This is a genomic window from Candidatus Pantoea soli (assembly GCF_007833795.1).
GTDB lineage: Bacteria > Pseudomonadota > Gammaproteobacteria > Enterobacterales > Enterobacteriaceae > Pantoea > Pantoea soli.
This window is the reverse complement of record NZ_CP032702.1, coordinates 3558204-3758528: the sequence shown is the minus strand read 5'-3', so window position 1 is coordinate 3758528 and position 200325 is coordinate 3558204. Positions and strand designations below refer to the sequence as shown.

The 200325-nt window shown below is 56.7% G+C and carries 179 protein-coding genes, 5 tRNA genes, 6 rRNA genes and 1 riboswitch (1 of these 191 cut by a window edge); of the genes, 90 read left to right on the top strand and 100 right to left on the bottom strand.

All coding sequences use genetic code 11. The features are described from left to right. Positions 1 to 601 precede the first annotated feature (601 nt). The 6 genes from rpmH to D8B20_RS17415 all read left to right on the top strand — a co-directional run bounded on the left by rpmH (position 602) and on the right by D8B20_RS17415 (position 5259). Complete coding sequence (rpmH, locus tag D8B20_RS17440; protein ID WP_000831330.1) at positions 602 to 742, top strand: 50S ribosomal protein L34; 141 nt, start codon at positions 602 to 604, stop codon at positions 740 to 742. A gap of 15 nt (positions 743 to 757) precedes the next feature. Beyond that, complete coding sequence (rnpA, locus tag D8B20_RS17435; protein ID WP_040679622.1) at positions 758 to 1117, top strand: ribonuclease P protein component; 360 nt, start codon at positions 758 to 760, stop codon at positions 1115 to 1117. Then, entirely contained in the window at positions 1081 to 1338 is a 258-nt protein-coding gene (yidD, locus tag D8B20_RS17430) for a membrane protein insertion efficiency factor YidD (protein WP_145890312.1), read from the top strand. Before rnpA ends, yidD begins: the two co-directional genes overlap by 37 nt. Positions 1339 to 1340: 2 nt before the next feature. Beyond that, complete coding sequence (yidC, locus tag D8B20_RS17425; protein WP_145890310.1) at positions 1341 to 2987, top strand: membrane protein insertase YidC; 1647 nt, start codon at positions 1341 to 1343, stop codon at positions 2985 to 2987. Between the two features lie 124 nt (positions 2988 to 3111). Beyond that, positions 3112 to 4476: a tRNA uridine-5-carboxymethylaminomethyl(34) synthesis GTPase MnmE gene (gene mnmE / locus D8B20_RS17420; protein ID WP_145890308.1), complete on the top strand. Its 1365-nt coding sequence runs from the start codon at positions 3112 to 3114 to the stop codon at positions 4474 to 4476. A gap of 192 nt (positions 4477 to 4668) precedes the next feature. Further along, a complete protein-coding gene (locus D8B20_RS17415; protein ID WP_145890306.1) occupies positions 4669 to 5259 on the top strand; it encodes a malonic semialdehyde reductase in 591 nt (196 codons plus the stop codon). A 10-nt stretch (positions 5260 to 5269) separates the two neighbouring features. On the opposite strand, the gene D8B20_RS17410 is transcribed toward D8B20_RS17415, so the two are convergent. Beyond that, entirely contained in the window at positions 5270 to 5779 is a 510-nt protein-coding gene (locus D8B20_RS17410; RefSeq protein WP_145890304.1) for a flavin reductase family protein, read from the bottom strand. 289 nt (positions 5780 to 6068) lie between these two features. Between D8B20_RS17410 and D8B20_RS17405 the strand changes: the two genes are divergently transcribed. Continuing rightward, complete coding sequence (locus D8B20_RS17405; protein WP_145890302.1) at positions 6069 to 6833, top strand: 4'-phosphopantetheinyl transferase family protein; 765 nt, start codon at positions 6069 to 6071, stop codon at positions 6831 to 6833. Positions 6834 to 6863: 30 nt separating this feature from the next. Here D8B20_RS17405 and D8B20_RS17400 read toward each other — a convergent pair whose 3' ends face one another. Further along, positions 6864 to 8177, bottom strand: a complete 1314-nt coding sequence (locus tag D8B20_RS17400; protein ID WP_145890299.1) for an NCS2 family permease — start codon at positions 8175 to 8177, stop codon at positions 6864 to 6866. Between the two features lie 151 nt (positions 8178 to 8328). On the opposite strand from D8B20_RS17400, the gene yieH reads away from it, so the two are divergent. Next, positions 8329 to 8997, top strand: coding sequence for a 6-phosphogluconate phosphatase (gene yieH / locus D8B20_RS17395; protein ID WP_145890297.1), 669 nt, complete (start codon positions 8329 to 8331; stop codon positions 8995 to 8997). Positions 8998 to 9012: 15 nt separating this feature from the next. Here yieH and D8B20_RS17390 read toward each other — a convergent pair whose 3' ends face one another. From D8B20_RS17390 to ravA, 24 genes are all read right to left on the bottom strand, one after another. After that, on the bottom strand, positions 9013 to 10251 hold the full coding sequence (locus D8B20_RS17390) for an MFS transporter (RefSeq protein WP_145890295.1): 1239 nt from the start codon (positions 10249 to 10251) through the stop codon (positions 9013 to 9015). 119 nt (positions 10252 to 10370) lie between these two features. Further along, positions 10371 to 11105, bottom strand: a complete 735-nt coding sequence (gene phoU / locus D8B20_RS17385; protein ID WP_145890293.1) for a phosphate signaling complex protein PhoU — start codon at positions 11103 to 11105, stop codon at positions 10371 to 10373. 14 nt (positions 11106 to 11119) lie between these two features. Further along, positions 11120 to 11893, bottom strand: a complete 774-nt coding sequence (gene pstB, locus D8B20_RS17380; RefSeq protein ID WP_145890291.1) for a phosphate ABC transporter ATP-binding protein PstB — start codon at positions 11891 to 11893, stop codon at positions 11120 to 11122. 44 nt (positions 11894 to 11937) lie between these two features. After that, positions 11938 to 12825: a phosphate ABC transporter permease PstA gene (gene pstA, locus D8B20_RS17375; protein WP_145890289.1), complete on the bottom strand. Its 888-nt coding sequence runs from the start codon at positions 12823 to 12825 to the stop codon at positions 11938 to 11940. Next, positions 12822 to 13784 carry a phosphate ABC transporter permease PstC gene (gene pstC, locus D8B20_RS17370; RefSeq protein WP_145890287.1) on the bottom strand — a complete coding sequence of 321 codons (963 nt, stop codon included), beginning with the start codon at positions 13782 to 13784 and terminating at the stop codon, positions 12822 to 12824. The genes pstA and pstC overlap by 4 nt, the downstream gene beginning before the upstream one ends. Positions 13785 to 13871: 87 nt before the next feature. Further along, a complete protein-coding gene (gene pstS, locus D8B20_RS17365) occupies positions 13872 to 14915 on the bottom strand; it encodes a phosphate ABC transporter substrate-binding protein PstS (protein ID WP_145890285.1) in 1044 nt (347 codons plus the stop codon). Positions 14916 to 15088: 173 nt separating this feature from the next. Continuing rightward, the gene (gene glmS / locus D8B20_RS17360; RefSeq protein ID WP_145890284.1) at positions 15089 to 16918 is read right to left on the bottom strand and encodes a glutamine--fructose-6-phosphate transaminase (isomerizing); all 1830 of its coding nucleotides are present in this window, start codon (positions 16916 to 16918) and stop codon (positions 15089 to 15091) included. Positions 16919 to 17115: 197 nt separating this feature from the next. Continuing rightward, positions 17116 to 18486, bottom strand: a complete 1371-nt coding sequence (glmU, locus tag D8B20_RS17355) for a bifunctional UDP-N-acetylglucosamine diphosphorylase/glucosamine-1-phosphate N-acetyltransferase GlmU (RefSeq protein WP_145890282.1) — start codon at positions 18484 to 18486, stop codon at positions 17116 to 17118. Positions 18487 to 18797: 311 nt separating this feature from the next. Then, positions 18798 to 19217, bottom strand: coding sequence for a F0F1 ATP synthase subunit epsilon (locus tag D8B20_RS17350; protein ID WP_145890280.1), 420 nt, complete (start codon positions 19215 to 19217; stop codon positions 18798 to 18800). Positions 19218 to 19241: 24 nt separating this feature from the next. Then, positions 19242 to 20639 (bottom strand): F0F1 ATP synthase subunit beta, encoded by a 1398-nt coding sequence (gene atpD, locus D8B20_RS17345; protein ID WP_145890278.1) that lies wholly within the window; start codon positions 20637 to 20639, stop codon positions 19242 to 19244. A gap of 63 nt (positions 20640 to 20702) precedes the next feature. Continuing rightward, entirely contained in the window at positions 20703 to 21569 is an 867-nt protein-coding gene (gene atpG, locus D8B20_RS17340; protein ID WP_145890276.1) for a F0F1 ATP synthase subunit gamma, read from the bottom strand. A 52-nt stretch (positions 21570 to 21621) separates the two neighbouring features. Beyond that, positions 21622 to 23163, bottom strand: a complete 1542-nt coding sequence (gene atpA, locus D8B20_RS17335) for a F0F1 ATP synthase subunit alpha (RefSeq protein WP_145890274.1) — start codon at positions 23161 to 23163, stop codon at positions 21622 to 21624. A gap of 14 nt (positions 23164 to 23177) precedes the next feature. After that, on the bottom strand, positions 23178 to 23711 hold the full coding sequence (gene atpH, locus D8B20_RS17330) for a F0F1 ATP synthase subunit delta (protein WP_145890272.1): 534 nt from the start codon (positions 23709 to 23711) through the stop codon (positions 23178 to 23180). Positions 23712 to 23725: 14 nt separating this feature from the next. After that, positions 23726 to 24196 carry a F0F1 ATP synthase subunit B gene (gene atpF / locus D8B20_RS17325; RefSeq protein ID WP_021313757.1) on the bottom strand — a complete coding sequence of 157 codons (471 nt, stop codon included), beginning with the start codon at positions 24194 to 24196 and terminating at the stop codon, positions 23726 to 23728. A gap of 108 nt (positions 24197 to 24304) precedes the next feature. After that, entirely contained in the window at positions 24305 to 24544 is a 240-nt protein-coding gene (atpE, locus tag D8B20_RS17320; protein ID WP_003849523.1) for a F0F1 ATP synthase subunit C, read from the bottom strand. 50 nt (positions 24545 to 24594) lie between these two features. After that, positions 24595 to 25413, bottom strand: coding sequence for a F0F1 ATP synthase subunit A (gene atpB / locus D8B20_RS17315; RefSeq protein WP_145890270.1), 819 nt, complete (start codon positions 25411 to 25413; stop codon positions 24595 to 24597). An 8-nt stretch (positions 25414 to 25421) separates the two neighbouring features. After that, complete coding sequence (gene atpI / locus D8B20_RS17310; RefSeq protein ID WP_145890268.1) at positions 25422 to 25802, bottom strand: F0F1 ATP synthase subunit I; 381 nt, start codon at positions 25800 to 25802, stop codon at positions 25422 to 25424. A 713-nt stretch (positions 25803 to 26515) separates the two neighbouring features. After that, positions 26516 to 27133: a 16S rRNA (guanine(527)-N(7))-methyltransferase RsmG gene (gene rsmG, locus D8B20_RS17305; RefSeq protein WP_145890266.1), complete on the bottom strand. Its 618-nt coding sequence runs from the start codon at positions 27131 to 27133 to the stop codon at positions 26516 to 26518. Between the two features lie 47 nt (positions 27134 to 27180). Then, positions 27181 to 29070, bottom strand: a complete 1890-nt coding sequence (gene mnmG / locus D8B20_RS17300; RefSeq protein ID WP_145890264.1) for a tRNA uridine-5-carboxymethylaminomethyl(34) synthesis enzyme MnmG — start codon at positions 29068 to 29070, stop codon at positions 27181 to 27183. A 442-nt stretch (positions 29071 to 29512) separates the two neighbouring features. Beyond that, positions 29513 to 29953 carry an FMN-binding protein MioC gene (mioC, locus tag D8B20_RS17295; RefSeq protein WP_145890262.1) on the bottom strand — a complete coding sequence of 147 codons (441 nt, stop codon included), beginning with the start codon at positions 29951 to 29953 and terminating at the stop codon, positions 29513 to 29515. 154 nt (positions 29954 to 30107) lie between these two features. Further along, positions 30108 to 30569, bottom strand: a complete 462-nt coding sequence (gene asnC / locus D8B20_RS17290) for a transcriptional regulator AsnC (protein ID WP_039381403.1) — start codon at positions 30567 to 30569, stop codon at positions 30108 to 30110. Positions 30570 to 30675: 106 nt separating this feature from the next. Next, positions 30676 to 32871 carry a 5-histidylcysteine sulfoxide synthase gene (gene ovoA, locus D8B20_RS17285; protein ID WP_186454389.1) on the bottom strand — a complete coding sequence of 732 codons (2196 nt, stop codon included), beginning with the start codon at positions 32869 to 32871 and terminating at the stop codon, positions 30676 to 30678. Positions 32872 to 32885: 14 nt separating this feature from the next. Further along, positions 32886 to 34346, bottom strand: a complete 1461-nt coding sequence (gene viaA / locus D8B20_RS17280) for an ATPase RavA stimulator ViaA (RefSeq protein WP_145890258.1) — start codon at positions 34344 to 34346, stop codon at positions 32886 to 32888. After that, a complete protein-coding gene (gene ravA, locus D8B20_RS17275; RefSeq protein ID WP_145890257.1) occupies positions 34343 to 35839 on the bottom strand; it encodes an ATPase RavA in 1497 nt (498 codons plus the stop codon). The genes viaA and ravA overlap by 4 nt, the downstream gene beginning before the upstream one ends. A 299-nt stretch (positions 35840 to 36138) precedes the next feature. Here ravA and kup point away from each other — a divergent pair, with 299 nt between their 5' ends. The 7 genes from kup to rbsR all read left to right on the top strand — a co-directional run bounded on the left by kup (position 36139) and on the right by rbsR (position 44131). Further along, entirely contained in the window at positions 36139 to 38007 is a 1869-nt protein-coding gene (gene kup, locus D8B20_RS17270) for a low affinity potassium transporter Kup (protein WP_145890254.1), read from the top strand. Between the two features lie 327 nt (positions 38008 to 38334). Then, positions 38335 to 38754 carry a D-ribose pyranase gene (gene rbsD, locus D8B20_RS17265; protein WP_145890252.1) on the top strand — a complete coding sequence of 140 codons (420 nt, stop codon included), beginning with the start codon at positions 38335 to 38337 and terminating at the stop codon, positions 38752 to 38754. Between the two features lie 7 nt (positions 38755 to 38761). Beyond that, on the top strand, positions 38762 to 40270 hold the full coding sequence (gene rbsA, locus D8B20_RS17260; protein WP_145890250.1) for a ribose ABC transporter ATP-binding protein RbsA: 1509 nt from the start codon (positions 38762 to 38764) through the stop codon (positions 40268 to 40270). After that, a complete protein-coding gene (rbsC, locus tag D8B20_RS17255; RefSeq protein ID WP_145890248.1) occupies positions 40267 to 41238 on the top strand; it encodes a ribose ABC transporter permease in 972 nt (323 codons plus the stop codon). Before rbsA ends, rbsC begins: the two co-directional genes overlap by 4 nt. 27 nt (positions 41239 to 41265) lie before the next feature. Next, positions 41266 to 42141 carry a ribose ABC transporter substrate-binding protein RbsB gene (gene rbsB / locus D8B20_RS17250; protein WP_145890246.1) on the top strand — a complete coding sequence of 292 codons (876 nt, stop codon included), beginning with the start codon at positions 41266 to 41268 and terminating at the stop codon, positions 42139 to 42141. 63 nt (positions 42142 to 42204) lie between these two features. Beyond that, on the top strand, positions 42205 to 43134 hold the full coding sequence (gene rbsK / locus D8B20_RS17245) for a ribokinase (RefSeq protein WP_145890244.1): 930 nt from the start codon (positions 42205 to 42207) through the stop codon (positions 43132 to 43134). Positions 43135 to 43138: 4 nt separating this feature from the next. Beyond that, positions 43139 to 44131: a ribose operon transcriptional repressor RbsR gene (gene rbsR, locus D8B20_RS17240; protein ID WP_186454388.1), complete on the top strand. Its 993-nt coding sequence runs from the start codon at positions 43139 to 43141 to the stop codon at positions 44129 to 44131. Here rbsR and mdtD read toward each other — a convergent pair. After that, a complete protein-coding gene (gene mdtD / locus D8B20_RS17235) occupies positions 44128 to 45531 on the bottom strand; it encodes a multidrug transporter subunit MdtD (protein ID WP_145890243.1) in 1404 nt (467 codons plus the stop codon). The two genes, rbsR and mdtD, sit on opposite strands and share 4 nt — an antisense overlap. Before the next feature lie 542 nt (positions 45532 to 46073). Between mdtD and D8B20_RS17230 the strand changes: the two genes are divergently transcribed. The 4 genes from D8B20_RS17230 (at position 46074) to rrf (D8B20_RS17215) (ending at position 51109) form a co-directional block, all read left to right on the top strand. Then, positions 46074 to 47615: ribosomal RNA gene (locus tag D8B20_RS17230) — 16S ribosomal RNA — on the top strand. Positions 47616 to 47705: 90 nt separating this feature from the next. Next, positions 47706 to 47780 (top strand) — tRNA-Glu (locus tag D8B20_RS17225). 211 nt (positions 47781 to 47991) lie between these two features. Next, a 23S ribosomal RNA gene (locus tag D8B20_RS17220) occupies positions 47992 to 50896 on the top strand. A gap of 97 nt (positions 50897 to 50993) precedes the next feature. After that, positions 50994 to 51109 (top strand): 5S ribosomal RNA (rrf, locus tag D8B20_RS17215). The 16S, 23S and 5S rRNA genes sit together here with 1 tRNA gene alongside, the layout of an rRNA operon. Before the next feature lie 626 nt (positions 51110 to 51735). On the opposite strand, the gene mobB is transcribed toward rrf (D8B20_RS17215), so the two are convergent. Together mobB and mobA are read right to left on the bottom strand one after the other, a co-directional pair. Beyond that, positions 51736 to 52242 carry a molybdopterin-guanine dinucleotide biosynthesis protein MobB gene (gene mobB / locus D8B20_RS17210; protein ID WP_145890241.1) on the bottom strand — a complete coding sequence of 169 codons (507 nt, stop codon included), beginning with the start codon at positions 52240 to 52242 and terminating at the stop codon, positions 51736 to 51738. Next, positions 52239 to 52814, bottom strand: a complete 576-nt coding sequence (mobA, locus tag D8B20_RS17205) for a molybdenum cofactor guanylyltransferase MobA (RefSeq protein WP_145890239.1) — start codon at positions 52812 to 52814, stop codon at positions 52239 to 52241. The genes mobB and mobA overlap by 4 nt, the downstream gene beginning before the upstream one ends. A gap of 72 nt (positions 52815 to 52886) precedes the next feature. Between mobA and D8B20_RS17200 the strand changes: the two genes are divergently transcribed. From D8B20_RS17200 to spfP, 5 genes are all read left to right on the top strand, one after another. Then, on the top strand, positions 52887 to 53162 hold the full coding sequence (locus D8B20_RS17200; protein ID WP_145890641.1) for a YihD family protein: 276 nt from the start codon (positions 52887 to 52889) through the stop codon (positions 53160 to 53162). A gap of 46 nt (positions 53163 to 53208) precedes the next feature. Next, positions 53209 to 54195 carry a serine/threonine protein kinase gene (locus D8B20_RS17195; RefSeq protein WP_145890639.1) on the top strand — a complete coding sequence of 329 codons (987 nt, stop codon included), beginning with the start codon at positions 53209 to 53211 and terminating at the stop codon, positions 54193 to 54195. Between the two features lie 26 nt (positions 54196 to 54221). Further along, positions 54222 to 54851 carry a thiol:disulfide interchange protein DsbA gene (gene dsbA, locus D8B20_RS17190; RefSeq protein WP_145890237.1) on the top strand — a complete coding sequence of 210 codons (630 nt, stop codon included), beginning with the start codon at positions 54222 to 54224 and terminating at the stop codon, positions 54849 to 54851. Positions 54852 to 55209: 358 nt separating this feature from the next. Beyond that, complete coding sequence (gene polA, locus D8B20_RS17185) at positions 55210 to 57996, top strand: DNA polymerase I (RefSeq protein WP_145890235.1); 2787 nt, start codon at positions 55210 to 55212, stop codon at positions 57994 to 57996. A 275-nt stretch (positions 57997 to 58271) separates the two neighbouring features. Beyond that, a complete protein-coding gene (gene spfP / locus D8B20_RS22100; RefSeq protein WP_071892919.1) occupies positions 58272 to 58319 on the top strand; it encodes a small protein SpfP in 48 nt (15 codons plus the stop codon). A gap of 80 nt (positions 58320 to 58399) precedes the next feature. On the opposite strand, the gene yihA is transcribed toward spfP, so the two are convergent. After that, a complete protein-coding gene (gene yihA, locus D8B20_RS17175) occupies positions 58400 to 59044 on the bottom strand; it encodes a ribosome biogenesis GTP-binding protein YihA/YsxC (protein ID WP_145890233.1) in 645 nt (214 codons plus the stop codon). Positions 59045 to 59595: 551 nt separating this feature from the next. Here yihA and yihI point away from each other — a divergent pair. Further along, complete coding sequence (gene yihI / locus D8B20_RS17170; RefSeq protein ID WP_145890232.1) at positions 59596 to 60117, top strand: Der GTPase-activating protein YihI; 522 nt, start codon at positions 59596 to 59598, stop codon at positions 60115 to 60117. 234 nt (positions 60118 to 60351) lie between these two features. Beyond that, on the top strand, positions 60352 to 61725 hold the full coding sequence (gene hemN, locus D8B20_RS17160; RefSeq protein ID WP_145890228.1) for an oxygen-independent coproporphyrinogen III oxidase: 1374 nt from the start codon (positions 60352 to 60354) through the stop codon (positions 61723 to 61725). A 29-nt stretch (positions 61726 to 61754) separates the two neighbouring features. Here hemN and D8B20_RS17155 read toward each other — a convergent pair whose 3' ends face one another. The 4 genes from D8B20_RS17155 to glnA form a co-directional block, all read right to left on the bottom strand. Next, a complete protein-coding gene (locus D8B20_RS17155) occupies positions 61755 to 61880 on the bottom strand; it encodes a YshB family small membrane protein (protein ID WP_145890226.1) in 126 nt (41 codons plus the stop codon). A gap of 106 nt (positions 61881 to 61986) precedes the next feature. Further along, the gene (glnG, locus tag D8B20_RS17150; protein WP_145890224.1) at positions 61987 to 63396 is read right to left on the bottom strand and encodes a nitrogen regulation protein NR(I); all 1410 of its coding nucleotides are present in this window, start codon (positions 63394 to 63396) and stop codon (positions 61987 to 61989) included. Between the two features lie 7 nt (positions 63397 to 63403). Then, positions 63404 to 64453, bottom strand: a complete 1050-nt coding sequence (gene glnL, locus D8B20_RS17145; RefSeq protein ID WP_145890222.1) for a nitrogen regulation protein NR(II) — start codon at positions 64451 to 64453, stop codon at positions 63404 to 63406. A 229-nt stretch (positions 64454 to 64682) separates the two neighbouring features. Next, on the bottom strand, positions 64683 to 66092 hold the full coding sequence (gene glnA, locus D8B20_RS17140) for a glutamate--ammonia ligase (protein ID WP_145890220.1): 1410 nt from the start codon (positions 66090 to 66092) through the stop codon (positions 64683 to 64685). Between the two features lie 438 nt (positions 66093 to 66530). Between glnA and typA the strand changes: the two genes are divergently transcribed. The 5 genes from typA (at position 66531) to fabY (ending at position 71442) form a co-directional block, all read left to right on the top strand. After that, positions 66531 to 68351 carry a ribosome-dependent GTPase TypA gene (gene typA / locus D8B20_RS17135; RefSeq protein ID WP_145890218.1) on the top strand — a complete coding sequence of 607 codons (1821 nt, stop codon included), beginning with the start codon at positions 66531 to 66533 and terminating at the stop codon, positions 68349 to 68351. A 183-nt stretch (positions 68352 to 68534) separates the two neighbouring features. Beyond that, positions 68535 to 69131: a glucose-1-phosphatase gene (gene yihX / locus D8B20_RS17130; RefSeq protein ID WP_145890216.1), complete on the top strand. Its 597-nt coding sequence runs from the start codon at positions 68535 to 68537 to the stop codon at positions 69129 to 69131. 18 nt (positions 69132 to 69149) lie between these two features. Continuing rightward, entirely contained in the window at positions 69150 to 70004 is an 855-nt protein-coding gene (locus D8B20_RS17125; RefSeq protein ID WP_370664117.1) for a virulence factor BrkB family protein, read from the top strand. Continuing rightward, positions 70001 to 70438, top strand: a complete 438-nt coding sequence (dtd, locus tag D8B20_RS17120; protein ID WP_145890212.1) for a D-aminoacyl-tRNA deacylase — start codon at positions 70001 to 70003, stop codon at positions 70436 to 70438. The genes D8B20_RS17125 and dtd overlap by 4 nt, the downstream gene beginning before the upstream one ends. A 56-nt stretch (positions 70439 to 70494) precedes the next feature. Then, the gene (gene fabY, locus D8B20_RS17115) at positions 70495 to 71442 is read left to right on the top strand and encodes a fatty acid biosynthesis protein FabY (RefSeq protein ID WP_145890210.1); all 948 of its coding nucleotides are present in this window, start codon (positions 70495 to 70497) and stop codon (positions 71440 to 71442) included. A 49-nt stretch (positions 71443 to 71491) separates the two neighbouring features. On the opposite strand, the gene D8B20_RS17110 is transcribed toward fabY, so the two are convergent. The 7 genes from D8B20_RS17110 to gmk all read right to left on the bottom strand — a co-directional run bounded on the left by D8B20_RS17110 (position 71492) and on the right by gmk (position 80691). After that, positions 71492 to 73174 carry an AsmA family protein gene (locus D8B20_RS17110; RefSeq protein ID WP_145890208.1) on the bottom strand — a complete coding sequence of 561 codons (1683 nt, stop codon included), beginning with the start codon at positions 73172 to 73174 and terminating at the stop codon, positions 71492 to 71494. Between the two features lie 122 nt (positions 73175 to 73296). Next, positions 73297 to 74685, bottom strand: a complete 1389-nt coding sequence (locus D8B20_RS17105) for a nucleobase:cation symporter-2 family protein (RefSeq protein ID WP_145890205.1) — start codon at positions 74683 to 74685, stop codon at positions 73297 to 73299. Positions 74686 to 74831: 146 nt separating this feature from the next. Next, positions 74832 to 76910, bottom strand: coding sequence for an ATP-dependent DNA helicase RecG (recG, locus tag D8B20_RS17100; protein ID WP_145890203.1), 2079 nt, complete (start codon positions 76908 to 76910; stop codon positions 74832 to 74834). Further along, positions 76907 to 77602, bottom strand: a complete 696-nt coding sequence (trmH, locus tag D8B20_RS17095) for a tRNA (guanosine(18)-2'-O)-methyltransferase TrmH (RefSeq protein ID WP_145890201.1) — start codon at positions 77600 to 77602, stop codon at positions 76907 to 76909. Before trmH ends, recG begins: the two co-directional genes overlap by 4 nt. A 3-nt stretch (positions 77603 to 77605) precedes the next feature. Then, positions 77606 to 79714: a bifunctional GTP diphosphokinase/guanosine-3',5'-bis pyrophosphate 3'-pyrophosphohydrolase gene (spoT, locus tag D8B20_RS17090; RefSeq protein ID WP_145890199.1), complete on the bottom strand. Its 2109-nt coding sequence runs from the start codon at positions 79712 to 79714 to the stop codon at positions 77606 to 77608. Between the two features lie 20 nt (positions 79715 to 79734). Next, positions 79735 to 80010 (bottom strand): DNA-directed RNA polymerase subunit omega, encoded by a 276-nt coding sequence (rpoZ, locus tag D8B20_RS17085; protein WP_013511051.1) that lies wholly within the window; start codon positions 80008 to 80010, stop codon positions 79735 to 79737. Positions 80011 to 80067: 57 nt separating this feature from the next. Further along, a complete protein-coding gene (gene gmk, locus D8B20_RS17080; protein ID WP_145890198.1) occupies positions 80068 to 80691 on the bottom strand; it encodes a guanylate kinase in 624 nt (207 codons plus the stop codon). Between the two features lie 237 nt (positions 80692 to 80928). Here gmk and ligB point away from each other — a divergent pair, with 237 nt between their 5' ends. Continuing rightward, the gene (gene ligB, locus D8B20_RS17075; RefSeq protein ID WP_145890196.1) at positions 80929 to 82698 is read left to right on the top strand and encodes an NAD-dependent DNA ligase LigB; all 1770 of its coding nucleotides are present in this window, start codon (positions 80929 to 80931) and stop codon (positions 82696 to 82698) included. On the opposite strand, the gene D8B20_RS17070 is transcribed toward ligB, so the two are convergent. Then, positions 82612 to 83229, bottom strand: coding sequence for a trimeric intracellular cation channel family protein (locus D8B20_RS17070; protein ID WP_145890194.1), 618 nt, complete (start codon positions 83227 to 83229; stop codon positions 82612 to 82614). The genes ligB and D8B20_RS17070 overlap by 87 nt on opposite strands. A 286-nt stretch (positions 83230 to 83515) precedes the next feature. On the opposite strand from D8B20_RS17070, the gene D8B20_RS17065 reads away from it, so the two are divergent. Continuing rightward, the gene (locus D8B20_RS17065; RefSeq protein ID WP_145890192.1) at positions 83516 to 84196 is read left to right on the top strand and encodes a response regulator transcription factor; all 681 of its coding nucleotides are present in this window, start codon (positions 83516 to 83518) and stop codon (positions 84194 to 84196) included. A gap of 92 nt (positions 84197 to 84288) precedes the next feature. Here the strand turns inward: D8B20_RS17065 and D8B20_RS17060 are convergent, their stop codons facing one another. From D8B20_RS17060 to lpxP, 5 genes are all read right to left on the bottom strand, one after another. Further along, positions 84289 to 84933: an oligosaccharide flippase family protein gene (locus tag D8B20_RS17060; protein ID WP_145890189.1), complete on the bottom strand. Its 645-nt coding sequence runs from the start codon at positions 84931 to 84933 to the stop codon at positions 84289 to 84291. Positions 84934 to 85007: 74 nt separating this feature from the next. Next, entirely contained in the window at positions 85008 to 85274 is a 267-nt protein-coding gene (locus D8B20_RS17055) for a hypothetical protein (RefSeq protein ID WP_145890187.1), read from the bottom strand. A 436-nt stretch (positions 85275 to 85710) separates the two neighbouring features. Next, positions 85711 to 86106 carry an SRPBCC family protein gene (locus D8B20_RS17050; RefSeq protein WP_145890185.1) on the bottom strand — a complete coding sequence of 132 codons (396 nt, stop codon included), beginning with the start codon at positions 86104 to 86106 and terminating at the stop codon, positions 85711 to 85713. Between the two features lie 133 nt (positions 86107 to 86239). Beyond that, entirely contained in the window at positions 86240 to 87382 is a 1143-nt protein-coding gene (locus D8B20_RS17045; RefSeq protein ID WP_186454386.1) for an alanine racemase, read from the bottom strand. A 53-nt stretch (positions 87383 to 87435) separates the two neighbouring features. Then, positions 87436 to 88359 (bottom strand): kdo(2)-lipid IV(A) palmitoleoyltransferase, encoded by a 924-nt coding sequence (lpxP, locus tag D8B20_RS17040; protein WP_145890182.1) that lies wholly within the window; start codon positions 88357 to 88359, stop codon positions 87436 to 87438. Positions 88360 to 89056: 697 nt separating this feature from the next. Here lpxP and D8B20_RS17035 point away from each other — a divergent pair. Continuing rightward, positions 89057 to 89359: a TM2 domain-containing protein gene (locus tag D8B20_RS17035; RefSeq protein ID WP_145890180.1), complete on the top strand. Its 303-nt coding sequence runs from the start codon at positions 89057 to 89059 to the stop codon at positions 89357 to 89359. 503 nt (positions 89360 to 89862) lie between these two features. On the opposite strand, the gene D8B20_RS21875 is transcribed toward D8B20_RS17035, so the two are convergent. From D8B20_RS21875 to D8B20_RS17015, 5 genes are all read right to left on the bottom strand, one after another. Further along, positions 89863 to 89994 carry a hypothetical protein gene (locus D8B20_RS21875; protein WP_261388041.1) on the bottom strand — a complete coding sequence of 44 codons (132 nt, stop codon included), beginning with the start codon at positions 89992 to 89994 and terminating at the stop codon, positions 89863 to 89865. A gap of 202 nt (positions 89995 to 90196) precedes the next feature. Then, positions 90197 to 90685 carry a DUF943 family protein gene (locus D8B20_RS17030; RefSeq protein WP_145890178.1) on the bottom strand — a complete coding sequence of 163 codons (489 nt, stop codon included), beginning with the start codon at positions 90683 to 90685 and terminating at the stop codon, positions 90197 to 90199. A gap of 542 nt (positions 90686 to 91227) precedes the next feature. Further along, positions 91228 to 92348 (bottom strand): IS3 family transposase gene (locus D8B20_RS17025; RefSeq protein ID WP_145886803.1). Its coding sequence is split into 2 segments (ribosomal slippage): positions 91228 to 92090 and positions 92090 to 92348, totalling 1122 coding nucleotides; the frame shifts between segments, so codons are not numbered across the junction. A gap of 177 nt (positions 92349 to 92525) precedes the next feature. After that, positions 92526 to 93788, bottom strand: coding sequence for a tyrosine-type recombinase/integrase (locus tag D8B20_RS17020; protein WP_145890176.1), 1263 nt, complete (start codon positions 93786 to 93788; stop codon positions 92526 to 92528). 192 nt (positions 93789 to 93980) lie between these two features. Beyond that, positions 93981 to 94844 (bottom strand): YicC/YloC family endoribonuclease, encoded by an 864-nt coding sequence (locus D8B20_RS17015; RefSeq protein ID WP_145890174.1) that lies wholly within the window; start codon positions 94842 to 94844, stop codon positions 93981 to 93983. A gap of 235 nt (positions 94845 to 95079) precedes the next feature. Between D8B20_RS17015 and D8B20_RS17010 the strand changes: the two genes are divergently transcribed. From D8B20_RS17010 to pyrE, 3 genes are read left to right on the top strand one after another with little or no spacing between them, the layout of a single operon-like run. After that, positions 95080 to 95535 carry a DUF3574 domain-containing protein gene (locus D8B20_RS17010; protein WP_261388040.1) on the top strand — a complete coding sequence of 152 codons (456 nt, stop codon included), beginning with the start codon at positions 95080 to 95082 and terminating at the stop codon, positions 95533 to 95535. A gap of 46 nt (positions 95536 to 95581) precedes the next feature. Beyond that, on the top strand, positions 95582 to 96298 hold the full coding sequence (gene rph / locus D8B20_RS17005; protein WP_145890171.1) for a ribonuclease PH: 717 nt from the start codon (positions 95582 to 95584) through the stop codon (positions 96296 to 96298). Positions 96299 to 96355: 57 nt separating this feature from the next. Beyond that, entirely contained in the window at positions 96356 to 96997 is a 642-nt protein-coding gene (gene pyrE / locus D8B20_RS17000; RefSeq protein WP_145890169.1) for an orotate phosphoribosyltransferase, read from the top strand. Positions 96998 to 97059: 62 nt separating this feature from the next. Here pyrE and slmA read toward each other — a convergent pair whose 3' ends face one another. The 3 genes from slmA to coaBC form a co-directional block, all read right to left on the bottom strand. Then, on the bottom strand, positions 97060 to 97656 hold the full coding sequence (gene slmA / locus D8B20_RS16995; RefSeq protein ID WP_145890167.1) for a nucleoid occlusion factor SlmA: 597 nt from the start codon (positions 97654 to 97656) through the stop codon (positions 97060 to 97062). Between the two features lie 115 nt (positions 97657 to 97771). Beyond that, on the bottom strand, positions 97772 to 98230 hold the full coding sequence (gene dut, locus D8B20_RS16990) for a dUTP diphosphatase (RefSeq protein WP_145890165.1): 459 nt from the start codon (positions 98228 to 98230) through the stop codon (positions 97772 to 97774). Beyond that, on the bottom strand, positions 98208 to 99428 hold the full coding sequence (gene coaBC / locus D8B20_RS16985; RefSeq protein ID WP_145890163.1) for a bifunctional phosphopantothenoylcysteine decarboxylase/phosphopantothenate--cysteine ligase CoaBC: 1221 nt from the start codon (positions 99426 to 99428) through the stop codon (positions 98208 to 98210). Before coaBC ends, dut begins: the two co-directional genes overlap by 23 nt. 190 nt (positions 99429 to 99618) lie before the next feature. On the opposite strand from coaBC, the gene radC reads away from it, so the two are divergent. From radC to mutM, 4 genes are all read left to right on the top strand, one after another. Continuing rightward, a complete protein-coding gene (gene radC, locus D8B20_RS16980; RefSeq protein WP_145890161.1) occupies positions 99619 to 100275 on the top strand; it encodes a RadC family protein in 657 nt (218 codons plus the stop codon). A 242-nt stretch (positions 100276 to 100517) separates the two neighbouring features. Continuing rightward, the gene (rpmB, locus tag D8B20_RS16975) at positions 100518 to 100754 is read left to right on the top strand and encodes a 50S ribosomal protein L28 (protein ID WP_013511031.1); all 237 of its coding nucleotides are present in this window, start codon (positions 100518 to 100520) and stop codon (positions 100752 to 100754) included. A gap of 11 nt (positions 100755 to 100765) precedes the next feature. Next, positions 100766 to 100933: a 50S ribosomal protein L33 gene (gene rpmG / locus D8B20_RS16970; RefSeq protein WP_001051798.1), complete on the top strand. Its 168-nt coding sequence runs from the start codon at positions 100766 to 100768 to the stop codon at positions 100931 to 100933. Positions 100934 to 101003: 70 nt separating this feature from the next. Next, positions 101004 to 101813, top strand: a complete 810-nt coding sequence (mutM, locus tag D8B20_RS16965; protein WP_145890159.1) for a bifunctional DNA-formamidopyrimidine glycosylase/DNA-(apurinic or apyrimidinic site) lyase — start codon at positions 101004 to 101006, stop codon at positions 101811 to 101813. Here the strand turns inward: mutM and coaD are convergent, their stop codons facing one another. From coaD to D8B20_RS16925, 8 genes are all read right to left on the bottom strand, one after another. Then, entirely contained in the window at positions 101814 to 102299 is a 486-nt protein-coding gene (coaD, locus tag D8B20_RS16960) for a pantetheine-phosphate adenylyltransferase (protein ID WP_145890157.1), read from the bottom strand. Beyond that, positions 102296 to 103072, bottom strand: coding sequence for a glycosyltransferase family 2 protein (locus tag D8B20_RS16955; RefSeq protein WP_145890155.1), 777 nt, complete (start codon positions 103070 to 103072; stop codon positions 102296 to 102298). Before D8B20_RS16955 ends, coaD begins: the two co-directional genes overlap by 4 nt. Before the next feature lie 3 nt (positions 103073 to 103075). Beyond that, the gene (gene waaA / locus D8B20_RS16950; protein ID WP_145890153.1) at positions 103076 to 104350 is read right to left on the bottom strand and encodes a lipid IV(A) 3-deoxy-D-manno-octulosonic acid transferase; all 1275 of its coding nucleotides are present in this window, start codon (positions 104348 to 104350) and stop codon (positions 103076 to 103078) included. Between the two features lie 85 nt (positions 104351 to 104435). Beyond that, a complete protein-coding gene (locus D8B20_RS16945) occupies positions 104436 to 105557 on the bottom strand; it encodes a glycosyltransferase family 4 protein (protein WP_145890151.1) in 1122 nt (373 codons plus the stop codon). Next, entirely contained in the window at positions 105550 to 106626 is a 1077-nt protein-coding gene (gene rfaQ / locus D8B20_RS16940; RefSeq protein ID WP_145890149.1) for a putative lipopolysaccharide heptosyltransferase III, read from the bottom strand. The genes D8B20_RS16945 and rfaQ overlap by 8 nt, the downstream gene beginning before the upstream one ends. Before the next feature lie 73 nt (positions 106627 to 106699). Next, entirely contained in the window at positions 106700 to 107650 is a 951-nt protein-coding gene (locus D8B20_RS16935; RefSeq protein WP_261388103.1) for a glycosyltransferase, read from the bottom strand. A 47-nt stretch (positions 107651 to 107697) separates the two neighbouring features. Further along, positions 107698 to 108807 carry a glycosyltransferase family 9 protein gene (locus D8B20_RS16930; RefSeq protein ID WP_145890145.1) on the bottom strand — a complete coding sequence of 370 codons (1110 nt, stop codon included), beginning with the start codon at positions 108805 to 108807 and terminating at the stop codon, positions 107698 to 107700. Positions 108808 to 108851: 44 nt separating this feature from the next. Beyond that, positions 108852 to 109976, bottom strand: coding sequence for a glycosyltransferase (locus tag D8B20_RS16925; RefSeq protein ID WP_145890635.1), 1125 nt, complete (start codon positions 109974 to 109976; stop codon positions 108852 to 108854). Positions 109977 to 110287: 311 nt separating this feature from the next. Here D8B20_RS16925 and D8B20_RS16920 point away from each other — a divergent pair, with 311 nt between their 5' ends. Further along, positions 110288 to 111280: a polysaccharide deacetylase family protein gene (locus D8B20_RS16920; RefSeq protein ID WP_145890144.1), complete on the top strand. Its 993-nt coding sequence runs from the start codon at positions 110288 to 110290 to the stop codon at positions 111278 to 111280. Here the strand turns inward: D8B20_RS16920 and rfaC are convergent. The 3 genes from rfaC to rfaD are packed head-to-tail and all read right to left on the bottom strand — an operon-like array spanning position 111270 to position 114234. Next, positions 111270 to 112238, bottom strand: a complete 969-nt coding sequence (gene rfaC / locus D8B20_RS16915; RefSeq protein ID WP_145890142.1) for a lipopolysaccharide heptosyltransferase RfaC — start codon at positions 112236 to 112238, stop codon at positions 111270 to 111272. The genes D8B20_RS16920 and rfaC overlap by 11 nt on opposite strands. A gap of 2 nt (positions 112239 to 112240) precedes the next feature. After that, the gene (rfaF, locus tag D8B20_RS16910) at positions 112241 to 113284 is read right to left on the bottom strand and encodes an ADP-heptose--LPS heptosyltransferase RfaF (RefSeq protein ID WP_145890140.1); all 1044 of its coding nucleotides are present in this window, start codon (positions 113282 to 113284) and stop codon (positions 112241 to 112243) included. A 17-nt stretch (positions 113285 to 113301) separates the two neighbouring features. Further along, positions 113302 to 114234, bottom strand: coding sequence for an ADP-glyceromanno-heptose 6-epimerase (gene rfaD, locus D8B20_RS16905; RefSeq protein WP_145890138.1), 933 nt, complete (start codon positions 114232 to 114234; stop codon positions 113302 to 113304). Between the two features lie 232 nt (positions 114235 to 114466). Here rfaD and D8B20_RS16900 point away from each other — a divergent pair, with 232 nt between their 5' ends. After that, the gene (locus D8B20_RS16900; protein WP_145890136.1) at positions 114467 to 115678 is read left to right on the top strand and encodes a glycine C-acetyltransferase; all 1212 of its coding nucleotides are present in this window, start codon (positions 114467 to 114469) and stop codon (positions 115676 to 115678) included. Further along, on the top strand, positions 115675 to 116703 hold the full coding sequence (gene tdh, locus D8B20_RS16895) for an L-threonine 3-dehydrogenase (RefSeq protein ID WP_145890135.1): 1029 nt from the start codon (positions 115675 to 115677) through the stop codon (positions 116701 to 116703). Before D8B20_RS16900 ends, tdh begins: the two co-directional genes overlap by 4 nt. A gap of 30 nt (positions 116704 to 116733) precedes the next feature. Here tdh and D8B20_RS16890 read toward each other — a convergent pair whose 3' ends face one another. The 4 genes from D8B20_RS16890 to envC form a co-directional block, all read right to left on the bottom strand. Beyond that, on the bottom strand, positions 116734 to 117645 hold the full coding sequence (locus D8B20_RS16890) for a glycosyltransferase family protein (protein WP_145890133.1): 912 nt from the start codon (positions 117643 to 117645) through the stop codon (positions 116734 to 116736). Continuing rightward, on the bottom strand, positions 117638 to 118867 hold the full coding sequence (locus tag D8B20_RS16885; protein WP_145890131.1) for a glycosyltransferase: 1230 nt from the start codon (positions 118865 to 118867) through the stop codon (positions 117638 to 117640). The genes D8B20_RS16890 and D8B20_RS16885 overlap by 8 nt, the downstream gene beginning before the upstream one ends. Before the next feature lie 66 nt (positions 118868 to 118933). Further along, complete coding sequence (locus D8B20_RS16880) at positions 118934 to 119839, bottom strand: divergent polysaccharide deacetylase family protein (RefSeq protein ID WP_145890129.1); 906 nt, start codon at positions 119837 to 119839, stop codon at positions 118934 to 118936. Positions 119840 to 119842: 3 nt separating this feature from the next. Further along, positions 119843 to 121144, bottom strand: a complete 1302-nt coding sequence (gene envC, locus D8B20_RS16875) for a murein hydrolase activator EnvC (RefSeq protein ID WP_145890127.1) — start codon at positions 121142 to 121144, stop codon at positions 119843 to 119845. Positions 121145 to 121394: 250 nt separating this feature from the next. On the opposite strand from envC, the gene D8B20_RS16870 reads away from it, so the two are divergent. The 5 genes from D8B20_RS16870 to cysE all read left to right on the top strand — a co-directional run bounded on the left by D8B20_RS16870 (position 121395) and on the right by cysE (position 124505). Then, on the top strand, positions 121395 to 121826 hold the full coding sequence (locus D8B20_RS16870; protein ID WP_145890125.1) for a rhodanese-like domain-containing protein: 432 nt from the start codon (positions 121395 to 121397) through the stop codon (positions 121824 to 121826). 16 nt (positions 121827 to 121842) lie between these two features. Beyond that, positions 121843 to 122097 carry a glutaredoxin 3 gene (gene grxC / locus D8B20_RS16865; RefSeq protein ID WP_145890123.1) on the top strand — a complete coding sequence of 85 codons (255 nt, stop codon included), beginning with the start codon at positions 121843 to 121845 and terminating at the stop codon, positions 122095 to 122097. A gap of 41 nt (positions 122098 to 122138) precedes the next feature. Beyond that, complete coding sequence (gene secB / locus D8B20_RS16860; protein WP_145890121.1) at positions 122139 to 122603, top strand: protein-export chaperone SecB; 465 nt, start codon at positions 122139 to 122141, stop codon at positions 122601 to 122603. Beyond that, positions 122603 to 123622 carry an NAD(P)H-dependent glycerol-3-phosphate dehydrogenase gene (gpsA, locus tag D8B20_RS16855; protein ID WP_145890119.1) on the top strand — a complete coding sequence of 340 codons (1020 nt, stop codon included), beginning with the start codon at positions 122603 to 122605 and terminating at the stop codon, positions 123620 to 123622. The genes secB and gpsA overlap by 1 nt, the downstream gene beginning before the upstream one ends. A 67-nt stretch (positions 123623 to 123689) precedes the next feature. Beyond that, the gene (gene cysE / locus D8B20_RS16850) at positions 123690 to 124505 is read left to right on the top strand and encodes a serine O-acetyltransferase (protein ID WP_145890117.1); all 816 of its coding nucleotides are present in this window, start codon (positions 123690 to 123692) and stop codon (positions 124503 to 124505) included. Here the strand turns inward: cysE and trmL are convergent. From trmL to cpxR, 3 genes are read right to left on the bottom strand one after another with little or no spacing between them, the layout of a single operon-like run. After that, positions 124502 to 124975 carry a tRNA (uridine(34)/cytosine(34)/5-carboxymethylaminomethyluridine(34)-2'-O)-methyltransferase TrmL gene (gene trmL, locus D8B20_RS16845; RefSeq protein ID WP_145890115.1) on the bottom strand — a complete coding sequence of 158 codons (474 nt, stop codon included), beginning with the start codon at positions 124973 to 124975 and terminating at the stop codon, positions 124502 to 124504. The genes cysE and trmL overlap by 4 nt on opposite strands. Positions 124976 to 125009: 34 nt before the next feature. Next, positions 125010 to 126386, bottom strand: a complete 1377-nt coding sequence (cpxA, locus tag D8B20_RS16840; protein ID WP_145890112.1) for an envelope stress sensor histidine kinase CpxA — start codon at positions 126384 to 126386, stop codon at positions 125010 to 125012. Beyond that, a complete protein-coding gene (cpxR, locus tag D8B20_RS16835; RefSeq protein WP_145890110.1) occupies positions 126383 to 127081 on the bottom strand; it encodes an envelope stress response regulator transcription factor CpxR in 699 nt (232 codons plus the stop codon). Before cpxR ends, cpxA begins: the two co-directional genes overlap by 4 nt. Before the next feature lie 150 nt (positions 127082 to 127231). Between cpxR and cpxP the strand changes: the two genes are divergently transcribed. The 5 genes from cpxP to D8B20_RS16810 all read left to right on the top strand — a co-directional run bounded on the left by cpxP (position 127232) and on the right by D8B20_RS16810 (position 132027). Next, the gene (gene cpxP, locus D8B20_RS16830) at positions 127232 to 127744 is read left to right on the top strand and encodes a cell-envelope stress modulator CpxP (RefSeq protein ID WP_145890108.1); all 513 of its coding nucleotides are present in this window, start codon (positions 127232 to 127234) and stop codon (positions 127742 to 127744) included. Between the two features lie 195 nt (positions 127745 to 127939). Next, a complete protein-coding gene (fieF, locus tag D8B20_RS16825) occupies positions 127940 to 128842 on the top strand; it encodes a CDF family cation-efflux transporter FieF (RefSeq protein WP_145890106.1) in 903 nt (300 codons plus the stop codon). A 206-nt stretch (positions 128843 to 129048) separates the two neighbouring features. After that, complete coding sequence (pfkA, locus tag D8B20_RS16820) at positions 129049 to 130011, top strand: 6-phosphofructokinase (protein WP_145890104.1); 963 nt, start codon at positions 129049 to 129051, stop codon at positions 130009 to 130011. Between the two features lie 145 nt (positions 130012 to 130156). Further along, entirely contained in the window at positions 130157 to 131146 is a 990-nt protein-coding gene (locus D8B20_RS16815; protein ID WP_145890102.1) for a sulfate ABC transporter substrate-binding protein, read from the top strand. A gap of 125 nt (positions 131147 to 131271) precedes the next feature. After that, positions 131272 to 132027 carry a CDP-diacylglycerol diphosphatase gene (locus tag D8B20_RS16810; RefSeq protein WP_145890100.1) on the top strand — a complete coding sequence of 252 codons (756 nt, stop codon included), beginning with the start codon at positions 131272 to 131274 and terminating at the stop codon, positions 132025 to 132027. A 49-nt stretch (positions 132028 to 132076) separates the two neighbouring features. Here D8B20_RS16810 and tpiA read toward each other — a convergent pair whose 3' ends face one another. The 3 genes from tpiA to fpr all read right to left on the bottom strand — a co-directional run bounded on the left by tpiA (position 132077) and on the right by fpr (position 134406). After that, positions 132077 to 132844, bottom strand: coding sequence for a triose-phosphate isomerase (tpiA, locus tag D8B20_RS16805; RefSeq protein WP_145890098.1), 768 nt, complete (start codon positions 132842 to 132844; stop codon positions 132077 to 132079). Between the two features lie 121 nt (positions 132845 to 132965). Then, on the bottom strand, positions 132966 to 133556 hold the full coding sequence (locus D8B20_RS16800) for a YiiQ family protein (RefSeq protein WP_145890096.1): 591 nt from the start codon (positions 133554 to 133556) through the stop codon (positions 132966 to 132968). Positions 133557 to 133659: 103 nt separating this feature from the next. Next, entirely contained in the window at positions 133660 to 134406 is a 747-nt protein-coding gene (fpr, locus tag D8B20_RS16795) for a ferredoxin--NADP(+) reductase (protein ID WP_145890094.1), read from the bottom strand. A 291-nt stretch (positions 134407 to 134697) separates the two neighbouring features. On the opposite strand from fpr, the gene emrD reads away from it, so the two are divergent. Continuing rightward, positions 134698 to 135894 carry a multidrug efflux MFS transporter EmrD gene (gene emrD, locus D8B20_RS16790; RefSeq protein WP_145890092.1) on the top strand — a complete coding sequence of 399 codons (1197 nt, stop codon included), beginning with the start codon at positions 134698 to 134700 and terminating at the stop codon, positions 135892 to 135894. Here the strand turns inward: emrD and glpX are convergent. The 3 genes from glpX to D8B20_RS16775 form a co-directional block, all read right to left on the bottom strand. Next, positions 135884 to 136894: a class II fructose-bisphosphatase gene (gene glpX, locus D8B20_RS16785; protein WP_145890090.1), complete on the bottom strand. Its 1011-nt coding sequence runs from the start codon at positions 136892 to 136894 to the stop codon at positions 135884 to 135886. The genes emrD and glpX overlap by 11 nt on opposite strands. A 94-nt stretch (positions 136895 to 136988) precedes the next feature. After that, positions 136989 to 138500 carry a glycerol kinase GlpK gene (gene glpK / locus D8B20_RS16780; protein WP_145890088.1) on the bottom strand — a complete coding sequence of 504 codons (1512 nt, stop codon included), beginning with the start codon at positions 138498 to 138500 and terminating at the stop codon, positions 136989 to 136991. A 29-nt stretch (positions 138501 to 138529) separates the two neighbouring features. Continuing rightward, entirely contained in the window at positions 138530 to 139378 is an 849-nt protein-coding gene (locus D8B20_RS16775) for an MIP/aquaporin family protein (RefSeq protein ID WP_145890086.1), read from the bottom strand. 418 nt (positions 139379 to 139796) lie between these two features. Here D8B20_RS16775 and zapB point away from each other — a divergent pair, with 418 nt between their 5' ends. Then, the gene (zapB, locus tag D8B20_RS16770; protein ID WP_145890084.1) at positions 139797 to 140036 is read left to right on the top strand and encodes a cell division protein ZapB; all 240 of its coding nucleotides are present in this window, start codon (positions 139797 to 139799) and stop codon (positions 140034 to 140036) included. 51 nt (positions 140037 to 140087) lie between these two features. On the opposite strand, the gene rraA is transcribed toward zapB, so the two are convergent. The 6 genes from rraA to priA all read right to left on the bottom strand — a co-directional run bounded on the left by rraA (position 140088) and on the right by priA (position 147322). Then, the gene (rraA, locus tag D8B20_RS16765) at positions 140088 to 140573 is read right to left on the bottom strand and encodes a ribonuclease E activity regulator RraA (RefSeq protein WP_145890082.1); all 486 of its coding nucleotides are present in this window, start codon (positions 140571 to 140573) and stop codon (positions 140088 to 140090) included. A gap of 153 nt (positions 140574 to 140726) precedes the next feature. Further along, positions 140727 to 142061: an ATP-dependent protease ATPase subunit HslU gene (gene hslU, locus D8B20_RS16760; RefSeq protein ID WP_145890081.1), complete on the bottom strand. Its 1335-nt coding sequence runs from the start codon at positions 142059 to 142061 to the stop codon at positions 140727 to 140729. 11 nt (positions 142062 to 142072) lie between these two features. Continuing rightward, positions 142073 to 142603, bottom strand: coding sequence for an ATP-dependent protease subunit HslV (gene hslV, locus D8B20_RS16755; protein ID WP_145890079.1), 531 nt, complete (start codon positions 142601 to 142603; stop codon positions 142073 to 142075). 244 nt (positions 142604 to 142847) lie between these two features. Further along, positions 142848 to 143765 carry a cell division protein FtsN gene (ftsN, locus tag D8B20_RS16750; RefSeq protein WP_145890077.1) on the bottom strand — a complete coding sequence of 306 codons (918 nt, stop codon included), beginning with the start codon at positions 143763 to 143765 and terminating at the stop codon, positions 142848 to 142850. Positions 143766 to 143918: 153 nt separating this feature from the next. Beyond that, positions 143919 to 144956, bottom strand: a complete 1038-nt coding sequence (gene cytR / locus D8B20_RS16745; protein ID WP_145890075.1) for a DNA-binding transcriptional regulator CytR — start codon at positions 144954 to 144956, stop codon at positions 143919 to 143921. 167 nt (positions 144957 to 145123) lie between these two features. Further along, positions 145124 to 147322 carry a primosomal protein N' gene (gene priA, locus D8B20_RS16740; protein WP_145890073.1) on the bottom strand — a complete coding sequence of 733 codons (2199 nt, stop codon included), beginning with the start codon at positions 147320 to 147322 and terminating at the stop codon, positions 145124 to 145126. A gap of 272 nt (positions 147323 to 147594) precedes the next feature. Here priA and rpmE point away from each other — a divergent pair, with 272 nt between their 5' ends. Then, the gene (gene rpmE / locus D8B20_RS16735) at positions 147595 to 147810 is read left to right on the top strand and encodes a 50S ribosomal protein L31 (RefSeq protein WP_145890072.1); all 216 of its coding nucleotides are present in this window, start codon (positions 147595 to 147597) and stop codon (positions 147808 to 147810) included. Between the two features lie 77 nt (positions 147811 to 147887). Here rpmE and metJ read toward each other — a convergent pair whose 3' ends face one another. Further along, positions 147888 to 148205 (bottom strand): met regulon transcriptional regulator MetJ, encoded by a 318-nt coding sequence (gene metJ, locus D8B20_RS16730; protein WP_145890070.1) that lies wholly within the window; start codon positions 148203 to 148205, stop codon positions 147888 to 147890. A gap of 277 nt (positions 148206 to 148482) precedes the next feature. Here metJ and metB point away from each other — a divergent pair, with 277 nt between their 5' ends. The 4 genes from metB (at position 148483) to D8B20_RS16710 (ending at position 154619) form a co-directional block, all read left to right on the top strand. Continuing rightward, positions 148483 to 149643 carry a cystathionine gamma-synthase gene (gene metB / locus D8B20_RS16725; protein ID WP_145890068.1) on the top strand — a complete coding sequence of 387 codons (1161 nt, stop codon included), beginning with the start codon at positions 148483 to 148485 and terminating at the stop codon, positions 149641 to 149643. A 2-nt stretch (positions 149644 to 149645) separates the two neighbouring features. Next, positions 149646 to 152078: a bifunctional aspartate kinase/homoserine dehydrogenase II gene (locus D8B20_RS16720; protein WP_145890066.1), complete on the top strand. Its 2433-nt coding sequence runs from the start codon at positions 149646 to 149648 to the stop codon at positions 152076 to 152078. Positions 152079 to 152292: 214 nt separating this feature from the next. Next, positions 152293 to 153189 (top strand): methylenetetrahydrofolate reductase, encoded by an 897-nt coding sequence (gene metF, locus D8B20_RS16715; RefSeq protein WP_145890064.1) that lies wholly within the window; start codon positions 152293 to 152295, stop codon positions 153187 to 153189. A gap of 146 nt (positions 153190 to 153335) precedes the next feature. After that, positions 153336 to 154619, top strand: coding sequence for an oligosaccharide flippase family protein (locus D8B20_RS16710; RefSeq protein ID WP_145890062.1), 1284 nt, complete (start codon positions 153336 to 153338; stop codon positions 154617 to 154619). Positions 154620 to 154671: 52 nt separating this feature from the next. Here D8B20_RS16710 and ppc read toward each other — a convergent pair whose 3' ends face one another. Beyond that, positions 154672 to 157323 carry a phosphoenolpyruvate carboxylase gene (ppc, locus tag D8B20_RS16705; protein ID WP_145890060.1) on the bottom strand — a complete coding sequence of 884 codons (2652 nt, stop codon included), beginning with the start codon at positions 157321 to 157323 and terminating at the stop codon, positions 154672 to 154674. A 245-nt stretch (positions 157324 to 157568) separates the two neighbouring features. Further along, positions 157569 to 158717 (bottom strand): acetylornithine deacetylase, encoded by a 1149-nt coding sequence (gene argE / locus D8B20_RS16700; RefSeq protein ID WP_145890058.1) that lies wholly within the window; start codon positions 158715 to 158717, stop codon positions 157569 to 157571. A gap of 167 nt (positions 158718 to 158884) precedes the next feature. Here argE and argC point away from each other — a divergent pair, with 167 nt between their 5' ends. The 5 genes from argC to D8B20_RS16675 all read left to right on the top strand — a co-directional run bounded on the left by argC (position 158885) and on the right by D8B20_RS16675 (position 163684). Further along, a complete protein-coding gene (argC, locus tag D8B20_RS16695) occupies positions 158885 to 159889 on the top strand; it encodes an N-acetyl-gamma-glutamyl-phosphate reductase (protein ID WP_145890056.1) in 1005 nt (334 codons plus the stop codon). A gap of 18 nt (positions 159890 to 159907) precedes the next feature. Continuing rightward, positions 159908 to 160684, top strand: a complete 777-nt coding sequence (gene argB, locus D8B20_RS16690; protein WP_145890054.1) for an acetylglutamate kinase — start codon at positions 159908 to 159910, stop codon at positions 160682 to 160684. A gap of 14 nt (positions 160685 to 160698) precedes the next feature. Further along, positions 160699 to 161916: an argininosuccinate synthase gene (locus D8B20_RS16685; RefSeq protein WP_145890052.1), complete on the top strand. Its 1218-nt coding sequence runs from the start codon at positions 160699 to 160701 to the stop codon at positions 161914 to 161916. A 73-nt stretch (positions 161917 to 161989) separates the two neighbouring features. After that, a complete protein-coding gene (gene argH / locus D8B20_RS16680; protein ID WP_145890050.1) occupies positions 161990 to 163363 on the top strand; it encodes an argininosuccinate lyase in 1374 nt (457 codons plus the stop codon). A gap of 105 nt (positions 163364 to 163468) precedes the next feature. Further along, positions 163469 to 163684 carry a hypothetical protein gene (locus D8B20_RS16675; RefSeq protein ID WP_145890049.1) on the top strand — a complete coding sequence of 72 codons (216 nt, stop codon included), beginning with the start codon at positions 163469 to 163471 and terminating at the stop codon, positions 163682 to 163684. Between the two features lie 119 nt (positions 163685 to 163803). On the opposite strand, the gene D8B20_RS16670 is transcribed toward D8B20_RS16675, so the two are convergent. Continuing rightward, positions 163804 to 164538, bottom strand: a complete 735-nt coding sequence (locus D8B20_RS16670) for a glutathione peroxidase (protein WP_145890047.1) — start codon at positions 164536 to 164538, stop codon at positions 163804 to 163806. Between the two features lie 128 nt (positions 164539 to 164666). Here D8B20_RS16670 and oxyR point away from each other — a divergent pair, with 128 nt between their 5' ends. Further along, positions 164667 to 165584, top strand: coding sequence for a DNA-binding transcriptional regulator OxyR (gene oxyR / locus D8B20_RS16665; protein WP_145890045.1), 918 nt, complete (start codon positions 164667 to 164669; stop codon positions 165582 to 165584). Here oxyR and sthA read toward each other — a convergent pair. Beyond that, entirely contained in the window at positions 165567 to 166967 is a 1401-nt protein-coding gene (gene sthA / locus D8B20_RS16660; RefSeq protein ID WP_145890043.1) for a Si-specific NAD(P)(+) transhydrogenase, read from the bottom strand. The two genes, oxyR and sthA, sit on opposite strands and share 18 nt — an antisense overlap. Before the next feature lie 193 nt (positions 166968 to 167160). On the opposite strand from sthA, the gene fabR reads away from it, so the two are divergent. Further along, on the top strand, positions 167161 to 167805 hold the full coding sequence (fabR, locus tag D8B20_RS16655) for an HTH-type transcriptional repressor FabR (protein ID WP_145890041.1): 645 nt from the start codon (positions 167161 to 167163) through the stop codon (positions 167803 to 167805). Positions 167806 to 167823: 18 nt separating this feature from the next. Next, positions 167824 to 168180, top strand: a complete 357-nt coding sequence (locus D8B20_RS16650) for a YijD family membrane protein (protein ID WP_145890039.1) — start codon at positions 167824 to 167826, stop codon at positions 168178 to 168180. 35 nt (positions 168181 to 168215) lie between these two features. Here D8B20_RS16650 and trmA read toward each other — a convergent pair whose 3' ends face one another. Next, entirely contained in the window at positions 168216 to 169319 is a 1104-nt protein-coding gene (gene trmA / locus D8B20_RS16645; RefSeq protein WP_145890037.1) for a tRNA (uridine(54)-C5)-methyltransferase TrmA, read from the bottom strand. 112 nt (positions 169320 to 169431) lie between these two features. Beyond that, a riboswitch (cobalamin riboswitch) is annotated at positions 169432 to 169613 on the top strand. A 68-nt stretch (positions 169614 to 169681) separates the two neighbouring features. Between trmA and btuB the strand changes: the two genes are divergently transcribed. The 9 genes from btuB to D8B20_RS16600 all read left to right on the top strand — a co-directional run bounded on the left by btuB (position 169682) and on the right by D8B20_RS16600 (position 178130). Further along, a complete protein-coding gene (gene btuB / locus D8B20_RS16640) occupies positions 169682 to 171562 on the top strand; it encodes a TonB-dependent vitamin B12 receptor BtuB (protein WP_145890036.1) in 1881 nt (626 codons plus the stop codon). Then, positions 171507 to 172358, top strand: a complete 852-nt coding sequence (murI, locus tag D8B20_RS16635) for a glutamate racemase (RefSeq protein WP_145890034.1) — start codon at positions 171507 to 171509, stop codon at positions 172356 to 172358. The genes btuB and murI overlap by 56 nt, the downstream gene beginning before the upstream one ends. A gap of 396 nt (positions 172359 to 172754) precedes the next feature. Next, positions 172755 to 174296: ribosomal RNA gene (locus D8B20_RS16630) — 16S ribosomal RNA — on the top strand. A 73-nt stretch (positions 174297 to 174369) separates the two neighbouring features. Then, positions 174370 to 174446, top strand: a tRNA-Ile gene (locus D8B20_RS16625). A gap of 39 nt (positions 174447 to 174485) precedes the next feature. Next, positions 174486 to 174561: transfer RNA gene (locus tag D8B20_RS16620), tRNA-Ala, on the top strand. A 190-nt stretch (positions 174562 to 174751) separates the two neighbouring features. Continuing rightward, positions 174752 to 177656: ribosomal RNA gene (locus D8B20_RS16615) — 23S ribosomal RNA — on the top strand. A 98-nt stretch (positions 177657 to 177754) separates the two neighbouring features. Then, positions 177755 to 177870 (top strand): 5S ribosomal RNA (gene rrf, locus D8B20_RS16610). 99 nt (positions 177871 to 177969) lie between these two features. Next, positions 177970 to 178046, top strand: a tRNA-Asp gene (locus tag D8B20_RS16605). An 8-nt stretch (positions 178047 to 178054) separates the two neighbouring features. Beyond that, positions 178055 to 178130, top strand: a tRNA-Trp gene (locus D8B20_RS16600). A gap of 103 nt (positions 178131 to 178233) precedes the next feature. Here the strand turns inward: D8B20_RS16600 and hdfR are convergent. Further along, on the bottom strand, positions 178234 to 179055 hold the full coding sequence (gene hdfR / locus D8B20_RS16595) for an HTH-type transcriptional regulator HdfR (protein WP_145890033.1): 822 nt from the start codon (positions 179053 to 179055) through the stop codon (positions 178234 to 178236). 121 nt (positions 179056 to 179176) lie between these two features. Here hdfR and D8B20_RS16590 point away from each other — a divergent pair, with 121 nt between their 5' ends. Continuing rightward, positions 179177 to 179515, top strand: coding sequence for a MaoP family protein (locus D8B20_RS16590; RefSeq protein WP_145890031.1), 339 nt, complete (start codon positions 179177 to 179179; stop codon positions 179513 to 179515). A gap of 29 nt (positions 179516 to 179544) precedes the next feature. Here the strand turns inward: D8B20_RS16590 and D8B20_RS16585 are convergent, their stop codons facing one another. After that, a complete protein-coding gene (locus D8B20_RS16585; protein WP_145890029.1) occupies positions 179545 to 181065 on the bottom strand; it encodes a YifB family Mg chelatase-like AAA ATPase in 1521 nt (506 codons plus the stop codon). Positions 181066 to 181393: 328 nt separating this feature from the next. Between D8B20_RS16585 and ilvL the strand changes: the two genes are divergently transcribed. The 6 genes from ilvL to ilvA all read left to right on the top strand — a co-directional run bounded on the left by ilvL (position 181394) and on the right by ilvA (position 187956). Further along, positions 181394 to 181492, top strand: coding sequence for an ilv operon leader peptide (gene ilvL / locus D8B20_RS16580; RefSeq protein ID WP_071813600.1), 99 nt, complete (start codon positions 181394 to 181396; stop codon positions 181490 to 181492). Positions 181493 to 181641: 149 nt separating this feature from the next. Next, positions 181642 to 183288, top strand: a complete 1647-nt coding sequence (gene ilvG / locus D8B20_RS16575) for an acetolactate synthase 2 catalytic subunit (protein ID WP_145890026.1) — start codon at positions 181642 to 181644, stop codon at positions 183286 to 183288. Continuing rightward, positions 183285 to 183542, top strand: a complete 258-nt coding sequence (gene ilvM / locus D8B20_RS16570; protein ID WP_145890025.1) for an acetolactate synthase 2 small subunit — start codon at positions 183285 to 183287, stop codon at positions 183540 to 183542. The genes ilvG and ilvM overlap by 4 nt, the downstream gene beginning before the upstream one ends. 18 nt (positions 183543 to 183560) lie before the next feature. After that, entirely contained in the window at positions 183561 to 184490 is a 930-nt protein-coding gene (locus D8B20_RS16565; protein ID WP_145890023.1) for a branched-chain amino acid transaminase, read from the top strand. A gap of 61 nt (positions 184491 to 184551) precedes the next feature. Beyond that, complete coding sequence (ilvD, locus tag D8B20_RS16560) at positions 184552 to 186402, top strand: dihydroxy-acid dehydratase (RefSeq protein WP_145890021.1); 1851 nt, start codon at positions 184552 to 184554, stop codon at positions 186400 to 186402. 6 nt (positions 186403 to 186408) lie between these two features. Continuing rightward, positions 186409 to 187956, top strand: a complete 1548-nt coding sequence (gene ilvA, locus D8B20_RS16555) for a threonine ammonia-lyase, biosynthetic (RefSeq protein ID WP_145890019.1) — start codon at positions 186409 to 186411, stop codon at positions 187954 to 187956. On the opposite strand, the gene ilvY is transcribed toward ilvA, so the two are convergent. Beyond that, complete coding sequence (ilvY, locus tag D8B20_RS16550; RefSeq protein ID WP_145890017.1) at positions 187957 to 188838, bottom strand: HTH-type transcriptional activator IlvY; 882 nt, start codon at positions 188836 to 188838, stop codon at positions 187957 to 187959. Between the two features lie 162 nt (positions 188839 to 189000). On the opposite strand from ilvY, the gene ilvC reads away from it, so the two are divergent. Next, positions 189001 to 190476, top strand: a complete 1476-nt coding sequence (gene ilvC, locus D8B20_RS16545; protein ID WP_145890015.1) for a ketol-acid reductoisomerase — start codon at positions 189001 to 189003, stop codon at positions 190474 to 190476. Positions 190477 to 190865: 389 nt separating this feature from the next. Here ilvC and D8B20_RS16540 read toward each other — a convergent pair whose 3' ends face one another. After that, positions 190866 to 192188, bottom strand: coding sequence for an MFS transporter (locus D8B20_RS16540; protein WP_145890013.1), 1323 nt, complete (start codon positions 192186 to 192188; stop codon positions 190866 to 190868). Between the two features lie 60 nt (positions 192189 to 192248). Here D8B20_RS16540 and D8B20_RS16535 point away from each other — a divergent pair, with 60 nt between their 5' ends. Beyond that, positions 192249 to 192446, top strand: coding sequence for a hypothetical protein (locus D8B20_RS16535; RefSeq protein ID WP_145890011.1), 198 nt, complete (start codon positions 192249 to 192251; stop codon positions 192444 to 192446). 31 nt (positions 192447 to 192477) lie between these two features. On the opposite strand, the gene yhjD is transcribed toward D8B20_RS16535, so the two are convergent. Continuing rightward, positions 192478 to 193479 carry an inner membrane protein YhjD gene (gene yhjD / locus D8B20_RS16530; RefSeq protein ID WP_145890009.1) on the bottom strand — a complete coding sequence of 334 codons (1002 nt, stop codon included), beginning with the start codon at positions 193477 to 193479 and terminating at the stop codon, positions 192478 to 192480. Between the two features lie 45 nt (positions 193480 to 193524). Continuing rightward, entirely contained in the window at positions 193525 to 194424 is a 900-nt protein-coding gene (locus tag D8B20_RS16525; RefSeq protein ID WP_145890007.1) for a LysR family transcriptional regulator, read from the bottom strand. Between the two features lie 115 nt (positions 194425 to 194539). On the opposite strand from D8B20_RS16525, the gene D8B20_RS16520 reads away from it, so the two are divergent. Beyond that, a complete protein-coding gene (locus tag D8B20_RS16520) occupies positions 194540 to 195298 on the top strand; it encodes an SDR family NAD(P)-dependent oxidoreductase (RefSeq protein ID WP_145890005.1) in 759 nt (252 codons plus the stop codon). A gap of 180 nt (positions 195299 to 195478) precedes the next feature. Here D8B20_RS16520 and D8B20_RS16515 read toward each other — a convergent pair whose 3' ends face one another. Beyond that, complete coding sequence (locus D8B20_RS16515) at positions 195479 to 196327, bottom strand: PhzF family phenazine biosynthesis protein (protein WP_145890003.1); 849 nt, start codon at positions 196325 to 196327, stop codon at positions 195479 to 195481. A 113-nt stretch (positions 196328 to 196440) separates the two neighbouring features. Between D8B20_RS16515 and D8B20_RS16510 the strand changes: the two genes are divergently transcribed. Then, positions 196441 to 197064, top strand: a complete 624-nt coding sequence (locus D8B20_RS16510) for a glutathione S-transferase family protein (protein ID WP_145890634.1) — start codon at positions 196441 to 196443, stop codon at positions 197062 to 197064. Here the strand turns inward: D8B20_RS16510 and D8B20_RS16505 are convergent. Beyond that, entirely contained in the window at positions 197031 to 198521 is a 1491-nt protein-coding gene (locus tag D8B20_RS16505) for an aminotransferase-like domain-containing protein (protein ID WP_145890001.1), read from the bottom strand. The genes D8B20_RS16510 and D8B20_RS16505 overlap by 34 nt on opposite strands. A gap of 136 nt (positions 198522 to 198657) precedes the next feature. On the opposite strand from D8B20_RS16505, the gene D8B20_RS16500 reads away from it, so the two are divergent. Beyond that, complete coding sequence (locus D8B20_RS16500; RefSeq protein ID WP_145889999.1) at positions 198658 to 199245, top strand: LysE family translocator; 588 nt, start codon at positions 198658 to 198660, stop codon at positions 199243 to 199245. 50 nt (positions 199246 to 199295) lie between these two features. Here D8B20_RS16500 and D8B20_RS16495 read toward each other — a convergent pair whose 3' ends face one another. Continuing rightward, positions 199296 to 200325, bottom strand: partial view of a malate:quinone oxidoreductase gene (locus D8B20_RS16495; RefSeq protein ID WP_145889997.1) — the 3' portion only. Its footprint extends 581 nt past the window's final position; only the last 1030 of its 1611 coding nucleotides appear in the window; its start codon lies off the right edge, out of view — the gene reads right to left on this strand; it ends in the stop codon at positions 199296 to 199298.

Below are 200325 nucleotides of genomic sequence, written 5' to 3'. Positions count from 1 at the left end.
GGCGGACTCCACTCGTACAAAATCGATAAGAAATTCAGGCGCTAATAAATAGAAACTGTCTTTTTGACACAGGCGATCAGAAAGCGCCTGCGACCGCTATCTGCGGTAGTCATCCCTGCGATCGGCGGTGAGGATCGTCAGCGGAAGGGCGGATCATAGCGCAAAGCGCCTCAGAGATCTTCCCTTTCTACACAGTTTTGATCCAATTTATCCACAGGGTGTAAAACCGATAATGAGTTTACCTGCTCTGTGGAAAAAGCGAGCGGGAAACCGGCTGAAAGCGGTAAATTTTCAGGCAGCGTCGCATTTTCAGCGGTGGGATCGGGTTGCCGATCGCAAGAAGATCCTGGACGATCCTTGCGCTTTCCTTTATAGCCCGTATAATTCTCCACCCGGCATTGGCGCGTGAAGCCTTGATGCCCGGAATTAGCGGGCTGTATCAGGGTTTTCAGGTTCCGCGACCAGCGAAGTAAATTGACTCCGGACTGTACAATTATTACAATCCCGCCTCTTTATTAAAGACACATTGAGGCGTCGGTCGATTTACTGGCCAGAAAACGCGTCACCCAGTGAAATTTTTCAAGTTTAGGTAGAAATCGCCATGAAACGCACTTTTCAACCGTCCGTACTGAAGCGCAACCGTTCACACGGCTTCCGTGCACGTATGGCTACTAAAAATGGTCGTCAGGTTCTGGCACGTCGTCGTGCTAAAGGCCGCGCTCGTCTGACCGTTTCTAAGTAATAAAAGCTAACCCTCGTGGTTAAGCTCGCATTTCCCAGGGAGTTACGTTTGTTAACTCCCGCTCATTTCACTTTCGTCTTCCAGCAACCTCTTCGGGCTGGCACGCCGCAAATCACCATTCTCGGCCGCCTTAATTCGCTGGGGCATCCCCGCATCGGTCTTACCGTCGCTAAAAAGCATGTGAAACGCGCCCATGAACGCAACCGGATCAAGCGATTGACCCGCGAAAGCTTTCGTCTGCGCCAACACGAGCTGCCACCGATGGATTTTGTCATCGTGGCGAAAAAAGGGATTGCTGACCTCGATAACCGTGCACTGACGGAAGCGTTGGAGAAATTATGGCGTCGTCACTGTCGCCTGGCGCGCGGCTCCTGATCGTCCTGATACGCGTTTACCAACGCGCCATCAGCCCACTGCTGGGACCTCATTGCCGGTTCCATCCCACCTGTTCGCAGTACGGGATTGAGGCCTTACGCCGCTTTGGCATCGTAAAAGGCAGTTGGTTGACGCTAAAACGCGTATTAAAATGCCACCCTTTGAACCCGGGTGGTGACGATCCTGTGCCGCCAAAAACCTTTGATACCAGAGAACATTAACGATGGATTCGCAACGCAATCTCTTTCTCATCGCTTTTCTGTTCGTGTCTTTTATGATCTGGCAAGCCTGGCAGACGGACCACGCTCCGCAGCCACAGCAGACCCAGACCACGCAGAACACAAGCAGCGCAGCGGGTGATGCCGCCACTTCCGGCGTGCCGGCCAGCGGCCAGGGCAAAACGATCACCGTTAAGACTGATGTCCTGTCACTCAACATCAACACCCGCGGCGGTGACATTGAGCAGGCACAGCTGCTGACCTACCCGGACAAACTGGGTTCAGATGCTCCGTTCCAGCTGCTGGAAACCACTCCGTCGTTCGTTTATCAGGCGCAGAGCGGCTTAACCGGCCGTAACGGTCCGGATAACCCGAATAACGGCGCCCGTCCGCTGTACACCACCACTCAGGATCACTTCGATATGGCCGATGGCCAGACCGAGCTGCGCGTGCCGCTGACCTGGACCGGTGAGAACGGCGTGGTCTACACCAAAACGTTCGTCTTTAAGCGCGGTGAATTTGCGGTAAACGTTGATTACACCATCAACAACGCCTCGCAGCAGCCGCTGGAAGTCGCGATGTTTGGTCAGCTGAAGCAAACTATTGACCTGCCGAAGCACCGTGACACCGGCAGCAATAACTTTGCGCTGCACACCTTCCGCGGTGCCGCCTACTCCACCAGCGATGCGAAATACGAAAAGTATAAGTTCGATACCATCGCCGATAACGAAAACCTGAACACCACCACCAGCAACGGTTGGGTGGCGATGTTGCAGCAGTACTTCGCTACGGCCTGGGTGCCGCGTACGCAGGGCACCAACACGCTGTATACCAGCAACCTCGGCAACGGCGTGGCCGCGATCGGTTATAAATCTGCGCCTGTGACGGTTGGTGCCGGTGCGCAGCAGAACCTGAGCGCCACACTGTGGGTCGGCCCGGAAATCCAGGACAAAATGGCGGCGATTGCGCCTCACCTCGATCTGACCGTGGATTACGGCTGGCTGTGGTTTATCTCTCAGCCGCTGTTTAAGCTGCTGAAGTTCCTGCACAGCTTTATCGGTAACTGGGGCTTCTCCATTATCGTTATCACCTTCATCGTACGTGGCATCATGTACCCGCTGACCAAAGCGCAGTACACCTCGATGGCCAAGATGCGTATGCTGCAGCCAAAAATTCAGGCGATGCGTGAGCGTCTGGGTGATGACAAGCAGAAGCAGAGCCAGGAGATGATGGCGCTGTACAAGGCGGAGAAAGTGAACCCGCTGGGCGGCTGTCTGCCACTGGTTATCCAGATGCCAATCTTCCTGGCACTGTATTACATGCTGTCCGGTTCAGTTGAGCTGCGTCATGCGCCATTTATTCTGTGGATTCATGACCTCTCCGCGCAGGACCCGTACTACATTCTGCCGGTCATCATGGGTATCACCATGTTCTTCATTCAGAAGATGTCACCGACCACCGTGACCGATCCGATGCAGCAGAAGATCATGACCTACATGCCGGTTATCTTTACCGTGTTCTTCCTGTGGTTCCCGTCAGGTCTGGTGCTGTACTACATCGTCAGCAACCTGGTTACCATTCTCCAGCAGCAGCTGATTTATCGCGGCCTGGAAAAGCGCGGCCTGCACAGCCGTGAGAAGAAGAAAGCGTAACGCCCGGCTCAGCTGAGCAGGACGCAAACATCCCGGGGCGGCAGATATGTCGCCCTTTTTTTATCATTATGCATACCCTGTGTCCTTCCGGCTGCCGGAAGCAGTACGGGGAAGTGAGTGAATCATGAGCCACAGCGACACCATAGTTGCCCAGGCGACGCCTCCCGGCCGCGGCGGCGTCGGTATTCTGCGAATCTCCGGTTCCCGGGCGGCGGAGGTCGCGCAGGCGGTGCTGGGCAAACTGCCAAAACCGCGTTATGCCGATTACCTGCCCTTCTGCGATGCTGACGGCAGCGTGCTGGATCAGGGCATTGCACTGTGGTTTCCCGGCCCCAACTCCTTTACCGGGGAAGACGTGCTGGAGCTGCAGGGCCACGGCGGCCCGGTAATTCTCGATCTGCTGCTGAAGCGTATCGTGGCGCTGCCGGGTCTGCGTATTGCCCAGCCGGGTGAATTCTCCGAGCGGGCGTTTCTCAATGACAAACTCGATCTGGCGCAGGCGGAAGCGATTGCCGATCTGATTGATGCCAGCTCTGAACAGGCAGCCCGCTCGGCAGTCAATTCTCTGCAGGGTGCGTTTTCCCTGCGCGTGAACGCGCTGGTGGAAGCGCTGACGCACCTGCGCATCTATGTCGAAGCGGCGATTGACTTCCCGGACGAAGAGATTGATTTCCTCTCCGATGGCAAGATCGAAGCGCAGCTCAATGCGGTGATCGGCGACCTGAATAGCGTGCGTGCCGAAGCGCGGCAGGGCAGCCTGCTGCGGGAAGGGATGAAAGTGGTGATTGCCGGGCGCCCCAATGCCGGTAAATCCAGCCTGCTGAATGCGCTGGCGGGACGCGAAGCGGCTATCGTGACGGACATTGCCGGTACCACGCGCGATGTACTGCGCGAGCACATTCACATTGAGGGTATGCCGCTGCACATCATTGATACCGCCGGACTGCGTGAAGCCAGTGATGAAGTGGAGCGTATCGGTATTGAGCGTGCCTGGCAGGAGATAGAGCAGGCCGATCGCGTGCTGTTTATGGTCGACGGCACCACCACCGACGCCACGGAAGCCGCCGCGATCTGGCCTGACTTCATTGCGCGGTTACCGGCGGCGCTGCCGGTTACCGTGGTGCGTAATAAAGCCGATATGACCGGCGAAACCCTTGGACTGACTGATGTGAATGGCCACGCGCTGATTCGCCTTTCTGCGCGTACCGGCGAAGGCATCGACACGCTGCGCGAGCATCTGAAGCAGAGCATGGGCTTTGCCGGCAATGTGGAGGGCGGGTTCCTTGCGCGCCGCCGCCATTTGCAGGCGCTGGAGACCGCCGCCACGCACCTGCAGCAGGGGAAAGATCAGCTGCTGGGGGCCTGGGCCGGTGAACTGTTGGCGGAAGAGTTGCGCCTGGCACAGCAGGCGCTGAGTGAAATTACCGGTGAGTTTACCTCTGACGATCTGCTCGGCCGGATTTTCTCCAGCTTCTGCATCGGCAAATAACCCCTCCCCGCGCTGGCCGTCTGCGGACGGCCACGCCGGCCCATCCGCCGCGTTTTAACATACGTCTTTGTTATTTGGCTCCCTCTCTGCTTTGCAGTATAACGAAAGCTGGCCGTGGCTGACGCACACCGGCCGCCTTCATTATTCATGCTAAAAATCAGGCACGTATCGGGGCCTGAACAGGAGAGAAACATGAGTATACCGCTCGACAGCGCGGCGCTTGATGCGCTGTTTACTGAAGCCCGCACCCACAGTTACTGGCAGGATAAGCCGGTTGCGCAGGAGGTTCTGCAGCAGCTTTATACGCTGACCGCGCTGGGGCCAACCTCCGCCAACTGTTCGCCGGGTCGCTTTGTGTTCGTGACCTCGCCGGAAGGCAAAGCAAAGCTGAAACCGGCGCTCTCCTCGGGCAATGTGGATAAAACCATGGCGGCACCGGTCACGGTCATTGTGGCGTGGGATCCGGCGTTTTATGAAGTGCTGCCAAAGCTGTTTCCGCACGGTGACGCGCGCAGCTGGTTCACCAGCAGTCCGGAACTGGCAAAAGAGACGGCGTTTCGTAACAGCAGTCTGCAGGCGGGCTATCTGATTCTGGCGGCGCGATCGCTGGGGCTGGATGCCGGTCCGATGTCAGGATTCGATCCGGCAAAAATCAACGCGGCTTTCTTCAGCGAAAGCAAATGGCAGGTAAACGTACTGATCAACCTCGGCTACGGCGACGCCAGCAGGCTGCATGCGCGCTTACCGCGCCTGCGTTTTGAAGAAGCCAGCAAATTCGCCTGAGTTTCGCGCGTTATCCCAGCGAGTGAAAACCGCTGTTGAAGTACACCATGGGCTCTGCCGCTTCGCCCGGCAGAGCGATCCCCACGATACGCGCCAGCAGAACGCTGTGCGTATGCCATTCCACCGCCTGCTCCAGCTGACAGTCAAAACTCACCAGCGCATCAGCCAGTACCGGCGCGCCGGTCTGCAGCGTCTGCCATTCACCACTGTGAAAACGTTCGGCACGGCGGGCGGGCTGACTGAACTGCGCGCACAGCGCATCATGTCGCTCCCGCAGCACGTTCACGGCAAAATGGCCGCTTTGCAGAAATGCATCATGGCTGGAGGCGCTGCGATTAACGCATACCAGCAGGCTGGGCGGTTCAGCGGCCAGTGAACTCACTGAGGTGGCTATCAGCCCCAGTTTTTCGCCCTGGTATTCGGTGGTGACCAGCGATACGCCAGCGGTAAGACGGCGCATGCCATGGCGAAAGGCATCAAGCGAAATCGATTCCTGGCGATCAGGTGAGGTAAAAGACATAACAGCTCCGGCGTGCATCCTGAATCATGTGCACTTAAGGTGGGTGAATAATCGTTTACGCACGTCACTGTGCTTTTTTTTAACGACCAAATCCTACACCACAACGGCAGCTTCATCACCCCATCTGCCGGTCAGATGCAAAAGCTTCATCTGCAAATGCAGCGTGAAGAAAACTCACTTTCGTCCTTATCTGAATTTCATCCCTTCCTGCTGCAAGCCGGATGCAAACCCATGAGAAAATTCTTACAATGGCGCTGATGATTATCCGACCATTTTCACGGAGCGACAGATGGCTAGTCATTTTGTGCGTTGGATGGGTAACCCGCCACTCTCTGCCGGAACAACGCGGGTACCACAGGACGTGATCAACAGCGCTGAACGCCTGCCCGACAAGCGGCGCGGCCGCTTTCTGGCCGCGCGTGAACTGCTGGCGCAGCTGATGCTGCGCGTTTATGGCATTCAGACACTCCCGATGCTGATCACCAGCAGCACCGGTCGCCCCTGCTTTGCCGATCCGCAGCTGCCTGATTTCAGTATCGCCTATGCCGGTAACATGGTCGGCGTACTGCTGGCGGAAGAAGGCGGACGTGCCGGCCTGGATATGGAGATTGTGCGCGCGCACAGCCGCCAGACGCAGGATGCGCTGACGCAGGATCTCTCCTCCGGTGAAAAAGCGTGGATCAACGCGCAGCAGGACTTTATGGAAGCGGTCACGCAGATCTGGACGCTGCGCCAGAGCATTCTCAAGCTGACGGGTGCAACGGACGGCGGCATTGATTCGCTGCGCCTGCATCCGGCGGCAGGTCGTCTGCGCTCCACCGTGTTTCCGGATATTCAGGCGGTGTGTGATGCCGAACCGACGCTGGTGTGGTCATGTGCGTTGTCGCCCGCCACGGAGCGGCTGCACCTGTGGGAAATCGACGCGCAGCAGCAGTGGCATGCGCTGCGCGAGGTGGAGATGAGTAAACCCAATATCGGGCCACGCACGCTGCGGCTCACCAGCCTGCCGGGCGAACGCAGCGGCAGCGCGCCGGCAGTTGACCATCATCCGTGAAAAAAGGCCGTCGCTGCGCGGCCTGCACTGTCAGTGCGCGTCGATAAAGGCAATTTTCAGCACAAACAGCAGCGCTACCACCACCACACATGGGCTGATTTCACGCCAGCGTCCGGTGCCAAGCTTCATCACACACCAGGCAATAAAGCCAAGCGCAATCCCTTCCGTGATCGAGAAACTGAACGGCATCATCACCGCCGTGACAAAAGCCGGTACGGCTTCAGTGAGATCGTCCCAGCGCACGCGCGACAGCGAGGCGGTCATCAGCACCCCGACATAAATCAGCGCGCCGGCAGCAGCATAGGCGGGAACCATTGCGGCCAGCGGCGAGAGGAACATCACCAGCAGGAACAGAACGCCGGTCACCACCGCCATCAGGCCGGTACGGCCCCCTGCCGCCACGCCTGAGGAGCTTTCGATATAGGCCGTGACCGACGAGGTCCCCGCCAGCGAACCCGTTACCGAGCTGATGCTGTCTACATACAACGCCTGCTGCATGCGCGGGAAGGTGCCTTTCTCGTTGGTCAGCCCGGCTTTGTCCGTCACGCCAATCAGCGTACCCGACGAGTCGAACAGGTTAACCAGCATAAAGGAGAAGATCACCCCGGCCATGCCAACGTTGAGCGCACCTTTAATGTCCACCTGGCCCACGACAGCGGTGATGGCCGGCGGTGCGGCAAAGACCCCGGTGAATTTGACGTCACCCAGCAGCAGCCCAATCGCCGTGGTCACGACCATTGAAACCAGCACCGCCGCATGAATATTGCGCGAGGCGAGAATGGCAATGATGAAAAAGCCCAACGCCCCCAGCAGCACGCTGTGGGAAGTCAGGTTACCCACGCTGACGAGCGTCCCGGCATTGGGGACGATAATGCCGGCGTTTTTCAGCCCCATCAGGGCAATAAACAGCCCGATACCGGCCGTAATGCCCACCCGCAGGCTGAGCGGAATATTGGCAATCATCCAGTAGCGCACGCGCAGCAGGGTCAGGATCAGCAGACCCAGCGCGCCCCAGAAGATCGCGCCCATGCCAACCTGCCACGAATAACCCATCGCGCCAACCACCACAAACGCGAAAAACGCATTCAGCCCCATTGCCGGTGCCAGCGCGACCGGCAGATTCGCCACCAGCCCCATCAGGATGCTGCCAAAGGCCGCAATCAGGCAGGTGGTTACAAATACCGCCTGGGTATCCATGCCTGCCGCGCCGAGAATCTGCGGGTTAACGAAGACGATGTAGACCATCGTCAGGAAAGTGGTAAAACCGGCAATCATTTCGGTCCGCGCGGTTGTCCCGTGTTCCTGCAGCCGGAAGATGCGCTGCAATAGGCCCTGCTTAGTCATGTCGCTATTCCGATGAAAAATTTATCGCCGCGTATCCTATAGGCTTTGGCGCGGCAAAACACGGATTTTTCGCAACCGGTTGCCCGCAGTCGCTTTCTGCGCTCAGTGCGCTAGAGTGACAGCTGATTATTTACTAAAAGGATGAGACACGATGTCAGTTGAATGTATCTTTTTTGATTGCGACGGCACGCTGGTGGATAGCGAAATGCTCTGTACCCAATCCTACGTCAACACCTTTGCCCGCTACGGCCTGCACCTCTCGCTGCAGCAGATGTTTGAGCAGTACAAAGGGGTAAAACTCTACGACATCATCCGTGACGTTGCGGCGCAGCATCAGGTTACGCTGCCGCAGGATGAGGTGGAAACCGCCTATCGGGCGGAGGTGGCGCGCCTGTTCGATCTGGCGCTGCAGCCGATTGCCGGGGCAAAGGCGCTGGTGGAGAGCATTACCGTCCCGATGTGCGTGGTCTCCAACGGGACGGTTAAAAAGATGCAGCATTCGCTGGGGCTGACCGGCATGCTGCCCTGGCTGGAAGGGCGCCTGTTCAGCGGTTATGACATTCAGCGCTGGAAGCCGGACCCGGCGCTGATGTACCACGCGGCTGCACAGATGCAGGTGCCCGTTGAGCGCTGTATTCTGGTGGATGACTCTGAGGCGGGCGCCCGCGCCGGCGTGGCCGCCGGCATGCCGGTGTTTTATTACTGCGCTGACGCCCATAACCCGCCGATTGATCACCCGCTGGTGACGCGCTTTGATGATATGGCGCAGCTGCCGGCCCTGTGGCGCGCCCGCGGGTGGGATCTGGTGTCAGCCGCCTAGCCGCCCTGGCTGCGATCAGCCAATCGCGCCCAGGGAATCCTCGTTGCCCTGCTGCTTCGGCAGCAGAAACAGCGTGGCGAGGATATCCAGCAGATAAATCAGCGCCAGCAGAGTAATAGCGGCACTAAAGGCGATATGGGTTGCCAGCATACCGATTACCAGCGGGCCAAAACCGCCGACGCCGCGTCCGAGGTTAAATAACACATTCTGCGCTGTGGCCCGCGCCTGCGGCGGAAAGGTATCGGAAATCAGCGCACCGTAACCGCCTATCATGCCATTCACGAACATGCCCATCAGCGCGCCGGTAAACAGCATGACCGTCGGGTCACGCAGCTGAGCGTAAATCACCACCATAACCACTGCGCCAAACTGATACAGCAGGAAAATTTTCCAGCGGGCGAAACGGTCTGCCAGCACGCCAAACAGCCAGATGCCGAAGGTCATGCCTACCACCGTGACCGCCGTCCACAGGCCGGATTTGGTGAGGCTGAAGCCGAAGCTGGAAGAGAGATAGTTTGGCATCCAGATCATCAGCCCGTAATAGCCAAAGTTCTGCACGGAACAAAGGATAAAAATGCCCAGGCTGGCTTTGCCGGTGGCGCGGTCGGCAAACAGCAGCCGGAGACGCGCGCCAAACGACAGCGGCGGCGTGCGTTCTGCATGGCGGGTGAAGGTTTCCGGCTCCCCCAGGGATCGGCGGATAACAAACGATGCCAGCGCCGGCAGCAGTCCGACCAGGAACATGCCGCGCCAGCCAATCACGCCGAGCAGCGCTGGCGTAATGAAGGCCGCCAGCAGCACGCCAAGCTGCCAGCCAATGCCGACCCACGCCGAGGCACGGTTACGCTTCTCTTTCGGCCAGGCTTCCGCAATCAGCGCCATACCAATGCCGAACTCGCCACCCAGCCCCATGCCTGCCAGCGTACGGTAAGCCAGCAAATCCCGGTAGCCCTGCGCCACGGCGCACAGCCCGGTAAACACCGAGAACATCAGAATGGTGACGGTCAGCATACGGATGCGGCCAAAACGGTCGCTGAGATGGCCAAAGACAATGCCGCCCACCACCGCACCGATCAGCGTCCAGGTAACCAGCGATCCGGCCTGCGACGGATCGAGCGCCAGCGATACGCTGATCGCCGGTAACATAAAGCCAAGAATCAGCAGATCAAATCCATCCATCGCGTAGCCACTGATGGCGGCCAGCATCGCTTTGGCGGGCGTGACGGCGGTTTTAGCGGGTTTTACAGAAGACATGTCAGGGTACCTGGCAGTAAAAAGTGCGCCAAGTATAAAGAGCGTGCGGTGCGGAGACCAGGCAGAAATCGGCAGGGCTGCCCGCCCGCCATAGCGTGAACAGGCAGCCTATAAGACGATCAGGAGGGTTTATTGCTGCCGTCATCGCCTGACAGCAGTTCATCCAGCCGGTCACCGCCCACATGGCGGAAATCCTGACCTTTTACAAAGTAGAAGATGATTTCACAGATGTTCTGGCAGCGGTCACCGATACGCTCAATGGCGCGGGCGCAGAACAGCGCGGTCAGCACGCTCGGAATGGTGCGCGGATCTTCCATCATGTAGGTCATCAGCTGACGCACAATGCCCTCGTACTCTTTATCCACCTTTTTGTCTTCGCGGTAGATTTTGATGGCTTCATTCAGATCCATCCGCGCAAAGGCGTCCAGCACGTCATGCAGCATCTGCACGGTGTGATGGCCCAGCGATTCCAGGCTCACCAGCAGCGGTAAATGCTGCTGACCAAACTTCTCCAGCGCGGTACGGCTGATCTTTTCCGCCACGTCACCGATGCGTTCCAGTTCCGAAATGGTTTTGATGATCGCCATGACCAGCCGCAAATCGCTGGCGGTCGGCTGGCGCTTGGCGATGATGCGCACGCAGGCTTCATCAATCTCCACTTCCATCATGTTGACCTTCTGGTCGCCTTCGATCACGCGTCGCGCCAGTTCGCCATCCTGATTATGCATCGCGGTAATGGCATCGGTGAGCTGCTGCTCAACCATGCCACCCATGATCATCACCTGGGTGCGGATGTGCTCCAGTTCGGCGTTAAACTGACCGGAGATGTGTTTGTTCAGATTTAAATTATCCATGGGCGTCTCCTGAATCAGCCGTAACGACCGGTGATGTAATCTTCGGTTTGCTTCTGTGCGGGCTTGGTAAACAGCGTGTCGGTATCGCTGAACTCAATCAGCTCGCCCAGATACATAAAGGCCGTGTGGTCCGAACAACGTGCCGCCTGCTGCATATTGTGGGTAACGATCACCACGGTGTAATCCTGCTTGAGCTCGGTAATCAGCTCTTCAATACGGCCGGTGGAGATAGGGTCCAGCGCTGAGCACGGTTCATCCAGCAGCAGCACTTCCGGGCGGATAGCGATGCCGCGCGCAATGCACAAACGCTGCTGCTGACCGCCGGAGAGACTGTAACCGCTCTGATGCAGCTTGTCTTTGGTTTCATTCCACAGCGCCGCTTTGGTCAGCGCCCACTGCACGCGTTCGTCCATATCGGCACGCGACAGCTTTTCAAACAGGCGCACGCCAAACGCGATGTTGTCATAAATCGACATCGGGAACGGCGTCGGCTTCTGGAATACCATGCCGACGCGAGCACGCAGCAGGGCGATATCCTGATGCGAAGCCAGAATATTGTCGCCATCCAGCAGGATTTCACCCTCGGCGCGCTGCTCGGGGTAGAGCGAGTACATTTTGTTGAAGGTGCGCAGCAGGGTGGATTTACCACAGCCGGAGGGGCCGATAAATGCCGTTACCTGGTTTTTAGCGATATCCAGATTGATATTTTTCAGCGCATGGAACTTACCGTAGTGGAAGTTCAGATTGCGCACCTGAATTTTACCGGCAGAAGGGGTTGCCATACTCATTGCTCATCTCTCATGTGCAGCGCCGCCGAAGCCGCGCCGGAAAATTAGTGTTTGCCTTTGGCGAAAACCACGCGCGCGACAATGTTCAGCAACAGCACGCACAGCGTAATAATCAGCACACCCGCCCACGCCAGACTTTGCCATTCGGCAAACGGGCTCATGGCGAATTTAAAGATGGTCACCGGCAGGTTGGCCAGCGGCTGCATCATGTCAGTGCTCCAGAACTGGTTCGACAGCGCGGTAAACAGCAGCGGGGCGGTTTCACCGGCAATACGCGCAATCGCCAGCAGCACGCCGGTGATGATGCCGGACACCGAGGCTTTCAGCGTGATAGCAGAGATCATCTTCCATTTTGGCGTGCCCAGCGCGTAGGCGGCTTCACGCATACTGTCCGGCACCAGCCGCAGCATGTTTTCCGTCGTACGGATCACGATCGGAATTTGCAGCAGCGCCAGCGCCACCACGCCGGCCCAGCCGGAAAAGTGCTGCATCTGCGATACCACAAGGGTATAGACAAACAGGCCCACCACAATGGACGGCGCGGAGAGCAGAATGTCATTGATGAAACGGATCACCTCGGCCAGCCAGTGCTTCCGGCCATACTCTGCCAGGTAGATACCCGCCATAATGCCCAGCGGCGTGCCAAAAAAGGTGGACCAGAAAATCAGCAGGCCGCTGCCGGCGAGGGCGTTCGCCAGACCGCCGCCGGCGGTATTGGGGGGCGGCGTGGATTCTGTGAACAGCGACCAGCTCAGGCCATCAATGCCTTTGGTCACGGTAGTAAACAGAATCCAGATCAGCCAGAACAGACCAAACGCCATCGTCAGCAGGGATAACGTCAGGGCAATTTTATTCTTGGTGCTGCGCCACGCCTGCATTTTACGACGCGACGCTTCCAGTTCCGCACGCGCCTGCATTTCAATCGCTGTCATGAACGGGCTCCTTCACTTTTCGCCAGACGCAGGATCATCAGTTTGGAGATCGCCAGCACGATAAAGGTGATCACAAACAGGATCAGGCCCAGCTCCATCAGCGCCGCGACGTGCACGCCGGATTCCGCTTCGGCGAATTCGTTCGCCAGTGCCGAGGTGATGCTGTTGCCCGGCATAAACAGCGACGCGTTGTCGAGCTGGTAGGTATTACCGATGATAAAGGTTACCGCCATGGTTTCACCCAGCGCGCGGCCCAGCCCCAACATGACGCCGCCGATCACGCCATTTTTGGTGAACGGCAGCACGATGCGCCAGATCACTTCCCAGGTGGTGCAGCCAATACCGTAGGCCGACTCTTTCATCATCACCGGCGTCTGCTCAAACACGTCACGCATGACGGAAGCGATATACGGAATAATCATGATGGCGAGAATAACGCCAGCCGCCAGGATGCCAATACCAAATGCCGGGCCGGAGAACAGTGCCCCCACAATCGGAATATTGGCCAGTACCTCGCCGACCGGCGTCTGGAAATATTCAGCAAACAGCGGCGCGAAAATAAACAGGCCCCACATGCCGTACACGATGCTGGGGATCGCCGCCAGCAGTTCAATCGCCGTGCCCAGCGGACGACGCAGCCAGCCGGGTGCCAGCTCGGTGAGAAACAGGGCAATGCCGAAGCTCACCGGTACGGCGATGATCAGGGCGATCAGCGAGGTAACGAGGGTGCCGTAGATTGGCACCAGCGCACCGAATTGTTCGTTGGGCGCATCCCAGGTTTTGGTCCACAGAAAGGAGAAGCCAAACTTCTGGATGCTCGGCCAGGAGGAGAAAATCAGGGAGACGATAATGCCGCCCAGCAGCAATAACACAATCAGCGCTGACAGCTTAACCATCGCGCCGAAAATCATGTCGCCTTGCTTGCCCGGTGCTTTAAACGTCGGCTTAGTGGCAGCCATACAATTCTCGTTCTCAGGGGGTAATCAGGGCGGCACAGCGGCCGCCCGTCAGGCTGGCCTGCAGCTATCGCAGGCCAGGTGGTTCACTTACTGGTACAGCGCTTTACCGGAGCTGTCTTTGATATTGGCTTTCCAGGCAGCGCGCACCTGGTTCGCTACGCTTTCCGGCAGAGCGGCATAATCCAGCGCGGTGGCCGTCTTGCTGCCGCCTTTGTAAGCCCAGTCAAAGAACTTCAGCACTTCGCTGCCCTTCTCCGCGTTCGCCTGCTGTTTGTAGATCAGAATGAACGTGGTGGAGGTGATTGGCCACGCGTCGTTGCCTTTCTGGAAGGTCAGATCCTGCGCAAAGGTTTTGCTCCAGTCTGCGCCTTTCGCCGCGTTAGCGAAGCTGGTTTCACCCGGAGCCACGGCTTTGCCGTCTGCATCCATCAGTTTGGTGTAGGTCAGGTTGTTCTGCTTGGCGTAGGCATACTCCACGTAACCAATGGAGCCCGGCAGACGCTGGACAAATGCTGCCACGCCATCGTTGCCTTTACCGCCCAGACCGGTTGGCCAGTTAACGGTGTTGCCTTTGCCGATTTTGCTGTTCCACTCTTCGTTCACTTTAGACAGGTAGCTGGTGAACACGAAAGAGGTGCCGGAACCATCCGCGCGGCGCACCACGTTGATGTTGGTGTCAGGCAGTTTGATGCCCGGATTCAGTTTAGTGATCGCCGGGTCGTTCCATTTTTTGATGTTGCCGAGGTAGATATCACCGACGGTTTTACCGTCCAGCGTCAGCTGACCCGATTTCACGCCCGGAATGTTAACAGCCAGCACCACGCCACCAATCACGGTCGGGAACTGGAACAGGCCGTTTTTCTGCAGATCTTCTTCTTTCATTGGCGCATCGGACGCACCAAAATCAACGGTTTTGGCGATGATTTGCTTCACGCCGCCCGAAGAACCAATACCCTGATAGTTAATTTTGCTACCGGTGGCTTGCTGGTATTCTGCTGCCCACTTGGCATAAACCGGTGCCGGGAATGTCCCGCCTGCGCCCGTCAGATCGGTGGCGGCAAAAGCAGAAACCGCGCTTACGGCGAAGGTGGCGGCGAGGATTCGGGCTACGGTGCTACGCATCAGTGTCATGTTCCCTCCAGGGGATTAAAAAATCAGGCTTGGAGCCGTTTTAGTAGGAGTCAGTGATTGCTGCTGGAGGGAAAATAGGACAGTTTGATGACAGTGAAATGTACGAATTGTGACAGTTATATGACAGGCGGCAAAACAGAGCGAGCCCGTTGCAGGCTCGCTCAGAAAGGAGGTTACTCCACGGTGACCGATTTCGCCAGGTTGCGCGGCTGATCGACGTCTGTGCCTTTGATCAGCGCGACGTGATAGGAGAGCAGCTGCAGCGGCACCGTATAGAAGATAGGGGCGATCACCTCTTCAACGTGCGGCAGAGAGATAATCTTCATGCCTTCGCTGTCGCTGAATCCGGCATCCTGATCGGCAAACACGTACAGCAGACCGCCGCGCGCGCGCACTTCTTCAATGTTGGACTTCAGCTTCTCCAGCAGCTCGTTGTTCGGCGCCACCACAATCACCGGCATATCGGCATCAATCAGCGCCAGCGGGCCATGTTTCAGCTCACCGGCTGCATAGGCTTCAGCGTGAATGTAGGAGATCTCTTTCAGCTTCAGCGCACCTTCCATGGCAATCGGATACTGATCGCCGCGGCCGAGGAACAGCGCATGATGCTTGTCAGAGAACCCTTCTGCCAGGTTTTCGATCACTTTATCCTGTGCCAGCATCTGCTCAATGCGGCTGGGCAGCGCCTGCAGCGCATGCACGATTTCGTGCTCGGTTTCCGGCTTCATACCGTGCAGACGACCCAGTTTGGCCACCAGCATCAGCAGCACCGCCAGCTGGGTGGTGAAGGCTTTGGTGGACGCCACGCCGATTTCGGTGCCGGCTTTGGTCATCAGCGCCAGATCGGATTCGCGCACCAGCGACGAACCGGCAACGTTACAGATGGCCAGCGAACCAAGATAACCCAGCTCTTTTGACAGCCGCAGAGCGGCCAGGGTGTCAGCGGTTTCGCCCGACTGCGACAGGGTAATCAGCAGGCTGTTTTTACGCACCGCCGATTTGCGATAGCGGAATTCAGAGGCGATCTCCACATCACACGGCAGGTTAGCCAGCGATTCAAACCAGTAGCGCGATACCATGCCGGAGTTATACGAGGTGCCACAGGCGATGATCTGAATATGTTCGACTTTGCTCAGCAGCGCTTCGGCCTGTTCACCTAATTCGCGCAGATCAACGATGCCATCATGGAAACGGCCCGCCAGCGTACTTTTGATGGCGTTGGGCTGCTCGTAAATCTCTTTCTGCATGTAATGGCGGTAGAGGCCTTTGTCACCGGCGTCGTACTGCGCGTTGGATTCGATCTCCGGGCGCTTCGCCTGCTGACCGTCACGGTCGATAATGGTGACTTCGCGACGGGTAATTTCAGCGATGTCCCCCTCTTCCAGGTAGATGAAGCGGCGGGTCACCGGCAGCAGGGCCAGCTGGTCAGACGCGATAAAGTTTTCGCCCACACCCCGACCAATGACCAGCGGACTGCCGGAACGGGCTGCTACCAGCACGGACGGATCGCGGCTGTCCATGATCACCATGCCATAGGCACCGCGCAGCTGCGGAATCACCCGCAGGATCACGTCGCGCAGCGTTCCGCCCTGCTTCTGTTCCCAGTGCACCAGATGTGCCACCACTTCGGTGTCGGTTTCAGAGGCGAAACGGTAACCGCGCTCAATCATCAGCGCACGCAGTGGCTCGTGGTTTTCAATAATGCCGTTGTGCACGACGATAACGTGCTCTGAGACATGCGGATGCGCATTGGCCTCTGAGGGTTCGCCATGCGTTGCCCAGCGGGTGTGCGCGATACCGGTTCCGCCGACCAGCGGCTGCTGATCGGCAGCTTCTGCCAGATTAGCCACTTTGCCCACACGACGCAGGCGCGTCATATGGCCCTGACGATCCACAACGGCCAGACCGGCAGAGTCATAGCCGCGATACTCCAGACGACGCAGGCCTTCCAGCAGAATTTCTGCAATGTCACGCTGCGCTACTGCACCAACAATTCCACACATAATAATTTCCTGACTTCATGGCTTTCGGCCATTGCGTTGTCATCTGACCTGACGTTTCCCCGAGCCTTGTAGAGAGTGGGGAGAGTAACTGCCCCCTGTTCCGGCCGCTGACAGGTGTGCGCAACGCACGACTCTGCCGCGACCGGATTAAGGGTAATCGCACTGCTGACGGGCCGATCGTCGCCGGCCCTGCCTTTTTATTTTTTCTTCACCGGACGCTGCCAGCCAGACTTCTGGTTTTGCTCTTTGCGGTTGTAGACCAGATCGGCCGCGGTGACGTCTTTCATCACGGTCGTTCCGGCCGCAATGGTGGCGCCCGCCGCCACGCTGACCGGTGCCACCAGCTGCGTATCCGAGCCAACAAATACGTTATCGCCGATGACAGTTTTAAACTTATTCGCCCCGTCATAGTTGCAGGTGATGGTTCCGGCACCGATATTCACGCCAGCGCCGATCTCTGCATCACCCAGATAGGAGAGGTGGCCGGCTTTGGAACCTTTGCCCAGAGAGGCCTTTTTCATCTCAACAAAGTTGCCGACGTGCGCCTCTTCAGCCAGTTCGCTGCCCGGACGCAGGCGGGCAAAGGGCCCGACGGTACAGGCGCTGGCCAGTCGCGCATCCTCAATGACCGAGTAAGGGCTGATCTCGCAGTCGTCAGCAATCACGCTGTTTTTGATGATGCAGCCGGCCCCGATTTTTACCCGGTTGCCCAGGGTGACGTTGCCTTCAAGTATGACGTTGCTGTCAATTTCCACATCACGACCGTGCTGCAGCGTACCGCGCAGGTCAAAGCGTGCCGGATCGCGCAGCATCACGCCGGCCAGCAGCAGCTGCTCTGCCTGCTCCAGCTGATAAACGCGCTCCAGCGTGGCCAGCTGCAGGCGGTTATTTACGCCATCTGTTTCGCTGTTACGCACCGGGTGTACGGCGTTAATCAGGCGACCTTCCTGATGGGCCATGGCGATGATATCGGTGATATAGAACTCGCCCTGCGCATTATGGTTATTGAGCTGCGCCAGCCAGCGTTTGAGGTCGCCGCCGTTGGCGATCAGGATGCCGGTGTTGATCTCCTGAATGTTCAGCTGTGCCTCAGAGGCATCTTTCTGTTCGACAATGCCGGTTACCGTGCCATTTTCACGCACGATACGACCATAGCCGGTGGGATTGTCCAGTACCACGGTCAGCAGGCCGATACCGCCCGCCGGTTTGGCTTCACGCAGCCGCTGCAGCGTGGCCTGGGTGATCAGCGGCACATCGCCGTACAGCATCAGAATGTCTTCGTCATCAGCGAAAAACGGCGCAGCCTGCTGCATCGCATGGCCGGTGCCCAGTTGCTCCGCCTGCAGCACCCAGTTCAGGGTGTTGTGTGCCAGCGCCTGCTTTAACTGCTCGCCCCCGTGGCCATACACCAGATGTACCTGCTGTGCGCCGAGGCCGGTTGCGGCATCAATGACGTGCTGAACCATCGGTTTACCTGCCAGGCTATGCAGCACTTTTGGCAGATCGGAATACATACGGGTGCCTTTGCCAGCCGCCAGGATCACCACACTCATTGCGTTCGTCGACATAACTATCCAGACTCAATTTAACTTTCGAAAGTGTAAGGTTTAGGCCTGAGATTACTACATTTTTCTCCGCCCGAAATTAGCGTAAACACTGAAACGGCGCGGCGGCACACCACCGTGTTCTTTACCCGCCCTGCGGCTGCCCTGATGCGGCGCGGCGCTGTATGGACTGCGTGTAGCGCTGTATGGACTGCGTGCAGCGCTGAATGTCTCTGCCCCGGACAGACATGGAATATCAGGCCGTACGGTCATGGCGATCAGACAAAAAAAATGCCAGCCCGGAAGGGCTGGCATTCGTGACGCACAAAGCCTGATTACATCGCTTTTTTGGTCAGCTCGATAACACGCAGTTTCGCGATAGCTTTCGCCAGCTCTGCAGAGGCCTGAGCGTAGTCCACGTCGCCGTGGCTGCTGTTCATGTGCTCTTCTGCTTTGCGTTTCGCTTCCAGCGCGCGCGCTTCGTCGAGGTCTTCACCGCGAATCGCAGTGTCGGCCAGAACGGTCGTGCTGCCCGGCTGTACTTCCAGCACGCCGCCAGAGAGGTAGATATACTCCTCTTCGCCGTGCTGTTTCACGATGCGAATCATACCAGGCTTGATGGCGGTCAGAAGCGGGGCGTGACCCGGGTGGATACCCAGCTCACCTTCGCTACCTGACACCTGGATACGCTGTACCAGACCGGAGAACATTTGCTGCTCCGCGCTGACCACGTCCAGATGAAAAGTCATAGCCATACCATTCCTCCCGGGAAACCGTTATTACAGTTTCTTCGCTTTTTCTACGGCTTCTTCGATCGCGCCGACCATGTAGAACGCCTGCTCTGGCAGGTGGTCGAATTCGCCTTCCATGATGCCTTTGAAGCCACGGATGGTGTCTTTCAGCGTCACGTATTTACCCGGAGAACCGGTGAAGACTTCAGCAACGAAGAACGGCTGAGACAGGAAGCGCTGAATCTTACGCGCACGTGCCACCAGCAGTTTGTCTTCTTCAGACAGCTCGTCCATACCGAGGATGGCGATGATGTCTTTCAGTTCCTGGTAACGCTGCAGCAGAGACTGCACGCCACGCGCAACGTCATAGTGCTCCTGGCCCACGATCAGTGGATCCAGCTGACGGCTGGTGGAATCCAGCGGGTCAACTGCCGGGTAAATACCCAGAGAGGCAATCTGACGGCTCAGCGTAACGGTTGAGTCCAGGTGAGCAAAGGTGGTTGCTGGTGACGGGTCAGTCAGGTCATCCGCAGGGACGTAAACGGCCTGTACGGAGGTGATTGAACCGGTTTTGGTGGAGGTAATACGCTCCTGCAACACACCCATCTCTTCGGCCAGCGTTGGCTGATAACCTACTGCAGATGGCATACGGCCCAGCAGTGCTGATACTTCAGTACCGGCCAGGGTGTAACGGTAGATGTTGTCGATGAACAGCAGAACGTCACGGCCTTCATCACGGAATTTTTCCGCCATGGTCAGACCGGTCAGTGCTACGCGCAGACGGTTACCCGGCGGCTCGTTCATCTGGCCATACACCAGCGCAACTTTGTCGATAACGTTGGAGTCAGTCATTTCGTGGTAGAAGTCGTTACCCTCACGAGTACGCTCACCTACGCCCGCAAACACTGAATAACCTGAGTGCTCAGCCGCGATGTTACGGATCAGCTCCATCATGTTTACGGTTTTACCCACACCCGCACCACCGAACAGACCGACTTTACCGCCCTTGGCGAACGGACACATCAGGTCGATAACCTTGATGCCGGTTTCCAGCAGTTCCTGCGAGTTTGACTGATCTTCATAAGAAGGCGCGGCACGGTGAATAGAGGAAACCTCTACTGCGCTGCCGTCTTCTTCTTTCAGGTCGCCTTTCATGTCGATCGGCTCGCCCAGCACGTTCATGATACGGCCGAGGGTGGCTTTACCCACCGGAACCTGAATAGGTTTTTTCAGATCGATTACTTCCAGACCGCGCTTCAGGCCGTCAGAAGAACCCATGGCGATGGTACGCACCACGCCACCACCCAGCTGCTGCTGCACTTCCAGCACCAGACGGGCATCACCATTCTTAACCTCGAGAGCGCTGTATACCTGCGGTACCGCGTCCTGAGGGAATTCGACGTCAACTACGGCGCCGATAATCTGGACAATCTTTCCAGCTGCCATCTTGAATCCTCTACCTAATACGAGAATATCCGGCCGCGCTCGCGCGACAGAATATATGCCTGGTTAAACCGCGGAGGCTCCCGAGACGATCTCGGTAAGTTCCTGAGTGATGCTGGCCTGACGAGCTTTGTTGTAAACCAACTGCAGCTCTTTGATCAGGTTTCCGCCGTTATCGGTAGCTGCTTTCATAGCCACCATACGTGCAGCCTGCTCACTGGCCAGGTTTTCCACCACACCCTGATAAACCTGCGATTCGACATAACGACGCAGCAGAGTATCCAGCAGCGCTTTCGGATCGGGTTCGTACAGGTAATCCCAGGTCTTCGCCTTCATCTCTTCTTCACCTTCCGCTGGCGGTAACGGCAGCAGTTGGGTAATGGTCGGAGTCTGAGACATGGTGTTGTTAAACTTGTTGCTGACGATATACAGCTTGTCGATGCGGCCTTCATCATAGGCCTGCAGCATCACTTTTACCGGGCCAATCAGATCAGACAGCGCAGGCTTATCGCCCATGCCAGTGACCTGTGCCACGACGTTGCCACCGACAGAGCCGAAGAATGAAAGCCCTTTGGAGCCGATAATCGCCAGATCGCTCTGTACGCCTTTATCTGCCCAGCTTTTCATTTCTGCCAGCAATTTTTTGAACAGGTTAACGTTCAAACCACCACAAAGCCCGCGGTCAGTCGAAACGACCAGGTAGCCGACGCGCTTCACGTCGCGCTCATCCAGGTATGGGTGCTTGTATTCCAGATTACCAAGAGCAAGGTGACCAATCACTTTGCGCATGGTATCTGCATACGGACGGCTGGCCGCCATGCGTTCCTGCGTTTTACGCATTTTGGAGGCGGCGACCATTTCCATCGCTTTGGTGATCTTTTGCGTATTTTTAACGCTGCCGATCTTGGTACGTATTTCTTTTGCGCCGGCCATTAGCTTCTCCTCAAAGCCTTGCGGCCTGCCTTTTCAGACAAGCCGCCAGACATTACCAGGACTGGGTTGCTTTAAACGTTTCGAGGAGGCTTTTCAGCTTCGCTTCGATTTCGTTGTTGTAGTTACCCGCCTGGTTGATTTCAGCCATCAGCTCACCGTGTTCGCGGTCAGCGAACGCCAGCAGAGCGGCTTCGAAGCTGCCGATTTTCGACAGTTCAACGTCGTTCAGGAAGCCGCGCTCCGCTGCAAACAGTACCAGACCCTGCTGTGCAACAGACATCGGTGCATACTGTTTCTGCTTCAGCAGCTCGGTCACTTTCTGACCGTGGCTCAGCTGTTTACGTGTTGCATCATCCAGATCGGATGCGAACTGCGAGAACGCCGCCAGTTCACGATACTGTGCCAGTGCGGTACGGATACCACCGGACAGTTTCTTGATGATCTTGGTCTGTGCAGCACCACCAACACGGGATACAGAGATACCCGGGTTAACAGCCGGACGGATACCGGAGTTGAACAGGTTAGATTCCAGGAAGATCTGACCATCGGTAATCGAGATTACGTTGGTCGGAACGAATGCAGAAACGTCACCTGCCTGGGTTTCAATGATCGGCAGCGCGGTCAGAGAACCGGTTTTACCTTTCACTTCACCGTTGGTGAAACGCTCAACGTAATCAGCGCTCACGCGTGATGCACGCTCCAGCAGACGGGAGTGGAGATAGAACACGTCACCCGGGAATGCTTCACGGCCCGGCGGACGGCGCAGCAGCAGGGAGATCTGACGGTAAGCAACAGCCTGCTTGGACAGGTCATCATATACGATCAGTGCATCTTCACCGCGGTCACGGAAGTATTCGCCCATGGCGCAACCCGCGTACGGAGCCAGGTACTGCAGCGCAGCGGATTCAGAAGCAGAAGCGACCACCACGATGGTGTTAGACAGCGCACCGTGCTCTTCCAGCTTGCGTACCACGTTAGAAATGGTTGACGCTTTCTGACCAATCGCAACATAGACACATTTGATGCCAGAGTCGCGCTGGTTGATGATGGCGTCGATTGCCATCGCGGTTTTACCGGTCTGACGGTCACCGATGATCAGCTCACGCTGGCCACGGCCAATTGGAATCATCGCATCGACAGATTTGTAACCGGTCTGAACAGGCTGGTCTACAGACTGACGATCGATAACGCCAGGTGCAATCACTTCAACCGGCGAGAAGCCGTCGTTGTCGATGGCGCCTTTACCGTCAATTGGCGCACCCAGGGTGTTCACCACGCGGCCCAGCAGGCCACGGCCTACCGGTACTTCGAGGATACGGCCGGTGCACTTAACCTTCATGCCTTCGGCGAGGTCAGCGTACGGACCCATCACCACTGCACCTACTGAGTCGCGCTCAAGGTTCAGTGCGATAGCGTAACGGTTGCCCGGCAGAGCAATCATTTCACCCTGCATGACATCGGCCAGGCCGTGTACGCGGATGATACCGTCACTTACAGAAACAATAGTACCTTCGTTGTGAGCTTCGCTCACGACATTGAACTGAGCAATGCGCTGCTTGATCAGTTCGCTGATTTCGGTGGAATTCAGTTGCATATGCTCCAGTCCCCTTAAGACTGCAAGACGTCTGCCAGACGGTCAAGACGGCCGCGCACGCTGCCATCAATCACCAGGTCACCCGCACGGATAACCACACCTGCCATTACAGACTTATCAATTTTGCAATTCAGCTTAACTTTGCGTGACAGACGTTTTTCCATCGCGGCGCTGATTTTGGTCAGCTGGCTGTCACTCAGTGCACTGGCGGAGATCACGTCAACTTCGGCCGTCGCTTCATAAGCGTCGCGCAGTTGAATGAACTGGTCCAGCACAGCGGGTAGCGCTGTCAAACGTCCGTTCTCCGCCATTACCTTGATCAGGTTCTGAGCGTGTTCATCAAGTTGATCACCACAGACTGCATTGAAAGAAGCAGACAAGGCTTCCGGTGCCAGTGCACCGGAAAGGAGTTCTGCCATCTGTTCGTTGCGAGCCACTTCTGCGGCAAACGCCAGCATGGTTTGCCAGCGTTCGATACTTTGATGCTCAACAGCAAAGTCAAAAGCTGCTTTGGCGTAGGGGCGAGCTACAGTAATCAGATCAGACATCAGCCCCTCCCTCCTTACAGTTCAGCGACCAGTTTATCAACGATGTCGCTGTTAGCAGCTTCATCCACGGAACGTTCGATGATTTTCTCGGCGCCAGCTAATGCCAGCAACGCGACTTGCTTACGCAGCTCTTCACGTGCACGTGAGCGCTCGGCTTCGATTTCTGCCTGCGCCTGAGACACGATGCGGTTACGTTCAGTCTCAGCTTCAGTTTTGGCTTCGTCCAGAATCTGGGCACGGCGTTTGTTCGCCTGCTCGATAATGACCTGAGCTTCTTCTTTCGCTTTTTTCAGCTGGTCGGTCGCATTGGCCTGCGCAAGATCCAAATCTTTCTTCGCGCGTTCAGCAGAAGCAAGGCCTTCAGCAATTTCTTTCTGGCGCTTTTCGATGGCAGCCATGATCGGCGGCCATACGTACTTCATGCAGAACGCGACAAACAGGATGAACGCGATGGCCTGGCCGAGGATTGTTGCATTAATGTTCACAGCACAATGCCTCTTATTAAGTTAACTTGCTCTGCCGCTATCAGCGATAAACGGCAGAATCCGTTCCTCATCACACTGCGTGCCATGAGTGAACCACGGCTACAGGCTTTAGGCGACAGCAAACATCACATAGAGACCCAGACCAACAGCGATCATCGGGATAGCATCCACCAGACCCATTACAACAAAGAACTGCGTACGCAGCAGAGGAATCAGATCCGGCTGACGCGCTGCGCCTTCCAGGAATTTACCTCCGAGGATGCCGATACCGATCGCAGCACCGATTGCCGCCAGACCCATCATCACAGCGGCAGCCATGTACAGCAGATCCATATTCAGGTTTTCCATGACAGTCTCCAGTTTGTTTCAGTTAAAAGCTAAGTTGTTGAGATAAAAAATCAATGTTCTTCAGATGCCATCGACAGATAGACAATCGTGAGGACCATGAAAATGAAAGCCTGCAGCGAAATAATCAGGATGTGGAAAATGGCCCATGGCACATTCAGCACCCACTGCGACCACCACGGCAGCAGACCGGCAATCAGGATAAAGATCAGCTCACCCGCATACATGTTGCCGAACAGTCGCAGACCGAGAGAAACCGGTTTAGACAGCAGGCTAACACCTTCAAGAATCAGGTTGATGGGGATGAAGATCGGGTGATTAAAAGGCTGCAGCGTCAGCTCTTTGGCGAAGCCACCTACACCTTTCATTTTGATGCTGTAGAACAGAATCAAAATAAATACGCCCAGCGCCATAGACAGCGTGATGTTCACGTCTGCAGACGGCACGACGCGCAGCGCCGGCAGGCCCAGATAGTGCTCACCGATAAACGGCAGCAAATCGATAGGCAGCAGATCCATGAAGTTCATCAGGAAGACCCAGACGAAAATCGTCAGAGCCAGCGGGGCGATAACTTTACTCTTACCGTGGTACATGTCGCGTACGTTGCTATCAACAAAGCCGACAACCAGCTCGATAGCCGCCTGCAATTTCCCTGGCACACCGCTGGTGACGCTTTTCGCCACTTTGCGGAACAGGACCAGAAAGACCAGTCCCAGTAAAACAGAGAAAAACATGGAGTCCAGGTTTAACGTCCAGAACGTTGCTGGCGCGTCGTGTGCATTCACCAGCTCGAAAGTACGCAGGTCCATCTGAAGATGCGTCAGATGATGACCTATGTATTCCTGCGGCGTTGAGATTTCTCCTGCGGCCATGATGCCTCTTACCCTTTGTTGTTAATTACAGCCGGCGCGACGATTTGTACCACCAGCACCGATAACCAGGTGATTGCGAGTGGCCAGAAAACCGCTCCAAATCCACCCAACGCCACAACGAGAAAAATAACGGTGGCAAACACCTTGAGAACCTCACCAAAAGCGAAGCTCCAGGCGACACGCCCTTTAGCCGGTGTTTGATCTTGCAGGCGCCAGGCTAAAAACGTAAACAGGACGTTTGACAGCCAGGCGGCTGCGCCACCCGCGATGGCGGAGGCGCCCCAGGTGACATCTTTCAGAGCAAACAGCGCACCGATTACGACAAAGGTCACCAGCTGGATCACCAGCACGGCTCGGGCTAATTTCACACTGTAAAGAGACACTGACATGACGCTAAACTCTCCTGCCCCGGACGGGGTATGTCGCGTGTCGTATAAGACTGCCTTTACTCATTTGAGTCAAGCAGCAAAAGCCGTGCAAATTATACGGGCCGCACCTGCGATTTCAATCGCTAAGTAGCGAAAAGGTGAACAATTATTTAAATTTCTTTCTGGAGGGCTATTTTTCAAAACATTCGCTTCCGCACAGCGTCAGCCGTTTGTCTGAAATTGCCGTGCTGACTTGCTTTTAAAGCGTGCTTCAGATCACATTATAAGCAGTACATAAAGGATGTGATTTGTTTTAACCCAAAAACCCGCTAAAGCAATGTGGCTTTATTTACAGTTAAATCAGTTACATAAAATTAACGTTGCCGCTTATCGCGCAGTTTTTCCATAAAAACACTCTATTGACATCACGCGTCGCAATAAAAACGTAAAACTCATATTACGTCCGCCGACTTATTGCTGAGTTATATTTTCTGCCGTGACTATACGCTTCAGGAAATACAGGCAGGTAAGTGATCTAACTGATAATATTTTGTGAATTAATCGTTAAATGTAACAGCCCTTTTCGGATAATTTCCGCAACGGTTGTTAACTCACTTCCCCTGCCCTGCCGGCGCGAGATGTTTTCTGTCGGGTGTTCAACTGCGTTTTTTTTGCGCAACATCAATTACTGCAAAGCCGGTGTGAATCCTGATAAATCCACACCTTTTTTGCGCCTATTGACGGGAAATCACGACAAGGTGACGCTCACCGTCCAGTTCCGGCACCTGCAACGGCACAATATTCTGCAGCGTAAAGCCTGCCGGCAGCGTAGCAATCTCTTCATCCGGACGCACACCTTTCAGCGCATAGAAGCGTCCTTCGGTCGCCGGCAGATGATGACACCAGTTGAGCATATCCTCAAGGGAAGCGAACGCACGGCTGATGACGCCATCAAACGGTGGTTCGGCCGGAAAATCTTCGACCCGGCTCTGCACCGGCGTGACGTTAGTAAGCCCTAACTCATGCTGAACCTGGCGCAGAAAGCGCACGCGCTTACCCAGGCTATCCAGCAGCGTAAAGTGTGCCTGCGGACGCACAATGGCCAGCGGAATGCCTGGCAGGCCCGGGCCGGTTCCCACGTCAATAAAGCGGTCACCCTGCAGATGTGGCTCAACCACCACACTGTCAAGAATGTGACGCACCAGCATCTGCTGCGGATCGCGAACTGACGTCAGGTTGTAGGCTTTGTTCCACTTATGCAGCAGTGCCACATAGTCAACCAGCTGCTGTTTTTGTTGATCGGAGAGGGAAATGTTTGCCGCGCTGAGCAGCCGGGAAAGTTTGTTAATCACGACGAATATTCCATTAACGGGGGCGAGTTACCCCGCCCCGGGGTCGATCAGGCGCTTTTGCGCAGCAGACCCTGTTTTTTCAGGTAAATCAGCAAAATTGAGATAGCCGCAGGCGTAATACCGGAGATACGCGACGCCTGGCCGATAGAGGTTGGCTTGTGGTCGTTGAGCTTCGCAATCACCTCATTCGACAGGCCATTGACCTGACGATAATCGAGATCCACCGGTAACAGCGTATTTTCATTACGCTGCTGGCGATCAATTTCTTCCTGCTGACGTGCAATGTAACCTTCGTATTTCACCTGAATCTCAACCTGCTCGGCAGCCTGTTCATCTGCCACCATCGGACCGTAGCCCGGCACCGACATCAGCAGTGCGTAGGTCATTTCCGGACGGCGCAGCAGATCTTCCGCGCTGGCTTCTTTCGTCAGCGGCGCGCTGATCACGCTGTTAACGTCAGCCACGTTTTCTGATTTCGGATGCACCCACAGATCGCGCAGACGCTGACGCTCCTGTTCGATTGCTTCCAGCTTCTGGTTATAACGGGCCCAGCGTGCATCATCGACCAGCCCCAGCTCGCGGCCGGTTTCAGTCAGACGCAGGTCGGCATTGTCTTCACGCAGCATCAGACGATATTCCGCGCGCGAGGTAAACATGCGGTACGGCTCTTTGGTGCCCAGCGTGCACAGGTCATCCACCAGCACGCCAAGGTAAGCCTGGTCGCGGCGTGGTGCCCAGCCCTCTTTATCCGCCGACTGACGCGCGGCGTTAAGGCCTGCCAGCAGCCCCTGTGCAGCGGCTTCTTCATAACCGGTGGTGCCGTTGATCTGGCCGGCGAAGAACAGACCGTGGATAAACTTACTTTCCAGCGTTGGTTTCAGATCGCGCGGATCGAAGAAGTCATACTCAATGGCATATCCCGGACGGACGATCTTCGCGTTCTCCAGCCCTTTCATTGAGCGCACAATCTGCATCTGCACGTCAAAAGGCAGGCTGGTCGAGATACCGTTTGGATAAATTTCGTTACTGGTCAGCCCTTCCGGTTCAAGGAAGATCTGATGCGCATTACGATCGGCAAAGCGCATGACTTTATCTTCGATCGACGGACAATAGCGCGGACCGATCCCTTCGATGATCCCGGCATACATCGGGCTGCGATCGAGGTTACGGCGGATCACGTCGTGTGTCTGTTCGTTGGTATGCGTGATCCAGCATGGCACCTGCTGCGGATGCTGGGCAGCACTGCCCATGAACGAGAACACCGGCATCGGGTTATCGCCATGCTGCGGCGTCAGGACGGAAAAATCGATAGTACGCGCATCGATACGCGGCGGCGTGCCGGTCTTGAGACGGTTGACACGCAGCGGCAGTGCACGCAGGCGTTTCGCCAGCGGAATAGACGGCGGATCGCCCGCGCGGCCACCGCTGTAGTTGTCCAGGCCAATATGAATTTTGCCATCCAGGAAGGTCCCGACCGTCAGCACGACGGTTTTCGCGCGGAACTTCAGGCCCATCTGGGTTACAGCACCGGTCACGCGATCGTTTTCCACAATCAGATCGTCAACCGCCTGCTGGAAGATCATCAGGTTTGGCTGGTTTTCCAGTGCGGTGCGCACGGCCTGCCGGTAAAGCACACGGTCAGCCTGTGCACGCGTTGCCCGTACGGCCGGGCCTTTGCTGGCGTTTAGTATCCTAAACTGAATGCCCGCCTGGTCGATTGCGCTGGCCATCAAACCGCCTAAGGCATCCACTTCCTTAACCAGGTGTCCTTTCCCGATGCCACCGATTGCCGGATTACAGGACATTTGTCCAAGCGTATCAATGTTATGGGTGAGTAACAGGGTTTGCTGACCCATTCGGGCAGCCGCCATAGCGGCTTCTGTACCCGCATGACCACCACCGATTACGATGACGTCAAAAGGATCTGGATAAAACATGAAGTGGGTCCTCGTTAGTGTCCGGACAGGGATCGTTGCCCTGGGCGGTGGATTCTACTGAAATTATGGTGCAGGCGAAAGTCGCGGGATCGTGTGGTTTAAAAGAAAGGATCTTTATTCTTTTATATGATCTCTCTGTTAGATCTCTTATTAGGATCGGCCTCTCCTGTTGATAACCCGGAAAAAGGCAGCCATGACAGACAATTAGCAAGGATCACTTACTGTGAATGATCGGTGATCCTGATCCGAATAAGCTGAGATCAACTTTGGGACTTATGCACAGCTGAAAAAAGCAGCAGCGGTTGTTCTTTGGATAACTACCGGTTATACGCATGAATCAGACGATCTTATCCACAGAGAATCGCAATCAAAACGCGTTAAAACAGCGTAATCCTCTGGGGATCGACAGAAATTCCCGATCCCGCACCGTGAAAAGATCGCTTTAAATTTGCGGATGCCAGCCGGCAACCCACACTTCTGCCGGATCTTCCGGAATCTCGTGCTCCAGCACGTCGATCTCCAGACGATCGCCAATGCGTTGCGCGCCAAGCTGAGTCAGCTGCTGATCCAGCAGTTTGATGGCCCCGCAAAACAGATCGTATTCATGATTACCGATACCGACCGCGCCATAGCGTACGCCGGAAAGGTCCGGCTGCGTTTCCTGCAGGGCTTCATAGAGCGGCAGCAGGTTATCAGGCAATTCACCGGCACCGTGCGTTGAAGTAACGATCAGCCAGACGCCCTGCAACGGCAGTTCTTCCAGCCCGGGGCCGTGCAGCATGCTGGTTGAGAAGCCGGCTTCCTGCAGTTTTTCTTCCAGATGTTCAGCGACATATTCGGCGCTGCCAAGGGTACTGCCACTGATTAAGGTGATATCGGCCATGCTGCTCTCCCGCGCTAAAGGCGTGCATTGTACGCTGTGATCAAGCCGTGATCCACCTGTGGAAAACAGGGTTAATAACAGAAAGCATCAGGTGACAAGGCGCATCGCTGCTGCGATCCGCCCGGGATAAGTCTGTGCACAGGGAAAAGCAGGATCAGGGTTTGATGGTCCGCATAATCGGGTTTTGCAGCGAGATAAGGGTCTCAGTGGACTGGATTTCGTCAATGGTCTGGATCTTGTTGATCAGCACCTGTTGCAGCGCATCAATTGATCGGCACATTACCTTAATAAAGATGCTGTAGTGACCGGTGGTGTACCAGGCTTCGACAACTTCGTCCAGCGCTTCCAGCTTGCTGAGGGCGGCCGGGTAGTCGCGCGCGCTTTTCAGGATGATGCCAATAAAGCAGCAGACATCGAAACCCAGCTGACGCGGATCGATCTCCACGCGCGTACCGAGAATTATCCCGGCCTGGCGCATTTTCTCTACGCGAACATGAATGGTACCGGGACTCACGTTGAACTGCTTCGCCAGTTCAGCATAAGCGGTGCGTGCATTCTCCAGCAGCGCATTCAAAATGCCGCGATCCAGGTTATCCAGTTGCAGGTGTTCCGCCATTCTCCATCCTCATTTGGGTCGTCTTCTCTGAACAGGGAGAATGTGCAGCAAATTGACAGGACAGGCAAGGCGCAGACAGCGGACCTGCCGCTGCCTGCACGCTTTTTTAACGCTTACGCCACAGCGTCAGCTGCGCCTGCGAGTGCTGGAACTTGCGGGCAGTCTCGCGGATCACGAACGGCACATCCTGAGGCGCGGCCACTTCTTCAAACGCATCACGCAGTAAACGCTGCAGTGCCTGATACGTCGTCAGCGCTTCGCCATTCTCGCGGATGCCGCCCAGCCAGTTCTCTTTTGGCGTAAACTCTTCCAGCCAGGTGTACGGCGAAGACAAGGCCAGCAGGCCACCGGTGCGAATCATCGGCGTGATGTCCTGCAGGAAGCGCTGTGGCTGGCGCAGACGATCAATCAGGTTCGACGCCAGCACCAGATCGTAGCGATCCGGCTGCGGTTTCAGGTTGCAGGCATCGCCCTGCATAAACTGAATGCGCTGCGCCAGCGCAGGATCGAAGCCAAAGGCCTTAAGCCGTACCTGACGATACTCCACCAGCTCACCCTCTTCCGGCACGACGTAGCGGAAATCTTCACCGGATGTCAGCTGCAGCGCCACATCAATAAAGCGTGCCGAGTAATCCATCCCGGTGACGGCGCGGAAGTGACGCGCAAGTTCAAAGCTGGCACGCCCGGTGGCGCAGCCAATGTCCAGCGCTTCACCGCGTTGCGTACAGTGCGGCAGCAGGCGCTCAACCAGCGCTGCCGCATAATTCGGCACGCCGTAATAGACCGGACCGTACTGAAAATCGAGGTACTGTGACACCATGCTGTCCGTTTCATACGGGTTCAGCGCCATATTCTCTTCATGGGAAGAGACCACATAGCGGAAGCCGGCATGCTGGAAAAAATGGCGCCGGAAAGCGTAGCGCGAGGATTTCAGGGCTTCATTGCCGGTTGAAATCCAGCTGCCGCCTTTGATCAGCGTATGCTTGCCGTCAAATGTCGGCGTTGAGAAGTCGTCATAAAGCGGGTGCACCCTGAATCCTTCAAAGCCATTGATCGGCGTGGTGGTCCACTGCCAGACATTGCCCACGATGTCGTAAAAATCCCCCTGAGCAAAGCGGTCAACCGGACAGGAAGAGGCCCACCAGGCAAGATTGATATTCCCCGGCGCTTCCGTCCAGTCGGGCTGATCGCCGGTCACCTGTTCACGCAGCTGCAGCCATTCCGCTTCGCACGGCAGCTGAATCGCTGTACCGGTCTCATCAGCCAGCCAGCGGCAGAAAGCAGCGGCCTCCAGCTGATTCACTTCCGCTGGCCAGTCCCACGGCATGGGCACTTCTTCTGTCATCAGACGCAGGCGGAGCCGATCGGGCTGCTGCAGATCGCCACACCAGAACACCGGCATCTGCGCACCGGCAAACTTACGCCAGCCGCGGCCTTCATCATCCCACCAGCGTGCGTCGTTATAACCACCCGCAGCAACAAAGCGGTAAAACTCGGCGTTACTGACCAGCATTTTGCTGGCTTTGAACGGTTTCAGTTCGCTGCGCTGGCTGCCATATTCATTATCCCAGCCGTAAGTATCATCGGTTTTGCCCTGCCGGATCGGACCGCCCGGCATGGCTACCAGCGTATTTTCCGGTACCGTCAGGCGATCGTGTCGCGCCTGCGGGCAGGCCGGCCAGTGTGGCTGCGGTTGAACCCACGCCAGCGGCAGCTGACGGATCAGCACGCTGGAGGTTTCCAGATGGATCCGCTCGTGTTCAATGCCCATCAGGATGACCCACGCCGGGCTGTCCCAGTCGATCGGCAGCGTCAGAGGCATGGTGCGGATAAATTCACTGACGATACTTTTAACCTTGCCGCGGTAATCGCGCACCTGTTCCACCGTTGGCCAGTCGTAATGGCTGTCGTCCAGATCGTCCCAGCTCATTTCATCCACGCCAATCGCCATCATCGCTTCAATGCGATCGTCAACGCGCGACTCCAGATAGCGGCCCGCCATCAGCTTATTAATGTAAAAGGTCGCGGTGTGGCCAAAATAAAAAATCAGCGGATGACGCAGCGAAATCGCCTTGCTGAACCAGGCCCGGTCGTCGGCAAGGCAATCAAACAGGCTTTCATAAAGCTGCCAGGTCTGCGTGAAATAGTTCAGCAGTTCGGTGCGTTTCTGCTCACTGTCACCGCCCGAAAGGCGCAGGGTACGGGTCGGGGCAGGCAGCGAAATTGAGGATTGAGCGGTTGTCACAGTGAACTCCGTAAGCTGAATAAACACAGCGGGTAATTCACTATAGCAAATAAGCATTTCTGCCCGATGAATTAGCGCTGCCAGCGGCGGAGCAGGCGGCTTTTCAGGCCGGTATCGAAGCGCCAGATGTGATCGAAAATGCGCAGGATGCCCGGCTTGCCGTGCGCAGACATAGCAACGGCATGAAAACGCTGCTGCTGCTGACGCTGACGCTGTTTGATGCGGGTGACAATCTCATCCGGCAGACGCTGCGCGATAAAATCCGACACGATCACCGCATCGGCTTCCTGCCACTGGCTGCCTTCCATGCGCTGCACCACGGCGCTCAGGCAGGCTGCCAGATCGGTGCCGCCGCGAAAGCGCTGGCTGAGAAAGCGAATTGCCTGTTCAATTCCGTTATCGGCCGTCAGCTCATAGCCAATCACCTCATGGGCAAACAGCATGATGTAGCAGCGGCGCCGATCCGCCAGCGCCACCTTCAGCAATGCCAGACAAAATGCCTTGGCGCAGCGTTCGTTGAAGCCACCCATAGAACCGGAGGTATCGACACAGACGATGAAAGGCCCGCGCGGTTGTTCTTCATGCTGCTGGTGACTGACCGGGCGCAGCGACACTTTTTCATGCCACGCATCGCCCTGCAGGCGGTAAGTCAGCAGCCGCTTCTCCACCAGACGGCGGTAAAATTCCAGTTCCAGCTCGCTGATGCTCAGCGCCGCCAGTTCCGGAGGCAGCAGGCGCAGCACGTCACTGCTCTGATGAATGCCGCTGACCTCTTCCGGAACGTTATCCGGTTCGCGCACCAGCTGGTGGAAAGCCTCCGGCGGTGCATCCTGTGACGGCACCGATTTGGCTTCGCGACTGCGCCCCAGCTGCTGCGCCAGCTTCATCAGTTCCGGCTGGCGGGCAAGAAAATCACCGTACTGCACAATCAGCTGATAATCGCCCTTTTGCAGCGGCGCCTTGCTCAGATCCCATAAGCGGCCGGCGGCAGATTCATCGTCATCGGTCAGTACCGGCGCCAGTTGCCCGCTGATCGCCATGCGCTGCTGCAGTTCGGCCATCAGGCGTTCCCGCTGCGCTTCCAGCACGCTTTCGTTGAGTGTCAGCGTTTGCAGAGTCAGGCTCAGCCGCCAGCGCTGCAGAAACAGCGTATGCTGCGCATTGCTGAGCTGGTGGCTTTCTGTATGCAGCAGTAACCGGCTGGCTTCTTCGGTGAAGGGAGAGGGCAGCGTTTTCAGCTGCGCCATGATGACCGGCAGCTGCTGACTGAACGCCGCGCTGCTGAGCAGCTGCATGTGCTGAAACAGCTGAAACTCCTGTGCCAGCGCTGCCGGCACCGGCGTGGTTTTGATTTGTTCGGCTATTTCCGCGCGCCAGCGTGGCAGATCGCGCAGCATCGCCTGCTTCAGGCGCGGGAATTTTTCAAAAAACAGCGCCAGCTGCGGTGACGCCAGCAGCGCCAGCATCAGCTCTTCGATCAGCTCGCTTTCGCCAACCGACAGCAGCGTACTCAGCGCGTCCAGCGAAATCATTTTCTTGCCTGTTTCAGCTGTTCCGCCACGTCCTGCAGGCTGGTTTCTACCCGCGCCAGCCAGTCATCACTGATAAACAGACAGCGCTGATGCTGGCTGAACAGCGTCCGCTGCGCGCGTAGCTGCGCCTCCAGTGCTTCATATTCGTCGACAATCTCCTGCGGCACATCGCGGGTGCTGGCGGCACCCGGCAGCGTCAGGCGCGTGGACTGCAGGCTGACGTCGCGCAGCGTCAGACAGTGATGCGTATCCACCAGCAGATCCAGCGTTTGCGCAAAACCAATCCCGTTAAGCTTGCCGCGTATCTCCCCGCCTTTTAGCAGCCACTGATTCAGCGCTTCGCGGCCAATCAGCACGTGCGTCACCTGCATATCATGCAGCGTCAGCGGCTGCTGCAGCATCAGCGTCAGCTGCTCGTCGGTGAGGGTGGCCGGCAGTTCATAGTGCGGTTTGCGGCTGAACATGCCGCTGTGCTTCTCCAGCGTCAGCGCCTGGGCCACGCTCTGCTGCTGTTGCAGCGCCAGCCGGCGCGCCTTGATCTGCTGCAGTTTGTGCAGCATCGATTGCTGCTGCCAGGCGTGCTGTGTCATCAGCGCGTCGATTTCGCGATCCAGCAGTTGCATGGAAGCCACATCGTGCCACAGACAATCTTTCAGCAGGATCAGGTCAATTGGCGCGATGGCGGTGCGGCCGCTGTAAAACGCGCTGGCCTGCAGCAGATGGATGGCCTTTTTCCAGCGGCGGTCGGAGATGTACGGCGCATCGGGCAGGTTTTCCAGCTGCTGGCGCAGCTGGTAGATCAGCTCAAACACGTGATCCGGCAGGCTGACCTGGCTGATGCCTTTTTGCCACTGGTGATACTCTTCATCGCTGATACAGAGCGCATCCGTCACCGGATTGTCGTTCTCATCCTGCTGGTGGGTCAGCATACTGCGGAAGTTCTGCTTCTCATGCACATTGTCGAGCCACAGCCGGATCAGCATACGGTCATACAGCGCTTCAAGGCCGCTGTCAGCTTCCGGCAGTTCATTAGAGGCCGTGACCAGCAGGCGCATAGGGATCTTCTCTTCGCAATCACCATTGCGGAAGCGGCGTTCGTTGATAGCGGTCAGCAGCGTATTAAGGATGGCCGGCCCGGCTTTCCAGATCTCATCCAGAAACACGATTTCTGCATCAGGCAAATAGCCTTTGGTCAGACGCTGGTAGCGGCCTTCATCTTTCAGCGCCTGGATCGACAGCGGACCAAAAACTTCTTCCGGGGTAGAGAAACGGGTCATCAGGTATTCAAACGCGCGGGCATGCTGGAAGGCGTATTTCAGGCGGCGGGCAATCAGGCTTTTGGCAATGCCAGGCGGCCCAAGCAAAAAGACGCTTTCGCCGCTGAGCGCAGCCAGCAGGCAGAGACGAATGGCATGGTGCCGTTCGTACAGCCCTTTCTCCAGGGCATTACTCAGGCGAGAAATTCTTTCTGCCAAAAGATGGGGTTGAGCCATAATCACATCATTGTCCTTCTGATTCTGGTGCCGACATATTCTGGCGAACGCATTACTCTACTGATTATCATGCGCGAATGCGTTGATAGCCGTCAGCTTTTTTGTTTCAGAAGGTTGAAGCGCGTCAGATTGCGGTTTCTGATGGCTTTTTGCCGCGATTGGTGGCGAAAAAAGGCGGGATGGACGTCAGTCCGTCACCGGCTAAAAGTAGGATTTTCCGGGAATATGTGCATACTGTGCGCTTTTTGATGATCTGAGCGCCGGGCAACTGCCTGCGCGGCTCCAACTAAAGACAACTTATGAGCTCGGATAAGAAACAGTCCCTTGGCGCAGTCACACTGGCCGCGATTGGCGTGGTGTATGGCGATATCGGTACCAGCCCGCTCTACACCTTGCGTGAATGTCTCTCTGGTCAGTTCGGTTTTGGCGTAGAACGCGAAGCCGTCTTTGGCTTTCTTTCGCTGATTTTCTGGCTGCTGATTCTGGTGGTCTCGCTGAAGTACATTAGCTATGTGATGCGCGCAGATAACGCCGGCGAAGGCGGCATTCTGACCCTGATGTCACTGGCAGGCCGCAATACCGGCGCACGTGCCACCGCGATACTGGTGATCATGGGTCTGATCGGCGGCAGCTTCTTCTACGGCGAAGTGGTGATCACCCCGGCCGTTTCCGTGCTCTCCGCCATTGAAGGGCTGGAGATAGCCGCGCCCAGCCTTGATACCTATATTGTGCCGCTGGCCATTGCCGTTCTGACGCTGTTGTTTATCATCCAGAAACACGGCACCGGCATTGTCGGCAAGCTGTTCGCGCCGGTTATGCTGCTGTGGTTTATCGTGCTGGCCGTGCTCGGCGCCCGCAGCATTGCCGGTAATCCGGATGTGCTGCACGCGATGAATCCTTACTGGGCGCTGCATTTCTTTGTGCAGTACAAAACCGTTTCGTTCTTTGCGCTGGGCGCGGTAGTACTGGCGATTACCGGGGTGGAGGCACTCTATGCCGATATGGGCCACTTCGGTAAATTCCCGATTCGCCTGGCGTGGTTCGTGGTGGTGCTGCCGTCGCTGGTGCTGAACTATTTTGGTCAGGGTGCGCTGCTGCTGCTGCATCCGGAAGCGATCAAAAACCCCTTCTTTCTGCTGGCACCGGACTGGATGCTGATTCCGATGCTGATTCTGGCGACGTTAGCCACGGTCATTGCCTCGCAGGCGGTGATCTCCGGCGTGTTCTCGCTGACGCGCCAGGCGGTGCGTCTGGGCTATCTGCCGCCGATGCGTATCGTGCACACCTCCGAAGAGGAGTCGGGACAGATTTATATCCCGGTGATTAACTGGCTGCTCTATTTCGCCGTGGTCATTGTGATTGTCGGCTTTGAGCACTCCAGCAACCTTGCCGCCGCTTACGGCATCGCGGTAACGGGCACCATGGTGCTGACCGCCATTCTCTGTGCCACGGTGGCGATTCAGAACTGGCACTGGAACCGCTATCTGGTGCTGCTGATCCTGCTGGGGATGCTGTGCATTGACGTTTCTCTGTTCTCAGCAAACCTGATCAAAGTGTTCTCCGGTGGCTGGCTGCCGCTGACGCTGGCGCTGATGATGTTCATCATCATGACGACCTGGAAAAGCGAGCGCTTCCGCCTGCTGCGTCGCATGCACGAGCACGGCAACTCTCTGGAGGCGATGATTGCCTCACTGGAAAAATCGCCGCCGGTACGCGTGCCGGGAACGGCGGTGTATATGTCGCGGGCGCTGAATGTCATTCCTTTTGCCATGCTGCATAACCTCAAGCACAACAAAGTGCTGCATGAGCGCGTGGTGCTGCTGACGCTTCGTACCGAAGATGCACCTTACGTGCACAACGTACGTCGCGTAACCATTGAGCAGCTGTCGCCGACCTTCTGGCGCGTGGTGGCAAGTTATGGCTGGCGTGAGACGCCAAATGTAGAAGAGATTTTCCACCGCTGCGGCCTGGAAGGTCTGAACTGCCGCATGATGGAAACGTCATTCTTTATGTCGCATGAATCGCTGATCATCGGCAAACGGCCGTGGTATCTGCGTCTGCGCGGCAAACTGTTCCTTGCTCTGCAGCGCAATGCCCTGCGCGCGCCCGATCAGTTTGAGATCCCGCCAAACCGCGTTATCGAGCTGGGCACCCAGGTCGAAATCTGATGTCCGCGTGTCACGCTTTCAGGGTGACGCGCGCCCTCTGCAGCTGAACGTCAGGCGCATGCCGCGCCACGTTCTTCACCCGCGGCAAACCTGTTGCGCTGCCGGTTTGCCTCTGGTCCGGCAGTCGCTATACGCCTTTGTCCAATCGGTTCCCTCACGCCCGGTGGCTGTCGCTTCAGCGCTGCATCAGCGTACCAAACGCAAATTTCTGCCACGGTAAGCGAAACGTTTCGATAGCGATCACATTTCCGTGATACCGCGATTGAGTTGCCGCACGCATTTTATACACTCCCGGACAGCGAAACGTTTCGCTGTGGAGTGGAAGAAATGAAAAAAGGTCGCTTACTGAACGCTGAAGTCTCGCATGTGATTGCCCGTCTCGGGCATACCGATACGCTGACAATTGCCGATGCCGGTTTGCCGATTCCGGCAGGGCCCCAGCGCATCGATCTGGCGCTGACGCCGGGAACGCCCGATTTCATCCAGGTGGTGAACGTCATCACGCAGGAGATGCAGGTAGAAAGCGCACTGATTGCCGAAGAGATTCAGCAGCATAATCCGGCGCTCCACAACCAGCTGCTCGCCGTGCTCGAAGCCTTGCAACAGCACCAGGGAAATCGCATCACCATCAGTTACACCAGCCATGAACAGTTCAAACAACATACTCAGCGCAGTCAGGCGGTCATTCGCAGCGGAGAGTGCTCTCCGTATGCGAATGTCATCCTGAGCGCGGGCGTCACATTCTGAGGCCGCTATGCAACCGTTATTGCAACTCTCGGGGATTGAAAAAGCGTTTCCTGGCGTGAAAGCGCTGAATGGGGCTTCGCTGGCGGTTTATCCCGGCCGGGTGATGGCGCTGGTAGGCGAAAATGGCGCCGGCAAATCCACCATGATGAAAGTGCTGACCGGCATCTACAGCCGGGACGCCGGTTCGCTGCGCTGGCTGGGTAACGAAGTCACCTTCTCCGGGCCGAAAGCGTCTCAGGAAGCGGGTATCGGCATTATCCATCAGGAGCTGAACCTGATCCCGCAACTCAGCGTGGCAGAGAACATTTTTCTCGGCCGTGAATGGGTTAACCGCTTTGGCCGTATCGACTGGAAAAAGATGCATGCCGAAGCAGAGGCATTGCTGAAGCGTCTGAATCTGCGTTTCAGCAGCCATAAGCTGGTGGGTGATCTGTCGATTGGCGACCAGCAGATGGTGGAAATCGCCAAAGTGCTCAGCTTTAAATCGCAGGTCATCATCATGGATGAACCGACCGATGCCCTGACCGATACCGAAACGCTGTCACTGTTTCGGGTGATTAACGAGTTGAAAGCGCAGGGCTGCGGCATCGTGTATATCTCGCATCGCATGAAAGAGATTTTCGAGATTTGTGATGACGTGACCGTCTTTCGCGATGGCCAGTTTATTGCCGAGCGCGCGGTAAGCGATCTGAGCGAAGAGAGCCTGATCGAGATGATGGTTGGCCGCAAGCTGGAGGATCAGTATCCGCATATCGATCAAGCCCCGGGCGATATCCGTCTGAAGGTGGAAAACCTGAGCGGCCCCGGCGTGGACAATGTCAGTTTTACCCTGCGTAAAGGTGAAATTCTGGGGATTTCCGGCCTGATGGGCGCCGGACGCACCGAGCTGATGAAAGTGCTGTACGGCGCGCTGCCGCGTACACACGGCAAAGTGACGCTCAACGGTCGCGATATTATCACGCGTTCACCGCAGGATGGCCTGGCCTGCGGCATCGTCTACATCTCCGAAGACCGCAAGCGTGATGGTCTGGTGCTTGGCATGTCGGTCAAAGAGAACATGTCGCTTACTGCGCTGCGCTACTTCAGCCGCGGCGATGGCCGCCTGAAACATGCCGAAGAGCAGCTGGCAGTGGGCGATTTTATCCGCCTGTTTAACGTCAAAACCCCGTCTATGATGCAGCCGATTGGCCTGCTTTCCGGCGGAAACCAGCAGAAAGTGGCCATTGCGCGCGGTCTGATGACGCGGCCGGATGTGCTGATCCTTGATGAGCCAACGCGCGGCGTGGACGTTGGAGCAAAAAAAGAAATTTATCAGCTGATTAACCAGTTTAAAGCCGAAGGGCTGAGCATCATTCTGGTGTCGTCAGAAATGCCGGAAGTGCTGGGCATGAGTGACCGCATCCTGGTGATGCATGAAGGCCACCTGAGTGGCGAATTTTCCCGCGAGCAGGCTACCCAGGAATCCCTGATGGCGGCGGCAGTCGGTAAGCAACACAGTGAGGATTTAGTCGTATGAGTACCCAAACCTTACCCGCCAGCCGTCGCTGGTTCAGTAAAGCCTGGCTGCTGGAGCAGAAATCGCTGATTGCGCTGATTGTGCTGATTGCGGTGGTGGCCAGCCAGAGCCCGAATTTCTTTACGCTGGCCAATATGTTCAACATTCTGCAGCAGACTTCCGTCAACGCCATAATGGCGGTAGGGATGACGCTGGTGATCCTGACCTCAGGTATTGATTTATCCGTGGGATCGCTGCTGGCATTAACCGGTGCGGTGGCGGCGTCAATTGTCGGGCTGGAAGTCAACGCGCTGGTGGCGGTGGCTGCCTCGCTGGCGCTGGGGGCGGCCATTGGTGCGGTAACGGGCGTGATCGTCGCGCGCGGCAAGGTGCAGGCCTTTATCGCGACGCTGGTGATGATGCTGCTGCTGCGTGGCGTCACTATGGTGTATACCAACGGCAGCCCGATCAACACCGGCTTCAGTGACAATGCCGATCTGTTCGGCTGGTTTGGTATCGGCCGTCCGCTGGGCATTCCTACGCCGGTATGGCTGATGGCTGGCGTATTCGCGCTGGCGTGGTACATGCTGCACCACACGCGTCTGGGGCGTTATATCTACGCGCTGGGCGGCAACGAAGCGGCGACGCGCCTCTCCGGCATTAACGTCAATCGCGTCAAAATCATTGTCTATTCACTGTGCGGCCTGCTGGCTTCACTGGCGGGCACCATCGAAGTGGCGCGTCTCTCTTCGGCGCAGCCGACGGCTGGGACCGGTTATGAACTGGATGCCATCGCCGCGGTAGTGCTGGGCGGCACCAGTCTGGCTGGCGGCAAAGGACGCATCATGGGCACGCTGATTGGTGCGCTGATCCTCGGCTTCCTGAACAACGGCCTGAACCTGATGGGCGTCTCGTCTTACTACCAGATGATTGTAAAAGCTGTCGTCATTCTGCTGGCGGTGCTGGTGGATAACAAAAGCAGTAAATAACTCTGACCTTCACACAGGATTATATAAATGAAAAAGTTAACCGCATTGGCCGTCATCCTTGGCGCCACCCTGAGTGCCGGCGCGATGGCAAAGGACACTATCGCACTGGTGGTTTCAACCCTGAATAACCCGTTCTTTGTCTCTCTGAAAGATGGCGCACAGAAAGAAGCGGATAAGCTGGGTTACAACCTGGTGGTGCTGGATTCGCAGAATAACCCGGCCAAAGAGCTGGCAAACGTGCAGGATCTGACAGTGCGCGGCACCAAACTGCTGCTGATCAACCCGACGGATTCCGATGCCGTGGGTAACGCCGTGAAGATGGCGAACCAGGCGAAAATCCCGGTGATCACGCTGGACCGCATGGCTGCGCAGGGCACCGTGGTGAGTCACGTGGCGTCTGATAACCGCTTCGGCGGCAAGATGGCCGGTGACTTCATCGCGAAAAAACTGGGTGATGGCGCGAAAATCATTGAGCTGCAGGGCATTGCCGGGACGTCCGCCGCGCGCGAGCGCGGTGAAGGTTTCAAACAGGCTGCCGATGCGCACAAATTCCAGATACTGGCCAGCCAGCCGGCGGATTTTGACCGTACCAAAGGTCTGAACGTCATGCAGAACCTGCTGCAGGCGCATCCGGATGTGCAGGCGGTGTTTGCTCAGAACGACGAAATGGCGCTGGGTGCCCTGCGTGCGCTGCAGACGGCGGGCAAAAGCGATGTGCTGGTGGTGGGCTTTGATGGCACCGCAGACGGCATCAAAGCGGTGGAGTCCGGCAAACTGACCGCAACGGTTGCACAGATGCCGGACAAGATTGGTATGATTGGCGTGGATACCGCAGACAAAGTTCTGAAGGGTGAAAAAGTGCAGGCCATCAACCCGGTTGACCTGAAGCTTGTCACCAAATAAAAACCAAAGAAAAGCATGGCAACGCGCCACCTTCGGGTGGCGCACTTTCCTGGATTACTCCCTATGAGCACACGCGCAAAACTGGCGGTCCTCGGCAGTATCAACGCCGATCACATTCTTAATCTCGCACATTTTCCCCGTCCGGGCGAAACGGTGATCGGGAAACAGTATCAGATTGCCTTTGGTGGCAAAGGTGCCAACCAGGCGGTGGCGGCCGGACGCGCCGGTGCCGGGATTGCGTTTATTGCCTGCGTCGGAGCGGATGACATCGGCGAACGCATTCGTCAGCAGCTGCAGCAGGACCGGATAGACATCACGCCGGTGGAGACCGTGGCGGGTGAAGCCACCGGGGTAGCGATGATCTTCGTCAACGGCGAAGGCGAAAACAGTATTGGCATCTATTCCGGTGCTAACGCGGCGCTGACACCCGCCTGCGTAGCGCGTCATCAGCAGGTTATCGGTGAAGCCGATGCGCTGCTGATGCAGCTGGAATCCCCGCTGGAAAGCGTGCTGGCTGCCGCCAGAATAGCCCGCGCGCATCAGACCCAGGTGATCCTGAATCCGGCGCCGGCTACGCAGCTCGCCGATGAGCTGCTGGCGCTGGTTGATATTATTACGCCCAACGAAACCGAGGTCGAAATTCTCACCGGCATTGCGGTAAACAGCGATGACGATGCGGCACGGGCTGCGCAGGTACTGCACGATAAAGGTATTCCAACGGTTCTGATTACGCTGGGGCGGCGCGGCGTGTGGCTGAGCGAGCAGGGGCGAGGTGAACGCATTCCGGGCTTCCCGGTCGAAGCCGTTGACACCATCGCCGCCGGTGACACCTTCAACGGTGCTTTCATTACCGCGCGACTGGAAGAGAAGCCGATGCCGGATGCGGTGCGTTTTGCGCACGCGGCGGCGGCGATTGCCGTAACGCGTCCGGGCGCACAACCCTCGGTGCCGTGGCGTACCGAGATTGATGCTTTCCTGCAGCAACAGGGTTAAGCGCTTGGCTACCATGAAAGATGTCGCCCGTCTGGCGGGCGTCTCCACCTCCACGGTCTCGCACGTCATCAACAATAATCGCTTTGTCAGCGAACAGGTGCGGGAAAAAGTCGAGCAGGCCATAGGCGAGCTGAATTATGCGCCCTCAGCGCTGGCGCGCAGCCTGAAAATCAAACAGACCCGCACCATCGGCATGCTGCTGACCGCCAGCAGCAACCCGTTCTATTCGGAAGTGGTGCGCGGCGTGGAGAACAGCTGTTACGAACGCGGCTACAGCCTGATCCTGTGCAATACCGAAGGCGACGAGGAGCGAATGAATCGCAGCCTCGAAACGCTGATGCAGAAGCGCGTAGATGGTTTACTGATGATGTGCACGGAAACGCATCTGCCGTCAGCAGCGATCCTCAACCGCTATCCTTCGGTGCCCATGGTCATGATGGACTGGGCGCCGTTTGAAGGCCGTGGCGACATTATTCAGGATAACGCGCTGCTGGGGGGCGAACTGGCGACGCGCCACCTGATCGATCGCGGCTACACGCGCATTGCCTGTATTGCCGGGCCTCAGGATAAAACCCCGGCGCGGCTGCGCCTGGAGGGCTTTTATAAAGCGATGGCGGAGCACGGTCTGGCTGTGCCTGCCGGTTATGTGGTGGATGGCGACTTCGAATTTCAGGGCGGGTTTAATGCCATGAATCAGCTGCTGGCACAGGATCCGCGGCCGGAAGCGGTGTTTACCAGCAACGACGCGATGGCGGTTGGGGTTTACCATGCGCTGTTTCAGGCCGGGTTACGCGTGCCGCAGGATATCGCGGTGATGGGCTATGACAATATTGAGCTGGCGCGTTATCTGACACCGCCGCTCAGCACCATTCATCAACCCAAAGACGAACTGGGTGAGCTGGCGATTGATACGCTGATTCACCGCATGCAGGACCCCGACGCCAGCCAGCAAACGCTGGTGCTGACGCCGGAGCTGGTAGAGCGCGGTTCGGTTTAAGCGGTTTTCTTCTTTTTCTCACGATTCGCGATCAGATTACGGCCGTCACCCGGCCGCAACAGCAGAAACGCCAGCGCGGAGAAAACGGTAATCACGCCCATTGTCAGGAAGGTGGCGTGGAACTGCTGCACCGTGGTGCTTTCAAAATCCTGCCAGAATCGCAGCACGGCAGCGCTGACCGCGACACCAAAGCTGATGGATACCTGCTGTGTGACCGCCAGAACGCTGTTGCCACCGCTGGCGTTCTCATCATTCAGATCGGCCAGCGTGATGGTATTCATGGCCGTGAACTGCGTTGACATCGCCATACCCAGTACAAACAGCGCAATCAGCAGCATGATCACGCTTTCGCCTGGCGACTGGAGTGCGAAGCTGGCCACCAGAAGCCCGATAATAACCGTGATGCCGACCAGCGTCCGGCGATAGCCAAAGCGGCGCAGCACCTGCGTCACGGTAGATTTCGCCAGCAGCGAGCCGACGGCGGTAGGACCCATCATGCAGCCTGCGATAATAGCCGGATAGCCGAACCCCACCTGCAACATCAGCGGCATCAGAAACGGAATACAGCCGGTACCGAGCCGGGCCGCGATATTGCCGATGATGCCAACGGAGAAGGTGCGGGTTTTAAACATCGGCAGGCTGATCAGCGGGGCCGGATGACGACGTGCATGCACAATATAGAGAAGCAGCAGCACAATACCGGTCAGCAGCACCAGTATCGCCTGCCAGGGTGACACAATGCGCTCACCAAACAGTTCAATACCAATCGAGATCAGCACCAGCCCGAGGCCAAACAGGAGAAAACCGGAAAAATCGAAGCGGCGCTTGGGCGTGGTGAAGTCGGGCATATATTTGCGCGCATAGAAGATACCGGCGACGCCAATCGGAATATTAATGAGGAATATCCAGTGCCAGCTGGCATAGGTCACCAGCAGACCGCCCAGCATCGGGCCAAGGATCGGGCCGACGAGGCCGGGCATCGTGACAAAGTTGAGCACCGGTAACAGTTCACTGCGCGGATAGGCACGCAGCAACGCCAGTCGCGCAACCGGCATCATCATCGCTCCGCCGATACCCTGAATTACCCGTGAAGTCACCAGCACACTCAGCGAGCCGGAGAGGGCACAGGCCAGTGAACCCAGCGTAAAGAGCGAAACGGCGAGAATGAAAATTTTACGGGTACCAAAGCGATCGGCCAGCCAGCCGCTCACCGGTATCAGCATGGCAACCGTCAGGGTATAGCTGATGACGGCGGATTGCATCGCAAGGGGAGAACGTTCAAGGCTGGTGGCAATGGCGGGGAGCGCAGTATTGAGGATGGTGGCGTCGAGCGCCTGCATAAAAAACGCCATGGCGGCGATCCAGGGCAGGCCGGCCATGCTGCGCGCGGATCGAATCATTGAAAATCCTTCTTAAAAAATGACTGTCAGCTAAGAACGTGATTAACAGAATAGCATCGCTCATCAGGCAGATGGCGCTGATTTGTGCCCCGCGCCTGCCGTTTTTGCCTGATTATTCGCCGCAAAACGTCGCTTTTTAACGCTTTCGTATAAAAAAAGAGCTGTCAGCCATTTTTTTGCAATAAACGCTTGTCAGCAGAAATGAAGTCCCTATAATGCGCCACCACTGAGACGGCAAAGCGGCAACGCAGGCGGCTCAGCAGGGCGTGAAGCGATTCACCCCGCCGGAGAAAAACTTCTGAAAAAGAGGTTGACTCTGAAGGAGGAAAGCGTAATATACGCCACCTCGCGACAGCAGGCTGTACGCCGCGTCGCACCGCTCTTTAACAATTTATCAGACAATCTGTGTGGGCACTCACGGGATTGATATCATAAGCCTCCGGGCTTGAAAAAATATCAAGACTCTGCTGAGTGAACACGTAATTCATTACGAAGTTTAATTCACAGAGCATCGCTGCACTGGTTGCAGCAAATCAAACTTTAAATTGAAGAGTTTGATCATGGCTCAGATTGAACGCTGGCGGCAGGCCTAACACATGCAAGTCGGACGGTAGCACAGAAGAGCTTGCTCTTCGGGTGACGAGTGGCGGACGGGTGAGTAATGTCTGGGAAACTGCCCGATGGAGGGGGATAACTACTGGAAACGGTAGCTAATACCGCATAACGTCGCAAGACCAAAGTGGGGGACCTTCGGGCCTCACACCATCGGATGTGCCCAGATGGGATTAGCTAGTAGGTGGGGTAACGGCTCACCTAGGCGACGATCCCTAGCTGGTCTGAGAGGATGACCAGCCACACTGGAACTGAGACACGGTCCAGACTCCTACGGGAGGCAGCAGTGGGGAATATTGCACAATGGGCGCAAGCCTGATGCAGCCATGCCGCGTGTATGAAGAAGGCCTTCGGGTTGTAAAGTACTTTCAGCGGGGAGGAAGGCGGTAAGGTTAATAACCTTGCCGATTGACGTTACCCGCAGAAGAAGCACCGGCTAACTCCGTGCCAGCAGCCGCGGTAATACGGAGGGTGCAAGCGTTAATCGGAATTACTGGGCGTAAAGCGCACGCAGGCGGTCTGTTAAGTCAGATGTGAAATCCCCGGGCTTAACCTGGGAACTGCATTTGAAACTGGCAGGCTTGAGTCTCGTAGAGGGGGGTAGAATTCCAGGTGTAGCGGTGAAATGCGTAGAGATCTGGAGGAATACCGGTGGCGAAGGCGGCCCCCTGGACGAAGACTGACGCTCAGGTGCGAAAGCGTGGGGAGCAAACAGGATTAGATACCCTGGTAGTCCACGCCGTAAACGATGTCGACTTGGAGGTTGTGCCCTTGAGGCGTGGCTTCCGGAGCTAACGCGTTAAGTCGACCGCCTGGGGAGTACGGCCGCAAGGTTAAAACTCAAATGAATTGACGGGGGCCCGCACAAGCGGTGGAGCATGTGGTTTAATTCGATGCAACGCGAAGAACCTTACCTGGCCTTGACATCCAGAGAACTTAGCAGAGATGCTTTGGTGCCTTCGGGAACTCTGAGACAGGTGCTGCATGGCTGTCGTCAGCTCGTGTTGTGAAATGTTGGGTTAAGTCCCGCAACGAGCGCAACCCTTATCCTTTGTTGCCAGCGGCTCGGCCGGGAACTCAAAGGAGACTGCCGGTGATAAACCGGAGGAAGGTGGGGATGACGTCAAGTCATCATGGCCCTTACGGCCAGGGCTACACACGTGCTACAATGGCGCATACAAAGAGAAGCGACCTCGCGAGAGCAAGCGGACCTCATAAAGTGCGTCGTAGTCCGGATTGGAGTCTGCAACTCGACTCCATGAAGTCGGAATCGCTAGTAATCGTAGATCAGAATGCTACGGTGAATACGTTCCCGGGCCTTGTACACACCGCCCGTCACACCATGGGAGTGGGTTGCAAAAGAAGTAGGTAGCTTAACCTTCGGGAGGGCGCTTACCACTTTGTGATTCATGACTGGGGTGAAGTCGTAACAAGGTAACCGTAGGGGAACCTGCGGTTGGATCACCTCCTTACCTGAAGATACCTTCCCGCGCAGTGCTCACACAGATTGTCTGATAGAAAAAGTAATGAGCAGGACGGCTGCGAAGTCGTGACACCCTTGTGTCCCCTTCGTCTAGCGGTTAGGACTCCGCCCTTTCACGGCGGCAACAGGGGTTCGAATCCCCTAGGGGACGCCAACTGTTCGGTGACAGGTGAAAGGTGTCTCCATGATGTATCTCAGAACTGACCTGCGGGTCACGTCTGAGATATATGCTCTTTAACAATCCGGAACAAGCTGAAAATTTGAAACGAACGCGCCGCGTATTTCCCCGTAACAGGAAATAAGTGCGGAGCGTCCGGGTCCGAGATTTTCGCGATTCACATGCGCAAAACGCCTGTGGGTTGTGAGGTTAAGCGACCAAGCGTACACGGTGGATGCCCTGGCAGTCAGAGGCGATGAAGGACGTGCTAATCTGCGAAAAGCGACGGTAAGGTGATATGAACCGCTACAGCCGTCGATGTCCGAATGGGGAAACCCAATGCATTTATGCATTATCGTTAACTGAATACATAGGTTAACGAGGCGAACCGGGGGAACTGAAACATCTAAGTACCCCGAGGAAAAGAAATCAACCGAGATTCCCCCAGTAGCGGCGAGCGAACGGGGAGGAGCCCAGAGCCTGAATCAGCTTGTGCGTCAGTGGAAGCGTCTGGAAAGGCGCGCGATACCGGGTGACAGCCCCGTACACGAAGACGCACAGGCTGTGAGCTCGATGAGTAGGGCGGGACACGTGGTATCCTGTCTGAATATGGGGGGACCATCCTCCAAGGCTAAATACTCCTGACTGACCGATAGTGAACCAGTACCGTGAGGGAAAGGCGAAAAGAACCCCGGCGAGGGGAGTGAAACAGAACCTGAAACCGTGTACGTACAAGCAGTGGGAGCCTCTTTATGGGGTGACTGCGTACCTTTTGTATAATGGGTCAGCGACTTATATTCTGTAGCAAGGTTAACCGCATAGGGGAGCCGAAGGGAAACCGAGTCTTAACCGGGCGCTAAGTTGCAGGGTATAGACCCGAAACCCGGTGATCTAGCCATGGGCAGGTTGAAGGTTGGGTAACACTAACTGGAGGACCGAACCGACTAATGTTGAAAAATTAGCGGATGACCTGTGGCTGGGGGTGAAAGGCCAATCAAACCGGGAGATAGCTGGTTCTCCCCGAAAGCTATTTAGGTAGCGCCTCGTGAACTCATCTCCGGGGGTAGAGCACTGTTTCGGCTAGGGGGCCATCCCGGCTTACCAACCCGATGCAAACTGCGAATACCGGAGAATGTTATCACGGGAGACACACGGCGGGTGCTAACGTCCGTCGTGAAGAGGGAAACAACCCAGACCGCCAGCTAAGGTCCCAAAGTCATGGTTAAGTGGGAAACGATGTGGGAAGGCACAGACAGCCAGGATGTTGGCTTAGAAGCAGCCATCATTTAAAGAAAGCGTAATAGCTCACTGGTCGAGTCGGCCTGCGCGGAAGATGTAACGGGGCTAAACCATGCACCGAAGCTGCGGCAGCGACGCGAATGCGTTGTTGGGTAGGGGAGCGTTCTGTAAGCCGCAGAAGGTGGCCTGTGAGGGCTGCTGGAGGTATCAGAAGTGCGAATGCTGACATAAGTAACGATAAAGCGGGTGAAAAGCCCGCTCGCCGGAAGACCAAGGGTTCCTGTCCAACGTTAATCGGGGCAGGGTGAGTCGACCCCTAAGGCGAGGCCGAAAGGCGTAGTCGATGGGAAACAGGTTAATATTCCTGTACTTGGTGTTACTGCGAAGGGGGGACGGAGAAGGCTAGGTTATCCGGGCGACGGTTGTCCCGGTTTAAGCGTGCAGGTGTGAAGACCAGGCAAATCCGGTCTTCTTTAACACTGAGGCGTGACGACGAGGCTCTACGGAGCTGAAGTAACTGATGCCCTGCTTCCAGGAAAAGCCTCTAAGCTCCAGGTAACACGAAATCGTACCCCAAACCGACACAGGTGGTCAGGTAGAGAATACCAAGGCGCTTGAGAGAACTCGGGTGAAGGAACTAGGCAAAATGGTGCCGTAACTTCGGGAGAAGGCACGCTGGCGCGTAGGTGAGGGGACTTGCTCCCGGAGCCGAGGCCAGTCGAAGATACCAGCTGGCTGCAACTGTTTATTAAAAACACAGCACTGTGCAAACACGAAAGTGGACGTATACGGTGTGACGCCTGCCCGGTGCCGGAAGGTTAATTGATGGGGTTATCCGTAAGGAGAAGCTCTTGATCGAAGCCCCGGTAAACGGCGGCCGTAACTATAACGGTCCTAAGGTAGCGAAATTCCTTGTCGGGTAAGTTCCGACCTGCACGAATGGCGTAATGATGGCCAGGCTGTCTCCACCCGAGACTCAGTGAAATTGAAATCGCTGTGAAGATGCAGTGTACCCGCGGCAAGACGGAAAGACCCCGTGAACCTTTACTATAGCTTGACACTGAACATTGAGCCTTGATGTGTAGGATAGGTGGGAGGCTTTGAAGCGCGGACGCCAGTCCGCGTGGAGCCATCCTTGAAATACCACCCTTTAATGTTTGATGTTCTAACGTAGGCCCGTTATCCGGGCTGCGGACAGTGTCTGGTGGGTAGTTTGACTGGGGCGGTCTCCTCCCAAAGCGTAACGGAGGAGCACGAAGGTTGGCTAATCCTGGTCGGACATCAGGAGGTTAGTGCAATGGCATAAGCCAGCTTGACTGCGAGAGTGACGGCTCGAGCAGGTGCGAAAGCAGGTCATAGTGATCCGGTGGTTCTGAATGGAAGGGCCATCGCTCAACGGATAAAAGGTACTCCGGGGATAACAGGCTGATACCGCCCAAGAGTTCATATCGACGGCGGTGTTTGGCACCTCGATGTCGGCTCATCACATCCTGGGGCTGAAGTAGGTCCCAAGGGTACGGCTGTTCGCCGTTTAAAGTGGTACGCGAGCTGGGTTTAGAACGTCGTGAGACAGTTCGGTCCCTATCTGCCGTGGGCGCTGGAGAATTGAGGGGGGTTGCTCCTAGTACGAGAGGACCGGAGTGAACGCACCGCTGGTGTTCGGGTTGTCATGCCAATGGCACTGCCCGGTAGCTAAGTGCGGAAGAGATAAGTGCTGAAAGCATCTAAGCACGAAACTTGCCCCGAGATGAGTTCTCCCTGACCCCTCGAGGGTCCTGAAGGGACGTTGAAGACGACGACGTTGATAGGCCGGATGTGTAAGCGCAGCGATGCGTTGAGCTTACCGGTACTAATGACCCGTGAGGCTTAACCTTACAACGCCAGAGGCGTTTTGCGGTACCCGGAAAAATTTTCAGCCTTGTTCACGGACTGGTCTGCGCGGCTTCGGCGGCGCGGACGAAACAGAATCTGCCTGGCGGCACTAGCGCGGTGGTCCCACCTGACCCCATGCCGAACTCAGAAGTGAAACGCCGTAGCGCCGATGGTAGTGTGGGGTCTCCCCATGCGAGAGTAGGGAACTGCCAGGCATCCAACAGGTGAAGAAGCCCTGAACGCGAGTTCAGGGCTTTTTTACGTCCGCGCGCCGGGAAAAAGCGCCCCCGCGGGCGCGAAAAGTCCCGCGCGGCGCGGCCCGATCGGGTAAACGGTGGCCGGATTAACCCGGCAGAGGCCCGCCCGCCGCACGCAGGCAGCCGGCGGGCGATAAAGGCTGTCACCTGCGCCGGCCGGAAGATGCCCGGCCCCCTCACTGACTCATACTGTAATCGGCCGGAAAGTGTCCGGCCTCCTTACTTGCTCAGGGCATTCAGAAGGTGTGCGCCGCGCCGGCGCGCGATAAAGGCTGTCACCTGTGCCAGCCGGAAATGCCCTTCTCCCTTACTGACTCACACTATAAGCATTCAGCAGATGCTGCCACACTGTTGCGCGATAAAGCCTGTCGGGCCTGTCAACCGTCCCGGCCGGAAAGTGTCCGGCCTCCGTACTCATTCAGGGCATTCAGCAGGTGCCGCCACGCCGGCGCGCGATAAAGCCGGCCGCCTGTGCCGGCCGGGAAATGTACGGTCCCGTTATTTGCTCAAAGCATTCAGCGTATAAGCGCCAGCCATCTACGCCGCCTGGAAAGTGCCAGGCTCCCTTTACTGACTCAGGGTATTCAGCGGTACGCTGCTCGCCAGCGCGCAATAAAGGCGGCCACCTGTGCCGGCTGGCGCATATCCAGCGCCGGCAGCCCGGTCTGCAGCGGCTCATCGCTGGCCACGGCAATCACATGCTCATCCAGCAGATCCTCCACCCCACCTTTTACACCGCGTCGCCACAGCACGATTTTGGGCACGGGTTCGCCTTTAAACCCTTCAACCAGCACTAAATCCAGCACAGAACTGTCCATGCGCGCGGCAAGTTCCGCTAAGCTCAGCGGCTGCTGCGGTGTTTCACACATCAAGGCCCAGCGCCGATCGCTGGCGACAATGACCTGATCGGCACCGGCTTTCCGCAGCAGATAGCTGTCCTTTCCCGGCGTATCCACCTCCATCTCATGATGCGTGTGCTTGATCAGACCGCAGCGCACGCCCAGCGCGTTAAGCTCCGGAATGACCTGCTGCAACAGCGTTGTTTTCCCCGTTCCGCTCCAGGCGGTAATGGCCAGCAACGGCACAGTCATGATCTCTCCTCCTCATGAATCAAATCCTCTGGCGTATTGATATTGCGAAAGATCGACTCGTCCATGGCAAACGGCACGGCGTGCCCGCCATGTTCACGCATGAACTGCATCAGCCGCCTTTCGCCCCGTAGCAGCCAGGTTGTCAGATCGTCTGCCAGCGAGCGGTTAACCAGCGCCAGCGTGGGATGGTCGCGTTGTAAGGATTTCACCCATACTGCGGGGGCGTCACCGCGCTGCAGCCATAACCGCATTACAAAATCTTCAGGTATCCAGGGGGTATCGCACGCACAAAACGCGACCCACTCGGTCTGACTGTGTTGCAACCCGCTCAGCATGCCGGCCAGCGGCCCGGGATAATCGGCCAGGGAATCCGGCACAACCTGACAGCCACTAAGCTGATACTGATCAATGTTGCGGTTAGCGCTGATCAACACACTATCGACCTGTGGCTGCAAACGCTGCAGAACATGCTGATAGAGCGGTTTACCCTGCAGCCCCAGCAGGCCTTTATCCTGGCCGCCCATGCGGCTGCCTTGCCCACCTGCAAGAATGACACCGGTAAATGCGGTCATCGTTGTCTCCTGACTGAATTCCGGACGATACTTACTGTAAAAGCAGCAATCTGCTGCGTTAAGGAAGCAATGATGAAAAATCACCGACTCAATGAACTGCTTGAACTCCTGCAACCTGCCTGGCAAAAAGAGTCTGATCTTAATCTGCTGGCATTTTTACAAAAACTGGCACAGGAATCCGGTTTCAGTGGCCCATTAAGTGAATTAACGGACGATATATTGATTTACCATCTGAAAATGCGTGACGCCGCCAGTGACGCCGGGATCCCCGGCCTGCAGAAAGATTATGTAGTGGACTTCAAAACGGCGCTATTGCGGGCACGTGGTGTGATCAGAGATGACGAGTGATGTTATCCTTGCGCGCTCAATGCAAAAGTAACCGACAGGCACCATGATGAGCGAAGCCGCTTTTAATTTTCAGACGCTAAACCCGGACGTCATTCTTGATGCGCTGTGGGAAGCGGGATTGCGGGTCGAATCCGGTCTGACCGCCCTTAACAGTTACGAAAACCGCGTTTACCAGTTCAGCGATGATGAAAAGCGCCGCTATGTGGCGAAATTTTACCGCCCGCAGCGCTGGAGCGAAGCGCAGGTTCTGGAAGAGAATCAGTTTGCGCTGGATTTAGTGCATGACGAGGTGCCGGTGGCCGCGCCGCTGTCGCTGCAGGGTTCCACGCTGAATCATCATGCCGGTTTTATGTTTGCCGTCTTTCCCAGCCTGGGAGGAAGGCAGTATGAGACCGACAATGAAGAGCAGATGGAGTGGGTTGGACGCTTTCTTGGCCGCATCCATCAAACCGGACGTCAGAGCCCTTTCAGGCAGCGCCCGGCGTTTGGGCTGGATGAATATGTCGTAGAGCCACGCGCCGCGCTGGAGAACAGTGGACTGGTGCCGGCGGCGCTCAGGGATGCGCTGCTTAGCGCGGTTGATAAACTTTATGCCACGCTGCAGCAGAGCTGGCATAGCCAATGGCAGCCGATCCGACTGCACGGCGATTGCCATCCCGGTAATATCCTGTGGCGGGACGGCCCACTGTTTGTTGACCTTGACGATGCCCGCACCGGTCCGGCAGTGCAGGATTTATGGATGCTGGTGAACGGCAGCCGCCAGGAGCAGTTAATCCAGTGGGATATTTTGCTGGAAGCGTATAACGAATTTGGCGATTTCGATTTACACGAATTAACACTGATTGAGTCTTTACGCGCTATGCGCATGGTTTATTATCTGGCCTGGGTTATTCGCCGCTGGCAGGACCCCGCTTTTCCGCGCGCCTTTCCCTGGATGACAGATGAGGATTTCTGGCGTCGGCAGATTGCACTATTTCTCGAGCAGGAGAGGCTGTTACACGAACCGCCGTTGCAGCTTAGCCCGCAATTTTAATGAAGTATTCAGGAGATATTTTCACGATGAAAAAGATCATGTTTGCGCTGGTAGGTCTGATGCTGGCATTTTGCGCTTCAGCAGCACAGTTTGATGAAGGCAAGCAGTACGTGACGCTGCCAAAGCCGGTTGCTGGTGAGCCTCAGGTTATGGAGTTCTTCTCTTTTTTCTGCCCGCACTGCTACCAGTTCGAACGTATTTATCACGTCAGTGACGCCGTGAAAAAGAATCTGCCAGCCGATACCAAAGTCACTAAATATCACGTGGATTTCCTCGGCGGTGATTTTGGTCCGGTGGTGACGCATGCCTGGGCTGTTGCTATGGCGCTGGGTGTGGAAGATAAGGTCACCGCGCCAATTTTTGACGGTATTCAGAAAACCCAGACCATCACCGATGCCGCCAGCCTGAAAGAGACGTTCATCAAAGCCGCTGGCATCTCTGCCGAGGATTACGATGGCGCCTGGAACAGCTTTGCGGTGAAAGCGCTGATTGCACAGCAGCAGAAGGCCGCTTCTGATGTCAACCTGCAGGGTGTTCCGGCCATCTTTGTTAACGGTAAATACATGGTTAACAACGGCGGTCTGGATACCAGCTCTATGGACAACTTCGTCGCCGATTACGCCAATGTTGTAAAATTCCTGGTTGAGAAGAAGTAACCAACGCAATGTAAACGCCGGCGTGACCGGCGTTTTTTTCATCCTGTTTTGTTCCCTCCTTTTTACACCCGCCACGCAATATCCACATGGACGATCGCCTTGTCAAAAAGAGGTGTTACGTCACAGAAACTTAATAATTTACTGATTTAAAAGGTTTTTATAGTGTAAGTTATTTGCAATTCGCGTAAATAACAATACGTTATGATTTTTACGCACAAAGTTATCCACAAGACGATCCTTGCGATCGCTACCGCACGATGACGAAAAAGATCCTGTCTGCATGGTGTTGATTCAACATTCCCCGCTGGATGTGGCATCCTTATAAGCCTCATTATCGCAACGAAGAAAATACGAACCTATGGCGCAAATTGCAGAAAATCCCCTGATTCTGGTAGATGGATCCTCTTATCTCTACCGTGCGTATCATGCCTTTCCGCCACTGACTAACAGTGCAGGTGAGCCAACCGGCGCCATGTATGGTGTACTCAACATGCTAAAGAGCCTGTTGATGCAGTATCAACCCAGCCATGTGGCTGTGGTCTTCGATGCAAAAGGCAAAACGTTCCGCGACGAGTTGTTTGAAAACTACAAATCGCATCGACCGCCGATGCCAGACGATCTGCGGGCGCAGATTGCGCCGCTGCACGAGATGGTGAAAGCCATGGGGCTGCCGCTGCTGGCGGTTTCGGGCGTAGAAGCGGATGACGTGATCGGAACGCTGGCGCTGGAAGCCGAAAAGCAGGGGCGCGCGGTGCTGATCAGCACCGGTGATAAAGATATGGCGCAGCTGGTCACGCCAGGTATTACCCTGATCAACACCATGACCAACACCGTACTCGGGCCGGAAGAAGTGGAACAGAAGTTCGGTGTCCCGCCTTCTCTGATTATCGATTTTCTCGCCATGATGGGTGACAGCTCGGATAACATTCCTGGCGTGCCGGGCGTCGGCGAGAAAACCGCTCAGGCACTGTTACAGGGACTGGGCGGGATGCACGCGATCTACGAAAACCTCGATAAAGTTGCCGGGCTCTCTTTCCGCGGAGCCAAAACCATGGCCGCGAAACTGGAGCAGAACCGTGATGTTGCCTTTCTCTCTTATCAGCTGGCGACCATCAAAACCGATGTTGAGCTGGCGCTGCGCTGCGATCAGCTGACCGTCAGCGAGCCGGATGTGGAAGCGTTGCAGGCGCTGTTCAGCCGTTACGAATTTAAACGCTGGATCGCCGACCTGCAGGATGGCAAATGGCTGCAGGGAAAAAAGAGCAACCCGCAGGCGCAGAAAGCGCTGACCGATGAACCCGCGCCGGTGGTGGAAGCCACCAGCGTGCTGTCATCCGACGGTTACGTTACCATCCTGGACGAAGCCACATTCAGCGCGTGGATAGAAAAGCTCAAAGGCGCAGACGTATTTGCTTTTGATCTGGAAACCGATTCGCTCGACACGCTGAGCGCCAATATTGTCGGCATCGCTTTCGCTGTTGCGCCAGGCGAGGCGGCTTATCTGCCGGTCGGACACGATTATCTGGATGCACCGGATCAGCTCGATCGCGACAGCGTGCTGGCGCAGCTGAAACCTCTGCTGGAAGATGGCAACGCAGCAAAAGTGGGCCAGAACCTGAAGTACGATCGCGGCGTGCTGAACAACTACGGCATTGAACTGGACGGCATTAAGTTTGACACCATGCTGGAATCCTACTGTCTGAGCAGCGTAGGCGGCAAACATGACATGGACAGTCTGGCTGCGCGCTGGCTCAACCACAAAACGGTTACTTTTGAAGAGATCGCCGGGAAAGGAAAAAACCAGCTGACGTTCAACCAGATTGCCCTCGAACAGGCGGCACATTATGCGGCAGAGGACGCGGACGTCACGCTGCAGCTGCACCTGCAAATGTGGCCAAAACTGGAGCAGGAGGCCGGACCGAAGCGGGTATTTGAAGAGATTGAAATGCCGCTGGTGACGGTGATCTCACGCGTTGAGCGCAATGGCGTACTGATTGACCAGAACATTCTGGCCAGACACTCGCAGGAGCTGACCACGCGCCTTGCTGAGCTGGAACAGAAGGCGCACGATCTGGCCGGTGAGCCCTTCAACCTCTCTTCTACCAAACAGCTGCAAACCATCCTGTTTGAAAAGCAGGGTATTAAGCCGACGAAAAAGACGCCGGGTGGGGCACCTTCAACTAGCGAAGAAGTGCTGGCCGAGCTGGCGCTGGATTATCCTTTGCCCAAAGTTATTCTGGAGCACCGGGGTTTGTCGAAGCTGAAGTCGACTTACACCGATAAACTGCCGCAAATGATCAACCCGGTTACCGGACGCGTTCATACGTCTTATCATCAGGCGGTGACCGCAACCGGGCGTCTCTCTTCAACCGATCCTAACCTGCAGAACATTCCGGTGCGCAATGAAGAGGGACGACGTATTCGCCAGGCGTTTATTGCCGGTGCCGACAAGCGCATTGTTGCCGCGGACTATTCACAAATTGAGCTGCGAATTATGGCGCATCTGTCGCAGGACAAAGGCCTGCTGGAAGCATTTGCTCAGGGTGAGGACATTCACCGCGCCACGGCATCGGAAGTGTTTGGGGTGGCGCTGAGCAAGGTCTCCGGTGAACAGCGTCGCAGCGCCAAGGCGATTAACTTTGGGCTGATTTACGGTATGAGCGCCTTTGGTTTATCGCGTCAGCTGAACATTGGTGCCGGCGAAGCGAAGAAGTATATGGACCTCTACTTTGAACGCTATCCGGGCGTGCTGCGCTATATGGAACAGACGCGCGAACAGGCTGCGGCAAAAGGCTACGTGGAGACGCTGGACGGGCGTCGTCTGTGGCTGCCGGACATCAAATCCAGCAACGCTATCCGCCGTAAAGCGGCGGAGCGTGCCGCAATCAACGCCCCGATGCAGGGAACCGCAGCCGATATCATTAAACGCGCCATGATTGCCGTGGACGACTGGCTGCAAAAAGAAAACAACGACGCGGTAACCATGATCATGCAGGTTCACGATGAGCTGGTGTTTGAAATCCGGAAAGAGGCAGTGGAAAGCGCCAGCGTGAAAATCCGTCAGCTGATGGAAAACAGCATGAAGCTGGATGTGCCGCTGCTGGTGGAAGTCGGGACGGGTGATAACTGGGATCAGGCGCACTGATCGTCACCGGGCCAGTGGCTGGCATCAGCCCTGGCCGCGTCATAAGAAAAAAGTTTGCTTAATCGCTTCAGTTGACTGCCTTAATCAGGGGCAGAATCACAGCCAGGTAAATGGCTGGCGACTAAGCATTTTTTCAGTAATTAAACTACATTTGCTGCGCTGAAATGTGACGAACCTGGTAAAAAACATATCGAAACCTGAAACTTAACAACAAAAAATCCTTTGTTGGTCAGAAAAATTCAGGTAAAGTTTGTCGCGTAGGGTACAGAGGTAAGATGTTCTATCTTTCAGACCTTTTACTTCACGTAATCGGATTTGGCTGAATATTAGCCGCCCCAGTCATTTATGACTGGGGCGTTTTTTATTGGGCTTTTTCAGATAAAGCCCGGCGGGCAAAGGATGATTACGCCTCATCCTGCGGTTCGCCATCCCCTTCCTGAGCCGGTTCCAGCTCGCTGAACCAGGTATCAAGCTTCTGGCGCAGTTTATCCACACCCAGCTTCTTCAGTGAAGAAAACATCTCGACCTGCACGTCGCCCATAAAGGCCAGCGAAGCTTCACGCACCATATTCAGCTGCGCTTTACGCGCGCCTGAAGCCAGCTTGTCTGCTTTGGTCAGCAGTACCAGCACCGGGATTTGACTCTGTACGGCCCACTCAATCATCTGCTGATCGAGATCTTTCAGCGGATGGCGGATATCCATCAGCACGACCAGGCCTTTCAGCGCCTGACGCTTCTGCAGGTATTCACCCAGTGCACGCTGCCATTTACGCTTCATCTCTTCCGGCACTTCGGCATAGCCGTAGCCCGGTAAATCCACCAGGCGTTTACCTTCAACGACCTCAAACAGGTTGATCAACTGAGTACGCCCTGGCGTTTTACTGGTTCGTGCCAGGCTTTTCTGATTGGTTAACGTGTTCAGCGCGCTGGATTTGCCTGCATTGGAGCGTCCGGCAAAGGCAACTTCAATACCCGCGTCCGCAGGCAAATGGCGAATATCCGGGGCGCTGAGCATGAAATGGGTGATGTGGTAATTCAAAGCAGACAAAGTAAAACTCCGGCAGAAAGGTTCAGGCAATGACGCCGATTATACCTGTTATGACGCAAAAGTGCCCGATACGCATCTCTGCGGGCCATTTTGTAAGAGATTGCCGCTATTTACTGACAGCCTTCATGGATTCATTGAATATTCACGCTTATTTAAAGTCATACATTTCATTGCCTTAAGAAAAAATCAGGCGGTACCACGTTAAATTAGAGACAAGTCTCACTTGTTCATTTTACGGGTTGGTCTACATTTGTTGTCAGTGCACGGCAGCACCCATCAGGATGATGAGCTCAGGAGCGTCAGGGATGGCCGGGAGCATGGCAGGAGAGCGATTCAGGCAGGAATCGGACAGGGACAGGGATTACTCGCAGGAGCGAGAGGCGATGGAATAACCGGGACGTTGTGAGCCATAAAGGATTAAACACGTGTTTCCTTCGTGCGAAGGTGCGAAATAAGGCGATAGCATAGGCTATCGCCTTTTTTCTTTGTCATCTTTCTGCTAGATTTCGCCGCAATTCTATACTGAAGAAAAACCGCCGAGACCGGACATCATGAAGCAACCTGCACCAGCCCAGCGTGGCAAACCCGCTGCCAAAAACAAACGTAAATCGCGTGAAGAACTGAATCAGGAAGCGCGCGATCGTAAACGCGATAAAAAGCACAGCGGCCATAAAGCGGGCAGCCGCGCGAATCCGGAAACGCAGAGCGCCAGCAAAGGGAAGAGCAATAAAAGCGCCGACCCGCGGCTGGGCAGTAAGAAGCCGGTTGCGCTGGTGGCTGATGGCACTACCCAAACCGTCAAAAAGCCGGCGGCACAGCCTAAACCCAAAGCAGAGAAGGTGCGTCTGACACCGCAGGAAGAGCTGGCGAAGCTGGAAAACGATGAACGTCTTGATACGCTGCTGGATCGTCTGGAAAACGGCGAAACCCTGAGCGGCGAAGAGCAGGCGTGGCTGGATGAAACGCTGGATCGTATTGATGAGCTGATGGAAACGCTCGGCATCGCCCTGGATGACGATGCGGAAGATGAGCAGGCCGAAGAAGATATGATGCGTCTGCTGAAAGGCCACTAAGCGATTTTGATCGGCATGCGGATTACCGCATGCCGGGCGCAACAGGTATTTGCTGATGCTTTGGCCTGGATCAATTTTAGCGCTGCTGCTGACATGTTATCTCCTCGCGTTATTGATTAAACTACGCCGCCTGTCGCGTCTGAAAGCGCGTATACGCCGGCGTTCTGCCCGGCGTCCCGGCCATGCTTCTGCTACGCGACCCGTCCTGAGACGTCGTCACCGTAAGGAGTGAGCATGTCATCACAGCAGATTGAGTGGGATCAGCGGCTGATTGAAAAATACAATCACGCCGGCCCGCGTTACACCTCTTATCCCACCGCGCTGGCATTCAGCGACACCTTCAGTCACGATGATTTTCAGCGCGCGGCCGCCCGCTATCCCGATCGGCCGCTTTCACTCTATGTGCATATCCCGTTCTGTCACCGGCTCTGCTACTTCTGCGGCTGCAATAAAATCGTGACGCGGCAGCTGCACAAAGCCGATCGCTATCTGGATGCGCTGGCGCAGGAAATTTGTCAGCGCGCGCTGCTGTTTGCAGGGCGTCGCGTGACGCAATTGCACTGGGGTGGCGGCACGCCCACCTTCCTGAATCAGCAGCAGATCAGCCGGCTGATGGCGCTGCTGCGCCAGCATTTTGCAATTGCTGCCGATGCCGAAATGTCGATTGAAGTGGATCCGCGCGAAATCGCACCGGAGATGATCGATCATCTGCGCGCAGAGGGCTTTACTCGCCTGAGTATGGGCGTGCAGGACTTTAATAAAGCCGTTCAGGCGCGCGTGAATCGTGTGCAGGACGAAGCAACCATCTTCGCGCTGGTGCAGCGTGCGCGTGACCAGGGCTTTGGTTCCATTAGCCTGGATTTGATTTATGGCCTGCCGCTGCAAACGCCGCAAAGCTTTGCGTTTACTCTGCAGCGCGTTATCGCGCTCAACCCCGATCGCCTCAGCGTTTTTAATTATGCCCATATGCCTGCTCTGTTCGCGGCGCAGCGCAAAATCAAAGAGGATGAGCTGCCGGGCGCGGCGCAGAGACTGGAGATTCTGCAGCAGACCATCGCCACCTTAACCGGTGCCGGCTATCAGTTTATTGGTATGGACCATTTTGCGAAGCCGGACGATGAGCTGGCGGTGGCGCAGCGCGCCGGTGTGTTGCACCGTAATTTCCAGGGCTACACCACGCAGGGAGAAACCGATCTGCTGGGGCTGGGCGTGTCGGCGATCAGCATGATGGGCGACAGCTACGCGCAGAACCAAAAAGTGCTGAACGACTACTATGCCCGGGTGGAGCAGCAGGAGGATGCGCTGTGGCGCGGATTAACGCTGACGGATGACGATCGCCTGCGGCGTGAGGTGATTAAAGCGCTGATTTGCAATTTCACGCTGGATTTTGCCGCGATAGAGGCGCAGTGGCCGGTGAAGTTTGAAGCCTATTTCGCAGACGATCTGGCGCGGCTGGCACCGCTGATGGCAGACGGCCTGGTGATGCAGCAGGGGCGCCGTCTGCAGGTGAGCAGCACGGGCCGCTTACTGATTCGCAATATCTGTATGTGCTTTGATCGCTATCTGCAGCAAAACGCGCCCCGACAGCCGTTTTCCCGCGTCATTTAACAACAAAGGGAGCTGACGCTCCCTTTGTATTAACTGAACAGACTCACGGTCATGGCGCACACGACGGCGGCGAGGGCGGTTTGCGGTGAATGCGCCACCGCGCTGCCGATTGCTGCCACGTTATGCGCGATCATCTGAATGACTGATTGCAACATAGTAACCTCTCCCGATTGCCGCCAGTATGATACTGATCGGCGTCGGTCTGTACAGATACTGCGGGCAGAAATCGGGTAAAAAACAGACTTTTTCCCCGCTGCCGTTTCACTCCATACCAAGCTCTTTGAGCTTGCGCGTTAACGTATTCCGCCCCCAGCCCAGCAGGCGTGCAGCCTCCTGCTTGTGACCCTGCGTATGACGCAGGGCGGTGGTCAGCAGTGTCCGCTCCATTTCCGGCTGTGCCTCTGACAGCAGGTTTTGATGACCGGAACGCAACGCGCGATCGGCCCACTGCGCCAGCAGCGTGGCCCAGCTGTCCGGCAGCGACTGCACCGGATTATCCGGCGTGCTGGACTCAAACAGCTCCGGCGGCAGATCCTGAATCAGCACTTCCTGACCTGCGGCCATCACGGTCAGCCAGCGGCAGGTATTTTCCAGCTGACGCACGTTACCGGACCAGTGCAGGCGGGTCAGGGCAGCTTCGGTTTCCGGATGCAGAATTTTTGCTTCCACCCCAAGCTCACGCGCGGCAACCTGCAGGAAATAGCGGGCCAGACGTGGGATATCTTCCCGGCGTTCGCGCAGCGGCGGCAAATGTACCCGAATCACATTGAGGCGATGGAACAGGTCCTCACGGAATTTGCCTTCCTGTACCCGCAGCTCCAGATTCTGGTGCGTTGCTGCAATGATTCGCACATCGACTTTTACTGGCGCATAACCGCCGACACGATAAAACTGGCCATCGGCCAGCACGCGCAACAGGCGCGTCTGGACGTCCAGCGGCATATCGCCGATCTCATCCAGAAACAGCGTGCCGCCATCCGCCTGCTCAAACCGGCCCTGACGAATCTGGTTGGCGCCGGTAAAGGCACCTTTTTCGTGACCAAACAGTTCTGATTCAATCAGATCTTTAGGAATGGCCGCCATATTCAGCGCAATAAACGGCGCTTTCGCCCGCGGGCTGTGGCGATGCAGCGCATGTGCCACCAGCTCTTTACCGGTACCGGATTCCCCGTTAATCAGCACGCTGATAGAGGAACGCGACAGTCGGCCAATGATGCGAAAGACATCCTGCATCGCCGGCGCTTCACCAATAATGTCCGTGGTGGGCCCGCTGACCGGCTGGTTACGCGGCTGCTGCTGTTCCTGATAGTGGCTGATTGCGCGCTCTACCAGCGCAACGGCCTCATCGATATCAAAAGGCTTTGGCAGATAATCAAACGCGCCCTGCTGATAGGCACTGACGGCGGCATCCAGATCAGAATGGGCGGTCATGATGATCACCGGCAGCATCGGATGGCGCTGTTTAATCTGCTTCAGCAGCGCCAGGCCATCCATGCCTGGCATACGGATATCGGACAATAATACGTCTGGGGTTTTGGTCGCGAGGGCATCCAGCACCTCGTTGCCGCTGTCAAAAGTGGCGCAGCTCAAACCGGCTCCAGTGAGCGCGCGTTCAAGCACCCAGCGGATCGAGCTATCGTCATCGACGATCCAGACTATCCCTCGTTGCATAGAAACCTCACTGGCGAATAGGCAGGTAGACCGAGAACTCGGTGTGACCTGGCCAACTGTTAAATTCAATTTTTCCTGAATGCTGATCAATCAGGCTGCGTGCGATAGAGAGCCCCAGACCCGTGCCGCCTTCGCGTCCGCTCACCATCGGGTAGAACAGCGTATCCTGCAGCTGCGCCGGAATGCCCGGGCCGTTATCTTCCACATCTATACGGGCAACCAGACGATAGCGCGTGCCGTGCAGCGTCAGCTGAAACGCCGTGCGGGTCCGCAACACGATCGTGCCGCCTGCCTCACCCAGCGCCTGCAGCGCATTACGCACAACGTTCAGCAGCACCTGCTCAATCTGGTCCGGATCGTGTGGCAGCTCCGGCAGGCTGGGGTCGTAGTCACGCACCAGCGAGACGTTATCCGGCAGCTCCATAGACACCAGATTGACCACACGCTCCGCCACCTGATGAATACTCTGTGTGACGTGTAAGCCGGGCTGCTGCGGACCCAGCAGGCGGTCAACCAGGTTGCGTAGCCGGTCCGCCTGCTCAATGATGACTTTGGTGTACTCATTCAGCGACGGATCGGGCAGCGCGCGTGACAAGAGCTGCGCTGCACCGCGCAATCCTCCCAGCGGATTTTTAATCTCGTGTGCCAGGCCGCGCACCAGATCCCGCGCCGCCACCTGCTGCGCGTGCTGAATCTGCTCCTGGCTCAGGCGGCGCTGGTTATCCATCGGCGCCATTTCCAGCAGGATAAAGCCGTCCGGTAATCGCTGGGCGGTCAGCGCCATGATATGGGCGCGCCCGTCGACCACTAAAGTCACTTCGCTGTCGGTAAAGCCCTGGCCTGCTTCAAGGTTTTCACGCATCACTTCAATATTCAGCGAAAAATAGCCGGTTAAATCCGGCAGGGGCGTGCCGAATAATTTCCGCGAGCTTTGCGCCAGCAATTGCTGTGCCGCCGGGTTGGCGTAGTGAATAACCAGATCGTTATCGACCAGCAAAATGCTGTTGATCAGGGAGTTGAGTATCAGCCCCGCGTCGGGCAGCGTGCCAGTTGCCATACAGCGTTCCTCTGCACCAAAATAGTGCATTATAGCTTTTCAGGACGGAAAACGATGCGTCGAACGATGAATTCGCGGTGAAAAAAACCCATCCGGAGATGGGCTAAAGTTTCCACGGCAACAAAAAATCTTCAGCGTCTTTGTCGCCGCCGCGACGGTCCGGCTTCTGAACAGGGTCAGTAGCCGGACGCGGCCGGACGCGGCGCAAAAATTCGCGAATCTCAGGTAATTAAACGCTGTAGTACAGTTCAAACTCAACCGGGTGCGGCGTCATGCGCACGCGATCAACGTCTGACTTACGCAGTTCGATGTAAGCATCGATAGCGTCGTCGGTGAATACGCCACCACGGGTCAGGAACTCGCGGTCTTCGTTCAGGGCGTTCAGCGCTTCTTCCAGGGAACCGGCCACTTTTGGAATTTCTGCTTCTTCTTCCGGCGGCAGGTCATACAGGTTTTTATCCATGGCATCGCCAGGGTGGATCTTGTTGATGATGCCATCCAGGCCAGCCATCAGCAGCGCGGTAAACGCCAGGTATGGGTTAGCCGCTGGATCCGGGAAGCGCGCTTCGATACGACGGGCTTTCGGGCTTGCGACGACCGGAATACGGATTGAAGCAGAGCGGTTACGGGCAGAGTACGCCAGCATGACCGGAGCTTCGTAGCCCGGAACCAGACGCTTGTAGGAGTTGGTGGTCGGGTTAGCCAGGGCGTTGATAGCTTTAGCGTGTTTGATCACGCCGCCGATGTAGAACAGGGCCGTTTCAGACAGACCGCCGTACTTGTCGCCAGAGAACAGGTTCACGCCGCCTTTGGACAGAGACATGTGGCAGTGCATACCAGAACCGTTATCACCAAACATTGGCTTCGGCATGAAGGTTGCGGTTTTGCCATAAGCGTGCGCAACGTTGTGCACCACGTATTTGTAGATCTGAATTTCGTCCGCTTTCTTGGTCATGGTGTTGAAGCGGGTTGCCACTTCGTTCTGACCCGCTGTTGCCACTTCGTGATGGTGTGCTTCAACCACCAGACCCATCTGCTCCATGGTCAGACACATAGCAGAACGGATGTCCTGTGAAGAGTCGACCGGTGGAACCGGGAAGTAGCCGCCTTTCAGACCCGGACGGTGACCTTTGTTACCACCTTCGTAGGCTTTACCGGTGTTCCAGCATGCTTCGATATCGTCGATAGCCACGTGTGAACCGGAGGTAGAAGAGCCGAAACGGATGTCGTCGAACAGGAAGAACTCTGGCTCAGGCCCGAACAGTACGGTATCGGCGATGCCGGATGCACGCAGGTACTCTTCAGCGCGTTTGGCGATAGAGCGCGGGTCGCGGTCATAGCCCTGCAGCGTGCCTGGCTCAAGGATGTCACAACGGATGATCAGCGTAGGATCTTCGAAGAAAGGATCCATTACCGCAGTGGTCGCGTCCGGCATCAGCACCATGTCTGATTCGTTAATGCCTTTCCAGCCACCGATGGAGGAGCCATCGAACATTTTGCCTTCTTCGAAGAAGTCAGCGTTAACCTGGTGAGCAGGGATAGTAACGTGCTGTTCTTTACCTTTGGTATCGGTAAAACGCAGGTCAACAAACTTAACTTCATGCTCGTTCATCATCGAGAGAACGTGTTCAGCGGACATACTCAACTCTCCTGGAAATGGTCATTTGTCGTCGTGGTGAGAGAACTTCATTGCCTGGAATGGGTCACGACTACTGACCACCCCTGACCAAGATCTCGGCAAGCTCTTCAACCGTTGTACAACTGTCGTTTTCGCTTAAAAGAGATGAAGCGAATTCTGTGCCAACTTTATTGCAATCGGGAAAATGGCGCTCTGATGCGCCCTGTGCTGCAGCGGCAACTGCACCAGGATGGATGGATTGCACCAATATGGTGCTCATGCGCTGCGTTTTGGCACTAAAATGGTGCAAATTTGCCGCACAGTGCAGGCAAATGCACCGTTAATGGCGCTAAAAATAAGCACCGCGAGAATCTTTCGGCGAAAACTGTGATCATGTTCAGTCTTCCGCTTAATCCGTGTACAATACCGCGTTATTTCTATAATGCCTGAGGCAAAGCTGTGATCGAAAATTTGCGTAACATCGCCATCATCGCGCACGTTGACCATGGAAAGACCACCCTGGTTGATAAACTGCTGCAACAGTCCGGTACTTTTGACGCCCGTACCGAAGCGACTGAGCGCGTGATGGACTCCAACGATTTGGAGAAAGAGCGTGGGATTACCATCCTCGCGAAAAACACCGCCATCAAATGGAACGACTACCGTATCAACATCGTTGATACCCCGGGACACGCCGACTTCGGTGGTGAAGTAGAGCGCGTCATGTCCATGGTGGATTCGGTGCTGCTGGTTGTCGACGCGATGGATGGCCCTATGCCGCAAACCCGCTTCGTAACCAAGAAAGCTTTTGCCCACGGTCTGAAGCCGATTGTAGTTATCAACAAAATCGACCGTCCTGGCGCGCGTCCTGACTGGGTAGTGGATCAGGTATTCGACCTGTTCGTTAACCTCGACGCGACGGATGAGCAGCTGGACTTCCCTATCATTTATGCTTCTGCGCTGAATGGTATTGCCGGTCTGGATCACACGGATATGGCTGACGACATGACGCCGCTGTATCAGGCTATCGTCGACCACGTTTCTCCGCCACAGGTTGAAGTGGAAGCCCCTCTGCAGATGCAGATCTCGCAGCTGGACTACAACAACTACCTTGGCGTGATCGGCATTGGCCGTATCAAACGCGGTAAAGTTAAGCCGAACCAGCAGGTTACGGTCATTGACAGCGAAGGCAAAACCCGCAACGCGAAAGTGGGCAAAGTGCTGGGTCATCTGGGTCTGGAACGTATCGAAACGGACGTGGCAGAAGCGGGCGATATCATCGCTATCACCGGTCTGGGTGAGCTGAACATCTCCGACACTATCTGCGACACGCAGAATGTGGAAGCGCTGCCTGCGCTGAGCGTGGATGAGCCAACGGTAACCATGTTCTTCAACGTCAACACCTCACCGTTCTGCGGTAAAGAAGGTAAGTTTGTGACGTCGCGCCAGATTCTGGAGCGTCTGAACAAAGAGCTGGTGCACAACGTGGCACTGCGCGTGGAAGAGACCGAAGATGCGGATGCCTTCCGCGTATCCGGCCGTGGTGAACTGCACCTGTCCGTACTGATCGAAAACATGCGTCGTGAAGGTTACGAACTGGCGGTATCCCGTCCGAAAGTTATCTTCCGTGAATTCGAAGGCCGCAAGCAGGAGCCATTCGAAAACGTCACGCTGGACATCGAAGAAACCCACCAGGGTTCCGTGATGCAGGCGATGGGCGAGCGTAAAGGCGATCTGAAAAACATGGATCCGGATGGTAAAGGCCGCGTACGTCTTGACTACGTGATCCCAAGCCGTGGCCTGATCGGCTTCCGTAACGAATTCATGACCATGACCTCCGGTACCGGTCTGCTGTACTCCACCTTCAGCCACTACGACGATGTGCGTCCGGGTGAAGTGGGCCAGCGTCAGAATGGCGTGCTGATCTCTAACGGCCAGGGTAAAGCGGTTGCCTTCGCCCTGTTCGGTCTGCAGGATCGCGGCAAGCTGTTCCTGGGTCACGGTGCGGAAGTGTATGAAGGCCAGATCATCGGTATTCACAGCCGCTCTAACGACCTGACCGTTAACTGCCTGACCGGTAAGAAACTGACCAACATGCGTGCGTCAGGTACCGACGAAGCAACGACCCTGGTTCCACCGCAGAAAATGACGCTGGAACAGGCAATTGAGTTCATCGATGATGACGAACTGGTCGAAGTAACACCACAGTCTATCCGTATTCGTAAGCGTCACCTGACCGAGAACGACCGTAAACGTGCGTCTCGCGGCAGCAAAGAGTAAGCGAAACAGTCTGATAATGAAGCCCCGCACTGCGGGGCTTTTTTTTGCCTGCCCGCCTGTGCCGCGCGCTTCCGGCCCGCTTACCGGCACGCCTCAGCCAGCGGATTTCCCCGCGTCGTCCCTGTTCAGTGCGCGTTTTTGCCGCTAGAGTGAATGATCCAGGGAACGCAGAGGAGAGGTGTCATGCTGTACATCTTTGATTTAGGCAATGTGATTGTTGATATCGATTTTAACCGGGTACTTGGTGTCTGGAGCGATCTGGGCCGCGTACCGCTGGCGACGCTGCAAAGCCGTTTCCGCATGGATGAAACCTTTGAAAAACATGAGCGAGGCGAAATCAGCGACCCGGAGTTCGCTGCGCGCATCTGCGACCAGCTGGATATTGCCCTGAGCTATCCGCAGTTCACCGCTGGCTGGCAGGCCGTATTCGTCGACGTCCGGCCGGAAACCCTCGCCATCATGCAGCAGCTCCGCGCCAGCGGTGAGCGGGTGGTGATTTTGTCCAACACCAACCAGCTGCATTTTGAATTCTGGCCTACGCAGTATCCGGAAGTGCAGCAGGCGGCCGATCATGTCTATATGTCGCAGGATCTGGGGATGCGCAAACCGGAAGCGCGCATTTATCAGTACGTCCTTGAACACGAGGGCTTCACTGCCGATCAGGCCATCTTCTTTGATGATAACCAGGCGAACATTGACGCTGCGCGTGCGCTCGGCATTGAGAGCGTGCTGGTGGAAGACAACAAAACCGTGCCTGCCTGGTTTGCGAGCCGCCAGTAAGTGACGATGCGTAACGCTATGCGCCATTCATTACACGCGTTGTTCCTGTGGCTCAGACTGCTGTGGCGGCGCATCGATCAGGACAATATGACGACGCAGGCCGGTAATCTGGCCTACGTCTCGCTGCTGGCGCTGGTTCCGCTGGTTGCGGTGGTCTTTGCGCTGTTTGCGGCTTTCCCGGTGTTCTCCGACATCAGCGTGCAGTTAAAAAACTTCATCTTCACTAACTTTATGCCGGCCGCCGGCGATGTGATTCAGCGCTACCTCGATCAGTTCGTGGCGAACGTGAATAAAATGACGGCAGTGGGCGCCGTGGGCCTGATCGTCACCGCGCTGCTGCTGATGCACTCGGTGGACAGCGCGCTCAACGCCATCTGGCGCAGCAACCGGTCACGGCCGATGGTGTACTCCTTCGCCGTCTACTGGATGATCCTGACGCTTGGCCCGCTGCTGGCGGGTGCCAGCCTGGCAATCAGCTCTTATCTGCTGTCGCTGCGCTGGGTGAATGTTTCCGGTGTCACCAGCCTGATCGATCAGGTGCTGCGCATCTTTCCTTTATTGCTCTCTATTCTGGCTTTCTGGCTGCTGTACAGCATTGTGCCGACGCGCAGCGTGCCGGGACGTGATGCCCTGACGGGCGCAGTGGTGGCCGGGTTGCTGTTTGAGCTGGGCAAAAAGGGCTTTGCGCTCTATGTTACGATGTTCCCTTCGTATCAGTTAATTTACGGCGTCCTGGCGGTCATCCCGATTCTCTTTCTCTGGGTTTACTGGACCTGGTGTATTGTGTTGCTGGGGGCGGAAATCACCGTCACGCTGGAGGAGTATCGCCAGTTAAAACAGCAGGAACGCGAAAAAGAACGAGAGGAAACATGATTGCTTTGATTCAGCGCGTCAGCCGCGCCAGCGTCAGCGTGGCAGCGGAGACCGTGGGTGAAATCGGCCCGGGTTTGCTGATATTACTTGGCGTGGAAAAGGGCGACGACGAGCAAAAAGCGCAGCGTCTGTGTGACAAAGTGCTGGGGTATCGCATCTTCGCTGATGAAAATGACAAAATGAATCTGAATGTGCGGCAGGCGGGCGGCAGCGTGCTGGTGGTGTCGCAATTCACGCTGGCGGCAGATACGCAAAAAGGGATGCGCCCCTCGTTTTCCGGTGGCGCAGAGCCGGCTGAGGCGGAGCGTCTTTACCACTATTTCAGCGAGCGCTGCCGGGCAGAGGGCATCACCACGGCAAACGGCCGCTTCGCCGCCAATATGCAGGTTTCGCTGGTTAACGATGGCCCGGTCACCTTCTGGTTGCAGGTGTGAGGTTTTTAGCCGGGCATCAGAGCGGCCACGCTGGCGCCGAACGAGAGAATCACTTTATGTATCATCTTCGTGTACCGCAAACGGCGGAAGAGCTGGACAGGTATTATCAGTTCCGCTGGGAAATGTTACGTAAGCCCCTGCGCCAGCCGCAGGGCTCCGAACGTGATGCCTGGGATGCGCTGGCCCATCATCAGATGGTGGTGGATGAGCAGGGCAACGTTGTGGCCGTCGGGCGTCTGTATATTAATGCTGAAAACGAAGCCGCCATCCGTTTCCTGGCGGTTCATCCTACCGTGCAGGGAAAAGGGCTGGGAACGCTGGTGGCGATGACGCTGGAATCCGTGGCACGCCAGGAAGGGGCGAAACGCGTGACCTGCAGCGCGCGCGAAGACGCGGTCGCGTTTTTCGCCAAGCTGGGGTTTGTTAATCAGGGGGAGATCACGGCCCCGCAAACCACGCCGGTACGCCACTTTCTGATGATCAAACCGGTGGTGACGCTGGATGATATTTTGCATCGCGCGGACTGGTGCGGGCAGCTGCAGCAGGCCTGGTATGAGCATATCCCGCTGAGTGAAAAAATGGGTGTGCGCATCCTGCAGTATACCGGGCAAAAATTTATCACCACGATGCCGGAAACCGGCAACCAGAATCCGCACCATACGCTGTTTGCCGGCAGCCTGTTCTCCCTCGCCACGCTTACCGGCTGGGGCTTGATCTGGCTGCTGCTGCGCGAGCGCCATCTGGGCGGCACCATTATCCTGGCCGATGCGCATATCCGTTACAGTAAGCCGATTACCGGACGTCCGGGTGCCATCGCCGATCTCGGTTCGCTGAGCGGCGATCTTGATCGTCTGGCGCGCGGACGCAAAGCGCGGGTGCAGATGGAAGTGGAACTGTTTGGTAATGACGAGCCGGGCGCGGTTTTTGAGGGCGTCTATATCGTTCTGCCTGCCGACCCGGACGGCGCTTTAGAAGAGGGCGGCTCAGGCGCACACATTAACTGATGCCTGAGGCGTCCGTTGCGGCACGCTGCATGGTGCCGCAACGCATAGCTTACTGAACAACCTGGCCCGCGCGCAGCGTCTGCTGGACAGACTGCGTCTCCGTGGTCACCGTTAAGTTTCCTTCAGCGCTGTTGCGCAGCGGGGTGGTGGCGCTGAGGGACGCTTTCAGCTGCAGCTGCAGGTTACTGTTGCCGTTCAGCAGCAGCGCCGGCCAGCCCCAGTTCTCCAGCACATTGGCCGGCACCGCCTGGCCTTTCAGGTTCAGCGTTAGCGGACGCTGCGGCGTCTGACCCACGGTGGCGGTGCCTTCCAGCAGCCCGTTGCCGTTAAACGCACTCATCTCGCTGACCTGAATCTGATCGTCACTGGCGCTGAGCGTCAGCGAAGGATGGCGCAAATCGGTGCGGTTAAAGGTGGCTTCCGCCGCGTTCACGCTGACTTTACCGGACCAGATACCCCACTGATGCTGGCGCGCCAGCAGCAGGTTATCCGCACTGCCGTCCAGCGACGTCATCTGGAACGGGAAAGCCGGATTAATATCAATAATCAGATTGCGATTAGCGGTAGCCCGTTTCACTAGTACGCTGTCGAGCCATTCCGGCAGCGCGGCCTGCCAGCGATCACGCCAGTTCTGCGGCAGGGTATACTCCAGACCGGCCAGCGCCAGCTCATCCAGCGTCAGTCGCCTGTCACTGCGTGTCCAGCGACCGCTGGCGCGAATTACACCATTCACCCAGCGCGAACTGAACTGCGTCAGCTCAATGCCCTGCGCAGAGAATGCGGCATTCACAATCGGATCGTTCAGTTCAAGGCTGCCATCAATAAAGTTACCGGCGTTCATCGCCAGTGAGCCATCATCGCTCTGCCAGTCATCGCCGCGCAGGGTGATATTTTTCAGCGTCAAATCCAGGTCAGTTACCGCCCAGTCCGGCCCCTGCAGACGTGCATCGGTCATATCCAGCCGGTTGATGCGCACGGAAGGCACGTCGCGCAGCGGGCTCAGGAAGTGGCTCAGTGTCTGCTGCGTCTGCAGGCGGATATCGTTGAGGCGCAGCTGGCCGATTAGCCAGTTGCCCTGGGCATCGCGCTCTGCCCGGCCAGTCAGGGAACCGCGTGCCAGGTCGGCACCGATATTGGTCAGCATCAGGCGATGTTTTGCCACGCTGCCCTGCAACAGCACGTTGCTACCGGCAACGCCGTTCAGCGTCAGGGCAGCGGCGCTCATCTGAAACTGCGCATCGCTGCCAAGCATATCGCTGGCAATGGGTTTCCACGGCACAATACCGCCGTTGACGCGCTGTGCTGACAGCGGCAGGGCGCTGTGCGGGCTTTCAATACGCACATTGTTCAGCTGCAGCCGGTTAGCCTGTACCGGCAGCGTGGTCTGCGGTGTCTGGTTGGCAAGATTGATCTCACCGTCGCGCACCTCAATGCTGGCAAAATGCAGCGGATCGCTGAACTGGACCAGCGCCAGCCCCAGGTCAACGCGCTTCGCCACCAGCACGGCGGGCTGGCCATCATGGCCGAAGCTGAAATCATCCAGGATGATATGCGAGGGCGAGGAGAAGTTGTGCTCAATTTTACTGAGCGAGAGATGCCAGGCGGTTTTATCGCTTACCCAACGGCTAAACCAGCCCGCGCCCCACTGCGTTTGCAACAGCACGTAGAGGATCACCAGCGCCAGCAAAATCAGCAGTAACAAGGTAAGGAAAAACTTGCCTAAAAATTTCATTGCATCCATCCATCCCGATATTTTCCGGTGAGTGGTTGTTATGCCTGAATTACCGTTACAGCTCAACAGCCTGGATGTAAAAGCGGATAAATAGCAGGCAGGCCGCAGCCTGCCCGTACCGGTCAGTGTTCCTGCGGGAAGATCAGATTCAGCACAATCGCGGTAAGACCGCCTGCGGCGATGCCGGAAGAGAGCAGCGTTTTCAGCCAGTCCGGCGCAAACTGCAGGATCAGCGGCTGCTGCGAGACGCCCAGCCCGACAGCCAGTGACAGCGCAATAATCATAATGGCGCGGCGGTTCAGTGGCTCGCGCGCGACGATGCGCACGCCCGAGGCGGCAATGGTGCCAAACATGACAAGGGTGGCACCGCCGAGCACCGGTTCGGGAATGTGCTGCACAAAGCCGCTGACCGCCGGAAACAGCCCCAGCACTATCAGCATCAGCGCCACGACAAAGCCGACATAGCGGCTGGCGACGCCGGTCAGCTGGATAACGCCATTATTCTGGCCGAAGCAGGAGTTCGGGAAGGTGTTAAACAGGGCGGACACGCACGAGTTAAGGCCATTTGCCAGCACGCCACCTTTCAGACGCTTCATGTACAGCGGGCCGCTGACCGGCTGTTCAGAGACATCGGAGGTGGCGGTGATATCGCCGATAGTCTCCAGCGACGTCACCATAAACACCAGCATCAGTGGGATCAGCAGATTCCAGTCAAACCCCAGGCCGTAGTAGAGCGGCGCCGGCACCGCGATCAGCGGCTGTTCGCCGGCGGGGTGGCTGGCAGGCAGCATATCCAGCGCCCAGGCCAGCGCATAACCCACGGCCATGGCAATCACCAGCGATGCGACGCGCAGGTAAGGATTACGCTGGCGGTTCAGCAGAATAATCACCAGCAGCACCGCACCGGCCAGCAGCAGATTTGCAGGTGCGCCAAAGGTGTGATCGTTTATGGCCGCAAATCCGCCGCCGATAGACGTCAGGCCAACCTGAATCAGTGACAGGCCGATAATCATCACCACCACGCCTGAAACCAGCGGGGTAATGATGCGGCGCGCCAGGTGCAGCACGCGCGACAACACCATTTCCGTACAGGACGCCACCATCAGCGTGCCAAACAGCGCGGCCATCATGGTTGGCACGTCTGCTCCGCCATTTTTCAGCGCCATGCCACCCATGATGAGCGGCGTGACAAAGTTAAAGCTGGTGCCCTGAATCGACAGCAGCCCGGAGCCCACCGGCCCCCAGGTTTTGATTTGCAGAAGCGATGCGACACCGGAGGCAAACAGCGACATGCTGATGATGTGCTGCGTATCCCGGGCCGGCAGGCCAAGTGCCTGACAAATCAGCAGCGCAGGCGTTATCACCGCCACGAACATGGCCAGCAGGTGCTGGCAGGCAGCGAACAGTGTCTGCGGCAGTGGCGGACGATCTTCAAGGCGGTAAATCAGCTCAGTTTTTGCCTGACCTGCCACGCTGGCAGACTGGCGGGTTTCAGCGGTATCGACGGACATGGTGGGATCTCAGTAACAGCAAAGTGGCGATTTTAAACGGTTGCGTTGTGAAAGCAATCGTTTGCTTGTAGGGCGGCGGACACATATGTCAGGCAGGCAGAGAAGGGTATGCGATAAGGGGGAAAGACGCAGGGAAAGAGTCGCAGTTACGCGTTACTGTAGCGTTCGGTCTCCGGAAGCCAGCGTTCGATCAGCGCCTGCGCCTGTTCGGGGTAGTGCTGGTGGATGTGGCGCGCCACGCGCTGCACTTCGGGGATCATGCTCTGATCGCGCAGCAGATCCGCGACCTTAAATTCGGCGTTGCCGGTCTGGCGCGTGCCAAGCAGCTCACCCGGACCGCGAATTTCGAGGTCGTGCTGGGCAATGACAAAGCCGTCATTGCTGTCGCGCAGTACCTGCAGGCGTTTCTGTGCGGTTTTGCTCAGCGGCGCTTTGTAGAGCAGCACGCAGTGTGACGCAACGGCGCCGCGGCCTACGCGCCCGCGCAGCTGATGCAGCTGCGCCAGCCCGAGACGTTCCGGGTTTTCAATGATCATCAGACTGGCGTTTGGCACGTCCACGCCCACTTCAATCACCGTGGTAGCGACCAGAAGCTGAATCGTATTGGCTTTGAACGCGGCCATCACTGCCTGCTTTTCTGCCGGCTTCATGCGACCATGCACCAGACCGACCTGCAAATCCGGCAGCGCCTCTTTTAGCTCCTGCCAGGTGACTTCCGCGGCCTGCGCTTCCAGCACGTCTGATTCATCAATCAGCGTGCAAACCCAGTAAGCCTGGCGACCTTCATGACAGGCGCTCTGTACGCGCGCGATAATCTCGCTGCGGCGGCTGTCCGGAATCGCCACGGTGGTCACCGGCGTACGGCCCGGCGGCAATTCATCAATGGTAGAAGTATCCAGATCGGCATAGGCAGTCATCGCCAGCGTGCGCGGAATCGGCGTTGCGGTCATGATCAGCTGATGCGGATGGAAGCCCTGCTCTTCGCCTTTCTCCCACAGCGCCAGACGCTGATGCACACCAAAGCGGTGCTGTTCATCAATGATCACCAGCGCCATGCCATTAAACTTCACCTGCTCCTGGAACAGCGCATGCGTGCCGACCACCATTGCCACCTCGCCACGGGCAATCGCCTCCTGCTGCGCTTCGCGTGCTTTGCCCTTCTGCTTACCGGCCAGCCAGCCAACGTTAATGCCAAGCGGTGCAAACCACTGACGGAAGTTATTCGCGTGCTGTTCGGCCAGCAATTCGGTCGGAGCCATCAGCGCCACCTGCTTGCCGTGGGCAATGACATTCAGCGCCGCCAGTGCGGCAACCAGCGTTTTGCCGGAGCCGACATCGCCCTGAACCAGTCGCATCATGGGGTAATCTTTTGCCAGATCGCGCTCAATCTCAGCAACCACGCGCTGCTGCGCACCGGTGGGTGAGAAGGGCAGCGCCGCCAGCAGCTTATCGGCCAGCGTATGGCAGGCTGGCAGCGGCAGCGCATGATGACGCTGTGCGCCTGCGCGGACCGCCAGCATACTGAGATTATGCGCCAGCAGCTCTTCCAGAATCAGCCGCTTTTGCGCCGGATGACGACCGGTTTCCAGCTCGCTCAGGCGTAAATCCGGCGGCGGCCGGTGCAGCGTGCGCAGGGCCTCTGGCAGGCTTATCATGCCGCCGCTCAGCTCTGGCGGCAGCAGTTCGGCAATCGGGCAGCTCTCCAGCAGCGTCAGTGCCTGGTCGGTCAGATTACGCAGCGTGGCCTGGCGGATGCCTTCGGTGGTGGGATACACCGGTGTCAGCGTCTCCTGCAGCTCGACGCCGCCCTGTTCACCCTGCACCCGGTATTCAGGATGAATAATTTCCGCACCGCGCTGACCGCGCTTGATTTCGCCGTACGCCGTGACGCGGCGACCGGGAGCCAGACTGTTTTTCATGCCGGCGTTGAAATTAAAGAAGCGCAGCGTCAGCATGCCGCTGCCATCGCTGATCTGGCAGACCAGCATGCGGCGGCGGCCGAAGGTGATTTCGCTGTGCAGCACTTCGCCTTCGACAGTGGCCCAGATGCCGGGCAGCAGATCGTTAATCTGATAGAGTTGCGTGCGGTCTTCGTAGCGCAGCGGCAGATGCAAGAGCAGATCCTGGATGGTGAACAGGCCCAGCCGGGCCAGTTTACCCGCCTGGCTGGCACCGACGCCGGTCAGGGTACTGAGCGGGATGGCATCCAGCAGGCGGCCTTTCATTTTTTACCGGTTGCCTGCATGGTCGCCCACCAGTCGGCATCGGCTTCCACTTCACCGCGGGCGTTAATGTACGGGTAGGGCAGGCCTTTCTGCTTTGCCACGCGCGCCAGCACCGGATAACCCCCCTCAAACAGCAGGCGCTGCTGTTCCTCTTCGTCCAGCAGGCTGTGCTGTCGCCGATACATGCCAGCGTTCTGACGCTGGCGCTGCGCTTCATACAGAATCAGGGCAGAGGCGACAGAGACATTCAGCGACTGCACCATGCCGACCATGGGAATAATGATGTCGCGATCGGCCAGCGCCAGCGCTTCAGCGGTAATGCCGGTCTTCTCCTGGCCCATCAGTATGCAGGTAGGGCGGGTGTAATCGATCTCGCGGAAATCCACGGCCTGCGGCGACAAATTGGTCGCCAGGACCTGCATCCCCTGATCTTTCAGGTGCTGTACCGCTTCGGCGATGTGGCGATGGGTTTTTACCTTCACCCAGCTATTGCTGCCGGCAGAGGCGGACACCATTGTCCGCATGCGGACACTGGGCCAGACGGCGTGCACTTCATGAATACCGACCGCATCCGCGGTGCGAATCACAGCCGAAACGTTATGCGGCTTGTGCACCTGCTCCATGCAGACGGTGAGATCGTGCTGGCGCATGGCCAGCATCTCCTGGATACGAGCAAAACGTTGAGCGTTCATGCACTAATTACGATTTCGGTGAACTTTAATCACGTCCGGCATCACGCGTATCTTACGCATGATATTCGCCAGGTGGACGCGATCGTTCGCGGTGAGGCGGATAAAGGCGCTGTAAACGCGGCCATCACGCTCTTCGGTATTCAGGCTCTGAATATTGGAACCGGCGGTATTGATGGCGGCCGTCAGGTTTGCCAGCGCGCCCTGGTGGTTAAACATATCCACCTTAATTTCCGCGACAAACTCCTGATCGGTCACTTTATCCCATTCCACCGGCATAAACTTCTCCGGCTCTTTCTGGTAGCCGCGAATATTACGGCAGGATTCGTGATGCACCACCAGCCCTTTGCCAGGACTGACGTGCGCAACGATCGGATCGCCGGGAATCGGACGACAGCATTTGGCAAAGGTAATCAGCACGCCATCGGCGCCCTTGATCGGCAGTTTTTTGCTGCGCTTGCTGCTGGTCTGCGTCTCGCTGCCCGACTGCAGCAGATTTTTCGCCACCACCACGCTCATGGCGTTGCCGAGGCCGATTTCTGCCAGCAGATCATCAATGCTGGCGAGCTTCATGCGCTCCAGTTCCTGCTGAATGTTCTGCGGCGGAATCTCCGCCAGCTTTTTGCTGCCGCCCAGCGCATGACTGAGCAGGCGGCGACCCAGGTTAACCGAATCTTCGCGCTTAAGGTTTTTCAGCAGCTGACGGATTTTCGCCCGCGCCTTTGAACTCACCACAAAGTTGAGCCATGCGGCGTTCGGTCGCGCACCCGGTGCGGTAATGATTTCGATGGTCTGGCCGCTGGTCAGCGCCTGGGAGAGCGGATAAGGCTGGCGGTCAACGCGTGCGCCCACGCAGGCATGGCCGATATCCGTGTGGACCGCATAGGCGAAATCAACCGGTGTGGCACCGGCCGGCAGTTCGACAATGCGGCCTTCTGGCGTGAACACGTAGATTTCGTCCGGGAACAGATCTGATTTCACGCTTTCAATAAATTCAAACGAACTGCCGGCGCTTTGCTGCAGTTCCAGCAGGCTTTGCAGCCAGCGCTGGGCACGAATCTGCGCCGTGGTGCCGCTTTCACCGGCTTCTTTATAAGCCCAGTGTGCAGCCACCCCCATTTCCGCCATCTGATCCATATCTTCGGTGCGGATCTGCACCTCAACCGGCACGCCGTGCGGGCCAATCATGGAGGTGTGTAAGGATTGATAGCCGTTGGCCTTGGGAATGGCGATGTAATCTTTGACGCGTCCGGGACGCGGTTTGTAAAGGCTATGCATCTGACCGAGCACGCGATAACAGGTATCCAGATCTTTCACGATGACGCGAAAGGCATAGATATCCATGATCGAGTGAAATCGCTGCTCTTTCAGGTGCATTTTGCGGTAAATCGAATAGAGATGTTTTTCACGTCCGCTGACGCGGCAGGGAATTCCGGCCTCCTGCAGACGGCCGTCGATTTCAGACAGGATCTTCTGAATCATCTCTTTACGGTTACCGCGCGCCGCTTTCACCACTTCTTTAATCACGCGGAAGCGGTTCGGGTAGAGCGCTTCAAAGCCCAGCTCTTCCAGTTCCGTTTTCAGGTGATGAATACCGAGGCGGTGCGCCAGAGGACTGTAAATCTCCAGCGTTTCCAGCGCGATGCGGCGTTTTTTATCCGGACGCAGCGCGCCAAGCGTACGCATATTGTGCGTGCGGTCAGCCAGTTTGATCAGAATGACGCGGATATCCTGCACCATCGCCATGATCATTTTGCGAAAGTTTTCAGCCTGCGCTTCTTTCTTGTCGCGGAATTTGAGCTTATCGAGCTTGGAGACGCCTTCCACCAGTTCGGCCACGCTTTTGCCAAACAGCTGTTCCATGTCCTGATAGGTGGCAGGGGTATCTTCAATCACATCGTGCAGCAGCGCCGCCATCAGCGTTTCATGGTCGAGTTTCATCTCAGCCAGAATGCAGGCAACCGCCACAGGATGGGTGATGTAAGGCTCACCGCTGGAGCGTGTCTGACCCTCGTGGGCATCACGCGCGACAAGATAGGCTTGCTTGAGGCGCTTGATTTGCTCCTCAGGCAAGTATTTTTCAATCAGCTGATTGAGGCTTTCAAACAGATACAAGGTTGACCTGCAGAGTGCTGTTAACGACGACCTTCAGCGATAGCGGTAACGGCTTGTAATTCAGCGGCTTCCTGCTCTTGCTGTTCCTGACGATCACGAACATCCAGAATCTGGTTGGTGATCAGGCCTTCTTCGATTTCGCGCAGGGCGATCACGGTGGCTTTATCGTTCTCTTCCGGAACCAGCGGGTCTTTGCCGCCTACCTGCATCTGACGTGCACGACGTGCAGCGACCAACACCAGGTCAAAACGGTTACCAATTTTCTCTACTGCGTCCTGAACGGTTACGCGTGCCATAGGTGTGCTACTCCACAGATGATGAAGAAATGACTGGGCATAATACTGAAACTAAATTCAGACTGCCAATAGTTTGCTGATTAAAGCATCATGTCGCGCTTTTTGGCGACCCATACGCAGACGTTCTGCACGAATAATGGTTTTCAGATCGGACAGTGCCAGATCGAAATCATCGTTCACAATCAGATAATCGTATTCCGCATAGTGGCTCATTTCGGCCACGGCCTGCGCCATACGACGGGCGATAACCTCTTCGCTGTCCTGACCGCGACCACGCAGGCGGCGATCCAGCTCTTCGGTTGACGGCGGCAGAACAAAGATACTGCGCGCAGCGGGCATTTTTTGCCGGATCTGTTGCGCACCCTGCCAGTCAATGTCCAGAAACACGTCAACACCGGTCGCCAGCACCTGCTCAATGGCTGCGCGCGACGTACCGTAATAGTTGCCAAACACTTCCGCATGCTCAAGGAAAGCGTCTTCCGCAATCATCGCCTCAAATTCAGGCTTAGAAACAAAGAAGTAGTGCTCACCATGCGCTTCGCCGGGACGCATGCCGCGGGTGGTATGAGAAACAGACACCTGCGTATCGTACAGCGGTTGTGTCTTTAACAGCGCCTGAATCAGGCTGGATTTACCCGCGCCGCTGGGGGCGGAAACAATATAAAGCGTGCCTTGAGCCATGGTTATCTTGAATTGAGTAAAGAGCGGAGTCGATTTCCTGCACAGTATACACGGCTTGGCTGCGGCACGCAGCGTTTGCCGCCCGGCGCAGCCAAATCTTTTCTGCGATCCCGCTTCAGCAGAGAAGGAAACTGCTGCAATCTGCAGAAATAACCACCAGTCCGGCTCCGAAAACGCCACATCACGGCTGGCACACGCCGCACGTCTGTTCTCCAATACGCCAAAAAGGAGCGCAGCATGAAGGGATTACTTTTCTGGTTTTTGTGTGGGCTCAGCACCACGAGCCTGGCGCAGGAGGTGTGTCCGGCATGGTCTCCTGCGCGGGCCGGGCAGGAAATAGCGCAGCTGCATGGCCAGCTGCGGCACTGGGATGATGCCTATTACCGACAGGGTAAGAGCCAGGTTAGCGATGCGGACTATGACAGCCTGCAGCAGCGGCTGCTGCAGTGGCAGCGCTGTTTCACGCCAGCCCGGCCGGGTTATGCCGCACGGTTGACCACCGACGGCAGCACGCCGCACCCGGTGGCGCATACCGGCGTACAGAAACTGCGGGACAAACTGGCGGTGGCTTACTGGATGCAGGACAGAACGGCAATGTGGGTCCAGCCCAAAGTGGATGGCGTGGCCGTCACGCTGGTGTATCGCGCGGGCCAGCTGGTTTCGCTGGTCAGCCGGGGTGATGGTCTGCGTGGCGAACAGTGGCTGGATAAAGCGTCAGCGATACCGGCCATTCCCCAGCGCATTGATACTGACCGCCCGGAAGTGGTGCTGCAGGGCGAGCTGTTCCTGACGATGACCGATCACCAGCAGGCGCGTGATGGCGGGCGTAATGCGCGCGCTCAGGTGGCGGGTGCCATGATGCGTCATGCGCACACGCCGTTACTGGCTCAGCTGGGCATCTTTATCTGGGCGTGGCCGGACGGCCCGGCCACACTGCCGGATCGGCTGGCGCAGCTGGCCGCCTGGGGATTCGGACTGGCGCAGCAATGGACCCGGCAGGTCACCAATGAAGAAGAGGTCGCGGTATGGCGCGATCGCTGGTTCCGCGAACCGCTGCCGTTTGTGACGGATGGCGTGGTGATCCATCAGGCTCCGGCGCAGCAGGGACGTGACTGGCAGCCGGGACAGGGACACTGGTCTGCGGCGTGGAAATATCAGCCGGCGGAAGTCAGTACCGAAGTTCGATCGGTTGAGTTTACGGTCGGGCGCACCGGAAAAATCACGGCGGTCCTGAATCTTCAGCCGGTACAGCTGGAGGATAAAACTGTCAGGCGGGTCAACGCCGGATCGCTACGGCGCTGGAAGACGCTGGATATTGTCGCTGGCGATCAGATAACCCTGACGCTGGCGGGATCGGGCATACCGCGGCTGGAGCGCGTGATCTGGCGCGTGTCGGAGCGTCACTACCCAACGCCACCGGACGAAAACGCCTTTGATGCGCTGAGCTGTCTGCAGGTCAGTCCGGCCTGTCGCGCACAGTTTCTCTCGCGCCTGAGCGGACTGAGTCAGAAGTCCGTACTGGATATCGCCGGAATGCAGCGCAGCAGCTGGCAGCGTTTGCTTGAGAGCGGCGCCATCAGTCACCTGTTCTCCTGGCTGCTGCTGCAGCCGGAGCAGATAGCCGCCGCCAATGGCATCTCACCGCAGCGCGCACAGCAGATCTGGCATCGCTTTAACCTCACGCGTCAGCAGCCGCTGCGCCGCTGGATCAGTGCGCTCGGGCTGCCGGTGCCGCAGCGTGCGTTGCAGGCGCTGCCGGATACTGCATGGTCCCAGCTGCTGGCGCGTCCGGCAGAAAGCTGGCAGCAGCTGCCGGGTATTGGCAAACAGCTGGCGCAGCGCATTGTGGCGATGCTGCAGGATGCCCGCCTGCTGCAGCTGATTCAGTTTTTGCAGCAGCAGGGGATTCCTGCCGAAGAATCAGTGTTCGGGATGGGTATAGTTGAAGACAGGCAATCCGAGCCGAAAGCGCAGCGCCAGCAGGCGGGCGAAGAAGCCAAACAGTAGCGTGATAATCACCACGACTTCATGCGCCAGTGGCGTTTTCAGTAGCAGGATATAGATCCAGCCCGAGGCAAACGCGATACCGGCATACAGCTCTTTCTGAAAAACCAGCGGGATGCGGTTGCAGAACATATCGCGCAGGACGCCGCCAAATACGCCCGTGATCACCGCCGCGATAGCGGCAATGATGGCCGCATGGCCGGAATCCAGCGCCACCTGCGCACCAATAATGGAAAACACCACCAGGCCCAGCGCATCCAGCACCAGAAAAACTTTGCGCAAATGGTTCATCAGCGGCGCCACAAACGTTGTCACGACGGCCGCAGCGGCAACAATCATGATGTATTCCGGATGCTTTACCCAGCCCAGCGGATAGTGGCCCAGCAGAATATCGCGCACCGATCCGCCGCCAATCGCCGTGACCGATGCAATGATAATCACGCCAAACAGATCCATTTTACGCCGGCCGGCTGCCAGCGCGCCGGTCATGGCCTCTGCGGTGATGCCAATGATATAGAGAACGGTTAATAGCATAGAGCGCTCCGGCAAGCGGGTGACAGGGGCGATGCTTTCCTGCAGCCCGGGCCACTGAATATATCTGCGAACAGACGGATCGGATAAGCCGTTTTAATGGCAAGCATGCTAGCAGGCATGGAATTAAGGTTGAAACAGGATTAGCAAACAATTTTGCCAGCTGGCAGGATGCGCGCGTCTTTATCCGCTAAGGCTTAAGTCTGGCGCGGGCTGTGTCGTACCTGATTCAAGCCTGCATAACAGGTGCAACATTTGGGAACCGGCGCACTGCGGCGTCAGGAGAGGCATGAAAAAGCACCCTCATCACATCCTTTACTACTCTTCCGACAAACTGGCAGCGCTGGGGCTGGAACAGCTGCTCAGCGGCCTGCCCGTGCACTGTCACACACAGGCGATCTGGTCGCTCAGCACGGTGCTGGCGCAGTGTGGCAGAAGCAGGCCGCAGCTGCTGGTTTTTATCCTGCATGAAAACATACCGCTGACCGGCATACTGAAGATACTGTACGTGCTGCAGCAACAGTTCCCGGCTCTGCCGGTGCTGGTTCTGACGCGCAGACTGCTGCCGGTGATGTACCGCCTCAGCGAGTATCTTCCGCAGCTGCGTATTGCGGATCTGAAATCATCCCGCCAGGCGCTACGCGCGCATCTGCTGGACTGCCTGCGGGGCGAGACACCCGTCAATGTCCCGCTGAAAGCCGATATTCTGCTGCCAGACCGGCAGCTGCGCATCCTGCTGATGATGGCCTGGGGCTACAGCACCGAGCAAATCGGCCACCGGTTAGGCATCAGTCACAAGACCGTGAACGCGCATAAACTGAGCGCCCTGGCGTGCCTGCAGGTGAAAAGTAAAAACGATATGGCCGATCTCTACAGCGTGATTGATGAGTTGCGCATGCTGGTAAGCTGGCTGCGTCTGCAGCGTCCGGGCCGGGAAGGAGAAAAGCTGATTTACGCGCTGGAGGCGTGACCGGGGGCGTAAAAAGAAAAAAGCGTGCCGGGCGACCAGCACGCGAACGCATCGTTAAGATGCTCAGAGCCCACCATACAGACTTGTAGTTATTATCCGTTTCTTGCTCGCACTGCGGCGAAAGCTTTCAGGCTAAAACGGTATTCCGGCTGGAACCAGGAACGGCCGTAATAGCAGTAAACCAGCATTCTGATGGATACCATGGCGAGGTAACCCCAGATGGCGCACAGCACTGACGGGGTCAGCCACACGGTAAACAGCGTGACCGCCAGCCCGGCCAGCACGGACGAGGTTTCCGTGAAGGCAATGCGCGTAAATTGTTTTTCCCGCTGCAGGATAGCGCGATAATGCTGTCCCTGCGGAATGATAATAAAAATGACCGACATCATTTCCAGCATCACGGCCAGTTCCGGCTGTCCCATCAGACGGCTGTAAATATCACTGCCGGTAAACAGGAGCGCAAAAATAACCAGCCCGCCGAGAATATTCCCCCAGTAGAGATGGGAAAGCTCCTCATTATTCAGGTTCTGATGCCGGATGACCCGGTTACCAAATCCCAGATCGGCCAACGTATCAATCGCCAGTAATACCACGATGGCAATTGCCAGCAGGTTTAATTCATTGGCCTGTAATATTTGCGCCAGTAAAGATAACTGTAAAACGCCAATGCCGATAATTTTAATTGAGGACAAAATTGACCATTTAGCATTGGCCAGGTTTCTTTCACGTATCGCCATACTTTGCTCACTAAGGTACATGTACCAGTGCAATTAAGGGGTTGCACGGGCGCAGGCCCGGCAGGCCGTTCACATCAATGCAGGGTATCCTGGCGCAGCCCTGAAATTCCTCTCAGCGATTGCCACGTGCAGATACACTTAATTAAGTGATGTTCTGGATATAAAGAAATACCCCTGGCGCGTAATAGCTTTTGCGTCTGCGCGGTATCTCCTCCGGTACGGAGGAAATCCGCGAGATCGTTATAAAATCCCTTTGCATCATTATATTCCCCGGCCAGCATCCTCCTGGCAATCTCAACAAATTCTTTTTCTGTTAACAAAGGATAGGTTGAGCGATCCATGTTATTTCCCTGCTGTTGTTATTATTAAGTCTTGCTGTGTGTGAATGAGTTATACAGGGTTTTATTTAAATTGACACCATAAGAAAAGTCCTATAAATCCACTGCAGAAATAAATGGTTTCAGAATATGGATGGGAATATATAAGCATACTCATCAGCGGTTAATTAGTCTTTTTTGCCGGTCAGCCGGGTAGATAAAAAGGCAGAGACAGAGAAAATGAGAAAAGTACGCTAAATCAAGGAGTGAGGGCGATATGTCATGCCCCGTCACCAGGAATTTTCCCAGTGACAACGCTTTAGCCTGACTGGTGGATACTGTATCAATCCGAGATAAAAGCGGCTTAACAGTTAAACGCTGCTACGTAAAAAAAATGGTCATTTTTTGCGTTTGCTTCCAGCGCAGACTAAAGTTTTGCGGGTTTTATAATCTATTGATTCTAATGTGTTAATTGATAAAGCAGCCGTTCAAGGTCCTGTTTGACCCGCTCAACATCGCGAGAAAACTTGTCGTCTGACGTCAGCGGCTGGCGATAAACCACTGTGACAATTTCGGCTCCCTGCTCGTTCGCCACGACGCGCATTGGCATATAAATTTCTTTCCCGCTGCCGGTATCAATCCAGTGATCCATTACGCCAAACGGGTTATGGGGCGTAAAACGCAGCTTCATGCAGCCCTGCGGTCCCTTTGCTTTCCAGTAGTTGCTCTCCTGAATGAGCGTGCTGCTGCGCAGACCTTCAACCCATTTAGCAAAACATTCGGGTTTCCAGATGGTTTCATACAAATCTAACCAGTTGCGGGGCACGGTGATGGTGACAGTTTGCGATGGCAGCATGGGATCTCCGGTAAGCAGGTAAACGGCAAATTGAACCTGATATAGCCGTTTCAACTTAACTGAAGGCAACCGGGCTGCCTATGGTCCGGTTGCAGAAGTGTGCAGTCAGCGCGGTTTCGTCATTCCTGGCAGGTCAGATAAATTTGCCGCGTCCCTCAATAGCCAGCACGCGGGCGGAACCGTCAGACTGACGCAGCACCGCGTGGTCGGACTGCGCTACCACTGCACAGCTGTGATTAGGAAAGATGCGCAACAGCGCGCCCGGCAGCGGAGCCCGATCGCCGTAATCCAGGAAGCCGTGTTCTTCGGAAAGCCTCAGCACCTCATACTGATATCCCTGCTCATCTACCGCGATACCGAAACCGCTGGCGCTGGTGCCGTGCGGGCCTTTATCCGAACTGAGCATTTTCGAGCCGGCATCAATAACGGCAAAATGCGCGTTCACCGCCACCACGCGTGTCACCACTGTCAGAGCCAGCGCATCCGGCGAGCACAAGCCCAGCCGCCAGGCAGTGAGGTCGAGCAGGGCATAATTGCCAGGGCGGATTTCGCTGCAGCCTGCCGCGACCGGGGCCGCTAAGGCGGTGGGGGTGGCGCCTACTGACACCGGACAGGGTTCAAAACCGGCCGCCACCAGACGCTGCTGCACTTTGCGCATCAGCACAATTTCCTGCTGTGCGATCGCTGCGATAGCGGCAGGCTGGCCAGCGGCATAGGCGTGTCCGGCATGGGAGATCAGGCCGGCGAACGGCAGTCCGGCTCCGGTAATCTGCTGCGCCAGCGTCAGTGCGGCATCGCTGTGCGGATCCACGCCGACCCGGTGCAGGCCGACATCCACTTTAATTGCCACAGACAGCGTACAATCCGGCTGGCGCTGATGCGCACCGACAATGGCGGCCACGCCGGCGTCGCAGTCCGCGATACAGATAATTTTCGCCTGATGCCGCGCGCCAGCGCTGAGCAGGGCGCTGAGCGCATCCGCATGCACCACCGGATAGGCCAGCAGCAGATCGCGTGCGCCTCCTTCTATAAAGGCCACGCCCTCGCTGGGTTTGGAAACGGTAATGCCGCGTGCGCCCAGCAGGCGCTGCTGTTCAGCAATCCAGACACTTTTGTGGGTTTTTATATGAGGACGAAGCGCAACGCCCGCCGCATCGGCTTTCTCCTGCATCTGTTGCAGGTTGCGATGCAGGCGGGCAGCATCTATTTCGAGATAAGGCGTAAGGCGGTCAGCCAGCAGGGGACGCAGCCAGCCCGCAGCGTTGTTCTGATCCATGATGAGGGTCCGCAGGTGATTCCACAGTGCGGACTATCATTCATCAGTGGCGATCAGACGTAAAGAGAAGCTTCACCCGGTGGACGGGTTTTGAAACGGCGATGCAGCCACAGGTACTGTTCCGGTGCGCGCAGAATCTCTTTTTCGATGACTTTATTCATAAAGGCGGCGGCGGCGGCTTCATCATCGTGCGGATAGCCTTCCAGCTCCGGCTGAATAATCAGCTGATACCCATCCTTATGCGTATTACGGATCAGCACAATGGTCAGCATTGCGGGTTTTGCCAGCCGTGAGAGCACAAAGGTGCCATTGGTTGTAGCCGCTTTCTCCACTGCAAACAGCGGAGCAAACACGCTGCCTTTCGGGCCGTAATCCTGATCCGGTGCGAACCAGACGGCTTCGCCCTGTTTCAGTGCCTGGACCATGCCGCGCAGATCGCGACGATCAATCATTGCCTTGTTGGATCGCATCCGGCCTTTGGTCTGCGCCCACTCCATCGCCTGATTATTGTGCGGTCGGTACATTGCCATCATCGGCTGGCACAGTCCGGTAATACGGCCGCCGAGTTCCAGCGACATAAAATGTACGCCGATGACCATGACGCCACGCTGCTGGCTCTGCGCATGATGCAGATTAGCAATGCCGCTGACGTCAAACAGCCGGCGAACACGCGCATCAGACCAGAACCAGGCAATACCGGTCTCTGCCAGCGCCATACCCAGCGATTCAAAATTGCCGGCGATCATCACCTCTTTTTCCGCTTCATCGATGTGCGGGAAGCACAGCTCGATATTGCGGCGGGTAATGCGCTCACGGCGTTTAAGGAAATGGCGTGAAAGTCTGCCTGCGGTAGCACCCAGTCGTATCAGGACAGGATAAGGAAGCTGCACCAGCAGCCAAAGCACGGCCAGCCCGAACCAGGTAAACCAGTAACGGGGATGCAACAGTCTGGAACAGAATTGCCCGGTTTTCTTCATAGCGCCTTCTTAAAGAGAGTAACTGTAACGCGCGAAGAAGTCGGTCCATGGTTCCAGGTGCGGTACAACAGTGCTGATTATGACCGGCACTTTAACAAATAGTGCCGTTCAGGATACGTAAACTCTGAAATCCTCAGGATTCAGTGCATTGCTCGACATTAGCATGTCCGTTATGGCGCTTTAATCAGATTGGGTTTAAAAGTCTTATAAAACAATCAGGTGAATTTATAGTAGCGGGTGAATTCAGCCGCTTTTAGTGTCAGGTTTAGTCAGCGACAGACACAGATAGTCATCAATCAGCGGCAAATCCAGACGTTGCGAAATGCAGGAAATGGTCTAGCAACCAGCGTGAGCGGATGTGGGCAGACACTCCGTCACCTTGTGGTGATGCGTTTCCGGCAGGGAAAGGTATGTAACGCTATGGGATGTGGATAGGGGCGATGACCATGAGTGCTCGGCGGGGATCAGAAAACGTATCCACGCCTCGGTTCAGAGGGGGCCACCTGCCGGATCAATGCGGGCAGGCTGCCTGTTGAACGGTCTGCTTCATGCGTGCTTAACCGGGGCAAGCGGACCGAGGCAGAACAAAAAGTGAAACTTCATTGATAGCATTAAAATAATTACCGCATCCCTATAAAGGTTACCTTCATTACAGCCGATAAGACCTTTGTGATTTGGAATCTAACACGGAGTGAAAATGTCTGGGATGGTATTTTGCCGGGGATGCGGCAAGGAAATTCACAGTTCTGCTAAAGCGTGCCCGCATTGTGGGGCAACACAGTCAACGCAGACTGAAGGTAAGAAAAGCCGTATGGCAGCAGTGTTGTTCGCCTTCTTTTTAGGTGGGCTGGGAGCGCATAAATTTTATCTTGGCAAAGTGGGACAAGGTATTCTGTATATCCTGTTTTGCTGGACGTTTATCCCTTCTATCGTGGCGTTCATTGAATTTATTCTGTACCTGTGCTCATCCGATGAAGATTTTGCCCGGAAGTATGGCTAAGTAAACAGTGAAACCAACACCAACCCGCTTTCAGCGGGTTTTGTTTATTATCCCTTCTGCCCTGAATGTTGCTGAGCCTGCTAACACTGCAAGCTGTATTTTGAAGGTATGAAACACGCCCATAAAAATTTTCCTCTCATCAGCGCAGTCTTATTTTAAAAACCACCGATCACGCAAGTGATGGTTTTTATTATTGCCCAGCTGAACAGATAAATGCTGAGCTGTCTGCTCTGTGCCAGTCGTCCTGCCTGTTAGAGTGGCACGCTGTTGTCGGTAATGCTGAAAAACGGTTTTCTTTAGAATATTACTGACTGCTGGCAGGGAAGGATGACGATTGCTGGCGGGCAAGTTGGCGAATTAAGTTTCCAGTTAAACATCGGCTGACGCAGACAGGTTTCCCTGTATACTTTTCATTTTTTTATTCTGCACTTGGCATCAGCGCAGGATATTATTTTTTATAGATCATGATCGTAATTTTTATTTGCCTTTTCTTCCTCTTTTAGTTAATAAAAGGCTAAAAAAGTGACCGCGAAAAGCGGGGCGGTTTTTTTCTCTGAGTCATCCGTATCGCCGCCCCCTGCTCCCGAATACTGCTTTCGGATATACTGCCCGGCAAAAGCAGAAAGCGCCTTCATTCAGATGCTACCGTTACAGCGTTTTAAATTAAACGCCCATTTTCAGGGCGCTATCGAATGTGATTATGCCAGGAGAATTTATTTGATATTCTGAATCTGTAAGTTATTTCTATTTTATTATCAATAATCATATAGTTAAATTTTTTTGTCCTTTTTTATTTTGCTAACCAATCTACGCCCATTCAGTGAAGTTAACTCCTGGTCAGCTCACAGGCCTTATGGTTGTCGTAAATCTCTCACCTTTGACCAGTTCACCGGAAGGTTTACGATAGTAAGATTCCCCATCAAGCCGGTAGTAAGTATAACCGTCCTTTGTTTTTGTGATGTCCATAATCCAGCTTGACTTGTCTATACAATTATCATCTGATTTCATGTCATCAAAGCATAGTAAGTAATCAGTATCGTGGTCTGGAAAAGCACCTGCGTTTTTAGAAGCGAGCTTTTGATACTTACCATCAAACTTCCAAACTGAAACATTGTAAGTTTCACTGGAAGAGATGGTTTTGACTCCATTATTCTCCCACCATTTTATTTTATCACTATCGGAGAAAGGAATGTTTTCAACTAAAAGATCCTTTTTTGTTTCAGGGCCGTGAATTGCAAGCACTTTTGGAGAATTAAATAAGCTAACATAAAAAAATGCTAACATTACCAATGCTACAATAAACAACATAGCCTTTTTAATTCCCATTAAGTGCTCCTGCTGTTTATTTCAAACTCAGCTTTCATATTTGTAGCATGAATATCATGTGTAGACATACTTAAGCCATTGGAACTGCGCCACGCCTGATAAACGGTCAAGGGGTACTTCAATGCTGACATGATAATTTCCTTATAATATTAATGATTCAGACTGAAAATCCATACTCGTTGCATTTTTACAGATGACACCATTGAAGATGATAATGTAATCAGAGCAACTTAATCATAAACTGCATGATAAAAAATTGGAAGATAAAGAAAGGTATTGTATTAATAATCAGTGAGTTAATTTTGATGACAACGAGGCAGGACTGTAGAAAAATCTGGATCTTTTTGTTAAGATAACATCAGGCATTGAGGATTGTCTCCTGATTTTTTGAGGGTTGAATATTGGCAGAAGCTGTAATGTAAAATGAGAATGCCTCAGGTCGGAAAAAATCTTATTTTAATCACGAGAATGATTAGTCATGAGTGAACCTCTAAAAAACCGCAACAATATACGTGACCTGCCCCCAGGATTAGATACAACCTTCAGTTAGTAATGTCGGTTGGTTTTTCTTCATATTTCCCGTCTCGCCAGCCTGCTGCAAATTCAGCTGGCGTCTGGTAATCCAGAGATGAATGTGGTCGACACTCGTTATAATCCTGCCGCCAGTCATTAATGATTTCCCGGGCATGAAGAATATCGCTGAACCAGTGTTCATTCAGACATTCATCCCGGAAGCGGCCATTGAAGCTCTCAATAAATCCGTTCTGCGTTGGCTTGCCTGGCTGGATTAAGCGCAACTCAACACCATGTTCAAAGGCCCATTGATCCAGCGCACGGCAGGTAAACTCCGGACCCTGATCAGTTCTTATCGTTGCAGGATAGCCACGAAACAGCGCAATGCTGTCCAGAATGCGTGTCACCTGAACGCCTGTAATCCCGAATGCCGTGGTGATCGTCAGACACTCCTTCGTGAAATCATCCACGCAGGTCAGACACTTAACCCGGCGGCCGCTGGCAAGAGCATCCATGACAAAATCCATTGACCATGTCAGGTTCGGCGCATCCGGACGAAGAAGCGGAAGCCGCTCAGTCGCCAGCCCCTTGCGGCGTCGCCTGCGCTTTACACCCAGGCCGTTGAGATGATAGATGCGGTATACCCGCTTGTGGTTGACGTGAAGGCCTTCCCGGCGCAGTAACTGCCAGATGCGCCGGTAGCCAAAGCGGCGGCGTTCAAGTGCCAGCTCTGTAATGCGTAGGGACAGCAACGCGTCAGCAGCCGGACGCTGAGCCGAATAACGGCAGGTCGACAGGGGCAAGCCTGCCAGCCTGCAGGCACGACGTTGCGACAGACCTGCGGCCTCACACATGACTTCCACGGCTTCCCGCTTCTGGTCTGTCGTCAGAACTTTCGGCCCAGAGCCACCTGAAGCGCCTCCTTATCCAGCATGGCTTCAGCGAGCAGCTTCTTGAGGCGGGCATTCTCCTCTTCAAGCGACTTGAGCCGCTTCACTTCGGGGACTTCCATGCCGCCAAACTTCTTGCGCCAGGTGTAGAAGGTGGCGTCTGAAATAGCATGCTTGCGGCAGAGTTCCCGGGCCGAAACCCCGGCTTCTGCCTCGCGGAGAATACTGATGATCTGTTCGTCGGAAAATCGCTTCTTCATGGGGACGTCCTCATGTGACTTATGAAGACATTACTAACATCACGGTGTATTAATCAACGGGGAGCAGGTCAATCAAATGCCGATTAAAAATTGGCCCTGAATCGTTATGGAAGTGAAAATCCTAATGAGTCGTTTGACGCATATCACCTAGCTGATAATCAGATTTGTCTATATATCTTACGCAATACTCTTCCTCAACGGCATTACGTCGTAGCCCTCGCCTTTTTCTAAAGAAACAAGCAAGTCAGCCCACTGTTCAAGCGCTTGCCTTCTCTCATCAAAATACTGATAACGGTTGTAAATACCCTCAACGCCTTTGATTCTGTGGTTCAGGCAGCGTTCTGCAACTACCGGATCAACCCCTAACGCGGCCAGATGCGATCGCGCGGTGCGTCGAAAATCATGAATTGTAAAATTAGGTACGTTGGGGAGGTTACCCTTCACCTTGCTCAACGCAACAGGCAGTGTGCTTTCTTGAATATGTGGAATCATCCGGTGCTGCATCTTTCTCGCCGGAAGCACCCATTGGCTATTGCAGGACATCTGATGGAGTTCTTTCAGCCATTCAAGAGCTGGTGTAGGAATCGGAATATCAATCGCATCACCATTCTTAACTCGTTCTGCGGGTAAGTGCCAGACCGCTTCATCAAGATCGAACTCCTCCCAACGCGCACCGCAAAGCTCCATTTTACGGCAGCAAAACACCAGCAGAAGCTTCATTGTCAACTCGTTTTGACGTGAGAAACCTTTTGTCATGGGCATAGCCTGAAAGAGCTTCATCAATTCGTCACGGCTCAGCCAGCGTTCTCTGCTTTGCTCTTGTCCGCCAGCATCTGAGATTTCAAAAGCACTAGTAGGATTGCTTTCAAGCATATGTCGCTTGATACCGTAATCAAAAATACGGCGAGTCCAGCGAAGCACGTCATTAGCAACTGTAGGCGCGCCACGTTGGACGATTTTTTGTAGCATATCGTCGATATGCCATGGTTTAACATCTTCGATTCTGTGATTCCCGATTGCCGGGTTGATGTCTTTGTCTATGCGGCGGCGCAGAATGTCAGGGTGCTTCCACCGATTGAGGATCTGACGTTCAAAGTATTCTGCCGCCAGTTCTGAAACGCGGAGCGCATGTTTCTCCTCCTCCATCTTCTTCAGCGCTTCAGCCTTACGTTCCTGCTTCTCTCCCGCTACGTCATGTCCCAGAGCAACACGGGCAGAAAGTTCTTTAGCCATTTCCCGCGCTTTAGCGAGCGAAATACTGGAGTAATAGCCAATCAACATAACTCTGGCTTTGCCCGCCATTTTGTAGCGAAATCGCCAGAATGGGGCGCTATAAGTCTCTGGGAAACAGATGTATAGACCATTCCCGTCAGAGCGACCCGCAAAGTGCTCATTGTTTCTAATCCATGTACGGATTTGTATGTCTGTCAGTTTTCCCATATGTCTCTCATCATCAGAAGGGGTGTACTTAAACGTGTGTACTTAAATCTGAATAAGTACACCTTTAAGTACACGCAGAGCACGCGCTGTAGTGATACGATATGAGACTATATAAAACAAAAAGGCCATAACTTACAATGGCCTTTTTATCCTGACGAGACTTAGTGAGACAACGCGAGATCGCGTGAAGCGTTACTCAATATTCTGAATCTGCTCGCGCATCTGCTCAATCAGCACCTTCAGCTCAATGGCGGAAGCGGTAATATCAGCGTTGATCGATTTGGAAGCCAGCGTATTGGATTCGCGGTTGAATTCCTGCATCATAAAGTCGAGGCGGCGGCCAACGGCTTCTTTCTTTTTCAGGATGTTATAGGTCTCTTTAACATGCGCATCCAGGCGGTCCAGCTCTTCGGCGACGTCGATACGCTGTGCCATCATCACCAGTTCCTGCTCCAGGCGATTGTTTTCCAGCTGCACTTCAGCCTCTTCCAGCTTGCTCACCAGACGCTCGCGCTGCCACTTCAGCACTTCCGGCATCTGCGCACGCACTTTGCGTACTTCCTCTGTCACACCGGCCAGACGCTGCTCAATCAGCGCCTTCAGTGCGTTGCCCTCGCTTTCACGCGCCACGATAAAGTCATCCAGCGCGCCGTCCAGGGCGGAAAGCAGCTCGGCGTTAATCGCATCCAGATCCTGCTCCTGCGCAGTCATCACGCCCGGCCAGCGCAGAATATCCAGCGGATTGATCGCGCCTTCGTCGCTCTGCATTTTGACCCAGTTCGCCGCCTGCACCAGCTGTTTTGCCAGCGATTCATTCAGCTGCAGTTCGCCCTGTGCGCTGGCGTCAGCATCAAAACGCAGGTTGCATTCAATTTTACCGCGCGTCAGGCGATGACGAATGCGTTCGCGAATCACCGGCTCAAGGCTGCGAAACTGCTCAGGCAGGCGAATATAGGTTTCCAGATAGCGCTGGTTTACCGAACGCAGCTCCCAGGCGGCGCTGCCCCAGCTGCCTTTTATTTCGCGACGGGCGTAGGCGGTCATACTGCGGATCATAAGCGTGTACTCATTTCAGGAATGTTTACCGGATTATAGCGGCGCCCGCCGGGCCATGATAGGCATAACGTTTTGCCGGCCGCGCGGCGCGCACGCCCTCCGCGTGCCGGAGAAGGCAAACCGCGGCCCGCCGCGGTGGCGCGTCAGTCCTGCAGAGATAAGCGATGAAAAGGGTGACGGAATGGCCTGCGGACTTCTATGATGACAGAAAGAGAAAACCTGACCCGCAGAGATAATGATGTTGAGAAAACTGGCGCTGCCGTCAGGCTTTGCGCTATTACTGGCCGGATGCCAGGCGCCTTCCGCGCCACCGCTCCAGCAAATTCCACCCCACAATGCGCCGGTTGCGGTGTGCGGCAGCGGCGAGATCATGATGCAAACCACGCTATGGCTGACCATGACGCGGGCTGACGGTGCGCCGGTGAGTGCAAGCGCATGGCAGCAGTTTGAAGCGCAGGAAGTGGCGCCGCAGTTTGCCGGCCGCTACACCCTCTATCAGGGGATGGCGCAACACGAAACCCGTCAAGCGCTGGTGATCGTTCATCCGCCGGATCGCGCCAGCTCCGAACGTATAGATACGCTGCGCGTCCTTTATCAGCGCCGGTTTGCACAGCCCGACGTGATGCGTGTGGATACGCTGGTGTGTGGCTCGCTTCGGGCCAGTGCACAGGGGCAGGACAGCCGCGCGTGAAGTCCGTATAATGCGCAGCCAAACTCAAGCAAGCCGGAGAGAAACCATGCGTCCAGCAGGCCGTAGCACTTCTGAAGTGCGTCCCGTCACCCTCACTCGCCACTACACCAAACATGCGGAAGGCTCGGTCCTTGTCGAGTTTGGTGAAACCAAAGTGCTGTGCACCGCTACTGTCGAGGAAGGCGTACCGCGTTTTCTGAAAGGCAAAGGTCAGGGCTGGGTGACCGCAGAATATGGCATGCTGCCGCGTTCTACCCACAGCCGCATGGCGCGTGAAGCCGCCAAAGGCAAACAGGGCGGACGAACGCTGGAGATTCAGCGCCTTATCGCCCGTTCACTGCGTGCCGCCGTCGATCTCAACGCGCTGGGTGAATATACCATTACGCTGGATTGCGATGTCATTCAGGCTGATGGCGGCACCCGTACGGCCTCCATCACCGGTGCCTGCGTGGCGCTGGCCGATGCGCTGAATGCGCTGGTGGCCGCTGGCAAATTAAAAGCCAGTCCGATGAAAGGCATGGTCGCTGCCATCTCCGTGGGCATTGTCGGTGGCGTTGCTGTGTGCGATCTGGAATATACCGAAGATTCCGCCGCCGAAACCGACATGAACGTCGTGATGACGGAAGATGGCCGCATGATTGAAGTGCAGGGCACGGCGGAAGGTGAGCCGTTCAGCCATGATGAGTTGCTGCAGCTGCTGGCGCTGGCGCGAGGCGGCATTGAGCAGCTGATTCAGGCACAGAAAGCCGCATTAGCAAATTGATGTAATAAGGCGACCACAGAGTCGCCTTTTCTTTATTTAAACGTTGAGGAGTAAGAAATGAAAGCCTGGCAGCGTCAGTTTATTGAATTCGCCCTGAACAAAGGGGTGCTGAAATTTGGTGAGTTCACCCTGAAATCCGGCCGTAAGAGTCCTTATTTCTTTAACGCCGGTCTGTTCAACAGCGGCCGTGATTTGGCTCTGCTGGGGCGTTTCTATGCGCAGGCGCTGGTGGATGGCGGCGTGGATTTTGATCTGCTGTTTGGCCCGGCCTACAAAGGCATTCCGATTGCGACCACCACGGCTGTGGCGCTGGCTGACCATCATGACCGCGACGTGCCGTACTGCTTCAACCGCAAAGAAGCCAAAGATCATGGTGAAGGCGGATTGCTGGTGGGCAGCCCGCTGCAGGGCAAAGTCATGCTGGTGGACGATGTTATCACCGCAGGCACTGCCATTCGTGAATCCATGGATATCATCAGCGCCCACAACGCCACGCTGGCAGGCGTGCTGATTTCTCTCGATCGCCAGGAGCGCGGCCGCGGCGAGATTTCAGCCATTCAGGAAGTGGAGCGCGACTATAAATGTAAAGTCACCGCGATCATTACCCTGAGTGAGCTGATTGATTATCTGGAAGAGAAACCGGAACTGGCCGACCATCTGGCTAAAGTGCGCGCCTATCGCAACGAGTACGGTATTTAACGCACCGGCGGCGTATTACGCGCCGCATAAAACCGCCGTGGCGCGTGCGTTGCCGCGCTTCGTTACACCAGCTGCGCGGCAATCAGCGGCCAGCGGCTTTCGAAATCCGTAGTAGGACGATAGCGGAATTCAGAGCGGACATAGCGGGACAACAGCCCTTCACAAAACGCCAGCAGCTGGCTGGCCAGCAGCGCTTCATCGTTGCTGAAGCCTTCGCCGTCTCGCATTTTCTTCTCGCGCATCACCTGACGCAGCTGCACTTCAATGCGCTCAAACAGCTGGTTAATCCGTCCCTGCAGGCGATCCTGTTCAAACATCAGCGCATGGCCGGTGAGGATACGCGTCAGTCCGGGATTACGCTCACCAAAGCCAAGAATCAGCTGCACAATCAGGCGCAGGCGCACCAGCGTCTCTTTTTCATCTTTCAGGATGAGATTGATGCGGGTAATCAGACTGTCTTCAATAAACTCGATCAGGCTGTCAAACATACGGGTTTTACTGGGAAAATGCCGGTATAACGCCGCTTCTGATACGCCCACGCTGGCCGCCAGCTTGGCGGTGGTGATGCGCTGGCTGCCATCGCCAGACTCCAGCATCTGCGCCAGCGCCTGTAAAATTTCTTCGCGACGGTTCCGTTTCGCGGCTTTTTTTTCTGCCATGACCTTCAAGACCCCTGAAATTGTTCAAAAACAGGCAATACTGCCTCGTCTGCCACAGACAAAGCGACCGTGGCGACAGGAAATAAAAAAGATGGCTAAGCGAAAAGTGAGCGTATTACTGACGGCCTGAGTGACCGAAACCGCCCGCGCCGCGATCGCTGGCGTCAAAATCTTCCACCAGATTAAACTCGGCTTGTACGACCGGCACAAAGACCAGCTGCGCCAGACGATCGCCCGGTTGCAGCGTGAAACTCTCCTGGCCGCGGTTCCAGACAGAAACCATCAGCTGGCCCTGGTAATCGGAGTCAATCAGCCCTACCAGATTGCCAAGGACGATACCGTGCTTATGGCCCAGCCCGGAGCGCGGCAGAATCACCGCCGCGAGGCTCGGATCAGCAATGTGAATCGCCAGGCCGGTTGGCACCAGCGTGGTCATTCCCGGCGTAATTTCCAGCGCGCTGTCCAGACAGGCGCGCAGATCCAGACCGGCTGAGCCGGAGGTGGCATACGCCGGCAGGGGGAATTCGCGTCCTACGCGCGCATCCAGAATTTTAACGTCGATTTTTTTCATCATAACGGCTGACAATCTCATCTATTAATTGTTGGCCAAGGAGCGTCTTATCGCTGAGCGGTAAGACTTTCTCTCCTTCCTGCCAAAAAAGGTGAAGAGCATTGGTGTCGCTATTGAAGCCGTGCCCGGCCTGCGCCACATCATTGGCGCAAATCAGGTCCAGATTTTTTCGCACCCGTTTTTGCCGGGCGTATTCTTCCACATTCTGGGTTTCGGCAGCAAATCCCACCACGTAGGGGCGCTGCGTGGTCAGCGCGGCGACACCAGCGACAATATCCGTGTTCTTCACCAGCTGTAGCGTGACGTTATCGTCGTCACCCTGTTTTTTGATTTTTTCTGCGGCGATATTCGCCGCGCGGTAGTCTGCCACGGCGGCGCTGGCAATGAAAATATGTTGTTGCCGGATTTGCGCCATCACCGCGGCTTCCATCTCCAGCGCGCTGGTGACATCCACGCGCGTAACGCCTGCAGGCACCGGCAGAGCCACCGGCCCTGAAATCAGCGTGACGTGAGCGCCGCGCTGTGCGGCGGCGGCGGCAATGGCATACCCCATTTTGCCGGAGCTGTGGTTGCTGATGTACCGCACCGGGTCAAGCGCTTCGCGGGTTGGACCGGCGGTGATCATAATATTGAGATGTTGCAGATCGTTGACGGGCGCAGCCCACTCCAGCGCATGCGCCACAATGGCCAGCGGGTCAGGCATACGTCCTGGCCCGACATCGCCACACGCCTGGCTGCCGCTGTCCGGGCCCCAGATCAGGACGCCACGCTGCGCCAGGCGCTGCAGATTTTCCTGGGTTACCGCCGCGCGATACATCTGCTGATTCATGGCCGGCACAATCGCCAGTGGGGCAGCGCTGGCCAGACAGGCCGTGGTGACAAGATCGTTGGCCATGCCAGCCGTAATGCGGGCAATCAGGTCTGCGCTGGCCGGGGCCAGCAGAATCAGATCGGCCCATTTAGCCAGCTCGATGTGGCCCATGGCGGCTTCGGCCGCCGGGTCAAGCAGGTCATCAAACACCGGATAACCGGAAACCGCCTGCAGGCTGAGCGGTGTGATAAAGGCTTTTGCGGCTTCCGTCATCATGACGCGCACCTCGGCACCCCGGTCGCGCAGACGACGCACCAGTTCCGGCGCTTTGTAAGCAGCAATGCCGCCGCTCACGCCCAGCAGAATTTTTTTTCCGGCTAATCCCATCATGTTGTTCGCCTCAACTCAATGCAGAATGCCGCATCAGACGCGGCAGATAGGCGCAACTTTATCACAAAATGCCGGCGTCGCCTTTTCACTGCCTGCGCCCTTTGCGAGCCGGCTCGGGAATTCACCTTCTGCTGCTGGCGGGGCGGCGGCGACTGGCGCAGAATCGCCGCAACGCAGGGAGGAGGCAACGATGACGGAACTGGCACCACGGGAAAAACTGCTGCTGCTGGGGGCGGAAGCGCTGAGCGATGCGGAGCTGCTGGCGATCTTTCTGCGCACGGGTATCTGCGGCACCAGCGTGATGACACTGGCACGACAGATGCTGAATGAGTTCGGCTCGCTGTACCGTATTATGACGGCCAGTAAAGAGGAACTGGCGCAGATCAAAGGCGTGGGCAGTGCCAAGCTGACGCAGCTGCATGCGATTGCCGAACTGGGACGACGCTTTTTTGCCAGCCAGCTGGCGCGGGAAAATGTGATGGAGAACCCGCAGGTCACGCGCCACTACCTGCAAAGCGTGCTGGCGCATCAGGAACGGGAAATCTTTATGGCGCTGTTTCTCGACAACCAGCATCGGGTCTTACAGGCACAGAAGATGTTTTCCGGCTCCATAGCCAGTGTAGAGGTACATCCGCGTGAAATCGTGCGTGAAGCATTGAAGCTCAACGCCGCCGCAGTAATTCTGGCGCACAATCACCCCTCCGGGCGGGCAGAACCCAGTCGCGCCGATCGTGAAATTACCGGTAAGGTGGCGCAGGCCTGTGCGCTGCTGAATATTCGCCTGTTAGATCACCTGGTGATTGGCCACGGCGAGTTTACCTCCTTTGCCGAACGCGGCTGGCTGTGATTTCCGGTGTCAATCGGGCAGAAATGAGGCGTTTTTACGCGATCCGAAGGGATCTTTATTTGTTCGGGACTTGAGCACTTGGGCTGAGCGGCGTATACTACGCCACCTTTGAGAATCTCGGGTTTGGCGTTTGGGCCAGCTTAGCGGGTTCACATGGAACTCGCCTGGCGGGCTAAGGCCTGACGAGGCGGCCAAAACCTAGTTTTTAAAGCTCGAGCTGATTTGATTTTTGGAGAATAGAAATGTCACGAGTCTGCCAGGTAACTGGAAAGCGTCCGGTGACCGGTAACAACCGTTCCCACGCATTGAACGCGACGAAACGCCGTTTCCTGCCGAACCTGCACTCTCACCGTTTCTGGGTTGAGAGCGAGAAGCGCTTCGTTACTCTGCGTGTATCTGCTAAAGGTATGCGTGTTATTGATAAAAAGGGCATCGATACGGTTCTGGCCGAAATCCGCGCCCGTGGTGAGAAGTACTAAGGAACTGAATCATGGCTAAAGGTATTCGTGAGAAGATCAAGCTGGTTTCCTCTGCTGGTACAGGTCACTTCTATACCACCACGAAGAACAAACGTACTAAACCTGAGAAACTGGAACTGAAAAAGTTCGATCCGGTTGTACGTCAGCACGTGATCTACAAAGAAGCTAAAATTAAGTAATTTTAGTGTTCTTGCGAAAAACCCGGCTCCGGCCGGGTTTTTTGTTTCTGCGCTACGTTGAGGAGATGAGATGCCTGAATTACCTGAGGTAGAAACCAGCCGACGCGGTATTGAGCCCCACCTGGCAGGTGAAACCATCCTGCACGCTATCGTGCGTAACCCGCGCCTGCGCTGGCCGGTTTCCCATGAAATCCATACGCTGAGCGACCAGCCGGTGCTCAGCGTGCAGCGTCGCGCCAAATACCTGTTGCTGGAGCTGCCGCACGGCTGGATTATCATTCACCTCGGCATGTCCGGCAGCCTGCGCGTGTTGCCCGGCGAGCAGCCAGCGGCGAAGCATGACCATGTGGATTTAGTGATGAGCAACGGCAAAGTGCTGCGCTATACCGATCCGCGTCGCTTTGGCGCCTGGCTGTGGGCACCGGATCTGGCTGGCAGCAGCGTGCTGGCGCATCTGGGGCCGGAACCGCTCAGCGATACGTTCAGCGGGGCGTGGCTGTTTGAAAAATCTCGCGGCAAGCGCACGGTGATTAAACAGTGGCTGATGGATAACAAGGTGGTGGTCGGCGTTGGCAATATCTACGCCAGCGAATCGCTTTTTACCGCCGGGATCCTGCCCGATCGTCCGGCGCAGAGCCTGAGCGAAGCCGAAGCGGAACTGCTGGCAAATACCATCAAAGCGGTGCTGTTGCGTTCGATTGAGCAGGGCGGCACCACCCTGCGGGATTTCCTGCAAACCGATGGTAAACCGGGCTACTTTGCTCAGCAGCTGCAGGTATACGGCCGGGCGGGTGAACCCTGCCGCGTCTGCGGGACGCCGATTATCAGCGGCAGACACGGCCAGCGCAGCACCTTCTGGTGCCCGCACTGTCAGCACTGATCAGGGCTGCGCCAGCTTCGCCAGCAGCGCCTGATGAACAACAGCAGGCAGAAATGCCTGCACATCGCCCTGGTGACGCGCCACCTCTTTTACCAGCGACGAAGAGACGAACGAAAAGCCTTCAGACGGCATCAGAAAGACGCTCTCCAGCGTGGGCATCAGGTGGCGGTTCATGTGCGCCAGCTGCATTTCATATTCGAAATCCGATACCGCGCGCAGGCCGCGCACCAGCACCGTGGCCTGCTGCGCCTGGGCAAAGTTCGCCATCAGATCGCTGAATCCCACTACCTCGACATTGGCCAGATGCGCGGTGACCTGGCGCGCCAAATCCACGCGTTCATCCAGACTGAACAGCGGCTTTTTGCTGGGGCTGGCGGCGATGGCCAGCACAATGCGGTCGAACATCTGCGCCGCCCGGGTAACAATATCCAGATGGCCCAGCGTAATGGGATCAAACGTACCGGGATAAATCGCTTTTGTGCTCATACGCGACCCTGTTTTACCGTGTGGTGCAGCGCCCACAGCGCCGCATATTTATTGAAGGTGTATTGCGCATTGACCACCGCCAGAATCCAGCCCTGTCTGCCATCAAGGAAACCCGCACGCAGCAGCAGCGTCTTAAGAAACGCGCCTGCCGTATGGCTGAAAATCGAGAACAGACCACACTGTTTGCCGCGCTGAAAACGCTCCTGCGCCCAGGCTTCCGCATAATTCATCTGCTTGCGCTGGAAAGCGATCAAATCGCGACAGGTCAGATGCTGTAAATCCCCGGTCAGCGCCACCACCGGTGCGCCCTGCGTCTCCAGAGATTCATGCACCAGATTATCGTTGTAGCTGAGATGGCGCGGATAAAGGCGCATGACGCGGTCCGGATACCAGCCGCTGTGGCGCATAAAGCGGCCCAGAAACAGATTGCTGCGGCCCAGGCTGTAGACCGTGTCGGACGGGGGCTGCACCAGCACCTGCTCAATGGCGCGGCGCAGTTCAGGCGTGACGCGCTCATCGGCGTCGAGCATCAGGATCATATCGCCGGTGGCAAACGCCTGCGCGCGCTGGCGCTGCCTGCCAAAGCCAGCCCAGGCATCGGCCTGATAGACCTGAGCACCGTGCGCGCGCGCCACGTCTGCAGTGGCGTCGCGGCTGCCGGCATCCAGCAGCACAATTTCATCGGCCCAGCTGACCGAGTCCAGCGCCTCCGGCAGCAGTTCCGCTTCGTTTTTGGCGATCATCACCACAGAGAGGCGTTGGCGTTGTGACATGCGTTAATGGGCCCGTGGCGGTAAATGCGGTTCGAGTAACTGTAGCAGACGCTGCAGTGCGCCCTGATTCTGATGCAGCACCTCTACGGCATGGCGACCATAATAGCGGCGGTAGTCATCATCCTGCAGCAGGTTGGCGACCTGTTTTTCCAGCGAGGCCGCGTCAGTGACGGTAATTAGCCCTTCGGCCTGCTGTAATTTGGCGCAGATATCTTTGAAGTTCCAGGTGTGCGGCCCCATCAGCACCGGAATAGCATGCGCTGCCGGTTCCAGCGGATTATGTCCGCCGCGTTCTGTCAGGCTGCCGCCGACAAACGCCAGATCGGCAATGCCGTAAAGCAGCATCAGTTCACCCATAGTGTCGCCGATCACCACCTGGGTGGCGCCGGACGGGATTTCGCCACTGCTGCGCAGGGTGAAGCTGAAACCGCGTTTTTGTGTCAGATCGCAGGCATCTTTGAAGCGCTCCGGATGACGTGGCACCAGTATCAGCAGCAAATCCGGGAAGTGCTGCAGCAGCTGACGGTGGGCGTCCAGCACGATGGCTTCTTCACCTTCATGGGTGCTGGTGGCGATCCACACCGGGCGGCGTGAAGCCCACTGACGGCGCAGCGTAACGGCCCGCGCTGCCAGCTCCGGCGTGACGGAAATATCAAATTTGAGGCTGCCGGTCACCGCCAGGTGCGAACGTTTCAGCCCGAGGCTGAGAAAACGGTCGCCATCTTCGGCATTCTGCGCGGCAATCAGCGTAATGCGCTGCAGCAGATCGCGCATGAAACCGCCGAGTTTTTTATACCCTCGGGCCGAGCGCTCTGAGAGGCGCGCGTTGGCGATCACCAGCGGAATCTGGCGCTGATGCAGAATACGGATAATGTTGGGCCACAGCTCGGTTTCCATGATGATCACCAGGCGCGGATTCACGGTGTCGAGGAAACGGTTGATGGAGCCGGGCAAGTCGTAAGGCAGGTAAACGTGGTGCACATCTTTGCCGAACGCGGACTGCGCGCGCTCGGAGCCGGTCGGCGTCATGGTGGTGACGGTGATCGGCAGCGTCGGATAACGATGGCGCAGCGCCCGCACCAGCGGCACGGCTGCCAGGGTTTCTCCCACGGAAACCGAATGCAGCACAATACCGTGCGGTTCCACTTTTCCGCTGCAGTAGCCGTAGCGTTCCGCCCAGCGTTTGCGATAGGCCGGTGCTTTTCGACCGCGCAGCCACAGGCGCAGCCAGATGAGTGGCTGAATCAGGTAGAGCAGGGCTGTGTAGAGAGTCGTCATAGTTATCGTTACGACACAATCGCGTCAAAAAACACATGAAAGGCGGCATATTAACAGAAATCAGCCGCCTGCTCATACCACTTCGTCAGCGGGTGTTCAGCACCTGCTGATAGAGCGATGTCAGTGACTGTGCCAGCCGCTGCGGTCCAAAAGGCAGAATTCTGCGTCGTGCCGCCTCGCCCATCGCGGAATCCCGTGAAAGTGGCGGTATGGCGTTGACGGCTTCGCTTAACGCCCTGATATCCAGCGCATCGCAGACAAAGCCTTCCTGACCAGCAGTGATAAATTCCGCCCCACCGCAGCCGGTACTGGTGATCACCGGCAGGCCGCACGCCATGGCTTCCAGCACCACATTCGGGAACGGATCGTACAGCGTCGGCAGCAGCAGCGCATCGGCGGCATGGTAGAACGGCTGCACATCCTGCTGCACGCCCACGAAGCGTAACCTGTCAGAGCAGTTGAGCTGGCTGGCCAGCTGCTGATAGCGCGACAGATGTTTGTCCTGACCGACGACAATCAGGTAGCGGTCGCTGCGGGCAACGGCTTCAATGGCGGCCTTCAGCCCTTTGCGCTCAAAGCCGGAGCCGACATAAATCATCACTGTCGCCGCCTGCGGCAGCGTCAGTTGCTGACGCGCAGCCTGACGCAGCGCATCGGTGGCCGGCTGGAAACGCGAGCTGTCGATCGCGTTGTGAATGACATGAATCCTGCCGGCATCCAGCGAGAAGTGACGCAGAATATCCTGTTTCACCATCTCTGAATTACAGATCACCGCTTTCAGCGTGGGCGCGTTAAACATCTCTGCTTCTGCCTGCAGCACATAGCGGTGATAAGGGCTGAGGCGCTGCCACGGAGAGACAATGCGCGCGCGCTGTTCCAGCCAGACGCGATGCACGCCGTCACCGGCACGGAAAATATCGCAGCCGGCGATGCGTTCATGGCTCTGCACAATATCGAACTGCTCGCGCTCCCAGCAGGCGCGCGCCGCGCGGGCGAAACCGCGCTCGCGGGAAATACGGCCCCATTTCGCCGGATTACAGATGTGCAGGTGCCAGGCCGGATTCGGCGTGCCCTGCCAGCTGCGGGTAATGATATTGAGATCAAGCTGATCGCTGTCGAGCGCCTCAAGCGCACGTGAAATAAACCGCTCGGCACCGCCGTCCGGGCGGTATTTCTGCCGGACAATCGCCAGACGTAATTTAGTCATGCAAAAAATTCCTTGCCGCGGCAATCACATCCGCAACCGGGATGGCCGACAGGTAGCGTTGTTCAGTTTTCGTATCAATCGAATCCGGTGACGGCAGCGGGGCATAATCGCCAGCCCAGATTACCCGGTTGTTTTCGCCCCACGGCCGCCAGTGCTGCAGCTTGGTCGGGCCAAACAGCGCCAGGCAGGGCGTTTCCAGTGCGGCGGCCATGTGCATCGGCGCAGAATCCACGCCGATAAAGAGCCGGGCGGCATCGATCAGGGCGGCGAGCTGTGGCAGCGACAGCTCGCCGGCCAGCGACACCACATTCTGGCTGCGGCACAGCGACTGGATATGGCTGATCATCGCCAGCTCTTTCTGATCGGGCGCGGCGGTCAGCACCACGGTACGACCGTCTGCCGTCAGGGCTTCTATCAGCTGCGCCACTTTCTCATCTTCCCAGCACTTGAACACCCAGCGCGACGTTGGCTGCACGACGACAAACGGGCCGTTGACGTGCGCTGCGGTTAACATCTGCTGCACTTTCTGCTGGTCGGCGGCGCTGAAATGCATCGACGCTCTGGCCCCCGCCGCCGCTATGCCCAGCGGCTGCAGCGCGGCCATGTTTTGCTCCACGGTATGCAGCTGCCCATGCTGTGCCGTAGAAACGCGGTAGTTATGGCAGGCGCGCCAGAAGGCGTTATTGCGTTTATTGAAGGCAAAACCGATGCGTACCGGCGCACCCGATAAGCCGGTGATAATGGCACTGCGCCACTGGTCGGCCAGGTTAATCACTACATCGTAATGGCAGGCGCGCACTGCGGTGACCAGTGCCAGCTCATGACGAAACTTCTGCCAGCCGCCCGCTTTTTTCCAGTTGCGGTCAATGATGTGCAACTGCCGAATAGCCGGGTGCGCTTCCAGCATCGGGCGGGTTTCTTTATACAGCAGCACGTCGATGTTGGCCTGCGGGTAACGGGCGCGCAGGGCGTTAATGGCGGGCGTGGTCAGCAGCATATCGCCATGGTGGCGCAGCTTGATCAGCAGAATATTTTGCGGTGCGAACTGGGCTGGAATCGGGCTTGCCATACTCAAATCATCTCAGAATTCAGTGAGCTGATTGTAGGGCAAACCCGGAAGGGGTTAAAGCCAGGCCTGGTGCTTATTTGTTGCGCCAGCGATAAATCCGGCTGAGCCACAACAGCAGCTGATACCACTGGCGTACGCCCCGCGCGTTGCGCAACATGCGCTTGTGGGTGCCACTTTCAAACAGGTCGGCAATCATCGCCTGACGCGCGTCTGCTTCGGGTTCCCGACGAATTGAGTGGCAGACACTCAGCGCTTCCCGCGTTACCTGATAGTGAAACGACGGATAGATTGTTACCTGATGGCGGTAACGCTGGTTAATCTCCTCCAGCATACGCGCAATTTTCAGGTAGTGACGCTGATACTCAACGTTGCGCTGGCCGGTGCGTTTGCGATTGCTGATCGACGCGTCATGCATGTAATAGCGGTACAGCACGGCATCGGTATAGCGCACGCGGCGGGCGTTCAGCATAAATTCGGTGGTCCAGGGAATGTCCTGATGATGCAGGCCAGGCTCAAACAACAGACCCAGCTGTTCAATCAAGGCGCGACGGTAGATGCCCAGCCAGACGACGTGCATATAACGCCGGGTTTTCAGCGCGGTGTTAAGCCATTCCGGACCGCTCAGCACGCCAGTGCTGGTGAGCCGGTCCAGCGGAATCAGCGGTTTAATGGTCTGGCTGGCCTTAAAGAACCACTCGGCGTTGCACTGCGCGGCGTCAAGATCGTCGCGCTCAGCCATCTCTACCAGCGTCTGATACATCGCCGGTTTCATGGTGTCATCGGCATCCGGGAAGCTGACATATTTGCCCCGCGCTATCTGCAGCCCGGCGTTACGCGCGCGTGAGACACCGCCATTCGCCTGATGAATCACCTTCACGTGCGGGTGCTGCTGCGCGACGGCATCGGCGCGGGCCCCGGAGCCGTCGGTGGAACCGTCATCCACGATGATGATTTCCAGAGAGGTCAGGGTTTGCGCCAGCAGCGCCTCTATGCAGGCGGTGAAATCATCGCCGGCATTAAACATGGGAATAATCAGGCTGAGTAAAGGTGAAGCGCTATCGGACTGCAGTGTCATGGTAAGGATTCGTTGTTCCGTCGTGCCAGCCGCTGCTGCTGCCGGGCGCGAATAAAATCATGAATATCATCGAGCTTGCGCTGATCCAGTTCAAACAGCTGTTCAACCGGATGAGCAAACTTGTACTGAGCAGCAAAGACAAAAGAGGAGGGGGCAATATGATTAGGCCCAATCAGCAGCACATCGCCCAATGGCCTTTGCTCCTCAACGCAGCAGGGACCATAAATCAGTATCACCGGAACCTGCTGTGCATCCGCAATATAGACGTTCCCGGAATCTGACGCGATATAGAAATCCATTTCCGCTATCGCAGCGGGCAGCGCTTCCAGCGGAATTTTCCCCACCAGGCTCACCAGATTGTCGCGCTGGCCCGTCATCTTAATTAACTCCTGCACCCGGGATTGTTCATTCGGTGCGCCGAAGGCAAAAAAGGTGCAGGGCAGGTCGTCCAGGTGATCAAACAGCCGTTTCCAGATGGCCGGCGGAATGGTTTTTGCCTGATTACCGGCTGTCACGCTGATACCGATGCGGAGACCCGGGTGCTGGAAGATCTCCGGCGGCAGCGTCTCCGGCTGCCACAGGGGCAGGGTGGCATGCTTGGGATAGCTCTCTTTAGTGAACGAACGGTCCGCCAGCTTCAGATAGTTTTCCAGCGTTAAGGTGTTCTTTTCATGCTGCACCACGCCGCTGGCAGTGAGATAAAACAGCCCCTGATACCCTTTACGCCGGTAGCTGGACAGAAACTGTTTGTTGCTGGCGTTGCAGCAGGCGGCAATGAACAGGTTGAGATTGGTAGGATGCAGCAGATAGATATTGTCGTAACGGTTGAGCAGCTGCCACACCAGTCTGAGCTTTTTCATCAGCCCGGAGCGGTGGTCTTCGATATACCAGATATGTTCCAGGGAGGCATCACGTGTGGCCAGCGGAGCCACGCTGTAGCTCAGCAGCGCATCGCTCTTGCCCAGATGGGCGAGCAGCGGCGTGATATTAATGAAATCGCCGATTTTGGCGGTCTGGATCACCAGGTTTTTCCCCGTGCGGCCATGGAAAAACTTCATGACCCATTTCACCGGGGAAAACAGGATAAAAAGCATTACATACGTCAATGATCGGTCCCTGTGATTCGGTCACACCGATATCGGGAGACCTGTTAATCTGAAACGTGTTGTGCCGTTAAGAAGGAGGCTTCTGCAACCTGAGGTAACTGCAGGTATTGCTGGCAAATAACGCTCAAACTATAAATGCTTAAGTCCAGATCGTGCAACTCAGGCGGGCGGGCATAGATTTCCTGCATTTTCGCCGCCAGCGAAGCGGCATTCATTTCCGCCAGGCCGCGCGCCAGATCGCCGCTCAGAATCGTGCGCGGGCCGCCAGGGCAGTTGGTACTAACCACTGGCGTGCCGCAGCTCAGGGCTTCGATGAGCACGTTGCCGAATCCTTCGCTGTCAGAGCTGACGATAAGCAGGCGCGCATGGCGGATCCACGGATAAGGATTGCAGTGAAAGCCTTCAAAACGCACCCGGTCTGCGATGCCTAATTTGCTGGCGCGCTCACGCAATTTTTGCGTCGCCTTTTCACTTCCCTGACCCACCAGCACCAGCGGTGCGCTGATGCCGCTCCGCGCGTAAGCTTCCAGCAGGCGATCGTGCCGTTTGGTTTCGTGAAAGCGTCCGACGTGCAGCAGATAATCGCTGCCAGCCAGCGAACAGGGCTCGGCCGCCAGCTGGTGGATACGGGTAAAATCAAAGGGATTGGGGATCACCTTTGTACGCAGCGGTTGCACACCCACCTGCTGGACCATGTCATCAATCACATACTGAGACACGCCAACGATCTGACGGCGCTGATAAACATGGCGGATTTTCAGACGCTTCAGCCAGAGCGAAAAGCCGCGTTTGCGCGCCAGATAAGAGGCAGAAAATACACCGTGCAGGCAAAACCAGGTGCGGTGATCGTCCAGTGACCGCGTCTGCCGGACAATCCGATCGGTTTTATGCAGATGGGACAGCACAAGGTCGAACCGACCCTGACGCGCTTCGCTCTGACGCACAGCGGCGTCCAGCAGACGCGCACGGCGCATCGTCTCCGTCAGCTTGCGCCACGGTGCCGAACAGCGATCGAGAATGACCTGATAATCCACGCCGGCCGGAATCGGGTAATCACAGACTTTACGCAGCGAAAAGATCGAGACCTGATGGCCCTGGCTGATAAAGCCTTCAGCCAGCGTCAGGACCACTTTCTCAGCGCCGCCACCCGGCAGGCCATCAATCACCATCAAAATGCGTCTGGACAAGTTATTTACCCCTGGTGGTCAGTCTGCGGTAAGACTTACCTGCTATCATTCCTGGCATCATCAGGATTTAAAATAAGATTATTCAATTAATTATTGATTAGCCGTCAACGAAATAAAAGCGCAAAGCCGCGTGTTTATTTGCGCTTGTCTGATCAGAGATGAGTGTAATCTATTTTAGTTTAACTGACGCTATACCGCGAACGACTCACCGTGCGCGCCTGGGCTGAAAGTTGTGCCTGTCAGGCGCGTTGCGTACCATAGCGCTAACGCGACCCCGTGTGACCGGATGAATAATGGAAAAACCTGCTTTTTTAATTACCCTGGATACAGAAGGGGACAATCTGTGGCGTAACCGCAGCGGCCATGTGACCACGCATAATGTCCGCTATTTGCCGCGTTTTCAGGCACTGTGCGAAAAGTACGGTTTCAAACCGACCTGGCTGACAAATTATGAGATGGTGAGCGATCCCGCCTATGTGGAATTTGGCCGGGATTTACTGATGCGCGGTCAGGGCGAGATTGGCATGCATCTGCACGCCTGGTACAGCCCGCCTGAGTATGCGCTTACCGACGATGAATGGCGCTATCAGCCCTATCTGATCGAGTATCCGAAGCCGGTCCTGCGCGATAAAGTTGCGCGCATGACCGATCTGCTGGAGCAGGCGTTTCAGCAGAAAATGACCAGTCACCGCGCCGGGCGCTGGGCATTTAACGAAATCTATGCGCAGGCGTTGATCGATAACGGCTATCAGGTGGATTGTTCAGTGACGCCGCGCGTCAGCTGGCGCAATGCCGCCGGCGCGCCGCAGGGCACAGGCGGTACGGATTACACCCACTTCCCGGATCATGCCTATTTTCTGGATATTCACGATATCTCCCGAGCCGGCGACAGCCCGCTGCTGGAGTTGCCGATGAGCATCCAGTACCGCTATGGTCCCTTCACCAGCCAGCTGAAAAAAATCTGGAACAGTCTGCGCGGTAAACAGCGTGGTCCGTCGGTGAACTGGCTGCGTCCGGTTGGCGGCAATCTGGCGCAGATGAAAAAGGTGGTTGAACAGACGCTCGGCCAGGGCAATGACTACGTGGAATTTATGCTGCATTCGTCAGAATTTATGCCGGATGGCAGCCCGACGTTCAAAACAGACGCCGATATTGAGCGCCTGTATGAGGATCTGGAAGGGCTGTTTAGCTGGCTGCAGACGCGTACGCAGGGCATGACATTAACCGAATACGCACAACGGCAGCAGGCAATGCGGCCACGTCAGGCCGCGACCGTTAAGGGATAATGTCGTCCAGCAGGGCCACGACGCGTTCAGGCTGAATATCCGCCATGCTGTCGCCCTGCTCAGGCCGTAACGCGTGCTGGTTCTGTCCGTATCCGCCAATCAGGCCGGGATCGGTCGGGCCAAACAGCGTGATATTGGGGCGGTCCAGCGCCGCGGCCAGGTGGCTTAATCCGGTATCAACCGACACCACGGCACGCGCGCCCGCCAGCTGTTGTGCCACCTGCTCCAGCGTCAGTTTCGGCAGCACGTCCACAAAGTCAAACCCCTGCGCCAGACGCTGAGCGCGCTGGTGTTCGTGCTCAGCGCCCCACGGCAGCTTAATCCGCAGCCCGCGTGCCTGCATCAGCCCAATCAGTTCACGCCAGTGCGTCTCCGGCCAGTGTTTATTATCACGCGTGGTGGCATGCAGAAACACCAGGTAGGGAACCGTATCCGCAGGCAGGGACGCGAGAAAATGACGCGCAATGGCGTAATCGCCCTGAGCGGCGGGTTTTTCGTAACCGAGGCTGCGGGCAAACAGTTCCCGCGTGCGCTCTACCGCATGCTGCTGCTTGCTGATTTCATGGCGTTTGTCATACCACCAGCTGGCAAAGGGTTCGCGGGCGCTGCGGCTATCCAGACCATGCTTCTCGCCTTTTGCCAGTCGCGTAACCAGCGCCGCGCTTTTGATCAGCCCCTGCGCATCAATCACCATGTCATACTGGCGCGACTGCAGTTCGCGCTTGAAACGGACGCGCTCTTCGCGCTGCTGGCTGCCAAACCAGTGTTTACGCCAGCGGCGGATAGCCACCGGCAACACCTTGTCGACGGCCGGATGCCAGCCTGGGATCTGCGCGAAGTTCTCTTCCACCACCCAGTCAAAACGGATGCCCGGCAGGGCCTGCATGGCGTCGGTCAGGGCCGGTAAGGTGTGGAGCACGTCGCCCATTGAGGAGGTTTTCACAATAAGAACGTGCATGATTACTCCTGCACCGGCTGCAGCAGAGCGCTAAGCTCCTGATAAACGCGGGCGGGTTGAATGTCGATCAGACTCTGGTGATAGCCTTCTGCCGCATCACCTTTACGTACTTTATGGTAACCGGTGATCAGGCGGATGATGCGTGCCTGATGGGACAGCGGCGGCGTGAAATCAGGGCTGCTCGGGCCATACAGCGCCACCAGCGGACGATTAAGCGCGGCGGCAATGTGCATCAGGCCTGAATCATTGCTGACCACCGCGGCGCAGTGGGCAATCAGGATTACCGCCTGCTCCAGCTGGGTATCGCCGGCCAGATTTTTACAGTGCGCCTGCGCCGTTTCGGACAGGCTGTGCACAATGGCGTCGCCGGTTTCGCGATCTTTCGCGGAACCGAACAGCACAACCTGATAGCCTTCGGCGATCAGCTGCTCGGCCAGCGCTGCGTAATGGTAGTGCGGCCAGCGTTTGGCCGGGCCGAACTCTGCGCCCGGGCAGAAGCCGATAATCGGACGTCCGGCGGCCAGCGCGAACTGTGCCGCGGTCATGCGTTTCTCTTCTTCATCAACACGCAGCTGCGGCCATAACAGCGGCTGCGGCAGCTGCTGCGCCGAGCGTACCGGCTGGTCATAAGCCAGCGCCACGTAGCGTTCGACCATCAGCGGAAACGCCGCTTTATCCAGCACGCGCACATCGTTGAGCACGCCGTAACGCATTTCGCCGCGCCAGCCGGTGCGGCGTTTAATGCCGGCGAAAAACGGCACCAGCGCTGATTTAAATGAGTTAGGGAGCACGTAAGCGCGATCGTACCCGCTGGCCCGCAGCGCGTGTCCCAGCCGACGCCGCTCACCCAGCGCCAGCGCGCCATGGCCCAGCGGCATGGCCAGCGCCTGATTCACTTCCGGCATGCGCGACAGCAACGGACGGCACCAGGCCGGTGCCATGACGTCAATCACCGCGTCAGGATGTTCGGCCCTGAGGGTGCGATAGAGACTTTGCGACATCATCATATCGCCGACCCAGGAAGGGCCAATAACCAGAATTTTCATTGCCGGGGCGGGTTCCCTTATACGTTGCGGTTCAGCCAGGCCATGTATTCGCTCACGCCCTGTGCCACGGTTTTGAACGGCTTGTCATAGCCGGCGGCACGCAGCTTAGTCAGGTCAGCCTGCGTGAAGGCCTGATAACGCCCTTTCAGCTTATCCGGGAACGGGATGTATTCGATCTGGCCTTTCTGATGGAATTTCAGCACGGCATCCGCCACTTCCTGGAAGGATTCGGCGCGGCCCGTGCCGCAGTTAAAGATTCCGGACACACCGTTTTCCCAGCACCAAAGATTGACTGCCACTACGTCATCAACGTGGATAAAGTCGCGACGGAAGGTGTCACTGCCTTCAAACAGTTTCGGGTTTTCGCCGCTGCTGATCTGCGTATTCAGGTGGAAGGCAACGCTTGCCATGCTGCCTTTGTGTCCTTCACGCGGGCCATAGACGTTGAAGTAACGGAAGCCACACACCGGCGAATCTGCTTCCGGCAGGATCTGACGGACATAGTGGTCAAACAGCATTTTCGAGTAGCCGTAGACGTTCAGTGGCTGCTCATACTGACGCTCTTCAATGAAGTTTTCGTTGCGTCCGCCATAGGTTGCCGCTGACGAGGCATACAGGAACGGAATTTCACGCTCCAGGCAGAAGTGCAGCAGATCTTTGGAGTACTGATAGTTGTTATCCATCATGTACTTGCCATCCCACTCGGTGGTGGCTGAGCAGGCGCCTTCATGGAAGACGGCTTCAATCGGGCCGAGATCCTCACCGGACATGATGTACGTGAGGAACTCCTCTTTATCCATGTAGTCTGCGATGTCCAGATCCGCCAGGTTCACGAATTTGGTGCCATCTTTCAGATTATCCACCACCAGAATATCGGTATGACCGCGGTCGTTCAGCGCTTTAACAATGTTGCTGCCAATCATGCCAGCGCCACCGGTTACGATAATCATATGCTTAGCCTTTAAACAGTTGGAGGTGAAACGGGAAGTTTCACGCACGAATACCCCACATCATAACATCTCAGTCAGAGGCAGACAGCCAGATGACGCTGAAAGCGCTGCACAAATCCTGTCCGCTGCGTGAACTATGCTGCAAAACGGAGATTTGTCTGGCGGAAATGTCGTTCACCCGCGTTTTGATCAGTAATATGTGCCAAAGATTTGCTATCTGAGGAGCAGAATCATGTCTGATCAGTTTTATGCCCAACTCCGTCAGCAACTTGAGACAACGCGCCAGGACGGATTGTTCAAACAGGAACGTGCCATTACCTCGGCGCAGCAGGCTGAGATCAACGTCGCCGGCAGCCCGCCGGTCATCAATTTTTGCGCGAATAACTATCTCGGCCTCGCCAGCCATCCGGCGCTGATTCAGGCAGCGAAAGACGGGATGGATTCGCACGGTTTTGGCATGGCCTCGGTACGGTTTATCTGCGGCACGCAGGATCTGCATCAGCAGCTGGAGCGCAAACTGGCGGACTTCCTTGGCATGGAAGACGGCATTCTGTTCTCCTCCTGTTTTGATGCCAATGGCGGTCTGTTTGAAACCCTGCTCAGCGCAGAAGACGCCATCATCTCGGATGCTCTTAATCACGCCTCCATCATTGACGGCATTCGCCTGTGCAAAGCGCAGCGTTACCGCTATGCCAATAACGATATGCAGGAACTGCGCGCCCGGCTGCAGGAGGCCCGCGACAAGGGGGCACGCCATATCCTGATCGCCACTGACGGCGTGTTTTCCATGGATGGCGTCATTGCCAACCTGCAGGGCATCTGCGATCTGGCCGAAGAGTTTGGCGCGCTGGTGATGGTGGATGATTCGCATGCAGTGGGCTTTGTGGGCGCAACGGGACGCGGAACGCACGAATACTGCGGTGTGATGGATCGCGTGGACATTCTGACCGGCACGCTGGGTAAAGCGCTCGGCGGCGCGTCCGGCGGCTATGTTGCCGCGAAAAAAGAGGTGGTTGAATGGCTGCGTCAGCGTTCACGCCCGTATCTGTTTTCCAATTCGCTGGCGCCAGCGATCGTCGCGGCCTCACTGCGCGTGCTCGATTTACTCAGTGAAGGCGACGGCCTGCGTCAGCGCCTGTGGGACAACGCGCGATTCTTCCGCGAAAAAATGACTGCTGCCGGTTTCACCCTGGCCGGTGCCGATCACGCGATTATCCCGGTGATGCTCGGCGATGCCAGAGTGGCGCAGCAGTTTGCCAGCCTGCTGCAGCAGGAAGGCATCTACGTCACCGGCTTTTTCTATCCGGTGGTGCCGCAGGGACAGGCGCGCATTCGTACGCAGATTTCTGCGGCGCATACTCAGGCGCAGCTGGAGCAGGCGGTTGCGGCCTTTACCCGTATTGGTCAACAGCTGGGCGTGATCGCCGCAGGAGCCGCGCAATGAAAGCACTCGCGAAGTTAAAAGCGGAAGAGGGGATCTGGATGGTGCACGATGCACCGATTCCGCAGCCGGGTCACAATGACCTGCTGATTAAAATCCGCAAAACCGCAATCTGCGGTACCGACGTGCATATCTATAACTGGGACGACTGGTCGCGCAAAACCATTCCGGTGCCGATGATTACCGGCCATGAATATGTGGGCGAAGTGGTGGGTATCGGCCAGGAAGTTAAAGGTTTTGCACCGGGTGACCGCGTTTCCGGTGAAGGTCATATCACCTGCGGGCATTGCCGTAACTGCCGCGCCGGACGCACGCATCTGTGTCGCAACACGGTGGGCGTGGGTGTTAACCGGCAGGGCTGTTTCGCGGAGTACCTGGTGATTCCGGCCTACAACGCGTTCAAAATTCCGGACAACATCTCTGATGAGCTGGCCGCCATCTTTGACCCGTTCGGCAATGCGGTACACACCGCGCTGTCATTTGATGTGGTGGGGGAAGATGTACTGATCGCCGGCGCAGGCCCAATCGGCATTATGGCGGCCGCCGTGTGCCGCCACGTTGGTGCGCGTCATGTGGTCATTACCGATGTTAACGACTACCGCCTCAACCTGGCGCGGGAAATGGGCGTAACGCGCGCGGTAAACGTGGCGCAGGAAAATCTGCGTGACGTCATGGCTGAACTGGGCATGACCGAAGGCTTTGACGTCGGGCTGGAGATGTCCGGTGCCCCGGCGGCCTTCCGCACTATGCTGGAAACCATGAACCACGGCGGACGCATCGCGCTGCTGGGAATCCCACCGGGCGAGATGGCGATTGACTGGAACCAGGTTATTTTTAAAGGATTGTTTATCAAGGGTATTTACGGCCGGGAAATGTTTGAAACCTGGTACAAAATGGCCGCCCTGATTCAGTCCGGCCTTGACCTGAGCCCCATTATCACGCACCGCTTCGCGATTGATGACTTCCAGCAGGGCTTTGATGAGATGCGCTCCGGCCGCTCCGGGAAAGTCGTGCTGAGCTGGGATTAAGCGGCAAGCCGGCCCGCAGGCCGGCCGGCTTCAGGATTGCTGTTTTTCGGCATCGGTCAGGTAGCGCACCTTGCGCGTGTAATCCTGGCCTTTGAAGCTAAGCGGTTGTGCAGGGTCCTGCAGATACTTTTGCCATTCGCTCAGCGGAAAGCCGCCGTGCGCCCCGACGACTTCAGCAGGGATCACCGCAGACTGGCCGCCGATGCGTTTGGATACCGGCCAGTTTGCCCATTCACCCAGATTGACCGTACGCAGATCCAGCAAATCGATCAGGGCGGCCAGCGGTAGCTGGTCCGTCGGCGGCTGGTTGTCGTTCATTAATTCCCAGGTATCGTTGAACAGCGTCAGCCAGAGCGGGCAGATGCGCTGCCAGGTGCGGCGCGATGCCGCGAGGTAGGCGCCATTAACGTGATCCTGCAGGTAAGGTCTGATGGTCGTTTTGTAATAGGCCGGTATATGTTCCGCCGGCGCATCGGCCAGTTTGGCAATCATTTTGCCCTGACGGAAGCTGCTGTAGAGATGATGCTCACGCATGGCGATCTGTGGCGTTTGCAGCAGGTTGAGGTCGGAATCGATCATCAGAATCCCGTCCCCCGTGGCCTGTAACGGCGCCTGCAGTTTGATCAGCCGGCTGCGATAAATTTGCTTATAGCGGTAAGAGGCTTCGCGCGATGGCACATCCAGCGTCACTACCCGGACTCTTTCCGGCAGGGTCGGGAATGCCGACAGCGGCTGATCGCTGACAATCACAATCTCTTTAATGCTGTCCGCACAGCGACTGGCAAAGCGGGCGCTCAGGACAGCTTCTTCAATATAATCCGCGCCGGTGCAGGGGATCACCACGGAACTGACGGCAATGTTTCCCTGCGTGTCCGGCTGCGTCGCAGGAATGTTATGGCGTGAGAGAATATGGCGTCGGTGTTTATTTAAGAATTCAAACATGCTGTTTTCTCTCGGTCATTTTTTCCAGAAGGGCTTCGACGCCCGATACATAGTGTTCAATGCTGTACTGCTCGCGGACGCGGGCCGCCGCCGAGCGGGTTAAACGCTGTCGCAGCGCGGCATCCTGCCACAGCACAGCAAGCTGCTGGCTTAACTGCTGAACATCGCCGTAAGGGAACAGTAAGCCGGTTTCGTTGTGATCGATTAACTCTGACGTGCCGACCACGTCAGAACCAATCACCGCGGTATGCACCAGCATGGCTTCCAGCACCACGCGCGGCAACCCTTCGCTGGCAGAGGCCAGAATAAAAGCGTCAAACGCGGCAAGGTACTCCAGCGCATTGTTGCGAAAACCCGTGAACACGACGCGGGAAGCAATCCCCTCTTTCTGCGCCAGCTGTTGCAGCGCAGCCTGCTCCGGGCCGGCGCCCACAATGATCATCTGCCAGCGGGCTTCCGGATGCGCGCGCTGAAACAATCCCAGCGCCTGCAGGATATGATGATTCGATTTACGCGCAATCAGCGAGCCAATGGATCCGAAAATGAAGGTGTCCTCAGCGTAGTGAAAGCGCTGGCGTACCTCGCTGCGCACCGGCAGAGGCTGGTGGATATCAATGGCGTTTGATACGGTAAAGCAGCGTTGGGCATCCACGCCGCTTTCCCTCAGCCGGCGCTGCACGCCGTGGGAAACAGCAATAACCGCGTCCGCGTGCCGGTTAACCATCCTGACCAGCGATGCCGTCAGAACGGGTTCAATACGGCAATGCTGAATTAATGCCACCTGCGTGGCTGCGGCCGCGAGATACCCTTCCACGTTTGTGCTGGGCTGATTATTCATGTACAGCGTATGGTAGCCGCCCTGGCGTAACAGCGCCGCGATCGCCGCCGCGTTAGGCTGCACGCGCCACCGGCGGTCAATCCGGCTGACAGCTGCTTTTTTCCAGGCGCGATGAAAAAATAACAGCGTGCGCACCAGCTCTTTACTGAGCTTGGCCCACAGCGGCTGGCGGCGCTGAGGAAGAAACACCACCGGAATCGCGATAGCCTGCAATACGGCTTCAATGGTTTCCTGATTGCCGCGGGCATAATTCTCATAAAAGCAGCAGGTGATATCGAACCGTTGCCGATCAATACGCTTCAGTAACTCCAGCATACTGTTGGTCCCGCCGCCCCATTCGCGTCCGGTATCCAGCAGCAGAATTTTTTTAGGGGATGATGTCATCTGTCCCGATATCCTTACGCGGAATGATAAGCCTGTTATCCGGCGCAGCGGCACTGCGCCGGACGATCAGAATAAGTGGTTAAGCGTCTGCATAAGCGGACTTTGCGCGAGGCTTTCTGTCAGCACCTCAACCGCCCGCTGCTGCGGCACCGGCGCTAACGGCTTCGTCACCTTGCAGAGACCCGGCGCGCGGAACCCTGGTGGTGGCGACTTCACTGGCGTGGAGGTCACGGCAGCGCTGCCAGCGCGCAGTGGCATGTTCAGCAACTGGCTGGGCCGCACCAGCGTAATATCCGCCGGCAGTGACGGCAGCATCTGCTGCAGAACCCGCACCGTAGTGGGATGCGGATGGCCAATGGCAATGGCATAGCCGTCGCGCTGCGCCAGTTTCACCGCCCGGCTGAACTGCTGGCGAATCGCCGTTTCATTCTGACTGTCGTCCAGAAATACCCGGCGTTTTAATACCCTGACCTGGGTACCCTGCGCCGCCGGCACCGCCTGACTGTTGCCGATCGTCATGCTATCCAGAAAGTAATAGTTGTAGTGGCTTAACACCTGCATCACTTTCTGCATGCCTGACAGGCTGGAGGTCATTTTACTGCCCATATGGTTATTCAGCCCCACGGCATACGGCACTTTGCCGCTGGCCTCGCGCACAATGCGGGCGATCTCGTCGCTGCTCATTTCAGGCGTCAGGGTGTCTTTTTCCAGCGGCTGTTTGCTGAGCGGCGCCATCGGCAGGTGGATCAGCACTTCGTGGCCACCCTGATGCGCTTTGGTGGCCATCTCCCGCGCGTGGGGTGCGTTTGGCAGGACGGCCACAGAAATGGCCGCAGGCATTTGCAGCACTTTGTTCTCTTCGGTCGGGCGATAGCCGAAATCGTCAATCACGATCGCGAGCTTGCCTGCCTGGGCAGAGAGGGTAAACAGCAGTCCGCAGAGTGCGGCGGTGAGCTTTCGGCGTTGAAACAAAACTTATCTTCCTAACCACGGTAGTGGATTGACCGCCCGTCCCTGACGTCGGATTTCAAAGTAGAGTGAAGGCGTGCCGCGACCGCCGCTGGTGCCTACCAGCGCGATGGGCTGTCCGGCCTTCACCTGCGTACCCACGCTGACCAGCGCGCTCTGGTTGTAGCCATACAGGCTCATATCGCCTTTGCCGTGTTCCAGCACGACCACCAGACCGTAACCCTGCAGCCAGTCCGCCATCAGTACGCGGCCATCGGCAATGGCTTTCACCTCGGTGCCTTCCGGCGCATCAATGACCAGACCTTTCCAGCGCAGTTCGCCCTGCATGGCATCGCCGAAGCGGTGTTCAATCCGCCCGGAGACCGGCCAGACGGCCTGACTGCCCGGACGACCGAGGCCGCCGGTCCGCGCCATCAGCTCGCGTTCACTCTGTGTCGGCGAGTAGCTGGACCCCTTCGCTTTTGCCTGCGCCTGACGCTGACGGACTTTCTCCGCTTCGCGCGCTTCACGCTCCGCCCGCTCACGCGCTTCCCGTTCGGCTTTGGCAATTTTATCCTGCAGACGACTTTCGTTCTGGCGCATTTCAACCAGATCGGCCTGATCTTTTTCCAGCGCGCTCTCCAGTGCGGACAGCGTTTTTCTGCGCGCGGCGCTGGCTGTTTCCAGCTGCGTCTGCTGCGCCTGCTGCTGTGCCAGCAGGGTCTTTTGCTGATCCTGCTTGCTCTGCAGTGCCTGCCGCTGGTCCGCCAGCTGCTGCTGGGTTTGCCGGAGATCGTCGATATTTTTTTGCCGCGCCGCATTGAGGTAACCGAAGTAAGCCAGAATACGCTCGCTGCGCTGCGCTTCTTCACCACCGAGCAGCAATTGCAATCCGCTATGCTGGCCCTGCCGGAAAGCGGCATCCAGCTGCTGCGCCAGCAGTTTTTCCTGCTGCGCCTGCTGTTTTTCCAGACGGGAAATAGAGGCAGTGGTTCGCTCAATCTCTGCGTTCAGCGCACTCAGACTGTTACGCGTTTCACGCAGCTGGCGACTGGCCTGCGCTATCACCTTTTCCTGGCTTTGCAGCTGGTCCAGCAGCTTACTGCGTTGCAGTTTCTGCGCTTTTACGCTCTTTTCTTTTTCGGCGATGTTCTGCTGGATAGATTTAAGCTGGGTCTTGCTGTCGTCCGCGCTGCGGGCGGCAACAGGCAGCAGCAGTGCGCCCGCACAGAGCAGGCAGAGGGGGAGGGTGGACCAGTGAAATGACAACGGAGATGCCGGGTCGTTAAAACGGGTCCTTGTGTGTAAAACGGGCGCTTTTCCCTTCATAGTTGACAATTATTCCACGATGAACAGCCGCTTACCAGTTATCCCGGCCGGGTTTTACTTAACGAAAGATGTCTGCTGAAAGCTTAGCGGGATAATCGCTGAGGCAATTTTGCGATTAGAACACTTTTTTTGGAAAATGACGCACAAATCGTAACTCTGCCCGCATCGCGACTGTACATGCGAAGTGGCGCAGGTATACTCAGAACCCTTGTTTTAGCTTATTTAGCCCGGTCTGGAGTCGTTACCCCTCATGCAAGAAATTATGCAGTTTGCAAGCAATCACCCCGTCCTTAGTCTGGCATGGGTCGCTTTACTCATTCTGGTGATTGTAACCACCGTTAAAGGAATGTTCTCTAAGGTAAAAACCATCAGCCGTGGTGAAGCCACCCACCTGATTAACAAAGAGGACGCGGTGGTGGTAGACGTTCGTTCACGCGACGACTATCGCAAGGGACACATTTCCGGGGCGCTGAATATCGCCGCAGCAGACATCAAAAAAGGCAGCTTTGCCGAGCTGGAAAAGCACAAGTCGCAGCCCATAATTGTGGTATGCGCAACCGGCCAGAGTGCGGGTGAGGCGGCAGCGAAACTGAGCGAAGCCGGTTTCGAAAAAGTCTCTGTGCTGAAAGATGGCGTGAGCGGCTGGAGTGGCGAAAACCTGCCGCTGGTGCGCGGAAAATAAACTCCCGAGGTAAATCATGGCTAACGTAGAGATTTATACCAAAGTAACCTGTCCTTACTGCCACCGGGCGAAGGCGTTGCTGGATCAGAAAGGCGTGTCGTACCAGGAGATTCCCATTGATGGGGACGCGGCGAAGCGCGAAGAGATGATCAAACGCAGCGGCCGCACGACGGTGCCACAGATTTTCATTGATGCGCAGCACATTGGCGGCTGCGACGATCTGTATGCGCTGGATGGACGCCAGGGGCTTGATCCTCTGCTGCAGGCATAACGTTTTCGAACAGACCATTTTCTCTTAAAGGATTCAGTAACATGTCAGAACATAGCACGAACGAAATGCAGTTCCAGATTCAGCGCGTTTACACCAAGGATGTCTCTTTCGAAGCCCCGAATGCGCCACAGGTTTTCCAGAAAGAGTGGGAGCCGGAAGTTAAACTGGATCTGGACACCGCCTCTTCTCAGCTGGCTGATGAAGTGTATGAAGTGGTGCTGCGCGTGACAGTTACGGCCACGGTTGGCGAAGAGACGGCGTTCCTGTGTGAAGTTCAGCAGGCAGGTATCTTCACCATCAGCGGGATTGAAGGAACGCAGATGGCGCATTGCCTGGGTGCATACTGCCCGAACATCCTGTTCCCGTACGCACGTGAGTGCATTACCAGCCTCGTATCACGCGGAACCTTCCCTCAGCTCAACCTGGCGCCAGTCAACTTTGATGCTCTGTTCATGAACTATCTGCAGCAGCAGGGTGAAGGCGAAGCGCCACGTCAGGATGCCTGATGAGTACACTCAACGCTTCGATTAGCGTCATCGGTGCCGGCTCGTACGGCACCGCTCTGGCCATCACCCTGGCCCGCAACGGCCACCCGGTTCTGCTCTGGGGCCACAATCCGCTCAGCGTGGCGCAGCTGCAAGCTGACCGATGCAATACCGCGTTCCTGCCTGATGTGCCTTTCCCCGATAATCTCGTTCCCGACGCTGACCTGAAGCAGGTTGTCAGCGCCAGCCGCGATCTGCTGGTGGTGGTACCCAGCCATGTATTTGGTGATGTGCTGGCTCAGATCCGGCCGTATCTGCGTGCCGACTCGCGTATTGTCTGGGCGACGAAGGGACTGGAAAAAGAAACCGGACGACTGCTGCAGGATGTGGCGCGCGACATACTTGGTGAAGAGATTCCGCTGGCGGTGATTTCCGGCCCTACCTTCGCGAAAGAGCTGGCTGCCGGATTACCGACCGCCATTGCGCTGGCGGCCACCGATGCGCAGTTTGCCGAGGATCTGCAGCAGAAGCTGCACTGCGGCAAAAGTTTCCGCGTCTACAATAATCCCGATTTTATTGGCGTGCAGCTGGGCGGTGCGGTGAAAAACGTCATCGCAATCGGGGCCGGTATCTCTGACGGTATTGGTTTTGGTGCTAACGCGCGCACCGCGCTGATCACCCGCGGACTGGCAGAGATGAGCCGTCTCGGCGCCGCGCTGGGCGCAGACCCGACCACCTTTATGGGCATGGCCGGACTGGGCGATCTGGTGCTGACCTGTACCGATAATCAGTCGCGCAACCGCCGTTTCGGCATGATGCTGGGGCAGGGCGAGAGCGTGGATGCTGCGCAGCGCATTATCGGACAAGTTGTAGAGGGCTACAGAAACACTAAAGAAGTCAAAGCCCTGGCGGAGCGCGTTGGCGTGGAAATGCCGATTACCGAGCAGATTTATCAGGTGCTGTATTGCGAAAAATCGGCGCGGGAGGCAGCATTGAGTTTACTTGGCCGCGCAAGGAAGGATGAGAACAGCCAAAGCTGATGCAGGATGCACAGCGAAATCACCTGTAGCGCCTTTCAGGCGCTTTTTTTATCGGGAGCAAACAGCAATGTCGTCTGAAGAGTTAGAACTGGTCTGGAACCATATCAAAGCTGAAGCCAGAGCGCTGGCCGATTGTGAACCGATGCTGGCCAGTTTTTATCACGCGACATTACTTAAGCATGAAAATCTCGGCAGTGCGCTGAGCTACATGCTGGCAAACAAGCTGGCTAACCCGATTATGCCTGCCATTGCGATACGTGAGATTGTGGAAGAAGCGTATCGTCAGGATCCGGAGATGATTGTCTCCGCTGCTTACGATATTCAGGCGGTGCGCCAGCGCGATCCGGCCGTTGATAAATACTCCACGCCGCTGCTTTATCTCAAAGGTTTCCACGCCCTGCAGGCTTACCGCATTGGTCACTGGCTGTGGAAGGAAGGCCGTCGGGCATTGGCCGTTTACCTGCAAAATGAAATTTCTGTCTCGTTTGCCGTAGATATCCATCCGGCAGCGCGCATTGGCCGCGGCATTATGCTTGACCATGCCACCGGCATCGTCATTGGCGAAACCGCAGTGGTCGATAACGATGTTTCGATTCTGCAGTCGGTGACGCTGGGCGGTACCGGAAAAACCAGCGGCGACCGTCATCCCAAGATTCGCGAGGGCGTGATGATTGGTGCGGGGGCCAAGATTCTGGGCAATATCGAAGTCGGGCGCGGGGCAAAAATCGGCGCCGGTTCGGTGGTGCTGCAGCCGGTGCCGCCCCATACCACTGCGGCAGGTGTGCCGGCGCGCATTGTCGGCAAGCCAACCAGTGACAAACCGTCCATGGATATGGATCAGCACTTTACCGGTGCCGGATTCGAATACGGCGACGGCATTTAACCTTTGATCATTGCGCCAGCGTAATCAAGCTGGCGCCACGCTTCATACACCACCACCGAGACCGCATTTGACAGGTTCATGCTGCGGCTTTCCGCCCGCATCGGGATGCGGATTTTCTGTTCCGCAGGCAGCGCATCAAGAATGTCGGCCGGCAGCCCGCGGCTTTCCGGACCAAACAGCAGATAGTCGCCCGGCTGATAGCTGACCGCGCTGTGTGCGGGTGTGCCTTTAGTCGTCAGGGCAAACAGCCGTTGCGGCGTTTCTGCTGCCAGAAATGCCTGATAGCTGGCGTGCTTTTTCAGCGAGGTGTATTCATGATAATCCAGCCCGGCGCGACGCAGCCGTTTATCATCCCAGGCAAAACCCAGTGGCTCGATCAGGTGCAGATGAAAACCGGTGTTCGCACACAGGCGAATAATATTGCCGGTATTTGGCGGGATTTCAGGTTCAAATAAAACGATATTCAGCATAAGGCCCCCGGAAACGAGGGCCGAAGCATAGCAATTATTGGCGGGCGGAGTACAGCGGCAGCCACAGCGTCAGGCGCAGGCCACCCAGCGGGCTGTCGTCGGCTTTAACCCAGCCGCGATGCTGCTGCACTGCGGTTTCGACAATCGCCAGACCCAGACCTGTGCCGCCGGATTCACGATCGCGCGCTTCATCCGTACGGTAGAACGGACGGAAAATCTGCTCACGGTCTTCCGGACTGACGCCCGGACCATCGTCGTCAACGTGCACGGTGATGCCCTCAATATCCACCGCGAAGCTCACGCTGATGTGAGTGTGCGAATAACGCAGCGCATTACGCACAATGTTTTCCAGCGCGCTCTCCAGGGCATGCGGATTACCGTACAGCGGCCACGGGCCCGGCGGGTAAGGCACATCCATGGTTTTACCCATCTGTTCCGCCTCAAACCGCGCATCTTCCAGTACGCCGTTCCACAGCTGATTCGCTTTCATCGCTTCACTGACCAGCGCATTTTTATGCTGCGTACGGGAGAGCACCAGCAGGTCATTGATCATGCCGTCCAGACGCTGTGCCTCGGTTTCGATGCGTTCCAGCTCTTTGCCTTCACCGTGACGGCGACGCAGCAGCGCGGTTGCCAGCTGCAGGCGCGTCAGCGGGGTGCGCAGTTCGTGGCTGATATCAGACAGCAGGCGCTGCTGGGCCGTCATCATACGTTCAAGCGCGCTGACCATCTGGTTGAAGCTCGAACCGGCTGCCAGAAACTCCTGCGGCCCTGACTCCAGTTCCGGGTGCTGACGCAGATTGCCGCTGGCAACCTCATCCGCCGCATATTTCAGCTTGCGTGCCGGGCGTGCCAGACTCCACGCCAGCCAGAGCAATAAAGGCGAGCTGATCAGCATGGTGACAATCAGCAGCAGCAGCGGACGGTCAAACAGCAGGTTAACAAAATCAAGCTGCGAGCTAGTGGCGGGGCGAATCAGATAGAGCTGGTAATTGTCTTCACCATCGCGCACCGCGAACGGCCCCACCATCTCTACGCGGCCATATTTTTTCTTTTGCGGATGATCGGCGTTATCAGACTGGCCGATAAAGTTACGGATCACCTGCATTTCGTTGTGCTGTGCGCCAATCACCCGGCCTTCACTGGTGACCAGCAGCAGACGCTGGCCTGGCGGCGCCCATTTGTCGATAGCGCGGAACAGACGGCGCCACCACATTAAATCGTTTGGCGGATCCTGCGACAGTTCGGCCTCAACGTGTTGTTCAATCATGGTGCCCTGACGCTGTTCGCTCTCCATCAGTGACGTCATCTGACGCGAATCGAGCTTGGGCACCATTAATACCAGCATCAACACCAGCGCCAGCGTGAGCCAGAAGATGGCGAAGATGCGGGTGGTCAGACTGCCTATCATGATGCCGAAACCATCAGATAACCGCGTCCGCGCAGGGTTTTAAACCATGGGTGACCATCACGACGTTCCGGCAATTTACGGCGCAGGTTTGAGATGTGCATATCGATAGCGCGGTCAAACGGCGTCAGGCGTTTGCCCAGCACTTCCTGACTCAGATGCTCACGGGATACCACCTGGCCTAAATGCTGTGCCAGCAGATAGAGCAGGGTGAATTCGGTGCCGGTGAGATCCAGCGTTTCGTTATCAAAGCTGGCTTCCTGGCGACCCGGGTTTAGGCGCAGGCAATCCACTTCCAGTGTCGGTGAGCTGTTGTCGTGCTGCTGTTGCTGCTCGCTCCAGCTAGAGCGGCGCAGAATCGCGCGGATGCGCGCCACCAGTTCACGATCGTTGAACGGCTTCGGCAGGTAGTCATCTGCCCCCAGCTCCAGCCCCAGCACGCGATCCAGCTCGCTGCCGCGTGCGGTAAGCATAATCACCGGTGTCTGATGCTGCTGTCGCAGCTCTTTTAAGGTGTCGATACCGTTCTTTTTCGGCATCATAACGTCAAGCAAAAGCAAATCCACGGTGCTGTCCAGCAGGTTGAGCGCCTGCTCGCCATCGCTGGCCACAATCACCTCAAAACCTTCCATTTCAAGCAGTTCTTTAAGCAGCGAAGTTAATTCGCGGTCATCATCAACCAACAGGATTTTATTCATTTTTTAGTGCCCTCCGCAGGCAAAATACCGTGTTCCATGACTTGCAATCCAACGCTTTACGTAGTTTTACACCCCCTGACGGATGTTTGCAGCTATCGCCGTACACTGGCTCTCGTTGAATCGCAAAATGGAAAGAACCGGGAGTAAACGATGCGCTACTTAACCGCCGTCGTCATTGCCTCAGCGATGGTTCTCAGTCAGGCCAGCGCAGAAGCAGCAGACACGACGACGATTGACGAGATGCATCAGAACGGCGGATTGACGTCAGGCAGTATGACGCAAAATCCGCAAAGCCACATGTTCGATGGTATTGAGCTGACTGAACAACAGCGGCAACAAATGCGTGACCTGATGCAGCAAGCGCGCCATGAACGCCCGGTCGTGAGCGTACAGGATATTGAAACCCTGCATGACCTTGAGACGGCGGACCAGTTTAATGAAAACGCCGTGCGGCAGCAGGCAGAGAAGCAGGCCAAAGCACAGGTTGAATTGCAGGTTGAGATGGCCCGGGTGCGGAACCAGATGTACCACCTGTTAAGCCCGTCGCAGCAAGCCACATTGCAGAAGAATTTTGAGCGGCGCCTGAAGGAAGCGCGTCGTGTCGCAGGATTGCAGCCCTCATCACCGCTGCATGCAGTGAGTAGTACCAGCAGTAACCAGTAACATAGTATCCCTGTTTTCCTTGCCATAGACACCATCCCTGTCTTCCCCGCCATGATGGCGGGGTTTTTTTTGACTGTTTTTCCTGCACAATGGCCTCTGCTCTGTCATCCTCTATCCGGCAAGGCGATGTTAAACTGATGTCATTCACTCTGAACCCGGCGCACACGTCTCGCGTGTTGCCAGAAGAGGCAAGGCATGGAACCTTCCTACGCAAAGCTGGTTAATCATGCGGCGCTGGCGGCCACAACGCTGGCGACGCTGCTGCTTATTGTTAAGATTTTTGCCTGGTGGTATACCGGTTCGGTCAGCGTCCTTGCGGCGCTGGTGGATTCGCTGGTGGATGTTGCCGCCTCGCTCACTAACCTGCTGGTGGTGCGCTATTCCCTGCAGCCCGCCGATGATGACCATACCTTCGGGCACGGCAAAGCGGAATCGCTGGCCGCGCTGGCGCAAAGCATGTTTATCTCAGGTTCGGCACTGTTTCTGTTTCTTACCGGCATCCAGCATCTGGCCTCACCGGAGACCTTACGGGCGCCGCTGGTCGGTATTGTCGTGACCGTCGTGGCGCTGATATCTACCCTGATACTGGTGGCTTTTCAGCGCTGGGTGGTACGGCGCACCCGCAGTCAGGCGATTCGCGCCGATATGCTGCACTATCAGTCTGATGTGGTGATGAACGGGGCGATCCTGGTCTCGCTCAGCTTAAGCAGCTATGGGTTTGTGCGCGCAGATGCGCTGTTCGCGCTGGGGATAGGTGTTTACATTCTCTATAACGCGCTGCGCATGGGGTATGAAGCAGTGCAGTCGCTGCTTGACCGCGCTTTGCCAGAGCATGAAAAACAGGCGATTATCACCCTGGTCAGTCAATGGCCAGGCGTGCGCGGGGCGCATGCGTTACGCACGCGCCAGTCAGGCCCGACACGTTTTATCCAGCTGCATCTGGAGATGGATGACCATCTGGCGCTGGTACAGGCGCATCAGGTGGCCGACAGAATCGAACAGGCACTGAGGCAGAAATTTCCCGGCGCGGACGTGATTATTCATCAGGACCCCTGTTCTGCCGTGCCAGAGAATCAGCAGGGTTTTTTTCAGTTTTAGCGCTTATAAATCAGTGAATTGTGAAGGTAAGTGACGAATTACTAACAACTTTGTAAAAAATTAGCGAAAACTTGTCTGACCTGAATCAATTCAGCATCAAGCCTTTGATATACTATCTGCAACTATTAAGCCGTGCGATCGCGAGCTGGTCCACACCGGTCGACAGGCAGGAATAATCCTTAGTTTTGAACAATCCAGAGGTTGTCATGATCAAAAAAATCGGAGTACTGACCAGCGGCGGCGACGCCCCCGGCATGAACGCAGCCATTCGCGGAGTTGTCCGTTCCGCGCTGAGTGAAGGCCTTGAAGTATTTGGTATTTATGACGGCTATCTGGGTTTGTATGAAGATCGGATGATCAATCTCGACCGCTACAGCGTTTCAGACATGATCAACCGCGGTGGCACCTTCCTTGGCTCTGCGCGTTTTCCGGAGTTTCGCAATGAAGAAGTGCGCCAGGTTGCGATTGAAAACATGAAAAAGCGCGGTATCGATGCGCTGGTGGTGATCGGCGGTGACGGCTCGTATATGGGGGCCAAGCGCCTGACTGAAATGGGCTTTCCCTGCATTGGCCTGCCAGGCACCATTGATAACGACGTCGCGGGCACCGATTACACCATCGGGTATTTCACCGCGCTGGAAACCGTGGTGGAAGCCATTGACCGCCTGCGCGACACATCCTCTTCACATCAGCGTATCTCGATTGTGGAAGTGATGGGCCGTTACTGCGGCGATCTGACCTTAGCCGCGGCGATTGCCGGTGGCTGTGAATTCATCGTGCTGCCTGAAATTCCTTACACCCGCGAAGAGCTGGTCGCCGAGATCAAAGCTGGCATCGCCAAAGGTAAAAAACATGCCATCGTAGCGATTACCGAGCACATTTGTGATATCGACGATCTGGCCCGCTTCATCGAAACCGAGACCAAACGCGAAACCCGCGCAACGGTGCTGGGACACATTCAGCGCGGCGGCGCGCCCTGTGCTTACGATCGTATCCTCGCTTCGCGCATGGGGGCTTACTCCATTGAGCTGCTGCTGCAGGGTTATGGCGGCCGCTGCGTCGGCATCCAGAACGAGAAGATGGTGCACCATGACATCATTGATGCCATTGAAAACATGAAGCGTCCGTTTAAACGCGACTGGCTGGATACCGCCAAAAAACTCTACTGATTCCTGCCGGCACAGGCGCGACACCGTTCGCGCCTTTTTATTATTTGCTATATTCCCCATAGTTATAAACGCTTATTTTTAATTCTTTAAGCTGTGAATTGCTTTGTGTCAGTCTTGACGCATAACGACCTCGGGAGAGTAAGCAATGAACAAGTGGAGTATTGGCGTCACCCTGTTACTGGCCTCAACCAGCGTGCTGGCAAAGGATATCCAGCTGCTGAACGTCTCTTATGATCCAACCCGTGAGCTGTACGAGCAGTACAACAAAGCATTCAGCGCGCACTACAAGCAGGAAACCGGCGATAACGTCGTGATCCGTCAGTCACACGGGGGTTCAGGCAAACAGGCGACGTCAGTCATTAACGGCATTCGTGCTGACGTGGTGACGCTGGCGCTGCAGTCCGATGTGGACGCCATTGCAGACCGCGGTCGTATCGATAAAAACTGGATTAAACGTCTGCCGGATAACTCGGCACCTTATACCTCCACCATCGTGTTTCTGGTGCGCAAAGGCAACCCGAAAGGCATTCATGACTGGTCCGATTTAATCAAGCCCGGCGTTTCCGTGATTACGCCTAACCCGAAAACCTCAGGCGGTGCGCGCTGGAACTACCTGGCGGCGTGGGGCTGGGCGCTGGATCAGAATCACGGCGATCAGGCCAAAGCGCAGGCGTACGTTAAAGCGCTGTTCAAAAACGTGGAAGTACAGGATTCCGGTGCGCGCGGCGCGACCAACACCTTCGTGGAGCGCGGCATTGGTGATGTGTTAATCGCGTGGGAAAACGAAGCCTATCTGGCCGTTGATAAACTGGGTAAAGACAAGTTTGAAATCGTGACGCCGGGCGAATCGATCCTGGCTGAGCCAACGGTTTCCGTGGTGGATAAAGTGGTGGACGAGCAGGGGACGCGCAGCGTCGCAGAAGCCTATCTGAAATATCTCTATTCGCCGGAAGGGCAGACGATCGCCGCGCAGAATTACTACCGCCCACGCGATGCAGAAGTGGCGAAGAAGTTTGCCAGCACCTTTGCACCGGTGAAGCTGTTTACCATTGATGAGAAGTTTGGCGGCTGGGCGAAAGCGCAAAAAGCGCACTTTGCAGACGGCGGCAGTTACGATCAGATCATGAAACCGTAACGGTCTCTGTGCAGGATAAAACGGTCAGCTACGCGCTGGCCGTTTTGCGTTGTGTGGCTGAAAAAGCCGTGACTTTCAGCGATACGCGGGTAAGGATACCGACAGGTAAAACAGAGGAGCCTGCTATGCAGGGAAGTCGTCCGCTCAGATGGCTGTGTCTGGTGCTGGTGATCGCCATCGGGGGTCTGATGGCGGCTGCGGTGCACTTCCATAAAAATGCCGATGCGCTGTGGCAAATTATCAATGAAAAATGCGTACCGGATATGCGGCAGCACGGGCGTCCGGCACCCTGCCAGCAGGTCAATCTGGCGCAGGGTTACGTCACGCTTAAGGACATCAACGGACCGCTGCAATACCTGCTGATGCCGATCGAAAAAATCACCGGCATGGAAAGTCCGATCCTGCTTGATCCCGCCACGCCAAACCTGTTTGCCGCTGCCTGGCAACAGCGCGAATTGCTGTCCCGGCAGCATGGCGCGCCGGTGGACGAGCGCGCGGTGTCGCTGGTGATCAACGCACAATACGGGCGCACGCAAAACCAGCTGCACATTCATATCTCCTGCCTGCGGCCCGATGTCCGCCGGCAGCTTGACGCGCTGTCACCCACGCTAAGCGAGCAGTGGCAACCTGCCACACTCCTGCAGCATCGCTACCTTATCCGCACGCTCTCCACGGCGCAGCTGGCACAGCAGAGCGTGTTTATCCGTCTGGCGCTGGAGATTCCCCACGCGCGCAGCGAAATGGGCAAATATGGTCTGGCGCTGGCGCAGCTACCGGATGGCCGCCTGGCATTACTGGCGCTGGAACGTAACTGGCTGAAACTGAACAGAGGCTCGGCGGAAGAGCTGCAGGATCATCGCTGTGAGATCGTGCAGCCATAACCGGCAATAAAAAAGGCGGCGCAGTGGCCGCCTTATTCTGCATCTCAACTCAGGCGTTTTTCGCCGCCGCTGCCGCTTTGACGATGACCGCGAAAGCGTCCGCTTTCAGTGACGCTCCGCCCACCAGCGCACCATCGATGTCCGGCTGGGTGAACAGCTCAGCGGCGTTTTTATCGTTCACCGAACCGCCGTACTGAATGATGACCTGTTCTGCAATGGCTGCATCTTTCTTCGCGATGTGATCGCGAATAAATTTGTGCACCGCCTGTGCCTGGGCTGGCGTTGCGGATTTACCGGTACCGATCGCCCAGACGGGCTCGTAGGCAATGACCGCGCCTTCAAAAGCCGCTGCGCCCTGGGTTTCCAGCACGGCGTCAATCTGACGGGCGCACACTTCTTCGGTTTGACCGGCTTCGTTTTCCGCTTCGGTTTCACCAATGCACAGCACCGGTACCAGACCCGCTGCTTTCAGCACGGCAAACTTTTTCGCAATGAACTCATCGCTCTCTTTGTGGTAAGTACGACGCTCAGAGTGGCCGATAATGATGTATTTTGCGCCGATATCCTTCAGCATGTCAGCTGAGGTTTCGCCGGTGAAGGCGCCAGAGAGGTTAACGTCGACGTTCTGCGCACCCAGCGCGATATGGCTGCCGGAAATGGCATGCTTCGCCTGATCCAGATAGATAGCTGGCGGGGCAATAGCAACGCCGCACCCGTCCACACCCGACAGTGCAGTACGCAGACCTTCAATCAGCTCGCCGGTCATCTGCTTGCTGCCATTCAGTTTCCAGTTACCCATAACCAGTGGATGTCGCATTCTTTCCTCCGCATAACGCGATTCATGAAATAGCGCTGCCATCGGGGCAGCGATGTCTGCCAGACAGTATAGAGATCAAACGTGTCGCTGGCTTTGCTTTTCGTCATTTTTGCCGGTGAGATCAGGGGTTAGCGAGCGCCAGCTTGATAGGTTCAACGGCAAAGGTCAGCCCCTTGTCGCCGTTATCGGCCACCACAAAGCGCAGCGCCCCTTCCGTACGGGCAAAATAGCGTGCGCCTTTTCCGGCGCTGAGCAGCGCGTCCAGTTTTTGCCGGCCATCTTCCGCCGACAGGCCCGGGATAAAGAAGCGCAGCAGGGCGTTCATATACGCCATGGCGCGCGTCTGCGCGGCTTTCATATCCGGTCCGGGCACCGGCAGCCAGGTGATCTGCAGCGTTTTGATTTTACCGGTGCCCTGCTCCAGCGCCGTCGAGGCATACAGCGTCTCGCTGATTTTGCTGGCCGCTCGCGTCAGGTGACTTTTGTCATCGCGATTATCGATGGCGCGGTACTCCGGCAGCGGCAGGTCAGGGTTGGCAGCATTGTACTTCTCGCGAAACTGCGCGATGGTCATGTCAAAGGTAGGCGCACCCGCCAGCAGATACGGTGCTGCAGGCAGGTGTTCGCTGCGATCCTGCCCGGTTGCCTCTTCTGCCCAGGCGGGCAGTGTCAGTGCGAAGCTGAGCAGCAGCGCGACTGGCAGGTTCTTCATTGCTATGGCCCTGAATCATTCACTTAGCCCACGATTAAAACGGTTTTTACCGGCGAAAGTCAAAACCCGCGCCGGGAAAACCGGCGTTTTTTACGCGCGGCGATTACCAGTAGTGTTCACTGGTCATGTGGCCCGGCTTCCGTTTGAAATGCTTGCGCATATCGCGCGTATCTTTCAGCAGTTGCTGGGTGTCGCGCACCATTTGCGGGTTGCCGCACAGCATCACGTGGCTGGTTTCGGCGGTCAGCGGCAGACCCACCGCCCGCTCCAGCTCACCGCTTTCAATCAGCTGCGGAACGCGACCGTGCAGCGAACCGGCCATCTCCTCCCGGCTGACCACGGTCTGCAGATGCAGTTTACCGCGGTAGCGCTGCTGCAGCTGCTGCATCAGCGGCAGGAAACTCAAATCACTGGCATAGCGCGCGGCATGCACCAGCACAATATTGTCAAAACGCGCCAGTCCCTCACCCTGCTGAAGAATCGACAGATAGGGCCCGATGGCCGTGCCGGTGGCCAGCATCCATAACGTCTGGCAATCCGGGATCTCATCAATGACAAAAAATCCGGAGGCTTCTTTGGTGATCATGAGTGAGTCGCCCGGTTGCAGGGCATGTAAACGCGGGCTGAGTTTGCCTTCCGGCACGGTGACCAGATAAAACTCCAGCAGCTCATCCTGCGGGGCATTCACATAGGAGTAGGCGCGCTGTACGCGTTCGCCATCAATTTCCAGCGCCAGCTTAGCAAACTGTCCGGCGATAAAAGGATCGATTGGCGCGGTGACGCGCAGGCTGAACAGCGCATCGGTCCAGTTTTTTACCTCTTTCACTTCCGCATTGACCCACTCTGCCATGATTGCTCCTGATTATTGATAAGTCGGGCATGTCACTATCATCGTCAGCCGTTTACCGGAACGCCAGTCCCGGGCCGGCGAAAGCGCTCTCTGCGTCAAATCCCGCGCACAGATCAACAACTGTAGCGGTCACTTTACACGCTGGTACAGAAGCTTGACGGCCGCATGCACCTGCACGTTGCGGACACCCCTCGCTTTGTCATGAATTCCTGATACTTTTGCCGCCATAACTCCCGGACAGCCTTTTTTAGTGCTGTCTTTACTTTGTTTCTCAGGCAGACATTTTGTTCCATGGCAAAAAGTAACATGCAAAATCGTTTCTTACTGTTCATGCTGATTGTGCTGGTGGCCGTCGGCCAGATGGCACAGACCATTTATGTGCCGGCCATGGCCGATATGGCGGAAGCGCTGAATGTGCGCAGCGGAGCCATGCAGCAGGTGATGGCGGCGTACCTGATGACGTACGGTGGATCGCAGCTGATCTATGGCCCGCTCTCCGATAGTCTCGGCCGTCGGCCGGTGATCCTCGCCGGGATGGCGATCTTTGCCTGTGGCGCAACGATCGCTATCTTCGCCCCTTCGCTGCAGGTGCTGGTACTGGCCAGCGCGGTGCAGGGACTGGGCACCGGGGTGGCCGGGGTGATGGCGCGCACCATGCCGCGCGATCTCTATTCCGGCATTGCGCTGCGCCAGGCCAACAGCCTGCTGAATATGGGGATTCTGGTGAGCCCGCTGTTGGCACCGGTGATTGGCGCGCTGCTGACGCATCTGATTGGCTGGCACGCCTGCTTCGCCTTCCTGCTGCTGCTGTGCCTGAGCGTGACAGCGTCCATGGCGAGCTGGCTGCCGGAAACCCGTCCGCCGGAAACCCCTGCTACGCCATTTTTACGCCGTTATGCCACCCTGCTGAGCGACGGCAATTTTGTCCGCTATCTGCTGCTGCTGGTGGGCGCGCTGGCAGGTATCGCGGTATTTGAAGCCAGCTGCGGCGTGCTGCTGGGCGGCGTGCTCGGCCTTGATGGCCTGACGGTCAGTATCCTGTTTATTCTGCCCATTCCGGCGGCGTTTTTTGGCGCATGGTTTGCCGGCCGTGAGCAACGTTCCTGGCACACGCTGATGTGGTATGGCGTGAACAGCTGTCTGCTGGCGGGCTTACTGATGTGGGTTCCGGCGTGGTTTGGTGTGATGAATATCTGGACGCTGCTGGTGCCAGCCGCACTGTTTTTCTTTGGCGCGGGCATGCTGTTTCCGCTGGCGACGTCCGGTGCGATGGAGCCTTATGCCTGGCTGGCGGGCAGCGCCGGCGCGCTGATTGGCGGCTTACAGAATCTGGGGTCCGGCGTGGTGGCGTGGCTGTCAGCGCTGCTGCCGCAGCACGATCAGTCCAGTCTTGGCATGCTGATGTTCGTGACAGCGCTGGTTATGTTGCTGTGCTGGTGGCCGCTCTCACGCCATCCGGAGAGCGGCAAGCAGACGGTTACAGGATAAACGGATGCAGCGCGGCGTCTTTGCGGTCCAGATAGTGAATGGACTGAATGCGCCGGATGGTGCGCGATTTACCGCGCACCAGCAGCGTTTCGCTGGTTGCTATATTGCCTTTGCGGGTAATGCCTTTCAGCAGATCGCCGGTGGTGATGCCGGTGGCGGCAAAAATAACGTTATCATTGCGCGCCATCTCACTGAGCGTCAGCACCGCGCCTGCGGTAATGCCCATCTCCGCACAGCGCTGTAGCTCCTGTTCGCCAAGACGGCGGTTCTCTGCGCTGTCGCCTTTGACCTCATGACGTGCCAGCAGGCGTGCCTGCATATCGCCATCCATCGCGCGAATCACCGCGGCGGACACCACCCCTTCCGGCGCGCCGCCGATACCGTACAGCACATCCACTTCGCTGTCTGGCATGCAGGTCAGAATGGAGGCGGCCACATCCCCATCCGGAAAAGCAAACACCCGTACACCCAGCTGCTGCAACTGCGCAATAACTGCGTCGTGGCGCGGTTTCGCCAGGATCGAGACGGTGAGCTGACTGAGCGGCTTATCCAGCGCCGCGGCAATGTTTTTCAGATTGGCTTCCAGCGGCAGGGTGAGATCAATGGCCCCGCGCGCGCCGGGCCCGACAATCAGCTTTTCCATATACATATCAGGTGCGTGCAGGAAACTGCCTTTATCGCCCACCGCCAGCACCGCCAGCGCGTTTGCCTGGCCCAGCGCCGTCATGCGTGTGCCCTCAATCGGGTCTACGGCGATGTCGACGGCGTCGCCGCGACCGCTGCCCACTTTTTCGCCGATATACAGCATCGGGGCTTCGTCGATTTCGCCTTCGCCGATCACGATGCGGCCATCGATATCAATGGTGTTGAGCATAATGCGCATGGCGTTCACGGCCGCGCCGTCAGCCGCATTTTTGTCGCCGCGTCCTAACCAGTGATAGCCCGCTAAGGCAGCGGCTTCGGTCACACGGGAAAATTCAATCGCGAGTTCTCGTTTCATGGTCTGCACCTGACAAAAAACAGGCGGGCAGTGTAGCACAGCGGGGAGAAGGGCGGAAAAAACCCGCGGCAGGACGCCGCGGGTCAGCAGGAGGTTACTCTTCTTCTTCCCACGCCTGCGCACGCGCCACCGCTTTTTTCCAGCCGGCATAACGCATGTTGCGCTCCGTGGTTTCAATGCCCGGACGGAACTCGCGCTCCACCACGGCTTTTTCCCGCAGCTCTTCCAAATCGTTCCAGAAACCGACGGCCAGGCCGGCCAGATAAGCGGCACCCAGTGCTGTCACTTCACGCACTTCCGGACGCTCAACGCGCGTACCCAGAATGTCGGACTGGAACTGCATCAGGAAGTTGTTGGCAACGGCACCCCCATCCACACGCAGTGATTGCAGGCGGGTGCCGGCATCATTCTGCATGGCTTCCAGCACGTCACGCGTCTGGTAAGCAATGGATTCCAGCGTGGCGCGGATAATGTGGTTGGCGTTGGCACCGCGGGTCAGGCCAAAAATGGCACCGCGGGCATACGGGTCCCAGTAAGGTGCGCCAAGGCCGGTAAAGGCTGGCACCATGTAGACGCCGTTAGTGTCTTTTACCTTCAGTGCAAAGTACTCAGAATCGGTTGAGTCATTGATCAGCTTCATCTCGTCACGCAGCCACTGAATGGAGGCACCGCCGATGAATACCGCCCCTTCCAGCGCATAGTTCACTTCGCCGCGCGGGCCGCAGGCGATAGTGGTGAGCAGACCATGGGTGGAGGTCACCGCTTCGGTACCGGTGTTCATCAGCATGAAGCAGCCGGTGCCATAGGTGTTTTTCGCCATACCCGGCTGGACACACAGCTGACCATAGAGCGCGGCCTGCTGATCACCGGCGATACCGGCGATCGGAATACGCGTACCGCCTTTACCGCCGATGTTGGTCTGGCCATACACTTCTGAAGAGCCTTTCACTTCCGGCAGCATTTCGCGCGGAATATCCAGAATCTCCAGCATGCGCGCATCCCACTCCAGCTTGTGAATGTTGTACATCATGGTACGGGAGGCGTTGGTGTGATCAGTGACGTGCACGCGCCCCTGCGTCATTTTCCAGATCAGCCAGGTGTCCACGGTGCCGAACAGCAGCTCACCGCGTTTAGCGCGCTCGCGTGCGCCTTCTACGTGATCCAGAATCCACTTCACTTTGGTGCCGGAGAAGTAAGGGTTAATGACCAGACCGGTCGTGTGCTGGATATACTCTTCCAGCCCCTCTTTTTTCAGCTTGTTACAGTAATCGGCGGTGCGCGGATCCTGCCAGACAATGGCGTTATAAATCGGTTTACCTGTCTCTTTGTCCCAGACGATAGCCGTTTCACGCTGGTTAGTGATACCGATGGCCGCGATCTGATCGGAGCTGATATCGGCATGCGCCAGCACTTCTACCAGGGTTGAGCTCTGTGAGGCCCAGATATCCATCGGGTCATGCTCAACCCAGCCCGCTTTCGGGTAGATCTGGGTGAATTCACGCTGTGAGACCGCCACGATGTTAGCGTCATGATCAAGCACCACCGCACGGGAGCTGGTTGTGCCCTGATCGAGCGCGACAATGTATTTTTTATCTGTCGTAGTCATTATGGTTTCCTGATGATTAACGATGAAACTTACGCTTTACGCTGCTCAGCGCGGGCGACCGGTTTTTCTGTTTTAATTGTTGCCGCGACGTTGATCGGCAGGTGACGACCAATCAGGGCACGGTAACCAAAGGCACCGAGGCAGGCACCGACCAGCGGGCCAAAAATCGGTACCAGGAAGTAAGGAATATCTTTACCTCCGGTAAAGGCCACGTCACCCCAGCCAGCCAGGAAGGCAAACAGTTTTGGTCCGAAGTCACGCGCCGGGTTCAGGGCGAAGCCGGTCAGCGGACCCATTGAACCGCCAATAACCGCCACCAGCAGGCCAATCAGCAGCGGTGCCAGCGGGCCGCGTGGCACACCGTTGCCATCATCGGTCAGCGCCATGATGACGGCCATCAGCACCGCCGTGATCACCATTTCGACCAGGAATGCCTGAGCAACCGTGATATGCGGGTTAGGGTAAGTCGAGAAGATACCAGCCAGATCAAGACTTTGCACGCTACCGCGCACCATCTGGTGGCCCGCTTCGTAGTCAAAGAACAAATTGTAGTAAAGGCCGTAGACCAGCGCTGCGGCACAGAATGCGCCGGCAACCTGTGCCAGAATGTACGGAAGAACTTTGCGGCCTTCGAAGTTAGCGAACAGGCACAGCGCGATGGTGACGGCCGGGTTGAGGTGCGCGCCTGAGACGCCCGCACTCAGATAGACCGCCATCGAAACGGCGAGACCCCAGATGATACAAATTTCCCACTGACCGAATGCGGCGCCGGCCAGTTTCAGTGCAGCCACACAGCCCGCACCAAAAAAGATGATCAACCCGGTACCGAGAAACTCGGCGATGCACTGACCTGTTAGTGTGTTCGTTGTCTGACTCATAATGGGATTCCTGAAGCGAGGTTAAATTTTATCAGTTTTTGTTCTCAATCCTTGAGTCGCCCAGCTCTTATGTAGGGGTGATGTGAATTTATCGTTAACGAGCATAAACGAGAAATAGCGAAATTAAATTCTGTGTGGTCCGTCATAAAAATGCGCGTTTTCGCGTCTTTTGCCTTCCTTTAAGGCCCATCAGGCCGGCTTTTCCCCGCACCACTCCTGTGATCGCGCGCAAAATGCGCGAAGATGAGCGTTTTATTAAGCATTAACTGAAAAGTGTTACAGACTGCCCGTGCAGGCCTTGTGCTGCTGGACTTGCCGGGTTTGGCTACATACAATCGGAACATCGTGGCTGGACGCACCGCGTTAAGGCACATCCAGCACCATCAACGCCTTGCAAGATTTAGGAGAGGTCAGAAAGATGTCATTTGAAGTATTCGAGAAACTGGAAGCGAAAGTACAGCAGGCGATTGATACCATCACTCTGCTGCAAATGGAAATTGAAGAGCTGAAAGAGCAGAACAATACGCTGAAGAACGAAGTGAGCCAGGCCTCCGGCAACCACGAAGCGCTGGCGCGTGAGAATCAGCATCTGAAAGAAGAGCAGCACGTATGGCAGGAGCGCCTGCGGGCACTGCTGGGAAAAATGGAAGAAGTTTAAGCCCGTGCGCTTAAACTGACGGGTGCCGCGGCACCCGTTTTTGTACGCGGTTTATTCGAGGTCGAGGGCGTCTTCCGAGAGGATGATCCCGGTGTTGTCAGCATAAAGATGATCGCCGGAGAAGAAGGTCACGCCGCCAAAATTAACGCGGACATCGCTTTCGCCAATGCCTTCACCTGCGGCACCGACCGGAATCGCGGCAATCGCCTGAATCCCAATCTCCAGCTCTTCCAGTTCGTCGACCTGACGCACGGAGCCGTAAACCACAATGCCTTCCCATTCATTTTGTGCCGCCAGACGGGCCAGCTGGGCATCAACCAGCGCACGGCGCACCGAGCCACCACCGTCCACCAGCAGCACCCGACCCCGGCCGTTCTCTTCCAGCAGATCGTAGAGCAGGCCGTTGTCTTCAAAACATTTCACTGTGGTAATTTGACCACCGAATGAGGTGCGACCACCAAAGTTAGAAAAAAGCGGTTCTACAACATTCACTTCTTCATGGTAGATGTCACAGAGTTCAGATGTATCGTATTTCATAGGGATGTCGTCTGTTTGCCACAGGAGCGGTAAGTATATCGCTATCTGGCGATTGTTGGCAAAATCATCAGCGGTCAAAAAAAGCGCTGCATCAATATCCTGCGCAAAAAAATGCCCGGCATACAGGCCGGGCAGTGAATCCAGACAGCGGGATTACAGGATGAAGCGGCTGAGGTCTTCGTCGGCCACCAGCACATCCAGATGTTTACCCACGTATTCTGCGTCGATGGTGATGGACTCGCCGTGACGATCGCTGGCGTCATAGGAGATATCTTCCATCAGACGCTCCAGCACGGTGTGCAGACGACGCGCACCGATGTTTTCGGTGGTTTCGTTAACCTGCCATGCGGCTTCTGCGATACGACGAATACCGTCTTCGGTGAACTCAACGTTAACGCCCTCTGTGCCCATCAGCGCTTTGTACTGCACGGTGACCGACGCGTTAGGCTCGGTGAGGATACGCTCGAAATCGTTGACGGTCAGCGCCTGCAGCTCAACGCGAATCGGCAGACGACCCTGCAGCTCCGGAATCAGATCCGACGGGCTGGCCACCTGGAAAGCACCGGAAGCGATAAACAGAATGTGGTCGGTTTTCACCATGCCATGCTTGGTTGAAACCGTGCAGCCTTCCACCAGCGGCAGCAGGTCGCGCTGGACGCCTTCACGCGAAACGTCCGGACCGGATGACTGGCCGCCGCGCTTACAGATTTTGTCAATTTCGTCGATGAACACGATACCGTGCTGCTCAACGGCGTCGATGGCGTCCTGCTTCAGTTCTTCCGGATTCACCAGCTTCGCGGCTTCTTCTTCGATCAGCAGCTTCATGGCATCTTTGATCTTCAGCTTGCGCGGCTTCTGCTTCTGGCCGCCCAGGTTCTGAAACATCGACTGCAGCTGGCTGGTCATCTCTTCCATGCCCGGAGGCGCCATGATTTCCACGCCCGGTGCCGACACCGCCAGATCGATCTCAATCTCTTTATCGTCCAGCTGGCCTTCACGCAGCTTTTTGCGGAACGACTGGCGCGCGGCAGAAGGTTCAGCGCTCTGCTCTGGCTGGCCCCAGTTGTTTTTCGCCGGTGGGATCAGCACATCAAGGATGCGGTCTTCCGCCATCTCTTCCGCGCGGTATTTGTTTTTTTCGATAGCCTGACTGCGCACCATTTTGATGGCGGAATCCGTCAGGTCACGAATAATGGAATCCACTTCTTTACCGACGTAGCCCACTTCAGTGAACTTGGTGGCTTCCACTTTGATGAAAGGCGCATTGGCCAGTTTCGCCAGGCGACGGGCAATTTCGGTTTTACCGACACCGGTCGGGCCAATCATCAGGATATTTTTTGGCGTCACTTCATGACGCAGCTCTTCATCCAGCTGCATACGACGCCAGCGGTTACGCAGGGCGATCGCCACTGCTTTCTTGGCGCCGTCCTGGCCGATGATAAAGCGGTTAAGTTCGCTGACAATCTCGCGTGGAGTCATCTCAGACATGGTTTTGATCCTTACGCCCTGGACGGCAATTCTTCGTAATTAATGTTGTGGTTGGTATAGATGCAGATATCACCTGCAATGTTCAGCGCTTTCTCGACGATGTCGTGCGCGCCCATTTCGGTGTTTTCCAGCAGCGCACGTGCCGCTGCCTGGGCGTAAGGCCCGCCTGAACCAATCGCAATCAGGTCATTTTCCGGCTGAATCACGTCGCCGTTACCGCTGATGATCAGCGAGGAGTTTTCATCCGCTACTGCCAGCAGGGCTTCCAGACGACGCAGCATGCGGTCAGTCCGCCAGTCTTTAGCCAGCTCAACCGCGGCTTTAACCAGGTGACCCTGATGCATCTCCAGCTTGCGCTCAAACAATTCAAACAGGGTGAAGGCATCTGCGGTGCCGCCAGCAAAGCCGGCGATCACTTTGTCGTTGTAAAGACGACGCACCTTTTTCACGTTGCCTTTCATCACGGTATTGCCGAGCGTCGCCTGGCCATCACCGCCAATCACGACCCGGCCGTTGCGTCGTACACTTACTATTGTTGTCACGGGCAGACCCCTTGTTACAGTGGAAAAAAGACTCTGCGCACCCGGCGCGGAGTAACATGCAACCAGATATGGGGCGGGATTAAACAGTTTCAACCCTTCGGCATCAGACTTCCTTTCCCCGGCAACATTGTGCGCCCTGACCCTGCAGCCCGCGCCACCTGCGGGCTGCGGGCGACACAAAGCAAAACGCCAGACGTTCATCACGTCTGGCGTTTCCTCGCGGCAAAAGCGGTTTTCAGATTATTCAGGGCAGGGCGAGCGGAATACAGCTGCTGTGGCCGGAGCTGTGCAGCCGTTTCACGGTGCTGTCTGCGCTGCTGCGATCCTTAAAGGGCCCGATAACCACCCGATTCCAGCCGCCGCCGGTGGTAATGCGGCTTTCGAAGCCTTCAAATGCCAGACCGGCGCGCACCGATTCTGCCTGATCGCTGCCCTTGAATGAACCGCACTGCACCATCCAGCGCTGGGAAATGGCTTTCTCTTCAGGTTTGGCTTTCGCCGTTTCCTGTGGCTTCGTCTGCTGTACCGGCTCGCGGGTCACGGGCGCAGCCTGCTGCTGACGGGCCGCCTGCTGTTGCTGCAACTGCTGCTGACGCTGCTGCTGCTGTAACTGCTGTTGCTGGCGCTGCCACTGCTGCTGCTGTAACTGCTGTTGCCGCTGCAATTGCTGCTGCTGTTGCTGAGCCTGCTGCTGCCGCTGCAGTGTCTGCTGGCGCTGGGCCGGCGTCTGTTCATTCCACGGCACTTCATTCAGCTGGGTGGGCTGCTGACGCATATCTGCCTGCATCTGCTCCAGCAGCTGGCGCTGTTCATCGGTCAGCTGGGTTTGTGACTTGATCTCTCCGCCGGCAGAAGGCTCTGTTGGCGAGGGCACGGTCACCTGACGGTTTTCCAGCTCTTTAATGTATTTCCAGCGCTCCTCCGGCTTAGGCGGAAGACCGTTGCCGTTGGCTTTATGATTCGGAATAACCGTTGTCTCTTCTTTTTTATGATGCGAGATGAACCATAAACCACCGGCAAAGGTGACCAGTACCGCCGCAGCCAGTACGATCATCAGCTTTGACGTGCCGGAGCTGCCTTTGCTTTTCTTGCTGCGGCCTGCGGGTTTTTTGCGACGCGTCCCTGTTGAACGCCCGCGGCCTACGTAATCTCTCTGTGCCACTTTCGTTCTGATACCCTTCAAAAAAATGCCACTGGGCGTGTAAATGGGATGTGAATGGTGCCCGGCAAGGAATGCGTCATGTTACTCAAGGGCTGGAACTTTGACCAGCAGAGTCTGCCTTCAGAATCTGCTGAAAATGCACGGTTTCACGTCTTATTTTTCACGTTTTGCTGCCGGTGCCGTACTGCCACGCACGCGCAATTCTGCGTCCAGCAGACGTGAACCGCTGTTTACCCGCTTGCCCTGCAATTCATCCAGCAGCAGCAGCATGGCCTCGCGGCCAATGTCAAAGCGCGGCTGGGCGACGGTGGTCAGCGGTGGATCGTAATACTGCGCCAGTTCGATATCATCAAAGCCCACCACCGAAAGGTCCTGCGGCACGCGCAGCCCCAGTTTGCGCGCCTGATTAATGGCGCCCAGCGCCATCAGGTCGCTGTGGCAGAACAGGGCTTTGGGCGGTTGTGGCAGGCTCATCAGCTGTTTCAGCGCGCTGGCCCCTGCTTCAAAGGTAAAATCACCATGCACAATAAAGCGGGGTTCAATGGCGATGTTGCTGCGGCGCAGCGCCTGAATATAGCCCTGCAGACGATACTGGCTGAGCGGTACCTGCTCCGGCCCGGTGATACAGGCGATCTGTCGGTGACCCAACTGCAGCAGATGATTCACCGCCTCAAAGGCCGCGGTCAGGTTGTCGATATGCACCGTGGGCAGCGCCATTTCCGGGGCGAACTCATTGCCCATCACCATCGGCGGCAGATTACGCTGGTCTTCAATCCCGGCGTCAAACGGCAGCTGTGAACCCAGCAGCACCATGCCGTCAATCTGGCGCGTCAGCATCAGGTTCAGAAAGGTTTTCTCCTGCTGATCCTGATGCGCGCAGTCACCAATCAGCACCAGATAGCCTTCCTGCGCAGCGGTCACTTCCACGCCGCGAATGATTTCGCTGAAAAAGGGATCGCAGATGTCCGGCACTATCACCAGAATGGTCTGCGTCTCTCCGCGTTTCGCATTGCGCGCCAGTCCATGCGGCGCATAGCCCACCGCTGTTACCGCCTGTTCAACCTTCTGTCGGGTGGCGGCAGAGACCTTTTCCGGATTCATCAGCGCGCGGGAAACGGTGGCGGTTGAGACGCCGGCTTTCTCAGCCACGTCTTTCATGGTGGCGGCAGAGGGGGATTGCTTCTGGTCCAACGTATGACTCCTGACGCGGTACAGCGCATTGATTTCCTGAGATGACCCGGCTTCAGCCAGGCCGGGCACTATTGTTAACCCAACGCCGGGTGAGGTTGTTACCTAATTTGCATAAAAATTGTGACTTGTGCGACTTTTTTCGATCTGTCTCGCAGATGTCGTGCGGCTCAGCTCTCGGTGGGGTCGATATCCAGCGTCCATTTCACCTTACGCGCAGCAGGCAGCGTGGCGATCAGCGGCAAAGATCCTTCCAGCAGCGTTTGCAGTCGCTTGCGTGACGGGTGCTGCAGCAGCAGCTGCCAGCGCCAGCGGCCGCTGCGCTTCGGTGCCAGTGCGGGCACCGGCCCCATCAGCCACATTGCCGCGTCTTTTACCGGGCTGGCTTCCAGCAGATTGCGCAGCTGAGTGAGAAACGCTGCGGCCTGCACATTATCCAGGTCCTCAGCGCGAAACAGCGCATGGCTGGTCCACGGTGGAAGCTGCACCGCCTGACGTTCCAGCAGCGTCTGATCGGCAAACGCAAAATAGCCCCGGTGCAGCAGCGTTTGCAGCAGCGGATGTTCCGGATGGTGCGTCTGTAGCAGTACTTCGCCCTGTTTTCCGGCGCGTCCGGCGCGTCCGGCCACCTGCGTATAAAGCTGAGCGAAGCGTTCGGCGGCCCGGAAATCGGCAGAAAACAGCGCGCCATCGACATCCAGCAGCGATACCAGCGTCACATCAGGAAAGTGATGCCCTTTCGCCAGCATCTGGGTGCCGACCAGAATGCGCGCGCCGCCGCGATGCACGTCAGCCAGATGTTGCTCCAGCGCGCCTTTACGGCTGGTGGTATCGCGGTCAATGCGCGACACCGGCACGCCGGGAAATAGCGTGCCAAGCTGCTGTTCCAGCTGCTCGGTGCCCACGCCGACCGGCATCAGATGGGTAGAGCCGCAGCCCGGACACTGGTGCGGCAGCGGCCGCTGGCTGTCGCAATGGTGACAGCGCAGCTGACGATGCTGCTGGTGAAGGGTGTAATAGCTGTCACAGCGCTGGCACTCGGCCAGCCAGCCGCAATCGTGGCACATCAGTGCTGGCGAGAAACCGCGCCGGTTGAGAAACAGCAGCACCTGATTATCCGCCTGCAGATGCTGACGCATTTTGCCCAGCAGCGCCGGTGCCAGGCCACCTTTTAACGGCTGGCCTTTCAGATCAATCAGCTGCTGCAAGGCAGGTTTTGCATTACCGGCACGTTTCGTCAGATTGAGCTGACGGTATTTGCCGGCACGCACATTGTGCAGCGTCTCCAGCGCTGGCGTGGCGGAGCCCATTACAATCGGGATGTTCTCCTCATGCGCCCGGAACACCGCCAGATCGCGCGCCTGATAACGCCAGCCCTCCTGCTGTTTATACGAGCTGTCGTGCTCTTCATCAATAATGATGACGCCCGGCCGCGCCAGCGGTGTAAACAGCGCAGAGCGCGTGCCGATCACTATCGCCGTCTCACCACTGCGCGCGCGCAGCCACACCGCCAGGCGCTCGCTGTCGTTCAGCGCGGAGTGCAGCACATCCACCGGCGCGTCGAAGCGTTCGCGGAAGCGCGCGATGGTTTGCGGCGTCAGGCCGATTTCCGGCACCAGCACCAGCGCCTGTTTGCCGCGTGCCAGTACGTTTTCCAGCACGCTGAGATAGACTTCGGTTTTGCCCGAGCCGGTAATACCCGCCAGCAGCCACGCGGCGTAATGATCGTCCTCGCTGCGAATCGCCCCGACTGCCATCGCCTGATCGGTATTGAGCCGCAGCCGTTCGCCTTTTACGGCAAAGCTGCTGCGCCAGTCGTACTGCTGCGGCGCATGCTCACGCAGGTCGCACAGCCCTTTCGCGCGAAGTGCCTGCAGCGCAGCGTCGGTCAGGTCCTGCTCGCTGACCTGATGACGATACAGCGGCTGCTGGCGTAACGCCGCCAGCGCCTGCTGCTGTTTGGGCGCGCGTTTCAGGCTATCAAGCGCCACTTCCCGCCCGGCGTCATTCACCACCCACTGCCAGAGCGGCGCCGCCTGGGCCGGTTTACCCTGCCGCAGCAGCACCGGCAGCGCATGGCTCAGCACTTCGCCCAGCGGCGAGTGATAGTACTTCGCGGCCCAGTTGAGGATGCGCCACAGCGCGGGGGAGAACAGGCTGCGATCGTCCAGCAGTGCCTCAATCGCTTTGAGCTGCGTGAGCGGCAGATCGCTGGTTTCACGCAGCGCTACAACGATGCCAGTCATTTTGCGGTTACCAAAGGGTACGCTCACGCGCGCGCCAGCCACCGGCTGCGGCGCATCAGCAGGCAGCAGGTAATCAAACAGGCGGGGCAGCGGAACGGGCAGGGCAACCTGAACAACGGGCATGTCGATCTCTATCCGGTTTCAAAAAGGGGTGAAGTAGTGTACACGCTCACTTCGCCGGCGTCATACCTCCGGCGGTGGCATCCCTGCCGGCGTGCCGCGTCAGGTATGGGCAGGAAATGCTGCGGTGATTTGATCGGGGCGTGCATATTCTGTATACTATGCCGCCTTTGATGAGATAGCTCGTCAAAGCATACACATTTTATTCACCGCGTGTGGTGCTGTGCAGGTCCGCCTGGCACGGAGAGCGACACGGCCTTTTATGAGGTTCTCCCATGAAACAAGGTATTCACCCGAAATACGAAGCAGTGACCATCACTTGCTCTTGCGGTAACGTGATCAACACCCGTTCTACCATGGCTCACGACCTGAACCTGGACGTGTGCGGCAAATGCCACCCGTTCTACACTGGTAAGCAGCGCGTGGTTGACACCGGTGGTCGTGTTGAGCGCTTCAACAAGCGTTTCGCCATTCCGGGCACCAAGAAATAAGATTATCTGCCGTCGAATCGACTCGATTCGGAAGCAAGAAAAAACCCAGCCTCGGCTGGGTTTTTTTATGTCTGGCTTCAGTATTCCCAGGTGTCGGGATCGATGCCCATCTCACGCATGATCTTTTTCGCTTCTTCCGGAATCTCATCGCTGCGTTCTTTACGCAGATCCACATCATCCGGCAGCGGTTGCCCGGTGAAAGCATGCAAAAAGGCTTCGCACAGCAGCTCGCTATTCGTCGCGTGGCGCAGGTTATTGACCTGACGGCGGGTGCGCTCATCCGTTAAAATTTTCAGCACTTTCAGCGGGATAGAAACTGTGATCTTCTTGACCTGCTCGCTCTTCTTACCGTGTTCAGCGTAAGGGCTGATATATTCGCCGTTCCATTCAGCCATGGGTTACCTTAATCAATAAACGTTAAACTGGGGAAAATCCGTTGATTATGCCCGATTTTTTGTTGCCTGACCGCTTAAACTGCCGGTTTTATGCTTTCACTCCGCCTTCTCCGGAAAGCGCGCTGAACACCAGGCGATTAAGGCACAATTTTAGCGGTTATTGCGGGTTTGCTCAATCTATACGCAAAGACATTTAGATGTCCAGATGTATTGACGTCCAGTTGCGGAATGTTATCCTGTTGCCACTTCTTAGCTCACTTCAGGAACAGTAAGCACCATGACGCGTAAACAGGCAACCATCGCGGTACGCAGCGGTCTGAATGATGACGAGCAATATGGCTGCGTTGTCCCGCCCATCCATCTGTCCAGCACCTATAACTTCCTCGACTTCAATGCGCCACGCGCCCATGACTACTCGCGTCGCGGTAATCCGACGCGCGATGTGGTGCAGCGTGCACTGGCGGAACTGGAAGGCGGTGCGGGTGCGGTGTTAACCAATACCGGCATGTCCGCCATCCATCTGGTGACAACCGTGTTCCTGAAGCCGGGCGATCTGCTGATCGCGCCGCACGACTGCTACGGCGGTAGCTACCGGTTGTTTGACAGCCTGAGCAAGCGCGGCGCTTACCGGGTGAAATTTGTCGATCAGGGCGATCGCGCCGCACTGGATGCGGCACTGGCGGAAAAACCCCGGCTGGTGCTGATAGAAAGCCCCAGCAATCCGCTGCTGCGCGTGGTGGATATTGCCAGCATCTGCCAGGCGGCGCGTGAAGCCGGTGCCGTCAGCGTGGTGGATAACACCTTCCTGAGCCCGGCGCTGCAGAACCCGCTGGCGCTGGGCGCCGATTTAGTCATTCACTCCTGCACCAAATACCTGAATGGTCACTCTGATGTCGTGGCCGGTACGGTGATTGCTAAAGATGCCGCCGTGGCAACGGACCTGGCCTGGTGGGCGAACAATATTGGTGTCACCGGCGCCGCGTTTGACAGCTATCTGCTGCTGCGCGGCCTGCGCACGCTGGCACCGCGCATGGCCGCAGCCCAGCGCAATGCGCTGGCAATTGTGGACTATCTGAAGCAACAACCGCTGGTGAAAAAACTGTATCATCCTTCTCTGCCGGAAAACGCCGGCCATGAATATGCGGTACGTCAACAGCGCGGTTTTGGCGCAATGTTAAGTTTTGAGCTCGACGCCGATGAAGCCCGTCTGCGCCGTTTCCTGAAAGCGCTGCAGCTGTTCACGCTGGCAGAGTCGCTGGGTGGCGTGGAAAGCCTGATTTCGCACACCGCCACCATGACCCATGCCGGTATGTCGGCGGAAGCACGCGCGGCAGCCGGCATTTCCGAAACGCTGCTGCGTGTTTCAGTGGGTATTGAAGATCACGAAGATTTAATCGCCGACCTGGATAATGCATTCCGGATCGCAGCCGAGGGGTAAGCATGAGCATTTCAGCAGGCGCGGGAACGCCGACGAAGCAGTTGCATAAATTTGGCGGCAGTAGCCTGGCGGACGCACGCTGTTATCAGCGCGTGGCCGGTATCATGGCGGATTACAGCCAGCCGGGCGACTTAATGGTGGTGTCTGCGGCAGGCAGCACCACGAATCAGCTGATCAGCTGGCTTAAATTAAGCCAGAGCGATCGCTTATCGGCCCATCAGGTGCAACAGGCGTTACGGCGTTATCACAGCGAGCTGATTGCCGCGCTGCTGCCTGCTGACTTTGCTGAAACCCTGACGGCGGCGTTTATCCGCGATCTTGAACGGCTGGCGGGGCTGCTCGACGGCACCATCACCGACGCGGTCTACGCTGAAGTGGTCGGGCACGGCGAGATCTGGTCTGCGCGCCTGATGGCTGCGGTGCTGAATCAGCGCGATATGGAAGCGGCGTGGCTGGATGCGCGTGATTTCCTGCGCGCTGAGCGCGCAGCGCAGCCGCAGGTGGATGAAGGGAAATCCTGGCCGCTGCTGCAGGCATTGCTGGCCCAGCATCCGCATAAACGGCTGGTAGTGACCGGCTTTATCAGCCGCAGTGAAGCGGGCGAAACCGTCCTGCTGGGGCGCAACGGCTCTGACTACTCTGCCACGCAGATTGGTGCGCTGGCCGGCGCAGGGCGCGTCACCATCTGGAGCGATGTCGCCGGCGTCTACAGCGCCGATCCACGTAAAGTGCCGGATGCCTGCCTGCTGCCGCTGCTGCGACTGGATGAAGCCAGTGAACTGGCACGGCTGGCGGCCCCGGTACTGCACACCCGCACGCTGCAGCCGGTTTCCAACAGCGATATCGATCTTCAGCTGCGCTGCAGCTATCAGCCGGAGCAGGGTTCCACGCGAATTGAGCGCGTGCTGGCTTCCGGCACCGGTGCCCGCATCGTCACCAGCCATGACGATGTTTGTCTGGTAGAGATTGAAATTCCCGGCAGCCATGATTTCGCTACGCAGCAGAAAGAGATCGACCTGTTGCTGAAGCGTGCGCAGCTGCGCCCGCTGGCGATGGGCATTCATCCGGATCGCCGGCTGCTGCAGCTCTGTTACACCTCCGAAGTGGTTAACAGCGCCTTTAATCTGCTGCAGGATGCCGCGCTGCCGGGCCATATTCAGCTGCGCGATGGTCTGGCGCTGGTTGCGCTGGTGGGTGCCGGCGTGACGCGTAATCCGCTGCACAGCCACCGTTTCTGGCAGCAGATCAAGGACCAGCCGGTTGAGTTTGTCTGGCAGTCGGAAGATCACATCAGCCTGGTGGCAGTACTGCGCGTCGGCCCGACGCAGCATCTGATTCAGGGGCTGCATCAGTCGCTGTTCCGGGCTGAAAAGCGCATCGGTCTGATGCTGTTTGGTAAAGGCAACATCGGGTCACGCTGGCTGGAGCTGTTCGCGCGTGAGCAGGAAACGCTTTCGGCGCGTACCGGATTTGAATTTGTGCTGGCAGGCGTGGCGGACAGCCGCCGCAGCCTGCTGAGCTACGACGGGCTGGATGCCAGCCGGGCGCTGGCGTTCTTTGATGATGAGGCCAGCGAGCGCGATGAAGAGTCGCTGTTCCTGTGGATGCGCGCGCATCCGTTTGACGATTTGGTCGTGCTCGACGTCACGGCCAGCGCATCGCTGGCGCAGCAGTATCTCGATTTTGCCAGCCACGGGTTTCACGTTATCAGCGCCAACAAGGTCGCCGGGGCAGCCAGCAGCCAGACCTGGCGTCAGGTACGCGATGCTTTTGCCAAAACCGGCCGGCACTGGCTGTACAACGCCACGGTCGGCGCAGGCTTGCCGGTGAACCACACGGTGCGCGATCTGCGGGAAAGCGGCGACAGCATTCTGGCTATCAGCGGCATCTTCTCCGGTACGCTGTCGTGGCTGTTCCTGCAGTTTGACGGCACCGTGCCGTTCAGCGAGCTGGTGGATCAGGCGTGGCAGCAGGGCTTAACCGAACCCGATCCGCGCGTTGATCTTTCCGGTCAGGATGTGATGCGTAAGCTGGTGATTCTGGCGCGTGAAGCGGGCTATGACATTGAGCCGGATCAGGTGCGCGTGGAGTCGCTGGTGCCGTCACGCTGCGCCAGTGAATCGATTGATCACTTCTTTGAAAACGCTGATGAACTCAATGAGCAGATGCTGCAGCGTTTTGAAGCGGCGCAGGAGATGGGCCTGGTGCTGCGCTATGTCGCGCGTTTCGATGCCAATGGCAAAGCGCGCGTTGGCGTGGAAGCGGTGCGCCCGGAACACCCGCTGGCGGCGCTGCTGCCCTGTGATAACGTGTTCGCCATTGAAAGCCGCTGGTATCGCGATAACCCGCTGGTGATCCGTGGGCCGGGCGCCGGCCGCGATGTGACGGCGGGCGCGCTGCAATCTGACATCAACCGGCTTGCCCAACTGCTGTAATCACTGCCCGACGCAGACGGTTATCGCCGTCTGCGTGCTCCCCCTTTTACGCCGCCCGCTTGCGCTGCCTCACAGCGTAACGATTTGTCGCGCCTGTCCGCTAATTTTCTGTTGACGAAAACATGAACATCGTTCATGTTGTGCATCTGGACGTCTAAACGTATGGATGTTCGCGGGCGGCAAAATAACCGATGGGTGTTAATGAGGTAGCAGAATGAGTTTCTTTCATGCCAATCAGCGTGAAGCGCTGAATCAGAGCCTGGCTGAGCTGAACGGGCGTATCAATGTCTCTTTTGAGTTTTTCCCGCCGCGCACCAGTGAAATGGAAGAGACCCTGTGGAGCTCAATTGACCGCCTCAGCAGCCTGAAACCGAAATTTGTCTCGGTCACCTATGGCGCAAACTCCGGTGAGCGTGACCGCACCCACAGCATCATTAAGGGCATCAAAGATCGCACCGGGCTTGAAGCCGCACCGCATCTGACCTGCATCGACGCCACGCGCGACGAGCTGCGCGCCATTGCCCGTGATTACTGGAACAACGGCATTCGTCATATCGTGGCGCTGCGCGGCGATCTGCCACCGGGCAGCGGCAAGCCGGAGATGTACGGTGCCGATCTGGTGGCGCTGCTGAAAGAGGTCGGCGATTTTGATGTCTCAGTGGCGGCGTATCCGGAAGTGCATCCGGAAGCCAAAAGCGCGCAGGCCGATCTGATCAACCTGAAGCGCAAAATTGATGCCGGTGCCAGCCGTGCCATTACCCAGTTTTTCTTCGATGTGGAGAGCTATCTGCGTTTTCGCGATCGCTGTGTGGCCACCGGCATCGACGTTGAAATCGTGCCCGGTATTCTGCCGGTCTCCAACTTCAGACAGCTGCAGCGCTTCGCCGGTCTGACTAACGTCAGGGTACCGGGCTGGATGAACGCCATGTTTGCCGGGCTGGATGACGATCCGGAAACGCGTAAGATGGTGGGGGCCAGCATCGCCATGGATATGGTGAAAATTCTGTCGCGGGAGGGGGTGAAAGATTTCCACTTCTATACCCTGAATCGCGCCGAGCTCAGCTACGCCATCTGCCATACGCTGGGCGTGCGGCCCGCTGCGGCGGCCTGAAGCCGGCGTCAACGCGGGAACAGGGCGTTCCCGCGCACGATGCGCGTCCCTCCGCTATTGTCACCTGATAAATTCCAGACCCGTCTCGTGTGGGCGCTGAGCGCGCCTCCTTACTATTGCTGCCCCGTCACCGGCAGGATAGTCATGTGAAACTCACTACGTTCTTTCGCAGCGATAAACTACGCAATTCACTCTGGATGATCGCCGAGAAGCTCATCACGTTGCTCGGCCTGATTTTTATTACATCATTTGTCGCCCGTTATATTGGCGTCGCGCTGTTTGGCCAGCTGGCGCTGGCGATCGCGCTGTTCCAGATTATCCAGGTGGCGGCGCAGATGGGCAGCGATAACGTGATATTTAAACGTATCACCCGTCATCCGCGCTCTGGCATGAAACTGATTCAGGCGACGCTGATGCAGCGCCTGCTGATTTACCTGCTGCTGTCTGCGCCCCTGCTGCTGTGGCAATATTTTCAGGCAGACCGGCAGGCGTTTGCCTTTTTTCTGGCGGTGTTTGTTGCCACCTTATTCAGCACGCTGGATGTGTATGTGGTGTATTACAATGCCCGCCTGCAGTCCAGATACAATGCGCTGGTGAACAGCCTTGGATTACTGCTGGGTTTTCTGCTGCGCTATGTCGTGGTCTGGCTGCAGCTGGCACCGGTCTGGCTCAGTGTGCCGATTGTTGTCACCACGCTGTTACCGCTGATCGTGCGGCACCGCGCCAGTCGCCAGGTGTATGCCTGCCCGCTTACGTTGCGCGCGATGCAGCGCTACCGGCGTTATCTGTTACGCGCAGGCTTCTCGCTGGTGTTAGCCAGCCTGTCGGTGGCGCTGTACAGCCGGGTTTCGCAGCTGACGCTGGCCTGGCTGGCTGGCAGCAGCGCCGTCGGGCTTTTTTCAGCCGCCAGCACGCTGGCCAGCAGCTGGACGGTGATTACGGCGGCGGTTATCACCTCTTCTTTTACCGCTATCTTCAGATGCAAAGATGACCTGCTGGCCGCCCGACAGGCTGCACAGTTACACCGCCTCATTCTGCTGATTTCGCTGTTTTTTGTGGTGAGTTTTGCGCTGGGCGGTTATGCCTTCCTCCGCCTGTTGTATGGCGACGACTATCTGGCAGCCTGGCCGGTACTGATGCTGTTAACGGTAGCCGCGGTGTTTTCCGCCGCGGGCCCCATTCCCAATCGCTATATCGTCCGGCTGTCGGGGTATCGCTACCTGACGATCAAAACCCTGCTGCTGGTGGCGCTCAGCCTGCCATTAAATGTGGTGCTGTGCTGGCAGTGGGGGCTCTACGGTGCGGCCATCAGCGTCATCATTGTTGAGGCGCTGGCGCTCACCGTCTTTAATTATCCGTTTGCGCAGGGCGTTATCTGGAAAATCCATTGCGCGGCATTCACGCCGAAAGTCGCGCGGCAGCCGCAATAAAAAAGCCAGCCCCGCGATCGGGCTGGCTGTTAAGTACGGCGGCAGCGATGCGTTAGCCGGTGTTACGCATGCCGGCTGCGACGCCGGCAATGGTCACCATCAGCGCCTGTTCAACGCGCGGATCGGCTTCGTCACCGCGCGCTTCCTGGGCGCGTGCACGGTGCAGCAGTTCGGCCTGCAGCACGTTGAGCGGGTCGGTATACACGTTACGCAGCGCGATGGACTCGGCGATCCAGGGCTGGTCGGCCATCAGGTGCGCGTCGTTGGCGATCGTCAGCACTGCTTTAATATCTGCGCTGAGCTGATCGCGCAGCTGTTTACCCAGCGGCCACAGCGATTTATCCACCAGACGCTGATCGTAGTATTCCGCCAGCCACAGGTCCGCTTTTGCAAACACCATCTCCAGCATGCCAAGACGCGTGGCGAAGAACGGCCATTCGCTGCACATGGTCTCCAGCTGATCCTGATGGCCTTCGTCCATGGCTTTCTGCAGCGCCGCACCGGCACCCAGCCAGGCAGGCAGCATCAGGCGGTTCTGCGTCCAGGCAAAGATCCACGGAATGGCGCGCAGCGACTCAACGCCGCCGGTCGGACGACGTTTGGCCGGACGTGAACCCAGCGGCAGTTTGCCCAGCTCCTGTTCCGGCGTAGCCGAACGGAAATAGGGGACAAAGTCCGGGTTTTCGCGCACGTAGCCGCGATACATGGCACAGGAGTAAGCGGAAAGCTCGTTCATGATCGCCTGCCATTCGCGGCGGGGCTCTGGCGGCGGCAGCAGGTTGGCTTCCAGAATCGCGCCGGTATAGAGCGACAGGCTGGCGATGGTGACTTCCGGCAGGCCATATTTAAAGCGGATCATTTCACCCTGCTCGGTCACGCGCAGGCCGCCTTTCAGGCTGCCCGGCGGCTGAGAGAGCAGCGCGGCGTGGGCCGGCGCACCGCCACGACCAATCGAACCGCCGCGGCCGTGGAACAGCGTCAGGGTTATGCCGGCTTTTTCACAGGTTTTGATCAATGCATCCTGTGCCTGGTATTGCGCCCAGCTGGCGGCCATCACCCCGGCATCTTTTGCCGAGTCAGAGTAGCCAATCATCACCATCTGCTTGCCGTTAATGACGCCGCGATACCAGTCAATGTTCAGCAGCTGGCTCATCACGTCATTGGCGTTGTTCAGGTCGTCCAGCGTTTCGAACAGCGGGGCCACCGGCATGGCATAAGGAATACCGGCTTCTTTCAGCAGTAAATGCACGGCCAGCACATCGGATGGCGTTTTTGCCATAGAGATCACGTAGGCGGCGATCGATCCCTGCGGCGCTTCTGCCGCCACTTTACAGGTTTCCAGCACTTCACGCGTGTTCTCGCCCGGCTCCCACTGACGCGGCAGCAGCGGACGCTTGGAGTTCAGTTCGCGGATCAGGAAGGCCTGCTTATCGGCTTCTGACCAGCTTTCGTAATCGCCCAGGCCGAGGTAGCGCGTCACTTCTGCAATTGCCTCAGTATGACGGGTGCTCTCCTGGCGGATATCAATGCGCACCAGCGGTACGCCAAAGCATTTCACGCGGCGCAGCGTGTCCAGCAGCTGGCCATTGGCAATGATGCCCATGCCGCACTGCTGCAGCGACTGATAAATAGCGAACAGCGGCTGCCATAGCTGATCGTTTGATACCAGCAGATCGGCCGGGCGCGGCAGGCGCTCGCCTTTCAGGCGACGCTCCAGGTAGGTCTGGGTGTTGGTCAGCTGACTGCGCAGACGTTTGAGGATCACACGATAGGGTTCAATCGCCTCCGGATCGCCGCACAGTTCGCGCACTTCGTCGCTGCATTCAGACATCGACAGCTCTGACACCAGTACACCGATGTCGCGCAGGAACAGATCGGCTGCTTTCCAGCGGCTCAGCTGCATGACGTGGCGGGTAATCGGCGCGGTCACGTTTGGATTGCCGTCGCGGTCGCCGCCCATCCACGAGGTGAAGCGCACCGGCACAAAATCAACCGGCAGCTGAATGCCGAAGGTCTCTTCAACCTGCTGGTTTAGCTCGCGCAGAAACGCCGGAACCCCTTCCCACAGGCTGTTTTCCACCACGGCAAAGCCCCATTTGGCCTCATCCACCGGCGTGGGCCGGTACTTACGAATCTCATCCGTGTGCCACGCCTGCGCCACCAGCTGACGCAGACGGCGCATAACCTGGTTGCGCTCGTAATCGGAGATATCGCTGTGGTCGAGCTGCTTCAGACAGCTGTTCACTTCACCTAATTTGTGGATCAGCGTGCGGCGGGTTATCTCGGTCGGGTGAGCCGTCAGCACCAGCTCCAGGGACAGCTCTTCAATCGCCTGTCGAATGGCGGGTTCGCTGATGTCACGCTGCTGCTTCAGGCGGTCAAACGTCTTTTTCAGCAGCTCCGGGTGATTAGCCCCTTCGCCGCTGCGGGAAATGGTCTGATACTGTTCTGCCACGTTGGTCAGATTCAGGAACTGGCTGAACGCCCGCGCGACAGGCAGCAACTCGTCATTGGAGAGGTTTTGCAGCGTGGAGAGCAGTTCCTTACGATGAGTGTCATTGCCTGCACGGGATGACTTAGAGAGTTTGCGGATGGTTTCCACCCGATCGAGGATGTTCTCTCCCAGTGCATCCTTTATCGTATCCCCGAGCAGTTTGCCGAGCATACTGACATTACTTCGCATTGCGGAATATTGTTCGTTCATGTGACCCTGACACCCTTATCGTCTTTTTCAGTTCTTACACCCAGCGGGCATAACATCGTCTTTTATCTAGCCACGGTTCGTGCAGTTCGTCAATTGACTTAAACCGTCACTAAGCGCTTGCTAAATGTCGGAAATGCAAAGAATTTAACGGAGAGGAAGCGGGATAAGTTATTCTTATTATGAAATCCCGAACAATGACGGGGCATTTTGCTGATTTAACAGTGAAATGCCCCATCTGTTGTTTATCAGTGGCAAAAATGCTGCACAACCTGAGTGATAAGCGCATGAGTCGGCTTGATAAATGCGGTATCAATAAATTCATCCGGCTGATGCGCCTGATCGATAGAACCCGGGCCTAACACCAGCGTCGGACACAACTGCTGGATAAACGGTGCTTCAGTGCAGTAGTTCACCACCCCGGTAGGCACGCCCAGTAATTTCTCCACCACTTTTACCAGTTCATGGTCAGGCGGGCACTCATAGCCGGGAATCGGCGGGTGCAGTTCGCTGACGGTCAGGCGGCCGGGCCAGCGTGCACTGACCGGAGCCAGCGCTTCATTCAGCAGGCCATCCAGATCGCTGAGGGTTAATCCCGGCAGCGGACGGATATCCATATGCAGCTCACAGCAGGCGCAGATGCGATTGGCGGCATCGCCCCCGTGAATATGACCAAAGTTCATGGTCGGATAGGGGATGGCGAAGCCGTCATGGTTGTAGCGCGCCTTCAGCGTATTGCGCAGCTGCATCAGCTGGGTGATGGACTCGTGCATCAGTTCAATGGCGTTGACGCCGCGAGCCGGATCGCTGGAGTGGCCTGACTGCCCCTGAACGCGAATGGCATGGGACAGGTGGCCTTTGTGCGCGCGCACCGGTTTCAGCGATGTCGGCTCGCCGATGATGGCGCAATCCGGGCGCAGCTGCGTTGATTCGGCAAAATATTTCGCCCCGGCCATGGTGGTCTCTTCATCCGCGGTGGCGAGGATATAGAGCGGTTTGCTCAGCGTCGTCACGTCAATGTCACGGAGTGCATCAAGAATAAAGGCAAAGAACCCTTTCATATCGGCGGTGCCCAGCCCGTAGAGCTTGTTGTCATGCTCGGTCAGGGTAAAAGGATCGCGCGTCCAGCGTCCGTCATCATAGGGCACCGTATCGGTATGGCCCGCCAGCAGCAAGCCACCGGCTCCGTTGCCCGTGCGCGCCAGCATATTGAATTTATGCCGCGTTCCCGGTACGGGCTGTACTTCCACACTGAAGCCAAGATCGCGGAACCAGCCGGCAAGCAAACTGATTAAAGTTTCATTGCTCTGATCCAGCGCGCTGTCGGTAGCGCTGATTGACGGCGTGGCAATCAGCTGGCGGTAGAGTTCGAGAAAAGGTGGAATTTTTGTCTTCACTGTTGACGGTCCTTGGGTTAGGATGTATCAATATTCATGCATTAATAGTGAATAAAAATACATTAACGTCGTCTGCATGGGAACTGAAAAAGTGTGCAAACGGCATCGTGGGCAACGGGGCAAGGCCGCGACCCGATACGTGTGACTGTAATAAGGTATACAGCCTGATGTTGAATACGCTGATCGTTGGTGCCAGTGGATATGCTGGCGTAGAGCTTGCCACCTACCTGAATCGCCATCCGCATATGAACATAACCGCTTTAGCGGTTTCAGCGCAAAGCCCGGACGCCGGAAAATTGCTCTCCGACCTGCATCCACAGCTGAAAGGCATGATCGATTTGCCGCTGCAGCCGCTGACTGATGTCGCGGCATGGGCGGACAAGGTTGATGTGGTATTCCTGGCGACAGCGCATGAGGTCAGTCACGATCTGGCACCGCAGTTCCTGCAGGCCGGCTGCGTGGTGTTCGATCTCTCCGGTGCGTTCCGCGTCAACGATGACGATTTCTATACCCGCTATTACGGTTTCAGCCATCAGCATCAGGCGTGGCGGGATGAGGCGGTCTACGGCCTGGCCGAATGGAATCACGACAAACTTAAAGACGCGCGTCTGGTGGCGGTGCCCGGTTGCTATCCCACTGCCGCGCAGCTGGCGCTGCGGCCGCTGCTGGAAGCCGGTCTGCTTGACGCTGCGCAGTGGCCGGTCATCAACGCCACCAGCGGCGTGAGCGGTGCCGGTCGCAAAGCCAGCGTTACCACCAGTTTCTGCGAAGTCAGCCTGCAGCCGTACGGCATTTTCAACCATCGCCACCATCCGGAAATTGTGGCGCACCTCGGTACGCCGGTGATTTTTACGCCGCATCTGGGGAATTTCCCGCGTGGCATTCTGGAAACCATTACCTGCCGTCTGAAAGCCGGCGTCAGTCAGCAGGATGTGGCTGCGGCCTTCCATCATGCGTATGACGATAAGCCACTGGTGCGCCTGTATGACAAAGGCGTCCCGGCGCTGAAAGCGGTGGTCGGGCTGCCTTTCTGCGATATCGGTTTTGCCGTGCAGGATGAACACCTGATTATCGTTGCTGCCGAAGATAACCTGCTGAAAGGCGCATCCTCGCAGGCGGTGCAATGTCTGAATATTCGTTTCGGCTTCCCCGAAACGCTGTCTCTGATTTAACGGACGGATAACCTGACTATGAGCAATCCTCTGATCATTAAGCTGGGCGGTGTACTGCTGGATAGCGAAGAAGCGCTGGCCCGCCTGTTCGATGCGCTGCTGGCGTACCGCAATGCTTATCAGCGTCCGCTGATCATTGTTCACGGCGGCGGCTGCCTGGTGGACGAGCTGATGAAAAAGCTCGCCCTGCCGGTGCAAAAGAAAAACGGCCTGCGCGTTACGCCAGCCGATCAGATCGACATCATCACCGGTGCCCTCGCCGGCACCGCCAATAAAACCCTGCTGGCCTGGGCGAAAAAATATGGCATCGGCGCAGTAGGCCTGTGCCTGGGCGACGCCGGTCTGGTGAATGTTGCCCGGTTAGATGAAGAACTGGGCCACGTTGGCCACGCCACGCCGGGCAACCCGCAGCTGCTGACGACGCTGCTGGATGCAGGCTACATGCCGGTGGTCAGCTCCATCGGCATTACCGACAGCGGCGAGCTGATGAACGTCAACGCCGATCAGGCGGCGACCGCGCTGGCCGCTACGCTCGGGGCCGATCTGGTGCTGCTGTCTGATGTCAGCGGCATTCTGGATGGCAAAGGTCAGCGCATCGCGGAGATGACCGCGGCGAAAGCGGAACAGCTGATCGCCCAGGGCATTATCACCGACGGCATGATTGTGAAAGTCAACGCCGCGCTGGATGCCGCACGCACGCTGGGCCGCCCGGTCGATATCGCCAGCTGGCGTCATGCTGAGCAGCTGCCAACCCTTTTCAACGGTGTGCCGATTGGCACCCGGATTCTCGCATAATCAAGGATTACGACATGAGCACGCAAAACATCAAAAAAATCGTTCTGGCTTACTCGGGTGGTCTGGATACTTCAGCCATTATTCCATGGCTGAAAGAGAACTACGGTGGCTGTGAAGTGGTGGCCTTTGTTGCCAACATCGGTCAGGACCCGGCTGATCTGGAAGGTGTAGAGAAGAAAGCGCTGCAGTCGGGTGCCTCTGAGTGCCACGTTGTCGATCTGCGTGAAGCCTTTATCAGCGATTACGTTTACCCGGTGCTGCAGACCGGTGCCCTGTATGAAGGCACTTATCTGCTGGGCACCTCCATGGCGCGTCCCATCATTGCCAAAGCGCAGGTTGAGCTGGCGCTGAAGGTTGGTGCAGATGCGCTGTGCCATGGCGCGACCGGTAAGGGCAACGACCAGGTACGTTTTGAAACCACCTATACCGCGCTGGCGCCACAGCTGAAAGTGGTCGCGCCGTGGCGTGAGTGGAACCTGCGTTCGCGTGAAGCCCTGCTGGACTACCTGAAAGAGCGCAACATCCCGACCACCGCGTCGCTGGAAAAAATCTACAGCCGTGACGAAAACGCCTGGCACATCTCCACCGAAGGTGGCGTGCTGGAAAGTCCGTGGAACGCGCCAAACAAAGATTGCTGGGTGTGGACCGTGGATCCGCTGGAAGCACCGGATCAGCCAGAAAATGTGACGGTAACCGTTGAAAAAGGCCGCGTCGTGGCGGTGAACGGTGAACACCTGAGCCCGTTCCAGTGCCTGGAAAAACTGAACGTGCTGGGCGCAAAACATGGTGTAGGCCGGATCGATATCGTTGAAAACCGGCTGGTTGGGATTAAATCCCGCGGCTGCTATGAAACCCCGGGCGGCACCATCATGGTCAACGCGCTGCGTGCGGTCGAGCAGCTGGTACTGGATCGCGACAGCTTCAAGTGGCGTGAACAGCTCGGCCAGGAAATGTCGTACGTGGTTTACGATGGTCGCTGGTTTGCGCCGCTGCGCCAGTCCATTCAGGCGGCAGCAGAATCGCTGGCGGAGCTGGTGAACGGTGAAGTGGTGCTGCAGCTGTATAAAGGCCAGGCCACGGCGATCCAGAAGAAATCCGCCAACAGCCTCTATTCAGAAGAGTTCGCGACCTTTGGCGAAGACGAGGTGTATGACCATCGTCATGCAGGTGGCTTTATCCGCCTGTTCTCGCTCTCTTCACGCATTCGCGCGCTTAACGAGCAGAAGAAGTAACCGCAGCAGTCAGAATATTTTGCAAGGGCGGCTTCGGGCCGCCCTTTGTTTAACCGATTCAGGAGTAAAGCAGATGGCACTTTGGGGCGGACGTTTTTCGCAGGCAGCGGATCAGCGGTTTAAGCAGTTTAATGACTCGCTGCGTTTTGACTATCGTCTGGCGGAGCAGGACATCATCGGTTCTGTGGCCTGGTCAAAAGCGCTGGTCACCGTAAACGTACTGAGCAGTGATGAACAGCAGCAGCTGGAGGCCGCGCTCACTGCGCTGCTGGCGGACGTGCGCGCCAATCCGCAGCAGATCCTTGAGAGCGATGCGGAAGATATACACAGCTGGGTGGAAGGTAAGCTGATTGAGAAGGTGGGCGCGCTGGGGAAAAAGCTGCATACCGGGCGCAGCCGTAACGACCAGGTCGCGACTGACCTGAAGCTGTGGTGTAAAGAGCAGGTTGCGCTGCTGCTGGAAGCCACCCGTGCGCTGCAGTCCGCGCTGGTGACCACCGCCGAAGCGAATCAGGATGCCGTGATGCCGGGTTATACGCACCTGCAGCGTGCCCAGCCGGTAACGTTTGCGCACTGGTGCCTGGCTTACACAGAGATGCTGGCGCGGGATGAGAGCCGTCTGCAGGATACGCTGAAGCGCCTGGATGTCAGCCCGCTGGGTTGCGGTGCGCTGGCCGGCACGGCTTATAACATTGATCGTCAGCAGCTGGCCGGCTGGTTAGGCTTTGCGTCTGCCACACGTAACAGCCTGGATACCGTATCCGATCGTGACCACGTGCTTGAACTGCTGTCAGATGCCGCTATCGGTATGGTGCACCTGTCGCGCTTTGCCGAAGACATGATTTTCTTCAACACCGGCGAAGCGGGCTTCATTGAGTTATCGGATAAAGTAACCTCCGGTTCCTCCCTGATGCCGCAGAAGAAAAACCCGGATGCGCTGGAGCTGATTCGTGGCAAATGTGGCCGCGTGCAGGGCGCACTGACCGGCATGATGATGACGCTGAAAGGCCTGCCGCTGGCGTATAACAAAGACATGCAGGAAGACAAAGAAGGGCTGTTTGATGCGCTGGATACCTGGCTCGACTGCCTGCACATGTCAGTTCTGGTGCTGGAAGGGATTCAGGTAAAACGCCCGCGTTGCCAGGAAGCGGCCGAGCAGGGCTATGCCAACTCCACCGAACTGGCCGATTATCTGGTGGCAAAAGGGGTTCCGTTCCGTGAGGCACACCATATCGTTGGTGAAACCGTGGTGGAGGCCATCAAACAGGGCGTGGCGCTGGAGGCGCTGAGTCTTACGCAGCTTAAGCAGTTCAGCCCGGTGATTGAAGAGGATGTGTATCCGGTTCTGTCACTGCAATCCTGCCTGGACAAGCGTAATGCGCGCGGTGGCGTCGCGCCGCAGCAGGTAGCGTTAGCCATTGAGGAAGCGAAGCAGCGTCTGAAATAGTTTGTGTGGGTAGGAAAATTCCTGCCCGCTAAAACAGACATTTCTTGCATAGCCGGACGCGAAGAGTTCTTACAGTGTGCTCGCCTTTTCACAATGGAGAACACCATGGACGCTTCGCAGTTAAATTTGCATGATTTGCTGGCGACGATGCCAATGAATCTGTTTCAGGATGCTGAAATCAATCCGGCCACGCAGCAGTATGAAATGGTCATCACGGATGCCGATCTGCAGCAGGCGCTGACGCCAGCAGGCCTTACCGGTGAATCGCTGGTGCTGACCGGGCAGGATCTGTATCTGCTGCTAAATGACGTTGAAATCTGAACCGCCGCATAAAAAAAACGGGCTATGTTCGCATAGCCCGCCAACCTCTACTTCAGAATGTCATATTGTTATAGGCACATCATCAAGGGCTGGCACTCCAGGCCAGCGCAGTGATTCGGTCAGGCAGATTGCAGGTACTGCTCCAGATCGTCGCTGCCGCCGATATGGCGACCGCCAATAAATACCTGAGGCACCGTAGCCCGGCCGGAGACGGCACGCAGGCTGACAGTCGTGGCATCCTGCCCCAGAACGATTTCTTCAAAGGCAATGCTGCGATCAATCAGCAGCTGTTTGGCTTTGGTGCAGAACGGACAGCCGGGTTTGGTAAACAGCGACACCGATTCCTGCAGCTTAAATTCCGGGGCCAGATAGCGCAGCATCGTGTCCGCATCAGAGACTTCAAACGGATCGCCAGGCTTATCCGGCTCCACAAACATCTTTTCGATAATGCCGTTGCGCACCAGCATTGAGTAACGCCATGAACGCGGGCCAAAGCCCACTTCCGCTTTCTCTACCAGCATGTTCATGCCGCGCGTAAAATCGCCGTTGCCATCGGGAATAAAGGTGATCTGCTCCGCGCGCTGGTCGGCCTTCCACGCGTTCATGACAAAGGTATCGTTCACGGAGACGCACAGAATGCTGTCAACGCCATGCTGCCGGAAAGTGCTGAACAGTTCGTTGTAGCGCGGCAGGTGGCTGGATGAACAGGTCGGCGTGAACGCGCCGGGCAGCGAGAATACAATCACCGTTTTGTCGCTGAACAGGTCGTCAGTAGTAACATCAACCCAGCGGTCGCCCTGACGGGTATGAAAGGTCACCTGCGGTACGGCATTGCCTTCCTGGCTTGCAAACATCGTGCTTCTCCATTATTCCGTGGTCTTAATCAGATGGCCGGTATTATTCCCGCTGGCGGCTTGATAGGGCTAATCGTTCGTTGCTATTCTATCTATCGCCACGGGCTATCGTGGTTTGGAGGATTTCAATGAACATTCGTGATCTGGAGTATCTGGTTTCGCTGGCGGAACATCGCCACTTTCGTCGTGCTGCTGATGCCTGCCATGTCAGCCAGCCAACCTTAAGTGGACAGATTCGCAAGCTGGAAGATGAGCTGGGTGTGATGCTGCTGGAGCGTACCAGCCGCAAAGTGTTATTTACTCAGGCTGGCTTGCTGCTGGTGGATCAGGCGCGAACCGTACTGCGCGAAGTAAAAGTGCTGAAGGAGATGGCAAGCCAGCAGGGCGAAACCATGTCCGGACCACTGCATATTGGTCTGATTCCGACTACCGGTCCCTATCTGCTGCCGCATATCATTCCGATGCTGCATCAGACGTTTCCAAAGCTCGAAATGTACCTGCATGAAGCCCAGACGCAGCAGCTGCTGGCGCAGCTGGACAGCGGCAAGCTGGACTGCGCAATCCTGGCGCTGGTCAAAGAGAGTGAAGCCTTTATCGAAGTACCGCTGTTTGACGAACCGATGAAGCTGGCGATCTATCAGGATCACCCGTGGCACGACCGCGATCGCGTGCCGATGTCCGATCTGGCCGGGGAAAAGTTACTGATGCTGGAAGATGGCCACTGTCTGCGCGATCAGGCAATGGGCTTTTGCTTTGAAGCCGGCGCGGATGAAGATACGCATTTCCGCGCCACCAGTCTGGAAACGCTGCGCAATATGGTGGCGGCAGGCAGCGGGATCACGTTGCTGCCTTCGCTGGCGGTGCCGAATGAACGCGTGCGCGATGGCGTGTGCTATCTGCCCTGTTATAAACCGGTGCCGCAGCGCACCATTGCGCTGGTGTATCGTCCGGGATCGCCTCTGCGCAGCCGCTATGAGCAGCTGGCAGAAGCAATCAAAACCCACATGCAGGGTTATCTGGACGCCTCATTAAAACAGGCGGTTTAAGCCGTTTAATGCCGCCACGCGGTAGGCTTCGGCCATGGTGGGGTAGTTGAAGGTGGTATTCACGAAGTACTCAATCGTGTTACCGCCGTTCTTCTGCTCCATAATGGCCTGGCCGATGTGAATGATCTCCGCGGCGCGTTCACCAAAGCAGTGAATACCGAGAATCTCTTTGGTCTCACGGTGGAACAGAATCTTCAGGCTGCCAACGTGCATGCCGACAATCTGCGCGCGTGCCAGGTGTTTAAACTGCGCACGGCCCACTTCATAGGGCACTTTCATCGCTGTCAGCTGCTGCTCTGTTTTCCCTACTGAGCTGATCTCCGGAATGGTGTAAATCCCGGTCGGGATATCCTCGATCAGATGCGCGGTGGCCTCACCTTTGATGATGGCCTGTGCAGCAATCCGGCCCTGATCGTAAGCGGCTGACGCCAGGCTCGGATAACCAATCACATCACCGACGGCGTAAATGTGCGGCTGGGCAGTCTGGTACATGCTGTTAACTTTCAGCAGGCCGCGGCCATCCGCTTCCAGGCCAACATTTTCCAGCGCCAGGGAGTCCGTATTCCCGGTACGACCGTTCGCGTACAGCAGGCAGTCGGCTTTCACCTTCTTACCGGATTTCAGGTGCATGATGACACCGTCGCTGACGCCTTCAATCTTCTCAAACTCTTCGTTGTGACGAATGACAACGCCGCTGTTCCAGAAGTGATAAGAGAGCGAATCGGACATCTCCTGATCGAGAAACGCCAGCAGGCGATCGCGGGTGTTAATCAAATCCACCTTCACATTCAGGCCGCGGAAAATCGACGCATATTCGCAGCCGATAACACCGGCACCGTAGATAATGACGTGACCCGGCTCATGATGCAGGTTGAGGATGGAATCGGAATCATAAATGCGCGGGTGAGTGAAATCGACGTCGGCCGGATGGTACGGACGCGAGCCGCAGGCAATGACAAATTTTCCTGCCGTTAAGCGTTCGCGGGTGCCGTCAGGCTGTTCAACCTCAATGGTATTGGCATCCACAAAATGCGCGTCGCCCTGATACAGCTCACAGCGGTTACGCTCATAAAATCCCTGACGCATCGCCGTTTGCTGACTGATGACGTTCTCAGTGTGGTTAAGAATGTCGGCAAACGAGGAGCGCAGAAGTCGGGTGTGGTCGCTGTAGAGAGGGTTTTGGTTGAATTCAATGATACGGCTGACAGCGTGACGCAGGGCTTTGGAAGGGATGGTTCCCCAGTGAGTACAACCGCCGCCGATGTTGTGGTAGCGTTCGATCACTGCGATGCGCGCTCCCTGCTTCACCAGCCCCATTGCCGCACCTTCGCCGCCCGGACCGGAGCCAATCACAATGGCATCGTAATCGTAAGACTTTTGCATACCAGTACGTCCTATGTTTCTATACATTTTTACAACGAGATTCTAACATCCCGCCGCGCACTTCTGAATTCTAACAGCGTAAATTGCACAAGTTTGACAATCAGTGAGGTTAACAGGCGGTCACAAAGTTTGCGCCACTGTACGCTGAAAAGTTTGTTATAGTGCCTGCCTGATCACTCACAAGGCTGGGAAAATGGGCGTTCGAGCGCAACAAAAGGAACGTACACGACGTTCGCTGATTGAGGCTGCCTTCAGTCAGTTAAGTGCAGAAAGGAGTTTTGCCAGCCTGAGTCTGCGTGAAGTCGCACGTGAAGCCGGTATTGCACCCACTTCCTTTTATCGGCACTTCCGCGATGTGGATGAGCTGGGTTTAACCATGGTGGACGAGAGCGGGCTGATGCTGCGCCAGCTGATGCGCCAGGCGCGTCAGCGTATTGCCAAAGGCGGCAGCATCATTAAAACCTCGGTCTCGACGTTTATGGAGTTTATCGGGAATAACCCGAACGCCTTCCGGCTGTTACTGCGTGAACGCTCCGGCACATCAGCCGCGTTTCGTGCGGCCGTGGCGCGTGAAATTCAGCACTTTATTGCCGAACTGGCCGACTATCTGGAACTGGAAAACCGCATGCCGCGCAGCTTCACCGAAGCGCAGGCAGAAGCAATGGTCACAATTGTGTTCAGTGCCGGTGCGGAAGCGCTGGATGTGGACAGTGAGCAGCGGCGCAAACTGGAAGAACGTCTGGTGCTGCAGCTGCGGATGATCGCCAAAGGCGCTTATTACTGGTATCGCCGGGAACAAGAACGCCTGGCGGTGACCCTGGAAACCCCCGAAGAGTAATGTAATAAGGATAATGAAATGATTGAGCAAAACCCTCGCGATAAAGGAACGCTGTTACTGGCTTTTATCACCGGTTTAGCGATCAACGGCTCCTTTTCGGTGCTGTTCAGCACATTTGTTCCCTTTTCGATCTTTCCGCTGATTGCCCTTGGCCTGGCAGCCTGGAGCCTGCATCAGCGTTATCTGAACCGCAACATGCCCGATGGTATGCCTTCACTGGCCGCGGCGTTTTTCCTGCTGGGTATTCTGGTGTATAGCGCGCTGGTACGCGCGGAATATCCGGATATCGGGTCTAATTTTATCCCGACCATTCTGATGGTGGCGCTGGTGTTCTGGATTGCTACCCGCTTCCGCCGCGCCAAAAACAGAAACTGAATGCAAAACGGGAACCGCGAGGTTCCCGTTTGTTTTTACGCTTTACGCGTAAGCAGCACGCCACACTCCATATGGTGGGTGTACGGGAACTGATCGAACAGCGCCAGTCGTGTCACTTCATGGGTTGCGCTGAGCGTGCGCAGGTTGTCGCACAGCGTCTCCGGATTACAGGAGATATAAAGGATACGCGGATAAGCCTGTACCATTTTTACCGTCTCTGCATCCAGCCCGCTGCGCGGTGGATCGACAAAAATGGTTTCGCACTGATAGCTGTTAAGATCGATACCCTCTAAACGGTTAAAACTGCGCACGCCGTTCATCGCCTGGGTAAACTCCTCGGCCGCCATGCGGATAATCTGTACGTTATCAATGTGGTTTGCGGCGATGTTATATTGCGCCGAGGCCACCGACGGTTTAGCGATTTCTGTTGCCAGCACGCGGCGGAAATTACGCGCCAGCGCCAGCGAAAAGTTACCGTTACCGCAGTAAAGTTCCAGCAGGTCGCCGCGCGCCTGACGGGTTACATCCAGCGCCCACTCCAGCATCTGAATATTCATTGCCGCATTTGGCTGAGTAAAACTGTTTTCCACCTGACGGTAGATCATCTCTTTGCCCGCCACCGGCAGGCGCTCATCCACATAATCCCGATCAAGGCAGATTTTGGTTTTCGTGGCGCGGCCTATCAGCTGTACGTCAAACCCCTGCGCCTGCAGGTCATCGCGCAGCGCGCTGGCAGCGGCGGTCCATTCGTCTTCCAGCCTGCGGTGGTAAAGCAGGGAAATAACGATCTGATTACTCAGCGTAGAGAGGTAGTCGATCTGGAACAGTTTAAAACGCAGCGTATGATTATCGCGGAGTGCATCGATCAGTTTCGGCATCAGGGTGTTGATTAATTCGCTGGCTGCCGGAAAGCGATCGACACGAATTCGCTGTTTCGTCTGCTGATCAAAGATGATGTGGTAGAGATCGTCACCGTCGTGCCAGATCCGGAATTCGGCGCGCATGCGGTAATGACTGACAGGGGAGCGAAACACCTCCACGTCTGGCGCAGCAAAGGGCGCCATCATCGCCTGTAAGCGGGTGGCTTTCTCCGCCAGTTGCGCGTCGTACTGTTCAATCGGAAGCTGTTCGGGTGTCATCTTTCATCCTGGTAATAAGCCTGCTTGCCGGGCGATTGTAGGCATTCACCTGCTGATGTCCAGCCCTGCACCACACAAGCCAGCTGGAAGTGTGGATTCCCCGCCGGCTTAAACGTAGACTGCGGCAGCCGGCCTCCTTGAGTTAAAAGGGAATCCAGTGCGAATCTGGAGCTGACGCGCAGCGGTAAAGAATGTCGTGGTGAGGGGAGTTACAAACACTGTCCTGCGGGATGGGAAGTTTTTCACCATTTATGATTCTCAGCCCGAAGACCTGCCGGTGTGTCGTCGCAAACGCTGAGATTATCGCGTGCTATCAATCTCAGGCCTGCGGCATCCTGCTTCATCTTTTGGATGCTATAACAATGAAAAACACACATGCTCCGCTGTTTGCACTCAGTGCAACGGCGCTGTCACTCTGGGCGCAATATGGCCACGCCCTGCAGAATGATGATACGCAAATCGTGACTGCAAACCGCTTTCAGCAGCCGGTGTCTTCGGTGCTGGCTTCAACCTCCGTGGTGACGCGCGATGATATCGATCGCTGGCAGGCAAAAAGCCTGACCGATGTGATGCGGCGTTTGCCGGGCGTCGACGTTGCGCAGAACGGTGGCTTAGGCCAGCAAAGCTCTCTGTTCATTCGCGGAACCAACTCCAGCCACGTGCTGATTCTGATTGATGGCATCCGGCTTAACCAGGCGGGAGTGTCCGGATCGTCGGATCTGAGCCAGATTCCCCTGTCGCTGGTACAGCGCATCGAATACGTACGCGGGGCACGCTCCGCTGTTTATGGCTCGGACGCCATTGGTGGCGTGGTCAACATTATTACCGGACGCGATAAACCAGGCGCCACGCTGAGCGCCGGAGTGGGTTCGAAAGGCTATCAGAATTATGAAGGCTCAGTGCAGCAGCAGCTGGGAGCCGCGACAAAGCTGACGGTGGCAGGCAACTACACCTATACACGCGGCTATGATGTGGTGGCGGATTTGCCGGATATTTATGGCGATCCGGCACAAAAAGATCGCGATGGCTTTATGAATAAGACGCTCTACGGCGCGCTGGAACATCAGTTCACTGATGAGATCAGTGGCTTTGTGCGCGGCTACGGGTTCGATAACCGTACGGCTTACGATGGCACGTACAGCTATGACACGAACTTCAATATCAACGGCCTGAATGATACCCGACAGCTCTACAGCCAGACGTGGGACAGTGGATTACGCTACAGCAACGATCTCTATTCAACGCAGCTGATTGCCAGTTACAGCCGCAGCAAGGACTACAACTACGATCCGCGCACCGGCCGCTATGGTCCTTCATCCACGCTGGATGACAGCAAACAGTACAACCTGCAATGGGGAAATACTTTGCGGGTGGCGCAGGGTACCGTCAGCGCCGGTGTGGACTGGCAAAAACAAACTACCGCACCTGGTACGGCTTACGTTGCCGAAAGTACCGAACTGCGCAATACCGGTCTTTACGCCACCGCTCAGCAGCAGCTTGGCAGCGTGACGCTGGAAGGCGCGGTAAGGGGCGATGATAACAGCCAGTTTGGCTGGCACGGCACCTGGCAGGGTGGGGCATCCTGGGAGTTCGTCGAGGGGTACAGCATCTTCGCTAACTACGCTACTGCTTATAAAGCGCCGCGGCTTGGCCAGCTGTACGGTTCGTATGGTAACAGCGATCTGAAGCCGGAAGAGAGTAAGCAGTGGGAAGGCGGCTTCTCCGGGTTGACCGGACCCGTTAACTGGCGTGTTTCAGGGTATCGCAACGATATCGATAACCTGATTGATAGCGATCCAGCGACCTATATCTATTACAACATCAGTCAGGCGCGTATCAGGGGCGTTGAAGCCACGGCTTCAGTTGACACCGGCCCGCTCAGTCATCAGCTCTCCTGGGATTATGTTGACGCGCGTAATGCTGAAACTGACCAGCCTCTGCTGCGCCGTGCAAAGCAGCAGGTTAAGTATCAGCTCGACTGGACGCTGTATGATTTTGACTGGTCGGTGACGTATCACTATCTCGGCGAGCGCTGTGATGCGGACTACAACCACGCTTATACTGCCCAGCGCGTCAAACTGGGCGGTGTCAGCTTGTGGGATCTGGCAGTTTCGTATCCGGTCACATCACAGTTCACCGTTCGTGGTAGAATTGCCAACCTGTTCGATAAAGATTACGAGACAGCGTATGGCTATCCAACTCCAGGAAGGGAGTACTACCTCAGCGCCAGCTACAGCTTCTGATCTGCGTCCCACCGTGCTGGTGTTTGATTCCGGTGTCGGTGGGCTCTCCGTTTACGACGAGGTCCGGCAACTGCTGCCGGACCTGCACTATCTTTATGCCTTCGATAATGAAGGTTTTCCTTACGGCGAAAAAAGCGAAGCGTATATCGTTGAGCGCGTCGTAGCCATCGTCAACGCCATTACGCAGCGCCTGCCGCTGGCGCTGGTGATCATCGCATGCAATTCCGCAAGTACGGTTTCTTTGCCTGCGCTGCGCCAGCGCTTTGAATTCCCGGTGGTCGGCGTGGTACCCGCCATCAAACCAGCAGCACGTCTGACCCGGAATGGTGTCGTGGGCCTGCTGGCAACCCGCGGCACGGTAAAGCGTCCTTATACACACCAGCTGGTGGCGCAGTTTGCGCGTGAATGCAATATCGAAATGCTGGGGTCGGCGGAACTGGTGCAGCTGGCGGAAGCCAAACTGCATGGCGATGCGGTATCGCTGGAAGAGGTCCGTCGCACAGTCATGCCCTGGCTGCGCATGAAAGAGCCGCCGGATACGGTTGTCCTTGGCTGTACGCACTTTCCTCTGTTACGCGATGAACTGCAGCAAGTACTGCCCGAGGGAACGCGGCTGGTGGATTCTGGTGCGGCGATTGCGCGTCGTACGGTGTGGCTGTTAGAGCATGAGGCACCGCATGCGGTTTCTTCCGGTCAGAACGTCGCGTTCTGTACGGCAATGAATGAAGAAGCGGTGCAATTATCACCGGTTCTGCAGCGTTATGGCTTCCCGCTGCTCGAAAAACTGACGATTTAGGCCGGTTTCGTAGAAAAAAACAGCACTCAGAAATTAATTTGCAATTAGCGCTTGTCAGCCAAAAAGAATTCCCTATACTGCGCCTCCACTGACACGGCACAACGGCTTACGAAGCGCTTTGTCAGCAGGTCAGCCTTGAAGGCAACCTTCAGAAAAGCAAAAATAAATGCTTGACTGAGAAAGCGGAAAGCGTAATATACGCATCCCGCGCCGCTTGAGAAATCGCGGCACTGCTCTTTAACAATTTATCAGACAATCTGTGTGGGCACTCACGGGATTGATATCACAAGCCTCCGGGCTTGAAAAAATATCAAGACTCTGCTGAGTGAACACGTAATTCATTACGAAGTTTAATTCACAGAGCATCGCTGCACTCGTTGCAGCAAATCAAACTTTAAATTGAAGAGTTTGATCATGGCTCAGATTGAACGCTGGCGGCAGGCCTAACACATGCAAGTCGGACGGTAGCACAGAGGAGCTTGCTCTTCGGGTGACGAGTGGCGGACGGGTGAGTAATGTCTGGGAAACTGCCCGATGGAGGGGGATAACTACTGGAAACGGTAGCTAATACCGCATAACGTCGCAAGACCAAAGTGGGGGACCTTCGGGCCTCACACCATCGGATGTGCCCAGATGGGATTAGCTAGTAGGTGGGGTAACGGCTCACCTAGGCGACGATCCCTAGCTGGTCTGAGAGGATGACCAGCCACACTGGAACTGAGACACGGTCCAGACTCCTACGGGAGGCAGCAGTGGGGAATATTGCACAATGGGCGCAAGCCTGATGCAGCCATGCCGCGTGTATGAAGAAGGCCTTCGGGTTGTAAAGTACTTTCAGCGGGGAGGAAGGCGGTAAGGTTAATAACCTTGCCGATTGACGTTACCCGCAGAAGAAGCACCGGCTAACTCCGTGCCAGCAGCCGCGGTAATACGGAGGGTGCAAGCGTTAATCGGAATTACTGGGCGTAAAGCGCACGCAGGCGGTCTGTTAAGTCAGATGTGAAATCCCCGGGCTTAACCTGGGAACTGCATTTGAAACTGGCAGGCTTGAGTCTCGTAGAGGGGGGTAGAATTCCAGGTGTAGCGGTGAAATGCGTAGAGATCTGGAGGAATACCGGTGGCGAAGGCGGCCCCCTGGACGAAGACTGACGCTCAGGTGCGAAAGCGTGGGGAGCAAACAGGATTAGATACCCTGGTAGTCCACGCCGTAAACGATGTCGACTTGGAGGTTGTGCCCTTGAGGCGTGGCTTCCGGAGCTAACGCGTTAAGTCGACCGCCTGGGGAGTACGGCCGCAAGGTTAAAACTCAAATGAATTGACGGGGGCCCGCACAAGCGGTGGAGCATGTGGTTTAATTCGATGCAACGCGAAGAACCTTACCTGGCCTTGACATCCAGAGAACTTAGCAGAGATGCTTTGGTGCCTTCGGGAACTCTGAGACAGGTGCTGCATGGCTGTCGTCAGCTCGTGTTGTGAAATGTTGGGTTAAGTCCCGCAACGAGCGCAACCCTTATCCTTTGTTGCCAGCGGCTCGGCCGGGAACTCAAAGGAGACTGCCGGTGATAAACCGGAGGAAGGTGGGGATGACGTCAAGTCATCATGGCCCTTACGGCCAGGGCTACACACGTGCTACAATGGCGCATACAAAGAGAAGCGACCTCGCGAGAGCAAGCGGACCTCATAAAGTGCGTCGTAGTCCGGATTGGAGTCTGCAACTCGACTCCATGAAGTCGGAATCGCTAGTAATCGTAGATCAGAATGCTACGGTGAATACGTTCCCGGGCCTTGTACACACCGCCCGTCACACCATGGGAGTGGGTTGCAAAAGAAGTAGGTAGCTTAACCTTCGGGAGGGCGCTTACCACTTTGTGATTCATGACTGGGGTGAAGTCGTAACAAGGTAACCGTAGGGGAACCTGCGGTTGGATCACCTCCTTACCTGAAGATACCTTCCCGCGCAGTGCTCACACAGATTGTCTGATAGAAAAGTAACGAGCAGAAAAACCTCTACAGGCTTGTAGCTCAGGTGGTTAGAGCGCACCCCTGATAAGGGTGAGGTCGGTGGTTCAAGTCCACTCAGGCCTACCAGCACTTCCTGGTAGTAGACGGTTTCTGCAGTGACTGCATGGGGCTATAGCTCAGCTGGGAGAGCGCCTGCCTTGCACGCAGGAGGTCAGCGGTTCGATCCCGCTTAGCTCCACCATACAGTCCTGAAAAACACTTCAGAGTGTGCTGCATAAGCATACTGCGAAGTATTTGCTCTTTAACAATCCGGAACAAGCTGAAAATTTGAAACGAACGCGCCGCGTATTTCCCCGTAACAGGAAATAAGGCGGAGCGTCCGGGTCCGAGATTTTCGCGATTCACATGCGCAAAACGCCTGTGGGTTGTGAGGTTAAGCGACCAAGCGTACACGGTGGATGCCCTGGCAGTCAGAGGCGATGAAGGACGTGCTAATCTGCGAAAAGCGACGGTAAGGTGATATGAACCGCTACAGCCGTCGATGTCCGAATGGGGAAACCCAATGCATTTATGCATTATCGTTAACTGAATACATAGGTTAACGAGGCGAACCGGGGGAACTGAAACATCTAAGTACCCCGAGGAAAAGAAATCAACCGAGATTCCCCCAGTAGCGGCGAGCGAACGGGGAGGAGCCCAGAGCCTGAATCAGCTTGTGCGTCAGTGGAAGCGTCTGGAAAGGCGCGCGATACCGGGTGACAGCCCCGTACACGAAGACGCACAGGCTGTGAGCTCGATGAGTAGGGCGGGACACGTGGTATCCTGTCTGAATATGGGGGGACCATCCTCCAAGGCTAAATACTCCTGACTGACCGATAGTGAACCAGTACCGTGAGGGAAAGGCGAAAAGAACCCCGGCGAGGGGAGTGAAACAGAACCTGAAACCGTGTACGTACAAGCAGTGGGAGCCTCTTTATGGGGTGACTGCGTACCTTTTGTATAATGGGTCAGCGACTTATATTCTGTAGCAAGGTTAACCGCATAGGGGAGCCGAAGGGAAACCGAGTCTTAACCGGGCGCTAAGTTGCAGGGTATAGACCCGAAACCCGGTGATCTAGCCATGGGCAGGTTGAAGGTTGGGTAACACTAACTGGAGGACCGAACCGACTAATGTTGAAAAATTAGCGGATGACCTGTGGCTGGGGGTGAAAGGCCAATCAAACCGGGAGATAGCTGGTTCTCCCCGAAAGCTATTTAGGTAGCGCCTCGTGAACTCATCTCCGGGGGTAGAGCACTGTTTCGGCTAGGGGGCCATCCCGGCTTACCAACCCGATGCAAACTGCGAATACCGGAGAATGTTATCACGGGAGACACACGGCGGGTGCTAACGTCCGTCGTGAAGAGGGAAACAACCCAGACCGCCAGCTAAGGTCCCAAAGTCATGGTTAAGTGGGAAACGATGTGGGAAGGCACAGACAGCCAGGATGTTGGCTTAGAAGCAGCCATCATTTAAAGAAAGCGTAATAGCTCACTGGTCGAGTCGGCCTGCGCGGAAGATGTAACGGGGCTAAACCATGCACCGAAGCTGCGGCAGCGACGCGAATGCGTTGTTGGGTAGGGGAGCGTTCTGTAAGCCGCAGAAGGTGGCCTGTGAGGGCTGCTGGAGGTATCAGAAGTGCGAATGCTGACATAAGTAACGATAAAGCGGGTGAAAAGCCCGCTCGCCGGAAGACCAAGGGTTCCTGTCCAACGTTAATCGGGGCAGGGTGAGTCGACCCCTAAGGCGAGGCCGAAAGGCGTAGTCGATGGGAAACAGGTTAATATTCCTGTACTTGGTGTTACTGCGAAGGGGGGACGGAGAAGGCTAGGTTATCCGGGCGACGGTTGTCCCGGTTTAAGCGTGCAGGTGTGAAGACCAGGCAAATCCGGTCTTCTTTAACACTGAGGCGTGACGACGAGGCTCTACGGAGCTGAAGTAACTGATGCCCTGCTTCCAGGAAAAGCCTCTAAGCTCCAGGTAACACGAAATCGTACCCCAAACCGACACAGGTGGTCAGGTAGAGAATACCAAGGCGCTTGAGAGAACTCGGGTGAAGGAACTAGGCAAAATGGTGCCGTAACTTCGGGAGAAGGCACGCTGGCGCGTAGGTGAGGGGACTTGCTCCCGGAGCCGAGGCCAGTCGAAGATACCAGCTGGCTGCAACTGTTTATTAAAAACACAGCACTGTGCAAACACGAAAGTGGACGTATACGGTGTGACGCCTGCCCGGTGCCGGAAGGTTAATTGATGGGGTTATCCGTAAGGAGAAGCTCTTGATCGAAGCCCCGGTAAACGGCGGCCGTAACTATAACGGTCCTAAGGTAGCGAAATTCCTTGTCGGGTAAGTTCCGACCTGCACGAATGGCGTAATGATGGCCAGGCTGTCTCCACCCGAGACTCAGTGAAATTGAAATCGCTGTGAAGATGCAGTGTACCCGCGGCAAGACGGAAAGACCCCGTGAACCTTTACTATAGCTTGACACTGAACATTGAGCCTTGATGTGTAGGATAGGTGGGAGGCTTTGAAGCGCGGACGCCAGTCCGCGTGGAGCCATCCTTGAAATACCACCCTTTAATGTTTGATGTTCTAACGTAGGCCCGTTATCCGGGCTGCGGACAGTGTCTGGTGGGTAGTTTGACTGGGGCGGTCTCCTCCCAAAGCGTAACGGAGGAGCACGAAGGTTGGCTAATCCTGGTCGGACATCAGGAGGTTAGTGCAATGGCATAAGCCAGCTTGACTGCGAGAGTGACGGCTCGAGCAGGTGCGAAAGCAGGTCATAGTGATCCGGTGGTTCTGAATGGAAGGGCCATCGCTCAACGGATAAAAGGTACTCCGGGGATAACAGGCTGATACCGCCCAAGAGTTCATATCGACGGCGGTGTTTGGCACCTCGATGTCGGCTCATCACATCCTGGGGCTGAAGTAGGTCCCAAGGGTACGGCTGTTCGCCGTTTAAAGTGGTACGCGAGCTGGGTTTAGAACGTCGTGAGACAGTTCGGTCCCTATCTGCCGTGGGCGCTGGAGAATTGAGGGGGGTTGCTCCTAGTACGAGAGGACCGGAGTGAACGCACCGCTGGTGTTCGGGTTGTCATGCCAATGGCACTGCCCGGTAGCTAAGTGCGGAAGAGATAAGTGCTGAAAGCATCTAAGCACGAAACTTGCCCCGAGATGAGTTCTCCCTGACCCCTCGAGGGTCCTGAAGGGACGTTGAAGACGACGACGTTGATAGGCCGGATGTGTAAGCGCAGCGATGCGTTGAGCTTACCGGTACTAATGACCCGTGAGGCTTAACCTTACAACGCCAGAGGCGTTTTGCGGTACCCGGAAAAATTTTCAGCCTTGTTCACGGACTGGTCTGCGCGGCTTTGGGCGGCGCGGACGAAACAGAATCTGCCTGGCGGCACTAGCGCGGTGGTCCCACCTGACCCCATGCCGAACTCAGAAGTGAAACGCCGTAGCGCCGATGGTAGTGTGGGGCCTCCCCATGCGAGAGTAGGGAACTGCCAGGCATCTATTTAAGGCCCTCAGCGGGCCGTGACCTTCCCGGTGACGCGGAAAGGGCGAAACACCTGAAAGCAGACGCGGTCTGCGGTCAGTACAGAATCGGTGGAGCGGTAGTTCAGTTGGTTAGAATACCTGCCTGTCACGCAGGGGGTCGCGGGTTCGAGCCCCGTCCGTTCCGCCACCCTCATTAGGGGCGTAGTTCAATTGGTAGAGCACCGGTCTCCAAAACCGGGTGTTGGGGGTTCGAGTCCCTCCGCCCCTGCCAGAAAATAATCCTTTGCTTCGGCAAAGGATTTTTTTTGTCTGCAATCCGGCGATAAAAAGCCTGAGTTGTTTACCTTCCCTCAGACTTTCCCGCTTTTATCCCCTCAGTGTGTCAGTACCGGATATTTAAGCAGCTGACGAATATGTGCCTGCTGATCGCTATTCTGCAGCCATACGGCATATAACGGCCTGACGGCTACAGGCGTATCCGGAATAACCATTAAATCGTTGTAAATGCCGTGCCAGAAATCGGGTAAAAAGGCGCAGGCGCCGGTGGTGTGCAGTAATTCCCGGGTGACGTGCGCGGAGGTTGTGGTTAATACCGGCACATCATCACTGGAAAGATAACTTTCATGCTGATGAAAATCAGCGCCCCATTCCAGTTTGATGTAATCATACTTTTCCCTTTTTTCCGTTTTACGCGCCCGGCATAAGGCGAGGGAAATATGTCCAATCTGCTGGCTGGTCAATTCATCCATTTTGGGCGCTTCGGTGGTAATCAACAGATCCAGCTGTCGTTCGTGCAACTGTTTAACCAGCAGATGGCGCTGCGCAATACGCGCTTCCAGATGCAGACTCTCACGGTTTTCATAGAGCGTTTGCAGCCAGGGTGTCAGATACGCCTCCCATAGCGATGCACTGGCCCCGATAGACAGCTCATGATGCTGCTGGGTATGCGAGACCTCTTTCTTCGCCATTAGCCAGGTGCTCATCAGGCTCTCCGCATAGGGCAGCAGGCGTTCTCCTGCTGACGTCAGACGGATGTTATTGCGATGCCGCGTAAAAAGATTAACACCCAGCTGGTTTTCAAGCTGTCGGATGCGAAAACTAACGGCAGACTGCGTAAGGTAAAGTGCCTCAGCAGCGCGCCCGAAATGTCGCGTTCTGCTCACTTCAAGGAAAGTTTTCAGTAATTCCGTATCCACAGCATTCTCCCAAAAAATGTTTGTCGTACTGATTTAAATGTTTTGTTTTACACTCTGTCAAGCCTATCTAATACTCCGCGCCATAAATAGCACGGCCATATGAGAATCAGGAGCGTGTAAAATGGCGGAAAGCTTCGCAACAACTAATCGTTTCTTCGATAACAAACATTATCCACGTGGATTTTCGCGTCATGGTGACTTCACCATTAAAGAAGCGCAGCTTCTGGAACGCCACGGTTATGCTTTCAATGAACTGGACCTTGCCAAACGCGAACCCGCGACTGAAGAGGAACGTTCGTTTTTAGAAGTATGTCGTGGTCAGCGCGAGCCGCAAACGGAAGCTGAACGTGTGTGGTCGAAATATACCGCGCGTATCAAGCGCCCTAAGCGTTTCCACACGTTATCCGGCGGTAAACCGCAGATGGATACCGTTGAGGATTTCAGCGATAGCGACGATTAAACTAACGGGGCTGGCAACAGCCCCGTTTTTCATTCCAGACTTTTGTGCAGATAGATCATCAGACGATCAATGCTGCGATAACCCACCGCTTCCTGCAGATGCTGTCGGGTAATCTGCACATCGCCTGCCAGATCGGCTATTGTCCTTGCCACCTTCAGAATACGCTGCCACGCACGTACCGATAATCCCAGCGAGTTAAGTATCGCTTCCAGCCATTCCGCATCCTGTTGTTGTAAAGCACAATCCCGGGCTATTTCCGGATTCGACAAATGCGCATTAACTTTTCCGGCGCGCTGCAGCTGCACGTTTCTGGCTGCCTGAACGCGTACACGTACCTCTGCGCTGCTTTCGCTGCGCTGCGGCTTCTGGCTGAGCGTGCCGCCGGGCAGCAGTGGAATCTCAAGCGATAAATCAAAACGATCAAGAAAAGGGCCAGAGAGACGGCTGAGATAGCGCAGCACCTGTTGCGGCGTGCAGCGGTTATGATTTCCCTGATAATGCCCGGTCGGGCTCGGGTTCATTGCGCCGATAAGCTGAAAACGCGCCGGGTAGGTTACTTTCGCACGGGTGCGTGAAATCGCGATTTCCCCGGACTCGATGGGTTCGCGCAGTGCATCCAGCACCTTTCTGTCAAATTCCGGTAACTCATCAAGGAACAGCACGCCATTGTGTGCCAGCGAGATCTCACCCGGACGCGGCAGTGAACCGCCGCCTACCAGTGCATTCAGCGTTGCACTATGATGCGGTGCGCGGAAAGGGCGTTTACGCCATTGCTGATGCAGGTCGCCACAGCTGACCAGACTGGCGATTGCGGCACACTCCAGCGCCTCCTGATCATTCAGAGGCGGCATGATGCCCGGCAGGCGCGTTGCCAGCATGGTTTTACCGGTGCCGGGCGGCCCCAGCAGCAGCAGGTTATGTCCGCCGGCAGCGGTAATTTCCAGCGCCCGGCGTCCCTGCTGCTGCCCAATGATGTCGCTGAGATCCTGTTTCTCTTCTTCTGACGCTACAGGCTGGTAACGCGCGACGTTTAGCGGCGACTGGCCATGCAGAAATGCGCAGATTTCGACCAGGTGTTGACCTGTCAGCGTCTCCCCCTGTTGTATCAGGCCAACATCCTGTTGATTCTGTTCTGCTAAAACCATTTGCCGCCCGGCCTGAAGCGCCGCCATCGCCGCCGGAATAGCCGCCTGAACGCCACAGAGTGCGCCGTTGAGCGCCAGCTCACCCAGGAACTCATATCGGGTCAGTCTGGCGTCCGGAAGCTGCTCTGATGCGGCGAGAATAGCAATAGCAATAGGAAGGTCATAGCGCCCGCCCTCTTTCGGCAAATCGGCCGGTGCCAGGTTAATCGTGACGCGTTTCGCCGGGAAGGCGAATCCGCTATTAATGATGGCGCTGCGCACCCGTTCCCGAGCCTCCTTTACGGTGGTTTCCGGCAGGCCAACCAGCGTCAGGGCAGGTAAGCCATTGCTGATATGCACTTCCACGGTGACGAGCGGAGCCTGCACGCCCAGCGCTGCTCGCGTTAAGACTTTTGATAAAGACATAGCCACTCCTTGTTACCGCCATCCTCTCGCGGCGATATCGATATGGCTATATGTGTGTTTCGCTCAATCGAGCTGGATTCACGATATTCTGTGCATATTGCCCTTTTTTCATTGCTTTTACGGGCAGGATCGCAAAAAGCGACTGGAGGTTACGTGCCGGTCGTAATGAAATTTTATCAGCCAGATGAATAACCTTTTACTTACAAGGTGATAACGCTGGAATAGCGTCAGCGTCATAAAAATGAGTGATGAAAAACATTGTAAATGTGCGGCTAACTATGGTAAGTCTGTAGGCATTACTTCGAACAAACGAAAAAACAGACAGCCCATGAAAGCCCTTCTACAAGTGATTAGCCTAGTCGTGATTAGCGTGGTGGTGATTATTAACCCACCGTGCGGGGCTACGCTTGGAGAAAGAAAGGCTTAAAAATCAAGCCTGGAATTCGAAAAACCCCCGCACCGTAAGGTCCGGGGGTTTTTTTTCGACCAGACGAAATATCAGTGAATCAGCGAGGAACAGATTATGAGCAGTAGCATAAAATTCTGTTGTTCCAGCAGGAATACAGGAGAATAAACATGACAGGTGCACAATGGGTAGTTCAGGCTTTACGCGCGCAGGGTGTTGACACCGTATTTGGTTATCCTGGCGGAGCGATCATGCCAGTGTACGATGCGCTCTACGACGGCGGCGTGGAACATCTGTTGTGTCGTCATGAACAGGGTGCAGTGATGGCGGCGATCGGTTATGCGCGGGCGACCGGAAAAACCGGCGTTTGCATCGCCACTTCCGGGCCGGGCGCCACCAACCTGATCACCGGCCTGGCCGATGCGATGATGGATTCTATCCCGGTTGTCGCCATTACCGGTCAGGTTTCCTCGGCCTTTATCGGCACAGATGCGTTCCAGGAGATCGATGTGCTTGGCTTGTCACTGGCCTGTACCAAACACAGCTTCCTCGTCGAATCCCTTGATGATTTACCCTCGGTGATGGCAGAAGCCTTTGCCATTGCCCGGTCAGGCCGCCCGGGTCCGGTGCTGGTTGATATTCCAAAAGATATTCAAATCGCCAGCGCAGAGCTGACGCCGCACCTGCTGCCGGTAGAAGAAACGCTGAGTCACTCGCCACAGCACATCGCGGAAGCGCGCGCACTGATGGCACAGTCGCACAAACCCGTGCTGTACATCGGTGGCGGTGTTGGCATGGCGCAGGCGGTTCCGGCGCTGCGCGCGATGGCGCAGGAAACCGGCATCCCGATGGTCTCCACCCTGAAAGGGCTGGGCAGTGCCGATGCCAGTAGCGCACGCTATCTCGGCATGTTAGGCATGCACGGAACCAAAGCGGCTAATCTGGCGGTGCAATCCTGCGATTTGCTGATTGCGGTCGGCGCGCGTTTCGATGATCGCGTCACCGGCAAACTGGATACCTTCGCACCGCATGCCAGTGTGATTCATATTGATATTGACCCGGCCGAGCTGAACAAGCTGCGCCGTGCCCACGTTTCGTTGCAGGGTGATCTGAACGAAGTACTGCCAGCGCTGAGCATGCCATTACACATTGAAGCGTGGCAGGATGAAGTCAGCGCGATGAAAGCCGAATTCGACTGGCGCTACGATCATCCGGGCGAAGCCATTTACGCACCGCTGCTGCTGAAACAGCTGTCAGACCGCAAACCAGACAGCGCCATTGTGACCACTGACGTAGGTCAGCATCAAATGTGGACGGCGCAGCACATGCGCTTTAGCGCGCCGGAAAACTTCATCACCTCCAGCGGTCTGGGCACCATGGGCTTTGGCCTGCCCGCCGCCGTTGGCGCACAGATGGCACGCCCGCAGGACACGGTCATCTGCGTCTCTGGCGATGGTTCTATCATGATGAACATCCAGGAGCTGGGCACCATCAAACGCCGGCAGCTGCCGGTGAAAATCCTGCTGCTGGATAACCAGCGTCTTGGCATGGTGCGTCAGTGGCAGCAGCTCTTTTTCGAGGGGCGCTACAGCGAAACCATCCTGACCGACAATCCCGATTTCCTCACGCTGGCCAGCGCCTTTGACATTCCGGGCCAGCGTATCAGCCGTAAAGATCAGGTCGACGCCGCAATTGATGCTCTGCTGAACAGTGAAGGTCCTTACTTCCTGCATGTTGCGATTGATGAGCATGAAAACGTCTGGCCACTGGTACCGCCGGGTGCCAGCAACGCAAACATGATGGAGAAAACCGTATGAACCAGCATCAATTGTCTATCGAAGCCCGCTTACGCCCGGAAATATTAGAGCGCATCCTGCGTGTTGTGCGTCATCGCGGGTTTCAGGTCTGCGCGATGAACATGGCACCGGCGGGCAACGCCGAAAACATTAATATCGAAATGACCGTTGCCAGTCAGCGCTCTGTCGATTTACTGTCTTCGCAGTTAAGCAAACTTATGGATGTCGCCTGTGTCGAGATCCAGCAACAGACAACACAACAAATCCGCGCTTAGTCGCCAAAGGAAATAACGATGAGTACGAAGAAAGCAGACTTTATCTGGTTCAACGGAGAGATGGTTAAGTGGGAAGACGCGAAGGTCAGCGTTATGTCTCACGCACTGCATTACGGAACTTCTGTGTTTGAAGGCGTGCGCTGTTACGACTCACACAAAGGCCCGGTGGTGTTCCGTCACCGTGAACACATGCAGCGTCTGCACGACTCCGCCAAAATCTACCGTTTCCCGATCAAAGCCAGTGTTGATGAATTGATGGAAGCGTGCCGCGAGGTTATCCGCGTCAACAAACTGAAAAGTGCTTACATCCGTCCGCTGGCCTTCGTAGGCGATGTGGGCCTGGGCGTTAACCCGCCAGATGGCTACACCACGGATGTGATTATCGCGGCCTTCCCGTGGGGCGCCTATCTGGGCGCGGAAGCGCTGGAGCAGGGCATCAACGCGATGGTCTCTTCGTGGAACCGCGTGGCACCGAATACCCTGCCAACCGCGGCGAAAGCCGGTGGTAACTACCTCTCTTCTCTGCTGGTGGGTAGCGAAGCGCGCCGCCACGGTTATCAGGAAGGGATTGCGCTGGATACGCACGGCTACATCTCTGAAGGCGCCGGCGAAAACCTGTTTGAAGTGAAGGATGGCATCCTGTTTACCCCGCCGTTCACCTCCTCTGCGCTGCCAGGCATTACCCGTGACGCCATTATCCGACTGGCGAAGGATCTGGGCATCGAAGTGCGCGAGCAGGTGCTGTCGCGTGAGTCTCTCTATCTGGCAGACGAAGTGTTCATGTCTGGCACCGCGGCTGAAATCACGCCGGTGCGCAGCGTAGACGGTATCCAGGTAGGTGAAGGCAAGCGCGGCCCGGTCACCACCCAAATCCAGAAAGCCTTCTTTGGCCTGTTCACCGGCGAAACCGAAGATAAATACGGCTGGCTGGATCAGGTTAACCCTTAACAGGATCGCAACGCGGGGGCAGCAGCGCCCGCGTCATTTTTCAGACTGGAGTAAATAGAGCATGCCTAAGTACCGTTCCGCCACCACCACCCATGGTCGTAACATGGCGGGTGCCCGTGCCCTGTGGCGCGCCACAGGAATGACCGATGCCGATTTCGGTAAGCCGATTATCGCCGTGGTTAACTCATTCACCCAATTTGTGCCGGGCCACGTACACCTGCGCGATCTGGGCAAGCTGGTCGCTGAGCAAATCGAAGCGGCAGGCGGGGTGGCTAAAGAGTTCAACACCATTGCGGTGGACGACGGTATCGCCATGGGCCATGGCGGCATGCTGTATTCACTGCCTTCACGCGAACTGATCGCCGATTCCGTCGAATATATGGTGAACGCCCACTGCGCAGACGCCATGGTGTGTATTTCCAACTGCGATAAAATCACGCCGGGCATGCTGATGGCCTCGCTGCGCCTCAACATTCCGGTGATCTTTGTTTCCGGTGGTCCGATGGAAGCGGGTAAAACCAAACTGTCAGACAAAATCATCAAGCTGGACCTGGTCGATGCGATGATCCAGGGCGCCAACCCGAACGTCAGCGATGCTGACAGCGAGCAGATTGAACGTTCAGCCTGCCCGACCTGCGGCTCCTGCTCCGGTATGTTCACTGCCAACTCCATGAACTGTCTGACGGAAGCGCTGGGGCTGTCACAGCCGGGTAACGGTTCACTGCTGGCCACCCATGCGGACCGCAAAGATCTGTTCATCAACGCCGGCAAACGCATTGTGAACCTGACAAAGCAGTACTATGAGCAGGATGATGAGCGTGTGCTGCCGCGTAACATTGCCAACAAAGCGGCCTTTGAAAACGCCATGACGCTGGATATCGCGATGGGCGGCTCAACCAATACGGTTCTGCACCTGCTGGCTGCAGCACAGGAAGGCGAGGTGGATTTCAATATTTCCGATATTGATCGCCTGTCGCGCAAAGTGCCGCATCTGTGCAAAGTGGCCCCGAGCACGCAGAAATACCACATGGAAGATGTGCACCGCGCGGGCGGCGTTATCGGCATCCTTGGTGAGCTGGACCGTGCGGGTCTGCTGCACACCGACGTGCGTAACGTACTTGGACTGAACCTGCGTGAAACGCTTGATCAGTACGACATCATGCTGACCCAGGACGAAGCGGTTAAAAAGATGTTCCGCGCCGGCCCGGCGGGCATCCGTACCACCCAGGCTTTCTCTCAGGATTGCCGCTGGGACACGCTGGACGACGATCGTCAGGAAGGGTGTATCCGTACCCGTGAACACGCCTTCTCGCAGGATGGCGGCCTGGCCGTGCTGTACGGCAACATGGCTGAAGATGGCTGCATCGTGAAAACTGCGGGCGTCGACAAAGAAATTCTGACCTTCAAAGGCCCGGCCAAAGTTTACGAAAGCCAGGACGATGCGGTGGAAGCCATTCTCGGTGGCAAAGTGGTGGCCGGTGATGTGGTTGTCATTCGCTATGAAGGGCCAAAAGGCGGGCCGGGCATGCAGGAAATGCTCTATCCGACCACCTATCTCAAATCCATGGGGCTCGGCAAAAGCTGTGCGCTGATCACCGACGGCCGTTTTTCCGGCGGCACTTCCGGCCTCTCTATCGGCCACGCGTCACCGGAAGCGGCAAACGGTGGCACCATCGCGCTGGTGAAAGATGGCGATATCATCGAGATCGATATCCCGAACCGCGGTATTCGCCTGGCGGTGCCGGATAACGAACTGCACGCCCGTCGCGAAGAAGAAGAAGCGCGTGGCGAAGCGGCCTACACGCCGCACAACCGCGTGCGCCAGGTCTCCTTTGCGCTGCGTGCCTATGCATCGCTCGCTACCAGCGCGGATAAAGGCGCGGTGCGCGATAAGTCTAAGCTGGGGGGCTAATCACTGATGGCTGAGTCTCAACCGCTTTCCGCGTCGCCCAATGGCGCGGAGTATCTGCGCGCGGTATTGCGTGCGCCGGTGTATGAAGTTGCGCAGGTCACGCCGCTGCAGCACATGGAAAAGCTCTCCTCACGCTTTGGTAACACCATTCTGGTGAAGCGTGAGGATCGTCAGCCGGTCCACAGCTTTAAGCTACGCGGCGCTTACGCGATGATTGCCGGGCTGGATGAAGAGCAGAAAGCGCGCGGTGTGGTAACAGCTTCGGCGGGCAACCATGCGCAGGGCGTGGCGCTTTCAGCCAGCCGGCTGGGCATTAAATCACTGATTGTGATGCCGCTGGCAACGGCAGATATCAAAGTGGATGCGGTACGTGCCTTTGGCGGTGAGGCTTATCTGTTTGGGGCGAATTTCGACGAGGCAAAAGCCAAAGCGATAGAGCTGGCGGAGCAACAGGGTTACACCTTTGTGCCGCCGTTCGATCATCCGGCTGTGATCGCCGGACAGGGCACGCTGGCCATGGAGCTGCTGCAGCAGGATGCCCATCTCGACCGTGTGTTTGTTCCGGTGGGCGGCGGCGGACTGGCCGCCGGCGTAGCCGTGCTGATCAAGCAGCTGATGCCGCAGATCAAAGTGATCGCCGTAGAGTCAGAAGACTCCGCCTGCCTTAAGGCGGCGCTGGAGGCGGGCGAACCGGTGGATTTACCGCGGGTCGGGCTGTTTGCTGAAGGCGTGGCGGTGAAGCGCATCGGCAGCGAAACCTTCCGTCTCTGCCAGGCCTATATCGACGATATCGTCACCGTGGACAGCGATGCGATCTGTGCGGCGATGAAGGATCTGTTTGAAGATGTGCGCGCTGTCGCTGAACCCTCGGGTGCGCTGGCGCTGGCGGGGATGAAAAAGTACATCCAGCAGCATGACATCAAAGGTGAACGGCTGGCGCATGTGCTTTCCGGGGCCAACGTCAATTTTCACGGGCTGCGTTATGTTTCTGAACGCTGCGAGCTGGGCGAACAGCGTGAAGCGTTGCTGGCGGTCACTATCCCGGAACAGCAGGGCAGCTTCCTGCGTTTTTGTCAGACGCTGGGCGGCCGTGCAGTAACCGAATTCAATTACCGCTACGCAGACGCTGATAACGCCTGCATCTTTGTTGGTGTGCGCTTAACGCGCGGGCTGGAAGAGCGCAGTGAAATCATCAGCCAGCTGACAGAGGGCGGTTATCAGGTGGTGGATTTGTCGGATGACGAAATGGCCAAGCTGCACGTCCGCTACATGGTAGGAGGCCGGCCGTCGAAGCCACTGCGTGAACGGCTGTTCAGCTTTGAATTTCCGGAAGCGCCCGGCGCGCTGCTGAAATTCCTGCAAACGCTGGGTGCCCACTGGAATATCTCTCTGTTCCATTACCGCAGCCACGGCACCGATTTTGGCCGCGTGCTGGCGGCGTTTGAGGTGAATGACAAAGAGCCGGATTTCGAAACCCACCTGAATGCGCTGGGCTACGAATGGCATGATGAAGCCAGTAATCCGGCGTTTCGTTTCTTCCTTGCCGGGCAGTAATTACAGCAGATGCCAGAATGCATGAATAAGCGGCTCACTGAGCCGCTTTTTTTGTACGCAGACGCCCAGCTCCAGCGGAGCAACCGACGAAATATTCTCCAGCGTCAGCACGCGATTTCGCACCGGCTCCGGGCTGTTTTCCAGCACTACATCAGGCAGCAGCGCCATGCCGCAGCCCAGCGCCACCATCGAGACAATCGCCTCATGCCCTGAGACCGTGGCGTAAATCTGCGGATTGGCAATACGGTGGCGACGGAACCACAGATCGATTGCCCGACGCACCGGTCCCTGATCCGGCAGGATAAACGGCACCTGCGACCAGTCGGGCTGTGCCTGTGTCACCTGAGTGCGCACCGGGCAGGGCAGCGCCGGGGCAATCAGTACCAGCGGCAGCAAATCCAGCGGCGTAAAATCAATACTGGCAGGCAGGGATTCAGGCCGCCCCGCCAGCGCTAAATCGGCCTCACCGGATTGCACCATGTCGATGGCATCGGCAGCGTCGCCGGTGGTGAGTTTGATCTCCACCTGCGGATGCTCGGCGCGAAAGCGATCGAGTATGGGTGGCAAATGGCTGTACGCGGCGGTAACGGAGCAAAACAGCCGCAGCTCGCCGCTCAGCGACGGCCCGTTCAGATCCATCACATGGCGCAGCTGCTGATACTGCAGCAGGGTTTGCTGGGCAAACTGACGCAGCCGCTCACCGGCTTCGGTCAGCGTCACTGTCCGGTTATCACGCAGAAACAGCACATGGCCGATATCTTCCTCCAGCCGCTGTATCTGCCGCGACAGCGTGGACGGACTGACATGCATCGCCCGCGCCGTGCGGCCAAAGTGGCAGCTTTCCGCCAGATGAAGAAACAGTTTCAGATCCCGTAAATCCATGCGCATCGTTCCTCAGTATGGTATTGCAAATTATGCAATGTGACGTTGTTAATATATCAATTTAAGCAATGGATTTCCTGTCATATGATGGGGTCATTCGCGGCGCTGTACCGGGTGCCGATACTAAACAAAAGCAAACACAACCTTTTAAGCGGAGTACCCATGGCTAACTACTTCAACACACTGAATCTGCGCAACCAGTTAGCGCAGCTGGGCAAATGTCGCTTCATGGCGCGCGAAGAATTCGCCGACGGCGCCAGCTTCCTGAAGGGCAAAAAAGTGGTGATTGTCGGCTGTGGCGCGCAGGGTCTGAACCAGGGCCTGAACATGCGTGACTCCGGGCTGGATGTCTCTTACGCGCTGCGTGCCGAAGCGATTGCTGAGAAGCGCGCCTCGTTCCGCAAAGCCACCGATAACGGCTTCAAAGTAGGCACTTACGAAGAGCTGATCCCGCAGGCGGATCTGGTGGTTAACCTGACGCCAGACAAACAGCACTCTGCGGTGGTACAGGCGGTTCAGCCGCTGATGAAAGATGGCGCTGCGCTGGGCTATTCACACGGCTTCAACATTGTTGAAGTGGGCGAAACCATCCGTAAAGACATCACCGTTGTGATGGTGGCGCCGAAGTGCCCGGGTACCGAAGTGCGTGAAGAGTATAAGCGCGGCTTCGGCGTGCCGACCCTGATTGCGGTTCACCCGGAAAACGATCCCAAAGGCGAAGGTATGGCGATTGCCAAAGCCTGGGCCGCTGCGACCGGCGGGGATCGCGCTGGCGTGCTGGAATCCTCCTTCGTGGCAGAAGTGAAATCTGACCTGATGGGCGAACAGACCATTCTGTGCGGCATGCTGCAGGCGGGTTCACTGCTGTGCTTCGATAAGCTGGTGGCAGAAGGCCACGATGCGGCTTATACCGAAAAACTGATTCAGTTCGGCTGGGAAACCATTACCGAATCCCTGAAGTTCGGTGGCATTACCCTGATGATGGACCGCCTCTCTAACCCGGCCAAAATCCGCGCTTACGCGCTCTCTGAGCAGCTGAAAACCATCATGGCACCGCTGTTCCAGAAGCACATGGATGACATCATCTCCGGTGAATTCTCTTCCGGCATGATGGCGGACTGGGCGAACGACGATAAAAACCTGCTGACCTGGCGCGAAGAGACCGGTAAAACCGCCTTTGAAAATGCGCCGCAGTTCGACGGTAAGATTGAAGAGCAGGAGTACTACGACAAAGGCGTACTGATGGTCGCTATGGTAAAAGCGGGCGTAGAGCTGGCATTTGAAACCATGGTCGATGCCGGCATCATCGAAGAGTCCGCTTACTACGAATCCCTGCACGAACTGCCGCTGATTGCTAACACCATTGCCCGTAAGCGTCTGTATGAAATGAACGTGGTTATCTCCGATACCGCCGAATACGGTAACTACCTGTTCTCCTTCGCGGCGGTTCCGCTGCTGAAAGAGTTCATGACCACGCTGCAGCCGGGCGATCTCGGTCAGGCAATTGAGGGCACCCAGGTGGATAACGCGCAGCTGCGTGACGTTAACGAAGCTATCCGCCAGCACCCGATCGAAGCCGTGGGCCGCAAACTGCGTGGCTACATGACCGATATGAAACGTATCGCTGTCGCTGGCTAAGCCGGCAGCCCAATTTTCAGCGGATAAACAACCCCGGTTCGCCGGGGTTTTTTTATGCCTGTCATCCGAGCCAGAGCCCGAATCCGGGTCCGAGTCCGTGCTCAGCTTGCGCCAGAGAAGCCCTAGGTGCTGCGTAAGCCGCACATCATGATGCCACCCTCCGGTTGCAAAGCGGGCAAAGCGGGCAAAGCGGGCGCCTGAGGCGGGTACCGCCGGCAGCATCGGAACAGGCACGCGCTGGCGACTGCCCGGAACAGGCATTCCCTTGCCCGGATAGCATCACGGCAAAGGCGCATCCGCGACGTCAGCGGCAACTGTTCCCGGTTACCGGCGCGCGGCGGCCATAAAAAACCCGGCCGGAGCCGGGTGATATCTGCAGGGATGACGCATTACACCGCTTCATACAGCGTTTGATGGCGCGTCTCTTTACAGGCGATCAGCGCAATCAGCGTCAGCACCGCCATCGCAGCCAGATAGAAACCCACCGCATGCAGCCCGTAGCTGGCGTTCAGCCAGGTGGCGATATAGGGCGCCACGGACGCGCCGAGAATGGATGAGAGGTTATAAGAGAAAGAGGCACCGGTATAACGCACCTCGGTCGGGAACAGCTCCGGCAGCAGCGCACCCATGGGGCCGAACGTCAGTCCCATGATACTCAATCCCAGCAGCAGGAAGCCCATGACCAGAATCTGCGAACCGGAGCCCAGCAGCAGCGGGAACATCAGGGCAAAGGCAATAATCAGTAGCGTAATGGTAATCATGGTTTTGCGCCGGCCAAAGCGGTCCGCCAGCAGGCCGGCAACCGGCACCATCACGCCAAAACCAATGACCGCGACCATCAGCATCCACAGGAAACTGTTGCGCGAGTATCCCAGACCGGCAGGCAGCGGTGCCGTGCCGTAGCTCATGGAATAAACCGTCATAATGTAGAACAGCGTGTAGGTTGCCAGCATGATAAAGGTGCCAAGCACGGTAGCCGTGAGGTGCTTGCTCAGCAGCGTACCGATGGGAATACGCACCTGCTTTTTCTCTTTCTGCACTTTGGCAAACACCGGGCTTTCATGCAGCGACACGCGCACGTACAGGCCGATAATCACCAGCACCGCAGAGAGCACAAACGGCACGCGCCAGCCCCACTGCATAAACTGCTCATCGGTCAGCAGCCACGACAGCAGCAGGAAAGTGCCGTTGGCAAAAAAGAAGCCCACAGGCGCGCCCAGCTGCGGAAACGAGCCGTACAGCGCCCGCTTTTTCGCCGGGGCATTTTCCGTCGCCAGCAGCGCCGCGCCGCCCCATTCACCGCCCAGTCCCAGCCCCTGACCGAAACGCGCCAGCGCCAGCAGCAGCGGTGCGGCCACGCCGATGGTCTGGTATCCCGGCAGCAGGCCGATCAACACCGTAGATACGCCCATGGTCAGCAGGGAGGCCACCAGCGTGGCTTTACGGCCGACGCGATCGCCAAAGTGACCAAAGAGCGCCGAGCCGATCGGCCGCGCCACAAAGGCAATGGCGAAAGTGGCCAGCGACTGCAGCGTGGCGACCGTGGCGTCACCCTGCGGGAAGAAAATATGCGGAAAAACGATGACCGCCGCCGTGGCATAGATATAAAAATCAAAGAACTCGATGGCGGTGCCGACAAGGGACGCGACCACCACTTTGCCACGTGAATTGACCGGCGGCGTGTCAGGTGAAGCTGAGAGGGAGGCTTGCATAATTGTTTCTTAATTGTAAATGTAAACAAAGAATCTTACGCACCTGCTTTGCGGCATTCAATGGCGAAAAACCGCGTCAGAACAGGGTTTTCCGGCGAAAAAGTGGATAATTTCTGCGTTGTGCCAAACGGTGGCGGATGGGAGCGGGAAGCGGGACTTTTCTGGCGTGATTCTCTGCAAAAGGGCCAAATAAAAGTGACCCTTCAGGGTTTCATGCTGGTTTTTGCTGCAGAAATAGCCAGCAGGAAACATTTTTAACTGGTGCGCCCGGCATCTCGGGCGCACCGGGTCAGGAGGAGTGTCGTGGCTGCGACATTTCCGGATCGTCTTTGTATTTTGCGGTGGCAATCCACGCGGCGCAGAACAGCGTCAGACGCGCAAAAAAGTAGAAAAATGCCATCAGGCCAAGCACCGAACCAAAGGCCGCTCCGGAAGGCGAGGTCGCCAGTTTTGGCAGCGTCAGCGTCATGACAAACTTGATCACTTCAAAGCCGATAGCCGCCAGCAGCGTGCCGCGCAGCAGCGCTTTTTTCCGCGGCTTATGGCGCGGCAGAATCCAGAAAATCCACAAAAACAGCAGATAGTTGGCAAAGATGGAGATGGACAGCGCAATTACGGTCAGTGCCGGGCGCAGCCACTCAATGCCGTCCAGCCCCAGCGCACTGACGATCGCCGCCTGCGCGGCCCCGGCTATCGACGTCAGCGAAAGGGTGATCACCAGTGCCAGCATCAGCCCCAGCAGCGAAATCAAATCGCGCGCATACTTCTTCCAGAATTTTTCTTTGTCATCCGGCGTGCGCTCCCAGACATCGCGCGACTGGGCACGCACCGCTTCACGCAGGTTACCCATCCAGTTGATACCGGAGTAAAGCGCCAGCAGCAGTCCCGTCAGGCCAACCGTTGCACGCTGCTGAATAGCGGTATTGACCGTATTTTTCAGCGTGGTGGCCAGCGTGGGATCGCTGATACTGTTAACGATTTTCCCAATCAGCTCGGTCAGCAAATCCTGGTTTGACGCCAGAATAAACCCCACGGCGGCAAACGACACCATCAGGATAGGAATCAGCGATAAAAACGAGAAATAGGTGATCGCCGCGCCAAACTGACTGCCGAGGCGATCGTTAAAGCGCTCCAGCGCGCGCAAAAAGTGGGCCACCGCCGGGATGGCCTGAAACCAGGCCGCAAACCGTGAAACATGCTGGATAGAGTCATCCACGGTTTTGTTACCGGTTTTGATATCGATCAGCGGCTTATCTTCTGCCGCGGGCTCTTTAGAGGTGTTGTCCTTCATAGACAATAAGCATCCTGTTCGCTGCGAAATTAAAATTATAGCCTGCTATGTCACGTACTCCTGCAAGACCTGGCTTAGCCACTCCATAAATACCCGCACGCGACGCGCAACATTGCGGCGGTGCGGATAGAGCAGCGAAATCGGCATCGGCTTCGCCGGGAAGTGATGCAACACTTCCACCAGCTGGCCCGATTCCAGCAGTGGCTGCACGCCAATTGCCGGCACCTGAATAATCCCCAGCCCGGCAATGCAGGCCGCACGGTAGGTTTCAGTACTGTTAACCGTCACCACGCCCCCGGTTTGCACGTAATGACACTGTTTGCCGTCGTAATACTCAAAGCCGGGTGACGGCTGGCCGAGCTGCTGGGTGTAATGCACCATAGCATGCTGGGAAAGCTCCTCCAGCCGCACGGGCATGCCGAAGCGGGAAAGATAGTCGGGGCTGGCGCAGTTGATCAAGGCGTGGGAGCCGATTTTACGCGCAATCAGGCCGGAGTCTTTCAGCTCGCCCACGCGGATAACGCAGTCAAATCCTTCGCGGATGACATCCACCTGGCGGTCGCTGCTGCTGAGTTCAATCTCAACACCGGGATAGTGCTGCAGAAATTCAGGCAGGCGCGGCAGAATAAAGCCGGTGGCCATCGCCACCGACATATCCACCCGCAGCTTGCCGCTCAGCGTGGCGGGATCGTGCTGGAACAGGCTGTCCATATCGTCCAGCATGGAGAGCAAATCCAGACAGCGGTCGTAATAAACCAGTCCATCCTGCGTCAGATGCACGCGTCGCGTCGTGCGATGCAGCAGGCGCGTGCCCATCTGATTTTCCAGCGCCTGCAGCTGGCGCGATACGCTGCCTTTCGGCAAACCCAGACTTTCCGCTGCGCGGGTAAAACTGCCCATTTCTGCCACCCGCACAAAAACCTGCATTGCGTGAATTTTGTCCATGTTGTTCACCGATTGTTGTTGTTAGTGAAACAGTGCTGCGTATTTCCCTGCGTTTATAGATCAGATTTCCGCGAATATCCTTAACCGGTGTTCAATTTTCCATCGGGAGTACAACATGTCGCAAAAAATTGCTGTGATTACGGGCGGTAACCGCGGTCTGGGCAGAAATGGCGCGCTGAAACTGGCCGCCAGAGGCACAGATATTATTCTGACCTATCGCGGTCACGCCGAAGAGGCGCAGGCGGTAGTAAGTGAGATCGCTGCGCTGGGCGCACGCGCGGTCGCGCTGCAGCTGGATGTCGGTGACAGCAGCCAGTTTGATGATTTTGCTGCCCGGGTGAAAGACGTGCTGCACAGCACCTGGCAGAGGGAACATTTTGATTATTTAATCAACAACGCCGGACATGGTCACTACCGGCTGCTGGCAGAGACCAGCGAAGCCGAATTTGATGCGCTGATGAATGTGCACGTTAAAGGGCCCTTCTTTCTGACGCAGAAACTGCTGCCGCTGATAGCCGATGGCGGACGCATCCTGAATATCTCCAGCGGGCTAACGCGTATGACCTTGCCGGGCTCCGGCACCTACGCGGCCATGAAAGGCGCAATGGAGGTGCTGACGCGCTATCAGGCCAAAGAGCTGGGAGCACGGCATATTCGCGTCAACATCCTGGCACCTGGCGCGATAGAAACGGATTTTGGCGGCGGCCGCGTGCGTGACACCAAAGATCTCAACAGTCAGATTGCCTCCGTCACCGCGCTGGGGCGCGTCGGCCTGCCGGATGACATTGGCGATGCCATCAGTGCGATTCTGAGTGATGAAACCGGCTGGATTACGGCGCAGCGCATTGAAGCGTCAGGCGGGCAGGCACTCTGACCGCCGCGCGAGAAATCGCGTCGCCAGCGCAGCCTGCGGTTGAACAGGAACGGCGCAGGGGATACAGGCTGAAGGCGCTGACAGGATGCCGCCTTTTCCTCCCGTCAGGCATGCCCATAGCGGCGCAAGGGAGGACGCTGATTTAAATCCGCCCGCCTCGCACGCTATCACGCGCCTGTGCTAGACGCGGATGGTGCCGTCAATCACCGTGAGGGTATGGCCGCCAATCCAGATGGTCTCGCCGCTGAAGCGCACGTCCACGCGGCCGGCACGCTGCAGGACACTGCCCTGACGCACCCGGTAATCGCGCGTCTGACCCTGTGCCGCCAGATAGCGTGCCAGGCAGGCATTGGCGCTGCCGGTAACCGGATCTTCCGTCAGGCTGCCGTTTTCCACCAGCAGCGCGCGCACTTCATACGCTTCATTTTCACCCTGCGGCAGCGGGCCAAACAGGGCCGTACCATTCACACCGGCATGTTTTTGCAGCCGCTGTAAATCGGCAGCGCTGGCCCGGACATCCAGCACCGCCCGGGCGCTGCTCATTGGGATCAGCAGCCAGCGGATGCCCATATCGACAATGGCAGGCGGATGGGTGAGATCAAACGCTTCGCTGTTAAGCGCGCTGCTCATCAGCGCGTCGCTGAAGGGGGTCAGGGTGGCGGCAGGGGCAGCAAACGCCAGCACACCATCGTCGCCGATACGCACATCCACCAGCCCGACACCGCACTCCTGCACCAGTTTACCCGGGGTTTTCAGCGGCCAGCCGGCTTCCAGCAGCGCATGCGCCGTGCCCAGCGTCGGATGACCGGCAAACGGCAGCTCTCCCTCAACGGTAAAAATGCGCACGCGGTAATCGGCGGCCGGCGACTGCGCCGGCAGCACAAAGGTGGTTTCGGAGAGATGAGTCCAGCGCGCAATTGCCGCCATCTGTTCGTCGTCCAGCCCCTGAGCATCCATGATCACCGCCAGCGGATTTCCCCGGAACGCCGTGCTCGTAAACACATCGACTTGTTTAAACGCGACCTTCATTGCCACTCCTGTCTGATTAAGGTTGTCTGACACCCGGATTTACATCCTGCCGATTGCGTATCTGATCGAACAGGGCTATGAATAAATTAAGAATTCTGGAAGCGGAGTCCGCTATGTTAAAAGTGCTGGGTCGTAATTCTTCGATTAACGTCCGTAAAATCCTCTGGCTATGCGCCGAACTGGATATCCCCTATGAACATGAACCCTGGGGGGAAGATCCGCAATCGCTGCACTCGGCGCAGTTTATGGCGCTCAATCCCAATGCCATGGTGCCGGTGATCATTGAAGACGATTTCGTGCTGTGGGAGTCCAACGCCATTCTGCGCTATCTGGCCACCAGCAACGGCGGCGAGTGGCTTTACCCCGATAACCCGCGCGCGCGCGCGCCGGTCGATCAGTGGATGGACTGGCAGGCCACGGAACTGAACACCTCCTGGCGCTATGCGTTTATGTCGCTGGTACGCAACTCACCGGCGCATCAGGACCCGCGCCTGCTGGCGGCGGCGGTCAAGGGCTGGACGCACACCATGGGCATTCTCAATCAGCAGCTGGAGAAAACCGGCCGCTATGTCGCCGGACGTAATTTCACGCTGGCGGATATTCCGGTCGGCCTGGCGGTGAATCGCTGGTTTGAAACCCCGCTGGACCATCCCGACTTTCCGGCGGTCCGCACTTACTATGAACGCCTGACCGAGCGCGAGGGTTACACCACCTGGGGCCGCAACGGCAAGCCCTGATCCTGCCCCGGCGCAATGCCCGTGATTTCGCAGGCCAGCGCGCCGGTGCGCTTCAGCGCCCAGGTATAACGCGCATCAAACGGATAGCAGCAGGAGAGGCGCAGCGCATGTTTATAGCGATCGCTAAGCGTATACAGCGCGCCCGGCGTGACGCAGATTTGCTCCTGCAGCAGGCGGTGAAACATCTCAACCGTATCCACCTTACCCGGCAGTTCAACCCAGAACACAAAGCCCCCGCGCGGCAGGGTAGCACGCGTACCGTGCGGATAGTGCCGCGCGATAATGCCGCGTGCCGCATCAAGGTTCGCGGCGTAACGTCGCCGCAGCGAGCGTAAATGATGATCATAGCCACCGCTGGCAAGAAACTCCGCCAGCGTTTCGCTCAGCAGCCGCGATTCTGTCATGGACGAGACGGCTTTCAGCCGGGCAATAGCGGCGTGAAAACGACCGGCAGCCGTCCAGCCAATGCGGAAATCCGGTGCCACGGTTTTGGTAAAGCTGGTGCAGTAAATCACCCAGCCTTCGTGGTCGAAGGCTTTAACCGGTGGTGACAGCGGCCAGTCGAACTGCAACTCATCATACAGTCCGTCCTCAATCAGCGGGCATTGGTAAGTGTTCACTAACTTGGCCAACCGCTGCTTATTTGCCAGCGGCATCACATAGCCCAGCGGATTCTGTGCGCCGGGCATGGCGATCAGCGCCTGAATACGCTGCTCCTGCAGCAGCATCTCCAGCGCGTCCAGCGCCAGTCCTTCCTGCGGATCGGTGGGGATTTCCAGCGCTTTCAGCCCAAGCGATGCCAGCAGCGGGAACAGGAAAAAATAGGTCGGCGACTCCAGCCCGACACAGTCTCCCGGTTTTGTCACCGCGCGCAGCGCAAGCTGCAGTGCCTCCATGCAGCCGTGGGTCAGGGTAATGTCCTGCACCGTAAGATTCAGGCCGCTGTGCAGGCTGCGCCGTGCAATCTCCTCCCGTAAGCGCTCACTACCGGGCGGAAGTGCATAACGGCCAATCATGTCACCGTCGCGCCGGATGAGGGAAGCGGTAATACGTCCCAGTCGGGCCGCCGGAAACAGTTCGCTATCCTGCGGACAGGCCAGCGAAATGTTGGTGTAATCCGGATGATGCTGCGCCGCAAATACCTGCTCAATCAGCGCCAGCTTCTGCGCGCTGGGGTCATTCTCCTGCGCGGTCAGTGGCCGCAGCGGCGGTTTCACCGCCGGCAGAACGCCGCGCACGTAGTAACCGGATTGCGGTCGTGCTTCTACCAGGCCGCGATCTTCCAGCAGCTGCCACGCGCTGAGCACCGTATTGATGCTGACCTGATGTGACTGCGCCACGCGGCGAATCGCAGGCAGGCGTTTGCCCGGTTTCAGCGTGCCCTGATGAATGGCTTCGGCAAAGCTGTCAGCCAGCTGCTGATAAAGCGTCTGACCGGATGAAAGAGGAAGGGACACAAAAGCCTCCGCGCAGCATGAGTACAATATTCAGAACCACAAACTGTAACCCTCACAATAGTGCTTTTGTGTCTCTGTTTCCATTACAGCGTGCGCAGTAGCATGAGGCTGTCACTGGCTTATTAAGGAAATGCTCATGCTCGATCCTACGTTCTTCAGCTATGTCACGGTCATGTCGATTACGCCGGGCCCGAATAACCTGCTGCTGGCGACCTCCGGGGTAAATTTTGGCTTCCGGCGGACGCTGCCGATGGTGTCCGGGATTCTGCTGGGCTGTGCGCTGCAGATGCTGCTGGCCTGCGTAGCACTGGAGATGCTGCTGCACTGGATGGCGTCAGTGCGGCTGCCGCTGACCATGGCGGGCTGCAGTTACCTGCTGTGGCTGTCATGGAAAATATTTCGCGCCGGTGCGCCACAGTTACGTGAGCGGCCGCGCCCGATGACGCTGGTGGGCGGCATCTGCTTCCAGGCGGTTAACCCCAAAGCCTGGCTGATGGTCACTAACGTGGCGCTGATGTATGCCAGCAGTAATGGTGTGATGGCGGTGCTGGCGGGCTTTGCGGCGTTAAATCTGCCCTGCATTCTGCTTTGGGCGGCGTTGGGCGATCGGCTGCGCGATCATCTGCAGGTACCGTGGAAACGGCAGGCGTTTAATACGCTGATGGCGCTGTCGCTGGTGGCGACCACCGGATGGATGCTGTATGAGGCGTTACAGTCGGTCTGATTGCGGCGTTAAAGCGGCCCGGGCGGGCCGCCGTTGCAGGTCAGGGTACACTATTTGCCGACCACGTGCGCCGTTTCTCGCGCTTCGTCGTTGGCGGCCAGCGGTGTCACAACCGGCGCAAAATCCAGCTGCAGCACGCGGCTGGTCTCGGCCAGCACTTTCTCTGTGAGCGCCACGTCACCATTCAGTTTGCGTCCCCACGAAGGGATAACCGTGCGGATTTTGGTTTGCCATTCCGGCGAGCGCATTTGCTCCGGGAAGGCTTTAGCCATCAGCTCCAGCATAATTGGCGCAGCGGTGGAGGCACCCGGCGAAGCACCCAACAGTGCTGAGATCGAGCCGTCAGCGGAGGTCACCACTTCGGTGCCCAGACGCAGAACGCCGCCTTCTTTCTCATCATTTTTGATGATCTGCACGCGCTGACCGGCGGTTACCAGACGCCAGTCTTCCTGCCTTGCCTGCGGCACGTAAGCGCGCAGCGCTTCCATGCGATCGGCGTCGCTCTGCAGTACCTGATCGACCAGATATTTCACCAGGTCAAAACTCTTCAGGCCGACCTGCATCATCGGCAGCAGGTTACTGGTGTTCATCGCGCCAAACATATCCAGCAGCGAACCCTGCTTCAGGAACTTGGTTGAGAAAGTGGCAAAGGGCCCGAACAGCAGCACCTGCTTGCCATCCAGCACGCGGGTATCGACGTGCGGCACTGACATCGGCGGCGCGCCAACGCTGGCTTTGCCGTACACCTTCGCCATGTGCTGCGCCACCACGTCCGGATTTTCCGTCACCAGGAACGAACCGCCCACCGGGAAGCCGGCATAGCCTTTCACTTCCGGAATACCGGATTTCTGCAGCAGCGGCAGCGCCGCGCCGCCGGCGCCAATAAACAGCTGACGTGTAATCAGCTGACGATTTTCACCGCTGGCCAGATTATGCAGGCTCACCTGCCAGCGACCATCGCTCAGGCGTTTGATATCGCGCACTTCCTGGCGCAGACGCAGGCGGAAGTTGGCTTTTTTCTCCAGCGCGGCAATCAGCTGACGCGTGACTTCGCCGAAGTTAACGTCGGTACCCATTTCG

What these genes read in the sequence shown, in the direction of transcription:
- kup (WP_145890254.1), top strand. Translation starts at nt 36,139, where the DNA reads ATGAGCTCGGATAAGAAACAGTCCCTTGGCGCAGTCACACTGGCCGCG.
- D8B20_RS16670 (WP_145890047.1), bottom strand. Translation starts at nt 164,538, where the DNA reads ATGTTTGCAAGCCAGGAAGGCAATGCCGTACCGCAGGTGACCTTTCAT.
- glnL (WP_145890222.1), bottom strand. Translation starts at nt 64,453, where the DNA reads ATGGCAACTGGCACGCTGCCCGACGCGGGGCTGATACTCAACTCCCTG.
- rraA (WP_145890082.1), bottom strand. Translation starts at nt 140,573, where the DNA reads ATGAAATACGATACATCTGAACTCTGTGACATCTACCATGAAGAAGTG.
- D8B20_RS16920 (WP_145890144.1), top strand. Translation starts at nt 110,288, where the DNA reads ATGGAAAAACCTGCTTTTTTAATTACCCTGGATACAGAAGGGGACAAT.
- argB (WP_145890054.1), top strand. Translation starts at nt 159,908, where the DNA reads ATGAGCAATCCTCTGATCATTAAGCTGGGCGGTGTACTGCTGGATAGC.
- glmS (WP_145890284.1), bottom strand. Translation starts at nt 16,918, where the DNA reads ATGTGTGGAATTGTTGGTGCAGTAGCGCAGCGTGACATTGCAGAAATT.
- D8B20_RS17060 (WP_145890189.1), bottom strand. Translation starts at nt 84,933, where the DNA reads ATGGCGATACGTGAAAGAAACCTGGCCAATGCTAAATGGTCAATTTTG.
- atpD (WP_145890278.1), bottom strand. Translation starts at nt 20,639, where the DNA reads ATGGCAGCTGGAAAGATTGTCCAGATTATCGGCGCCGTAGTTGACGTC.
- rbsC (WP_145890248.1), top strand. Translation starts at nt 40,267, where the DNA reads ATGAGTACCCAAACCTTACCCGCCAGCCGTCGCTGGTTCAGTAAAGCC.
- ligB (WP_145890196.1), top strand. Translation starts at nt 80,929, where the DNA reads ATGAAGGGATTACTTTTCTGGTTTTTGTGTGGGCTCAGCACCACGAGC.
- rpmH (WP_000831330.1), top strand. Translation starts at nt 602, where the DNA reads ATGAAACGCACTTTTCAACCGTCCGTACTGAAGCGCAACCGTTCACAC.
- pstC (WP_145890287.1), bottom strand. Translation starts at nt 13,784, where the DNA reads ATGGCTGCCACTAAGCCGACGTTTAAAGCACCGGGCAAGCAAGGCGAC.
- glmU (WP_145890282.1), bottom strand. Translation starts at nt 18,486, where the DNA reads ATGTCGACGAACGCAATGAGTGTGGTGATCCTGGCGGCTGGCAAAGGC.
- dut (WP_145890165.1), bottom strand. Translation starts at nt 98,230, where the DNA reads ATGATGAAAAAAATCGACGTTAAAATTCTGGATGCGCGCGTAGGACGC.
- pfkA (WP_145890104.1), top strand. Translation starts at nt 129,049, where the DNA reads ATGATCAAAAAAATCGGAGTACTGACCAGCGGCGGCGACGCCCCCGGC.
- yihX (WP_145890216.1), top strand. Translation starts at nt 68,535, where the DNA reads ATGCTGTACATCTTTGATTTAGGCAATGTGATTGTTGATATCGATTTT.
- D8B20_RS16890 (WP_145890133.1), bottom strand. Translation starts at nt 117,645, where the DNA reads ATGTTTGAATTCTTAAATAAACACCGACGCCATATTCTCTCACGCCAT.
- D8B20_RS17110 (WP_145890208.1), bottom strand. Translation starts at nt 73,174, where the DNA reads ATGAAATTTTTAGGCAAGTTTTTCCTTACCTTGTTACTGCTGATTTTG.
- mobA (WP_145890239.1), bottom strand. Translation starts at nt 52,814, where the DNA reads ATGACCGCATTTACCGGTGTCATTCTTGCAGGTGGGCAAGGCAGCCGC.
- atpI (WP_145890268.1), bottom strand. Translation starts at nt 25,802, where the DNA reads ATGTCAGTGTCTCTTTACAGTGTGAAATTAGCCCGAGCCGTGCTGGTG.
- ovoA (WP_186454389.1), bottom strand. Translation starts at nt 32,871, where the DNA reads ATGCTTATTTGCTATAGTGAATTACCCGCTGTGTTTATTCAGCTTACG.
- D8B20_RS16650 (WP_145890039.1), top strand. Translation starts at nt 167,824, where the DNA reads ATGATTGAGCAAAACCCTCGCGATAAAGGAACGCTGTTACTGGCTTTT.
- ilvM (WP_145890025.1), top strand. Translation starts at nt 183,285, where the DNA reads ATGAACCAGCATCAATTGTCTATCGAAGCCCGCTTACGCCCGGAAATA.
- pstB (WP_145890291.1), bottom strand. Translation starts at nt 11,893, where the DNA reads ATGAGTATGGCAACCCCTTCTGCCGGTAAAATTCAGGTGCGCAATCTG.
- gmk (WP_145890198.1), bottom strand. Translation starts at nt 80,691, where the DNA reads ATGGCTCAAGGCACGCTTTATATTGTTTCCGCCCCCAGCGGCGCGGGT.
- fabR (WP_145890041.1), top strand. Translation starts at nt 167,161, where the DNA reads ATGGGCGTTCGAGCGCAACAAAAGGAACGTACACGACGTTCGCTGATT.
- ilvC (WP_145890015.1), top strand. Translation starts at nt 189,001, where the DNA reads ATGGCTAACTACTTCAACACACTGAATCTGCGCAACCAGTTAGCGCAG.
- ilvL (WP_071813600.1), top strand. Translation starts at nt 181,394, where the DNA reads ATGAAAGCCCTTCTACAAGTGATTAGCCTAGTCGTGATTAGCGTGGTG.
- tdh (WP_145890135.1), top strand. Translation starts at nt 115,675, where the DNA reads ATGAAAGCACTCGCGAAGTTAAAAGCGGAAGAGGGGATCTGGATGGTG.
- sthA (WP_145890043.1), bottom strand. Translation starts at nt 166,967, where the DNA reads ATGCAAAAGTCTTACGATTACGATGCCATTGTGATTGGCTCCGGTCCG.
- argH (WP_145890050.1), top strand. Translation starts at nt 161,990, where the DNA reads ATGGCACTTTGGGGCGGACGTTTTTCGCAGGCAGCGGATCAGCGGTTT.
- yhjD (WP_145890009.1), bottom strand. Translation starts at nt 193,479, where the DNA reads ATGAAGGACAACACCTCTAAAGAGCCCGCGGCAGAAGATAAGCCGCTG.
- mobB (WP_145890241.1), bottom strand. Translation starts at nt 52,242, where the DNA reads ATGACTGTGCCGTTGCTGGCCATTACCGCCTGGAGCGGAACGGGGAAA.
- pstA (WP_145890289.1), bottom strand. Translation starts at nt 12,825, where the DNA reads ATGACAGCGATTGAAATGCAGGCGCGTGCGGAACTGGAAGCGTCGCGT.
- D8B20_RS17125 (WP_370664117.1), top strand. Translation starts at nt 69,150, where the DNA reads ATGCGCCATTCATTACACGCGTTGTTCCTGTGGCTCAGACTGCTGTGG.
- trmH (WP_145890201.1), bottom strand. Translation starts at nt 77,602, where the DNA reads ATGAACGCTCAACGTTTTGCTCGTATCCAGGAGATGCTGGCCATGCGC.
- tpiA (WP_145890098.1), bottom strand. Translation starts at nt 132,844, where the DNA reads ATGCGACATCCACTGGTTATGGGTAACTGGAAACTGAATGGCAGCAAG.
- mutM (WP_145890159.1), top strand. Translation starts at nt 101,004, where the DNA reads ATGCCTGAATTACCTGAGGTAGAAACCAGCCGACGCGGTATTGAGCCC.
- D8B20_RS16810 (WP_145890100.1), top strand. Translation starts at nt 131,272, where the DNA reads ATGCAGGGAAGTCGTCCGCTCAGATGGCTGTGTCTGGTGCTGGTGATC.
- hslU (WP_145890081.1), bottom strand. Translation starts at nt 142,061, where the DNA reads ATGTCTGAGATGACTCCACGCGAGATTGTCAGCGAACTTAACCGCTTT.
- D8B20_RS17200 (WP_145890641.1), top strand. Translation starts at nt 52,887, where the DNA reads ATGAAAAATCACCGACTCAATGAACTGCTTGAACTCCTGCAACCTGCC.
- rfaQ (WP_145890149.1), bottom strand. Translation starts at nt 106,626, where the DNA reads ATGGCAAGCCCGATTCCAGCCCAGTTCGCACCGCAAAATATTCTGCTG.
- D8B20_RS17035 (WP_145890180.1), top strand. Translation starts at nt 89,057, where the DNA reads ATGTCTGGGATGGTATTTTGCCGGGGATGCGGCAAGGAAATTCACAGT.
- lpxP (WP_145890182.1), bottom strand. Translation starts at nt 88,359, where the DNA reads ATGAAGAAAACCGGGCAATTCTGTTCCAGACTGTTGCATCCCCGTTAC.
- fpr (WP_145890094.1), bottom strand. Translation starts at nt 134,406, where the DNA reads ATGGCAGAGTGGGTCAATGCGGAAGTGAAAGAGGTAAAAAACTGGACC.
- btuB (WP_145890036.1), top strand. Translation starts at nt 169,682, where the DNA reads ATGAAAAACACACATGCTCCGCTGTTTGCACTCAGTGCAACGGCGCTG.
- ravA (WP_145890257.1), bottom strand. Translation starts at nt 35,839, where the DNA reads ATGGCTCAACCCCATCTTTTGGCAGAAAGAATTTCTCGCCTGAGTAAT.
- dtd (WP_145890212.1), top strand. Translation starts at nt 70,001, where the DNA reads ATGATTGCTTTGATTCAGCGCGTCAGCCGCGCCAGCGTCAGCGTGGCA.
- D8B20_RS16510 (WP_145890634.1), top strand. Translation starts at nt 196,441, where the DNA reads ATGTTAAAAGTGCTGGGTCGTAATTCTTCGATTAACGTCCGTAAAATC.
- D8B20_RS16925 (WP_145890635.1), bottom strand. Translation starts at nt 109,976, where the DNA reads ATGGTGATTGATGGCCTGCCGGGTGGCGGCGCTGAGAAAGTGGTCCTG.
- rbsK (WP_145890244.1), top strand. Translation starts at nt 42,205, where the DNA reads ATGAGCACACGCGCAAAACTGGCGGTCCTCGGCAGTATCAACGCCGAT.
- metF (WP_145890064.1), top strand. Translation starts at nt 152,293, where the DNA reads ATGAGTTTCTTTCATGCCAATCAGCGTGAAGCGCTGAATCAGAGCCTG.
- D8B20_RS16815 (WP_145890102.1), top strand. Translation starts at nt 130,157, where the DNA reads ATGAACAAGTGGAGTATTGGCGTCACCCTGTTACTGGCCTCAACCAGC.
- fabY (WP_145890210.1), top strand. Translation starts at nt 70,495, where the DNA reads ATGTATCATCTTCGTGTACCGCAAACGGCGGAAGAGCTGGACAGGTAT.
- ilvY (WP_145890017.1), bottom strand. Translation starts at nt 188,838, where the DNA reads ATGGATTTACGGGATCTGAAACTGTTTCTTCATCTGGCGGAAAGCTGC.
- D8B20_RS16535 (WP_145890011.1), top strand. Translation starts at nt 192,249, where the DNA reads ATGGCGAAAAACCGCGTCAGAACAGGGTTTTCCGGCGAAAAAGTGGAT.
- glnA (WP_145890220.1), bottom strand. Translation starts at nt 66,092, where the DNA reads ATGTCCGCTGAACACGTTCTCTCGATGATGAACGAGCATGAAGTTAAG.
- glpK (WP_145890088.1), bottom strand. Translation starts at nt 138,500, where the DNA reads ATGACTACGACAGATAAAAAATACATTGTCGCGCTCGATCAGGGCACA.
- cpxA (WP_145890112.1), bottom strand. Translation starts at nt 126,386, where the DNA reads ATGATAGGCAGTCTGACCACCCGCATCTTCGCCATCTTCTGGCTCACG.
- D8B20_RS16720 (WP_145890066.1), top strand. Translation starts at nt 149,646, where the DNA reads ATGAGCATTTCAGCAGGCGCGGGAACGCCGACGAAGCAGTTGCATAAA.
- envC (WP_145890127.1), bottom strand. Translation starts at nt 121,144, where the DNA reads ATGAAGGGAAAAGCGCCCGTTTTACACACAAGGACCCGTTTTAACGAC.
- D8B20_RS16585 (WP_145890029.1), bottom strand. Translation starts at nt 181,065, where the DNA reads ATGTCTTTATCAAAAGTCTTAACGCGAGCAGCGCTGGGCGTGCAGGCT.
- rph (WP_145890171.1), top strand. Translation starts at nt 95,582, where the DNA reads ATGCGTCCAGCAGGCCGTAGCACTTCTGAAGTGCGTCCCGTCACCCTC.
- D8B20_RS16540 (WP_145890013.1), bottom strand. Translation starts at nt 192,188, where the DNA reads ATGCAAGCCTCCCTCTCAGCTTCACCTGACACGCCGCCGGTCAATTCA.
- rpmG (WP_001051798.1), top strand. Translation starts at nt 100,766, where the DNA reads ATGGCTAAAGGTATTCGTGAGAAGATCAAGCTGGTTTCCTCTGCTGGT.
- D8B20_RS17015 (WP_145890174.1), bottom strand. Translation starts at nt 94,844, where the DNA reads ATGATCCGCAGTATGACCGCCTACGCCCGTCGCGAAATAAAAGGCAGC.
- cysE (WP_145890117.1), top strand. Translation starts at nt 123,690, where the DNA reads ATGTCGTCTGAAGAGTTAGAACTGGTCTGGAACCATATCAAAGCTGAA.
- fieF (WP_145890106.1), top strand. Translation starts at nt 127,940, where the DNA reads ATGGAACCTTCCTACGCAAAGCTGGTTAATCATGCGGCGCTGGCGGCC.
- D8B20_RS16675 (WP_145890049.1), top strand. Translation starts at nt 163,469, where the DNA reads ATGGACGCTTCGCAGTTAAATTTGCATGATTTGCTGGCGACGATGCCA.
- D8B20_RS16900 (WP_145890136.1), top strand. Translation starts at nt 114,467, where the DNA reads ATGTCTGATCAGTTTTATGCCCAACTCCGTCAGCAACTTGAGACAACG.
- rbsB (WP_145890246.1), top strand. Translation starts at nt 41,266, where the DNA reads ATGAAAAAGTTAACCGCATTGGCCGTCATCCTTGGCGCCACCCTGAGT.
- D8B20_RS16885 (WP_145890131.1), bottom strand. Translation starts at nt 118,867, where the DNA reads ATGACATCATCCCCTAAAAAAATTCTGCTGCTGGATACCGGACGCGAA.
- ilvG (WP_145890026.1), top strand. Translation starts at nt 181,642, where the DNA reads ATGACAGGTGCACAATGGGTAGTTCAGGCTTTACGCGCGCAGGGTGTT.
- D8B20_RS17070 (WP_145890194.1), bottom strand. Translation starts at nt 83,229, where the DNA reads ATGCTATTAACCGTTCTCTATATCATTGGCATCACCGCAGAGGCCATG.
- D8B20_RS17010 (WP_261388040.1), top strand. Translation starts at nt 95,080, where the DNA reads ATGATGTTGAGAAAACTGGCGCTGCCGTCAGGCTTTGCGCTATTACTG.
- yieH (WP_145890297.1), top strand. Translation starts at nt 8,329, where the DNA reads ATGTCAGTTGAATGTATCTTTTTTGATTGCGACGGCACGCTGGTGGAT.
- yidC (WP_145890310.1), top strand. Translation starts at nt 1,341, where the DNA reads ATGGATTCGCAACGCAATCTCTTTCTCATCGCTTTTCTGTTCGTGTCT.
- ppc (WP_145890060.1), bottom strand. Translation starts at nt 157,323, where the DNA reads ATGAACGAACAATATTCCGCAATGCGAAGTAATGTCAGTATGCTCGGC.
- pyrE (WP_145890169.1), top strand. Translation starts at nt 96,356, where the DNA reads ATGAAAGCCTGGCAGCGTCAGTTTATTGAATTCGCCCTGAACAAAGGG.
- D8B20_RS16955 (WP_145890155.1), bottom strand. Translation starts at nt 103,072, where the DNA reads ATGTCACAACGCCAACGCCTCTCTGTGGTGATGATCGCCAAAAACGAA.
- slmA (WP_145890167.1), bottom strand. Translation starts at nt 97,656, where the DNA reads ATGGCAGAAAAAAAAGCCGCGAAACGGAACCGTCGCGAAGAAATTTTA.
- gpsA (WP_145890119.1), top strand. Translation starts at nt 122,603, where the DNA reads ATGAGTACACTCAACGCTTCGATTAGCGTCATCGGTGCCGGCTCGTAC.
- secB (WP_145890121.1), top strand. Translation starts at nt 122,139, where the DNA reads ATGTCAGAACATAGCACGAACGAAATGCAGTTCCAGATTCAGCGCGTT.
- asnC (WP_039381403.1), bottom strand. Translation starts at nt 30,569, where the DNA reads ATGGCGGAACACCTGCAACTGGATAACCTGGATCGCGGCATTTTGAAT.
- rpoZ (WP_013511051.1), bottom strand. Translation starts at nt 80,010, where the DNA reads ATGGCACGCGTAACCGTTCAGGACGCAGTAGAGAAAATTGGTAACCGT.
- pstS (WP_145890285.1), bottom strand. Translation starts at nt 14,915, where the DNA reads ATGACACTGATGCGTAGCACCGTAGCCCGAATCCTCGCCGCCACCTTC.
- D8B20_RS16685 (WP_145890052.1), top strand. Translation starts at nt 160,699, where the DNA reads ATGAGCACGCAAAACATCAAAAAAATCGTTCTGGCTTACTCGGGTGGT.
- hemN (WP_145890228.1), top strand. Translation starts at nt 60,352, where the DNA reads ATGTCATCACAGCAGATTGAGTGGGATCAGCGGCTGATTGAAAAATAC.
- rfaC (WP_145890142.1), bottom strand. Translation starts at nt 112,238, where the DNA reads ATGCACGTTCTTATTGTGAAAACCTCCTCAATGGGCGACGTGCTCCAC.
- coaBC (WP_145890163.1), bottom strand. Translation starts at nt 99,428, where the DNA reads ATGATGGGATTAGCCGGAAAAAAAATTCTGCTGGGCGTGAGCGGCGGC.
- D8B20_RS17400 (WP_145890299.1), bottom strand. Translation starts at nt 8,177, where the DNA reads ATGACTAAGCAGGGCCTATTGCAGCGCATCTTCCGGCTGCAGGAACAC.
- mnmG (WP_145890264.1), bottom strand. Translation starts at nt 29,070, where the DNA reads ATGTTTTATCCAGATCCTTTTGACGTCATCGTAATCGGTGGTGGTCAT.
- recG (WP_145890203.1), bottom strand. Translation starts at nt 76,910, where the DNA reads ATGAAAGGCCGCCTGCTGGATGCCATCCCGCTCAGTACCCTGACCGGC.
- atpB (WP_145890270.1), bottom strand. Translation starts at nt 25,413, where the DNA reads ATGGCCGCAGGAGAAATCTCAACGCCGCAGGAATACATAGGTCATCAT.
- D8B20_RS17195 (WP_145890639.1), top strand. Translation starts at nt 53,209, where the DNA reads ATGAGCGAAGCCGCTTTTAATTTTCAGACGCTAAACCCGGACGTCATT.
- D8B20_RS17350 (WP_145890280.1), bottom strand. Translation starts at nt 19,217, where the DNA reads ATGGCTATGACTTTTCATCTGGACGTGGTCAGCGCGGAGCAGCAAATG.
- rpmB (WP_013511031.1), top strand. Translation starts at nt 100,518, where the DNA reads ATGTCACGAGTCTGCCAGGTAACTGGAAAGCGTCCGGTGACCGGTAAC.
- rfaF (WP_145890140.1), bottom strand. Translation starts at nt 113,284, where the DNA reads ATGAAAATTCTGGTTATTGGCCCTTCCTGGGTCGGCGATATGATGATG.
- D8B20_RS16520 (WP_145890005.1), top strand. Translation starts at nt 194,540, where the DNA reads ATGTCGCAAAAAATTGCTGTGATTACGGGCGGTAACCGCGGTCTGGGC.
- D8B20_RS16775 (WP_145890086.1), bottom strand. Translation starts at nt 139,378, where the DNA reads ATGAGTCAGACAACGAACACACTAACAGGTCAGTGCATCGCCGAGTTT.
- D8B20_RS17065 (WP_145890192.1), top strand. Translation starts at nt 83,516, where the DNA reads ATGAAAAAGCACCCTCATCACATCCTTTACTACTCTTCCGACAAACTG.
- D8B20_RS16945 (WP_145890151.1), bottom strand. Translation starts at nt 105,557, where the DNA reads ATGACTAAATTACGTCTGGCGATTGTCCGGCAGAAATACCGCCCGGAC.
- D8B20_RS16500 (WP_145889999.1), top strand. Translation starts at nt 198,658, where the DNA reads ATGCTCGATCCTACGTTCTTCAGCTATGTCACGGTCATGTCGATTACG.
- trmL (WP_145890115.1), bottom strand. Translation starts at nt 124,975, where the DNA reads ATGCTGAATATCGTTTTATTTGAACCTGAAATCCCGCCAAATACCGGC.
- atpA (WP_145890274.1), bottom strand. Translation starts at nt 23,163, where the DNA reads ATGCAACTGAATTCCACCGAAATCAGCGAACTGATCAAGCAGCGCATT.
- grxC (WP_145890123.1), top strand. Translation starts at nt 121,843, where the DNA reads ATGGCTAACGTAGAGATTTATACCAAAGTAACCTGTCCTTACTGCCAC.
- phoU (WP_145890293.1), bottom strand. Translation starts at nt 11,105, where the DNA reads ATGGATAATTTAAATCTGAACAAACACATCTCCGGTCAGTTTAACGCC.
- yihI (WP_145890232.1), top strand. Translation starts at nt 59,596, where the DNA reads ATGAAGCAACCTGCACCAGCCCAGCGTGGCAAACCCGCTGCCAAAAAC.
- mnmE (WP_145890308.1), top strand. Translation starts at nt 3,112, where the DNA reads ATGAGCCACAGCGACACCATAGTTGCCCAGGCGACGCCTCCCGGCCGC.
- ilvD (WP_145890021.1), top strand. Translation starts at nt 184,552, where the DNA reads ATGCCTAAGTACCGTTCCGCCACCACCACCCATGGTCGTAACATGGCG.
- murI (WP_145890034.1), top strand. Translation starts at nt 171,507, where the DNA reads ATGGCTATCCAACTCCAGGAAGGGAGTACTACCTCAGCGCCAGCTACA.
- rbsD (WP_145890252.1), top strand. Translation starts at nt 38,335, where the DNA reads ATGAAAAAAGGTCGCTTACTGAACGCTGAAGTCTCGCATGTGATTGCC.
- D8B20_RS17415 (WP_145890306.1), top strand. Translation starts at nt 4,669, where the DNA reads ATGAGTATACCGCTCGACAGCGCGGCGCTTGATGCGCTGTTTACTGAA.
- rpmE (WP_145890072.1), top strand. Translation starts at nt 147,595, where the DNA reads ATGAAACAAGGTATTCACCCGAAATACGAAGCAGTGACCATCACTTGC.
- zapB (WP_145890084.1), top strand. Translation starts at nt 139,797, where the DNA reads ATGTCATTTGAAGTATTCGAGAAACTGGAAGCGAAAGTACAGCAGGCG.
- D8B20_RS16590 (WP_145890031.1), top strand. Translation starts at nt 179,177, where the DNA reads ATGGCGGAAAGCTTCGCAACAACTAATCGTTTCTTCGATAACAAACAT.
- emrD (WP_145890092.1), top strand. Translation starts at nt 134,698, where the DNA reads ATGGCAAAAAGTAACATGCAAAATCGTTTCTTACTGTTCATGCTGATT.
- mdtD (WP_145890243.1), bottom strand. Translation starts at nt 45,531, where the DNA reads ATGATTCGATCCGCGCGCAGCATGGCCGGCCTGCCCTGGATCGCCGCC.
- D8B20_RS17105 (WP_145890205.1), bottom strand. Translation starts at nt 74,685, where the DNA reads ATGTCCGTCGATACCGCTGAAACCCGCCAGTCTGCCAGCGTGGCAGGT.
- trmA (WP_145890037.1), bottom strand. Translation starts at nt 169,319, where the DNA reads ATGACACCCGAACAGCTTCCGATTGAACAGTACGACGCGCAACTGGCG.
- dsbA (WP_145890237.1), top strand. Translation starts at nt 54,222, where the DNA reads ATGAAAAAGATCATGTTTGCGCTGGTAGGTCTGATGCTGGCATTTTGC.
- glnG (WP_145890224.1), bottom strand. Translation starts at nt 63,396, where the DNA reads ATGCAACGAGGGATAGTCTGGATCGTCGATGACGATAGCTCGATCCGC.
- oxyR (WP_145890045.1), top strand. Translation starts at nt 164,667, where the DNA reads ATGAACATTCGTGATCTGGAGTATCTGGTTTCGCTGGCGGAACATCGC.
- argC (WP_145890056.1), top strand. Translation starts at nt 158,885, where the DNA reads ATGTTGAATACGCTGATCGTTGGTGCCAGTGGATATGCTGGCGTAGAG.
- coaD (WP_145890157.1), bottom strand. Translation starts at nt 102,299, where the DNA reads ATGAGCACAAAAGCGATTTATCCCGGTACGTTTGATCCCATTACGCTG.
- viaA (WP_145890258.1), bottom strand. Translation starts at nt 34,346, where the DNA reads ATGATTTCGCTGGACGCGCTGAGTACGCTGCTGTCGGTTGGCGAAAGC.
- D8B20_RS16935 (WP_261388103.1), bottom strand. Translation starts at nt 107,650, where the DNA reads ATGTTTAATGCCGGCGATGATTTCACCGCCTGCATAGAGGCGCTGCTG.
- D8B20_RS16515 (WP_145890003.1), bottom strand. Translation starts at nt 196,327, where the DNA reads ATGAAGGTCGCGTTTAAACAAGTCGATGTGTTTACGAGCACGGCGTTC.
- waaA (WP_145890153.1), bottom strand. Translation starts at nt 104,350, where the DNA reads ATGACGACTCTCTACACAGCCCTGCTCTACCTGATTCAGCCACTCATC.
- ilvA (WP_145890019.1), top strand. Translation starts at nt 186,409, where the DNA reads ATGGCTGAGTCTCAACCGCTTTCCGCGTCGCCCAATGGCGCGGAGTAT.
- D8B20_RS16870 (WP_145890125.1), top strand. Translation starts at nt 121,395, where the DNA reads ATGCAAGAAATTATGCAGTTTGCAAGCAATCACCCCGTCCTTAGTCTG.
- D8B20_RS17045 (WP_186454386.1), bottom strand. Translation starts at nt 87,382, where the DNA reads ATGGATCAGAACAACGCTGCGGGCTGGCTGCGTCCCCTGCTGGCTGAC.
- D8B20_RS17020 (WP_145890176.1), bottom strand. Translation starts at nt 93,788, where the DNA reads ATGGGAAAACTGACAGACATACAAATCCGTACATGGATTAGAAACAAT.
- polA (WP_145890235.1), top strand. Translation starts at nt 55,210, where the DNA reads ATGGCGCAAATTGCAGAAAATCCCCTGATTCTGGTAGATGGATCCTCT.
- glpX (WP_145890090.1), bottom strand. Translation starts at nt 136,894, where the DNA reads ATGAAACGAGAACTCGCGATTGAATTTTCCCGTGTGACCGAAGCCGCT.
- metJ (WP_145890070.1), bottom strand. Translation starts at nt 148,205, where the DNA reads ATGGCTGAATGGAACGGCGAATATATCAGCCCTTACGCTGAACACGGT.
- atpG (WP_145890276.1), bottom strand. Translation starts at nt 21,569, where the DNA reads ATGGCCGGCGCAAAAGAAATACGTACCAAGATCGGCAGCGTTAAAAAT.
- D8B20_RS16565 (WP_145890023.1), top strand. Translation starts at nt 183,561, where the DNA reads ATGAGTACGAAGAAAGCAGACTTTATCTGGTTCAACGGAGAGATGGTT.
- D8B20_RS17030 (WP_145890178.1), bottom strand. Translation starts at nt 90,685, where the DNA reads ATGGGAATTAAAAAGGCTATGTTGTTTATTGTAGCATTGGTAATGTTA.
- D8B20_RS17155 (WP_145890226.1), bottom strand. Translation starts at nt 61,880, where the DNA reads ATGTTGCAATCAGTCATTCAGATGATCGCGCATAACGTGGCAGCAATC.
- cpxR (WP_145890110.1), bottom strand. Translation starts at nt 127,081, where the DNA reads ATGAATAAAATCCTGTTGGTTGATGATGACCGCGAATTAACTTCGCTG.
- D8B20_RS21875 (WP_261388041.1), bottom strand. Translation starts at nt 89,994, where the DNA reads ATGAAGGCGCTTTCTGCTTTTGCCGGGCAGTATATCCGAAAGCAGTAT.
- cpxP (WP_145890108.1), top strand. Translation starts at nt 127,232, where the DNA reads ATGCGCTACTTAACCGCCGTCGTCATTGCCTCAGCGATGGTTCTCAGT.
- D8B20_RS16525 (WP_145890007.1), bottom strand. Translation starts at nt 194,424, where the DNA reads ATGGACAAAATTCACGCAATGCAGGTTTTTGTGCGGGTGGCAGAAATG.
- rfaD (WP_145890138.1), bottom strand. Translation starts at nt 114,234, where the DNA reads ATGATTATCGTAACCGGTGGCGCTGGCATGATTGGCAGCAACATTGTT.
- atpH (WP_145890272.1), bottom strand. Translation starts at nt 23,711, where the DNA reads ATGTCTGATCTGATTACTGTAGCTCGCCCCTACGCCAAAGCAGCTTTT.
- yidD (WP_145890312.1), top strand. Translation starts at nt 1,081, where the DNA reads ATGGCGTCGTCACTGTCGCCTGGCGCGCGGCTCCTGATCGTCCTGATA.
- priA (WP_145890073.1), bottom strand. Translation starts at nt 147,322, where the DNA reads ATGCCCGTTGTTCAGGTTGCCCTGCCCGTTCCGCTGCCCCGCCTGTTT.
- rbsA (WP_145890250.1), top strand. Translation starts at nt 38,762, where the DNA reads ATGCAACCGTTATTGCAACTCTCGGGGATTGAAAAAGCGTTTCCTGGC.
- D8B20_RS17050 (WP_145890185.1), bottom strand. Translation starts at nt 86,106, where the DNA reads ATGCTGCCATCGCAAACTGTCACCATCACCGTGCCCCGCAACTGGTTA.
- D8B20_RS17055 (WP_145890187.1), bottom strand. Translation starts at nt 85,274, where the DNA reads ATGGATCGCTCAACCTATCCTTTGTTAACAGAAAAAGAATTTGTTGAG.
- metB (WP_145890068.1), top strand. Translation starts at nt 148,483, where the DNA reads ATGACGCGTAAACAGGCAACCATCGCGGTACGCAGCGGTCTGAATGAT.
- radC (WP_145890161.1), top strand. Translation starts at nt 99,619, where the DNA reads ATGACGGAACTGGCACCACGGGAAAAACTGCTGCTGCTGGGGGCGGAA.
- D8B20_RS17410 (WP_145890304.1), bottom strand. Translation starts at nt 5,779, where the DNA reads ATGTCTTTTACCTCACCTGATCGCCAGGAATCGATTTCGCTTGATGCC.
- D8B20_RS17390 (WP_145890295.1), bottom strand. Translation starts at nt 10,251, where the DNA reads ATGTCTTCTGTAAAACCCGCTAAAACCGCCGTCACGCCCGCCAAAGCG.
- D8B20_RS17405 (WP_145890302.1), top strand. Translation starts at nt 6,069, where the DNA reads ATGGCTAGTCATTTTGTGCGTTGGATGGGTAACCCGCCACTCTCTGCC.
- D8B20_RS16800 (WP_145890096.1), bottom strand. Translation starts at nt 133,556, where the DNA reads ATGAAGAACCTGCCAGTCGCGCTGCTGCTCAGCTTCGCACTGACACTG.
- atpE (WP_003849523.1), bottom strand. Translation starts at nt 24,544, where the DNA reads ATGGAAAACCTGAATATGGATCTGCTGTACATGGCTGCCGCTGTGATG.
- mioC (WP_145890262.1), bottom strand. Translation starts at nt 29,953, where the DNA reads ATGGCCGATATCACCTTAATCAGTGGCAGTACCCTTGGCAGCGCCGAA.